This is a genomic window from Microbulbifer mixtoriginis (SeqCode), from assembly GCF_052467945.1.
This window is the reverse complement of sequence record NZ_CP174328.1, coordinates 3,358,945-3,589,630: the sequence shown is the minus strand read 5'-3', so window position 1 is coordinate 3,589,630 and position 230,686 is coordinate 3,358,945. Positions and strand designations below refer to the sequence as shown.

Here is a 230,686-nt window from a genome sequence, read left to right as displayed (position 1 = left end):
TAAGGCGCAGAAAATTGTTTACGTATCTTGTAACCCGGCGACCCTGGCCCGGGATGCGGGGGAATTGACGCAGCTGGGTTACCGTCTTAAGCAGGCCTGTGTTATGGATATGTTTCCGCAAACAGCCCATGTGGAATCCATGGCGGTATTTGAGCTGGATTCCTAAAGCCATTTATTCAATTTTTTTCCGTCTCTGTGTGTCATTTAAAAAGTCCTGAGGAGCGGAGGTAAAGCAGTTTTACCTGATGCCAGAGCAGTGGCCTGTGCGTTGGTACGGGGGGCAAACTGGCGTAAACTGCTGGCAAACTTATCAAGCGAAGATGTTATGCAAAGCGAACCCTTAACTGATGATTTTGAAGAAAACTGCGCACGTTTTTTGCCAGAGGCTGCCGAACAGGGCTGCGTCTGGGCGCTGCAGGGGGAAGAGGGCTTTGCGTTGTGCGAATCCGAAAAACGCCCACAGACCGAGGTGATGCCCTTTTGGTCCCAGCGGGAATTTGCCCAGGCACACTGTGAGGGCGATTGGGCGGAATACCAGGCGGTAGCTATCGACCTGGAAGAATTTATGGATGACTGGCTCACCGGTATGCACGAGGATGTACTGCTGGTGGGGCTGAACTGGAACGATGAGCTGGACGGTGTGGAGCTGGAACCCATCGACCTGCTGGAGCAATTGGAGCAGGAGCTGCAATAAGCTGCGCCATAGTGCCCCACCCAGCGGATAAAAATTAAACAACGGGGTGTCTTAATGGAGCAGTTTCTCGGCCTGAGTACAGTAATTTACGGTGTAACAGATATTGCAGAGGCCCGTGCCTGGTATGCGCAGCTGCTGCAGAAAGAACCCTATTTCGATAGCGATTGCTATGTGGGTTTTCATCTCGGCCATTGTGAACTGGGCCTGAATCCGGATGCGCGCAGCGCGATCAGCCGCGCGGATGGGGTGATCGCCTACTGGGCGGTTGCGGATATGGCCGCACAGGTCGAGCGTCTTGGAGCCATGGGTGCGCGACAACACAGCGATGTGGTGGATGTTGGCGAGGGCGTACTGATGGCGAGTTTTCTCGATCCTTACGGCAATATTATTGGCTTGATTGAGCAACCCCAGGCCGTGTCGGAGGATTCGAACCAGTAAACGGAGCAGTCCCCGTGAACAAACCACCAGTTTCCAGTTTTCGAAAATCTCCTGATAGCTTTGCCGCAGAGAGCCTTGCCCAAATTGGCCGTGGCTATGTGGCGCCAGACAGAGTCGCTCTGATTACGGGATGTTCCAGTGGTATTGGTCGCGAGCTGGCCCTGGCCTTGCATCGCCGCGGTACTATTGTTATCGCTACCGCTCGACGCCCGGAAAGCCTGCAGGAACTGGCGGACCTGGGCATCGCTACCGAAGCTTTGGATGTTAATAGCCAGGCAGATATTAACCGGGTGCTACACGCTCTCAAGGCCGCCTACGGTCGCCTGGATATATTGATCAACAACGCCGGTTACGGGCAGATGGGCCCACTGATGGAGCTGGATACCCGTTCCTTGGAAAACCAATTTCGCACCAATGTATTTGCACCGCTGGCATTGGCGCGCGCCAGTGTGCCGTTGATGCGCTCGGGCAAGGGCGCTGTAATTTGTAATATCGGTTCCGTATCCGGTGTTTTGGCTACCCCTTTCTCTGGGGCCTACTGCGCTTCCAAAGCGGCCCTGCACACACTCTCGGAAGTCTTGCGCCTGGAACTGAAACCTTTTGGCATTCGCGTAATGACAGTGCAACCCGGGGCTATTGCCTCGGAGTTCGGCCGCCACGCGGAAGTATCACTGCGCGGTCTCTTGCCCCCAGATTCAATGTATAAGCGCCAGGAGGAAGTGGTGCGCGCCCGCGCACAGGAATCTCAACAAAATGCCACCCTGGCCAGTTCCCTGGCACGTAAGTTAGTACGTGAACTACTACGTAAACGGCCGCGCACACTGGTGCGTATCGGCAATCGCAGCCGCCTGTTGCCCTGGCTTGCGCGCTGGTTACCGCATAAATTGCGGGACTGGATTTTATTGCGCCGTTTCAAGTTAAACCGTTTGGCACACAAGGTATAAGTGAGGCTTAGGACTGCCTCCCCGGTGTTTTTCATTTGAGTGATTAATTACTTTTCTGCTCGATGCATTACTAAAATTATCCACATAAAATTTTTAGCCATTAACTAACAGTCGCGCCTGTGATTCAGCCAGTCCTTCACTTCTGAAAAACTACCGCGAAATAGGATAGGGCTGTCACGCTTTTCCATCAGGTGGTTGTAACCACCATCGTAATATTCTCGCAATAAACACATCACCAGTGGAATATAGGCCTCACTGTTTCCACTCTGTTGTAATTCTCGATTTGCATCCATAAGTTGTGCATCCAATGTTTGATGGCGTAATCCACCGAGGCGCTTGCGGATTTTACTCAGGTTGTTGCGCAGTTCTTCTCCCAATGTCGCTGCGGAGTTGCCAGTAGTTTTAAAGCGCGGCAGGGCCTCACACACATAATCTTGCACAATACGTCGGGCTCGTTGCTCCAGCGGTTCCTCCACCAGGACTCTGGGAGCGCTTTTCATGGCATTTTGTAATACTGGGGGCAGGGCACAGCGGCCAATAAGCCGGCTTTCATCCTCGATAAAAACTGGTCCGGTAGCTTGCGACAGCTTGAGTAAATCGATACCCACATGGTTTTCAAAATCGATTTGAGAAGGCTGATCACAACCCGTACGGCCAAAGCTGGAGCCGCGGTGCTTGGCAATCCCCTCCAGATCGAGTGCGCGTTCTGCACCCTGGATTAACTCTGTCTTACCACTGCCGGTGTGACCGGCAATAACGATCAGCGGCAGCTCTTGGCTCAGGCCTTCTAGCTGGCTGAGCAGATAGGTGCGCATAGCCTTGTAGCCACCATCAATCAGTGGATAATCAATTCCCACATCTCGCAATAATTGCTGTGTAGTGCGCGAGCGCAGGCCGCCACGAAAACAGTAAAGGTAACCCTGGGGGTGGCGATGAATAAATGTACTCCAAACGTTGAGCCTATGCTCTACGACTTTATCCGTGGCTAGTTGCCATCCCAAATCAATAGCGGCCTGTTGCCCCTGCTGTTTGTACTCGGTACCAATTAACTCCCGCTGACGGTCGTCTAATAGTGGGTAGTTTTCTGCATGGGGAAATGCTCCGCGCTGAAACTCAACCGGTGCTCGTACATCCATCAGCGGAATATCGTGTAGGAATAGATCACGGTAATTCGTAGTATTTTTGCGCAAGGAGGGTCTCCAATATTGCTGTGGAGAGCTTCACTCATTAATGAGGGCTGACCACTCTGAGGCTCTTATAGAGTTAATCAAAGAAACTTTGGTCGATTGTAAGGCTTTTGCTTGTTTGTACGCCAATCCACTTTAGCGGTTAACCGAATAAAATGGCTCCAGGGTATGTCACCACCAATAATTGAGGAGCTAGTAGAGCATTAGTCGCGAATACTTGTGGCTAATTAGCTGAAGGTGTATGTAACGCTTTGGGTTAATTTAGGGCAGGGCGCTTTATGCTCAATTAATAAATAAGAAGAAAAGATATGGTTAGTAATAGGGTGAGAATTTCAATAGGGAGCAGTTATTAATAATTTGGTATCGGTTATGGTTTGGATGTCATAATTTTTGGTGAAATTTGACGCCACTAAAATACCTGGGCAGAAAATATCTCCAGATATTCCAATATTTTTATCTAATTTTACACTTTGCCCTATTAGCATAAGTCCAATTAAAATTTCCCTTAATCGTAATAAGAAATATAGATTTCCTATTGGTCCATAAAACTATTGGAAGATTGCTCTCGACTTCCATTGAAACCGAGCCATTGAACTTGGTTGGCGCAAATTATGCCTCTAAACGATCAGTGAAGAGTGGTCTTCCGGCGCCTTTATTCCCGTCAATACCTTATCCTTGTATACCCTGAATGAGTTGCCCCGTGGAATTCTTCATGAGTGCTTCATTCAGGAAATACGTATTTATGACCCTAGATCAGTTGCTTATTCTAATCATTATCGCGATTACGATAGCGCTGTTTATCTGGGGGCCTTGGCGCCACGATATGGTGGCGCTCTCTTCCCTGCTCGCTTGTGTGTTTTTTGGATTAATTCCCCCTGAAAAAGCATTTACTGGATTTGGTCATCCGGCAGTGGTCACTGTGGCCTGCGTGCTGATCCTCAGTCGTGGCCTGCAGAATACCGGAGCTATGGGAGCCCTGGCCCAGCGGGTAGTGCCTCGAAGCGGCAATATCACAGTATCAATGTTACTTCTGACTGGGCTCGGTGCTCTTTTATCAGGGTTTATGAACAATGTGGGGGCTTTGGCGCTGTTGATGCCGGTAGCGGCGGATATGGCGGAAAAACAGGGCCTGGCCCCGGGTAAGGTGCTAATGCCCTTGTCTTTCGCCACGATACTCGGTGGCATGACTACCCTGATTGGTACGCCGCCAAACTTGGTGGTCTCCGGTTTCCGCGACAGCGCCGGGGCCGGCAGTTACGGCATGTTCGATTTCACCCCGGTGGGCTTGGCAGTGACCCTGGTTGGCCTGCTCTTTATCGGTCTGCTTGGCTGGCGCCTGGTGCCAGGTCGCGGCCAAGCGGGTGCATCCAGTTTCGATACTGGGACCTACCTCACCGAGGCACTGGTTGGGGAAAAGAGCGCGGCAGTGGGTAAGAGCCTGGGTGAAATTGGCAAAGTATTGGGGGCTGAGGATGCACAGGTAGTCGGGTTGGTACAAAGCGATGCTCGGGTAGCGGCAGTAGCGCCCTGGCAGCGGGTGCAAAGCGGGGACATTCTGGTAATCGAGGCAGAGCCCGCATCCTTAGCAGCGAGTCTTACCAGGCTTGGACTCACCATGGTTGGTGGGGCTGAGACAGAAAAAGACAAGAAAGTGGTTGTACAGCTGGGAGGGGCAAAGCCGCTGCAGGACGAGGATTCTCGGGATAAGAGTAAGGATAAGAGCGTCCCCGCCGGTGAGGAAATGCAGTTGCGCGAACTGGTTGTAATGCCCAATTCTATTTTGGTGGGGCGCTCAACTCAGTTTTTACACCTTTCGACCAACTACCAGATTAATCTGCTGGCCCTCTCCCGGCGCGGACGCCGATCGGTGAAGCGCCTGCGTTCTACGCCGTTGCAGGCGGGCGATGCCCTGCTGATGATGGGTCCCGATAACCATCTCAATAGGTTTGCCCGGGAACAGGGCTGCGTGCCCCTGGCTCAGCGGGATATCGGCATGCCGAACAAGGAGAAGGCTGTCATTGCCCTGCTTGCTATGGCATTGGGAGTTGCGGGTGCAGCCTTTGGCCTGGTCCCCGCAGCGGTCTCATTTGCTACCTGCGTGCTGGCTTTTATGGCACTCAAGGTTGTGCCGCTGCGAAACATTTACGAGGCCTTGGATGGCTCTGTGATTGTTTTGTTGGGCACATTGATCGCAGTGGCCGAGGTGATGGAAAGTACAGGGGCGGCGGACTTGGTGGCACAGGTGTTGCTGGATAGTTTGGCTCAGGGTAGTTCGGTATTGGCTCTGGTGTTGATATTGATCGTTACCATGACACTGTCGGACTTTATGAACAATGTGGCCACTGCGGCGGTGATGTGTTCAATTGCCATTAGTACCGCTGAACAACTGGCGGTGAATCCGGACAGCTTTCTAATGGCTGTGGCCATCGGCTCATCCTGCGCTTTTCTAACCCCGGTGGGCCACCAGAACAATACCTTGATTCTGGGGCCGGGGGGGTTCGATTTTGGTGATTATTGGCGCATGGGGCTACCCCTGGAGATACTAGTGGTGCTTGTGAGTATCCCCATGTTGCTGTGGGTATGGCCGCTCTAAGCTCAGGCGATGGAGTCGTCCACAGGCTGCGCTAATTCCGCAAGATAGTTGCTACAAAAGCGCAGTATATCGGTCACTGTGACGATACCCACCAGTTCTCCTTCGCGCATGACCAGCACCGAGCCGATACCCGTATCGGCCATAGCCATTAGGATTTTATCCAACGGATCATGGATATCGGCAATAAAGGGCCGGCGTGCGCACAGGTCGTGGACATAGAGTTGTTGCTCTTCCAGTCGGTGTCCAGGGGCGTTGGCCCTTTCGATATCTCCCTTGGAGATGACCGTTTCCAGATCCCCGGCACGGGTTACTGGCAGATGGCGCACCTTGTGCTCTTCCATTAGCGAAAGGGCATCCTCAACGGTGGCATCAATATCGATGTGATAGGGAAACGGCGTCATCAGAGCCGCTAAAGTGGGCATGTGATGAATATTATGGGTATTGGACATAGCGAGCGTCAGGTATCCAATGGTTTTTGGCAATGAGCGCTATAACAAAAGTCAGCGCAATAATTTGCAATTGGCGACTGCGGTTACAATATAGCCAAAATAGGGATGTTTGAATATCCTTTTGTTCAGGCGAATATCCACGCCTTTGTTACATTTTGTTAGCAATAACCGTGAAGATTCCTATTATATTCAAATGATAGAGCGTAAACGGTTGATATTTGTTGGCGAAAGATTATTATTCGCGACCTCAGCCGAGAAATATAATCAGTGTTTCGGGTTCAATACCGGAAAAGGCTGAAGTCGGCTAGCTTTTAATAATGCATTTGCCGAATATATCTAGCGCTGGAGTCGACCGGTGCAAGGGTATCTCGTTTTTCATTCGGCTAATTCGTAATATGCCGAATATAACATCACTTAACCGCCAGTAATCGGCTAGTGGTGCTGTTAACAATTTTGATATTTCGAATAACCGGACTCGACTCTGTGTCGGCCTCCGCCACAGTGTTTTCTCTGTATTTTTAATAACCGTCGTTGAGGTTTATTGAATGTTCCAGGAATACGAACAACTCGAACAGCAAATTGCCGAGCATCAGGCAAGAATCGAAGAACTGCAGGAGCAAATGGCTCAGGCAGAACGCAAAAAAGATGGCGTTATCGCGTTTGATAAGGCACTGGTTAATCTGGCTGCCGAATATCAGATGGAAGAAGAGGAATTCTTCGTTGCACGTGGCCGCCAGGTCGTTGAGTGGCTGGTAGACCAGCTGAATGATGAAGACGCTCCTGACTACGTACAGACTCTTAAGTCTCGCGTTGCCCGTCACCTGAAAAAAGAGGGTGATAGCCCCCGTCGCGGCCGCCGTGCTGCAGCTACTGCGAGCAAGTCTGCAGAGCCCAAGCTGGAAACCGGTCACTACCGCAATCCGTATACCGGTGCCACTGTAGAGAAGAAAAAGCGCAACCCTAAAGCGCTGAGCCAGTGGATCGATGAATACGGTCTGGAAACCGTTAAAGAGTGGAAGATCTAATTCTGCTCAGGTTTCCTATCCAGCATCGGTAATACCGGTGCTGGATAATCTCCACCAGGGTATTCTTTACATTTCTTAAAAATTTAAACGCATTCTCCTGTATTTCATCGAATATGGGTTTACTGCCCCTATATCCTTTGCATAACCTCCAATCATTATTGGATTGAGAGCATCTTCTTGTGTTTACCCGAATTACCAGTCTGCTAATCATTGGCTTTATAAGTTCGCCTTGGGTCAACACTTGGGCGGAAAGCGCGACATCAAATACCAATAGCCAGACCAATAGCCAGGTTATTTATTTGGTGCGCCATGGGGAAAAAGAGCTGGGGCCTAATGCTGGCAAAGATCCACAACTAGCAAAAGCTGGCAAGGCCCGTGCCGAGCAGTTGGCGCGGATACTCAAAGGTGTGGAAATTGATGCGGTATACAGCACCGATTTTACTCGCACCAGGGAAACTGCCCGCCCATTGGCTGAACAGCGAGGTTTGCCGGTACAAAGCTATGATTACCGTAAATTAAAAGAGTTTGCCGTGGATTTGGACCAGGCCGGCGATCGAATCTTGGTCGTTGGGCATAGTAATACTACGCCGGAAATGGTGGCCCTTCTCGGAGGGGAACAAGGTGCTCCAATTAGAGAATCCAATGAATACGATCGCCTCTATATTGTTATTCGTGATCGAGGCCAGGTAACCACTCTGTTACAACGCTACGGTAAGGACAGCAGACAACATCACGTAGCTGAACTTTCGCAAACGCAGTAGCCGCTTAGTTGTGTATACGCTAGTCGAGCAGCTCGCGCACAAAATCTCCAACAATCGCCGAGGCCGGTCCGTAGCGGTGCTCGGTGAAAGCATCACCCACACTGCTGGGTTCTAAATTTAATTCCACACTGTGTGCTCCCGCCAGGTTGGCACATTCTACAAATCCGGCAGCCGGATAGACATTGCCGGAGGTGCCAATACTGATAAACAGGTCGCACTGGCTCAGGGCTTCGTAAATCGTCTCCATTTGCAGCGGCATTTCCCCAAACCACACCACATGGGGGCGCAAGGTACCTGATAGTCCACAACAGTTGCAGTGATCGCTAACCAACAGATCCTCCCGCAGGGAAAACAGCTGGCCGCTGCTGCTGCAGCGCGCTTTGAGCAGTTCGCCATGCATATGGATCAGATGATGACTGCCGGCGCGCTCATGGAGGTCATCGATATTTTGGGTAACCAACAAAAACTCCCCTGTGAATTCTTTTTCCAGTGCGGCCAAAGCCTGATGAGCTGCGTTGGGTACTACATCTCCAGATATTAGATGTTGACGACGTTCGTTGTAAAAACGCTGTACCAGCTGGGGATTGCGCTCAAAAGCTTCGGGGGTAGCGACATCTTCGATACGTTGGTTTTCCCATAGGCCGTCGGCCCCGCGAAAAGTACGGATACCAGATTCTGCGGAGATACCGGCGCCGGTCAGCACCACGATACGTTGATATTGCATAGGAAATAATTTCGCCAAGCTGCTGTGATTAGGGCATAGAAATATATTCGACAGTTTACGGAGATCAATATTCTATCGAAAGCCTGAAAGCTTTAGTTATGTAGAGCAAGAAAAATATTACGGTTGATAGGCATAAATCAGATGGCCAAGTTAAAGCGGCCAAGATTGACCGCTTAATTTATTGAGATAACTTTTTTGGTTTCCTCAGTGTAATTTAAGACGAGGGCTCACCGCGCGGTTGGCCTGTCCAATGAGATAAAGCAACATCGCCTTTGGCCAGCCGTGGATTGCCGCCAGGTGCATGCGATAGAGTGAGCGGTAGGCAAAACCTGCAATACGCCCTTCTATGGTGAGACTGCCTTTTACCAGGGTGCCCATCAAATTTCCTACCGCAGTGTATTTACTCAGTGAAACCAGGGAGCCTCGATCCCGATAGTAAAAATGTTCCAGGGGTTTGTTCTCAATCAAAGCGATCAAATTGGAGGCGGTGAGTTTGGCCATCTGTTGTGCTGCTTGAGCGCGCGGCGGTACCCGCTGATCGTCACCATCGACGCAACTGGCACAATCTCCCATGGCAAAAATACTTGGATCAGTTTGAGTTTGCAGTGTGGTTTTCACCTCTATTTGATTGAGGCGATTAGTGGCGAGCCCATCGAGACGGTTGAGAAAATCGGGAGCCTTGACCCCAGCGGCCCAGACGCGAATCGCTGCGGGAATTTCCATGCCGTCACCGGTGGTGAGACCCGTGGGATTGGCACTCGCGATACTGCAACCGGTGAGTACGCGCACTCCCATTTTACTCAGTTCGCGCTCGGCGTTATTGCCCAAGCGCGCCGGCAGGGCCGGCAGCAGGTGCGGTCCGGCTTCTACTACGGTGATATCAATAGCGTCCGAGCTGATTCGCCCATAGTTGCCCATCTGCTTGCTTGCATCCACCAGCTCTGCCGACAACTCCACTCCGGTAGCGCCGCCACCAACTATAGCAATCTGCAAGCTGTTCTTAGTGTGGGTTTCCAGGCGCAAAAAATGATTGAGAAGCTGCTGGTGGAATTTCTGTGCCTGCTCACTGCTGTCGAGAAAGACGCAATGATCACGTACGCCGTGAGTGTGGAAATCGTTGCTCTTGCTGCCGATACAGAGAACTAAATAATCGTATTCCAGTTCGCGAGAAGCCACCAACTCATGGCCCTCGTCATCCAACACCGCCCCCAAAGTGACAACTCGACGCTTTCTGTCGAGAGACTGTAGCGCGCCGAGCTGGAATTCATAGCCGTTAGCGCGGGCGTGTACTTGATAGTTAAGGGCGTCCATATTGGCGTCTAATGCGCCAGCGGCAACTTGATGGAGGAGGGGCTTCCAGATATGGGTACGATTCTTATCGACCAGAGTAATTTGTGCTGTGGGAGAGTTGCGTCTTTTTCCCATGAACGGGGTAAAACTGAAATAGTGCCCGAGCCGCGTGGCTAGATGTAGCCCACTAGCGCCGCCGCCGATGATCACAATTTTTTTCATGGTGGGTGGTCTTCCTGTCGATTACTAATAAGCCGACTCCCCAATCTGTGAAGACCTATCGCCGCAATACATGGTTAGCGGCGCTTGTTTTGCTGCCAGTATCCTCCGCATTGGCAGTGATATCAACAGGCCCGAACAAGTGATGATAAATAGAAATAAAAGCGGAATGATTACACTTGGCTGTGTTCCGCCTCGCTATTGTGAGTGATTAACTGCCGCCAGTGGCCATCCCGACGCAGGCGTATCTTTGGCTGGGGGTTGCCCCTAGTGTTGATCACTCCGATGATGGCGGCCTGGCTGCAGCCACTCTGTAGTAGGGCGCGAACGCAGGCTTCAGCCTTACTGGCAGGAACAGCGGCGAGCAGGCCACCACAGGTCTGTGGATCAGTGAGTAGCGCCCAGTGTGGTAGGGATTGCCACTCCCGGGGGTTTTCCACAAAGGAATAGGCACTGGCGTTCTGCGGTTGTAGGCTGGATAACCAGCCGCGCTCAATGCACTGACGGGCGCCGGGAATCAGTGGCAGCGGCTCGGCGATTAGAGTGGCACTGAGCCCATCGGGTTTCAGCATTTCCAATAAGTGGCCGAGTAAACCAAAGCCCGTGACATCAGTGAGAGCGTGGGCGCCGTGCTGGGCGAAAACCCCGGAAGCGGCGGCATTGCTGTGCAGCATGGTCTCCAATGTCTTTTGCAGCCAGCGACCTTTGGCTTCCCCCATCCCCTCGGCGGCGAGAATGGTGCCGATGCCCAAGGGTTTACTCAATATCAGACAGTCTCCTGTGTGAGCCCCACATTTTTCCAGCAGTTGCTCGCGCTCAGCCAGGCCGTTCACAGTGAGGCCCAACTGCATCTCCGCTCCTTCGGCAGTGTGGCCACCGGAGAGTACGCAATGGTGGCGGTTGAGTTCGTAAATCGTACCGGCGAGCAGCTGTTGTAAGTCCCGTTGGGTGATTTCTTCTGCCGCGGTGGGCAGGGTGGCCAATACCTGTGCACTCACCGGGCGGGCATGCATAGCGAACAGGTCAGAGAGTGCGTGCAAAGCGGCAAGTCGCCCGAACAGCCAGGGGTCTGCAACCGGGGCGCGCAGTTGGTCGGAACTCTGCACCAATAATTGCGAGGCGGGCAGGTCCATCACGGCGGCATCATCTCCAAGTCCGCGCAGTAGGTACTCAGATTGCTGTATGGGAAGCTTGGCCAGGGCGCCGCGTAGTACTTCAGGGCCTACCTTGGCACCGCAGCCATTGCAGCGCATGCTCGCCAGAGAGATGCCCTGGCGCTGGTTGAGTATCTCGCGAGGTTGGGCGCTCGGCATCTCTTCCATGCTGATGGACAGATCGCTAAAGCGCTGCATAAAGTTGCGATCAATATGGTCTTTCCAGCGCCACAGGGGGGCTCCCACTGCGGCAAGTCCATTGCGCACCGCAACCGCGCGCTTGCCGCCACAGGCCAACAGGCTCAGAAAGCGCTTTTGCGGTCGGTAATTTTTCAATAGCTGTCCGGTGAGAGTGGCGCGCAGATTGTGAAACAGCACCGGCCCTTGCCGCACTGCGTAGACACCAGCCTTGGGCAGTGGCCCGGCGGAAAAACTGGCCACGTCACCGGCGGCAAAGATTTCCTGATGTCCCTGGGCACGCAGTTTACGGTCTACTACTACGAAGCCTTTATCGTCCAGAGCTAGCTGGGAATCCGCCAGCCAGGGGGGAGCACAGGCGTTGGTTGAGAGCAGCACCTGATCCAGGTTGAGTAACTCGCCATTGTTGCTGCGTACGCCCTGCTCAGTAATTTCTGATACCGGCCAGTTGTGATGTATCTCTACGCCGAGGCTATCGAGCTCACGGGCCACTAGTTTTCGCGCGAGGAAAGGATAGCCTTGGGGGATTTCATCAGCTCCGTGTATCAGGTGTATTTGTACGCGCCCGGAATAGATCTGCTCCTCCAGGCTATGAGCCATTGCCATGGCCAGTTCGCAACCACCGGCACCGCCGCCGACAATACCCAGACGCAGAGATGTGCGATTTTTCTGTACATGTCTCTGCAGTTTTTGCCAGAAGTTGTAAAAATGTCCGATAGGCTTGATGGGGATTGCCAATTCTGAGCCGGGCAGCTCACGCACCGGGGTGGCACCGACATCCAGGGACAAGAGGTCGTACTCTAATGGTGGACGCCCGAGCAGGGATACCGTGTGCGCCTTTACGTCGATATGGTGGGCACAGGCCTGAATAAAACGAGCGCCTGCAGCGCGACACAGGCGCGCCAGATCGATATGGGTGTCATCCAGTGAATAGTGGCCCGCTACCATCCCCGGCAACATGCCGGAATAGGCGGTTTGGATTTGTGGAGAAACCAATGTCAGGCGCGCACCCGGCAGCGGGTTCATTGCCCACATTTGCAACACAATGGCATGGGTGTGGCCACCGCCGACCAGAACGATATCCTGGTAGTTAGGATGCTCCTGCATTTTTGCTCACTACTGATTTCTGCAACAGTTGCTGGGGTAAAGCCATTGCCCGCCAGCCAAATTCTCCCGCCGTGCAAATTCACTTCTGGATAAATTTTAGACAGCGTGAGTTGGGGCGAGACTGATCACACGACGTCAGCCTTCATTATCGCGAATCGCGACGCCAGGGTAAAAAAAACTGTGGGGCTGGTCTTTACTTTATGGGCTTGGCTGTCGTTGCAGCTTGCGTTCAACTCATTTCGCGGCGCGATTTTTCCAATGCCAACAGAGCCTGCCCGTCATAATGCCCGCTTTCATCACCTGCTGTGGTGGTTGATTGGCGGATTATTATTGCTGGAAGGCTTTTCATTCGTGCTTTCCGGTTTGGTACGCGATAAGGCCAGTACATGGATGGCCGAACGCGGACTGGATTTTCAGGCGCAACACTTTCGAGTGTCTCTGCTGGATTTAAGCTTGTTGCTTGTGGATGCGCGTGCAATCAACCGCGAAGGGAGAGGGTTTTCCGCCCAGGAAATTCTGCTGGATTACAGTTGGTGGCAGTTGCTGCGTGGTCGCGCCAATCTGCCTCGAGTCTCTATTAGTGGCGCCTATATGGATCTGCAATCTGTGCCGGGAGAATGGCGCAGAGAATGGGAGGTGGGCGGCTGGGATTTGGCACAGGTTGAGCGCAAGGATAGGGATTTTAAGCTGGCAATCGAGCGAGCACGAATTCGTAATAGCGAACTCTGCTATTTACACAAGCCCATCTGGTCTACAGCCTCCTGCGTTTACATTGGCGATATAAGAGCGCGGGATTTCACCCTGGGGCTGTGGCGCAAAGGAAACGTTCCCCTAAAAGTTGATATTGCCGCTGCTGGGATTGAATTACACGAATTATTAGCCAGAGAGAGAAAGTCTGCGCGATATAACACGACTTTGGCGCATCTGCAGATGAAGTCAGGGGATTTTCGTTGGCCTAGTTTGCGCACCGAAGCGGATGCCTTCCACGCCGAATTTTTTTCCAGTTGCCCGCCACAACAGTGGGCCGATGCGATTCACGGATTACAGCGCCTGATCGGTCACTGCGCCGCAGCGCGCCGTTTGAAAGCTGCAGGGGATTTAAAGTTTGATTTTGGTCGTGTCGCTATGGCGCAGTGGCGTCGTGCCAGTGGCGAAGGTGTTTTATTGCGGCGCAGCGATCAGCGTTGGCAGGACTGGCGCGCAGAAACCATTACTATCCGCGATTTTGATTATGTTCGCCCGATTAAACGGTTGCGCTGGCGTCGTGCGGGCGCTACCGCCTTCGATTGGTGTCCACAGCACTTGCGCGATGCCAAACACCACTTTTGTGTGCGAGCCACCACCCTGAATCTCCCCGGTCCTACCAAGTTTGACTGGAATCAACCGCTCAAAATAGTTACCGGTCCCAGTCGCGCCCAACAGGTGCGCTATGTGGATGTCGCCCAGCCTCACAGGCAGCCTCTGACAGCATCGCAAGCTCGGCTGGGTCCACTGGAGTTTGATAAGGCCAGCCGAATTCTCTCAGTGGGCAGTTTATCGGTGGATAGTGCCAGCGGCTGTGTGCCCGGTGAATTGTGGGGTAAACCCGATCACTGCGTGCGCTTGGTGGGCTTGCGTGGAGAGGAAAAAGTGGCGCTGCGTTTTGGTTCGCAGTCAAAGTCGATTCCATGGGGAGCTGCTAGTGGGCCAATGTATCTGGGACAGATGCAGCTAGAGGGATTGGCAGAAGAGAGGCTGCGACTGCGTCAATTAAAGTGGGAGGGTATCGACACTTTAGCATTAGATACACCTTACTCAATTCAGGATTTTTCCCTGGAATCCTTGTCTGGCTGCTTATCGCGTGGCTTGCTGCCTGAGGGCTTGGGGCCCTTGTGCGCCCAACTCAACAGTCTTAAGGGACAGGGTAACTTTGCCCTGCAAACGGGTGAGGATGGGTATGCCATTTTTGGCAAATTGGGGGTGCAACGACTTATGTTGGGGGATAGCCCCAGCGGTAATAAAGGGCTTTTAGTACAGAAAATGGCCAATGGCAGCGGATATTTTCGCCGCGAAGCCGTTGAAGACCCCTGGGCTGCCAGCGCCATGGCATCAAGTATCGGCCCGATAGACGCGGATTATGGTACGGAGAAGGGCAATCTAGAGGAGCAGGGGCCTCAAGCCAGTAACCAAATGGCCAGTGTCAATGCGCCAAACTTCAAATTGGAAAATGCCAGTTTGCAGCGCTTAGATGGTTGCTTACCAGATTCTTGGGCACGGTTAATTTACCGGGACTCCCTGCCGCTTGAGAAAATGCCCACTTGCTTTGACTTTCGTGACTTGCGCCAGCAACAGCCTCTTCGCATTGCTTGGCGCGGAGGCTTTGATATTGCCACTGCAGAATTTTCTATCGAGCGTGCTCTGGCACACACGACACAAAATCGCTCCCTGCTAAATATTGAAGACCTGAATTTCCCATTAGTTAGAATCCGTTATTTACCGTCTGCGGCGCTCAGCACTTATATCGCATTGCCTGAAAGTGCACTGGAAATACTGGATATTTGCCTACCGGATATCGCGGTACTTTCTGATATTCACATTCGCTGTATAGACCTTCAGAAATTGCATTTAGGCGAAGCCTTCCACTTGGAGTTTGGTCGACAGCAAGCATCGGCCAATTTGAATGACTCCAGCATTGCTCAGATTCAACTGCTGGAGATGGACGGAATAGCTGCACTGGATATTCAACAGCTTTCTCTGCCAGAATTAGAATTTCTCTGGTCCCGCAATGGTGCTGCCACTTCAGAAATAAAGTTTGACAAGCTGTCTGCAGTGTCCCTTTTGGCTTGTCTACCACAGCGACAGGGCATAATGGGAAAACTCCCCCATTGTATATACAGTCGGGACTTGCACTCTATCAATAGCAGTGGGGTGTCACTGGGAATGACGGAATTTACCCGTGCTGCCTCTGCCGAGCCCATTTGGCAGTTTGCAAAACTTGACATTCCTCGGATTTATTTTTCCCCCGGCTCCATCGATCTCTACGATTTAACGATCGACAATATCTTAGTTTGTGGTTTACAGCGCCTGTTCCCTAGTGAAATCGATAGGGCAAACCTGGCTGACTGTATTGAAACACCACAGATAAAATTTACGGGTAACCCAATTAGTATCGGCTTTGAAAGTAGCATTGATCGGATTAGTTCTGGCGCTGTTTACACTGGTCCAATCGCTTTTTGGCAAAAAGGTAGAGATTTCCTGCAGGCAGGCCTGCAACAGTTGAGTTGGCGGGGAGTCAACTGGAATGGTGGGAAGGACTTTTCTGTTGCCGACTTAAAGATTCTCAATACCCGGGTGTGCCTGCCAGACTCCGGCAAGATTGTAACGATAGAAAGGCTTGAGCGATCCAGAGCTGGAGATACGCGGAGCTGTTATGGCGTCGATGAGCTGTATATGCCAGGTTTGCAGCGCGTATCCCTAAGTCGGCCTTTTACTCTTGAGGGCTCCTTACATTTAGCTGGTCTCTCTATTCCACGCAAAAATACTGAGCCAATTAAAATACCCAAATTTCAGCTGGATAATATCTCTTTTGAGGGGGAGGCACTGGTACGGGTGCAGGGTGCTAGTGGCTGTTTACCCGCCGGACTTTTGAAAGACAAAAATATTGCCCCTTGTTATCAGTTGAGCCAATTACGCTTGGGAGGTATGGAAAGTCTACAAGAGGCGACCGGAAGGATTTTTCTGCTCAGGGACATCAGTGTGGCGGAAATACAAATGCATGAGAAGGGCTTTACGCAAGCATTGTCTTTCCCGTTGTTGAAGACGCAGAGATTGCAAGTGGAGCAATTGCGTTTGGAGGGACGATCTCTAGGAGTACAACAACTACGGCTTCTGAGTATCGCCAGCTGTATTCCTGCCGGTTATTTTGATCAAGGGATTCATTGCTTCAAACTCGGAGCCGTTGAGTTGGATGGTAACTTCAATGGCGTACACGGGCTAACTCTTCCACTGTTTAAGGTTGAGAATATTGATCTTTTTTCACCTCGAGGCGAATTATTAGTAGAGGGGGAAAGTATTGAAATTTCCCACTTTTCTCTGAATTCAGAAGAATGGTACTTCGCCTGGGGGGAGGCCGTACATTTCCATTTCTTCAACCGGGATCCTGGTGTTCCCGAGTTTGAACGCCACAGTACCATTGGGGACTTTAGACTGTTGCATATTAAAGGCTTGAGTTTCCATAAGCGTATGGAGTTATTGACGATTGATTTTATCGATTTCCTGCGCCCACGTTTTATCTTGTTGAGGGATGAGCAGGGTCAGTTTCCGGTAACCTGGGAGATTGCCGAACTGCGAGGGATACCGATTAATCAATATCTGCATAGGAAGAAAAAACACCGACCTCCACTCTTATACCATATTGGTGATATCCACCTGCGCCATGGTACTTTTACCTGGGTGGATCGGAAACATGAGTTTCGTGCACGGCTGCCGGTACGCGATATCAATCTTAATCTCAGCGATATCAGTAATGTGGGGGAGCATCCTCCAGCTGTGGTTGTCGCGAATGGCCGCCCCGGTGGATTTGGCGATATTCAATTAGGCGGGACAATAGACTATTTGGGACAAAAAAAATGGAATGCGGATCTGACCGGTTACCTGGCTAATGTAAACCTGATACCGGCTACGCCTTATATGGCCAAGCTACTTGGTTTCAAGATACTGCAGGGGCAGATGGATGCGGTGGTGAATATCCATGTCTATGAAAATCAATTAAATGCCTTTGCCGATGTGGTGTTGGAAAAAATAAAGGTTCGGCGTGTACGAAGAGATGATCAGTTACCAGTTAAGAGGAGGTTTATCCCTCTGAACCTTGCCCTTTGGTTGTTAAAAGATGGTAAGGGGAATGTGAAATTTGGTATGCCCGTAACCGGCAATATCCGCGATCCAAAGTTTTCTATGGAGTATGTCTTCAGCGAGTTATTACATAAAGCCATTATGGATGCTTTATTTAGTTACTTCACCCCCTATGGTATTTATCTGTTGGCTAAATTGGCCTGGGGGCGATTTATGGCGAAGTCCTTTGATTCTATTGATTTTGCTCCAGGCAGTGCGAAGTTAAGTGAATTGGCGTTGGCACAACTTCAGCAAATGGTTGCAGTGTTACATAAACATCCAGATGCCCGTCCTGGTGTTTGTGGTATTGCCAATGCCAGGGATTGGAATGCAATGTACCCAAATTCAACAATTGGTCTACGCGGTAGTCGCAGATTTTTATCAAATTTCTATCGTAGGCCGCCGATTTTCTTGCGTGAAGAATTTGAGAAGCTAGCCTTAGAGCGCAGTCGAAAAGTTGAGCGCTATTTGATTGATGCAGGTATCCCGGCTGCTGAGCTTATTCCTTGCGCACCGGATTATATGGGGCGTGACTTTGGTGATCCAAGAGTTGAATTTTCTAATTAATATCAGTGATATATTTCTAAAGAAAATTGATATTTGGTGGGGTGCCTTATTCTCTATGCTGGAGATATATCTCCTTTTGGATGAGTGTTTAGTAGAAGTTTAAGTGGCTATATTTATCAGTGTGGAGATATGTTGTTATTAATAAATGAAATACTTTCTATATTCTAGCTTGCTTTATTTATCAATAAAATTTGCAAGATATTTCTATGTTTTTTCAGTGAAGTTTGGGTTATAAATGCCCAAAAGGTAAATCATATTATCATATCTTGAAGTGTTTCTCATTTTTGTGACATAGTTGGGATGAGTATACCTCTCTTTGGGTAGTGCTATTTACTACTGATATTGCGACTATCTGTCAACTTATTTACTGCTATAAGTATTCAGGGATTGAATATGAGAATAATTATATTTTTCCTACTGCTGTTCTCAAGTTCTTCATTTGCTATTGAGCAGCAGCAGCAGCAGCAGCAGCAGCAGCAGCAGCAGCAGCCTCTAAAAACCATGTCTACATGCCTGGTTATGAATAAATGGAGCTCCTGGGGGATGTGGGAATTCCAAGTTTATGCTATGGCCAGAGAAAAAATCTTAATTGGTAATAAAGAAAACCACTTTCTTATTACGGCAGACGAACCAGGTTTTCGTCATATCGTTGCGGGGGAAGTAGTGGCAAATTACCCAGAGGCAATCACCCTGAAAGCGCTTGGTAGCCAGTGTATGGAAAACTGCCCAGAGAATCACACTAAAAGAATTAACTGGTTCAAGCGCCGTTGTAAGTTTTATGAGTCTTAGATTGCCCTGTGGCAACAGTTAGTAAGTGTACGCTTCTATAGCTTTACAGAAGAGAGAGGAAAATATGAGTGATACTAATCCAGTACAGGGAAGCTGCCTGTGTGGTTCTGTGACCATCAAGGCCGAGCTGCCTTCTTCTGACCTTGGAGTCTGTCACTGTAGCATGTGTAAAAAGTGGAGCGGTGGTCCACTGTTGGCAGTGGACTGCCAGACCAGTGTGGAAATCTCTGGTGAGGAGCATGTATCTGTATTTGACTCTTCGGACTGGGCTGAACGCGGTTTCTGTTCCAATTGTGGCTCCCATCTCTTCTACCGATTAAAGGAAACCCAGCAGTATTCAGTTCCTGCGGGTATCTTCGAACTTCCCCCTGAAGTGACAATGACCCATCAGATATTTATTGATGAAAAGCCCACATACTATAGCTTTGCCAATGAGACCAGAAACATAACCGGCCTGGAGCTGGTCACTGAATTTTCCGGAGAGTAAGTGATCACACACTCCTGATTACTTTTGGGGGGACCATTTGTCCCCCTTTAAGGTTACTATTGTTCGCTAACAGCGCTATCGGTTTGAAAGCGGCTGTGCCCATAGCAAATCGTGGGTAATTTGGGCTATCTGGAAGCAGCATTATCAAGCTGTGAAAAGGGCCTGAAAATTTGCAATGATCAAGTAGTAATAGGGAGTGGCAGAGTGCCATGACAGAAACACAGATAGTAGAAATTTTCCTGGCCAATCAGTGGTGGTCCATAATCGCCTTGGTAGTATGTGTCATAGGTGTGACCCTGTGTTGGTTTGGGGGCCTAATGGCTGCATTGACTGCCTTGGGTAATAAGCACTGGGTTTGGGGAATTGTCACTATATTTCTTGGCCCGATTACCGGAATTCCCTATGCGTTGCGGTATAAAGAAGCGGAGTATGCTCGCTCTTTGATGCTTCGAGGAGTATGGGTGTTGTTGGTTGGTTTGGTTATTGCTATTTTGGTTTTATTTTTAGGCCGCTAGATTTATTGCGCGTTACTTTTAAGTAGCGCGTATCTCTCCAGAAGTATTTCCCTACTACATTTCTCTACTACATTTCTTTGCTGCTGCAGGCTGTTTTAATTGCAGGATTTATGAGATTACATTTTTTAATCTTTAAGGTTGAGTGTGATTAACTTTAGTGCTGATGCTTGCTCGGTGCTTAAAGGTCCTATATATGATTTTTTGATGTTGCTATGTTTTTAGGGTGTTGAAAATGTAAGCTATTTTTGTTCGGGGTAATTATTTTTGTATTGTGGTTTTTTTAAATTGCAGGAACCTCTTAAGTTTTGATGGTGGTTTGAGTGGGGTGTTTAATTGTTCTTATTGAATTTGTTCAATGTTTTCTGAGCTTTTAATTTTGTTCGTTTTTTTTGTGTAAAAGCTTTTGCTAAGCTTGCCTGTCTTTTAGGTTAGTGGAGAAAAATCAATTTTTCAGTTTTTAAATAGGATATTTGTACCATTTTGAGGTTATTAATGTCCTTTTTCTGTGTGTGGAAATAAAAATAAATAAAATAATTGGCGTATTTTTCTTGAAAGAGATCCATGCTCGTCGATAGAATTCGGCGTGTATTTTATTGTTGGGAATTCCGCAATAAACTGTCTTTAAAGGAATGATGGGTGCTTAAGGGAGGAAAGTCACATGTGTTGTTATTCTTAGTAGCTGCTTTTGGGTTCTTTAAAGGTGAAGAGCCTTCTATTTGCTGTTGTTTTTGAGGTTGAGGTTTTTATTTTTCGATCTATTTAGATCTCTGTCGTTTGGTTTTTAACATGTTGACTCTTGTTCGTAACTTTTTTGTGCTGCAGGTTTTAAGTGCCAGTGCTATTGCTTATGGGTCTGCCTTGAGCGGGCCGAGCACAGATACTGATGGGAAATATTCCTTGTCATATAAGTCTGTAGCGCCACTTGGGATAATGGGTGTATATCTAAAAGAGTATAAAAATGGAACTTTTACTCGGAATATTTCATTAGACTATGGGTTTTCCAGTTCAAACTCTACTAAATCTGTAACCGTTTCTTCTGCCGGTAAATACTTTTATGAGTATTGGCATGAACACTGTACTCCAGATATTATCTCCCCTGATGATTGGGAAGATAAAGTTACATCTTGCCCTGCTTCCCGATTCAATAGGGTTAAGTTAGGCACTCATACCGTTAACGTTATATTTCAACCAGCAGCGCCCTCCAGTATCAATTACGGCACTTTCGATAGTGATGGGGCTTACAAGGTTAGCTGGTCTTCCAGTACTGGTGCAGGCCGGTATGAGCTCTACCGTAGGGTAAATAGTGGCTCCTGGAGCAGGGTTTATAACGGTTCTAAAACTAGCTTTGATGAAAGTGGCCGCTCTAGTGGTAACTACCAATATCGTGTACGAGCCTGTAACACCGCAAAGAATTTATGTGGTGCTTATAAGAACGGCGGAACCATAAAGGTAGAGCTGACTCCATCAACCCCAACCTCTATCACTGTTCCCAGTTATACCTCCTCTAGCAGCGTTAGCATCAGCTGGGCTGCCAGCAGCGGGGCTACTCGCTACGAGGTACAACAGCGCAAGGATAACGGCAATTGGTCCGGCAATATTTATTCTGGTTCATCCACCAGTACAACGGTTTCTTCCCTGAGCCATGGTAGTACTTACCGCTTTAGAGTGCGGGCCTGTAATAGCACTTGCTCTGGCTATCGAGAAAGTAAAGATTTAGAAGTCTATTTCCGTCCTGGCGTACCAACACCTAAATTAAATACCACCACCAGCCTTGATGGTAAATATACTGTCAGCTGGAATACCAAGCAGTTTGCCACCAGTTATCAGTTGGTCGATGGCAGTGGCTCCACTCTGTACAATGGTTCTGGTTTAAGTAAGAGTTTCTCTGGTGTTAGCAATGGCTCTTATAGCTATAAGGTTCGTGCTTGTAATGCCAAGGGCACCTGCTCCAACTACTCCTCGTTAGTAACAGTTAAAGTCGATCGTGTTGTTGGTATACCGGTGCTGTCTGCAGCACCCACTAGCAGCTGGGATGGCAAAGTAAAACTAAGCTGGACAGAAATTGATAAAGGCGGTCTCACCGTTGAATATCAAGTGGTAGACAGTGCAAATAAGCAGCTTTATCGCGGCACTGCACGCAGCTACCAGCTGAGTAACTTGCAAGACGGGCGCCACTGCTACCGGGTACGTGCACTGACCTCAACCGATCAGTCCAACTATTCACCGGAAGCCTGTGCCACCGTAGATTTACTACAAGCGCCAGCAGCGCCGAGCTATATCACTGTGCCTTCCTCTACCGGTGAAGCTTATACTGTGAGCTGGCCATCAGTTGCCGAAACTGATAGTTATCTGCTGCAGCAACGTATGAATAATGGCAGCTGGAAAACCGTGTATAACGGTGCTGGCAATAGCTATAAATACAATGCCTCTCCATTAGTATTCGGTACGCACGATTATCGTGTACAGGCCGTGAACAAAGCGGGCTCTTCCGACTTTAGTAATACCTTCACGGTAACGATGGAGCTGGATCCCACGGTACAGATTCGCAAGCAGCTGTACTACAACGAAGCCGATCAGGTACCTGCGGCCCAGGAAAATCCTGCCCAGGGTATTTTCTCCCGGGATAGAGCGGCCTTCCGCTACCTGGACCTGATGTATATCGTTGATACCAACACCAATACGGTGATTAACCCTTATGCCAGTGGTGAAGCCACGGTTGAGTTTTCCAGCCTATATGACACTGCCGAACGTAACCGCGCCACAGATGTGGAAGCGTTTATTTTTGAGCAGCTCACTCATCATCCCAACAATGAAAACCTGCAGCGTTTCACGCTGGATGTTTACTACGATCGCGCGGTAGCGGAAATGATCCTGGCTAATGAAGCCCTGGATAATGCCCGTATTAGCCGCCTGCGTAACGAAGCGGTAGAGGTCGAAGTTGGCCATATAGAAACTGCACACCAGTTGTTGAAGGATGCCCTGGAGCAGTACAACTCCCTGCTGACCTATGCACCGGAGTTTTTAGCACAATGGGGTCCCTCCCGTGGTCAAATTAGCCCCCGCTACTACGACCCCAACGACCTGGCACAAAAAGATGTAACCCCAGCAGAATTACTGTTTACCGGTTACAAAGATGTCACCATGCTCTATCAGCTGATGAGTAAATTGGCTTCTACTAAAGTGCAGCAAGCGCGTCTGGCCGTCGTTGCCGGACAGACCAATACCACCCTGCTGGCACAAATGGTTGACGAGATGAATACGCTGCGCAGTGAGTTGATTGCTAAAGAGCAATCATTGCGTGCGATCTTCCCGAATACCGACTTTACCCAGGTGCAAGGTTTCTCTGGTCTGCCCGAAGCGGTGTATGCATGGCAAACCCATCTCAGCGATTTGGAAAACTCCGTGAGCTGGCTCACGGGCGAAACCAATATTCTGGGCCTGCCGCAGGACTCAGTGTTGCTGGTACAGGGTTACGGTATTGATGGCAACACAGTGTTTGATTCCTTCAATGCACTGAGTGACTTCCTCGGTAATGACAGCAGTGGCCCTATTGCCACTGCACAGAATAGTCTCGCCGCCGCAAAAACCAGCTACGAGAACTACCGCCACAGTGCCGACAAGCTGGCCACGGAATATACCGACCGCCACCAGCAGTTGGGCAACTGGCTGTACAGCCTGTTGGGCTTGGAGTTCCCGAGTAACTGCTTCAGCAAAGACTGCATTATTGTTGAAGAGTCTGCACAGCAAGGTAGTGAAATTGCCTTGCAGGCAAACAATATCGATATCGCGCAAATCGCATTGAGCAACAACCTGCAGCGTATGGAAGACCTGCTGAGTGCGATTGAAATTGAAATCGAGCGACGTGCGGAGGAGGAAGGTATCGTCGACGGCATGTCGAAGATCATCCTGGATTACGGCTCCAAGCAGGAATCCATTTCTAAGCAAATCACCAAGATTCGTAAAGAAGCGGAGAAATCCAGAAAACGCGATGGCTTCCTGAAAGTAGTGGGTGGTGCAATTAAAGCCTACTACACCGGAGATACAAGCACGCTAGAGCAAGGTATCGATCAGGTGGTTTCTAGTCATATCAATCTCAAGAGCATTAAAGATATTGGCAAGCTAGAAGCAATGAGCATTCGCTTGGGTGCAGAAGAGCGAGCGAAGCTGAATGACAGCACCAACAAATTGTTGGATGTAGAAAGCCGAGCGCGCGTGCGTACCATGTGGCTGGAGGCAAATACCATCGCGCTGGATATTGCCCAAGCGGAAGCTACGGTTGAGCAGGAAGTAGAACGTTTAGTCGGCATGCTGAATCAGGCACAGCGGGTTATGAATCAGATGTTCACTACTAATGCCAATCTGGCCGAACGTTATTTTGCTGACCCGATCCATGCCAGCCGCCTGACTACGGAAATGTTGCGTGCAGAGCGTCACTTTGAGGAAGCGCAGAAGTGGTTGTTCTACGCGGCCAGTGCGCTGGAATACAAGTGGCAGGAATCGTTTGTGGGATCAGTGACTGGCTCCAGAAAGGAAGACATTTTCCAAGTGCGCAATGCCCAGGAACTGAGGGATTTCTATAGTGAGCTTTTGACCTTCGATCAACTTCATAAGCTTGGAAGTATAGAGCAGGCGACGGACACCTTCTCTCTGAAGGATGATGTGTTCGGCTATGTGGATAAAATCAATGGTATTTCACAAACCTATGCACATCCGGACCCCGCTCAACAAGACGGTCCGCGGCTGAGCCCGCAGCAAGCCTTGCAGGAAAAGCTGCGCCTGTTGTCGCGTAAATACGGCAGTGATACCTGGGTAACCGTGGAATTTAGTACTGTGAAAGAATTACCGCGCAGTAACTTCTTCCTGGGGCCGGTTATTGCCGACAACGGTGATTTGTCTTGCTTGGCAACCGGCGGTAATTACCTGGATAAAATTGAAACCGTTGGTCTTAATATCCCCCTTGCATATAGCGTTAGTGGTGAAACCGAAACGCCTGCATTTTTGACTTATGGGGGCACTAGTTTCCTGCGTAGTAAAACTCCGGGAACTCTGGTGGAAAATGCGGATGGAGTTGGTATTCAGGACGAGTTTATAACTCATAGCACTCGATTCTGGGATGCCGTTGAGGGAACTGGGCTGGCGTTCAGAAATAGCTACCGTGTTTCTATGTCTGCGAACTTGGATGTGCTTAATAGTGGCACTGGTTCAAATTCCACGATTACCAGTGCGTTTAAAGAACGCAGTGTCGCCGCCACTGGCTGGCGCTTGTCGCTCAAGTTGGCAGACCGTTATGGTTCACTGGTAGACCTCAATGCGGTTAAAGATGTTGAGTTGATCTTTAACCATCGTTTTAAACCGAGAAATGTTGATAGCTGTGGTGGCGATGATGGCACTGGTCCATTGTTGCTACTGCGTAAACCTGTAGTTCATTAATCTTATAAATAGATGCATCTCACATTATGTGAGGTGCATCGTTAATTATCTTAACCTTCTTGTGCTTAAGTTTTTGTGCATATCTCTCTGTGCTTGTTAGGTTATTTTATGAATAGAGTATTTAATATTTAGCATGATAAAGATATTCAAATTGACAGGCCCACTATTTGCCGTTGGGTTTGTGTCTTTTAGTTTCTTGCCACAACATGCCCAGGCCGGGTGTAGGATTGATGGTGAGCATTCTATAGGTGGATCTAGGGGACAGGTTGTTTACGACTGTTTTGTTCAATTGCCATCTAGCTTCACACTCAGCTATTCAAATCGTAAGGCGACATTAGCCTGGAAAGAGTATACGCTCACCAGCGGAGAAACCAGACATGAAGATTACTCTCTTATTCAAACATTTAATGGCAAAGAGACAGTTTTAGATGACTATCCGCCTTCAACTGGTTCTCGTGTTGTTAATTTAACAGCCAATGGTACTTATTCTTTTTGTTATAAAGCGGAAGGGGAGGCGGGCTTGGTTGGGCCTGGGTTTATTGGGCGCCCAATGACCAGAGAAACCTGCCGTGAGGTAACTGTTACCTCTACGCCTTCTACTATAAATTATCCGACTTTTGATAGTGATGGCTCATATTCCATTAGTTGGTCATCAAGTTCTGCAGCCAGTCGTTATGAGCTTGAGCGCAGTATAAATGGGGGTTCTTGGAGTAGAATTTATAATTCATCTGGCACCAAGCTTAATGAAAGTGGTAAATCCAATGGAAGCTACCGATATCGCGTAAGAGCCTGTACATCCAATATGTGCAGTGATTATAAAACCGGTGGAACCCTCAAAGTAGAAAAAACCCCATCAACCCCTTCCTCTATCACTGCTCCCAGTTATACTTCTTCTAGCAGCGTTAATATCAGCTGGGCTGCCAGCAGTGGGGCTACTCGCTACGAAGTACAACAGCGCAAGGATAACGGCAATTGGTCCGGCAATATTTATTCTGGTTCATCTACCAGTACAACGGTTTCTTCCCTGAGCCATGGTAGTACTTACCGCTTTAGAGTACGGGCCTGTAATAGCACTTGCTCTGGCTATCGAGAAAGTAAAGATTTAGAAGTCTATTTCCGTCCTGGCGTACCAACACCTAAATTAAATACCACCACCAGCCTCGATGGTAAATATACTGTCAGCTGGAATACCAAGCAGTTTGCTACCAGTTATCAGTTGGTCGATGGCGGTGGCTCCACTCTATACAATGGTTCTGGTTTAAGTAAGAGTTTCTCTGGTGTTAGCAATGGCTCTTATAGCTATAAGGTTCGTGCTTGTAATGCCAAGGGCACCTGCTCCAACTACTCCTCGTTAGTAACAGTTAAAGTCGATCGTGTTGTTGGTATACCGGTGCTGTCTGCAGCACCCACTAGCAGCTGGGATGGCAAAGTAAAACTAAGCTGGACAGAAATTGATAAAGGCGGTCTCACCGTTGAATATCAAGTGGTAGACAGTGCAAATAAGCAGCTTTATCGCGGCACTGCACGCAGCTACCAGCTGAGTAACTTGCAAGACGGACGCCACTGCTACCGGGTACGTGCACTGACCTCAACCGATCAGTCCAACTATTCACCGGAAGCCTGTGCCACCGTAGATTTACTACAAGCGCCAGCAGCGCCGAGCTATATCACTGTGCCTTCCTCTACCGGTGAAGCTTATACTGTGAGCTGGCCATCAGTTGCCGAAACTGATAGTTATCTGCTGCAGCAACGTATGAATAATGGCAGCTGGAAAACCGTGTATAACGGTGCTGGCAATAGCTATAAATACAATGCCTCTCCATTAGTATTCGGTACGCACGATTATCGTGTACAGGCCGTGAACAAAGCGGGCTCTTCCGACTTTAGTAATACCTTCACGGTAACGATGGAGCTGGATCCCACGGTACAGATTCGCAAGCAGCTGTACTACAACGAAGCCGATCAGGTACCTGCGGCCCAGGAAAATCCTGCCCAGGGTATTTTCTCCCGGGATAGAGCGGCCTTCCGCTACCTGGATCTGATGTATATCGTTGATACCAACACCAATACGGTGATTAACCCTTACGCCAGTGGTGAAGCCACGGTTGAGTTTTCCAGCCTGTATGACACTGCCGAGCGTAACCGTGCCACAGATGTGGAAGCGTTTATTTTTGAGCAGCTCACTCATCATCCCAACAATGAAAACCTGCAACGTTTCACGCTGGATGTTTACTACGATCGCGCGGTAGCGGAAATGATCCTGGCTAATGAAGCCCTGGATAATGCCCGTATTAGCCGCCTGCGTAACGAAGCGGTAGAGGTCGAAGTTGGCCATATAGAAACTGCACACCAGTTGTTGAAGGATGCCCTGGAGCAGTACAACTCCCTGCTGACCTATGCACCGGAGTTTTTAGCACAATGGGGTCCTTCCCGTGGTCAAATTAGCCCCCGCTACTACGACCCCAACGACCTGGCACAAAAAGATGTAACCCCAGCAGAATTACTGTTCACCGGGTACAAAGATGTCACCATGCTCTATCAGCTGATGAGCAAATTGGCTTCTACTAAAGTGCAGCAAGCGCGTCTGGCCGTCGTTGCCGGACAGACCAATACCACCCTGCTGGCACAAATGGTTGACGAGATGAATACGCTGCGCAGTGAGTTGATTGCTAAAGAGCAATCATTGCGTGCGATCTTCCCGAATACCGACTTCACCCAGGTGCAAGGTTTCTCTGGTCTGCCCGAAGCGGTGTATGCATGGCAAACCCATCTCAGCGATTTGGAAAACTCCGTGAGCTGGCTCACGGGCGAAACCAATATTCTGGGCCTGCCGCAGGACTCAGTGTTGCTGGTACAGGGTTACGGTATTGATGGCAACACAGTGTTTGATTCCTTCAATGCACTGAGTGACTTCCTCGGTAATGACAGCAGTGGCCCTATTGCCACTGCACAGAATAGTCTCGCCGCCGCAAAAACCAGCTACGAGAACTACCGCCACAGTGCCGACAAGCTGGCCACGGAATATACCGACCGCCACCAGCAGTTGGGCAACTGGCTGTACAGCCTGTTGGGCTTGGAGTTCCCAAGTAACTGCTTCAGCAAAGACTGCATTATTGTTGAAGAGTCTGCACAGCAAGGTAGTGAAATTGCCTTGCAGGCAAACAATATCGATATCGCGCAAATCGCATTGAGCAACAACCTGCAGCGTATGGAAGACCTGCTGAGTGCGATTGAAATTGAAATCGAGCGACGTGCGGAGGAGGAAGGTATCGTCGACGGCATGTCGAAGATCATCCTGGATTACGGCTCCAAGCAGGAATCCATTTCTAAGCAAATCACCAAGATTCGTAAAGAAGCGGAGAAATCCAGAAAACGCGATGGCTTCCTGAAAGTAGTGGGTGGTGCAATTAAAGCCTACTACACCGGAGATACAAGCACGCTAGAGCAGGGTATCGATCAGGTGGTTTCTAGTCATATCAATCTCAAGAGCATTAAAGATATTGGCAAACTAGAAGCAATGAGCATTCGCTTGGGTGCAGAAGAGCGAGCGAAGCTGAATGACAGCAGCAATAAACTGTTGGATGTCGAAAGCCGAGCGCGCGTGCGCACCATGTGGCTGGAAGCAAATACTATTGCGCTGGATATTGCCCAAGCGGAAGCTACGGTTGAGCAAGAAGTTGAACGTTTAGTCGGCATGCTGAATCAGGCACAGCGGGTTATGAATCAGATGTTCACTACTAATGCCAATCTGGCCGAACGTTATTTTGCTGACCCGATCCATGCCAGCCGCCTGACTACGGAAATGTTGCGTGCAGAGCGTCACTTTGAGGAAGCGCAGAAGTGGTTGTTCTATGCAGCTAGTGCCCTGGAATACAAGTGGCAAGAATCATTTGTAGGTTCAGTGACAGGCTCCAGAAAGGAAGACATTTTCCACGTGCGTAATGCCCAGGAACTGAGGGATTTCTATAGTGAAATGTTGTCCTTCGATCAGTTGCGCAATCTCAGTGGCACTCAGCAGGCGACGGACACTTTCTCTCTGAAGGATGATGTGTTCGGCTATGTAGATGATATCAACGGTATTGCACAGACCTACCAACATCCAGACCCTGCCCAACAAGGTGGTCCTCGTTTAAGTCCGCAGCAAGCACTGCAGGAAAAGCTGCGCCTGTTATCGCGTAAATACGGCAGTGATACCTGGGTAACCGTGGAATTTAGTACTGTGAAAGAATTACCGCGCAGTAACTTCTTCCTGGGGCCAGTTATTGCAGACAATAACGATCTGAGTTGTTTAGCTGCAGGTGGATCTTACCTGGATAAAATTGAGACTATTGGGCTCAATATCCCCCTTGCATTTAGCGTTAGTGGTGAAACCGAAACTCCAGCCTACCTAACTTATGGCGGTACCAGCTTTTTACGTAGTAAAACACCAGGAACTCTGGTGGAGAGTGCGGATGGCGTAGGTATTCAGGATGAGTTTATTACCCATAGCACTCGATTCTGGGATACTGTTGATGGAGCCAACTTGGCTTTCCGTAATAGTTATCGGGTTCCTATGGCCGCTAATTTAGATGTACTTAATAGTGGTGCAGGTTCTAGTTCTACGGTGACTAATGTATTTAAAGAACGTAGTGTCGCCGCCACTGGCTGGCGCTTATCGCTCAAGTTGGCAGACCGCTATGGTTCACTGGTAGATCTCAATGCGGTTAAAGATGTTGAATTGATCTTTAATCACCGCTTCAAATCAAGAAATATAGATAACTGTGGTGGCGATGATGGCCCTGGTCCATTGTTGCTACTACGTAAGCCTGTAGTTCATTAATCTCATAAATAGGTGCATCTCACATTGTGTGAGGTGCATCGTTAATCATCTTAACCTTCTTGTGCTTAAGTTTTTGTGCATATTTCGTTGTGCTTGTTAGGTTATTTTATGAATAGAGTATTTAATATTTAGCATGATAAAGATATTCAAATTGACAGGCTCACTATTTGCTGTTGGGTTTGTGTCTTTTGGTTTTTTTCCACAAAACGCACAGGCTGGATGTATAAAGGATGGTGAGCATTCTCTAGGGGTGAGAAATACTGTTTACGACTGCAGGGTAGACTTGCCAGCTAGCTTCACACTCAGCTATTCGAACCGCAAGGCGACATTAGCCTGGAAGGAGTATTCTCTATCGAGCGGAGAAATAAGAAATGAAGATAATTCCATTGTTCAAAGAGTTAGCGGAAAGGAGACCGTTTTAGATCACTATCCGCCTTTAACTGGTTCTCGTGTTGTTAATTTAACAGCCAATGGTACTTATTCCTTTTGTTTTAAGGCAGAAGGAGTTATGGGGTTAGATGGGAATGGATTTGTAGGACGTCCATTTACTAGGGAGACCTGTCGTGAGGTAACTGTTACCTCTACGCCTTCTACTATAAATTATCCGACTTTTGATAGTGATGGCTCATATTCCATTAGTTGGTCATCAAGTTCTGCAGCTAACCGCTATGAGCTATATCGCAGTATAAATGGGGGTTCTTGGAGTAGAATTTATAATTCATCTGGCACCCAGTTTAATGAAACTGGTAAATCCAATGGAAGCTACCGATATCGCGTAAGAGCCTGTACATCCAATATGTGCAGTGATTATAAAACCGGTGGGACCCTCAAAGTAGAGAAAACGCCATCAACCCCAACCTCTATCACTGTTCCCAGTTATACCTCCTCTAGCAGCGTTAATATCAGCTGGGCTGCCAGCAGCGGGGCTACTCGCTACGAGGTACAACAACGCAAGGATAACGGCAGTTGGTCCGGCAATATTTATTCTGGTTCATCTACCAGTACAACGGTTTCTTCCCTGAGCCATGGTAGTACTTACCGCTTTAGAGTACGGGCCTGTAATACCACTTGCTCTGGCTATCGAGAAAGTAAAGATTTAGAAGTCTATTTCCGTCCTGGCGTACCAACACCTAAATTAAATACCACCACCAGCCTCGATGGTAAATATACTGTCAGCTGGAATACCAAGCAGTTTGCTACCAGTTATCAGTTGGTCGATGGCGGTGGCTCCACTCTATACAATGGTTCTGGTTTAAGTAAGAGTTTCTCTGGTGTTAGCAATGGCTCTTATAGCTATAAGGTTCGTGCTTGTAATGCCAAGGGCACCTGCTCCAACTACTCCTCGTTAGTAACAGTTAAAGTCGATCGTGTTGTTGGTATACCGGTGCTGTCTGCAGCACCCACTAGCAGCTGGGATGGCAAAGTAAAACTAAGCTGGACAGAAATTGATAAAGGCGGTCTCACCGTTGAATATCAAGTGGTAGACAGTGCAAATAAGCAGCTTTATCGCGGCACTGCACGCAGCTACCAGCTGAGTAACTTGCAAGACGGGCGCCACTGCTACCGGGTACGTGCACTGACCTCAACAGATCAGTCCAACTATTCACCGGAAGCTTGCGCCACCGTAGCGTTGCTGAAGCCACCTGTAGCGCCTAGTTATATCACCGTACCTTCCTCTACTGGCGAAGCGTATACCGTAAGCTGGCCATCAGTTGCCGAAACTGATAGTTATCTGCTGCAGCAACGTATGAATAATGGCAGCTGGAAAACCGTGTATAACGGTGCTGGCAATAGCTATAAATACAATGCCTCTCCATTAGTATTCGGTACGCACGATTATCGTGTACAGGCCGCGAACAAAGCGGGCTCTTCCGACTTTAGTAATACCTTCACGGTAACGATGGAGCTGGATCCCACGGTACAGATTCGCAAGCAGCTGTACTACAACGAAGCCGATCAGGTACCTGCGGCCCAGGAAAATCCTGCCCAGGGTATTTTCTCCCGGGATAGAGCGGCCTTCCGCTACCTGGACCTGATGTATATCGTTGATACCAACACCAATACGGTGATTAATCCTTATGCCAGTGGTGAAGCCACGGTTGAATTTTCCAGCCTATATGACACTGCCGAGCGTAACCGCGCTACAGAGGTAGAAGCGTTTATTTTTGAGCAGCTCACTCATCATCCCAACAATGAAAACCTGCAACGTTTCACGCTGGATGTTTACTACGATCGCGCGGTAGCGGAAATGATCCTGGCTAATGAAGCTCTGGATAATGCCCGTATTAGCCGCCTGCGTAACGAAGCGGTAGAGGTCGAAGTTGGCCATATAGAAACTGCACACCAGTTGTTGAAGGATGCCCTGGAGCAGTACAACTCCCTGCTGACCTATGCACCGGAGTTTTTAGCACAATGGGGTCCCTCCCGTGGTCAAATTAGCCCCCGCTACTACGACCCCAACGACCTGGCACAAAAAGATGTAACCCCAGCAGAATTACTGTTCACCGGGTACAAAGATGTCACCATGCTCTATCAGCTGATGAGCAAATTGGCTTCTACTAAAGTGCAGCAAGCGCGTCTGGCTGTCGTTGCCGGACAGACCAATACCACCCTGCTGGCACAAATGGTTGACGAGATGAATACGCTGCGCAGTGAGTTGATTGCTAAAGAGCAATCATTGCGTGCGATCTTCCCGAATACCGACTTCACCCAGGTGCAAGGTTTCTCTGGTCTGCCCGAAGCGGTGTATGCATGGCAAACCCATCTCAGCGATTTGGAAAACTCCGTGAGCTGGCTCACGGGCGAAACCAATATTCTGGGCCTGCCGCAGGACTCAGTGTTGCTAGTACAGGGTTACGGTATTGATGGCAACACAGTGTTTGATTCCTTCAATGCACTGAGTGACTTCCTCGGTAATGACAGCAGTGGCCCTATTGCCACCGCACAGAATAGTCTCGCCGCCGCAAAAACCAGCTACGAGAACTACCGCCACAGTGCCGACAAGCTGGCCACGGAATATACCGACCGCCACCAGCAGTTGGGCAACTGGCTGTACAGCCTGTTGGGCTTGGAGTTCCCAAGTAACTGCTTTGCCGAGGACTGTGTGATTGTCACGGAGGATGCGCAGAACGGTAGTGAAATTTCTCTGCAGGCGAACAATATCGATATTGCGGAAATTGCACTGAGCAACAACCTGCAGCGTATGGAAGACCTGCTGAGTGCGATTGAAATCGAAATCGAACGACGCGCGGAGGAAGAGGGAATCGTCGACGGCATGTCGAAGATCATCCTGGATTACGGCTCCAAGCAGGTTTCAATTAAGCAGCAGATTGCCAAAATTCGCAAAAAGGCGGAACAGTCTAGAAAGCGGGGTAGCCTGTTTAAAGGGATTGTGAAGTCGGTAGCAGCTATCGTGAGTCAAAATTGGGCTCAACTAGCGCAAACGGTAAAAGAAACCGCAGAAACCGTTGCTGAGCACAACCGCAATATAAAAACGATTAAAGATATTGGTAAATTGGAGGCAGAGAGCGCCCGCCTAGCGGCGGAAGAGCGCGCGACCTTAAACGACAGCTCAAATAGACTACTGGGTGTGGAGAGTAAGGCTCGCGTGCGCACTATGTGGCTGGAAGCAAATACCATTGCGCTGGATATTGCCCAAGCGGAAGCTACGGTTGAGCAGGAAGTGGAACGTTTGACTGGCATGCTGAATCAGGCACAGCGGGTTATGAACCAGATGTTCACTACTAATGCCAATCTGGCTGAGCGTTATTTTGCCGATCCGATCCATGCCAGCCGCCTGACGACTGAAGTACTGCGTGCGGAGCGTTACTTTGAAGAAGCACAGAAGTGGTTGTTCTACACGGCCAGTGCCCTGGAATACAAGTGGCAGGAATCTTTTGTGGGTTCAGTCACTGGCTTCAGAAAGGAAAGTATTTTCCGTTTGCGCAATGCGCAGGAGCTGAGGGATTTTTATAGTGAAATGTTGTCTTTTGATCAGTTACGTAATCTCAGTGGCACTCAACAGGCGACGGACACCTTCTCTCTAAAGGACGATGTGTTTGGCTATGTGGATAATATCAATGGTATTGCACAGACCTACGTCCATCCGGATCCTGCCCAACAAGGTGGCCCGCGCTTAAGCCCGCAGGAAGCCTTGCAGGAAAAGTTGCGCCTGTTGTCGCGTAAATATGGCAGTGATACCTGGGTAACTGTGGAATTTAGTACTGTGAAAGAATTACCGCGCAGTAACTTCTTCCTGGGGCCGGTTATTGCAGGTAATAACGATCTGAGTTGTTTAGCTGCAGGTGGGTCTTATCTGGATAAAATTGAGACTATTGGGCTCAATATTCCCTTGCTGCACAGTGTTAGTGCTGAAACAGAAACTCCGGCCTACCTAACCTATGGTGGCACTAGCTTCCTGCGCAGTAAAACGCCGGGAACCTTGATGGAGAGTGCGGATAGTGTAGGTATCCAGAATGAATTTATTACCCATACCCCGCGTTTCTGGGATACCGTTGATGGAGCAAATCTATCATTCCGCAACAGTTTTCGAGTGCCAATGGCTGCAAATCTCGATGTGTTTAATAGCGGTGCAGCTTCCGTTTCTACAGTGACCAGTGCTTTTAAAGAGCGCAGTGTTGCCGCCAGTGGTTGGCGCTTATCACTCAAGTTGGCAGATCGTTATGGCTCATTAGTAGATCTCAATGCGGTTAAGGATGTTGAGTTAATCTTCAATCATCGCTTCAAGTCGAGAAATATAGATACTTGTGGTGACGATGGTGATACTGGTCCTCTACTGCTACTGCACAAGCCGGTAGTCCACTAATTCTTTTTTTAATGTCTAATAACTAGAGCGCTTTTTTGGCAACCCAGTATCAATAGTGTTACTGAGTTGCCATTCTTTTGAAAAATTAACTTTTCTTAGTGTGATCTGAGAAATAAGGGTAAGAGTCAATTCATAATTCACAGCCATAGTGTAATTAACCTCCAAGCTATTTTTAGGAGTAAGGTTTGAAAATAACCATGTGTTATTGTTCTATTCATTATTTATATTGAAAATGTTTTCATAAGTTGCTGCCTTTCCGCTTTAGTTGTTGGCATTGAAAGTTTCCTTAAAGTGAGGCAGTTATCTAGTAATTGCATAATTTTGTGATGATAAATTTAAATTATCGATGTAAAGGGAGTTTTATGTTCATATGACAAAATCATCAAAATTTTCTCGCTCGTTGTTTGCTTTGGGATTTTTTTCTCTTGCAGGTTTTTCAGGAGAGGTTCTGGCTTCATGTGAGAAGCTATTTGAGCCGGGTACAAACCTTTTAGAAGCTTGTGTTCTTGAGTTACCAAAAAGCTTCACGCTCAGCTACTCAAATCGAAAGGCTACACTTAATTGGAAAGAGTATGATCTCGGTCCTTCCACGTTGTATAGACGGCAGGAAGTCTATTCTATTATTCAGGTTCTCAACGGAAAAGAGACTATAATCGATAAATCTCCTCCATTATCCGGTTCGAGAGTAGTCAGCTTAACTGCCGATGGCAATTATTCTCTTTGCTTTAAAGCAGAGGGTGTAACGGGTACGGTTAGCACTAACCGACCAGCACGTGTGGGTACAAAAGAGGTGTGCCGTGATGTATCTGTTACCTCTGCGCCTTCTACTATAAATTATCCGACTTTTGATAGTGATGGCTCATATTCCATAAGCTGGTCATCAAGTTCTGCAGCTAACCGCTATGAGCTTGAGCGCAGTATAAATGGGGGTTCTTGGAGTAGAATTTATAATTCATCTGGCACCCAGTTTAATGAAACTGGTAAATCCAATGGAAGCTACCGATATCGCGTAAGAGCCTGTACATCCAATATGTGCAGTGATTATAAAACCGGTGGGACCCTCAAAGTAGAGAAAACGCCATCAACCCCATCTTCTATCACTGTTCCCAGTTATACCTCCTCTAGCAGCGTTAACATCAGCTGGGCTGCCAGCAGCACAGCTACACGGTATGAACTGCAACAGAGCAGGGATAACGGCAGTTGGTCAGGCGTTTACTCAGGCCCTGCAACCAGTAAAACTGATTCCTTCTTGGTTCATGGCAGTACCTATCGATACAGAGTACGCGCCTGTAATACCACGTGCTCTAGCTATGTCGAAAGTGGCAACTTGCAAGTTTATATTCGCCCAGGCGAACCGTCGCCAAAATTAAATCCGGGCACCAGCCTCGATGGTAAATATGAGCTTAGTTGGGACGCTGAGCAGTTTGCCACCAGCTACCAGGTTGTAGATGGCAATGGCTCCTCTGTTTACAATGGTTCTGACCTGAGCAAGAGTTTTACTGACATTAGCAATGGTACCTACAGCTACAAGGTGCGCGCTTGTAATGTTAAAGGCACCTGCTCCGTTTACTCTTCACCGGTCAGCGTTATAGTGGATCGTATTGTTGGTATACCTGTGCTGTCTGCAGCACCCACTAGTAGCTGGGATGGCAAAGTAAAATTAAGCTGGACAGAAATTAATAAAGGCGGTCTTACCGTTGAATATCAAGTGGTAGACAGTGCAAATAAGCAGCTTTATCGCGGCACTGCACGTAGCTACCAGCTGAGTAACTTGCAAGACGGGCGCCACTGCTACCGGGTACGTGCACTGACCTCAACAGATCAGTCCAACTATTCACCGGAAGCTTGCGCCACCGTAGCGTTGCTGAAGCCACCTGTAGCGCCTAGTTATATCACCGTACCTTCCTCTACTGGCGAAGCGTATACCGTAAGCTGGCCATCAGTTGCCGAAACTGATAGTTATCTGCTGCAGCAACGTATGAATAATGGCAGCTGGAAAACCGTGTATAACGGTGCTGGCAATAGCTATAAATACAATGCCTCTCCATTAGTATTCGGTACGCACGATTATCGTGTACAGGCCGTGAACAAAGCGGGCTCTTCCGACTTTAGTAATACCTTCACGGTAACGATGGAGCTGGATCCCACGGTACAGATTCGCAAGCAGCTGTACTACAACGAAGCCGATCAGGTACCTGCGGCCCAGGAAAATCCTGCCCAGGGTATTTTCTCCCGGGATAGAGCGGCCTTCCGCTACCTGGACCTGATGTATATCGTTGATACCAACACCAATACGGTGATTAACCCTTATGCCAGTGGTGAAGCCACGGTTGAGTTTTCCAGCCTATATGACACTGCCGAACGTAACCGCGCCACAGATGTGGAAGCGTTTATTTTTGAGCAGCTCACTCATCATCCCAACAATGAAAACCTGCAGCGTTTCACGCTGGATGTTTACTACGATCGCGCGGTAGCGGAAATGATCCTGGCTAATGAAGCCCTGGATAATGCCCGTATTAGCCGCCTGCGTAACGAAGCGGTAGAGGTCGAAGTTGGCCATATAGAAACTGCACACCAGTTGTTGAAGGATGCCCTGGAGCAGTACAACTCCCTGCTGACCTATGCACCGGAGTTTTTAGCACAATGGGGTCCCTCCCGTGGTCAAATTAGCCCCCGCTACTACGACCCCAACGACCTGGCACAAAAAGATGTAACCCCAGCAGAATTACTGTTTACCGGTTACAAAGATGTCACCATGCTCTATCAGCTGATGAGTAAATTGGCTTCTACTAAAGTGCAGCAAGCGCGTCTGGCCGTCGTTGCCGGACAGACCAATACCACCCTGCTGGCACAAATGGTTGACGAGATGAATACGCTGCGCAGTGAGTTGATTGCTAAAGAGCAATCATTGCGTGCGATCTTCCCGAATACCGACTTTACCCAGGTGCAAGGTTTCTCTGGTCTGCCCGAAGCGGTGTATGCATGGCAAACCCATCTCAGCGATTTGGAAAACTCCGTGAGCTGGCTCACGGGCGAAACCAACATTCTGGGCCTGCCGCAGGACTCAGTGTTGCTGGTACAGGGTTACGGTATTGATGGCAACACAGTGTTTGATTCCTTCAATGCACTGAGTGACTTCCTCGGTAATGACAGCAGTGGCCCTATTGCCACCGCACAGAATAGTCTCGCCGCCGCAAGAACCAGCTACGAGAACTACCGCCACAGTGCCGACAAGCTGGCCACGGAATATACCGACCGCCACCAGCAGTTGGGCAACTGGCTGTACAGCCTGTTGGGCCTGGATTTTCCGAGTAACTGCTTTAGCAAAGACTGCATTATTGTTGAAGAGTCTGCACAGCAGGGTAGTGAAATTGCCTTGCAGGCAAACAATATTGAGCTTGCGCAAATTGCACTGAGCAATAACTTGCAGCGCATGGATGACCTGCTGAGTGCGATTGAAATCGAAATCGAGCGACGTGCGGAGGAGGAAGGTATCGTCGACGGTATGTCGAAGATCATCCTGGATTACGGCTCCAAGCAGGAATCCATTTCTAAGCAAATCACCAAGATTCGTAAAGAAGCGGAGAAATCCAGGAAACGCGATGGTTTCCTGAAAGTAATAGGCGGTGCAATCAAAGCATTCTACCTAAAGGATTCAGGCCTGTTGGAGCAAGGTATTGATCAGGTGGTTTCTAGTCATATCAATCTCAGAAGTATTAAAGAAATTGGTAAGCTGGAAGCAATGAGCATTCGCTTGGGCGCTGAAGAGCGAGCTGAACTGAATGACAGCAGCAATAAATTGTTGGATGTCGAAAGCCGAGCGCGCGTGCGTACCATGTGGCTGGAAGCAAATACCATCGCGCTGGATATTGCCCAAGCGGAAGCTACGGTTGAGCAGGAAGTAGAACGTTTAGTCGGCATGCTGAATCAGGCACAGCGGGTTATGAACCAGATGTTCACTACTAATGCCAATCTGGCCGAACGTTATTTTGCTGACCCGATCCATGCCAGCCGCCTGACTACGGAAATGTTGCGTGCGGAGCGTCACTTTGAAGAAGCGCAGAAGTGGTTGTTCTATGCAGCTAGTGCGCTGGAATACAAGTGGCAGGAGTTATTTGTGGGTTCAGTGACTGGTTCTAGAAAGGAAGATATCTTCCGATTACGCAATGCCCAGGAACTGAGGGATTTCTACAGTGAAATGCTGGCTTTTGATCAGTTAGGTAGCCTTAACGGGACTCAGCAGGCGACGGATACCTTCTCACTGAAAGATGATGTGTTTGGTTATGTAGATGATATCAACGGTATTGCACAGACCTACGTCCATCCGGATCCTGCTCAACAAGGTGGTCCTCGTTTAAGCCCGCAGCAAGCTTTGCAGGAAAAGCTGCGCCTGTTGTCGCGTAAATATGGCAGTGATACCTGGGTAACCGTGGAATTTAGTACTGTGAAAGAATTACCGCGCAGTAACTTCTTCCTGGGGCCGGTTATTGCGGGTAATGGAGATCTCGCCTGCTTGGCAGCCGGCGGTAATTACCTGGATAAAATCGAAACTGTAGGACTTAATATTCCTCTGCTACACAGCGTCAGTGGTGAAACAGAAACTCCGGCCTACCTAACTTATGGTGGTACCAGCTTCTTGCGCAGTAAAACTCCTGGAACCCTGGTGGAAAATGGGGACAGTGTTGGTATTCAGGACGAATTTATCACCCATACACCTCGATTCTGGGATACTACTGATAGAACTAATCTGGCCTTCCGCAGTAGCTACCGTGTCTCTATGACTGCGAACTTGGATGCGTTTAATAGTGGCACAGGTTCCAGCTCTTCAATGACTAGCGTCTTTAAAGAGCGTAGTGTCGCCGCTACTGGCTGGCGCTTGTCAATTAAATTGGCAGATCGCTTTGGTTCGCTGGTGGATCTTGACGCGGTTAAAGATGTTGAGCTGATCTTTAACCATCGTTTCAAATCGAGAAATATAGATACCTGTGATGACGATGGCGATACTGGCCCATTGTTACTACTGCGCGAGCCGGTAGTCCATTAACTCTCTTTTTTAATGCCTAATAATTAGAATATTAATTCGGCAACCGAGCAGTAATCATACTGCTGGGTTGCCGTCTTTATTGAAGATTATTTTTTACAGCATGACTCACGCTGGAGTCTATCGATAAATACTACGAGTCTTTAAAGTGTTTTTTGAGGAAACACTGATTTTAAAAACAAGGATGCTTATGCTGCGCAATTTATTGCTTTCTTGCTGCATGGTTGTGTCATCTACGGCTGCTGTTGCCGCCAATGAACACACCGCTTTGCAAGCACCCGTTCTCAATCTGCCGACAGGTCCGGGCAGTATCTCCGGGCTCGGTGAGGCTTTCACCCCTAATTTAAATACCGGCACCAGTTCACGCCTAGTGAACTTGGCTGTGCCCCCTGGGCGTAATGGACTGGCTCCGGATGTATCACTGGAATACAACAGCGGGTTTGGTAACGGGCTATTAGGACTGGGGCATAAACTGGTTATTCCCTATATCCAGCGTCAAACCGACAAGGGCCTGCCTAATTATTCAGAGTGGGGTCAGGCTGATCGGCAGGATAACGACCGCGATGGTCGCACCGATGAGTTTGATGAGTTTGATACGTTTATCAATCACCTGGGCGAAGAATTAGTTCTGGTGGAAGACGGTGTTTATCGCACCAAAAATGCCAGCGATTTTGCTCGCTACGAGCGTCTGTCGAAGGGTTGGCTGGTGACTCAATCCAACGGCCTGCGTTGGTATTTGGGACAAGACTCTAATAGCCGAGTCAGTGGCAACAACGGCACATCGGTATTCTCCTGGTATCTAGAGGCGGTAGAAGATACCCATGGCAATCGTATCGACTATCAATATCGCAAGTTGGATGATGGCGTTCAGATTTATCTGGACAGGATTCAATATAATACGAATGGCGATATGGCGGTGCAGTTTCACTATGAAGACCGCCCTGACGTCCTAACAAATTATAAAGCGGGTTTTGAGATTAAAACCGCTTATCGCTTGCAGCGCGTGGAAACACAATTTGCCGGGCGCCACTTACGTAAATACGAATTTTCCTATCAGCCGCTAACGGAATGGCAAAGCCTCTCCTTGTTACAGGAAGTCCATTCCAGTGCAGGCGAGGGCGAATCTACGGTAACCCTGCCACCAGTACGCTATGGCTACACCCACTATCAGCAGGATCAGGTGTTTATGTCACCGATGCCGGCTGCGAGTCAGGTACCACTGAATAACCCCGACGTCGCCTTCTTGGATATTAACCGGGATGGTTTGCCAGATGTTGTTAACACGGCACCGAATAAAGACGTTTACTGGCTTAATTTAGGTCCTGATAAAGATGGCCTGCCGCAATGGCAGAGTTATCGTGAAATGAATACTTTCACTACCAGCCGTATTTCCAGTGACTCGGTCACCTGGGCTGATATTGATGGCGCTGGTGATGTGAATCTATTGCAGTATAGCTCTGGTAGTACCCATTACTTTCATCTTGATGATAACTATAGTTGGCAGTATAGCGGTGCTATAGATGGACTCTATATTCCTCTCGATAGTCCCCATGTGGATATGCTGGACATCAACAATGACAAACGTATCGATGTCTTTGCGACGATAACCAATAGCAGCGGTAAGGTTTTATCCCATGTGGTGCAGCTGAACCACCCCGATGGCTGGTCACAGCCTATTCAATTGCCGATGCCCACAGGCACCGCAGCTATGCGTTTGGGTGATCCCAATGTCTTTCTTCGGGATATGAACGGAGATGGTCTGCCTGATCTGGTTTGGGTTAGCAATGGTTACGCGGCTTACTACGCTAACCGTGGCCTGCAGGGTTTTGCTCCCGCAGTAGTGTTTGCCAATAGTCCCGATACGTTACACAACCTCAAGAATGTTCGTGTTACTGATATCAATGCCGACGGCCGCGCTGACCTGGTGTATCTGAATGGAACCCATGTATCCATCTGGCTTAACCAGGGCCTGAACAGCAACCAACATCAATTAGCCCAATTTAGCCAGCCACAACTGATCCAGGCCCAAGGCAATGTTGCTCCCGAAGAGGTGCGCCTGGTCGATATTAATGGTAACGGCTCTACGGATATTGTTTGGTACAGCCCCGGTCGCGGTGCTAATACTTTTTATTTCGCAGAGCTATTCCCCAATGAGCAACCGAATCAGCTAAAAACGATCGACAATGGCCTGGGTGCATTGACGACCCTGGAGTACGGCTCTGTTGTCGAGGAGATGGTGAGAGACCGCGAGGGTAACAGCCCCTGGTCGCAGGGTATCCCTGTGGCAATGCAGGTACTTAAGCGCGTTGTTGTGGATGATGGCCGCGGTGGTGAACAGCAAACCACCGAGATGGATTACTGGGACGGCTTTTACGATGCTGCCGATAAAGAATTCCAGGGCTTTGCACACAGTGAAGAGCGTCGCGTGGGCGATGCCAGTACCCCGACACTGGCAACCCGCTACGAATTCCACCTGGGCCAAAAAGCCGATGGCACCGAACAGGAAGCCCTACAGGGCAAGATCAAACAAATAGAAACCCGCGATGCCTTCGGCGGAATTTTCTGGCGAGAGGAAAATCAGTGGGAGTTGCGCCAACTGCTGTTCGGTTATGCCGAGGAAAGCCGCAAAGTCGAGTTTGCGGCTATGACCGAACGCCAGCAGCATATGCTGGAGCGAGGCAGCGGTACCCCAGTGACCCTTGCCTGGGAGTATGACTACGATAATTACGGCAATACCACTTATATCAAAGAGCTGGGCCGTACCGATGGCAACTGGCAGGACGAGCGTATTACCCAATTGCGCTTCAGTGCGGAATCCGCCTCTGCACAGGGCCACTGGTTCCTGCACCTACCGCTAGAGCGCAAGGTTACCGACCTATCGGGCCGCGCTGTGGCCAAAGAGCAGTGGTTCTACGATGATGAAAGTTTCTCCGCTGGTAATTTAGGCGCGGTCTCCAAGGGCAACCTGACCCTGCGTCGACTCTGGCACGATGCTGAGAGTGCAGATGCCTATGTTGCCGCAGAGCGCCACCGCTACGATGCCTTCGGCAACCGCATTCAAAGTTATGACCCCTTGTGGGACGCCAACACAGGCCACCAAACCAAAGTCACTTACGACTCGCAATATCATACCTTCCCAACAGAAGTGGGTTTGCATACCGGCAGCCGCTGGCTCACCGCTCGTGCGGGTTACGACAAAGGTCTGGGTGTACTTACCGACTACACCGACTTTAACGGACAGCAGACCCAATATGGTTACGACAGCCACGGGCGCCTCACTGCCATGGCCAAGCCAGGGGACAGCCTGCAACTCCCCACGGTTGAGTACGATTACCAACTGGCGCAGATGGTGGATGGTCACCGTATCAGCTGGGTAGAGACTCGCCAGCGCGAGCGGAGTGGTGCTAGCGGTACCATCGACAGCCGCCGTTTTTACGACGGTCTGGGCCGCACCCTGATGGTGCGCAGTGAAGCCGAGCAACCGGGACAGGTTGTGGTCAGCGATCACAGTAACTTTAATGCGCGCGGCCAAGTAGTGCAGACCGCACTGCCTTACTTTGCCCAGGGGCTCGCCTATCGCGCTAATGATAAAGGCCAGCACCACCGACAATATCTTTACGACGCCCAAGGGCGTACCCAGGAGGTTTATCAGCCCTATACCGCGCAAAGTGGGGAAAGTGTCTTCAATCGCATCACCTATTTGCCCATGGCACAGGTGCTGGAAGATGAAGAGCAAACTCGTGCGAACAGTGTTCACCATGGCGCCGCCAAAAAACTGGTGTTTGATGGCCTGCAAACGGCGCAGGGTGAGTACCGCCTGAGGCAAGTGGATGAAATTGTTGGAGCCAATACCCAGGGCGGCATCGGTGGTGCCACCTGGTCCACCTATTACGACTACGACCTCAATGGTAATTTTACCCGCCTGCAGGATGCGCAAAATAATGTGCGCACCATGCACTACGACGACCTGGGGCGCATGCGCTTCTTGGACGACCCCAACCGCGGACAGCGCTGGCAGTACTTTGACGATGCCGGCAACCTACTGGCCACCCGCGATGCCCTGGGGCAGGAGCGGCACTATCGCTACGACGGCGCCAACCGTCTCTTTGCCGAGTATCAATTATCGCCGCGAGGAGAAGCTCCCAGCGGCGCAAATTGGCAACCGGGCTTGCAGCTGGGCTCCACCTCACCGGTAGTCAGCTACCAGTACGACCAGCGCGGCGAAGAGGGCGGTGCCTTCCTGCTTGGGCGCCTGGCCAAAGTGACCGACCAAGCTGGCTTCGAGCAATGGGGATATGACGCACGCGGCCGAGTGGTACAGCGCCAGCGCAAGATTACCGGCCCACAAATTGACAGCCCCCTCTACACCACGCGCTTCGCCTATGACAGTGCTGGGCGTATGACACAGCAGTTCTACCCCGACAATAGCCGGGTGAACTTCGAATACAACACCCGCGGCCTGCTCGAGCGTATCCCGGGAGTGGTGGAACGCCTGGACTATACCGCCAATGGGGTTTTGCAGCACCAAGGGCTGGCCAATGGTGTTGAAACTGATTGGGGCTTTGACGAGCGCCAGCGACTGGCTGGCTTGCGCACCCAGCGCAGCGGGGACGCCCTGCCACTGCAACAGTGGGATTACCGTTTTGATGCCGTCTCCAATGTACTCGGTATCGACGATCAACGCCCCAGTGACGCTCTCGCCGCAATGGCTGCCGAACTCGGCGCAACCAGTGCTCAGGCAGCCTCCCTGGCAAAAAATATTGCCTACAGCTACGACGATGTCTATCGCCTGACCGGCGTTGCCGACGATATCGAGCAGGTTTATTACAGCTACGACAAAATCGGCAACCTGCTGCAAGTGGGTCGCGCGAGTGTCGACCTGGCAGATATGGCCACCGCTGGAAATACCCAGATCACAGATCTGCGTTACGGCGGCAGCCATGACAATGGCAACACTGGCGCCTCCAACCGCAGCAGCCGTGGCAGCCTGCCCGGACCCCAAGCGTTGAGCTGGGCTGAAGGCCTGATTGAATACGATGACAACGGTAATCGTACGCAAGCCGGCGACCAGACCTACCACTGGGACCACGACCAGCGCCTGACTTATGCCGGTAATAAGCAAGCTGCTGACCAGTACGGTTATGACTTTAAACACCAGCGCCGCTTTAAAATCACCGAACGTACAGGCGGAGCTCGCAGCGTCACTCTGTATATCGACGGAGATAGTGAAGTACGTGATGGCAAATTACTGAAGTACATCAGTGTTGGCCAGAAACGTATTGCCCGCAGTGACCAGAGTGGAGAAGTGTTCACGCCGACTGAGTATTACCTGCACACGCACGTAGGTTCTACCGACCTGACTCTGGATAAGGCTGGCAAGATCATTAATGCCTTTACCTATAAGTCTTACGGCGAGCTGGAAAATGTCTTCGGTGATAGTACCGCAGCACCTTACCGCTATGCGGGTAAAGAGCTGGATGAATCTACGGGGTTAGGTTACTTCGAGCGTCGCTACCTGCAGTCTGACTTTGGTACCTTTATCAGCCCGGATCCGGTGCTAAATCACTCGGGACGTTTTACGGATCCACAGCGTTGGACGCCTTATCGCTATGCGCGGAATAATCCAATTAATTATGTGGATCCCAATGGTGAAACGGCTATTAGGCAGTATAACCAAAGCAATAACTCCTCAGCACAAGTAAGTAGTGGTATGTCGGTTAGTTATTCCAGTAGCAATGGAGTTGCCCGTGATGGTTCAAGCGGGGGAGGAAGCAAAGGTACACATGGGGCTTTGAAAAATAATTCTCAAAATTTAGGAAATGGGTTGCATAAAAATTTGAAAGTAGGGCAAGAGGCTAGTGAAAATGGGCTACATGAGAATTTGGAAATGGGACCAAAAGAAGTAGAAAAAAAACAGATCACTCGTCCTAAACAGTGTGGAGCAGGCGTCGTCACGTGTAAAGCAAATGGAACAGGTGGCGCAACAACTCCGCCTGATCATCCTAGATGGCCAGGGACAGGTTATACAAAAGACGGCAGAAAAATTGCTTTATATACTTGCTCTAATAGTGGAGGACAGTGTTCATTTCATGCTCCAAGCGGTGGTAAGAATGTATACGGTGCCGTCTTAGAAACAACTGTTACAAGAAGTGGTGATCTTTCTACTCATGCTACAGGATTGAAATCTTTCACAGTGGATCCTTCGCCTGGATTTTTGGAGGAATATTTTGGTGTGAAGCCATCTGACTTTGTGGAAGAGTTGCGGGCTAACCAAAAAGTTCAGTAGGGGGTTTTATGTGGTTTTTCTTAGAAAAAATTAGTTTAGCTTCGCACCTATTAACGGTGTTGATAATTCTACTTGGGGGGGGGTATTGGGTTCGGAAGTCATTAAACCGTTTCTCAGTGGCAGGCTTGCTAGGTGCTTTTTTACTGTCTATTTCAGTTGGCTTAAGGTTTTATTTACCTGAGATTGAGTCTATTGATTTGGGGTACAAGAAGCCATTGTCGGGTAGTCCAATTGTGTGGGTGATATATATGTATGGATATAATATTGGTTTGTTTGTTTTTTGCTTATCTGTTTTTTGTGGTGTGATAAGTAAAGGTTGTAAAAAGGATTTTATTGGTGGGCTTTGATTAAATATTTGGGCTTAGCTGTAGGCGCTGATTAAAAATAATTGGCGCTTATGGCTTTGGAGGTTTTTGACCTTTTCGTAGTTATTGTTTAGTTGTTATACGTTGTCAAAGCTTATTGGCTTTGTGTCTATGTAAATCATAGTAATTTGGTTTTTAAAATGTTGACTCTTGTTCGTAACTTTTTTGTGCTGCAGGTTTTAAGTGCCAGTGCTATTGCTTATGGGTCTGCCCTGAGCGGGCCGAGCACAGATACTGATGGGAAATATTCCTTGTCATATAAGTCTGTAGCGCCACTTGGGATAATGGGTGTATATCTAAAAGAGTATAAAAATGGAACTTTTACTCGGAATATTTCATTAGACTATGGGTTTTCCAGTTCAAACTCTACTAAATCTGTAACCGTTTCTTCTGCCGGTAAATACTTTTATGAGTATTGGCATGAACACTGTACTCCAGATATTATCTCCCCTGATGATTGGGAAGATAAAGTTACATCTTGCCCTGCTTCCCGATTCAATAGGGTTAAGTTAGGCACTCATACCGTTAACGTTATATTTCAACCAGCAGCGCCCTCCAGTATCAATTACGGCACTTTCGATAGTGATGGGGCTTACAAGGTTAGCTGGTCTTCCAGTACTGGTGCAGGCCGGTATGAGCTCTACCGTAGGGTAAATAGTGGCTCCTGGAGCAGGGTTTATAACGGTTCTAAAACTAGCTTTGATGAAAGTGGCCGCTCTAGTGGTAACTACCAATATCGTGTACGAGCCTGTAACACCGCAAAGAATTTATGTGGTGCTTATAAGAACGGCGGAACCATAAAGGTAGAGCTGACTCCATCAACCCCAACCTCTATCACTGTTCCCAGTTATACCTCCTCTAGCAGCGTTAGCATCAGCTGGGCTGCCAGCAGCGGGGCTACTCGCTACGAGGTACAACAGCGCAAGGATAACGGCAATTGGTCCGGCAATATTTATTCTGGTTCATCCACCAGTACAACGGTTTCTTCCCTGAGCCATGGTAGTACTTACCGCTTTAGAGTGCGGGCCTGTAATAGCACTTGCTCTGGCTATCGAGAAAGTAAAGATTTAGAAGTCTATTTCCGTCCTGGCGTACCAACACCTAAATTAAATACCACCACCAGCCTTGATGGTAAATATACTGTCAGCTGGAATACCAAGCAGTTTGCCACCAGTTATCAGTTGGTCGATGGCAGTGGCTCCACTCTGTACAATGGTTCTGGTTTAAGTAAGAGTTTCTCTGGTGTTAGCAATGGCTCTTATAGCTATAAGGTTCGTGCTTGTAATGCCAAGGGCACCTGCTCCAACTACTCCTCGTTAGTAACAGTTAAAGTCGATCGTGTTGTTGGTATACCGGTGCTGTCTGCAGCACCCACTAGCAGCTGGGATGGCAAAGTAAAACTAAGCTGGACAGAAATTGATAAAGGCGGTCTCACCGTTGAATATCAAGTGGTAGACAGTGCAAATAAGCAGCTTTATCGCGGCACTGCACGCAGCTACCAGCTGAGTAACTTGCAAGACGGGCGCCACTGCTACCGGGTACGTGCACTGACCTCAACCGATCAGTCCAACTATTCACCGGAAGCCTGTGCCACCGTAGATTTACTACAAGCGCCAGCAGCGCCGAGCTATATCACTGTGCCTTCCTCTACCGGTGAAGCTTATACTGTGAGCTGGCCATCAGTTGCCGAAACTGATAGTTATCTGCTGCAGCAACGTATGAATAATGGCAGCTGGAAAACCGTGTATAACGGTGCTGGCAATAGCTATAAATACAATGCCTCTCCATTAGTATTCGGTACGCACGATTATCGTGTACAGGCCGTGAACAAAGCGGGCTCTTCCGACTTTAGTAATACCTTCACGGTAACGATGGAGCTGGATCCCACGGTACAGATTCGCAAGCAGCTGTACTACAACGAAGCCGATCAGGTACCTGCGGCCCAGGAAAATCCTGCCCAGGGTATTTTCTCCCGGGATAGAGCGGCCTTCCGCTACCTGGACCTGATGTATATCGTTGATACCAACACCAATACGGTGATTAACCCTTATGCCAGTGGTGAAGCCACGGTTGAGTTTTCCAGCCTATATGACACTGCCGAACGTAACCGCGCCACAGATGTGGAAGCGTTTATTTTTGAGCAGCTCACTCATCATCCCAACAATGAAAACCTGCAGCGTTTCACGCTGGATGTTTACTACGATCGCGCGGTAGCGGAAATGATCCTGGCTAATGAAGCCCTGGATAATGCCCGTATTAGCCGCCTGCGTAACGAAGCGGTAGAGGTCGAAGTTGGCCATATAGAAACTGCACACCAGTTGTTGAAGGATGCCCTGGAGCAGTACAACTCCCTGCTGACCTATGCACCGGAGTTTTTAGCACAATGGGGTCCCTCCCGTGGTCAAATTAGCCCCCGCTACTACGACCCCAACGACCTGGCACAAAAAGATGTAACCCCAGCAGAATTACTGTTCACCGGTTACAAAGATGTCACCATGCTCTATCAGCTGATGAGCAAATTGGCTTCTACTAAAGTGCAGCAAGCGCGTCTGGCCGTCGTTGCCGGACAGACCAATACCACCCTGCTGGCACAAATGGTTGACGAGATGAATACGCTGCGCAGTGAGTTGATTGCTAAAGAGCAATCATTGCGTACGATCTTCCCGAATACCGACTTTACCCAGGTGCAAGGTTTCTCTGGTCTGCCCGAAGCGGTGTATGCATGGCAAACCCATCTCAGTGATTTGGAAAACTCCGTGAGCTGGCTCACGGGCGAAACCAATATCCTGGGCCTGCCGCAGGACTCAGTGTTGCTGGTACAGGGTTACGGTATCGATGGCAACACAGTGTTTGATTCCTTCAATGCACTGAGTGACTTCCTCGGTAATGACAGCAGTGGCCCTATTGCCACTGCACAGAATAGTCTCGCCGCCGCAAAAACCAGCTACGAGAACTACCGCCACAGTGCCGACAAGCTGGCCACGGAATACACCGACCGCCACCAGCAGTTGGGCAACTGGCTGTACAGCCTGCTGGGCTTGGAGTTCTCAAGTAACTGCTTTGCCGAGGACTGTGTGATTGTCACGGAGGATGCGCAGAACGGTAGTGAAATTTCTCTGCAGGCGAACAATATAGATATTGCGGAAATTGCACTGAGCAACAACCTGCAGCGTATGGAAGACCTGCTGAGTGCGATTGAAATCGAAATCGAACGACGCGCGGAGGAGGAAGGTATCGTCGACGGCATGTCGAAGATCATCCTGGATTACGGCTCCAAGCAGGTTTCAATTAAGCAGCAGATTGCCAAAATTCGCAAAAAGGCGGAACAGTCTAGAAAGCGGGGTAGCCTGTTTAAAGGGATTGTGAAGTCGGTAGCAGCTATCGTGAGTCAAAATTGGGCTCAACTAGCGCAAACGGTAAAAGAAACCGCAGAAACCGTTGCTGAGCACAACCGCAATATAAAAACGATTAAAGATATTGGTAAATTGGAGGCAGAGAGCGCCCGCCTAGCGGCGGAAGAGCGCGCGACCTTAAACGACAGCTCAAATAGACTACTGGGTGTGGAGAGTAAGGCTCGCGTGCGCACTATGTGGCTGGAAGCAAATACCATTGCGCTGGATATTGCCCAAGCGGAAGCTACGGTTGAGCAGGAAGTGGAACGTTTGACTGGCATGCTGAATCAGGCACAGCGGGTTATGAACCAGATGTTCACTACTAATGCCAATCTGGCTGAGCGTTATTTTGCCGATCCGATCCATGCCAGCCGCCTGACGACTGAAGTACTGCGTGCGGAGCGTTACTTTGAAGAAGCACAGAAGTGGTTGTTCTACACGGCCAGTGCCCTGGAATACAAGTGGCAGGAATCTTTTGTGGGTTCAGTCACTGGCTTCAGAAAGGAAAGTATTTTCCGTTTGCGTAATGGGCAGGAGCTTAGAGATTTCTATAGTGAGCTTTTGGCTTTCGATCAACTCCATAAGCTTGGAAGCATAGAGCAGGCGACGGACACCTTCTCTCTGAAGGATGATGTGTTTGGCTATGTAGATAATATCAACGGTATTGCACAGACCTACGTCCATCCGGATCCGGCTCAACAAGGCGGTCCGCGCTTAAGCCCGCAGCAAGCCTTGCAGGAAAAGCTGCGCCTGTTGTCGCGTAAATACGGCAGTGATACCTGGGTAACTGTGGAATTTAGTACGGTGAAAGAATTACCGCGCAGTAACTTCTTCCTGGGGCCAGTTATTGCCGACAACGGTGATTTGTCTTGCTTGGCAACTGGTGGTAATTACCTGGATAAAATTGAAACCGTTGGTCTTAATATCCCCCTTGCATATAGCGTTAGTGGTGAAACCGAAACGCCTGCATTTTTGACTTATGGGGGCACTAGTTTCCTGCGTAGTAAAACTCCGGGAACTCTGGTGGAAAATGCGGATGGAGTCGGTATTCAGGACGAGTTTATAACTCATAGCACTCGATTCTGGGATGCCGTTGAGGGAACTGGGCTGGCGTTCAGAAATAGCTACCGTGTTTCTATGTCTGCGAACTTGGATGTGCTTAATAGTGGCACTGGTTCAAATTCCACGATTACCAGTGCGTTTAAAGAACGCAGTGTCGCCGCTACTGGCTGGCGCTTGTCACTCAAGCTGGCAGATCGCTATGGCTCATTGGTAGATCTCAATGCGGTTAAGGATGTTGAGTTGATCTTTAACCATCGTTTCAAGCCGAGAAATGTTGATAGCTGTGGTGATGATGATATTGGTCCACTGTTACTACTGCGCGAGCCGGTAGTCCATTAACTCTCTTTTTTAATGCCTAATAATTAGAGTATTAATTCGGCAACCGAGCAGTAATCATACTGCTGGGTTGCCGTCTTTATTGAAGATTATTTTTTACAGCATGACTCACGCTGGAGTCTATCGATAAATACTACGAGTCTTTAAAGTGTTTTTTGAGGAAACACTGATTTTAAAAACAAGGATGCTTATGCTACGCAATTTATTGCTTTCTTGCTGCATGGTTGTGTCATCTACGGCTGCTGTTGCCGCCAATGAACACACCGCTTTGCAAGCACCCGTTCTCAATCTGCCGACAGGTCCGGGCAGTATCTCCGGGCTCGGTGAGGCTTTCACCCCTAATTTAAATACCGGCACCAGTTCACGCCTAGTGAACTTGGCTGTGCCCCCTGGGCGTAATGGACTGGCTCCGGATGTATCACTGGAATACAACAGCGGGTTTGGTAACGGGCTATTAGGACTGGGGCATAAACTGGTTATTCCCTATATCCAGCGTCAAACCGACAAGGGCCTGCCTAATTATTCAGAGTGGGGTCAGGCTGATCGGCAGGATAACGACCGCGATGGTCGCACCGATGAGTTTGATGAGTTTGATACGTTTATCAATCACCTGGGCGAAGAATTAGTTCTGGTGGAAGACGGTGTTTATCGCACCAAAAATGCCAGCGATTTTGCTCGCTACGAGCGTCTGTCGAAGGGTTGGCTGGTGACTCAATCCAACGGCCTGCGTTGGTATTTGGGGCAAGACTCTAATAGCCGAGTCAGTGGCAACAACGGCACATCGGTATTCTCCTGGTATCTAGAGGCGGTAGAAGATACCCATGGCAATCGTATCGACTATCAATATCGCAAGTTGGATGATGGCGTTCAGATTTATCTGGACAGGATTCAATATAATACGAATGGCGATATGGCGGTGCAGTTTCACTATGAAGACCGCCCTGACGTCCTAACAAATTATAAAGCGGGTTTTGAGATTAAAACCGCTTATCGCTTGCAGCGCGTGGAAACACAATTTGCCGGGCGCCACTTACGTAAATACGAATTTTCCTATCAGCCGCTAACGGAATGGCAAAGCCTCTCCTTGTTACAGGAAGTCCATTCCAGTGCAGGCGAGGGCGAATCTACGGTAACCCTGCCACCAGTACGCTATGGCTACACCCACTATCAGCAGGATCAGGTGTTTATGTCACCGATGCCGGCTGCGAGTCAGGTACCACTGAATAACCCCGACGTCGCCTTCTTGGATATTAACCGGGATGGTTTGCCAGATGTTGTTAACACGGCACCGAATAAAGACGTTTACTGGCTTAATTTAGGTCCTGATAAAGATGGCCTGCCGCAATGGCAGAGTTATCGTGAAATGAATACTTTCACTACCAGCCGTATTTCCAGTGACTCGGTCACCTGGGCTGATATTGATGGCGCTGGTGATGTGAATCTATTGCAGTATAGCTCTGGTAGTACCCATTACTTTCATCTTGATGATAACTATAGTTGGCAGTATAGCGGTGCTATAGATGGACTCTATATTCCTCTCGATAGTCCCCATGTGGATATGCTGGACATCAACAATGACAAACGTATCGATGTCTTTGCGACGATAACCAATAGCAGCGGTAAGGTTTTATCCCATGTGGTGCAGCTGAACCACCCCGATGGCTGGTCACAGCCTATTCAATTGCCGATGCCCACAGGCACCGCAGCTATGCGTTTGGGTGATCCCAATGTCTTTCTTCGGGATATGAACGGAGATGGTCTGCCTGATCTGGTTTGGGTTAGCAATGGTTACGCGGCTTACTACGCTAACCGTGGCCTGCAGGGTTTTGCTCCCGCAGTAGTGTTTGCCAATAGTCCCGATACGTTACACAACCTCAAGAATGTTCGTGTTACTGATATCAATGCCGACGGCCGCGCTGACCTGGTGTATCTGAATGGAACCCATGTATCCATCTGGCTTAACCAGGGCCTGAACAGCAACCAACATCAATTAGCCCAATTTAGCCAGCCACAACTGATCCAGGCCCAAGGCAATGTTGCTCCCGAAGAGGTGCGCCTGGTCGATATTAATGGTAACGGCTCTACGGATATTGTTTGGTACAGCCCCGGTCGCGGTGCTAATACTTTTTATTTCGCAGAGCTATTCCCCAATGAGCAACCGAATCAGCTAAAAACGATCGACAATGGCCTGGGTGCATTGACGACCCTGGAGTACGGCTCTGTTGTCGAGGAGATGGTGAGAGACCGCGAGGGTAACAGCCCCTGGTCGCAGGGTATCCCTGTGGCAATGCAGGTACTTAAGCGCGTTGTTGTGGATGATGGCCGCGGTGGTGAACAGCAAACCACCGAGATGGATTACTGGGACGGCTTTTACGATGCTGCCGATAAAGAATTCCAGGGCTTTGCACACAGTGAAGAGCGTCGCGTGGGCGATGCCAGTACCCCGACACTGGCAACCCGCTACGAATTCCACCTGGGCCAAAAAGCCGATGGCACCGAACAGGAAGCCCTACAGGGCAAGATCAAACAAATAGAAACCCGCGATGCCTTCGGCGGAATTTTCTGGCGAGAGGAAAATCAGTGGGAGTTGCGCCAACTGCTGTCCGGTTATGCCGAGGAAAGCCGCAAAGTCGAGTTTGCGGCTATGACCGAACGCCAGCAGCATATGCTGGAGCGAGGCAGCGGTACCCCAGTGACCCTTGCCTGGGAGTATGACTACGATAATTACGGCAATACCACTTATATCAAAGAGCTGGGCCGTACCGATGGCAACTGGCAGGACGAGCGTATTACCCAATTGCGCTTCAGTGCGGAATCCGCCTCTGCACAGGGCCACTGGTTCCTGCACCTACCGCTAGAGCGCAAGGTTACCGACCTATCGGGCCGCGCTGTGGCCAAAGAGCAGTGGTTCTACGATGATGAAAGTTTCTCCGCTGGTAATTTAGGCGCGGTCTCCAAGGGCAACCTGACCCTGCGTCGACTCTGGCACGATGCTGAGAGTGCAGATGCCTATGTTGCCGCAGAGCGCCACCGCTACGATGCCTTCGGCAACCGCATTCAAAGTTATGACCCCTTGTGGGACGCCAACACAGGCCACCAAACCAAAGTCACTTACGACTCGCAATATCATACCTTCCCAACAGAAGTGGGTTTGCATACCGGCAGCCGCTGGCTCACCGCTCGTGCGGGTTACGACAAAGGTCTGGGTGTACTTACCGACTACACCGACTTTAACGGACAGCAGACCCAATATGGTTACGACAGCCACGGGCGCCTCACTGCCATGGCCAAGCCAGGGGACAGCCTGCAACTCCCCACGGTTGAGTACGATTACCAACTGGCGCAGATGGTGGATGGTCACCGTATCAGCTGGGTAGAGACTCGCCAGCGCGAGCGGAGTGGTGCTAGCGGTACCATCGACAGCCGCCGTTTTTACGACGGTCTGGGCCGCACCCTGATGGTGCGCAGTGAAGCCGAGCAACCGGGACAGGTTGTGGTCAGCGATCACAGTAACTTTAATGCGCGCGGCCAAGTAGTGCAGACCGCACTGCCTTACTTTGCCCAGGGGCTCGCCTATCGCGCTAATGATAAAGGCCAGCACCACCGACAATATCTTTACGACGCCCAAGGGCGTACCCAGGAGGTTTATCAGCCCTATACCGCGCAAAGTGGGGAAAGTGTCTTCAATCGCATCACCTATTTGCCCATGGCACAGGTGCTGGAAGATGAAGAGCAAACTCGTGCGAACAGTGTTCACCATGGCGCCGCCAAAAAACTGGTGTTTGATGGCCTGCAAACGGCGCAGGGTGAGTACCGCCTGAGGCAAGTGGATGAAATTGTTGGAGCCAATACCCAGGGCGGCATCGGTGGTGCCACCTGGTCCACCTATTACGACTACGACCTCAATGGTAATTTTACCCGCCTGCAGGATGCGCAAAATAATGTGCGCACCATGCACTACGACGACCTGGGGCGTATGCGCTTCTTGGACGACCCCAACCGCGGACAGCGCTGGCAGTACTTTGACGATGCCGGCAACCTACTGGCCACCCGCGATGCCCTGGGGCAGGAGCGGCACTATCGCTACGACGGCGCCAACCGTCTCTTTGCCGAGTATCAATTATCGCCGCGAGGAGAAGCTCCCAGCGGCGCAAATTGGCAACCGGGCTTGCAGCTGGGCTCCACCTCACCGGTAGTCAGCTACCAGTACGACCAGCGCGGCGAAGAGGGCGGTGCCTTCCTGCTTGGGCGCCTGGCCAAAGTGACCGACCAAGCTGGCTTCGAGCAATGGGGATATGACGCACGCGGCCGAGTGGTACAGCGCCAGCGCAAGATTACCGGCCCACAAATTGACAGCCCCCTCTACACCACGCGCTTCGCCTATGACAGTGCTGGGCGTATGACACAGCAGTTCTACCCCGACAATAGCCGGGTGAACTTCGAATACAACACCCGCGGCCTGCTCGAGCGTATCCCGGGAGTGGTGGAACGCCTGGACTATACCGCCAATGGGGTTTTGCAGCACCAAGGGCTGGCCAATGGTGTTGAAACTGATTGGGGCTTTGACGAGCGCCAGCGACTGGCTGGCTTGCGCACCCAGCGCAGCGGGGACGCCCTGCCACTGCAACAGTGGGATTACCGTTTTGATGCCGTCTCCAATGTACTCGGTATCGACGACAAACGCCCCAGCGACGCCCTTGCCGCAATGGCTGCCGAACTCGGCGCAACCAGTGCTCAGGCAGCCTCCCTGGCAAAAAATATTGTCTACAGCTACGACGATGTCTATCGCCTGACCGGCGTTGCCGACGATATCGAGCAGGTTTATTACAGCTACGACAAAATCGGCAACCTGCTGCAAGTGGGTCGCGCGAGTGTCGACCTGGCAGATATGGCCACCGCTGGAAATACCCAGATCACAGATCTGCGTTACGGCGGCAGCCATGACAATGGCAACACTGGCGCCTCCAACCGCAGCAGCCGTGGCAGCCTGCCCGGACCCCAAGCGTTGAGCTGGGCTGAAGGCCTGATTGAATACGATGACAACGGTAATCGTACGCAAGCCGGCGACCAGACCTACCACTGGGACCACGACCAGCGCCTGACTTATGCCGGTAATAAGCAAGCTGCTGACCAGTACGGTTATGACTTTAAACACCAGCGCCGCTTTAAAATCACCGAACGTACAGGCGGAGCTCGCAGCGTCACTCTGTATATCGACGGAGATAGTGAAGTACGTGATGGCAAATTACTGAAGTACATCAGTGTTGGCCAGAAACGTATTGCCCGCAGTGACCAGAGTGGAGAAGTGTTCACGCCGACTGAGTATTACCTGCACACGCACGTAGGTTCTACCGACCTGACTCTGGATAAGGCTGGCAAGATCATTAATGCCTTTACCTATAAGTCTTACGGCGAGCTGGAAAATGTCTTCGGTGATAGTACCGCAGCACCTTACCGCTATGCGGGCAAAGAGCTGGATGAGTCCACGGGTTTAGGTTACCTCGAACGACGTTACCTGCAGTCTGACTTTGGTACCTTTATCAGCCCGGATCCGGTGCTAAATCACTCGGGACGTTTTACGGATCCACAGCGTTGGACGCCTTATCGCTATGCGCGGAATAATCCAATTAATTATGTGGATCCCAATGGCGAAGCTGCCATTAAGCTAAATGATGGAAGAGGGAAGGTAGCTAATAAAGCGGAACTGCTAGCAATCGAAGCTAGGTATAAAACTATGATTGTCGGAGCCAAGAGGAAAGGTTGGGATATCGCTGCTGGTGTATTAGAAAACTTTATGAGCCAAGAAAAGGATCCTTTTGAAATACCTTCAGAATGGCTTCTTCAGCAACCATCAATAAAAGAAGGGATAGAAATAAATAAACAATTTTTTTACGATGATGTAATGAAAAAAGCCGATTTGTTAAAATCCGGAGAGTCAGCTTGGCATGTTGATTATTGGGATAAGCTAGTCAAGGCAGATTTATTTTCTGAGTTTTATTATGCTAGCGGAACCTCGACTCTTACATCATATGGATATTTCAATCTCGAAGCAGGGGGAGATGGGACAGTAACCATTACAGGTACTATTCGACATGTTTGGTATGATCGCTATGATTGGCACGATGGTTTGAGTGCGACAGTCCCAATTTTTGGAAGAGTCGGCGATGAGTCAGGAAATAAATTGGTAGAAGGTGGAAGGGCGAAGGAATTTGATATGCAATCAGAGTGGACGGAGAACGTGAAATGGTAAGTTCAATTATTAAGAGCAGTATAGCTTTTGCACTCTTGGTGGCTGGTATCGAGGTGTGCGCAAAAGATCTTGAGTGTGAGTTTCGTCCGGTTTTTATGAATGTAAAACCTGGGGAGAACCCTTATGAGCTGGGATCTGAAGATTTAAGTGCAGAGACTCGAGATAATCTTATGATGATCCTTAAATATTATGGGAAGGATGTGGAGGCACTAGGTCAGTCAAATTTGAAGATTTCCTGTGACTTGTACTCTAATTTAGATTTTCTTGTAAGTGTTACGAAAAAATCTCAAGATAAGACTTGGTTAAAACAACATGAAATGTTGAAAAAAACATATAAGAAATAGAGGTTTGGTAAACGTTAGCGTGTTGACTTTTTATAGTGCAGATAGTGGCTGAAGTTAGTGAAACTTCTGTGTGAGATAAGGTCCGATCTAACTTACTTGCTCATTTTTTTATTAGGCTTCCAGGTACTCAGTGATTACATTTTCTGGGTGCTTGGGTGCTTGGGTGCTTGGGTGCTTGGGTGCTTGGGTGCTTGGGTGCTTGGGTGCTTGGGTGCTTGGGTGCTTGGGTGCTTGGGTGCTTGGGTGCTTGGGTGCTTGGGTGCTTGGGTGCTTGGGTGCTTGGGTGCTTGGGTGCTTGGGTGCTTGGGTGCTTGGGTGCTTGGGTAGGTTTTTGGGGGAATAATTAAACTTTTATTTTTTGTTTTTTCTTCATGTCTCATATGTTTCTGTTTGAATTAGGGTTTGTTCTTCTTAATATGAACCTATAAGCCTTCTTAAAAAGATGGCAGCACTCAATGTCTCAATTAGCTGTTATTCTCTATTTTTAATCTACTTAGGCAAAGCCTCTCACGATCATCAAATAAATGTTTCGCACACAATGCGACTGCCACAAAAGTACCAAACCCCGTACCTGCAGCAATCGTAAACATAATCAAAATCTGATATTTAACCGCAATAGTAGGCGTGGTACCGGCTAGTATCTGCCCGGTCATCATACCGGGTAGAAAGACAATACCGGCTGCAGCCATCATATTGATCGTTGGCATCAACCCCGCGCGCATGGCATCCCGGCGAAATTCAATACTGGCTTGCCGCCAGGTTTCCCCCAGCATTAGGCGGTTTTCAATAATATCACTTGAGCGCCGCATACTTTCTGTTAGTCGATCCAGGCCTAGAGCAACACCGGTCATGGTATTCCCCAGAAGCATCCCCAGTAGTGGAATAGAGTATTGCGGTTGGTACCAGGGCTGGGGGCCAATCAGCACAACCAAGCTTAATATTGTGATGCTAAATGCGGAAACCAGCATGGATAAAGTACCAATGGCAAAACTCCAGCCTCCGCGCAGGCGATATTTTTGCCTCGAGACGACTTGTTGCCCGGCAAACAGTAACATCGCCAGCCCTAACAGGCTCACCCATAACAGGGTGCCTACGGCGAATAGGGCTTCCAGTATGACTCCGACAAGTGCCAGCTGTATCGCCGTGCGCACCGCCGCAATAATCAGCGGTTTACCGAGCTGTAATCGGGCAATATGGGTGCAAATTGCCAGGGCAACTACCAGTGCTGCAGCCAGCGATAACTGCCACCAGGAAAGATCGATCACGCTCATTTAGATAGTTCCCGCTCCACAAGACAGCTGCCTTGAATTTCAATATGCCTGCTGGCCACTCGTTGGATTTGCTCTCTATTATGCGCCACCCATATGACGGGGTATTGGTGCTTGCTGATTTCATCCATAAGCCATGTTTCTACTTTACTCGTAGTATCTGCATCCAGATTGGCAGTGGGCTCATCCAGTAAAAGTGCCTGTGGAGTGTAGGAAAGCGCACGAATAAGCGCCAAGCGCTGTTTCTCCCCGGAAGAGAGCCGGCTTACCTGCCACTCTGTTGCCTCATCGGGAAATCCCAATATTTTTAACGCTTGCCCCATCGGCTGATTAAAGTGTTCGCCTACAGTCTCGTACCACCAGGCACTTTGTGCCGGTACCAACATAACCTGGCGGCGCCACTGGTGACCAGACATAGCCTCTTGTAAATTATTGCCAAGAGAGATCTGGCCGTTGTGAGGATCGACATCGGCGATGGCACGTAGTAAGCGGCTTTTACCAGATCCTGAGGGGCCAGATAAGCAAACAACTTCGCCTGGTGCTATAGCTAGATCTACTTTCTGAAGTAAATCGTTACTCAGATTTTCTATATGTAGTTTAGACATGACTCTTGCTGCTTACTTCTATTTATTGGGTTTCTAGGCTTCTTAAGGGCTGAGGGATGCCCCTGTTCTCTATAAATAAACCTGCTTCGATATTATAACCAGAATATTAATTTCCCTGATGAAGTAATTTGGAAGCTAAATGCCATATTAATTGGTTAAATTTTTCATGCTAATATTTTTAGTGGCTGCTATCTGTGTCAGTTGTTAATGTGATTTCAGAATGGGTTGATAGGGGGAGGATTTATGAGCCTCACTGGAGGCCTATCTTCTTTTGGTATGCATGAACTCTGATAAAGAATAGCAAACTCGAAAAAGTGTTAGGTGAAAATCTCTCCGTAGGGAATTGTGCGGGGGTCTGCCTATAAAAAGCGGCTGAATCTAGTGCTGCTTTGAAAATATTTATTTAAGTGGTTGGTTGAGGGTGCTTGAGAAAGTTTTGAAGATATATTGTAAAAAAGTTTATGATCCTGTTTGTTTTGGGTAGAAGAAGCTTTTTGTTGCTAAATGATTTAATTGTTACTTTGTTTTAAAGGTAAAAAAGGAAGTGTTAAATTGAATATTGTCGAGTCCGGTGAGTATGTTGAATTAGTGTTGGTGAGAAGATCCTGATGCATGCTTGTGTAGGTTTTTGCTTTTTATTTACCTAATGTAACTATAAATATGAGTTAATTTAATTGTTTTTTTACCTAGCTGGTTGCTTCTCTAGGTCAAGAAATAAGTTTCTTCTAAACGCTTGGATATATCAATCTTTCGGCTGTCTTTTCAGTTAAGTCAAGTTTGATATGTCATTTTGAGGTTAATCTTAGAATCAGTGAAATGGGTTGACACAAGACGGGTTCTTAGGTGGAAGAAAAGAGGGATATAATGTGCTACTGGATAGTATATCCAGTGTATATGGCTAGTTGGGTAAAGGGAGATTGACTGATAAGGCAGTTAGGCCGCAGTCAGTCATGGATTAAGTGGAAACTACTGATGAGACTTTGGGGCTCAATGCTTTATGAAGACTTGCCTGAGAACCAGTTAGTCTAGGATTTGATAGTGGTGTAATGAGTGTCAGTCATCACAAAATTTATCCTAAAACCACCTGATAGACAGGAAGGGACAGAGGTCCTAAGGTAAGCCTTACAATAGATCGAACGTCTAAAACAGTATTTCCCCAGAATAGGGGAGGATTTTATGAAAACGCAGGATAAGCGTATCACCGCTGAATTCCTCGCTGTTCAGGCTGCGGGTTCATGCCGAATAGAAGGCCTCAAGGTGGCTCCTGAAGAGGAAGAGCGGATGAGAGATATCATTTCTGGAAAAGTTGATGCAGAAGAAGATATTCAGAAAATAGTGGATGCCTTCAAAGCTCAAAATACCAAAACGAAAGAATAAATTTATTAGCTTTTAGACCATTAGAGTTTTGAGACATGGATGCCTACGCCCAATATGATATTAATGAGTACGATCCGTACTTGTTGCACAATTCAGAATGCCTAAAGAACTTGTTAGGATTTACTGATACGTCATCTCTTAACGAAGCGGAAAGGGTGATCACTCAGCGCACATTGGCAGATCTGATAGCCTCTCCCGTGACTCCCACCTTTGATCTTGTACATCTATGTGAGATCCATCGACGCTTATTTCGACATGTGTACCCATTTGCGGGGAAAACAAGAAAAGTAGAGATTAGTAAAGGTAAAAAGTTTGGTAGTGAAGACGAGCGGCTCGTAGAAAAGCAAGCTTGGCGGTTCTAGCAGGCTCTTCAAATAGTCCAGCATGATGAAGGGGTTCGTTGCTCTTCGCACCTTACCCTTTCAATCAAGTTCGCCGAGCGTTCACTTTGCTTTTAGGGAGCTCTAAACAAAAGCCTCATTTTTTTAGAGCTCCCTACGGTATATATGTAATCAAGAGTTGAGTGAAAAGTAGGTAATCAGGATTGTTTTGCCAAGTATGAAGTTTTTTGAAGATCTTGATGCCGTTTACTCGGCATATAAAAGATAGTAGTTGTTGCTTTAAAACAAGAAAAAATTAACTTTGTAAAAAATTCATAATAAGCGATTTATGGATAGTTAAAAGGCTTTAAGCTTGTAAGTAGAAGCTTTTACCAGAGATGAAAGTGCTTCAGAGCTAATAAGCTTGATCTACTTCTCATAAGTTTTGCTGTGGACAGGTAATCAGGTTCAGGCTTGGACCTGGTAAACCCAGTAGATGCAAGTTGTAGCAGTCTTTAGTCGGGTAGCCGGGTGAAATAATTGTTGCTTTTCAAGCTTACCGATGTCGAGGTTCTTCCCAATCTAGAGATATTGGCCTAGCAATAGTAACTTAACCCCCTTTGAACCTCCCGCCCCAGTCCGCCATAATCCGCTCCTTCCGAATCGAATAACGAGTGCTGTATGACCGACACCTCTGTCTATGAGGCCACAGAGCGCCTGCCGTTAAAGGAGTACACCGAGAAGGCGTACCTGGATTACTCCATGTATGTGATCCTGGATCGCGCCCTGCCGAATATCGGTGACGGCCTGAAGCCTGTACAGCGGCGAATTGTCTACGCCATGAGCGAGCTGGGCCTGAAGAATACCGCCAAGTATAAGAAGTCTGCGCGCACGGTTGGCGATGTGATCGGTAAGTACCATCCCCATGGCGATAGTGCCGTGTATGAAGCGATGGTGTTAATGGCACAGCCGTTCAGCTACCGTTACCCGTTGATTGATGGCCAGGGCAACTGGGGCTCGCCGGATGATCCCAAGTCCTTCGCGGCTATGCGTTACACCGAGTCGCGCATGGGCAAATATTCTGAAGTGCTGCTGTCGGAACTGGGCCAGGGCACAGTGGATTGGCAGCCAAACTTTGATGGCACCATGGATGAGCCCTGTGTGCTGCCAGCGCGGGTGCCGAATATCCTGTTAAACGGTACCACCGGTATTGCCGTGGGTATGGCCACCGATATTCCGCCGCACAATTTGCGCGAAGTGGTTAACGCAACGGTGGCACTGCTGGAAAACCCCAAGGCCACAGTGGAAGAACTGTGTGAGCATATTCTCGGTCCGGATATGCCCACCGAGGCGGAGATTATTACCCCGCGCGAAGACATTCGTAAGATTTACACCAGTGGTCGCGGCTCTATCAAAATGCGCGCCCTGTGGGGTAAGGAAGACGGCGATATTGTGATTACCGCGCTTCCCCACCAGGTGAGTGGCGCCAAGGTGCTGGAGCAGATCGCCCAGCAGATGCAGGCGAAGAAGCTGCCGATGGTGAGCGACCTGCGCGATGAGTCGGACCACGAAAATCCCACCCGCCTGGTGATTGTGCCTAAGTCCAACCGGGTGGAAATGGAATCGGTGATGAATCACCTGTTCGCTACCACCGACCTGGAACGCAACTACCGGGTCAATATGAATATGATCGGTATCGATGGCCGCCCGCAGGTGAAGTCCCTCGATAAGATCCTGCGCGAGTGGCTAACCTTCCGCGCCACTACCACGCGCCGCCGCTTGCAGTTCCGCCTTGATAAAGTAGAGAAGCGCCTGCACCTGTTGGCCGGCTTGTTGGTAGCCTTCCTCAATATCGATGAAGTGATCGAGATTATCCGTACCAGCGACGAGCCCAAGCAGGAGCTGATGGACCGCTTCGAGCTGACGGATATACAGGCGGATTACATCCTCGATACCAAGCTGCGCCAGTTGGCGCGCCTGGAAGAGATGAAAATTCGCGGTGAGCAGGCGGAGCTTGAGAAAGAGCGCGATACCCTGACCAAGACTCTGGACAGTGAGCGCCGCCTTAAAACCTTGATCAAGAAAGAATTACTGGCTGCAGCTAAGGAGTTCGGCGATGAACGCCGTTCGCCCATCGTGGCCCGTGAGGAAGCCAAGGCATTTAGCGAATCGGAGCTGCTATCTTCCGACCCCATCACCGTGGTGGTTTCTGAGAAAGGCTGGATTCGTGCCGCTAAAGGTCATGAGATCGATGCGGCGGCACTGAGTTATAAGGCCGGTGACAATCTCGGTTTTGCCGCGCGCGGCAAGAGTAACCAGCCGGCGCTGTTGCTCGACAGCACCGGGCGCAGTTATTCCATCGCCTCCCATACCTTGCCATCAGCGCGGGGCCAGGGCGAGCCATTGAGTGGCCGTATCAACCCGCCTTCCGGTGCCACATTTGAGGGGCTGCTCATGGGGTCGGACGACCAGCGGGTTCTGTTGGCCTCCGATGCGGGCTATGGTTTTATCGCCAAGCTCGCCGACCTGCAGTCGCGCAACAAGTCGGGCAAGGCCATGCTGACCCTGCCTAAAGGTGCACAGGTTTTGCCGCCGCAGTTGTTAGACAGTCCCGAAGAGGCATTGTTGGCGGCGGTAACCTCGGAGGGACGCATGTTGGTGTTCCCCGTTACAGAGCTGCCGGAATTATCGAAAGGCAAGGGCAATAAGATTATCAATATCACTGCCGCGCGCGCTGCTAGCCGCGAGGAAGTGGTGGTGGGAATCGCCGTGTTGGAGGGTAAAAACCAGCTGGTCGTGCATGCCGGTAAGCGCCATACCAAGATCAAAATCTCGGAAATGGAGCACTACCGCGGTGAGCGTGGCCGACGGGGCAACAAGCTGCCACGGGGCTTTCAGAAGGTCGATAGCATCGAGGTGCTGGAAAAATAAGCCTTTACTAATGTGGCACGGTAAAAGCGGTCATTGCGACCGCTTTTTTATTGCCAGTTTTTAGTATTGATAAGCCGCGCATTGATGAAATAATAAGCAGGCTTATAATGAGCGCCCTCAAAAAGGGGGGAGACTATGTCAGGGATGGGCGGGTCCGGAAAAGACAGCGCAACCGAGATGAGCTTTGCGCTGCATAGCGCGGCGCGCCTGTTGCGGCGTAACTTTGACCGCCGAGCACGGGATCACGGCCTCAGCGATGCCCGCTGGCAGGTGCTCTGGCATCTGACACGGGAGCAGGGACTGAAGCAAACTGCCCTTGCGGGACGCCTGGAGATGGCACCGATCAGCCTGGCGCGCCTGCTCGACAAGTTGCAGGGCGAAGGGCTGGTGGAGCGACGGCCCGATCCAGAGGATCGGCGCTGTTTTAGGATTTATCCGACCGATCGGGCACAGCCGGCTATGGCGCTGCTGGGAGACCTGGCGGAGGAGACCCGCAGTCACGCCTTGGATGGCTTTACTGCGGCGGAAATAGGACAACTGCAGACGCTGCTCGGGCGGCTGCGCAAGAATCTGGTAGGCGAAGAGATTGAATGTGACTGACAAGCTGCACCTGAAGCTAAAGCCGAGTGCGATGCGCAAGCTGGGGGCCGCCCTGGGATTGGCGTTTGTCGCCCTGGCGGCCGGCTGGAGCCTGTATGGCGGCGGCGATATCGTCGAGACGCAAAACGCCTATGTAAAGGCGGATAAAGTTTCCCTAGCACCAGAAGTTCATGGTGTGGTGACCAAGGTGTTGGTCAGTGCCAATGAGCCGGTTTTTAAGGGCCAGTTGTTGATTCAAATTGACCGCACGGCTTATGAGCTGGCGGTGACCGAAGCTGAGGCGCGCCTGGCTCAGGTGCGCAATGATCTGCTGGCGCGCCGCGCCGAATATGCCGAGGCGGATGCCGCCCTGCAGCAGGCGCGCAAAGATGCAGATTTCTACCGGCGCCAACTGGAACGCAATGAAAAACTGGGCAAGGTGGCCTTCTCTGAAGCGGAGTTGGATAGCGCCCGCCAGCAGCTGGAGCGGGCCCGCGCGCAGATCACCATCAATGCGGAAAAGCTCTCCAGTCTGCGTGCCGAGCTGGGCGGCGACCCCAGTGTGGCCCTGGAAGAGCAGGCCGACCTCAAGGTGGCCCAGGCGCAGTTGGACAAGGCCAATTATCAACTGTCGCGTACCCGTATTATTGCACCTATGGATGGCGTGATCGCCAATACCCTGCCACAAGTCGGAGAGATGGCCACCGTCGGCGAGAGCCTTCTGTTTATGGTGGGCACCAGCGGCTTGTGGGTAGAGGCCAACCTTAAAGAAACCGAGCTGGCCAGGGTGCGCACGGGCCAGCAGGCGGAGGTGACCCTCGATGCCTACCCGGACTTTGAATGGCAGGCCCAGGTGGACAGCATGAGTCCGGCCAGTGGTAGTGAGTTTTCACCTACTCCGCCGCAGAATGCCAGCGGCGAATGGCACAAGGTGGTACAGCGGGTACCGGTGCGCTTGCGCCTCTACCCCCTCAAGGATGCGCCGCCGCTCCGTGCGGGTATGAGCGCTAAAGTGCGTATCGATACCAGTGAGGATGCCAAGGTAGTATCCGCACGCGCCTCTACCGATGAGAGTGGCAGGGTGGTTCTCTAGAAGCACTTCAGTGGCTGGGATTTGCGCTGTGCGATGGAGCGGTCGATTTGGCTGTCAGAATCTGACTAACCAGTGGCAGCCGGCCAAAAAAAAAGGCCCGCAATGCGGGCCCTGTAATTTACTCTTCGACTCTGTGCCAGGTCTGGGTGCGGTAGAGAAAACCGAGGTACCCACGCACTTTCAGGGTGTTGTCGTTTTCCAACCAGAACTTGCAGTCGTACACCTTGCCTTTCACCGGGTCCATAATTTCCCCGCCTTCGTATTTCTTGCCTTTCTGCACCATATTGGTGATCACGTCCATTCCTACAAGAGGCTTGCCCTTTAGGTCACCTGGGCAGTTTTCACAAATGGTGTCATTGGGCTTCAGCAATAGCTGGACGATCTTGCCGAAGTACTTACCGTCCTTTTCATAAATTTCCACGATGGATCTGGGCTTGCCGGATTCGTCATCAATAGTGCGCCACTTGCCTACAACATCTGCGGCATTGGCCTGCAGGGCGAACAACAGGCCGAATGTGGCCAGGAGCAGGTTTCTGATCATCTGTAGGTTTTCCTCTATTCAGTGGGTGACCCAGATCTTACAGCAAGTCACTTGCAGCGACACCGCATAAGTCATCATCGGGTAAAAAAATAACCGCATACAGACGACATTTGACCGCAAATACCGGCAATTTGTTCGCAAGTTGTACCAATTTGGCCCTATTAAGAGCTACAGCTCAACGGGATACGCTTGCCGGATTCCGGAGGGGAACTGGCCCAGACTTCGTGTTGAGGATGCTCCTCGAACGGGCTCTGCAGTAGCTGGCGCAGGGTACGCAAGGGTTGGTAATCGCCGGTTTCGGCGGCCTCGATAACCTTTTGCGCCAAATAGTTGCGCAATAGGTATTTGGGGTTTGCCGCCAGCATGACTCGGTTGCGGGCGCAGGAATCACTGTCTTCGCGCGCCAGGCGTCGATCGTAGTGCCCCAGCCACTGCTCGAGCGCGCTGTGCTGAGCCTCGGCGAGACATTCCTGAAGTCCTTGGGCGGGGCGCTCTCCGCGGTAGTGGGACAGGGCGCGGAAGAAGCGGGTGTAGTCCGCTTCCCCCTGTTGTAACAACTGCAGTAGATCTGCGCAGAGTGCCTGATCGCCCTCCTCCTCGGTAGTGAGCCCCAACTTGGCGCGCATCTTCGCAGCAAAGGCATCGGTCACCTGGGGTTGGAATTGCTCCAGACAGTCTCGCAGTGCTTCTACACTGACGAAGCCGGAGAGAGCGTGGGCCAGGGCATTCAGGTTCCAAAGTACCACACCGGGCTGCTGCTCGAAGGCGTAGCGGCCGGTATGGTCCGAATGGTTGCAGATAAAGGTGGGGTCATAGTCATCGAGAAAGGCATAGGGGCCGTAGTCGAAGGTGTCGCCAATAATCGACATATTGTCGGTATTCAATACGCCGTGGGCGAAACCCACCGCCTGCCAACCCGCCACCAGTTCGGCACTGCGCTTGGTGGTAAAGCGCAGCATGGCCTCTGCCTGTTCACCGATACTGAGTTCTTGGGAGTCGGGGAGAAAACGCCGGCAGATCTCGCCGATAAGCTGTTGTTGGGCCTGCAGCTGCTTGGTGTAAAACAGGTATTCGAAGTGACCGAAGCGTACATGGCTTTCGGCCACGCGGATCAACATGGCGCCCTTTTCAATTTGCTCGCGGGTTACCGGCTCGTCACTACCGACGATACTCAGCGCGCGGGTAGAGCGGATGCCCAAGCCACTTAGGGCTTCGCCGGCGAGATATTCGCGAATGGTGGAGCGCAACACTGCACGGCCGTCGCCAAAGCGGGAATAGGGGGTTTGGCCGGCGCCTTTCAGGTGTAATTCCCAGCTTTTGCCCTGGTGTTCAACTTCCCCCAACAGCAGGGCACGGCCGTCGCCCAGATCCGGGTTGTAGACGCCGAATTGGTGGCCTGTGTACTTCATGGCAAAGGGGCGACTGCCGTGAAACAACTTGGCGCCACATCCCAGCTGGGCCCAGTCAGGGTTGTTTGCCTCATAGGCATTGATACCCAGCAGCTGCAGCACAGCGGGATTGATATCGATAAGCTGTGGATGCTTGAAGGGGGTGGGGTTGATGCGGCGGCCAAAGGCATCGCCCATATCGGCGTAGCGGTGGCTGAGGGTAACTTCGCTGAGTTTCATAGATTTTGGGTTTGGGCTAAAAATAAATGTTGCCAGGCATGTTACCGGCATTCATCGCTATTCGCAGGGACGCTTATACCGCAAGTAGGCGTAGAGGGCGTGTCTGTGATTGCCAGTGCTGCTCCTCCTGGTAAAGCAATTCCTCTATCGCCGGGCTGCTATCCAGCCATTCACGCTCAATTTGCAAGCGATAGGCATCTCCCTGGTCTGCCAAGTTGATTCCCCGCAAAGTGCGCTCTGTGCGGTCGCGATGAATAATGCTGGCAAGGCGCAGACACAGCAGTAAATCTGGGCTTGGGTGGAAACCGTAGTGCTCTTTTGGTGCTTTGATTGGACCGCGCTGGTTGCGCACTAGGTAGGCCAGGTGCTCCTGTTCGCCGTTGGAGAATCCAGCCATATCTGCATGCTTGATCATATAGGCACCGAGCTTGCGAAAGCTGCTGTGGGTGAGTGCCAGCCCCACTTCATGTAGCTGGATGGCCCAGCGCAGTCGTTGCCTTCCTTCCAGCGGGTATTCGGGGCGCAATTGCTGCAATAGTTTGAGGGCGGTGTCGTTCACTCGGCGCACTTGGTTCTGGTCAATCTGCCAGTGCTGTACCACAGCGTCTACAGTACTGGCACGGCGATCGCCACCGTGCAGCCGCCCCGCCAGGTCATGCACTATGCCCTCGCGAATGGCATAGGGCGAAACCTCCATGCGCTGGATATCCAATTCACAGAAGATGGCGTGCAGGATTGCCAGGCCGGCGGCGAATACCGGGTGCCGCTCCTCGTCGAGATCGGGCAGCTCCAGTTCGGCGATATGCTCCACCTTGGCAACTTCTTTGGCGAGACGGTCGATATCCTCGTGCACGATATCCGCCACCTCTCCTCCATTCAGTACCCGTGAAACCGCCTTCACGCTGCCAGAGCAGCCGATAACTTCCGCTTCGGCGGCAATGTGTTGTAACCCTTGCAACTCGGCGCGGGCGGCGCGCTGTGCGCGCTTAAAATGGTTGACGGTATTTTCACTGATCAGGCCATCGGCAAAAAAGCGTCTACTGTAGGAAACGCAACCCATTTCCAGGCTTTGTAACTGTTGGGGGGATTCGCTGCCGCGCACCAGTTCGGTGGAGCCACCGCCGATGTCGATAATGCAGCGAAGCCGTGGTGGGCCGTCGGCGGCGGCCATTACGCCACTGTAAATCAGGCGTGCCTCCTCAATACCGCTAATAATTTCCACGGGCACGCCGAGAATGGATTCGGCCTCTTCGAGAAAACCATCGGCATTAGCCGCGGCGGCGCGCAGGGTATTGGTACCGACGACGCGAATATGATCGACTGGTAGTTTTTGTAGTACAGGTTGAAAGCGAGTGAGAGCGGTCAGGGCGCGCTCTGATACCACGGGGTTTAGGTGGCGGTGGGCGTCCAGCCCCTCTGCCAGTCTCACCATGGCGCGGTCGGTATGCAGACGTACCATGCGTTGATCGCGAAATTCCGCTAACAACAGGTGGAAGCTGTTGGAGCCGAGGTCGAGCGCAACGTAGCGCTCACTTGGTGATTGCATCGACATCCTTAGGCCCGTGTTAGTTAAGACGGCAAGCTACTCTACTATTAACTGTATAACCTTGTGCTCATGTTGATTATTTCAATCTGGCGGGGTCTTCCCCCTGGTTGTGACGAAAATGCGCGTAAATCTTCCTTTCGCGAGAATAGCTCGTCATAGGTTGATGCCTGTGCCCCTATAAGTTGTTCGATATGTACTTCCCCTAAATTGGCATCGAATTCTTGGGGCAGGGAAATTCACTCCGGTTGAATATGTATTACAAACCTTCAATACCTAACGATATCCCTCTATACCCAAAAGAGTTGAGCTGGTTGTCCTTCAATGAGCGAGTGCTACAGGAAGTTGAAGACGAAACTGTACCCATTATTGATCGGGTGCGTTTCCTGGGAATTTTCTCTAACAATCTCGATGAATTTTTCCGTGTACGTGTAGCTGATGTGCGCCGTCTTGCCGCGTTCGCAGGGGCTGAACAGGAGAAAAGACATTTTGCCAAACTACTCGGGCAAATTAATGAGCGTATACTGCGCCTGCAGCGACGTTATGCACGAGCTTACGCTAAAGCACTGGCAGATCTCGATAAACACAATATCCATGTAGTTAGGGAAACCACGCTAACTGAGCACCAACGCACCTTTGTCGAAGAATATTTCCATCGGGAAGTATTACCAGAGCTGGAGCCTTTTTTTATTGATGACCTTGATACTATGCCGCTGCTTAATGAGGCGAGTATCTATTTTGCCATTTTTTTGCGTCTAAAAGATGGTACCCAGCGTTATGCGGCAATGGAAATTCCCACTAATACTTTATCGCGTTTTGTTGTGATTCCACCCCGTGAGGGAAAGCGTGAAAAAGTATATATCGTTCTCGATAATATTATACGGGCCTGCTTGGTAGAGGTGTTTCGCCAGGTTTTGCCGATTCGTTCGGCCAAAGCGTATATGTTCAAGATTAGTCGTGATGCTGAGCTTGAATTGGGTGAACAGATAACTCAAAACCTCGTGGACCGTATGGAGAAATCTCTTAAGAGGCGTAAGCGCGCCGATCCAGTGCGCCTTGCTTACGATGCAGAAATGCCTGAAGTGCTCCTAAATATGGTGAAGAAAAAATTAAAAATGGGGCGCTATGATACTTATACGCCCGGTGGGCGCTACCACAACTCCAAAGATCTAATGAAGTTCCCCGCAGATTCTGGGAGTTATATCTATAAGCCACTATTACCACTGCCAACGTTACCAGGTAAGGGGGGCGCCTTTGCACATATTCGCAGTGCAGATCGGCTTTATTACTACCCTTATCATGATTTTCGCGTAATCACCAATTTGCTCGCATCTGCAGCAATTGATCCACAGGTGCGAGAAATTCGGATCAATCTCTACCGGGTTGCAAAGAATTCACGGGTGGTGGCTGCTTTGATTAATGCCGTGCGGAATAATAAAAAAGTCATTGCTGTTGTTGAGTTGCGCGCGCGATTTGATGAGTTGGCAAATATTCACTGGTCGAAGGAGCTTTCCGATGCGGGGGTAGAGGTTATTTATGGTGTTCCAGGATTGAAAGTTCACTGTAAATTGATTTCTATTCTTCGTCGAGAGGAGGGTAAGGATAAGCTTTACAGTCATTTGGGGACAGGAAATTTTAATGAGAGTACTGCGCGAATTTACTGTGATTTTAGTTTGTTAACTAATAATCAGGAGTTGGGCCTGGATGTCTACAATGTTTTTGAATTTATTCGACGTACTCGACGTCGCCCGGTATTTCAGCATATCGCAGTTTCTCCTCTGACAAACCGTGCCGCGCTTTTGGGGGCAATAGATCGAGAAATTGAGGCGGCCCAAAGGGGCGATAGAGCTGAGTTGTTTTTTAAGTGTAATAACCTGGTGGACAGCCAGGTAGTGGAGCGGCTTTATAGTGCTAGTGTCGCAGGAGTAAAAGTAAGAATCATTGTACGAAGTATGTGTACCTTAGTGTGTGAGACAGCGGGTCTTTCTGACAATATTCAAGTTGTCAGTTTGGTAGATAAGTTTCTGGAGCATGCGCGTGTTTATATATTTTATAACGGTGGAGAGGAGATAATGTGGCTCTCTTCAGCAGATCTTATGACTCGTAATTTAGATCACCGGGTGGAAGTGACTTTTCCAATTATGAATACTGATCACCGTGAGACGATTCGAAAAATTTTGGAGTTGCAATGGAGTGATAATCAAAAAGCTCGGATTGTGGATGCGAGTCAGAGTAATACTAAAATTGCCAACTCTGGCAAAAAAAACTGTCGTTCCCAGGATGCTATATACCGCTATTTGAAGAAGCAGTCTGACGCTTGAACTTAGTTGGTTTCGACAAGAACTGGTTTGCAAGCTTTAAAAGCACTCACAGTAATTTGGCTCACTTAGTCCCGGCTGAACCCCACCAACTTTCCTCGACTGAATGAAAAGCGATAGCGTTGTCCGATTTGCAGCCATTCATAGCAAGTCGACTGGATAATCATACGTGGAAACTGTGGGGTAACTACCCAGGTCTGGAAATCATTGCCAGGTCCTCGCCCGATCAGCCAATAGTAATCCCCTCTTTTGCAAAAGGCGCTGGGTGCGCAGGGCTCGCTACCCCAAACATAGGCCAGTACATCGTATTGCATTGGCACACTGGCCTTTTCCTGAAAAGGCTGGGGTTCACTGCCGGTGAAGGTGTAGAGGTTGTCGAATGGAATTGGGCGAAATCCCTGTGCTGGAGTTGCGCAGCTGACTACTTGGGGTTTTCCAGTGATACGGGCGTGAGGAGGCGGCGCCTTTTCCTTGCCGGGAATGGTCATTTCACTGGGCAGATAACCGCAGCCACTGGCTGTTAATAGAGCCAGGGCCGCTAGAGTTGCGGCCCATGCAAGTATGCGCACTGATCACCTATTCGAATTGTGGGGGCCTCCTACCAATATAGCCATAGATTGAGTGCTTATTTGTTGCGGGCGATGGCCGGAGCACGGCGATGGAAGCGCCACTTACGCCGGTAGGGGAAGGCGCTCTCCACATGCCCGGCGCGGATACGGTCTTGCAGGCGCCTCCAGTATCGATAATCGTAGAGGTCGCTGTGCAACCTCTCAAAAGCTGAGCGCGCGGTGGGATTACCGGAGAAGAACAGGCGGAACTCCTCTGGGAAGACGTCCGCTTCATCCACGGTGTACCAAGGTTTGTCTGCCAGTTCCTGCTCGGGTGTTTGCGCTTCGGGAATCTTGCGGAAATTGCACTCCGTCAGCGGGCACAGCTCGTCGTAATCGTAGAAGACCACGCGGCCGTGACGGGTCACACCAAAGTTCTTAAGAAGCATATCGCCGGGGAAGATATTGGCTGCTGCTAGCTGCTTGATGGCATTGCCATATTCCTCCATCGCTTCTCGAGTTTCCTCTTCGTTGGAGGTTTGTAAATAGAGATTGAGGGGTTCCATGCGCCGTTCTACATAGAGGTGCCGGATAATTACCCACTTCTCATTAATGACCAGTTTGGAGGGTGCTACCTCCTGTAGCTCACGCAGTAGTTCTTCACTAAAGCGATTGCGATAGAAGATGAAATTGGTGTATTCCTGGGTATCGGCCATACGCCCAACGCGGTCTGAGCGGGATACAAATTTATATTTCTCCCGCACAATTTCTTCGGTGACGGTTTTTGGGCGATCGAAGCGATCCTTAATGACTTTGAATACCACTGGATAGGAGGGCAGGGTAAATACGCTCATTACCATGCCCTTGATGCCGGGTGCTATTACAAACTGGTCGTTGCTCACCTTCATATGAGCAAGGATATGGCGGTAGAATTCGGTCTTGCCGTGCTTGTGGAAGCCGATGGAGTTGTACAGTTCCGACTTTTCCTTGAGCGGCATAATAGTGGAGAGAAAGCGCACGAAACGCGAAGGAATGGGCGCATCCACCATAAAATAGGAGCGGGTGAAGCTGAAGATAATACTAGCGGAATCATTGCTGTGCAGCAGGGTATCCACAAAAATACCACCACGGCCGTTATTCAAGCAGGGCAGAATAATAGGTACCACTTCGCCATTAAAAATCATGCGACCCACTAAATAGGCGGCCTTGTTGCGGTAGAACACAGACTCCAGCATATCTACACGCAGCTGTTTTTCATTCTCCAGCTTGGCCAGCGGCGCCTCGCGTAAAAGTGCACAGATATTTTCGATATCCCGCTGCATATTTTCCCAAGGGGCGGAAAAGCTGAAGTCTTTGAGGATGTCCTCGATCATATATTCGAGTCCATCACGCCCGCTATAGCTGATATAAATGCTGTAATCCCGCAGCGGTTTGTCGTCTGGTGCGCGAGAGGGTTTGACGAAAATATTTTTGTCGTGAATATCCGCGTGTCGAAATTGGCTGCAAAAGACAGAGTTGAAGAAAGTTTCGGCAATCTCGTAGTTGCTGTGATTGGCGATTAGTTGTGCGTAGGTGGCGCGGGCATCCCGCCACAGTTCCAGTTGACTGGTATCTTTACTGGTAACTGAGTGCACCAGTTTGAGCACTTGGTTGACCTTGGTTTTGTACAGGTCGATGCGTTCCTTGTTGGCCTCATGTGCGGCCTGCCAGGAAGCGGTCTCAAAGCGCGCCTTGGCGCCCAGAGTGATGTTCTGATAGTCTGCGAAATACGCATCAAAACCATTCAGGATGGTCTTCGCGATGCGGCGGGCGGTCGGTGAGTGATTGGTCATGCACTAGACTTGGTTTTTGAGTTTCAGGTTAAGCATCTGCCTGGGGAGCATTTGGGGTGGCTGACGGGGTTAACCCGCGCCTTACCAGATTCCACCGCCCCGGCGCTTGCCGATCTCCCCGCGGCAGGGAATAAGCGGATAGTAGCACGGCACGCCGGAGTACCAGTTGAACGATTGGATCAGTAGTTTTGTCTTTTTCTTTGCGGTGATCGATCCGGTGGGCACTCTGCCGGTATTTATTGCGGTCACTTCCCGTCACGCCGAATGGCAAAAACGCAAAATCGCCTGGCTGGCCGTATTGGTAGCCGCTGGCATCTTGCTGTTCTTTTTATTGGTCGGTCAATTCCTGTTGGAGGCAATAGGTGTACCGCTGTCAGCTTTTCAGGTGGCAGGTGGCGTAGTGTTGTTCCTGTTTGCCCTCACCATGATATTTGGTGATAGTAAACCTGAGCAGGAGATGGAGATTGTCCGCGAGGGCCATGAGACCGCGATATTCCCGCTGGCGGTGCCCTCAATAGCCTCGCCGGGCGCCATGCTGGCGGCAGTGGTACTTACCGATAATCATCGCTTTGATATGATGCATCAACTCAACACTGCCACGGCGATGCTGGCGGTATTGGGGATTGTGATTGCACTGTTACTAACCGCAAATTGGATCTATCGGTTTATAGGGGATGCTGGCGCCAGTATCGTCAGCCGGGTGATGGGGCTGATACTCGCCTCGGTAGCCACCACCAATGTACTGCTGGGTATACAGCAGTTCTTCTCCATCTAAGCTGCCCAGTCAGAATGAACAGGCACCTCGAACGTCAGTTGGGGTGTCTTTACAAGTTTTCTCGTCGATTCATTTCGATTATTCCGCGTTTCGATTTCCCCATGCAGGATGCGTTTTATTCAATAAAAAGATGCTACTGAATACTGTATTGTACTGTGGTGAAGCATGCTTCCTCTGTGACTATGTTGTGCCAGTAAAGCTAAAATACGCCTGAGTAATATCTTATGACTTATTATTTTGTTGTCTAAATATCATTAACAAATGGCCAAAAGAAGACTGTAGTCACAGTTACGTCCTTTGTTTGTTAGGCAATAGTCAGATAGTTGTTCACATCGCTAAACCTAACTATGATTAGATGATGCACAATGATAAGTGATTGTTTTATAAGAAATGAATTGGCTAAGAGATAAGATTTTCAAAAGACAATCCTTTATCATTTTCTTGATGTGTTTCCCCTCTGTATTTTTGTTGTGATTTTTGGAAGCATCGGGAACATATTACATACCATTCTTAAGGGATTTTTATGGTGGTGAACCCACTTTTATTTATTCATGTTCCAAAAACTGCAGGAACAAGCTTTCGGCTTGGCGCATCAACATATTTTGGCGATGGTAGTATTTGTCTTGATTACGGCCCAGGATCGAAGCATACCAGCGATATTGTGAAAGCTTGGATGGGTGACAATCCTGATCTATGGTTATTTTTTCAGAAGATGAAATACAAAAATATTAAAATGCTTGCAGGTCATTCAAATTCAGTACGTTATCTTCCAATATTTGGCCTGGAAAATACAGTAACAATTTTGCGAGATCCAATACAGAGGTTGGTGTCAGAATATAAACACTATTCTCGACATAATGGGTATAAAGACAGTTTTAAGTCTTTTTATAGTAAGTCATCATTCACCAATCGGCAGCTAAAAATTTTTCGGAGGTTTTCCTGGCCACTTTTCGGCTTTGTTGGTTTGACTGAGAGGTATGATGAATCCCTACAGTTGCTAAATAATAAATATGGAATAGAAATTCCGTATTTAACAATGAATTTAGGGCGTGAGGATCTTAAGGGGAAATATGATATTCCTCAAAACCAATTAGATGAAACGTGTATTAGGAATGCTCGTGAAATTGATCTATATGATAAGGCAGTGTCACAATTTGAATGGAGAGTCTCACTTTTCAAGAACGGCATGAAATTTGTGGCCGGCTTGCTTAGCGGTCAGGCCAAGGAACATATTCTAGGGTGTGCTATTCCCGAGCAAAGCGATGATGCGGTTGTACTGCGTGTGAAAGTTGATGGGGCCTATAAGGGCGAAGTTCTAGCGAATGAATATCGTGCTGATCTACGCGCAAATGGTGCAGGCCGTGGTGGTTTCGTCGGTTTTTCTATAGATATCTCTGGCTTTGCAAAGGGCGCAATTCTGGAGTGTGAGGTGGCTGAGACGGGGCAACCGCTAGTAAATTCTCCCTGGGTAATTCGCGGTGAAGATTAAGTCTATTGGAGAAGTGACTTTTCTTCGTTATTTCTACCGATCTTTCTATGGTCTATATTGACTGACTCTTCGGGCTATCAATCGCCTGCAAATTTATTGCCTGCCTAGCAGAGGCATCTTTGAGCTGCGGATAAGAGCATGATACTAATCCCAGTTTTACTAATCTTTGGGGCCCTCTCCTGGTATATCTGCACCCTCGCTGCCGGTGGTGGGGCCATGCTGATGATTCCACTAGTCGGTCTCTTGATTGGGCCACATTTGGTGGCTCCTACGATTACGATTGGCAGTGTTATTGCCGCACCTTCCCGCGTGTTGTTCTTTTGGCCATATATTAACTGGAGCGTTATTTGCTGGATGCTACCCGGTAGTATTCTGGGGGCGATGGTTGGTGCCTATATTTATAGTCAAATGCACCCAATTTGGCTTCAACTCTTTGTGGGCATCTTCTTGATGTCCACTTTGGTTCAATATCGGCTCGGTAGAAAACAATCTTCTTTTCCAATGCGTTTGCCCTACTTTTTCTTCCTAGGTGTAGTAGTCGCATTTCTCTCTGGGATTATTGGTGCTATTGGCCCGGTGCAGAATCCCTTCTTTATCAATTACGGCGTTGATAAGGAAAATTTGATTGCAACCAAGGCGTTGAACACCATGGTCTTACAGGCCACCAAAATAATGACTTACCTTAGCTTTGGTGCTATCACCATGAATTTGGCAAGTTATGGCGTTGCTATTGGTATTGGAGGGATTATTGGAGTTTACCTTGCTAAGCATCGCATCTTGCGTATGAGTACACAGCGCTTTCATTACTATATGCTCGCTCTAATGTTTATTTGTGGAGTGTTTCTCGCATCACGATCTTTGACACAAATTGCTCAATTAAGACCCGATATTTTTTCTGATATCACCTTACTCAGTTAGATACTTGTCGCAAAACGAGCGTATACGGATAAGCATTGAGACAGTGGAGAAATCTCTGTGATCAAGGATTAGTAATTAATAAGGGAATTGCTGCAATGTTGTGTCTTTTGTGTAAATTCGAACTTTAGCGGTTGCTAGTACCTATGGTGCTCCGATTGAGAGCCAAAAGATATGCAAAACTTTATTGAGGGGGCGGATTGATCACTGTGAAAGCGTTAGCTAGCCAGAATGTCTCGCGTTAAGTGAGAGGCTGTCATTTACTGCTCTGGAGGAAGGCATTATAAGGGGTAAGTGTTATCCCCGCGCGCCAAGACTATGAAAGACAGAATAATAAGACTGCGGTTACTGGATCTGTGGCGTTCTATTTTTAAATGTTGGTACATTCGTCCCTCTTTCTATGTTTTTCTACTATTAACCTTCTATGCCCTTTTCCTGTCCAAGGTTCCGGTATGGGCGCATACTCCCCTGGACGTGAACACCAATGAGCAGGGGGAAAATTCCACCGGACTCCATGCGATATGGCACGACAAGGGTGGAGAGAGCGATATTTATAGTGCACGACAAGCTCATGAGTTGGGAGAGTTTCGCATTCTGGAAACAGCGGGTTCCACCGGTCTAAGCGCCGGTGTTTTCTGGTCTCACTTTACGTTGCGCAATCGCGACAGCCACCCGCTAACCCTAAATATTGAGTATGTCGATCACCAGCTGGTCGGTTTGCAAGCTTTTAGCCGGAAGGCGGGCAGTGGTGATCTCTTCCGCGAGGTGAGCAACCTTTCTATTTATGAGCCTTTTACCCGTCGGCAGGTGGCGCATAACCGTTTTGTTTTTCCAGTGACCATCGCACCGGAGGCCACTCAGGAGCTAATGGTAAGGTTTGATTCTGGCGAATTGGGTGTGGTCTTTCCCAGTCTGCGTATCTGGAGCCCCCAGGCATTGCAACAAAATAGTAAGGGTGAGACGAGCCTGATCGCTTTTCTGTTTGGAGGCTACTTTCTAATGGCGGTCTTTGCCCTGGTGGGAGCGATCGCAATCAAAGAAAAGATTCTCTATATCTATTCTTTTTACTGCGCCAGCAAAATCCTGGTGTGGGGTACGGTGCTTGGATATACCCATCAATACCTGATGACCGGCAGCTTCCACTGGGGATACGGCTCTCTTAGTGGGGCTGTGGCAATTATGGCCGGGCTTGTCTTTGCACGGACATTTCTCGAAACCCGTCAGTACACGCCAAAGTTGGACTTCCTCTTACAGCTGATGTTACTCAACGGTGCTTTCCTGATTGGTTGCGTGTTTTTAGAGCTGAAGGCCCTTTCCCAAATATCGATGATCATCGCGTTGCTTTGTTATCCCCTGGTCGTGCCGATCGCGATGATTCGCTGGCGCCAGGGAGAGAATGCTGCAGGAGTGTTTGCCCTGGGGTGGGCCACCCTAGTGCTGGGGCTACTGGTGCAGGCAATGCGTGATCTCGGTTATGTGGTGCACAACCCGGTCAACTACTATTGGCCGCCGGTGGCCTCTTTTGTGGAGATGCTGGCGATTATGGCAGCGATCGGTTTAATGGTGCAGCGCCTGCGGTTACAGAAGGATCGGGCGGAAAAAAAATACCTGCAACAGCTGGAAGTATCCAAGATTGATCTTGAGGAGTTGGTGCAGTCACGCACTCGGGAGTTGGAGGCTGCCAAGGCCAGGGCGGAATTGGAGGCACGTACCGATCCACTTACAGGCATTCACAATCGCCGCAGTTTTTTTGAAGAGTCCAATCTTTTGCTCAAATTGGCTCAACGCAAGCAAATTCCCCTGGGTATATTGATGTTGGATATAGACCGCTTTAAATCAATCAATGATTGCCATGGCCACCTGATCGGTGATCAGGCCTTGTGTGCCACTGCCCGGGTAATAGCCCAGCATGTGCGTGAGGTGGATGTGTTTGGGCGTATAGGCGGTGAGGAATTTGCACTACTGGTTAGTGCCGATGGCCCAGGTACGCTGGCTGTTGCCAAGCGTATCCATGAAGATATCGCCAAAATTATGATCAAGTCCGCTCTGGGGCCGGTGCAGTTTACCGCTAGCATTGGCGTGGCCCAGCTGCAGGGAGAGAGAGACGTGCTGGAATTATTGCAGCATGCCGACAGCGCTCTTTACCGGGCCAAAAGGACAGGTCGCAATCGTGTCTTAGAGTATGCAGTGGCGGAGGGCTGAGCTACTGCACATAGGTCACTGCGTTGAGCACCCTGATACGCACATTTTCTGGTAGAGGTACCAGACCGATATTGCCGGCTTCCGACTGGGAATTTTGGCTCAACATAAAGACCAGCATCTGTCTTAGAGCCTGGGCAACATCATCTTTCTGATTGGCGTAGAGCAGCAACCAGGAAAAGCTGGTAATCGGGTAGGCATCTTTCCCTTTGGGGTCCCAGACCCAGGCGATCAGGTTGGGCGCGCCGCTCACAGGCAGTTTACTATCGGGAAATTCCACTTCTTCTAATGCAGCTACTCCGCTCTTGGCATTGGCTTCGATAAATTGACCGGCGCGGTTTTCCAGGATTGCTACCGGTAAATTGACGATGTTGGCAAAGCCGTGCTCCACATAACCGATAGCGCCGGGTATTTCTCGTACTTTGGCCGCTACACCCTGGTTACCTGGTGCGATTTTAAAGGTCGACAGCCGGGGCCAGTCGGGTGTGCGGTCCAGGCCAATATTCTCACGGAACTCTTCACTTACTGCGCTGAGGTGGCCGGAAAAAATATAGGAAGTTCCGGAGCTCTCAGAGCGGGTAACCACTGAAATATCTGTGCGTGGTAATTTAATATCTGGATTACTGGCGGCGATGATTGGATCGTCCCAATGGCGGATCTTGCCCATAAAAATGCCCACATAGGCTTCCCGCGATAGTTTCAGTCTATTGATACCCGGTAAATTAAACACTAACACTACTTGCCCGGCAGTGACGGGTAATACAACACCTCCCTCTTTGAGTTTCTTGAGTTGATCGACTTCTATGGCCGCATCTGAGGCGGCAAAATTTACTGTATGGCCGAGGAAATCGCGGATGCCGTCCCCGCTATTACTCATTTCATAAAAAATAAAAATATTGTTCTCGCGGTGGGTAAACTGGCGAAACCACTCCACATAAATCGGATAGGGGAAACTGGCGCCACTGCCCCGCAGATTAACGGGGTTTTCTGGCACCTGGGCTTGCACTTGTAGGCCGAAGAGTGAAATGCCAGCGGTCACCGCCAGTATGGCTGCAAGGCGGCGTAGTACCGCGGTGTACCTCGATAACATGGGTTACCTCAACTGAAGGGTCACCGGTCTCTTATTGGAGACCAACGACGAGCCGCCAAAAATAGGCTTCGATTAAAAAATTCTAGCAGGACCGGCGGCTTCGTGTGAAAGTGCGCCGTTCTGGGATGACTAGCTGCCCACTTCACCGCCATCGTCCCTATAGATGGCCAATACCGAGGGGCGCGGTGGCAGTTCCGGGTTGTTATCCGGCCAGCGGTGTAAGGGGTGGTCGTAAGTAGAGTTGAGGGCGTCGGCAGGGTGTTGCACTGCGATAAACAGAGTTGTGCCATCGGGAGTAAACTCGGGGCCGCACACCTCAGCGCCCTGCGGGCATCCAAAGAAGTGTTTGGGCGCGGCGCGCATTGGCCCCTCGGTGGCCATGGCCCAGAGGCCGTCGTGGAAGCCGAAACGCTCGCAGCCGTCAGTGGCCACCCACATGTTGCCATGAGGATCGAAGGCGACATTGTCCGGGTTGGTAAACCAGCCGTGATTAGAAATATTGTAAGTGGATTGCTGCCCGTAAGCGCCGCGCTCCTTGGGGTTCTCCGCATTGGGGTTGCCGCCAAGTAAAAACTGTTGCCAGCGGAATTGGTCACTGGTGTGATCTCGGCCGGTTTTTTTACCAGGCTTGATGGGGGGCACAATTTCCAAAATATGCCCGGCAGTATTTTGGTGACGGGGATTAGCCGCATCCACACCGTCTTCGGCGCGGCTTTTATTCTTGGTTAGCATCACATAGGTGCAGTCGTTGTGGGGATTGGTCTCTACATCCTCCGGGCGGTCCATGGGAGTGGCGCCCAGCAGTGCAGCGGCCTGGCGTGCGTCAATCAAGACATCTGCTTGATTATGAAAACCGTTGTTGCTGTTTAGAGGGCCCTGCCCAAAAACTAGTGGCAACCATTTCCCACTTCCATCCGCATCAAAGCGTGCCGCATAGAGGGTGCCTTCGGTCAGTAAATTGCGATTGTGGGTTGGATCTTTGGGCAGATAAGCCTCTTTGGAGACATAGCGGTAAACGAATTGGTGTTCGTCGTCATCGCCGCCATAGGCCACCACCGGTTGGCCCGGTTTACAGACCAGGGTAAAGCCCTCGTGTTCAAAGCGGCCCAGGGTGGTCAGCTTGCGCGGTATAGATTGCGGGTCGTAGGGGTCGTATTCCACCATCCAACCAAAACGATTGGGTTCGTTGGGTTCTTGCTGTATATCGAAGCGTTGGTCGTAATCACCTAAGTTGCGATTGTGGGGTCTTACGCCGAAGTCACGGTGATTGCGCGCCTCGCGAGTATCCTCGACTTTGTTGGGATCTCCTTGGAAGGCGCCACCAAATCCCTCCTCGGCCACCAATACCGTGCCCCAGGGAGTCTTGCCACCGGCGCAGTTGCCAATGGTACCGAGCACCTGGGTGCCAGAGGGATCTGCGGTTGTTTGCAAGCGTTTGTCTCCGGAGGCGGGGCCACTAATTTGCATCGGCGTGGTCGCGGTGATGCGGCGATTGTAGGGGCTCTCCAGAACCGGCTGCCAGCCTTTGTCGGTACGTGTAATTTCTATTACCGAGTGGCCACAGGCGGCTAGTTCTATGGCTACATGCTCGGCACTGACTCCCCGCGTGGCACTATACTCATCGTTGTAACCAGAGAACATCAGGTGTGGTTGGGTGTACTCGTGATTTACACATAGTAGGCCGCGATCGCTGTTACCACTCTGGCAGTGGATATCTCCGTGCCCGGCAGGGGTATTCTCCGCCAATGGCATAAAGGCGATAAAGTCGTTGTTATAGCCAAAGCGTTGAGATTGCCCCTTCGCCGTCAATTGTTTCGGCTCAAATTCTTTGAGGTTAGCGACAATGGGGTCGCCCCACCGTAGCAGGATATCGGCGCTGTAACCCTGCGGTAAATGATGATTGAAGTCCAAGCTGTGGGGAACTTCCTGAAATGAGAGATTCTCCCGATGATGCTCCGATCCGCAGCCAGGCATAAAGCTGGTTGCGGCGCCCGCAGCCGTGGCACCACCAATGGCCTTCAATAGCTTTCTACGGTCAGGGTTTTTAGGGGAATCTTTCATTGCTGCTGCTCCGTTGCGGGGAACCTAATAAAATTAAATTAACCTGACCTAATTAAATCGATGACATATCTTTTCCGCTATCGATTAATTAAAAGAGGTTAATAAAAAGCGATAAATAAATAAGAATATTTAATTTATCTGGGAATTTTTCCAGCTATTTCTGAAAGCTTGATGACAGCTTAAAAAAACCGTCATGTAAAGTTCATAGTCGCCTACTAGTCTGCGCCCCAATAAATACGCCGCCGGGACTAATTGGAGTGGGACGCCATGAAAAGCACAACCATCAATTTTCGAACGCCCAACACCCCCGTTACCGCGCTTGCCATAGCAGTTTTTTGTGCTAATAACGGCTTGAGTGCCAATGCTTATGCACAAGAGAGCCAGGCCCGCACCATGGAAACGGTGACGGTTACCGCTCAGGCCAACAATGCGCGCAGCGACCTGGATCGTCAGCGTGACTCCAACAAGCTGGTGGCAGTACAAACTTCTGATGCCATTGGTGAGTTGCCGGATGCCAATGTAACAGAGGCCCTGCAGCGGATGCCTGGAGTCTTTATTGCCCGCGACCAGGGTGAGGGACGTTTTGTGGGGGTGCGCGGTATTGATCCCAACTTGAATGCCGCCAGCATCAATGGCGTCAGTCTGCCCGCACCGGAAACCGGCAGTCGCGCTGTGGCTCTGGATGTCATCCCCTCAGACCTACTTGCCAGCTTAGAGGTATTCAAAACCCTTACACCGGATATGAGTGCAGACTCCATCGGCGGGGCCATAGAAATCAAGAGTATTAACGCGCTGGACTACGATGGCAGCCGCTATAAATTCAGTGTTGAAAACAGTTATAGCGACCTGCAAGAGGAGCACAGTCCAAAATATACAGCCACCATGACCAATGTTTTCGATCTCGATGGCAACAGGCGCTTTGGTGTCGCTCTGGCAGTCAGTCATCAGCAGCGAGATTTCGGTTCTGAAAATAGTGAAACCGATGGTAGCTGGGAAGCGCTTGTGGCCGAGGACGGTAGTGAGGGGATTGGGGCAACTGAAATAGAACAGCGGGATTACACCATTACTCGTGGGCGCACCGGTATGGCCACGAATTTCGACCTGAAATTGAGTAGTGGTGCACGAATCTATCTGCACAATCTCTATTCCGACTTCTCAGATCAGGAGATCCGTCAACGCAATTCCTGGAAACTGGATGCAGAGAGCGATAAGCCAGAGACGATCTCCAGACATAGCGCCATTTGGGAAGAGGCGGCATTGGAAAAATCCTTGAAAGATCGTCTGGAAGAACAGGAGATTATTTCAACAGTATTGGGTGGAGAGCATAATTTCGAACAATGGGGACTTGCCTACGTGCTGGGTTATTCTTACGCGGAGGAATCTGAGCCACATCGCCGCGATACCGACTTTGTCCTTGAACCACTGCGCCTGGGTTATGTGGAAGCGGGTAAAACTCCGCGTATGGCAGTTGACAGTAGCGACGCTGAAAAAATATTAGATCCCGCCAATTATCAACTGGACGAGTTGGTTATTGAGGATAATTTCTCCAAGGATGAAGAGTTGAGTTTACGTCTGGATTTTACCAGGGAGATAAACTGGGGCAGCTATGACTCAACTGTGCAATTTGGCCTGCACGAACGCCAGAGGGAAAAACGTGGTGATCTGAATGTCAGCGTTTATGATGGTTTTGCCGGCGACTATACCTTGGCAGATTTTGTACGTAACGATATTGATTACCGTCTCGATACCTTCGGACCGGGAGTTAATTCAGGCAATCTCAATCGATTTATTAATCGCAATATTGCCAGTTTTGAGATGGATGAAACTGAAACCGCCCTCTCTTCTGCGCGTGATTACCAGATGCAGGAAGACATCAGTGCGCTCTACGTAATGAATAGCATCGAACTTGATCGCGCTCAATGGGTCTTTGGAGTGCGCTATGAACGCACCGATTTCAGTGCCGAAGGAATGCGTGTGATTGAATCCGAAGAGCCAGTACCCGGTGCCGATTTCATTGCCGATGAGGTCTATGCAAGTGCGGTCAATTATCAGCGCGATTACGATCACATCTTCCCTAGTGTAAACTTCAAGCTTGATTACAGAGATAATATTGTGCTGCGTGCGGCCTACACCGAGTCCCTGTCGCGCCCCTCGTTTGGCCACCTGAATCCCTCGCCGGCGCAAATTGAATACGACGATAGTGAGCTGGAAGTGGAAGCCGGCAATCCAGCCCTGCAACCTTATGAATCTCGCAACCTAGATTTCTCCGCAGAATACTACGCGGATCATCTGGGTATGCTATCGCTGGGATTGTTCCACAAGTCTATCGATAATTTTATTGTGATGTCCGATGTTTCCAGTAGCGCGGACTTTACTCAGTATATCGGTAACCTGATAGTGGAAGAGGCCGAAATACTTCAGCCTATCAATGGTGACAGGGCACGGATTAACGGTGCGGAACTGGCTTGGACACAGGGCTTCGATAATGGTTTCCTACTGCGTGCTAACGCGACCTTCACAGACTCTGAAGCCAGTCTAGGACTGGGGCCGGATCGTCAACGTAGCAATGGAATATCTATGCCATCCCAAGCAGATCTGGTGGGGAATTTTATTGTCGGTTATGAGCGAGACACTTTTAGCCTGCGCTTGTCTGCTGCTTTTCGCAGCGAGCGATTGCTGGAGGTAGATATGGAGGATGCATCCCGTGATCGTTATGAAGAGGATCACTTACAATTGGATCTCTCTGTGCGCTACCACTTGAACAACGGTTTACTGCTGACATTCACCGGAGTGAATTTGACCGATGAGCCTTATTATGTGCATAACTCTGGTTTCAACGGTCAATATGAAGAATACGGGCCGACTTATGCCCTGGGCCTGAGTTACAGCACTTTCTAGCGGGACAACATCTAAAGCATTTTTAATAAAATTACGGTGTTTATTCACTGCAAGGAGCCTCACACAGGTGGGGTTCTTTCTCCGGAATTGAATGGCTCTCCATGAAACAACTGCATTTTATTATTGCGATCATGCTCGCCGCTGCGCTACTCGTAAGCTGTGGTCACGATGTGGATTCTGTTTTACGCATTAAAAAGGCCTTGCCGCAACGGGTAATTCCCTTGGGAGAGATAGACGCAGAACAGATTCTGCCAATACGGGTTGGGACTGAGCAATATTTATTGCTTGCCAGCGAGCGTCGCGGTTTGCTTGTAATAAATTCCTACGGAGAAATACTCGCCTCCCAAGAGGGAAGGGTGGAACGCCTAGCCGTACAAGCTCTGCCTAATGAAACTTTACTGGTGGCCTCCTACGATGAGCGCCTGGTGCAAATAAATTTACATGAAATACGCTATAGTGATGCTTCAAATAACGTAAATTTTAGGCTACTGGGTAGCCAGAAAATGCCAACGCTACAGAGTGCCCTGTGCTTTTCCCAACAAGAACAGCGCACTCATTTGTTTAGCATTGGTAAAGATGGAATAGGTCGTGAATATTTATTATTCCCAGCCCAACAACAGTGGCAGATGCAAGAAGTACGTCCACTCTATTTTGGTGAGCAAGTTAATGCTTGCGCAGTAAGCCCTCGCTCCCAACGCCTGCTAGTATCTCAACCACCCATTGGAATCCTGAGCTTAAATACAAACGCGGAAAAGGATGAGCAGCGTAAATTATTCCTCAGTGCTCAATGGCTTGGTGAAGACTTCGGCAATCTATGGTTTGATGCTCGTAGTGAAAGTCTGTGGCTGAGTGCAGGTGATCAGATACATCGCTACCGACTGCCTTTTTCCTCAGAGGAGCCAGAGTGGCACCTTCATATTAACGAGAACCACTCGGCAGTCTCCCCAGTATTCTTAAATGGTCAGCTCTGGGCCCTGGATGTTGGTCGGGATCAGCTGTTGGTTTTTGATGCTGTGGAAAGTGATTACTTAGAAACTGAGTCTACAGGATTTGATTCCGAGAGCGGTGATTCAATCGTCAGTGTATTTGCTCGCAATCAGACGGACCCGGTAGAGTCATTTGGTGATGCTGCTGATGATCCTGCTATCTGGGCCAATAAATCCCTGCCACAGAATAGCCTGATTTTGGCAACGGACAAAAAAAGAGGCCTGAATATTTACAATTTATCGGGAAAGCTGCTCGAACATTTTCCTGTGGGACGTGTGAACAATGTGGATATCCGCAGTATTGAACATCCTCATTATAGTGCATTAGCGGCAGCATCTAACCGCTCGACCCCCGGGGTAAACCTCTTTGCCATCACGGCTGAAGGGCATGTCGAGCACCTGGGGCTACGCGCTATAAATTTGCAAGATCCTTATGGCCTATGTTTGCAGAAAACCAATAATCAGCTTTTTGCTTGGGTATCGGATAAAGATGCTGCCTTGCACCAGTTTGAAATTGATCTTGGCGAGAATCCCACAGAATTTTCGTTAAAAAAGCATACAGAAATAGTCGTAAATAGCCAGGTTGAAGGCTGTGTCGTCGATGATAAGTGGCAGAGGCTCTTTTTTGCCGAGGAGGACCGGGGGATTTGGTCACTGGGCCTTAAAAAGCAACAGAATAGTGAATACCAGGCTAAATTGGTTGCTGAAGTGGATGGTCAGACCCTGGTGGATGATGTAGAAGGGCTCGCCCTCTACTTAACAGAGGATAGTGGTTACCTGATCGCCTCTAGCCAGGGTAATGATAGTTATGCGTTATTCACACGTGATGGTAATGACTTTGTTGGTCATTTTAGGGTAACAATGAATATACGCTCAGGTATCGATGGAAGTTCTGAAACCGATGGTCTGGATGTTACCAGCCTGAATCTTGGGCCGGAATATCCAATGGGCTTGCTTGTTGTCCAAGATGGCAGGAATCGTCTGCCCAATGCCAAGCAGAATTTCAAATTGATTGATTGGTATACGGTGAGTGAGGCAATGGGTTTGTCGGTCTTTGTTAAAAATTAACCATTTATATTTTTTATGACAAAAACATGATGGAATTTTCTATAGAATAGCTATGAAAAATATCGGGGTTCGTCTTTGCTATAAACCTGATATACATAATAAAAATTGTTTTTTATATTTCCCGCTCCAAGCTATGATCTAGCGTTGTTGGTTATAGTAATTTTGATTAAATTTTCCATCTGAGTCAAAAAAACAAAATTTGGTGAAAGATTAAATCTAGGGGATCTCTGAATAATTCCGCGATTCCTCTGGCCTTCAGAGTAGTTTTCAATCAAAATGCTGCTTTTCAGGAATACCTAGAATTTCCAAGAAGTTGCAATACCAAATGTAAATCGCTCTGAAACCCTTGAGGGGCAGGCCATATCTGCTACGTTCCAGCTCTTACAGAGGGTTAGTACTATCCGCGGCTAACCTCTGTAATCCCCAAGACTCGCAGAGGCATTCAGGAATTATTTAGAGGCTCCGCTGCATCCCCGATAATGATTTTTGACTTATTAATGGATTAATTGTTGGGGCAGGTTTTGTATAGGTGATATGTTTGCTAATTAACCAGCTCTTTAAAATCCCAGTTACTAACTGCCCCTGCTACTTTAAAGCTTAAATTCAGGAATATATTCAGCTGCAATTTTATCTACAAACTGGATTGGCAGTCCGCCAATTAAATTTGTAAGAACAACTATGGATAGCTTTTCCTCCGGATAGTGAATCATGGTTACCGCATCTCCACCACTCGCACTAACTGCACTATGATGTTTCCGATTGATAACTTGCCAACCAATAGCATAACCATTCTCTACACGATTAAACCCAGCAGTTTGGCCATTCTTTAAAGTGATCGGTGTCCAGAGTGAATGGAGGTTTTTGACCAGCTTTTTAGCCTGCAAGGCAATAAGATATTGCGCAATTTCTGTTGCTGTTGAATTCATGCCAGCTGCGGTTTGTAAAATATAAGGGAATTCAACGTAGTTATTTTTGTGCTGATCCTTATCGGAATCGTAGATATATTGCCTTGCATGATTGGCTATAGGGCGCATCATATGTTCAAAGCCGGCATCAGCTGTTAATGTCATATTAGCAATTTTAAACTGATTATCGGTAATGAATTTAGGGAAGCCACCTTGTACGTATTTGTCGATTATTTTTCCGATTATAACATAACCCGTCTGATTATAACTAAATTGTGTGTTTACCTCTGATTTTAAAGGTAATTCCTTTACTTTGTTCCAAGCAGCATCTGGGTTGCCACGAACAACCAAGTCAACAAGGTAACCACTTAAAATATTGGGCAGCCCAGAAGTGTGTGCCATTAAATGTTTTATCTTTATTGACTTCCAGTTGGCAGGTAAGTCAGTAAGGTGTTTGCCAATCTCATCATCTAAGGAAAGGTGTCCTTGCTCTGCGAGCTGTAGCAATGCAACACCCGTAAACGCCTTAGTCATTGAGTTAATTGGAAATACGGTGTTGGACCTTACCGGCACATTGTCTTGTAAATTAGATAATCCATAATTTCCCAGTTTGATTATTTCACCGTTTTTAACGATGGCCAATTGGAGACCAGGGATTTGGCGCTTATCCATGATGCTTTTGATCAGCTTATCCACAGAGTCTGCATATACTGGAAAGCTGAGGGATATCATAACAACAGCTAGAATTGTTAAGCGTAGTCTAGATAGTAATCGAAGCGTATAATTCATAAACAATATATCCTTATTGTATTCCAATCTTGGGGGAGCTTTATAGCTGAATTGTCTTTTTTATAAAGAATATGATCAACGTTATAGCAAGACTGTTATCTTGCCATAGATTCTTGAAAGAAGAATGTTTTACTATAGAAATGTAATTATTTGTAATTTCTATTTTTCATGGATATTTATGCAGTCAATGTATTTACAGGTTAAATTATTGCTGCTCGAATATACTCAAGATAAATACGCACTTCTTTATGACGAATATCTAAGGTAGCAAGTATTTATATATATTAAATCTCCGTTAATCACTTTAAGTTAAGAACGATTAAATTTCTGGTTCCTGTTGGGTTGTACAATGTATACCTCCACCACCGGCTGCTATGCCATCAATATTGATTTGTATAATATCGCGATTAGGAAATACTCTTTGTAATTTTCGCTTGGCTGCGGCATCTGCATAGTGATCGCCGAACTCAGGTGCTATGACCGCGCCATTGCAAACATAGAAGTTAATATATCCAGCGGCGAAATCCCTGTTGTTAAACCGCTCTCGAACTATTGAAGGTGCCTCTAATACAATAACTTCTAGTTCGCGGCCACTGGCATCCGTTACAGAGCGTAGAATCTCAAGATGCCGCTTTGTTACTGCGTGATCGAAAGAGTTGGGATCGGGATCAAAGCCAGCAACAACTACACCTTGGTGTACGAAACGGGCATAAAAATCTGTATGTCCGTCAGTGATATCCATATCTTTAATGCCAGGTAACCAGATAATTTTCTCTAGACCAAGAAGCTGCTTTAATTCCCGTTCGCATTGTTGCTTACTAACACCTGGGTTACGGTTATCGTTGAGCACACAACTCTCGGTTATGATCGCGGTACCATACCCATCAACCTCTATCCCGCCGCCTTCGAGTATCAGGTTAGTTTGGATACTGGGCACACCGGCCGACTGAGCAGTGAATGCAGCAACTTTTGCATCATTATCAAAATCCTGCTTTTCTCCCCAACCATTGAAGTTGAAGTTAACAGCCGCTTTATCACCGTTTTCATTTACAATAAAAACGGGGCCTGTATCACGTATCCACAAGTCATCTAGAGGGCAAACAACTAGTTCGACCTTATCTCCCATTAGACGCCGGGCAAGTGGGAGATCTGCTTGTCGAACCAGCATTGAAACGGGCTCGTACTCCGCAATCGTCAGCGCAATTGTTGCCAAATTCTGCTGGACTTCCCTAAGGAGTTTCCGTCCCCAAATTTTGCGGCTTGCACCAAAGGCCATCCAAGTACGCAGGTGAGGCTCACCCTCATCTGGCATGTACCAAGTACTTTTACTATTCATTACTGCTAATGACTCCTTGGTGCCACTCAGTAGAGAGGCTGCAGTAAAAGCACCTAGAACCTTAACGAAATTACGACGATTGGTCATAAAGTGACCTCCCTTTCTTAAATACAAATGATGCTACCGAAGAAGATAAGTTGATTAAAAGGATATCAGGTTAACTAACCCATAGCAGTAATCCATGTATATTAGCCTCTTTTATGGCTACCAATAATTTACAATAAGTATAAAGTTCACAATCATCATAAAAAAGTGATTCATTGCTTCTTAAAATATGCAATTCAGAATTATCTGTGTTTGAAAGTGTTGGCCAGTGACGTTTTTTACCAGGTAACTCAGTATCGTGACTTAATTGTGGGTGTGAACTAACCTTCAGAAATTTTGTATTGAATATATTTAATTTCAACTTTTGATACTCAATATCTAGTGGAATAAATCCCTCTGAATACTCGATTTTTTTAGTTCTTCTTTTGCCTAATGCCGGTTTTAATAGATTATATGGTTTTCCTAAGTCATTCCATGAGCAATCATGTGAGCAGCAAAGTTCTTGCTGAATATCATTAAATATTAGATTTAATTTCTGTTCTAATGTTTTTTTACAACTGATGTCAAAAGTATTATTGTAAATTGCCGTTGGAGTTCCTACCCAGAAGCAAAACATTCTATCGTTTTTTCTAAATTTCTTTAATATGCTCAACAATATTTTTCCTTGAGACTTGAGGTAAAGAACTGTAGCCGATGGGTTGTGCAGGCTATGAAGTCAGTATTATCAAGGTTTTTTTAGGGAGCTAATTCCTACAATTTTTCTTCTGAATCAAGCCAAACTCTACATTTATTCAGCATCCACACCTCTGTGGGCACTGCCATGAGTTAATAAATAGATTGAATCATTTTCAATGAAAAGCAGCTCTGTATCATCATTCACAAACTTAGATGAAATAATCTTTATATAGTGATCAGCTAGACAATGAGTATCCAGTCCGTAACTAAGGGATTAATTTAGTATCAACTCCCCTAAAACAACATTGAATCAATTTTTTATCTAAATGGTTCGATCATGCATGTCAGAGAGGTGATTATTTAAATCGAAATCATGATAGCGAATAGTTTCAAGATAATTTAAATTCTTGAGGATGTTCTACTTTTGAGCATGGCTCGATAAAAAACGATCGGCCTGGCCAGTAGATTCGGTTCTATTTTAGGAGAGTATGTGGGGAGAGTTTAGAGGAGGGCGCTCAGGGTATTCCTAAGCGCCGGACAAAGTAAATTTAAATACCTAATTCAGCCCGAAGGGCTGCCATCTTTTGCGCATTTTCTTCTTTGGAGAGTGGAGTACCGGGGTCTTCTTCCAGTTTTAACTGTTCCGGGGCACCGAGTTTTTCTCCTTCCAGTACGCGCGCACAAAGCTTGCGGTAGTGCTCTGCAAATACCGGGTAGGCGATAGATTCTGGGTTGTTGGAGAGAAAATACCAGTTGGATTCACGCCCAGCATGGTAAACCGCTGGGTGACTCCAATTGTGATTGGTTTTGGGGCTGGGCGCATTGCAGGCTTCGCGGTAGGCGGCGCGGGCTTCTGGCAGGCCGTTTTCGCCGGCGGCACAGAGCTGCAGCATTTTGTGAACTGTGGGCAGGTATTCGCTCTGCAGTATCGCGCGCTTTGCGCCCTGCATAATATCCTGGGCTTCAAAAGCGGCCAGCGCTTCGAGCCACAGGCGTTTTGCGTGATGCAGGGTTTCGGTATCCGGAAATGCGGCACTGAACTGGTTGTGGTAATTCAGTTTAAACAACGCGAAGACTTCGTTAATCGCGCGCTTTTTTTCGTTCAGTAGTTCCTGATCTTGCGCATTACCAGTTTGTGTCTGTGAGTATGTCGCCGATTGAGCGGTCGCGGGTGCGCTGGTTTGCGCTGTTGTGGGCGTCTTGTGGATTGCCATAAGAGTTTCCTATTGCCAACTTGTTGCGCTCTGCCCATTGATGGCGAGCGTGACGCACAAATACGGCGTCCCAGCTTTTGCGCGCGGCGTTTTGGCCGCGCCAGTAAATAATAAATTCCGGCACCAGTGATAGGGCGAAGTCACGCTCTATCTCGCACTGGTTCACCAGGTGGCTCAGGCAGTCGCCGCCGGGCTGCCAGTTGCGCGCTATGGGTTTGGCTACCGGGTTTTTCTCAATACCCTGGCAGTAGTAGGCCCATTCCTCGCGAGCGTACTCAATAAACAGCTCGCCCCAGCGCGCGCTGTGGCCACCGCGCTCTGTCCACTTGTATATAAATTCCGGCAGCAGTTCGGCGGCAAAGCGCGGGTTGATCGCCAGGCGCTGTAGCTGTTCCCAGGTATGTTCACTGGGTTGCCAGTCGCGCGTCATGGCAGTGGGTTTGCGCTTTTCAATAAATGGAGTTTCCTGTTTCTCCCAGTCTTCCATGATCCAGTCATTGAATTCCAGATCCCAGGAAATGGATTGCTTGCCGCTGGAACGGTGGTAGTCGAGGAAGCGCTGTAGGCCGCGGCTGACAAATGTACTGGGTACCCCCTCGTCGGCCAGTTTGCGCAGGGTGTCGTTGTTCGGTTGCCAGTTATCCGGCAGGGCCTGTTTGCGTTGGGCAGTAGCGCGAAAGGCTTCCCATTTGCTCTTTACCTGGCGCAGGAACAGTGAGCCAAAGGAGTGGCGTGGCTCGGCCCGTTCGCGCCAGTAGGTGACAAACTCCGGTAGCTGCTCCCGCACAAAGTGTTCCGGGATGCCGAGCTGGCTGATGCGCGCCATAGTTTCGGCATTTGGCTGCCAGCTGGGGGCAATGGTGTTAGCACTGCGATTGGCTGGTGCTGGGTCGCGGCTCGGTTCCGGGGTTTGAGCCAGGGCTGTAGGGCGGCGGTGTTCACTGGGTAGAGTGAACTTGAGGACTTCACTGCTACCGAAAGGAGCTGCGCCCAGCATCAGGGCGCCCTGATTGCGCAGGCTGGTGGCTACCCGCTGGATATCTGCTGGCTGCCAGAACGGCAGAAGCAGATAGAGTTGCTCGCCGGTGGCGGTAAACCAGTCCCGCCCAGCGTAGGGCTCCGCGGGCAGGAAAGGTATCAGGTCGCCCAGGGCGGTGAGTAATACCGCTTCCTCCAGGCCAACAGTTGAGGCCAGAGTCGGGGAGATACTCAGGGGTCTTTCGGGGAGCAGGGGGTGTTTCATGGCGCGATAATAACACTCCGGCGTGGGGCTTGCGCGGCCTTTACAGTGGCTCTTTATGGCCTGCTTTTGCCAGAGCAGGGCGCGCCAGTCCAGCCGCTAAGCTAAATAATGGCGGCCCGGAAATAGGGCAGGGAAAATTGTGGCTATAACCCGTTGCCTTACCCCTGGGGTAAGGTTGTAACTTTGTCGCCAGAAACGGTATTGCGGGAGAGCATTATGGCGAGAGAACAGCAAGCAGCGCAGACACTATTCCGCCTCAGTGGCGTGAGCTGTGCCGGCTGTGTGAATAAAATTGAAAGCGCCGTGCAGGGTGTTGCGGGGGTGCAGGATGCCCGCATAAACCTGGCCGATAAAACCCTTAAGGTGCAGGGCGCGGCGGCGCCGCAAAGTTGTATCGAGGCGGTGCGCCAGGCGGGTTATGACGCCGAGGTGGCCAAGAGTAGCGAGCGTCAGCGGCGCGAAGAGCAGCGTGCCCAAGAAGAGCGCCACTATCACCAGTTGCTGTGGCGCTCCGCTATTGCCCTGGGTGTGGGCCTGCCGTTGATGGCCTGGGGCCTGATCACCGATAAGATGTCCGTCAACAGCTTCGCAGATCAGCTGGCTTGGGGCGCCATGGGGCTTATTACCCTGGCAATTCTGGTGTTCTGTGGTGGTCAATTTTTCAGTGGGGCCTGGAAAGCGCTACGCCACCACAGCGCTACTATGGATACCCTGGTGGCCCTGGGTACCGGTACGGCCTGGCTTTTTTCCATGTTGGTGGTGCTGGTGCCCCACCTGCTGCCGGAAGCGGCGCGCCATGTGTACTTTGAGGCCAGCGCTATGATTATCGGCCTGATCAGCCTGGGCCAGGCACTGGAAGTGCGCGCTCGCGGGCGCACCAGTGCGGCGGTGGAGAAACTGTTGGAGCTGCAGGACACCTCGGCGCGGGTTCTGCGCGACGGTAAAGAAGTGGATCTGCCGATTGAGCAGGTTCAGGCCGGTGACCAGTTGCGCGTGCGCCCCGGAGAAAAGATCCCGGTGGATGGCGTGGTGCTGGAGGGTGGTAGCCTGGTGGATGAATCCATGCTCACCGGCGAGCCGGTGCCGGTGAAGAAGGGTGAGGGGGACAATCTGGCTGCCGGCACCCTGAACAAGAACGGCAGCTTGCTGTTCCGGGCGGAAAAAGTGGGGGCGGACACCCGCCTGGCACAAATTATTGAGATGGTCAAAAACGCCCAGAGCTCACGGGTGCCCATTGCGCGCCTGGCAGACAAAATCTCGGCCGTTTTTGTGCCGGTGGTGATGATCATCGCTGTGGTGGCGGCACTGGTCTGGTTCAACCTGGGACCGGATCCGCGCGCCGCCCATATGCTGGTGGTTCTTACCTCGGTGCTGATTATTGCCTGCCCCTGCGCCCTGGGGCTGGCTACGCCCATGTCGGTGATGGTGGGCGTGGGTAAGGGTGCGGAGTACGGTGTGCTGGTGCGCAACGGCAAGGCGTTGCAGCAGTCCTGCAATCTGGATGTGCTGGTTGTGGATAAGACCGGCACGCTCACCGAGGGCTCACCACGCCTCACCGATATCGAGAGCGAAGGCGATAGCGATGAGTTACTGCGTTTGCTGGCGAGCCTGGAACAGGGCTCGGAGCATCCGCTGGCTGAGGCGGTTGTGACTGCGGCCCATGAGAAAAAGCTTGATCTACAAAAGCCCAGTGATTTCGAAGCCATTACCGCACATGGGGTGATGGGGGTTATTTCCGGTAAAAAGATACTGCTCGGTAACAGTAAGTTAATGCAGCGGGAAAATATTCCCCTGGGTGACTGGAAGGCCCGCGCCAACAATCTGGCGGAGGCTGGGCGTACGGTGATGTATGCGGCAGTGGATGGTGTACTGCAGGGAATTATCGCTGTGGCTGATCCGATTCGGGATGATGCCGCAGCGGCCATAGCCCGTTTGCGTAAGTTGGGCTTACGCCTGGAGATGCTGACTGGTGATAACCAAGCCAGTGCCGAGGCCGTTGCCCGCCATCTTAAAATCGATAAAGTGCACGCTGAGTTATTGCCGGAAGACAAAGAGCGCATAGTGGCGCAACTGCAGAAAGACGGTGCGCGTGTGGGCATGGTGGGAGATGGTATCAATGATGCCCCAGCACTGGCTCGCGCCGATGTGGGCTTTGCTATCGGCGCTGGTACCGATGTCGCTATCGAAAGTGCCGATGTCACCCTGATGCGCTCCTCCCTACATGGAGTCGCCAATGCGGTGGAATTATCGCGGGCGACTCTCGGCAATATCAAACAGAACCTTTTTGGAGCCTTTATTTATAACACCCTAGGTATACCCATCGCCGCAGGGGTGCTATTTCCGCTCACTGGCATGTTGCTGAGCCCGATCGTGGCCGGTGCCGCTATGGCACTCTCCTCGCTTACCGTGGTGAGCAATGCCAACCGCCTACGCTTCTTTAAGCCCTCGGAGGTGCACTAATGATTGCGACCTTGGTAAATACGATCGGAGTACTGCTAATTATTGCCATCATCTGGTGGTTCTGGCTGGGCCCAAGGCGCGGTGCGGCAAAGACGGTGGCGGTCAGTGAACAACTGCAAATACTGGTCAAAGATGGGGTTTATGAGCCGGATCATATTCGCCTGCCTTCGGGTCATGCCGCTACCCTGCATTTTTTACGGGAAGATCCCAGCCCTTGCTCCGAGTGGGTGATTTTCCCCGATCTCGAAATCAGTGCTGAGCTAGCGCTCAATAAAGAAACCACGGTAGAAATCCCTGCGGCCAAACCGGGAAAATATCCCTTTAGCTGCCAGATGCAGATGTATCGTGGGACGCTTACCCTGGAATAAAGTGAACTCAACCGGAAGAGGTCAGTTTATTTTCTGCGAACAAGTCAATTAAGGTGTAATTTTTTCCAGTCAGGACCGACAACATTAATAGGCCTTCAGGCACTTCCTTCACAGCTAACCCGACTTAGAACACTTAATGGGTCATCGGAGCATAGGGAAGTGCCCGAAGGAGACAGAGGGGAAGCCACTAGGTTTTCCAGAAGTGCTATTTACGATTTGGTCCCTAAATAATGAACACCTTTTTGCAAAAAACTTCTAGGGCCCTGCTGGGCCTTTCATTTACATTGATTGCTGCTGCCTTGTTTCTTGGCCAGAATGGGGGCCTGGCCTCCATTTTCGGATTTTATGGCGTTAATAGTGAGGCGGGCTTGCACATCGTAAGAATAGCCGTAGCACTACTCTTTGCGGTAGCTGCGGTTTTAGCCCTGCTATCACTGTTAAAACCACAATATATTCGCCCCCTGGCACTCCTGATTATATGTATATCCTTGGTCCCTTTGTTAAGTCTCTTCGGAAGTGCGCATTGGATCGATAGCCTCGGTGGGTTTCCCGCTATTGGCTCCGGGCAGGGCGTGATCAAGTACCTTGCCCTCACCGCGATTGGTCTGACACTTTTGAGCTGCAGTGCTTGTCAGTCAATGCGCTATATCTGGCTGAACTATTTACCAGTGGGGTTGGTTCTGTTGTGGATTGGCGGAATGAAGTTCACTGCAATAGAAGCCCAGGGTATTGAGGGCTTGGTGAGTAGTTCACCCTTGATGGCATGGCTCTATAGTTTCTTCAATGTACAACAGGCCTCCAATCTGATTGGCATCTATGACTTGATCGCTCTGATCATTTTGGCTTTGGGGTTAGTTATCCAGTCCCTGTTTTGGCCGGGAATACTGCTCTGTGGTGCGGTGTTTGTGACAACTCAGACTTTTCTGTTCAGCTATCCCGGAAGCTGGCAAAGCCCTGGAGTTTTGGCCTCTAGTGGCATATTTATTATTAAAGATCTTTGGTTTATCGCCAATCTGCTAATAATGATCGATATCCGTAAACATCTAAGTCACTCAGTTACCGGTAAGTAACAGGGTTGCGTCTAATCGTAGATATTGAGGCGTAAAGAATAGTATTTTTTATTTTTGAGCATAAATCACTACTTTGGCTGTTGGGCCTTGAGGGTTTCATTTCCTTCTGCCCCTGCCTCTCAGTAGACCTTTTATGGCGGCATAACATATGGATGATTTAATCTTTTTGCCCTTTAGCCAGTTTTTAGAAGACTCGTCTACTGAGTGAATATGTCTAGGTAACACAGGGATGTGTAGCTTTATGACTACTAAATAAAAATGAGGTGTTTATTGGTCTTCTAGTCTTGATTATTTTTTTAAGAACAATTCATAATTTTTAGTCATATATTCAGAGAGATTTTCTTGCTGTCTAGAAGCTGTTTCATAACTTATTTAACGTAATTAACATGCATGCAATATAGAAAAAAGCACGATAAGTGGACAAATATCGCTCCCATCTAACAACCAAACGGCGGTAATTTCCCAACCACGCAAAAGTCCGCTCAACTTTCCAACGGCGAGTATACCTTCTGAGCTTTCTACCATCCTGCCTTGAGGCTTTTTTCCTATTTATCCTGTGTGGACAGATAAGGTCGATTCCACGACTCAACAGACTATCTCTAAGAGGATCAGAGTCCGCCGCTTTATCATAAACTAAGCGATGAATCTTTGTATTTTTATACGTAACATCAAGCAATGGATGTAATAACTTTACTTCTGCTGGTGAGGCCGAAGTAATGGTGCCTCCCAGTGGAATACCTTCGCCATCGACCACCACCATCCACTTTGAACCCTTGCCCCGCTTGGTTTTCCCGACTTCGAAGCCCCCTTTTTTGCTGGTGCAAAGCTACCATCAGAAAAGACTTCCTCCCAGTTAAGCAAAGACTGTTGATCCAATAGCTCCAGGAATCTTCTCCATGCATGTAGCCAAGCTCCTTGCTCTTCCCAAAACTGAAGCCTTCTCCAACATGTACTCGGTGATGGATAGTGTGAAGGAAGATCTTTCCATCGCGCTCCAGAACGCAAAACCCACAGGATGCCTTCAAAACAAGCCCGATTATCAATGGGTTTTGGGCCTCCCTTTCCTCGTTTTAATTCAGGAAGACATGGTTCGATCAATTTCCATTGATCATTGGTTAACTCTGACTTGAATCGGCTCACTATTGCTGAACTTTTTTTCTATGTAATTGCGTGAGAATAACCGATTTCAAGTTATGAAACAGCCTCTAGGTAGTTGCTTCCCGTTGCCTATATGTCTAGATCTTTCTAAATATTTATACGTGGTTTTATTTTTCTTTTTTCAAGACAGTAAGTTTAAATAGAAATTCCCTTGCATGAATAATTTATTCCTTTCTTAAAATGGCAGCATGGCTTTTGGTGACAATTTTTCACTATGTTTGCATAATTGCGAAATTATTTGGAACCGTATCTAAAGGTCAAAGTCCATTAACCTGACAATAACGCCTCACAAGTATTTTTTAAATAAAGCGATGTTTACTTGGTCGGGCAAAAATAAGGAAGTAAATAAACCCAGGAAGGAAATCGCACATGCATAAATAATGGCTGTTGATATGACTTTACGAATGAAAAAAGCGGTTTCGTCACTGAAGAAACCTGCATTAAACAAAACTCTATTGGCGATGATTCTGGTGGGGGTCAGCTCTAATACAATTGGCCATGGCTACGTGGAAGAATATGATGGAGGTGCGGCATCTGCGCGGGGTACTTTATGTAAATACCCTCTAGCCTCTACAGGTCAAAAAAACATAAATTGTGGAGCCGTTCAATGGGAGCCGCAAAGTGTTGAAGGGCCCGAAGGGTTTCCAGAGAGTGGCCCGGCTGATGGCATGATCGCTAGTGCCGGTAGTAATGTATGGTCACCATTAAATGAACAAACTGCTGACCGCTGGCTGAAAACTCCCATAACTGCTGGTAAACAAACTTTTAAGTGGCACTTTACCGCGAATCACGTAGCTCGTGACTGGAAATATTATATTACCAAACCGGATTGGAACCCCAATCAACCATTATCCCGAGCTTCATTTGATTTAAATCCATTCTGTACTATTGATGGAAATAATCAAAAGCCACCCATTGATATGTATCACGAATGCGTGGTTCCTGAGCGAGATGGGTACCAAGTTATCCTTGCTGTGTGGGATGTGGCTGATACAGCCGCGGCCTTTTACAATGTTATCGACGTAGAATTTGATGGCGATGGAGTGCCCGAATCAGAATGGAATCAAGGTGGAACAATTAATCCAACACAAAACTTAAAAGTTGGCGATAAAGTTTCCACACGTGTTTATAGTAGCAGTAATGAAGAGCCAGCTTATGCAACAGTGCTGGAAATTGCTACTGATGAGCAGGGTATGGCTAATAACTGGGCACATGATCTTGCAACCAAAATCAATCAAGAACAGACCAGTATTCGCGCAGGCCAGTTTAATGGCGAAGATCAATTTAGCCCTGTCTTTGGCTCAAATCCAATATATTTACAGGATGGCAGCGGTTTAGAGCGTGTTGAAATTAATTATGAAATCAACAGCCCAACACCAGATTATCATTTAAATGTGTCAGGACTTGAGGATATGTACACAATATCTGACGATCCACTCTCACTACAGCTTGCTCTCACCGCAAAAGGAAATATCAGGGCTGAGCTGAAAGTCTTGAACCATGCTCGTGAAACACTGGCTAATTATGAAGTCAATATGAGTGACGGTCAGAGATTAGATAGGACTTTGACACTTTCAAAGTCTGAACCTGGCCATCATATGCTCGTTATTGTGACAAAAGATATTGATGGAAATTTGATTGATCAAACTACACAAGATTTCCACTTGATGGAAGACGAAACTTCTCCACCGCCAGCAGGTGACTACGACTTTGTTTTCCCCGAAGGTCTAAAATCCTATACGGCAGGAACTAAAGTAATGGGCAGTGATGGGAATATTTATCAATGTAAGCCCTTCCCTAATTCTGGCTACTGTGTCCAGTGGAGCAGAAGTGCAAACCAGTATGAACCTGGCAGAGGTAGCTACTGGCAGATGGCCTGGGAAAAATTATAAATCCAACTAATCAAACAAGGCCCCACTAGGGGCCTTTTTGTATTTTACGATGTGCTTTACTTACGTTGAGCTACTCCAATAGGGCATTGGCTCTATTTAGTATGTGATTTGCAGTTTTCTATGGGTTTCATGAATTTCTTTAAAGCTGGGAATTCTAGGAGGTTTGGATAAGTAATTGTAGGCTGCTCGCATATGGCCAGCACAACGCCTAGCCGGTAAATTCCCAATGCCAGTGCCCAAGCCTGGGCAAACTATGGAGTTTATCTTCTTCGTGGGGCCTGACTTATTGAATAGTTTTACTGAGTTTAAAATGGCCCTGAAAGCATAGTAGGCATTCATGGTATTTGATATGTCCTCAGGAATACGCATAGTGGGGGCAGAAATCATGTAAGGCCAATTGGCATTCGAGGTTGAAATCACTATTGCTGATCCAATGGGCAGCTCACCATGAAAATCAGATTTAATTCGCTTTTGTAACTGATCTTCCACCTCAAACCCTAATTCATTTCTAATCGGCAGGTCGAGGCCTCCATCCATAATTCCAAAACTGTTTGCTGGGCTTACCATTGCATCGGCAGGTTTTGAGAAATAATCACCCTCATTAATTTCAAAAATCTCAATATCACTAAAAACCTGGTGGCAGGCTTCAGCCAGATCTTTTGATTTGTCGATTAAATATATCTTGTCAGGGAGTATTGTCTTTTACTTATAGTTATATTTGGGGGTAGGCACTTTATATCTTTGTGCTCATCAAGCACTCAATATGTCCCGTATGATTATCTACTTGCTCTTTTAGTGAGTGAAAGCCTTGAGATAGGTAAAACTGATAGCTATTAACATTCTCTTTGTAAACCGTTAGGTTTAACGGGTTTCTCTGTGATTTTGCGTGTGCTATAAGCCGTTTCCCAATGCCCTGGCCTTGGAATTCTGGGTCCACAAAAAGCGCGGCTAAAGTATTGTCAGCTAGAGAGTAAAAGCCGGATATTTTTGAGTGTATTTCATAGATATAGGTTTCAGAGTTCGGTATATAGATATCGCGCATAATATCTATTTGAGACTCCCAGAAGTCAGCTGCGATAAAATTATGCGCCCTAACGGATGCTTTTAGCCAAATATTTAAGATGGGCTCTATGTCGTTTGGATTGTAGCTTCTAATCATTGTCAGTATATATCCTGAGCCATTAAACCTACGCTCAATAGCCTAAGGGAAGATTAATACGATATTGACATACCTGATTCATTTTTGCAGTTGAGTTTCCTGGGGAATCCTGATTGCTATTTAGAGCTGCCAATCAGAGTATTAAACCTGATAATGACTCAAAAACATCTCCGCAGTACGCTCCGCCAGTGCGGCTTGTTCGGTTGAGCTAGGCGGGCCGGAGAGTTGTAACATTTGTGGCCAAAAACAGCTTCCCTTAATTAAGTTGTGTATCTGCCCGCTGGCGATTTCTGGGTCCAGTGGCTTCAGTCGGCCATCGGCTGCGGCGGCTTTAATCCAGCGTTGTACGCCGGTTTCATGGGCTTTGTATTTTTCCATTTCCTGACGCAGGGCTTCCGGCTGGTGGAAGAAGTAGTCGAAGGCCATACGGTTTAGTTCAATATACTGCGGGTTGCAGATAGTTTTAATTTCCAGCGCCAAAAGCGTGTGTAGTTGAGCATAAAGGTCGCTATCCGGGTTGTAGTCACAGCCTGGGGACTGGGTTGCCTGCTGCCAGAGCTCGCCAATCAAAAACATTACCAAGGCTTCCTTGCTGGCAAAGTGGTTATATACCGTGCGCTTGGACACCTGGGCACGTGCTGCCAGCTCATCCATACTGGTTCCCTGAACGCCCAGTTCCTGAAAGGCCTGCTTAGCGGCATCAATAATGGCCTGGCGCTTAATTTCGCTTCTGGTCGGCTTCTTTTCACTCATGTGACTCTCGATATCTCTGCTTGCGTCAGGAAAGCTACCTGGCGGGGAATTAATCTAAGTGATTAATTTTACACTAACTGGTTTACTTTTTCTTCTATCGACAATAAACTGCACTGTATAGTTTACTTGGTAGCATCTATGAAGAAGCGCTGGTGGTTATTACTAGGAGTGATAGGTATGTCCGTTGGTCTATTTAATAGCTGTGCTACACAGCCGCAAAAGTTTCAAAACACGGAGACCGTTTATAAAGCGGGGCTGGGTAAGATGGTGGACATCATTGCAGCCTATGCCCGTGCTGAGAGGGCGGCACCGGTACCTAGAGCACCTCTTCCGCTACAGACCATCACAAAGGAAATACTCACAAATAATGAGGGTCAGCCCACGATCTATCGCCTGGGGCACTCATCCGTTTTGATCCATCTTGATGGGGAGTTTGTGCTTACTGACCCGGTATTCAGTGAGAGGGCTTCACCAGTACAGTGGATGGGGCCGAAACGTTTCCATCCGCTACCTTTGTCTCTACAAGATCTGCCGGCGTTAAAAGCCGTAATAATCAGTCATGATCACTACGATCACCTGGATAAAACCAGCGTGCGCACCCTGGATAAGAAAGTTGAACGCTTTATTGTTCCTACAGGGGTAGGCGATTACTTACGGGGATGGGGGGTCGCTTCAGGCAAGATTATCGAACTGGCCTGGTGGCAGTCCTTTTCAATAGGGAGTCTGCAATTTACGGCCACTCCGGCGCAACATTTTTCCGGGCGCGGCCTAACTGATAGGGATAAAACTTTATGGGCCAGCTGGGTAATTGCAGGGCACGAGGTACGAATCTTCTTTAGCGGTGATAGTGGTTATTTCGGTGGCTTTCGGGAAATCGGGGAGCGCTTCGGGCCCTTTGATCTAACCCTGATAGAAACCGGTGCTTACAACGATCTGTGGAGTGAAGTCCATATGCTACCGGAGGAGAGTGTGCAGGCTCATTTGGATTTGCGTGGCCGTGCCATGGTTCCTATCCACAACAGTACCTTTGATCTTGCCCTGCACGATTGGTTTGAACCCCTAGAGCGCGCGTCAATGGCCGCAGAAGCTCATGGGGCAACAGTTCTTACGCCTGTTATCGGTGCTCCGGTGAATGTGCTTACGCCCGCCCCGACACAGGCCTGGTGGAGGAAGTTTACTGTAGAGGAACAGGTTGAGCTGGCTACTCAACCATAAAGACGGTCTTGCCAACTCAGTTGAGTATCTTTCGAGAGGGAAATGCAGATGGATAAACAATTTATATTGATAACCGGAGCTTCGTTGGATATGGGCAAGGGCTCTGCCTGAGCACTGGCTATAAAGGATTTTGTCTGCACACCTGCCCGATGTCGGGATCGAATGGGCGACCTAAATAAATAGGATTTGAGTTGTATTGGGATAGTAGTAAATGAAATCAAAGACTGTTTTAGTTACGGGAGCTTCTTCGGGAATCGGCGAAGCATTTGCGTATGAATGTGCTAAAAGGGGTGCAAACCTAATTTTGGTTGCTCGATCTGAAGACTCCTTATCGAATATCGCAACAAAAATTAATGAATTATACCCAGTAGATACAAGCTTTATTCCTATGGATTTAAGCGTAGAAGGATCTGCGCAAAAGCTCTTTGATAAAACTAAAGAGATGGGTATTGAAGTTGAAATTCTCATTAATAACGCAGGTTTTGGCAAGTGGGGAAGCTTTGAAAGCTTCACTCTTGAAACCTATAGGGATATGTTGCAGCTCAATATTAACACCCTTACAGAGCTGTGTTACTTATTTCTACCAGAGATGAGACTTAAAAAAACAGGCGGTATCATTAATGTTGCCTCTGGAGCAGCCCTGATGCCGGTACCTTATGCTGGAGTCTACTCTGCATCCAAAAGTTACGTACTGAATTTTTCGGAAGCTCTGCACAATGAACTACAAGGAACCGGTGTAACAGTAACCTGCCTTTGCCCCGGTGGAACCAAGACAAATTTTGCCGAGGTGGCGAATAATCAAGTCAAGGTGGATGAAAGTATCTACGAAACTGCTGAGTATGTTGCTCAAGTAGGGTTAGAAGGATTCTTGTCTCAAAAAAGTTATGTATTGTCAGGTAAGCAAAAGTGGGCACTGGTTTTACTTTCTCGACTTCTGAGTCGAGCGCAACTGCTGCGTCTATCGGGGAAAGTATTTAAGCGTATTGTAAGTAATGAAAAGACATAAAATTCCTCTATTTCACTAGAGCTGAATTATCCACTTGGCCTTGCTGTGGGCCTTATTGATAATCTGGGAGGATTGTATTCCTGCTGACTCTGGAGAGTCAGAATACTGGGTTGCCGCTGAGTGGTATTTTTACGCTTCAGTTAGTAAAGGTTGCATAAATTTCTGGGGTTAAAATGGTGGTTCAATATTTTCTGGTAGCTGGTAGCTGGTAGCTGGTAGCTGGTAGCTGGTAGCAGTAGCTTTGGGTATTGAATTTAGGCTATTTGAGAATCGAGTGTGTCGCCACATTCAACTCATAGGATAAAGATTAGAGTGGATCCTGGGTAAGTTGTCTTAAAAGATACAATGACGTCTTATTTTGCAAAATTGCAGGATGTTGTATTGGTTTAGCTTTGCTTGAAGCTATGAAAGGCTACACTCCGCGAGTTTTTTGTTTTTAAATAAATGTGAGTTTTATGCCTATCTATTTACATGGCTATTAATTTTTGTGTCTAAGTTGACATTATGGTTTGCTCTGAATTAAAAACTGGGGTGTCGCTGATTGCATTGGTGATAGTAATTTCATTCAGCTAGGGAAAATTTATGCGAATATTATTGTCAACGATTGTTTTTATACTTGTCGTTTCTGTGGGGGCGGTGTCTGCAGGAACTGCCGAGCCAGTCTCTTTTACTCGTGGCGAAATATTGTCTTTTCATTACCAGTCAGACCTCTTGGCGCGTCAGTATCAAATTGATGTGCTATTGCCTAAAGAGTACGATCCCGAGAACGATACCGTTCAATATCCAGTTGTTTATATGGTGGATGGTTATCTCGATTTTCCAATGATGGCTCCAAATTTTTTCAAGCAGAGTGTAACAGGAAAGATTCCGGCATTTATTTTTGTGGGCATTGATTATGTTGATGATAGTTTGGGGAAGTTGCGGCGTCTCGATTTGACACCAACTGCTGTGGAGATGGATGGGGAAGTTCAGGGGGGTGGTGCGAATCAGTTTCTTGAGTTTATTAACAAAGAGTTAAAGCCCTTTATTAACAATACTTTCCCTGCTGATCAACAGGATCAGACCTTTATGGGGCATTCTTTAGGGGGATTGTTTGCTCTTCATACTTTGTTTACTCAGCCAGATAGCTTTCATCGTTACATCATAGCAAGCCCTAGTGTCTGGTGGGATGATAAAGTGATCCTTGCCAAGGAACGATATTATGCGGAATATAATGCAGATATGGATAAGCATATATTCATGTTTGTCGGTAAGGAAGAAGGGTTTATGGTGAAGGACATGAAACAACTTGTGCGCAGGTTAGATTCGCGCAATTACCCTAGCCTTAAATTGTCGAAAAAAGTATTTAAGGGGGAGAATCACCTAACGGTTCCAGTGGTGGGTTACAATTTCGGAATTAGGGAAATATTTAAAGAAGATTAACGCTTTAGCTGCTTGGCTGACCTTTTTTGCACCTCTGCGAATTATTCTTGCCATCTTGTTTGATGTTGGGCACATAAAGATTTAAGGTTCATAGGGTGAAAATGGTAAATTTTCAGAGGTGCCGCTATTTTAATAGTGCCAATGTTCGCTAAGGGGGAATGATCTTTGGTTTATAACCAAGCTCGAAACCCCAGAACCCACACGGTATCGTATACTTTTTCTCCCTCTTCGCGTTCAAAGTCTGCAGTTTTTCCGATATTGCGATATTGATGTATGCCAATATAAGGGGAGAATTTCGGATGAAGTTCATAGCGTAAACGTATGCCAATTTCTATTTCAGATAGACCAGATCCTCCGTCTGAATTTTTGTCATTTTGCCCAAAAAAATCAAATTCTGCACGGGGTGCTAAACTGAACTTTTCTGAGAGTTTAAATGTATAAACTCCTTCTATGCGAAGGGCAGTGCTGCCGCTTCTACCAAGGAAAAATACAGCGTCCATTTCAAATGAGTAGGGGGTCTCGCCAATAATACCAATTGCAAACCAATTGCGGCTGGTATTCTCCAGGTAAAAATCATGACGAATTCCTGCGAGAATATTCCAATTAGCAGAAACTGCGTGGCTGTAAATGCCCCATAGCTCATTCTCCTCGGTCTCCCCGTTGGAGCGCTCGTAGTCTACTTCTGCGGATAGCTTGCTTTGGTCTGTACCATAGCTGATGTCCCCCTCAATGGTGGCTCCGTTATTACCTTGTAATTCAAATTGATCAAGGCTGAGCTTGGCGATGGGTTTGTCTTCTCCTAGGGTTGCATCATTGTTACTTCCAGATGTGGAGTGATACTGAAGGCCATGATGTAAATCCTCTTGGGATTGTCCTTCGATAGCCAGCATCCCCATTAGTAAGGAAATAGTAATCGCTGGAGTTATTGATACTTTACGTAGAAGAATTTCACTTGCGTATCGTCTGGACTCCCGTTTACCCCATATAGGCTTGGTGCGACCTATGAGGTTCAATGAGGAGAAATCTTGCTGCAGATATGGTGAGTGAATAAAGTCAAGAGCTGAAGTGTTTATGTACGACACTTTTTGCCCTTTCTATACCATTTTTTCCTGATGTAATAATTTCATACACTTAATAGAAGTTGTTTCTGTATTCTGCCATTTTAAAAAATTTTGAGTTTGCTTGTTGTAAGGAATGTTTACCAGTATAAGCATATTGCCTTTCTAATCTTTCAAATTTGATAAAATCTCTCTATTAATGAACCCTAAGAAAAAGTGTGAATTACGAATGTAAGCCAAGAAAAATTCTGGTTTCCTGCTGCATTTAATTGGCGGATAGTTTGTTGTGAACAGAATTTTTTATAGAACCGGGAGCTAAAACCAGGCGCGAAAACCGACAACCCATACGGTGCTATATACCTTTTCCCCTTCTTCACGGGCAAAATCTGCGGCATTGCCCACAACTCGTTCATGGTGAACGCCGATATAGGGGGAAAATTTAGGGTGAATTTCGTAGAGTAGCCGCAGGCCTATTTCTATTTGAGATAATCCGCTGCCACTGCCAGCAATTTCATCATTTTGGCCGAAGAAATTTAGCTCTAGGCGCGGAATAAGACTCACTTTTTCTGCGAGCTTTGCATCATATTCGCCCTCCAGACGAAAAGCTGTACTGCCGTTTCTTCCCAGAAACAGCACTGCATCCATTTCTAATGAGTAAGGTGTTTCCCCGGCCAGCCCAATCGCCAGCCAATTGCGGCTGGTGCTTTCCCGCTGCAGATCGTGACGGAAACCGGCGAGGAAATTCCAATCTTTGGAAATGGCTCTACTGTAGACTAGCCATCGCTCATTTTTTTCTGTTTCGCCACCTCCCCGCTCGAAATCTACTTCCAGCACTACTTTATTGACGTCATCTCCATAACTGAAATCGCCTTCGATTGCCGCGCCGTTCATACCGCGTCGTTCGAATTGGTCAAGGCTGAGTTTGGCTACAGGCTTGTCTCCCTCCCCGGCCATACCATTGTCCTCTCCAGCGACTGATCCTTCTGAGAGGGATTGGAAGCTGTGGTGCTGGTCTTCCCGATTTTGCGCTTTAACTGCTTGAAAACCCAGTTGCAAGCACAGGGTAACAATTATTATCTCTGCTGCTTTGGTACAGAGAGTGCGCCTCATACCACGCGCACCTCTCGGAAAATACCGTATGTGCGATAAAGCATTTGGCAGTGTAATGCCCAGCGCCCCCGGGTATCGGCATTTACCAGGTAACTGATCTTGGCACCGGGCTGCACCATCACCGTGTGCTTGCGTGGTAGATACTCTCCGTCACCAGTTTCCAACTCACTCCATAAACCGTGCAGGTGTATGGGCTGGGTGAGTAGGGTGTCGTTCACCAGAGTGATACGTAGACGCTCGCCATAAGCCAATAAGATTGGTGTGGCGTTTTTATATTTAACACCGTCAATGGACCATAGGTAACGAGCTGGATTACCGGTGAGATGTAGTTGTAGTTCTCGCTGCGGTTGTCGCTGGTCTAATGATGGTGTGAGACTGCGAAGATCCCTGTAGGTTAGGATGCGGCGGTTGTAGCGTTGCTGGTGTTCACGGAGTCCAACACCGGGATCATCCATTCCATTTTGGGGAGCGAGCGCGCGCAGGGCTACGCCATGGCCTTTTTCTGTTGGCTGGTGGACGATGGGGCTATGGCTCCCCAGGCCGGCGGGGGCCAGTTTGGCATTTTGTTCTTCTGCAGTGGGCTGTCTATCAGCAGCTCTAGCACCACTGGTACGGGTGAATCCCATATCGCGCTTATCGAGTATTGGGATTGGATCCATGGGGGGAACTTCGGCAGAAAGACTCTGAGCGGGCGTTAAGGTACCGCGAGCGTAACCGCCGCGATCGATCGCCTGGGCAAAAAGGGTGTAGGCTCTGTCGCCACTGGGCCTAACTACCACATCGTAGGTTTCCCCGGTGCCTAGACGGAACTCATCCACCCGTACTGGTTGAATATTCTGGCCGTCGGCACTGACCACTGTCATATCCAAGTCTGGAATGCGTAGGTCGAAGATTGTCATGGCAGAGGCGTTGATAAAACGCAGCCGTACTATCTCACCGGGGGTAAATAGGGCAGTCCAATTGTCTTCCGGAGTTTGTCCATTGATCAGGTAGCTGTAGGTGTAGCCTGTGACATCAGACACATCTCGATCAGACATGCCTGCGAAGTTCCATGGGTGTCGTTCACGCCAGGTTTGCTCTATGCCTTTCGCGCGTACATCTCGCCAGAGATCTGTGGTGGTGCGGTGGCGGCGCCGGTTGTAATAGTGGCCATCTTTCTTCAGGTTTGAATAAATCCGCTGGGGGGATTCATCGCTCCAATCGGAGAGCAACACTACATAGTCCCGGTCATAGGTCACCGGGTCTCCCCCAGCTGGATCGATGACGATAGCACCGTAGAGTCCCTGCTGCCTCTGGAAGCCGGAGTGACTTTGATACCAGTAAGTTCCGCTTTGTGTGACTTTAAAGCGGTATCGAAAATTTTCCCCGGGCCTAATACCGGAGAAATTGAGCCCTGGTACACCATTCATAGGGTTGGGCACCCTGATGCCATACCAGTGAATCGAAGTGTTTTTATCTAATTGGTTGAGGACATTGAGAGTGACAGTTTGCCCCTCGTGCCAGTGCAGGATTGGGCCGGGAATAGAATTGTTAACTGAAATTGCGTTGCGGGGTTGTCCGGTCAGGTTGACTGCCCTTTGGTCTACCTGCAGGGAGAAATTCTCGCCAGTTAAAGTCGTGGGAGGGGGGACTCGCGCCCTGGCGGGGGTAGGGGAGCCGGGCAGGCCCAGCAGGGCCATGCCGGCGCTGATTCCGGTTACAAAGGTGCGGCGCGAAACCGAGCCGCACCGCGGAGGCTTTGTCATTGACAGTCCTCAGAACTGTTCTCCGGCCGCGTTGATCTCTGTATAAACCACGCTGCTGCCGTCCTTGTTTAACTGCATTACCTGATAGGGCGTAAAGCGATCGCCCATCTCCATACCGGGGCTTCCGAGAGGCATACCGGGTACAGCTAGTCCCAGAGCGCCTTTAGGGGGATTCTGCAAAAATTGCTGAATCAGCTTGGCTGGCACATGCCCTTCGAAAACATAGCCTTCCCTGGACACACTGGTGTGGCAAGACTGGTAGCGGGGTTCTATTCCGTGCTGTTTTTTGACGCCGTTGAGGTCATCGACATCCTTTGCCACCACTTCGAAGCCGCTGTTGCGAGCGTGGTCCACCCAGACTTTGCAGCAGCCACAGGTAGCGGATTTATAGGTAGTTAGGTTCTGCGCTTGAGGTTCTTTGGGCTCGGTGGGTTCAGCACAAGCACTGAGGGCTAATGTGGTAACAAGCGCGGCAATTGCGGCTAAAAAAGATCGGTACATGGAATTACTCCTGTCATTCATATCAACTGACCCACCACATCGTCAGCGCAGCATAGGTGCAGTTAGTGGCGGGCGAAAAAGATTTATCGGCGAAGTTTACTGCTGGAGCCGAGGCTCAGGTGGCGATAGGAGGCCGCAGGGCGCTTTCCGGGTCGGGGGAAGGTTTAAATACTGTGTGAGCAGTTGCCAGGGAAATTGGCCGTGAAAAATTTGGAACATTAGCGGAGATTGCGGCGAGGCTATTGCTTAATCCCGGACAGCAGCCGCATTCGATGCCACAATCGCCGCGGTGCTCGCTGTGGCAATCATCGGCCCTATCCGCTTCGCAGTGGCCCTGTTCGCTGCTCTCCAGGCTCAGCATATCTGCCGGTTCCGCACGGGGCACGGCCGATGCCAGGCCGGCAAAGGCCAGCAGGAGTATCAGCAGCAAGGTGCGAAGGTAGGCAATATACATAAAGCAGCCCAGGAGAAGTATGCCGGTCAGTGTATGTGTGGGCAGCAGGGGGTGCAAGCACAGCGGGAGGGTGGAGGAGGTTAAGGGAAAGCGTCCCGCTCTCCCTTGGTTTTATGCCTGTATTGATTCGGAGCCTACAGGGTTATCGCTTGTAAAGACTGTCCTTTAGACTGGTCTTTAGGGTTTCCTCAGCGGCAAGCGATAGTCCTGATGTCGCAGCAGATCGGGTCCACATTCCAATCGCTCCAACCAGCTCAGGAAGCCTCCCTTAGCTTCCTCAGAGGCAAAATACCCGCCGTGTTGAGGCACAATCATGGCTGGGTTCAGTTCTCGCACCATTTTCACCCACAGACGGCAGGCCCAGTTGCCTCCCATATAGCGCTGGTGGAAACCTTCCATGGATGGAATATGCGCATCAAAATCGATGACTTCGCCCTCCTCTCCACCGAGAGAGGCGCCCACGTCACCGGAAAACAGGATGCGGCTAACCGGATCGTAGAAACTGAAGTTGCCGCAGGAGTGCATAAAGTGTGCGGGCAGGGCCCAGATTTCGCTGTCGGCAAAAGGCAGCACCTCGCCCTTGTCACTGATGGGAATGATACGGTCCTGCCAACGTTCACTACCGGCACGTGAGGCGACAAAGCCAGACACTAGGTGGGGCAGGAAGCGCGACCACAGTTTGGATACCGCTACCTTGCAGCGTGAGTGCAGCATCCAGCGTGGCAGTGAGGCAATGATGTCCGGGTCCTGGTGCGAGGCCAGGATATATTCCAGATCGCTCAGGTTCAGGTGGCGGCTGAGTTCAATGGTTAGGGGTGTGTAGGTGAGATCACCGCCGGGATCAATCAGCGCACCTTGGGTGCCGCGGCGAATCACAAACTGGTTGGCCTGCACTCCATCGCTGCCATTCTGTTCTTTAACCAGATCGCAGAAACGCGCAACCAGGTGAGGGCCTTGCTCAAATAAAATGTCCACGCCGCGGCCTCTCTTATTTAATTAGGTCAAGGTACTGGCTGAGGCGCTCCTTGTTGACGGCGATACGTTCACTCATTCCTTGAGCGTGTTTCTTGGCATCTTCCAGGTTGCCGGCCTGGCCTACCTGAATTACACCGACCATGCCCAAGGGCAGGTGCGGATCGCACTGGTACAGGTAAACGCCTTCTTTATTCAAGGTCACACTGACTTTCTCGCCCATGCCGCCATTCCAACTGTCGCCATCGGCTGGGGAGAGTACGGAACGGCTGTTGTGTGCCATATCGGTGGGCAGGAAGGTGACAGTATCGCCCACTGCAACGTTTAGGAACGCGGGTTCGAAAGTCATCATGCCGTCCTTGCCCTGGTTCAGCATCTTAACTTCGTGATCTGCTGCCAGGGCGGACGTCGAGGCCATGACGAGTGCGAGAAGCGCACCGCGAAGAGTAATAGACGACATATTTACTTCCTGTTTTGAGTAGTCGGTGATGTTGTAATGACTCTGCCTATAGGAGGAGGCGAGACGCGCCGGATATTAGCCCGGTGAAAATACGAAGAATTGATCTAGATCAATCGCGCAGATCCCAGAGAAAGTGGGAAAAAGTGCCAATACACCACTTGGGTAAAGGAGAGTCATATCTGTCTGTTAAGCGCTGCCCTCTGAAGGGAGATAAGGGGTAAACTGTGCGCCAATTTGACTGGGTGACGCTTTGGGGGAATAACCTTGGCTGCTAAACGCAAAACTGCCTATGTGTGCAATGAATGTGGCGCTGACTATACAAAGTGGGCGGGGCAGTGCAGTGCTTGCGGCGCCTGGAACAGTCTCTCTGAAGTGCGTTTGGGGACGGAGCACAAAGACAGCCGCGCGGCCAATTTCACCGATGCCCAGAGTGGCTATGCCGGCGCCGCCGGTGTTGGCAAGGTACAGAAGCTCTCGGAAATCGACCTGAGTGAGCTGCCGCGTATTCCCACTTCCGCCTCGGAACTCGACCGGGTGCTGGGGGGCGGCCTGGTGCCGGGTTCGGTGGTGCTGATCGGAGGTCACCCTGGGGCCGGTAAATCGACGGTGTTGCTACAGACTCTTTGCCACCTCGCTACTTCAATGCCGGCGCTGTATATCACCGGTGAAGAATCTCTTCAGCAGGTGGCTATGCGCGCCAAACGCCTGGGCCTGCCCACCGATTCCCTGCAGCTCCTCAGTGAAACTGATGTGGAGCGCATCTGCCTGGCGGCAAAAGAAGTCAATCCACGCGTGATGGTGGTGGACTCCATCCAGGTGATGCATATGAGCGATGTGCAGTCCGCTCCGGGCTCGGTGGTCCAGGTGCGTGAGAGTGCTGCTTACCTGACCCGCTTCGCCAAGCAGACTGGTACTGCACTGATTTTAGTGGGCCATGTCACCAAAGACGGCAGTTTGGCAGGCCCCAAGGTGCTGGAACATATTATTGATTGCTCCATATTGCTCGAAGGTACTCACGACTCCCGCTTCCGCACCCTGCGTGCCCATAAAAACCGCTTTGGAGCGGTGAATGAGCTGGGGGTATTTGCCATGACCGAGCAGGGCCTTAAAGAAGTTTCTAATCCCTCCGCTATTTTCCTGCAGCGCGCCGAGGAGATCGCTGCGGGATCGGTGGTGACTTCCGTGTGGGAGGGCACCCGGCCGCTGCTGGTGGAACTGCAGGCACTGGTGGATGACAGCAGCCTCGGTAATCCGCGCCGGGTAGCGGTGGGCCTCGACCAGAACCGCCTGAATATGCTGCTGGCGGTGCTGCACCGCCATGGCGGCGTCTTGGTCGGCGATCAGGATGTGTTTATCAATGTGGTAGGCGGCGTCAAGGTAATGGAAACCAGTGCCGACCTGACTCTTTTGCTGGCAGTTGTTTCCAGCTTTCGCAATCGGGTGTTGCCGCGGGATCTGGTGGTCTTCGGTGAGGTGGGACTTTCCGGTGAGATCCGCCCCGTGCCCTCGGGCCAGGAGCGCCTGCGCGAAGCCGCTAAGCATGGTTTTCGCAAAGCGATAGTGCCCGCCGCCAATCGCCTGAAAAACGATATCGAGGGTATGGAAATGCACTCGGTAAAAACCCTGGCGGAAGCCCTTGCCGTGATCGACATGAGCTGAGTCGGATGAGTACCCGCACGTCCAGGCGTCATCTTCTCTGCTGGCAACTATTACTCGGTGCAGTGTTCATTCTGGCCGCGAAAGTCCAGGCCTATGAGCGCATTGCTTCGTTGAACCTGTGTCTGGACCAAGTACTGCTGAACTGGGCACAACCTGCGGATATTGCCTCTCTGACCTGGCTGTCCGCCGCCGAACAGTATCGCTCCCTGCCGATTCCCGAACACGTTCAGCTCAATCGCGCCCGCGCCGAGGAGCTGCTGCCATTAAAGCCAGATCTGGTTCTTGCCGGGCAGTACGGTGCCCAGCGTGCGGCTGAGCGGCTGCAAGCACTGGGTATGAATGTGGTGACCATCCCCGATGCCTACAGTCTGGAGCAGTTGCAACAACAACTCGGTGCTTTGCAAGCCGTACTGGGCCCGCTTCCTCCGCTGCAAGAGCAGAAACGCGCGTTGGCACAACTACTCGATCAGCCCGCTGCTAAACAGCGCGCCAGTGCGGTGATTCTCTCCGCCAATAACATCACCTACGGCAGCGGCATGCTGGAGCACCAGTTGCTGCAGCGCGCCGGTTTTGACAATCTCGCCACCACTCAGGGACTGGCACGGATCAGCCTGGAAGAGGTGATTGCCCTGCAGCCGGATTTGTTGGTGTTCTATGGCAGCGAACAGCATTTCGCACTGGCTTACCTGGCCGCGCGCCACCCGGTACTACAGCGCTATATCGATAGCGGCCGCACCTATACCCTGCCGAAACAGCTGAGCCTGTGCCCGGTACTGGCGGTGGTGGATACACTGCAACAGTTGATGGATAAGAGGGAAGCGCTTGTACAATAAAAACGCGGTTTTGTTATTACTGGCGGCCCTGCCGCTGGCCTTGCTTGGGGCACTGGGTAGTGGCCCGGTTTCGGTGGACCTTTCCAATGCGCTGGCTGAGGGCTGGAGTGGCCAGAGCAGCGATGCGGTGATTCTGTGGCAATTGCGACTGCCCCGTGCCCTGTTGGCAATACTGGTGGGCGCTGCCTTGGGGATGGGCGGCGCCGCCATGCAGGGGATGTTGCGTAACCCTCTGGCGGAGCCGGCGCTGCTCGGTGTTTCCAGCGGTGCGGCTTTGGCGGCGGTACTGTTTCTCTATTACGGCGCGGCCTGGAAATCCGGTTGGTTGTTGCAGGCTCTGGCTATTGGCGGTGCCTTTAGCGCGGCGGCGGCGGTGTGGTTGTTGGCGGGGCGCGGCGCCAGTGCCGGACGGCTGGTGTTGGCGGGGGTGGCCATTAACGCTTTCCTATCGGCACTGATTGCACTGGCGCTTAACTATGCGCCGAGCATGTTCGCTATGCAGGAGGTGGTGTTCTGGTTGATGGGCTCGCTGGCCAATCGCGGCTGGGACCAACTGTTTTTGGCATTGCCCTTTTTGGCCGTGGGGGTGCTGTGCCTGTTTTTCACACGCAATTATTTGCGCGCGCTGGCCTTGGGTGAAGACAGTGCGGCTTCCTTGGGTTTCCAGAGCCGCGCCTATCCCTTTCTTATTTTGCTGGGCATCGCCAGTGCCGTGGGGGGTGCCGTGGCAGTAGCTGGCACTATCGGTTTTGTCGGATTGGTGGTGCCGCACCTGGTGCGCCCTCTGGTGCGCCAGGACCCCGCCCGTTTACTGTGGATCAGCGCTTTAGCTGGAGCGCTGCTGTTGCTGCTGGCAGACATTCTGGTGATTAATTTTGTCGGCGCGCAGGAGCTGCGCATTGGCGCGGTCACCGCTTTTATCGGTGCACCTTTTTTCTTCTGGCTGATTTTGACGGCGCGCAGGGGGCAGTGGTTGTGAATATGGCTAGTGAGAAAACTATTGAGGCCGCCTGCGTTGCGCTGGAATTGCAGCGAGGGCGCAAGAGTGTCCTGCAGGGAATCCATTGTGCTTTTAAGCCCTTCGAGCTGACCGCCGTGGTGGGCCCCAATGGCGCCGGCAAGAGCAGTCTGTTGCAGTGTTTATCAGGAGTCTTGTCCCCCGATGCGGGTCATGTTGAGCTGAATGGTCTTGATGCGGGGCAATTGCCGGCATCCCAGCGTGCGAGGCTGGGGGCTTTCCTACCGCAGTCGGAAACTCCGACCTGGTCTCTCAGTGCGGCGGATATGGTGGCGTTGGGGCTACTCCCCTGGGGACGGTTGCCAGACCGGGAGCAAAGGGTACAGCAGGCGTTGTTATTGGTGGATGCGCAGGAATTTGCCCAGCGCCCGGTCACTCAATTATCCGGTGGCGAGCTGCGCCGCGTGCAATTGGCCCGCCTGTTAGTGGGGCGGGCACCGCTGCTGATCGCCGATGAGCCCACTGCGGCGTTGGATATCCGTCACCAACTTCAGCTGATGCAGAACTTCCGCAGCCTGGCCGACAGTGGCAAAACCGTGGTGTTGGCACTGCACGACCTCAGCCTGGCGGCGCGCTTTTGCGATCGGATTCTCTTGATGCTGGATGGAGAATTGTTAGCTCAGGGAACACCGCAACAGGTACTGACTCCAACGTTGATTGGCGAAGCCTACGGGGTGAGTTGTGAATTCCGTTGGCGCGACGGTATCGCAGACTTTGTACCACTGGATTTGCTGCGAAAATCCAGTGGCTAGAAATTCCTGTCTCAGCCAAATCGCCTGCGCGGGGGCTGTGGCCGCCCCATTGCGGGTCCGCGGCGGAAGTCCTCGGAGGGTGTTCCTCTGTAGCAGCGCGGAATTATTGGCCACTCCTCAGTAAGGAAATAGGCATAAATACCCTGAGGAAAATCAGGGGTGCGCACAAAGCGGCCATTGCACTCATCGAGGGAGCCCGCCCCTTCAACATATTCGTAGTCCGCCACAAAGGTGCCGTCGTAATAGCCGCCAGGTTGCTTGTTGCTTGTTGGCCGATGTCCAGATTTCACCCGATAGCTGGAGTGCATTTTTACTACATCAGTCTCCTCATTCATGTCATCGCCATAACCATATAGTGCGTAAATGGGAAAACCATCTGCGGCCCAACCAATCAGTGGTGAATGCTGCTGCGGGGTAACTTGTAGTCTTGCCAATAGTCCGGTGGGCAGACCGTGATAATGGTAGGCCCCGTTGGGCTGGACATGGGCGTAGTTGTCGTCAACGCCGAGGGGAACTGCACCGGAGAGCGCCTCATAGCGCCAGAGGCCGCGATTACCCAGGTACCACTCTGCGGCGCTGGGATCAAATGGCACGCCGTTAATGCCAATACCAAAATTTTGCAGGCTTACTGGTGTGGATTTTTTTGCCAACTTGGGGGCTGCGGGTACTCGGTATTTGTAGCGTTGGGTTTCGATTTTGTGGGGATTGCCGGAGTTTGGGAAGGCACCGGTTTTATGGGTGGAGATACCGTTGGCTTCAATCACCCGCCAGGGCCCCTCGATTGTGACTTTAACGCGGCTGGTGGTGATTGGGTTGTGGTCGGCGGGAACCCTATAATGTAATCCCTCCGACTGCACCACCCGATGCCTGCGCGCCGGTGGTCTGCCGTTAGCGCGCTCTTGAGAAGGGATTCTGGCAATAGCCAATGTGCCCGTCACACAGACCGGAGCCTGATCTTCAGATAAGCGCAAGCATTGGCCGCTACTGTGACCGATGCTACAACTTGAGCCGGAGGTTAACCCTTGGCAGGCTTCCACGGTTGTTTCCGGCAGGTGTCCCAGAGCTGCCGGGGTGACACAGGTGAGGCCCACTAATAGCCACTTTTTCATACTGCATTCTCGAACTGCGAGGCCCGCAAGGGCCCCAATGATTTACTCGTTATTTTCTTTTCGATCTTTGCCCGGTCTGCGGCCTTCCATTTTTGTGGGAACACACACCAGTTGCTCTTCTCTAGGGGGCATGCGGCAAGTGCCTTCCAGGGTACCGTGCGGCGTTTCCACTTTGCAGGCATCACCCTTCGACATGGCCTTGCAGGCATCAAAGGCTTCCTGAGGAGGTTTGCGTGGCTGTGCGTTTGCAGAGGAAATCATGGCCATTAGGGCGACAGATAATAAAACCTTGTACATGGTGCTCTCCATTGAAGGCAGCTGGACAGCGCCTGCACTGAAGAGCAGGCGCGGGCGATTAGCGGCGGCCAGTATCCCCCCTTCCTGGGAGGTGTTTTTTAACCAGCCGCTGATAGCCAACATAGTTCAGGAATGCGCAAGGAATGTGGATTTTTGGTAAAGAAGTGTGCAAGCGAGTAAGGGCTGAGTGGTGTTTGAAAAACAGATTTTTATTGAAAATTACCCCGTGGATTTAGCGTCTCACTTTCGCTGGGGAAGCGCCAGCCACGCTGTTATACTTGCCGCCGCTTTGGGTGCCCAGCAGTGTATTTACACTTGGCTGGGGTAAACGGGAAGTCCGGTGATGTGTATACAGAGTCCGGCGCTGCCCCCGCAACGGTAAATCATTTTTCTTTGCAAAATGATAAGCCCGATACCGGCCCTCGGCACTAAGCCGGAGTTTTTATATCTGGCCTCGAGGATAAAGCGGAGGGCTTTGTCTGGTCAGTGTGCCCGCCTGGGTTGCGCACCGATTGTACTCACCCTCCCTCAATCCGTTTTTCTGTTCGAGATTGGGGAACCACAATGAAAAAAACTTTATTAGCCGCTGCCGTCTTTGCCGCGGTGCAACCGCTATTGTCTGCGGCTGCGGACCTGGAAGAAATCACCGTGACTGCCAGCCGTCTGGATCTGCCCAAGAGCCAGCTGGGTGTCTCTGTTTCAATTCTTAATGCTGCCGATATTGAGCGATTGGGTTATACCAGCCTGCTGGATGTGATGCGCACTCTGCCAGGTGTTGCTGTCAGTAATAGCGGCGGAGCGGGTAAGGTCAGTTCCTTGTTTATCCGTGGGGAAAGTAATTTCCGCACCCTGGTGTTACTGGATGGGGTGAATATTGCCGACCCGACGGGTTTACAGGTAAGTACCCAATTGCAGCACTTGCAGGTTAGTGATATTGAGCGCATTGAAGTCCTGCGCGGGCCCCAGGGCATGCTTTACGGTGCCGGCGCCGGTGGCGTGATTAATATTATTAGCAAAAGGCCTGCTGAGAGTGTTAACGCCAGTGCCTCTGTAGAGGTGGGTCGTTACGGAAGCCAGAACACCAGTGCGAACCTTGGGGGAAACATTGAATCCTGGTACTACGATTTGAGTGTTTCTGACTTTTCCACTGACGGTTTTAATGCAACCGAAAAAGATTCTTCTGGTGAGGAAGATGGTTACGATAATTTTACCACCAGTGCACGTCTCGGTTACCAGATAAATGAAAATCTATCTCTCGAGAGCCAGTACCGCAAGGTGGATACTGAGACTGAGTACGACAACTGTTTTTCGGATTCTCCTAATGATTGCCTGAGTCGCTTCGACCAGGAATTTTTCATCTTTAGTAGTCATTACCAGTTTGCCAACTGGAATCATAGAGTAAGCCTTTCTCAACAGGAGATTGACCGCGAAGAGGGTATCAGCCCTGGGGCCTTTCCATTTATAACAAACGGTAAAATTCGTGAGGCAAATTATATCGGCAGCAATACCTTGAACAGTGGAAAACTGCTGTGGGGCGGAGAGTATGAACAGCAGAAATATGCTACAGAGTTTGCCGATGAGGTATTGGAAAGTACTGGCTTCTTTACGGAGTGGCACAGTGATTTCGCCGAAACAGTTTTCTATACCCTAGGCTACCGTCGCGATAGCCTGGAGACTGAGGATCACAATAGCTGGCGTGTCTCTGCAGCTCTACCTGTTTCTCTAGGTGATGATCAGCAGCTTAAGTATCGCGCGAGTTTTGGAACTGGTTACCGTGCTCCGAGCCCGTACGAATATACTACCAATGCTTCTTTGGGGGCTGAAACCAGTCGTGGTTATGAGTTGGGTCTGGAATACCAGTGGGCACAATTATTACAGGCTGAGCTGACCTACTTCGACCAGGAGATCAGCAATGCTATTTTTTATAATTACACAACCTGGTCTTATGAGCAGGATGATGGTGATAGTCAATCTGAGGGGGTGGAACTGTCCTTGGGCGGCAACCTTAATAGCAACCTGGATTGGTCTATAACTGGCACTTGGCTGAACTCAGAGGACTTCACAGGCGCTCAACGTGGCGGAGTTCCCCAGAGGGTATTTAACTTCGGCCTCAGCCAACAATGGCTGGGAGATAAGTTGACTCTGAGTGGTAACTGGCAGCGGGTTGAGGATCGCATTGATGGTTATACCGGAATCGCTCTGGAGAACTACAGTAAGGTTGATCTGAATGCCGTCTATCGGGTCTCCCCCAATATGCGGGTTAATCTACGCGGTGAAAATGTGTTGGACCGGAACTATCGCGAAGTTGCGGGTTATTACACAGCAGGTGCAGCAGTTTATGCCGGTATAGAATTTAGCCTATAAAAATGTTTGGAGAGATAGCCCCTTGGGCTATCTCTCTGTTCACTCTCTTCTAACGATTCAATCCCGGTGTTTATCTTCCCGGCGGCTACTATTGCAGCGTCTAGTTTTTTCCGGGAGCTATTTTGTGGCGGTATTTAGTAATGATGACGTGGAATTGCATTTTGAAGTTCGCGGAAGGGGCCCGCGCTTGGTGTTTCACCCTGGTACCCTCAGTGATCTCAGGGTAGCCCCGACTATTTTCGACTCCCCGTTGGCGAATCGGTTTGAAATCTTAACCTTTGACCCCCGTGGCATCGGTCAGTCTAATTCACCCATCGATTCTCCCAATATGGCCGATTACGCCCTAGACCTTAAACGACTGATGGATCATCTCGATTGGCGGGATGCGTATCTACTGGGAGAATCATTTGGTGGCATGGTCGCTCAGGAATTTGCATTGCAATATCCCCAGTTGGTGCGAAAACTGGTTTTATTGGTAACCAGCTCCGGAGGCCGCGGAGGCGCTTCATTCCCGTTTCATCAATACAATATTGAGGCTATGAGCCTCGAGGAAAAAGTGAATCTATGGGTGACTGCAGGCGATAGCCGCCTGCAAAGTGCCGATGGTATACATTCAGAATCAGCACTCTATGCATTTTTAAATAAGTATTATCGCCAGGTCTGCGAACTGGCGGCAAGCAAGCCTGAAGGAGCCCAGTGCCGTATTCGACAGCTTCAGGCGAGAAAAGGCCACGATACTTTTGCTCGCCTACCGACTCTGGAGGTAGAAACGCTGATCTGTGCCGGGCGCTACGATAGTGTCGCCCCTTTTGAAAATCAGCGGGCTTTATTTCGGCAGATTCCCAATTCGCGCTTGGGCATTTTTTCCGGTGGCCACAATGTTCTCTGGCAGGATGATCTGATTTGGGATTTTATTTCTGCATTTTTAGCAATGACAGAGTGAGAAGCCTCTGAATAACGACGCACACTTGAGTGCAATCTGCACGCTCCCTTTACTTTAAATGTTTGATGGTCTTTATGAGTTCAGAATCACAGGATAAAAAGAGTCGACATAAGTCACGTATGCAGAACCGTAAAAAAATTGTGGATGAGGCGGTTTCTAAAGCGCTGGAGGAGCGCGGCATAGTGATTCTCTATACCGGCGATGGCAAGGGTAAAACCACTGCGGCGATGGGCACGGTCACCCGTGCCCTGGGCTTCGGTTACTCCACCGTGGTGACTCAATTTATTAAGGGCACCTGGGAGTGTGGAGAAAAGAATCTTCTAATGGGCGCCGCCCACCCGTTACAGTGGCATCAAATGGGCACTGATTTCACCTGGGAAACCCAGGATTTTGAGGCCGATAAAGCTGCGGCAATGGCACTTTGGGAGAAGGCGCGGGAGGCGTTGCGGGATGAGCGAGTTTATCTGGTGGTTTTGGATGAGCTCACCTACGCGCTGAATTACCGCTGGTTGGACAAAGAAGAGGTAGTACAAGCGATACAGCAGCGGCCCAGGGAGCAGACGGTTGTCATAACCGGGCGTGGGGCCAAGCAGTACCTCAAGGATGTAGCCGATACTGTGAGCGAAATGTGTGCGGAAAAACACGCATTCAATACCGGTATTGCCGCTCGCAGAGGCATAGAGTGGTGATTGTGAAGTCGTGCAATGAGTAGAAGCTTTGAATAGAGGAGCTAAATAGAGACTTAAGCTGAAGCAGGGTTTACGCAGCCAAAGCCTCTTGTCAGCAGTGCTTATTCGACTTCAGCTAACTCTTGTGCGGCTTCGCGGGCTACTATCTGTGCCATCAGCTGGCGTCTTACTCGCATTGGGGTGGTAGCAAACCAGCGATAACAGGCGCGGTTGAAAGAGCTCTGTTCGCGATAACCCAGCATATCCGAAATCTGGGACATGGGGGGTTGTTTACCGCTTAAATAATACTCGGCACGCTCCCGGCGAATGCGATCCAATAGATCCTCAAATACCAATTCCCGGTCCCTCAGCCTGCGCTGTAGGGTACGCTTGTGCATACCCAGCTGATTGGCGACTTCTTGTAGGCTGCACCTTTTTAAAGGCATCAGGCAATAAATCAGCTGCTGCACCTGTTCCACCAAACTGGCTTCCCCCTTTTGCAGAAGCTCTTCGATATAGGTTTTTAATAGTGGGCGCAGGCTGGGATTGCACTTCTCTGTAGGTTGCAGCAGGGAGCTGCTATTCAGGATAAATGCATCAGTTTCTTTGCCGAAGTGTACGGGAACCCCAAAGAAATTTTCGTAATGGTCATGTACGGGGCGCTCGGTTTTTAGGTGAACACTTTCCAGCTGAAAATTACTCCCACAAAGGTGTTGTAGAGCTACCAATGAAACACCGAGTAGAAACTCGCGGGATTGTTGCTGGGGGAGAGGAGCGTCCTCGGCAAGCTGAGCTTCCAGATCATCGATACACAGAAAGTTTAGATGCGTGTGTTTCCCCTTTTTTGTGAGTTCAACTCGTAGGTTATAGGGAGCATTGCCTAGCTGTTTTATCGCTGTGTTAAGGAATTCGCCCAAAGTAAGGGACTGTAGTACAGCAGCACCAAGAGAACCCAGTGCGGCGGCCCCCTGACTGTAAGCAAGACGCAGGCCAAAGTCGGCGCAGCTCAACTGGCTAGCGGTCTTGTTCAGCAGCTCAGCCACTTGATCTAGTGCCAGATACCCATCAAGGCTCTCAACCTGGTGGGGGTTAATACGGGAACTGATCAGCAGGGCTTCAGGGCTACCTTTTAATTGGCTCACCAACTCGTAAAAGCCTGTTAACAGGGTCGTTCTTATTTGTTGAGTCAATTTTTATAAATCCTGTGAATCCCCTGGAAAAAATTACTTTTATACATTTCCCAGGTGGAGAAGGGTTAATCCAGCGGAATAGATCGGATCTGGGCGGACGCCAAAGATAAAAAAGAGCCATATGGCTCAAACTGTTTATCTAGTGAAGGCTTCTTTTCGACTGGTTTAAAGGACAGTCTCTCTGGCCAGGGCCTGCTCTGTGTCGACGTCCTGTAATGTCGGTAATGGAGGGCAATAGCAATCTTTACCCTTCAAAAGGGCAAGGTAGGGCACAACCACGGTGCTCGTCCTGAGCGGAAAAATGAATGATAGTTAGATCAGGGCAGGTCTATGCTGGCGATAATCCGCGTATCGATCTCCGCAAAACGTTATTACTGCGTAATGTTACTCGTTTTATTTAGGTGTTTTAAAGGCCAAAGATAACTTGGGGATACTTCCCGGAAGTAGTCCATTGGGAAATAAGTCTTTTTATTGTTATTTTTTAGGTATTTTATCCCTAAATTTTTAATTTAAGTATTTTTTGTTTTATGACGACTGCGTCACTGGGAATATAAATTTTTTAGTCTGGACGGAGAAAAAATTTAATATTGGCTCAATGGTACCAATTATATCAGGGGGCGTGGAGGATTAGATGAGACGCTCGAGATCTTTCAATTACAGAATTGAGCTTAAATGTGCATATTTCTTTCACAATTGAAAAGGCCCGCTTTTTAGCGGGCCTTTTCAATAAGTGGGTTTTAGCCACCATAATAAGTTGCTGCACCGGGACCAACGGGGAGGCCCAAGGCAAATACCCAGATATAGAACAATGCAGTCCAGCCAACAAAGAAGAAGATGGAGTAGGGGATCATTGTGGCGATCAGTGTTCCCATACCCAGATCTTTTTTATAGCGGGCGGCGAAGGTGATGATCAGACCGAAGTAGCTCATCATCGGGGTAATGACATTGGTGACCGAGTCGCCAATTCGATAAGCAGCCTGTATCACCTCAGGCGCATAGCCCAGCAGCATCAACATCGGCACAAAGATTGGAGCGGTAACGGCCCACTGTGCTGAGGCACTACCCAGCATCAGATTCACAAATCCGCACATCATGATAAAGAACAGGAATAGCAGCGGGCCTGTCAGGCCGATGCTCTGCAGGGCATCGGCGCCCAGTACGGCGAAGATAGTCCCCAGGTTGGTCACCTTGAAGAAGGCGACGAACTGCGCGGCGAAAAATACCAGCACGATATACATGCCCATGCTGTTCATACTTTTGGCCATGGCATCAATGACATCACGGTCATTCTTCATGGTGCCCACCACCTTGCCATAGACAAAGCCGGGGATAGCGAAGAACACCAGGATAAGAGACACAATACCTTTCAAGAACGGCGAGCCGGCTACCAGGCCAGTTTCCGGGTTACGCAACACACCCCACTCGGGCACTACCGTCAGGGCAAATACCGCGGAGACAGCCAGAACCGCAAGACCAGCGTACTTAAGGCCGCGTTTTTCATCGTCGGTAAGGGTACCAAGTTTGTCCTGACTGAGATCAACAGAGGCCTCATTGGGATCGTACTTACCCAGCTTGGGTTCAACGATGGCCATGGTTACCCAGCTGCCAACAATGGTGATCAGGAAGGTACTGACGATCATAAAGAACCAGTTCACTTCCGGGCCAACGCTATAAGTTGGGTCAATCATATGGGCTGCGGATTCGGTGATTCCCGATAGGAGTGGGTCCACCGTGCCCAGTAGCAGGTTAGCACTGTAGCCTCCAGATACGCCGGCAAAGGCTGCCGCTAAACCGGCGAGTGGGTGGCGGCCAAGAGAGTGGAAGATCATGGCGGCGAGAGGAATAAGTACCACATAGCCGAGTTCAGAGGCTGTGTTGGAGATGATGCCGGCGAATACCACGATCACGGTGACTGTGCGCTTGGAGGCTTGCAGCACCAAGCCGCGAACGGCGGCACTCAACAACCCGGAGTGCTCGGCGATACCCACTCCAAGAAGGGCTACGAGAACGGTACCCAATGGCGCGAAGCCAGTAAAGTTATTCACTAGACCGGTGACGATCATCCGGAGGCCGTCGCCACTTAATAGATTGAAGACCTCAATTACCCCATCGGGATCGCGTCCCGCAGCACCCACCGGACGTGGGTCTGCTACAGAAAGCCCAAAGTAGGAGGCTATGCCGCTTAGAATCACCACACCCACAGCAAAGAGCGCAAAGAGTGTAATGGGATGGGGGAGCAGGTTGCCGAGCCATTCCACCACATCCAGGAAGCGGGTAAAGGCCGTTTTGCGTCCGGGCGGGCTATCCTGCTGGTCGCTGGGGGAGGTCGTTGTGGTCATTGTGTGTCCTCAATTTAGTTGGCGAGTAGCCCTAATTGCCTCTGGGATACCCGTTAGCCCAATAATTGGCTGAAAAATGTGCTAAGTGCGCGATCATACACAAAAGTCCTTTAGGTAAGAATGCCCGCACCGGAATGTTCTTGGTTAGCGGGTCGGCAAAGTCGGAAAGTAAAAAGCCCTACGTGGAAGAGGGCTATATTGGCAGGCGGCGGGAAATGAAAAGCACCTATGCGTAGGGAATTGAAGCTTAAGAGCTGGTATTTAACGTTTTAGATGACTTGTTCAAGCTACAGACAAGCCGCCTTTGCATTCCCGAATATGCCATAATCCGAAAACTCAGCAGTCAACCCAGCGGTGAAATAATGAAGATTGGAGTTTTAAAAACCGACGATGTGCGCAAGGAGCTGGTGGGCGAATACGGTGAATATCCGGAGATGTTCGCAGATCTATTGCGCAGCCAGGACCCCACACTGGAGTTCTCCACCTATGAAGTGCAGCACGGCCAGTACCCGGCCCAGGTCGATGAGGTGGATGCCTACCTGATTACCGGCAGTAAAACCGGTGTCTATGATGACAAGGAATGGATTCCTCCACTGATGGACTTTGTGCGCAAGCTGCATGACCAAAAAAAACCAACTATTGGAATCTGCTTTGGTCATCAGCTGATTGCTCAGGCATTGGGTGGAAGGGCTCGGAAATCCGATAAAGGCTGGGGGTTGGGAGTGCATTCCTATGAAATGCAGGAAACCCCCTCCTGGATGTCGGAGCCTACGAATAGCTTCAACCTGTTGGTTACTCACCAGGACCAAGTAGATACCCTTCCTCCCGGCGGTCGAGTACTGGCTTCCAGCGAATTCTGCCCAATGGCGATGCTCCAGGTTGATGACCACATGCTCACCTTCCAGGCCCACCCGGAGTTTACCAAACCTTATTCCAATAGCCTGATGGAGTTACGTCGAGAAGCTTTTGGTACAGATGTGGTGGAAAAGGGCCAGGCCTCCCTGCAAAACGATATTCACGAGAATATGGTTGCAAAATGGATGCTGGAGTTTTTACGCAAGTAGCTTTATTCAAGGGGTAGATAATACTGCCCCTTGAGTTTGCCATTTAGTTTTCAATATTCTTCCTTCTTCCTTCTTCCTTCTTCCTTCTTCCTTCTTCCTTCTTCCTTCTTCCTTCTTATTCTTAAATTGACAAGATGAATTGATGATCATCTTTCTGATGATTTAATAAAATTTTCTCGCTTATTGATTTAGACCTGAGACGGACTATCTCTGCCTCCCTTTCTTTTTATCCCGTGATGATTTTGAAGTTTTGCTTGTGTATTTATTTGCGTCCTATTTAGTGCTTTCTAAATATTTTTTTGATTTGTTTTTGTTGGGGTGGATATAGAATCTATTTTTTGGCGTTAATAATATTTTTCATTTTAAATAAGTTTTTATGCCTGTTGTGTTAATTGTTTGAAGGGGAATAATATGGCGGTTTTAGCTGGTTGAATCACTATTTTATTAGAGTTGAAAATGGGGTCGCTGGGGGACGATCATTGGTTTAAGTAAAGCTTGTAAATAATAAATTATAAATTTATTGATAATCAAAAGGATGGCTTTATGAAGAACTTCAAGCGAGTGCTGCTGGCTGCATCTATTAGCTTGCCGGTTATTGGGGGGCAAGCGTTGGCAGCAGGCAACGTGAATGGGTCTATTGATGGGACAGTTATTAGTAGCAGTGGTAACGACCTGAGTGGCGCTACAATTATCATAGAAAATGATAAAAATGGCTTTAGAAGGACTATGTCCACGGGTGAGGATAGTGACTTCCGAGTGAATTTACCCACAGGCATCTACAAGGTGACAGTTCAGAAAGATGGCTACCAGCCCGCGGTGGTTGACGCCGTTGCCGTTTCAATAGGTAGCTCCACCAAGTTGGATATACCGTTGATATTGGGAGATCTGGAGGAGGTGGTTGTAGTGGGGGAGGCGACTCCCCAGATCCGCACTGGCACGGCAGAATCTGCACTGAATATTGGCTTGTCAGATATAGAGATGTTACCGGTTGCTCGTAATATTGAATCGGTTGCTTTATTGGCTCCTGGTACTGTTTTAGGTGATTCTGGGTTTGGTGAAGATAAGGATCTTATATCGTTTGGGGGGGCTTCCGTAGGAGAAAACGCCTATTACATTGATGGCCTCAATGTCACTAATTTCCGCAACGGGTTGGGTGGATCATCGGTACCTTTTGAATTTTATGACCAGTTCCAAATAAAAACGGGGGGGTATAGTGCTGAATTTGGTCGCTCTTTGGGGGGAGTGTTCAACGCCGTTACCAAGAAAGGCTCCAACGAATTTGAATATGGTGTTGTTGCCTATTATGAGCCAGCAGCCTTGCGTTCAGAAGCACCGGACTCTCTCTCTGCAGATGGGACTCTCTATGACTTAAATTCGGAAAATGAGGAGTCCAAGTACACAACAGATTATTATGTTAGTGGCCCTATCATTCCGGATAAATTATTTTTCTATGCCCTTTACGAACAGCAGGAAACGGGTGAAGAATTCACTACAAGAGGAAGTCCAAGCAGATACAACGATAGAAGTATTGATGATGATTTCTGGGGAGTCAATTTAACCTGGAATGTAACTGATAATCATATCCTCTCTTATATGCAGTTTTCAGACAAACGCACCAGGGAAAATGATCAATTCAATTACGACTATTTTAATAGAGATAAAAAAGAGTATACGGGCACTAAGTGGGATAAGCGTGGCGGAGATAACTGGCTGGTTCGTTATGATGGTCAGATAACAGATAATTTCAGTGTTTCTATGCTCCATGGCCAGAATGAATACTCACTTACTACAATTAGTACAACTGATATGGAGTGCCCGTATGTAAGGGACTTTAGTGCCGGTGCTTTACCTGGAAATACGGATGACAGACCTGGCTGTCAAGCTAGCTCTAGAATTCAGTCTGGAGGTGATGAAAGGGTAGCTGATCGTATCGATTTTGAGTGGGTGATTAATGATCACACAATACGCTTCGGCTACGATCAGGAAACTAACTCCTCTTCGTCTAAAGAAACTTATTCTGGAACAGGTTTTAGGGAAGATGGGGGAGTGTTTTACACTTATGATTCATATAAACCTGGTGTAGAGCTTCCCAATGGCACGGTGGTTGACAATGTAAATGGTGATGGCTCTCTTGTTCATATAGTCTCTTATCGGGTTGGCGATGTAGAAGGGGACTTTGAGGTTGAGTCAAAAGCTTTTTATATCGAAGATACCTGGGATATTACGGATACACTTACTTTAAGTGCAGGAATTCGTAATGAAACTTTCTCCAATTTTAATGGAGAGGGCGATACTTTTATTGAAATTGATGATCAGTGGGCGCCACGGTTAAGCTTCTCTTGGGATCCAGGTGGTGATGGCGAGTCCAGAGTATATGGCAATTGGGGTCGTTACTTTATGCCTATCGCTTCCAATACCAATGTGCGCTTATCTGGCGGTGAATTGGGATTTGAAAGGTATTTCATTTTTGATGGCGAATACGATCCGAAGACATATGCCCCTACAAATGTGGGTGCCGATGGTGTTCCTACATCTGAAGAAGTTGGCTCTGCAAGGGTAACTTCAGATGGTAATGTGCCGGATAGTGCTCAGCTCTCGGATAAAGACCTCAAGCCTATGTATCAGGATGAGTTCATTCTTGGTTATGAGAGGCTTTTTGCGGATGACTGGACATTGGGAATTAAAGCTACCTATCGTGATTTAAAATCACATATTGATGATGTGAGTATTGACCATGCGGTAGATGCTTTGGGATATGAGCACACTGGTGATGGCCATGGTTATGTGCTTGCAAACCCGGGAAGTGATATCACCATACCTTACGATCGTTATGGAACGGGTGAGTTGGAAATGACAACATTTTCGGCTGAACTGCTTAACTATCCTGAGGCCAAAAGGACTTATAAGGAGTTAGAATTTTCCGCGAAGCGCGCCTTTGATGGTATTTGGGGTTTAAGTGCGAGTTACACCTGGTCTCAGAGTAAGGGGAATAGTGAGGGGTACGTTAAGTCGGACAACGCCCAGGATGATGCTGGGATTACCCAAGATTTTGATTTCCCTGAGTTGATGGATGGAGCCAACGGATATTTGCCAAATGATCGTACTCATAAAATAAAAATTTATGGGAACTATCAGGTGATGGAGAGTCTTTTGTTGGGGGCTAATTTTCTTTTGCAATCAGGGCGCCCAATTAACTCCTTTGGTGCTGGCCATCCCAATGGAACCCCGGCTTATGGAGATACTTATTATGTGACTGACTCAAATGGAAATCTTATTAAGACAAGTCGAGGCAGTAGAGGGCGAACTAGCTGGGTCAATCAGATAGATTTATCCCTTGTCTATAGTACTCGCATTGGCTTGGCTGATGTGGAGCTTAGAGCTGAGGTCTTTAACCTTCTTGATGCGGATGCTGAAACAGAGGTTTATGAGTTTGCTGAGTCAAGTCCCGGTGTGTTAGATCCAAGCTGGGGGGTAAATCAAGAATATCAAGTCCCTCGGTATTTTCGCTTTGGGGCAAGTGCTAGGTTCTAGCTAAAACTTATTGTAAGTTGATATTTTTTGCGGGAGGTCTTCTATAAAAAGAAGGCCTCCTTTATCGAGAGTGTTCATGTTTACTCTCAAGGCCTAGTTTATGCTGGATAAAAAATCATCATCCACCATTTGAATCCTTACTCCGATAGGTTCGTCAATCTGAAATATCCTTCTAGCCGTATTGTCAAGCTCAATGGCCATGCTTTGTATCACCTCATGAGTGCGATGAGGTGTTCTATTACAGAGAATTTCGATATAACAACCGGCCGGCTCAACCTGCTTGGATTCGATCACGATAACTGGAATCTTTTCTCCCTCTGTTTCCAAGCGCTTGGTGACTATCTCATTAAAGATATTGGCTGCAGAGTCAGGAATTATCTTCGAGACTTCTACAAATATTTTACAGCTGGACATATGCGGGATTCCTAGTATCTCTATTGAAGAGGCTCTCGCTTCTTCGTGCAGCTAATATACAGTTAGTGTAGCTGTTAAAAAATAAGCTGCTAATTTTACAAATCTATTAGGGTATCACTGGCAATATCAGGGTCATTAATGGGGGCGCTATGCACTGTTGTTGTATATTTAATTTTACAGTTATTTTGGTTTTTGCCTAGTGTCTGCTTGAATGAAAAAGAGGGATGTAGAATTTTACTGTATGCGATGTAAGTGCAATCTAACCCTGATTCAACAAACTTCGATATATTTACAGAGTCTAGATAAGTTTTAACTGGATAGGGTAAGGTGGCTCTCTGCCTAAGCTATATCATTCGGATTTTTTATATCAAAACTGGAGGCTGAGGTAGTCATAAAACATTGGGTTTCCCGAACTAATAGGCTACTAGCCAATCTCTGGGCCCTGTTTTCATGGCAGCTATTCATACAAGCAATGGCCCACCTGAGCGATAGCAACATTGTGATAAATCAAGTACTGAATACGGTCTCTTAATTTATCAGCTAAAGCGGAGGCTGTGATCCCACCAAGGCGGTGCCCCACTACCGGTATTTCTTGTAAATCCTCCCATGCTATCAGGTTGACTATATCGTCAAAGAAAGTACTGATACCCACCTTAGTGGAAAGGAGGTGTTGGCACTCACCTAGGCCTGTTTGGGTTAGGCTAAAGACCCAGCGCGAGCCTTTGATTGACTTTAGATCAGTACCAGCCACTATGAAACAGACCGTGTATCAGTACTAGGCTTTTTGTAATTGGCTGTAATTTTATCGTCTATCTATTCGGTATAGAGCGCAGAAGTCCTCAGATGGCCCCAGAGGTATTGCTTGATATCCTAATTTCACATTTCAAATATCTAAAGAGGGGTGAGTTATCAGCCCTTGCCTTTTTAGGTATTTCCAGGCCTGCTTGAGCTGTTATCACAGGTTTGATCGGGATGTGAAACTTCTCCAGTAAGTAAAATTTCTTCGAATTTGACTATCAGATAATAGAGAATTAGATTTGGCGCCGCGGCTCACAGATCACACTGGTTTCGCATAAATACAATGAATATCTTTCTCGCCTTAACTGGTACAAACAGGGTGAATCGTATTGCCAACACCGTTTATTCAAACTTCCCGCGCGATCAACTCCGACTCAATCTACTTTCTAGCGCTGATAAGCACATTAGGGGTATTTCTATTGCTGGGCTGGGGGATATGGTTTTTTTTTAAAGAAATCACAGTTTATAGCGTTAGTGACCAGGCGAGACTTGAACAAGAGCAGAATACTGTACATGTCAGCACCCAGAGTACAGGAAGAGTAGTTGCTATTACTGCCTCGCTAGGAGATACCTTGAGAGAAGGAGACTTGCTAATAGAGCTGGATACCAGGGCATTTGATTTGGATCTAGATGGTGATCTTCGAGTATCTCAGAGCCTCTCGGATCAATTACTGGGAATAGAGCGAGAGGAGCGTTTACGGGATAAAAAATTTACTGAAGACGACAAGGCTTTAAGTGATCAGCTGAAGCTACTCCAAGAACAGCACAAACTTCAGATGAACAACCAGCAGATTCAGGCAGATGTGGCGGAGCGCTATGAACGCTTGCTGAAGAAACAGCAAAGCTCTGAACTTGATTACCTTGCAGCTAAACGTACCTATCAGCAAATGGCCATGGCCACCCTCGCATCGGAAGCGGCAATAAGAGCAAACCATGATCGCCGGAAGCAATTGGCTAGCGAGTACCAGTTATCCATGAGTGAATTGGAACAGCGTCGAGCAGATCTACAAAGACAGCTGGCGGAGGTGGATACTCGCACTCAGCAGAGCACCTTGGCGGTAGATGAACAGCGTCTGCGTGCGCCTATCTCCGGTAAGCTTGCTTCACTGGCGGATATTCAGGAAGGGGAGGTATTAGTCGCAGGGCAACAGATTGCCACACTACAAGCTGAGGGTAATGTCACCGTACAGGCGTTTTTCTCTCCTGCCCTTGCTTTGGGACATATTCGTTCAGGGCAGAGTGCGCGAGTAAAATTAGATGGGTTTTCCTGGGCGCGTTATGGTCAGTTACAGGCCCGTGTAGAGCGGGTCGCTAGTGCTGTGCAAAAAGGAAAGATTCTCGTTGAGTTATCTCTCCGAGGAGAGATTCCCCCACAGTTGCCACTATTGCATGACCTACCAGCAAGGGTGGAGATTGCCACTGGAGTAAAGACACCATATCAGTTGCTATTGCAAAGTGCTGGCGACTACTTATTAGGGCAAGCAGAAAGTAGCGTAAATTCGTTGGAGACCCTGTAGTGAAGGGACAAGTTCGCTGGTTGGTTCCCGAAGTTGTGCAAACTTCCAATATGGATTGTGGCCCTGCATCCCTTAAGAGCTTGCTTGAAGGCTTTGGTGTAAATGTACACTACGGCCACCTGCGTGATGCCTGTCAAACTGATGTAGACGGCACCTCTATTAATACCCTAGAGAAAATTGCGGTTGAGCTGGGGTTGGATGCGGCACAGATGGTCGTGCCCAAAGATCACTTGCTGTTAGGTTCAGCTGGCTACTTGCCGGGGCTGGTGGTGGTGCGCTTGCCCAATGGTAATACTCACTTTGTTGTTGCTTGGCGTAATCACCGGGGAGTTATACAGGTTATGGACCCAGCCTCGGGAAGACGTTGGCCCAGTGCGCGACACTTTCTCGATGAGTTGCATATCCACACTATGCGCGTTCCGCCGCAAGGGTGGAGAAATTGGGCTGGAGGAAAAGATTTTATCGATCCCCTGCAAGAGCGGATGGAACAGCTGAGAATTTCTAAATCCATCAGCGAAGTAATGTGTGAGCAAGCCTTGAAGAAAGGGGACTGGCTCTCACTGGCTTTTCTAGATGCCAGTGTAAGAATGTTGGCAGCGCTCGTTGGCTCTGGTGCGGTACGACGAGGGGCAGAAACAAGTGCATTGTTGCAAAGGCTGATAAGTGACTTTTCAGAAGACACGATTAACGCTTATCAACTAGTGCCACAGAGCTATTGGTGTGTACGCCCTTCCAGTTCTCCCGGTACTGAAGAAGTTGACACAGTTGAGCTTGAACCAGAGCTGTTGGAGTTTAGCGGCGCTGTAATAGTCAGCGTAAAGGGAGTACGTGAAAGGAAAGAAATCAAACCTAAATCGGAGGCTCTAAGCAAAGCTTTACAAGTACAGTCAATAAGCCCACTCCGTCAGTTATGGGAGTTTTTGCGAGAGGATGGTTTGCTTGCCCCGAGTATCGTGATGCTAGCGATGTTTGCTGCGGTGCTTGGTGTGATGGTTGAGGCACTGCTATTTCGAGGTTTGATCGATATTCACTCGGAACTAGCTACGGAGGTGCAGAGAATCGGCGCTGTCATTTTATTACTGGGATTTATGTTGACACTCATACTTGTGCAGTGGCCGATGACCAAGCTGCAGCTAATTATTGGTAAGCACTTGGAAAATCGTTTTCGCATGCGCTTTCTTTCCGCCTTGCCGAAAATACCAGACCATTTCTTTCAAAGCCGCCCAACCTCAGATACCGCAGAGAGAGGTCATCGTATAGCAGCTCTGAGAGAGTTGCCTTTACTGGGGGGAGGGATACTGTTCAAAGGGTTGTCACTGCTCGCAACAGCTACTGGTATCGTTTGGATAGCGCCCGCAACCGCGCCTCTGGTGTTATTAATAACGGGGTTACAGGTAGTTATCCCTCTGTTATTTCAGCCAGTGCTTAGTGATTATAATATGCGTGTCCAGACCCATACTGGCGCTCTAGCTAGATTTTATATGGATGCCTTGCTGGGAGTAATACCAATTCGTACACACGGTGCTGGAGAGTCTGTTCGCCGTGAACATGAAAGTTTGCTTAGCGAGTGGATTAAAGCAGGCTATTCCTCTTTGCGTTTCCAGCTTAATAGCCAAGCGGTGCAGTTGATTGTGAATGGGGTTCTTACTTGTGTGCTGGTGATTTACTGTGTTCAGATCCTGGGGGCAAGTCCCTACTTACTTCTGCTTATTTATTGGGTATTGGCACTGCCGCCACTGGGGGAAGATATCGCACAGTTAATGCGGAGCTACCCTCGTCATAGGAATACCTTGTTGAGAGCTTTAGAGCCGCTGCAAGCGGTTACGGTTGGTGCTAGTGAAGAGCCTTTTAATGATGAAGGGGTTCAACCTTTAAAGGTGCCTGTATCATTTCGTTTTGATAATGTCAGTGTTAAAGCTAGTGGTAGAAGTATTCTTAAGAATATTAATCTGAATGTTGCCTCTGGGGAGCATGTCGCCATTGTTGGTTCATCTGGTGCTGGCAAGTCGAGCTTGGCCGGTTTATTGTTGGGTTGGCATAACCCTGAGAGTGGAATCCTATTGCTAAATGGCGAGAAATTACAGGGTGAATTACTGTGTCGTTTTCGTCTAAGTTGTGCTTGGGTCGACCCTGCAATACAACTTTGGAATAGCAGTTTACTGGATAACCTACACTACGGTAATGACTCCTCTTCCTCCTTGTTCCCAACACTACAACAGGCTGATCTATTAAACCTAGTTGCCTCCTTGCCGGATGGTTTACAGAGCACCTTGGGGGAAAGTGGTGCGCTTGTCAGCGGAGGGGAGGGGCAGCGCGTGCGATTAGGTCGTGCCCTTGGCCGAGAGTCTCCAGCTTGTGTCATTTTAGATGAGCCATTTCGCGGGCTAGACCGCGGGCAACGCCAGCGCTTACTTGCTCGTGTGAGGCGAGTATGGAAAGACACCACCCTAATTTGTATCACTCATGATATTTCAGAAACCAAAGATTTTCCTCGCGTATTGGTGGTAGAAGATGGGCAAATTATTGAGGATGACACACCCACAAATCTGGAAGCGCAAACTGAATCTCGTTATGCCCAACTTCTCACAGCGGAAAAGAGACTCTGGCAAGAGTGTTGGCAAAGTACCGACTGGCGTCATCTGCGTATGGAACAAGGGCGGATTACTGAGCTTCAATCTGCAATAATAAAACGGGCTCAAGATAGAGATACTGTGCAGTCTCAAGAGGTGCATAGTGAAACCTGAAGCTTCCATAAGCAAGCTGCGCCATCACTGTTGGCCTGCAGTCCAGCTAGATGGTGCAGTGAAAGCCCTGGCTCTTCATAGCGGGCTTGAGCCTGCAGTTCCTGACTTCGAAAACAAAGCGCAAGTATATTTGGATACAGATGCTCGCTTACAGTTACAGGCAGAAGCTTTCGATTTAAATATTGAGCGAGTTACCTGCAAATATGGGGAGTTGGAGCAGATGCTGGTCCGGGCCGCACCAGCCATACTGCGTTTGCGCTTTGCGGAGGAGGAATATTTCATCGCTTTGTGTGGCGGTAATCATCGTTTTTTATATCTTCTTTCGCCATCACAACAAATCGTAAAGCTGCGTCCAAGTCAAGTGTTGAGAGCACTAACAAGCGCACAAGAAATACCTCAGCGTCAACGTATCGCACGCTTACTGGACAGTGCCGAAATAGCTGGACGACGACGTAAAAAAGCCACAGAGGCATTATTACGAGAAAATCTAGTAGGGCTAGAAATCGATGATTGCTGGTTGTTGCGGCAGCCTTCCCACCGCTCTTTTTGGCAGCAGCTGCGCCAGCATCGCCAGCATTTACGCTTTCTAAGTATGATTACCTGCCACACAATACAAATACTCTTGTATATTGCCAGCTGGTGGTTGATAGGCCGTGCTGTTCTTGATGGCCATGTAGATAGTGGCTGGCTAGTTGCCTGGGTATTATTACTGATAACACAGATCCCCCTTTCACTCTTAACTGCTCGGTTACAAGGTTCCATATCGCTAGAAACCGGTGCCCTGTTGAAGCAGCGCTTACTCGCCAGCGCTTTGCGAATAGATCCAGGCAAGGTGCGCCATATGGGTTCGGGACAGATACTTGGGCGTGTTTATGATGCAGAAAATATAGAAGCCAGTGCGCTACAGGCGAGCTTTATGCTACTACTCGGTGGTGTAGAGCTGGTATTGGCTTTCATGGTGCTACAGCTAAGTCTTGGAACTCCAATATCGTTGGGGATTTTGACCCTATTTTTACTTATAGCCATCGCTCTAGGACGTGCCCAGTATTTGGCTCGTCAATACTGGACCGCTCAACGTTTGAGTATGACCCACCGTCTAATTGAGAAAATGCTTGGCCACCGGACCCGGTTGGCACAGCAGAAACCTTCAGATTGGCACCGAGGGGAAGATGAGGAGTTGGAAGAGTATTTTCGAAGTTCTACGGCAATGGATGGCAACATGACTCGTATAGTCGCATTTTTGCCACGTATCTGGTTGCTATTGGGTATAACTGGCTTGGTGCCTGTTTTTGTCAATAGCAATACTGAGAGTGGGCAAATTGCTGCGGCTTTTGGGGGGGTACTGCTTGGATATCGCGCAGTACTAAAAGGCGTGACAGGGTTTTCCAGTGGACTCAGTGCTCTGGTAACTTGGGAAAAAGTACGTGAACTCTTTTCCTTGGAGGCTGCTTTAAAGCGGGGCGCTAACTCTATCTCAGTGGCCAATAAAGTTCATTCAGGCATACAAGGGTCCAAGCAGCCATTGTGCTATATCCGTGACTTAAGTTTTAACTACCCTAATCAAGACAAGGCGGCCTTAAAAAACTGTAAGCTGAGTATTTATCCCGGTGATCGAGTAATTTTACAGGGGGCTTCTGGCTCAGGTAAATCTACTTTTGCAAATGTGATTGCCGGCATTCAAAAGCAGAGAGAGGGCATCTTGCTTATCAATGGGTACGATAGAGCCAGTATTGGTGCTGAGCACTGGCGCAGACTGATTGCATCAGTGCCACAATTTCATGAAAATCATGTACTTGGCGATTCTTTCTTATTTAATTTATTAATGGGTGATGAATGGCCACCAAAGATGGAAAGTGTTCGTAGGGCCTATAAAATTTGTGATGAATTAGGTTTGACCCCATTGATTAAAAAAATGCCTGCAGGGATGTTACAGACGGTGGGAGAAATGGGGTGGAGATTATCTCATGGTGAGATGAGCCGCTTGTTTATTGCACGGGCACTTTTGCAGAATTCTGAGTTGTTGGTACTGGATGAGAGTTTTGCAGCTTTGGATCCAGATAATTTAAGACGATCGTTTCATTGCGTGCAAAACTATTCGAGTAGTTTAATTGTAATCGCTCACCCATAACTTATGCTCTGAAAGCATATGAATTGGTGCGCTTCATGAGTTTTCAGTGTGTTGTTGCCTTGGGTTTTAATGTTTTCAATCTTAGGAATTTTTCCTGTGTGTGATGAATAGGATCAATTTTATGATCCTGCTAAGCTCTCTTAGAGAGGTATATAGCCTTTGGGCTTTTCATGTGTTAACAAATGAATTTTTTTGACTTACATGTCATGTGAAGGATGTCTCCTTCGTGGCATTTTTTTGATCAATTATCGCAGTTCAATTTAAAATATTGCCTCATTTTTTTCGAGATCTCAGTTCCTATTGTACTTGTTGCTAAGCTGTCATGGAAAGGGCTCCTCCTGTTTGGTTGAAATTGCATGTCAAGCTGCTTCAGAAGTTTTATTTATGCTTTTTGCGGTTTTTCTTGCTCTTTTGTAGTGGGTGTCTTGGCTAAGTTATCTTTATGTTATCACCATAATTCAGCCATGTTTTCCCTGGGAGTTAGTGGGTGGTGCAATTCTATAAGTTTGATTGCAATGTATGCATCAATTTTTTAAAGGCGAAAATATCCCTTCTGTGAGGCGCCTGAATTATTTTTTTGAGGTGGCCTTGGGTGTCGTAGTTTACTGTGGTCTTATCTTTTGTTTTTGTAGTGAAGGATTTTTATTGTTCTTAACTTGATCTGAGTGTGCTGATTATAAATTTGTGTGTTTTTTGGTGGGCTCAAAATATCTTGGGCTGTATTTTGTGTGTAAAGCGATGTGTTTTTTTATTTTTTAAGCTTGGAGTGATTTTTTGTGGTGCCTTATTTTATATTTTTCGGTGTTGTAGTTTAAGGTTCTATGTGGTTGTTTTGATTTTTTAATCTGGGGGGGTGTCAATAGGACGATGCCTGTTTATGAAAATGGTACAGATGTATATGTTTTTGGTTTGTACTAACTAAGTGTCATAGGCATGCTTAGCATGAAGTAAACGGGCTTGGTAAATTGTGATTGTTCCCTCAGAATAATAAGATTTTGTTGGATTATCGGCCTGTGGTCGGGGTAAGCTATGTTGTGCTTGGTTCTTTTATTGGATGGCCAGGCATAGTTAGCACATTTATAAACTACAACTTGTAAGGAGAAACATAATGCAAGTCGAAACTGATATTCAGGCAGGTCCCAGAGGGGGTGTTGAGCCTCCCCCGCCTGCGGCTTTAGCCTTAGCTTAATAGTATTTGGGTCAGGGAAGGGCTGCTTTAATAGTTTTATAGGGTGCTTTTCTGGCCCATTTCAGTGAGATTTGTAGTGGTGTTGACAACAATTCTATGCCATCACCTCTAAAAATAAGGCTTCTTCAAAGGCTGTTGGTTAAAAATGTTACCATTTGGCATATAAACGTTATGTTAAAAATTTTAATTGTGTTTGGGGGAGGTGGTAACCTGCTTGGTCAATACCATATCTCCACGCTTATATTTTCAAAGCGCGCCGGCCCTGAAGATGGCTAATCGACTTTTTTTGCCGAATAATGTGAAGGTGGGTTTTGCACTTTTGTTTCATACTAGGATCTGTTAATACCAATTTTGATGGAATTTGCTTTTATGGAAACCGCAAAGATATCTAGTATATAAATCATTAACGCTATTTATGAACTTGCCAAGCACGATTGTGAGTGACATGGCCTTCCTGAGTATTTTGGAAAGTGGTACAACATCTTCACGAGGAACAGTCATAGAACAAAGAAAGATGGGATTATCTTTTCTCCGTTCATCAGTAAACCCGTGAAATCGATTTTCAGGTAGCTCCGGTATTCCTCAATAGCATGTTGTTAAGGTGTATTCTAACGCTACCAGCGCTAAGCAGCGACCCGCAAGCCATAGGCAAAACAAGTAGGTGAATGGACTGCCAAAGTTTTCATAATAGCTGCTGACCCAAAAGCCGTTACCTTCTTTGTCGCCTGGAAGTAGTATGTTGATACTCAACGAGTTGCGTAATCTACTATAAGCTATTTCACTACTTCTTTTAATATAATTAACATCCATGCAATATAGAAAAAAGGTGCATAATAGGATATATAGCATTCCCAACTAACGCCCAAACGGTGCCAATTACCTAGCAAAAATCTGTTCAACTCTCCAGTGCCGGGCATACTTTCTAAGCTTTCTAATATCCTGCTATGAGGCTTTTTTCCAGGCTGATGAAATCAAATCCATGACTCATGTAGGGAAATTTAAATCAGCTATGGGAATTTAAAATAAATATTTTAACACTAGCTAGGAATGTTTCTGAGTGAATGGTAACTAGTAATTGATTAAATGAAAAAAACCGGAATACCTGTTTGGGATTCCGGTTTTTATTTCTATATAGTCAAAAGAGCTTAACTGATAGAAATTTTGGTCAAACCGACTTGTAAATCTCAGGTCTTCAATTTCTTATAATGCATCCGATGCGGTGTGGCATCTTCGCCTTTACGCTGCACAAAGTCTTCGTGGTACTCGGTGTAGTTACCTTCAAAGAAGACCGCTTCACTCTCACCCTCATAGGCGAGGATATGGGTGGCAACGCGGTCCAGGAACCAGCGATCGTGCGAGATTACCAGAGCGCAGCCGGGGAAGTTGAGCAGGGCTTCTTCCAGGGCGCGCAGGGTTTCGATATCCAGATCGTTGGAGGGTTCGTCCAGGAGTAGTACGTTGGCGCCCTGCTTGAGGGTATAGGCCAGGTGCAGGCGTCCGCGTTCACCACCGGACAGTTCGCCTACGCGCTTCTGCTGGTCACTGCCCTTGAAGTTAAAGCGGCCAACATAGTTGCGCGAGCCCACTTCGTAATTGTTGATCTTGAGCATATCGTGGCCGTCTGAGATGGCTTCCCATACAGTCTTGCTGTCATCCAGATTCTCACGGCCTTGCTCAACGTAGGCGACCTTAACGGTTTCCCCGATCTTGATCTCGCCGGAGTCCTGCTGCTCGGTGCCGCTGATCATACGGAACAGGGTGGACTTACCGGCACCGTTACCGCCGACGATACCTACAATCGCGCCCTTGGGCACACGGAAAGACAGGTTGTCGATCAGCAGGCGCTCGCCGAAGCCTTTGCACACCTCTTTAAACTCAATCACATTGTCGCCGAGACGCTCGCCGGGCGGAATGTAGATTTCGTTGGTCTCGTTGCGGGCCTGGAAGTCCTGGGACTGCATTTCTTCCAGGCGGGACAAACGGGCCTTGTTCTTGGACTGACGGCCCTTGGGATTTTGGCGGGCCCACTCGAGTTCCTTTTGCATAGCTTTGGCGCGAGCCTGTTCGCCGCGCTGCTCTTGCTCCAGGCGCTTTTCTTTCTGTTCCAGCCAAGTGGTGTAGTTGCCTTCCCAGGGGATGCCGTGGCCGCGGTCCAGTTCCAGAATCCAGCCGGCAACATTGTCGAGGAAGTAGCGATCGTGGGTGATGGCTACCACAGTGCCGGTGAAATCGTGCAGGAAGCGCTCCAGCCAGAATACGGATTCTGCATCCAGGTGGTTGGTGGGTTCGTCGAGAAGCAGCATATCCGGGCGGGACAGCAGCAGGCGGCACAGGGCCACACGGCGTTTTTCACCGCCGGACAGATTGTTTACGTCCGCATCCCAGGGCGGCAGGCGCAGTGCGTCTGCGGCGACTTCCAGGCGGTGCTCCAGGTTGTGGGCGTCCCAGGCCTGGATAATGTCTTCGAACTGTTGCTGTTTCTTAGCCAGGGCATCGAAGTCCGCGTCGGGCTCGGCATAATCGGCGTAGACCTGTTCCAGGCCGGCGAGGGCGTCAATGGCTTCGCGTACACCATCCTCTACGTTGCCGCGCACATTCTTACTGGCATCGAGTTGCGGTTCCTGGGGCAGGTAGCCGACCTTGATGCCGGGCATTGCGCGGGCTTCGCCGTTAAAGTCCTGATCGACCCCAGCCATAATGCGCAGCAGGGTGGATTTACCTGCGCCGTTGAGACCGAGTACGCCGATTTTGGCGCCGGGGAAGAAGGAAAGGGAAATGTCCTTCAGAATTTCACGTTTGGGGGGCACTACTTTGCCCACCCGGTTCATGGTGTATACGTATTCAGCCATTTGGGGTTCCGTAACTGGGTGTTGCAATCGCTCAGATTTTGCGCGCAACTTATCAGTTTGCGTAAAAAGTGCAACTGCACCCCTGTGGCTGTCGCCGCTGTACTCGCGTGTGGCTGACGTTGAATCTGATATGTGCTTAACTGCGACGCTAATTAGTACAAGAGCAATAAGACAGATAGCAATGGATCAGGACTCCCCGGTGTTGTTCTCTCGGCGCGGCGCACTGGCGATCGCGACCCTCAACCTGCCTAAGGCGCTCAATGCGCTCAACCTGCAGATGATTGATCTGCTCTCAGCCCAGTTAGATCAATGGGCTGATGACGATGCGGTGGCCGCCGTATGGATAGATGGCAGTGGTGATAAAGCCCTCTGTGCCGGGGGCGATGTGGTGGCACTGTACGAGCAATCGGCCGCCTACGGTGAGCCGCCGGAATATCGTTACACGACCGAATTCTTCTCGCGCGAATATCGTCTGGACTACCAAATACACACCTATACCAAGCCAATCGTGGTCTGGGGTGGCGGTATTGTGATGGGGGGTGGTATCGGCATTATGGCCGGTGCCAGCCATCGTATTGTGACTGAAACCACGCGTATGGCGATGCCAGAAATCACTATCGGCTTATTTCCCGATGTAGGTGGAAGCTGGTTCCTGAACCGTATGCCGGGCCGCCTGGGTCTTTTTTTGGGGCTGACAGGGGCCCAGTTTAATGGGGCCGATGCCCTGTTTGCCGGTATGGCCGACCGAATTATTGCGCAGGACCAACGCGAGACCGTGTTGGCGGCACTGGCTGACTTGGATTATTCAGCCGGTAACGCAATTAACCACCGTCTAATTAGTGACTGCCTTAAGAGTTGCGAGCTCTCTCCCTTGCAGCGGCCGGAGTCGCAGTTGCGCGAACACTACGACCAGATTCAACAGCTCACGGACTTTGCCAGCCTGCCGGAGGTTTGCGCGGCAATCAGCGCCTATCAAGGGGTGGATAAATGGTTGCAGCGCGCCGCCACCACCCTGGCCGGTGGTTCGCCACTGACCCCTTGGGTGGTATGGGAGCAGTTGCGTCGAGCGCGCCACTTATCTTTGGCCGATGTGTTTCGGATGGAGTTGGCGCTCGCGGTAAACCTCTGTGCCAGTGGCCATTTGAAGGAGGGGGTGCGGGCTCTATTGATCGATAAGGATCGTACGCCAAAGTGGCAGCCTCAGAGCTTGGAGGAGATTAGCCCGCAACAGCTGGAGAGCTGCTTTAGCGCGCCCTGGGGCGGAGCGCATCCGCTTGCGGATCTATAAAGCGACCCGGGCCGCTTTACGCGCGGGATACCAACAACAAAATATGGAGTGGCTTTTATGGAAAAGATAGCCTTTTTTGGTCTGGGGAATATGGGTGGCCCTATGGCGGCCAACTTGGTGAAGGCCGGGTATAGCGTGGCGGCTTTCGATCTCAATCCCACGGCTCTGGTGCAGGCGCAAAAAGATGGTTGCACGCCTTGTGAGTCCCCGCTGCAGGCGGCTGAGGGGGCCGCTATTGTGGTCTCAATGCTGCCCAGTGGTGCGGCGGTAAAAAGCCTCTACCTGGGAGAAGAGGGGCTGCTGAATCACCTGGCTGAGAATACTCTGGTTATCGATTGCTCAACCATCTCTGCGGAAGATGCCCGCCTGGTAAATGAGGCCGCATCTGAGCGGGGCCTACTCGCCATTGATGCGCCAGTTTCAGGGGGTACCGCGGCAGCTCAGGCTGGTAGCTTGTGTTTTATGTGTGGAGGTGAAGAAGCGGCAGTAGATGCTGCGCGGGCGCCGTTACAGGCGATGGGCGCCAAGATTTTTCACGCCGGCTCGGCTGGGGCAGGGCAGGTGGCAAAAATTTGTAACAACTTGCTTCTGGCTATCCATATGACCGGTACCGCCGAAGCCCTGCAGTTGGGGGTCGACAAAGGCTTGGACCCCAAGGTCCTGAGCGAGATCATGATGCAGAGCTCTGGCAACAATTGGTCTCTGTCCAATTACAATCCCTACCCAGGTGCTATGGAGAATGTACCTGCGGCAAATGGTTACTCTGGTGGTTTCACCGTGGCGCTAATGCTGAAAGACCTGGGGCTCGCCATGGATGCTGCAGCTACCAGTGCCTCTTCCACGCCTATGGGGGCTCTGGCAAAAAACCTTTATCAGCTACATGGAGCCAGCGATGAAAATCAGAAGTTGGATTTCTCCAGTATCCAGAATATGTTCCGCCGCCCGGCAGGTGGTCTGACCTGGTAGATATCTAGCTTCCGCGCGCTCCCTCCTCAGTTGATTGTTTCTGGCCAGTACCGGAGAGGGAGCTTTGCTTCAGTGTCGCCTAACGTTAAAAATTTGGACCAGTTCGCAAAATTGGCAATAGGTACCAATTACTAGCCCCCTAGCCGTTCCTTCATTACACCCCTATCGCTATCTTCGCTGCCCCGCTCGGAAGGCCATCTGATGATTGGCCAGACAAGCGTTATGGGCAATACGCTGCTTTTAATTCCGCGAAATTCTACAGCTTGATTTGGATCAAGCTCACGATTGCGGCCAGCGGTTAACCTGCCTGCGACTTGTGATTGTGCCTGGAGGGGGCCTTCCAAAGTCGGGAAAAATGCTAAATCGCTATATGGAGAAGTTAATGAATCGTATAACTGCTTGTGCGACAGCCGCCCTGACCGCCGTACTTTCTGCACCGGTACTGGCCTACGAAGAGGGCAGCTTTATTTTGCGCGGTGGTATGGCCACAGTAGCGCCCGACACCAGTTCCAGCGCGCTTTATGTTGGTGGAGCTAAGCAAGACGGCACCGGGGTAGATGTGGATGACGGCTCCGCTCTGGGCCTAACCGGTGTGTATATGTTCCGTGATCACTGGGGTCTTGAGCTAGTAGCCGCCACCCCTTTTACGCATGAGATTCAAGCTGAAGGTCTGGGTGAAACTTTTGAGCTGGGTGAAACCAAGCATCTGCCGCCTACTTTGCTGGTGCAGTGGTATCCCATGGATACTCAGTCCGCGATCCAGCCTTATATTGGTTTGGGGGTGAATTACACCGCTTTCTTCGATGAGGAAATCAGCAGTACTGCTAATGCGGTCTTTGAAACCCTAGGGGCTACTGACGACGCAAAGCTATCTCTCGATAATTCCTTCGGTCTGGCGGCTGAAGCGGGTATCGACTTCGCCTTCGGCGCAGATCAGCGCTGGTTGTTTAATATGTCTGTGTTCTGGATGGATATTGATACCGACGCCACTGTAAAGGTACCTGGTGTGGGTAATGTCACCGCTAAAGTAGATATCGATCCGCTGGTTTATATGGCGGGTCTCGGCTACCGCTTCTAAGGTGGCAGCACTCTAGTTTTGGGGTGTGGCAGTCGTTGCGGTTTTCCCCGTGGGAGCTCGGCGACTGCCTTTTAGTTTGTGCGGGAGGCTGTCGCAAACAATTGATTGAGGTTGTGGAAATATGATGCAAGAGACTAAAAGCACTATAGGTGGTCTATCAGAACAACTGTTATCCCGATACAGTGGCCCCTGCCCGCGCTACACCTCTTATCCCACAGCCGATAGATTTAAACCTCTGGATGGCAGCATCAAACCTTGGGATGCACTTAAAAATATTCGCAGCTTATCCCTGTATGTGCATATCCCCTTTTGCCGTTCTCTCTGTTATTTCTGTGCTTGCAACAAGGTAATTACTTCCCAATACGGTCTCGCCTCCAGCTATCTGGATAACCTCTTGCAGGAAGCTCGCTGGTATCGGGACAAGGTGGCCCAGGTACCGGTCACCCAGTTGCATTTGGGAGGTGGTACACCCACATTTCTCAGCGATGGAGATATGCGCCGCTTGATGGAAGGACTGGGTGAGATTTTTGATTTACGCCCGGGCGATGGAGTGGAGTACAGCATTGAAGCCGATCCACGCACCTTGGAGCTGGAGACCTTGGATACCCTAAGAGAGCTCGGATTTAATCGCTTGAGCCTGGGCGTGCAGGATTTTGATATCGAGGTGCAGAGATCCATCAACCGAATTTGCAGTGCCGACCAGGTGACTGAATTAACGGTTGCGGCGCGTGAGCGGGGCTTCGAATCTATTTCCTATGATTTGATTTATGGCTTGCCCAAACAAAACCTCAGCAGTTTGCACAGTACCCTGGATAAGGTGCTAGATTTACAGCCGGATCGTATTGCCCTCTATCACTATGCGCATTTACCCCATCGTTTTAAAGCCCAGCGTCTTATCGATACGGAACTAATTCCCTCCGCCACAGAAAAAGTAGCAATGCAGCTGGCTGCGGTAGAGCACTTGGGTCAGGCCGGTTATGAATTCCTGGGTATGGATCATTTTGCCCGGCCGGGAGATGAGCTGGCCAAGGCCGCTCACGCGGGGATGTTACAGAGAAATTTCCAAGGCTACACATTAATGCCCGCCGATGCGTTAGTTGGACTGGGGGCTTCCGCAATCAGCTACAGTCGTAATGGTTTCTGGCAGAACCTGCACCGTCTGAAAGAATATACCCAGGCCGTGGCTGAGCGGGGTAATGCTTCGTGTCGAGGCTGGTTAATGAGTGATGAAGATAAGTTGCGTCAGTGGGTTATTACTGAACTGATGTGCCGGTTAAGCCTGGATAAAACTGAGGTTGAGCGTCGCACTGGCGTACCTTTTAATCAATACTTTTTCCACGAGCTCAAAAGACTGGAACCCATGTTTGAGGATGGTCTTATTTATCAGGATGAAAAAAAGATCACCGTTACGGAGCAGGGGCGCTGGTTTGTACGCAATGTTGCCTCGGCTTTTGATATTTACTTATACAGTCAGCAAACTGATGCACAATATTCTCGTGTTCTTTAATGTTCTACAGGAGACGATTGCCTTCACAGCGGGTACAATAGCCGCAAATTAGTTTACCGACTGGTTTAGTATGATGGATTCCTCAGTAGCGGTTAGTTGCAGCAACTGCTCGGTTAGACGTTTGTGCCTGCCTGCGGGGTTATCTCAAGCAGATATCGATCGACTAGAGCAGGTTACGCGCCGTAAGAAAATTGTAAAAGCCGGTGAGACCTTGTATCGCTCCGGTGATCCTTTTGCAAACCTTTACGCTATTCGTTCAGGCAGTTTTAAAACTGTGGTTATCGCAGCGGATGGCGATACGCAGGTCACTCATTTTGCCCTGCCAGGAGAGTTGTTGGGGCTGGATGCCTATAGTAGCCGCGTACACCCCAGTTACGCTGAGGCGCTGGAAGACAGTAGTGTCTGCCTGTTGCCCTTTACCCAGCTGGAATTACTGGCTAATCAGGTCACCGCGTTGCAGCAGCAGATTTATAGTATTTTTTCTGAAGAGCTGCGCCAGGAAAATGATATTTTAATGCTGTTGGGCAAGCGATCGGCTGATACCCGCTTAGCGGCTTTACTGATTAATATTTCCAGCCGCTATGCTCGTCGCGGTTATTCGCACAGTGAATTTGTGTTGTCTATGCCGCGCACAGATATTGCCAACTACCTTGGGTTAACTGCAGAAACCGTAAGTCGATTATTTTCGCGTTTTCAAAAAGAAAAACTGATTAAGGTAAGTGGTCGGGCGGTGGAAATAATGGATATGATCAGTCTCAGTGAACTGGCCGGAACCCATTACGGTTACGATGAAGACTGATTAAGCACTCTATCAGAGTTTGATAAGCTTAGTTGATTAAAAGGGCCCAGGCTAAATAATTAGCAGGCCCTATAACATTTTTCAAATTATTTGCGTTAGGATCGCATTAATTAAATAGCGGCGATAACCTCCGCCCATTTTTGTTGTTGGGCTTGAGAAATATAGCTGGCTTTAAGGCTGTTAATAGCCAGCTTTTTTGCCTGTTTCTTGGTCATACCAAGACTTTCACTCAGTGCTTGGTAATTGCGGTTAACGTAACCGCCGAAATAGGCCGGATCATCCGCATTTACTGTGACACAGAGCCCACGTTCCAATAACTGTAATATGGGATGTTGGCTCATATCGTCGTAGACACATAGTGCAGTGTTGGACAGAGGGCATACGGTGAGGGGAATTTCCTGATCGATAAGTCGTTCAATCAGAGCCTCGTCTTCCACACAACGCACGCCGTGATCTATGCGGCTTACATCGAGTAAATCCAGAGCTTCTTTAATATATTCAGCTGGCCCTTCCTCCCCCGCATGAGCGACCCTCTCCAGGCCTAATTCTTTAGCCATAGCAAAGACTTGCTGGAATTTGCTGGGGGGGTGTCCCAGTTCTGAGGAGTCCAGGCCAACACCCTTAATAAATTCCAGGTAAGGTTTGGCGGCTTTTAGAGTAGTGATGGCCTCTTCCTCACTCAGGTGGCGCAGGAAGCAGAGAATCAGGTGGCTACTAATTCCCCACTCAGATTCGGCATCTTTTAGAGCGCTGTGGATGCCCCGAATAACCACACCGATATCAATACCCCTTTCTGTATGGGTTTGGGGGTCGAAGAAAATTTCAGTGTGCACAACATTATCTTCACGACAGCGCAGCAAATAGGCCATGGTTAGATCGTAAAAGTCCTGTTCATGGATAAGGACCGAGGCTCCCTGGTAGTAAATATCCAGGAAGGACTGCAGGTTGTGAAACTTATAGGCAGCCTTAATTTCCTCAACACTGGAAAAGGGGATTTCAATTTTATTGCGCCGGCTAAGCTCGAACATTAGTTCTGGCTCCAGCGAGCCTTCAATGTGCAAATGCAGCTCTGCCTTGGGGAGAGTCTTAATAAAATCCAGATCGGCGATGCTCATAGTAATAACTGTATTGAAGATAAGTGTGGGAGCTGTTACCCGGGCCGGAGGCATCGATTCAACAGCCGGAAAAATTGGCGGTAATGGTAACAGCTTCTTCCTTATGGCTGAAAAGCCATTCGCTAACCTGCCGGCCTGGGCATGGCTGGTGAAGCCGCAAGACTACAGCTGTGTAAACCAGGCGGTTTACTTTGTGGGTTAGAGGTGTAACATACACCAGGCAGTATACTTTTTCTGAGTGTTGGAGTGGACCTATGGGCAAGGTAGTACTGATTACGGGAACATCTACAGGTTTGGGACAGAGTTTGGCCACCAAAATGGCGAAGCGGGGGTATGTTGTCTACGCCACCATGAGGGATTTGGGCAAAGCGGGCCCACTGCTGAAAGATGCCGGGCTTGGGCACAAGCTCAACGTTTTAGCGCTAGACGTGCAGGATGCAGGAAGTATTCAACATGCTGTGAATACCATTATTGAGGAGCAGGGGCGTATCGATATTTTGGTTAACAATGCCGGTGCCGGCTTTGTGAAAACCACCGAAATGGCCTCAGAGGTAGAGACGCAGTGGGTTATGGATGTGAACTTCCACGGGGTAGTGCGTTGCACCAAGGCAGTACTCCCCCATATGCGAAAGGAACGCAGCGGTCGGATTATCAACATTTCCTCTGTGGGTGGGTTAGTGGGGCAGCCGTTTAATGAACTTTATTGTGCTGCCAAGTTTGCTGTAGAGGGGTACACAGAGGCTATGGCTAGCTATATCCAGTCCAGCTTTAACATTCAGTTCACTGCGGTTGAACCTGGCGGCATTTACTCTGAATTTGCCAACAGTGTTTTATCTCAACTGCAAGTGGATGGTGGTGTGCCAGAAGGAGATTACCAGGGCTTATTCGAACAATATCTAGGAAGTATCCAGAGGCGCACACCAGAACAAACGGCCCGTCTTTATCAGAGTGCCGGGCAGGTGGCGCAGGTAGTTTTAGATGTTGTTGAAAGTGAAGATCCACCGGTTCGGGTCCGTACTTCTCCTTGGGCCAATGAATTTTGTGCTTATAAAACGGATGCAGATCCAAGTGGTAAAGCTCAGCAGAAAATGGTGATAGATACCCTGTTATCTGCCAATCAATGATTTACCGAAAAGTTCATTGATTTCGCAGGGCTTTGTTTATTTAGATAAGCCCAGGAGCACCCGCTAGTCATTATTTTTATGTAGAAGAGTAATGTCTGAAATTGTGTAAACGTAGCATATATTGGTCCGTTGTTTTAGAAAGATGGTTAGCCTCGATACTATTTTTTTAATATTTAGTGTTTTATTTCTGGGTGGCGACGCTTTTCAATAATGCCGTTACAATTTTCCTATATTGTTAAACGGCGATTTGGGTATGGCTGATTCACCAGTGCCAGTAAGTTGCAGTAATTGCTCTGTCAGGCGTCTCTGTTTGCCTGCGGGCCTGTCTCTGGCAGAGATTGATCGCCTCGAACAGGTTACTGGAAAAAAGAAGGTCATTAAGGCCGGAGAATCTCTCTACCGGGCTGGCGATTCATTTCAAAATCTCTACGCGATTCGCTCTGGCAGTTTTAAAAATGTAGTAATTGCCGCAGATGGTGATACCCAGATAACACATTTTGCCCTGCCGGGAGAATTACTTGGCCTCGATGCTTATAGTACCCGTGTTCACTCTAGCTATGCCGAGGCGTTAGAAGACAGCAGTGTCTGTCTCCTGCCTTTTGCTCAACTGGAAGTACTGGCGCAGCAGGTTCCGGCCCTGCAGCAACAGATTTACAGCATTTTTTCCGAAGAGTTGCGCAAGGAGAATGAAATTTTAATGCTGCTTGGCAAGCGTTCTGCGGATACTCGCCTTGCCGCATTGCTTATGAATATTTCCAGTCGCTATGCCTGTCGCGGTTATTCCCCCAATGAATTTATCCTTTCAATGTCGCGTACAGATATTGCCAATTACCTAGGATTAACTGCAGAAACGGTGAGTCGTCTGTTTACTCGCTTTCAAAAGCAGGGGGTTATCCAAGTAAATGGCAGGGTAGTGCAGATTCAAAATTTACTGGGGCTTAGTGAAATAGCGGGAACCCACTGTGGTTATGAGGGCGAGGTTTAGAAGTCTTTGAAGTGGCGAAAATTTTCTGGAAAGGATAAGGGTTTGAGCATTAAAAAATAAAAAAGGGGGCGAAAACGCCCCCGGAATCCACTACTTATCAGGAGTGTGTGGAGAAAGCTAATTCCTTTTCTGCACCTTTTTTCTCTACTTCTTCCGGTGCTTGTGACAGCCAGTCCATGGCCTCGTGCTGCTTCTCAAAGTAACGCACTTCGCCACTTACAAACCATCCTCCAACTTTGGTGGCCAGCTGTTGCCAGCCTTCATCCCCAAGTACAGCAATGCGGCAGAATTCATTGCCATGTTTAAGGGTTAGCTTGAATTCATCCCAGATCGCGTGCAGACCCCAGCCCTCAAAATCCCGCAAGTCAATCAGCATTTGTACCTGTGGTTTTTTAACGCCCTCAAGAGCATACTCTAGCAAAGGCGTTATATATTCGTAGTCCTCATGGGTCAACTGCCCAACAGCTTTGATATACAGGAAGAAATCATCATCAATTCTCTCCATGCCAATGGAGATTCCGTGACGCTTGATTTTCATGTCTCCTCCTTTTTATAGTTTGTGAAATGACCCGGTCATCTTAAGCAAATACTTGTGAGGGTGTTTCTGGTTGAGTCAGATATTCGCGTAAAGATTCATATATATTTCTGGTGTTTTTATCGAAAAAAGGATCTTTTAACTGCTTGACCTGTCTGTATATTTGTTTCCAGTCTTCTACCTGTAGATATTGCTCTATTTGGGGGAAAATCGCAGAATTTTCCAGCTCAATATGATTTCGCTGTAACTGCAAATAGCTATTACTAGCTCCTTGTAGCACTCTCCGCTCAACCATGGCGTCATTGGCTACGGCATAGAAAAGTGCACACATATGCTTGGTGGTTGCAGCAATTTTTTCGTGCTGCATCTGCGCTTCATAAATAGCACTTCGGTCATGCACAGGTTTGGTCAGCAAGCGAGCAAGAATCAAGTCTTCTACCGGATGATGATATTTATCTGGGTAAACAGAAAAATAATCCAGTGCGTCAAGAATCAGAGAGAGGGTGTTAGGGTCCCGCTCATGAGTTCCAAAAAGGTCCTGTAGCAAGCGCTCAAAGGCATTGAGCATTTGCTGCATATTTTTATGGTCTAAACAGAGTTGTCGGTAGATGTTATTCATCCCAGACCCCCGCGATCAGTTTCGAAGCTTATTGTTGCCAGCAGACTCAAGAGAGGAATTGATGTGGATCAAGTAGCGAAAAAAAAGTGGTACAACCTGAGGATTTTGGCGCAGTAAAGAAATTAAAGGGCACCATTTTTAAAAATTATCTAAAACCAGTTATCGAGTTAGAGTCATACAAAGGCTGTGAGATAACGAAATTGGGCTCAAGCCATGTTAATTGCCGCGCAGGGTTTGAGTATTAATTCCTCATTTTTATTTTGGAGGCTGAGTGCTGTGGTGCACTCTAATTACGGGGGGGCAACGGTTAAATCAATAGGAGGATAGGCCATACATTATTATTGGTGTCCTACAGGTCCACACAAGCTGGTGACGGTGGGTATAAGTCACTGGTGTGAGAATGAGGCAGTGACTGGTGATCCTAGTATGGTTTTGATGTTGGCCTAGCTTAAGGGCCAGCAGTGACAGGGTATTTGAGTAAAGCAAGCTTTTAAAGAGGTGGCTTATGAGTCCGGCCCCTGTATCGCTCATTTCTAAGGCAATCAATAGTCGAAAACACGGCTAACTGGCCGGGTTTTGGTTTTCGCGCAATCCCTGTGACCTTGGTGTACAATGCGCGCCTTTCTAAAATGCTCAGGATTCTTTGAGTAGTCAGTGGGGCCTGTTGGCGCCTGAGGCCAAGTTGCAAGGCCTGAGCACAGTGGTACCGAGTTACACCAGTCTCTACTCAGCCCGCATTACCGAGGGAACACCATGTTTGATTCATCTGTCACGCTCGCTTCTTACGATCCCGAAATCTGGGAAGCTATCTGCGAAGAGGATTCTCGCCAGGAAGACCACATTGAGCTGATCGCCTCCGAGAACTACACCAGCCCACAAGTCATGGAAGCCCAGGGCAGCAGCCTCACGAATAAGTACGCAGAAGGTTATCCGGGCAAACGCTACTACGGTGGCTGTGAGTATGTGGATAAAGTGGAAACCCTGGCGATTGAGCGCGCCAAGGCGCTGTTTGGTGCGGATTACGCCAATGTACAACCGCACTCTGGCTCCCAGGCCAACTCGGCGGTATATCAAGCCCTGTGCGCCCCCGGCGACACCGTGCTAGGTATGAGCCTGGCTCACGGCGGCCACCTGACCCACGGTGCCCGCGTCAACTTCTCTGGCAAAATCTACAATGCGGTGCAGTACGGCCTGAACCCGGAAACCGGTGAGGTGGATTACGAGGAAGTGGAGCGTCTGGCTCTGGAGCACAAGCCTAAGATGATCGTGGCCGGTTTTTCCGCCTACAGCCGCGTCATGGATTGGGCGCGTTTCCGCGAAATCGCCGACAAAGTGGGTGCCTACCTGTTTGTAGATATGGCCCACGTAGCCGGTCTGGTTGCCGCTGGTGAATACCCATCGCCAATTCCCCACGCCGATGTGGTGAGCTCCACCACTCACAAGACCCTGCGCGGACCGCGCGGTGGCATTATCCTGGCCCGTGCCAACGAAGAGATCGAGAAAAAACTGAACTCCGCGGTATTCCCCGGTGGTCAGGGTGGCCCGCTGATGCATGTTATCGCGGCCAAGGCGGTTTCCTTTAAGGAGGCCATGAGCCCAGAATACAAGGATTATCAGAAGAAGGTGGTAGAGAATGCCCGCGCTATGGCGGAGACTTTCCTCGACCGCGGTATCAATATCGTTTCTGGCGGCACCGATGACCACCTGATGCTGGTGGACCTGATCGGTAAGGAATACACCGGTAAAGATGCCGATGAGGCCCTGGGCAATGCCAATATCACGGTGAATAAAAATGCGGTGCCTAATGACCCGCGTTCTCCCTTCATTACCAGTGGACTGCGTGTCGGTACTCCGGCGATTACCACGCGCGGTTTCGGCGTGAAGGAAACCCAGCAGCTGACCCATTGGATCTGCGATATCCTGGACGCACTGGAAGGCGGCGATGTTGAAGCCACCATCGCCGATGTGAAGCAAAAAGTTCTGGAGATCTGTGCACAGTTTCCTGTGTACAAGAAAGCCTAATTTAGCTTTGCTGGAAAAAGCGGCTCGGTGAGCCGCTTTTTTTATGGCTGTATCACAGTGTGCTGCACCGCAGCGGTGCGTGGTGCAGTCACAGGGGGCAACGGCTGTGATAAACTGCGGCCCATTTTCCATTCCCCTGGGGACGATCCCACATGCACTGTCCTTTCTGCAGCGCAGAAGAAACCAAAGTAGTCGATTCCCGCCTGGTGGCGGAGGGCGATCAGGTGCGCCGCCGGCGCGAGTGCCTCGAATGCCATGAACGTTTCACCACCTTTGAAAGCGCAGAGCTGCTGTTGCCCAGGGTGATCAAACAAAATGGCCAGCGCGAGCCCTTCAATGAAGACAAATTGCGCGCGGGCATCCAGCGCGCGGTAGAGAAGCGCCCGGTCAGTATCGAGCGGGTGGAATCCGCAGTCTCCCAAATCAAGCATGCACTGCGCGCAACGGGTGAGCGCGAGTTGCCCGCAAGGGCCATCGGTGAGTTGGTTATGGAGCAGCTGCGCGAGCTGGATGAGGTCGCTTATGTGCGCTTTGCCTCGGTGTATCGACGCTTTGAAGATGTCAGCGACTTCAGTGAAGAAATTGAGCGCCTGACCAGTAAGGAAAACCAAACGCAATGAGTCAAATGGCTGTAGAGAGTGCCCAGGCACTGATGGGCCGCGCTATTCAGCTGGCGGAGCGCGGTCTCTATACCACTATGCCGAATCCCCGGGTCGGCTGTGTGATCACCGATGCTAATGGCCAAGTAATTGCCGAGGGCTGGCATAAGCGTGCTGGCGAACCCCACGCTGAAATAGAAGCCCTGCGCGATGCGGGCGAGCGGGCACGCGGCGCCACCGTCTATGTGACCCTTGAACCCTGTAGCCACAGTGGCCGCACAGGTCCCTGTGCAGAGGTACTGGTGCAGGCCGGCGTTGCACGTGTGGTATACGGTATGGAAGACCCGAATCCCAGGGTTGCCGGAAGCGGTTTGCAGAAACTGCGCGATGCGGGTATTGAGGTAGAGGGGCCAGTGCTGGAAGAGCGCTGCCGCGCGCTCAACCCGGGTTTTATCAAGCGTATGACCTTGGGGTTACCCCTGGTGCGCAGCAAATCTGCGATGAGTTTAGATGGTCGCACCGCCATGGCCAGCGGTGAATCCAAATGGGTTTCGGGCCCGGCTGCGCGCGCCGATGTGCAGCGCCTGCGTGCGCGCAGCTGTGCAGTGGTAACTGGCGTAGAGACTGTGCGATTCGACAACCCGAATCTCAATGTGCGCGCCGATGAGATGGCGCTGGAGCTGCTCGAAGCGGAACAGGCTGCTGAAGTTCAGCCCCTGCGCGTTATTGTCGACAGCCAGCTGCGCACGCCGGCAAAGGCCTTTATTTTGCAGGGGGACGCCCCCACACTGGTGTGCACTACTGAGCGCGCCGATCCAGAGCGCCGTCAGCGACTGGAAAACGCCGGTGCCGAAGTTGTTGTTTTGCCTCAGGACAAGGACGGTCGGGTAGACCTGCTTGCCCTGCTCAAAGAGTTGGCCCGACGCGAATGCAATGAAGTACTGATAGAAAGCGGTGCGATCCTTTCCGGTGAGTTTCTCTACCGGGGTCACGTAGACGAATTGATTGTCTATCTGGCGCCCAAGCTGCTCGGCAGCACGGCACGGCCGCTGTTTGAATTGCCCATTGAGCGTATGGGCTCGGTGCTGCCGATCACGATTACCGATATGCGCGCGGTCGGCCACGACTGGCGCATCACCGCAACCACGGATATCGAGCGCTGATGTTTACTGGAATTATTGAAGCGGTCGGCGAGATTGCCGATCTGCAGCCGCGCGGTGGTGATCTGCGCGTGCGCGTTAGGAGCGGCAAGCTGGACCTCACCGATGTACAGCTTGGCGATAGTATCGCCACCAACGGGGTCTGTCTGACCGTAGTGGAGCTGCCCGGTGATGGCTATTGGGCGGATGTTTCCGCGGAGACGCTGGATGTCACCAGTGTCAGCAGTTGGAAGCGCGGGGATAGGGTCAACCTGGAGAAGGCATTGACCCCACAAACCCGCCTTGGCGGCCATATTGTCAGCGGCCATGTGGACGGTATCGGTGAGGTGGTGTGGCGTAAATCCGAGGCCCGTGCCGAGCGTTTTCGCCTGCGCGCACCGGATAATCTGGCTCGTTATATTGCCCACAAGGGCTCGATTACTGTCGACGGTACCAGTCTCACCGTTAACGCGGTGGACGGCGCTGAGTTTGAACTCACCATTGTGCCGCATACCCTGCAGGAAACGATTATGCAGGGTTACGCGGCTGGCACCCGGGTCAATCTTGAGGTGGACTTGATCGCACGCTACCTGGAGCGCCTGCTTCTTGGCGAGGAGGCGGCCAAATCCAGCGACGGTGGTATGACACTCGAATTTCTCGCCCAGAACGGGTTTTACAAGCGCTAGCTGGCTTTATCCCGGCATGCCGCGCCAGTGAGGGCGGGTGAGTGTAACTGCAGGGAAAGCCGCTCAATTTGCAATTGATTAATTTATCCAGAGTTAGCAATGGAATTAAATACGGTTGAAGAACTGATCGACGATATCCGCCAGGGCAAAATGGTGATCCTGATGGATGATGAGGATCGCGAAAACGAGGGTGACCTGGTGATGGCGGCGGAGCAGGTGCGCGCCGAAGACATCAACTTTATGGCTACCCATGCCCGCGGCCTGATCTGTATGCCCATGTCCAAAGAGCGCTGTGAGCAGCTGGACCTGCCGCTGATGTCGCGGGATAACGGTGCCCAGTTCAGCACCAACTTCACCGTCTCTATCGAAGCTGCCGAAGGGGTGACCACCGGTATTTCCGCTGCGGACCGTGCGCGTACCGTGCGCGCCGCCGTAAATAGAAATGCCAAACCCAGCGATATCGTGCAGCCCGGACATATTTTCCCGATTATGGCCCAGCCCGGTGGCGTACTAAGCCGTGCCGGCCACACTGAAGCAGGCTGTGATCTTTCCCGCTTGGCGGGTTTCGAGGCGGCGGCGGTAATCGTTGAAATCATGAATGACGATGGCACCATGGCACGCCGCCCGGATCTAGAGAAGTTTGCCAAGGAGCACAACCTGAAGATCGGCACTATTGCCGACTTGATTACTTACCGCGCGCTCAACGAGAAAACTGTGGAGTGTGTGAACGAGCGCAAAGTGCGTACCGAGTTTGGCGAGTTCAAGCTGCGCACCTATCTTGACAAGGCCCGTCGCGAGCGCCACTTCGCTTTTATCAAAGGTGAGCCCACGCCGGAGGAGCCGACCCTGGTGCGCGTACATGTGGGTAACACCTTGCGCGATGTACTCACCATCCAGCGCGGTGATGAAAAATTTGTCCCCTGGACTTTCCGCCGCGCCATGCAGCGCATCGAGAAAGAGGGCAAAGGTGTGGTGGTATTGATCTGCCATAACGAGACCACCGAAGAAATCGAGGAGAGTATCGATTGGCTGATCAGCGGCAAGCAGCAGCGCCCCAGCCAGGACCTGGTGTACAAGCAGGTGGGTACTGGTTCGCAGATACTGCGTGATCTCAAGGTGCGCAAGATGCGCCTGATGAGTGCGCCGTTTAAGTTCAGCGCTATTTCCGGTTTTGAACTGGAAGTGGAAGAGTACTTGAACGTCGAAGAGTAATAACAGAATGTTTCCCGGCGCATTTGAAATGGCACGGGTATGGAAAGAAATACGGATTGGACATTATGAGCAACATTCAAGTGATTGAAGGGGATTTTGTCGGCAGTACAGGTAAGTACGCGCTGCTGGTGAGCCGTTGGAACAGCTTTGTGGTTGAGAGCCTCAAAGACGGCGCCCTCGATACCTTGCGCCGCAAGGGCATCAAGGATGAGGATATCACCATCTATTACGCCCCCGGTGCCTTCGAATTCCCGCTGGCCGCGCAAAAGCTGGCGGAAACCAAAAAATTTGATGCGATTATTGCACTGGGCGCGGTGATTCGTGGCGGCACTCCGCACTTCGAATATGTCGCTGGAGAGTGCACCAAAGGCCTGGCTCAGGTATCCCTGAATACTGGTATCCCGGTGACCTTTGGTGTGTTGACTGTGGACTCCATTGAGCAAGCTATCGAGCGCTCCGGCACCAAGGCTGGCAACAAAGGTTGTGAAGCCGCCGAAACCGCCCTGGAAATGGTTTCCCTACTCGGCAAAATCTAATTGCCACAGCGCCGTCCAGTTGCGTCGGCGCTGCCCATTCTGAGAAGTATCTACCGGAAAAGACAATGACCGTAACTGCATCTGCCCGCCGCAAGGCGCGCCACTACGCCATGCAGGCGCTCTACCAATGGCAAATGGCCGGCGCCAGCCTCAATGCGATTGAAGCCGAGTTCCATACCGACAACGATATGAGCAAAGCCGACGTGGAATATTTCCGCGATATCTTCCACGGGGTAGCCAAAAACCTCGACGAAGTAGAAGGCGCTTACTCCTCCCATCTGGATCGTAAAGTGGAAGATCTGGACCCGGTGTCCCGCGCCCTTCTGCGCATGGCCACTTATGAACTGAAAAACCGCATCGATGTGCCCTACAAAGTAGTGATTAACGAAGCAGTGGCACTGGCGAAAAAATTCGGCCCCACCGACGCCTTCAAGTTCATCAACGGCATCCTGGATAAGACTGCTGCAGACCTGCGCACTGCGGAAGTGGCCGCAGACAAGAAGTCCTGAAGTCACGCTGATGGGAACCGCGCCGGGCGAATTTGAAATTATCCGCGATTTTTTCGCCAGTGCTCCTGTGGGTGAAGGGGTTGCTCTGGGTATAGGTGATGACTGCGCTCTATTGCAGGCACCCGCCTCGGGGCAGCTGGCCACCTCTATGGATACCCTGGTGGAAGGCCGCCACTTCCCCGCTGATGCGGACCCCGCTGCTATTGCCGCGCGTGCACTTAGGGTTAATCTCAGTGACCTGGCGGCAATGAATGCGCGCCCGCTCTGGTTTACCCTGGCCCTGACCCTGCCTCACAGTGATGCAGTTTGGTTGCGCAAATTTGCTGATGGCCTGCTACAGACCGCGGCACAGTTTGGTGTTTCTCTGGTCGGGGGTGATACCACTGCGGGCCCTTTGTCGATCACCATTCAGGTGATCGGACACACGGAATCGCCACTGCGCCGAGACCGTGCCCGCCCCGGTGATCACGTTTATGTCAGCGGTCCTCTAGGTGCAGCTGCCGCCGCTCTGCCGGTGGTGCTGGGAGAACATCGGGTGAATGCCGATGTGCAGCTGCAGTGTGAACGCGCCTTTTATTATCCCGAACCCCAATTCCCTGTGGCTGCGGCGATTGCCGAGTTGGCCAGTGCGGCTCTGGATATTTCCGATGGTCTGCTCGCTGACCTGGGACATATTTGTGAGTCCAGCCGTGTCAGCGCTGATATTCATCTGGAGCGATTGGCCGTTTCTCCCTTGGCGCAGACTCTTGCCGCAGAGAAAGCAATGGCTCTGGCTACAGGCGGTGGCGATGATTACCAACTCTGTTTTACCGTTCCCCAGCAGCGGGTTGCAGATTTGGACCAACTGGGCCTGAAAGTAACTGCTATCGGCGCCCTCGTTGAGGGCGGTACCGGGGTGCGCTGCTGGCATAATGGCAACCCTTGGTCGCCAGCGGTCACTGGCTATCAGCATTTTTAAATGGTATTGGCCCGGAAGTGCCGGTGGTGGCTTTGGAAATAAGACAATGAGAATACATAACCCCAGTTTTTCCGAGCTTTTGCGCGATCCTACTCTGCTGCTGGCTTTTGGTTTTGGTTCGGGGCTGGCACCCAAGGCACCGGGTACTTTTGGCACCCTGGTTGCCATACCTTTTTGGTGGCTGATGAAAGATCTCCCCCCATCTTGGTACCTGGGAATCCTAGTGGTGACGGGTTTAGTGGGGTGTTATTTATGTGGCGCTGCGGCAAAGAAGCTCGGTGTACATGACCATGGGGGCATCGTTTGGGATGAGATGGTGGGCTACTGGCTCACTATGTTTATGGCCCCGGCTGGCTGGATTTGGGCACTTTACGGTTTCGTACTTTTTCGCCTGTTCGATATCGCCAAGCCACCGCCCATCGGTTGGGCAGATCGGCGGGTACAGGGTGGCGTCGGAATTATGCTCGACGATATACTGGCCGCCGTTTATGCGGCTTTAATATTGCAAATAACCGTGTTTTTTGTAGGGGCTTAGCGGATAGGGATTATCGATGCACAAGGCATTTTGGCTTCTGCTGGGGTTACTGGTTTCCAGTACAGCCTGGGCACAACAGGTACAGCTGAAGGGTTTGTTTGGCGATAGCGCCATGCTGGAAATCGATGGCCGCCAACGCATTCTTAAGGCAGGCCAACAATCACCGGAAGGGGTTGGCTTGATTGAATCGACGACCAGTTACGCGCGTGTTCGCGTGAATGGACGCGAACAGAAGCTCACCCTGGATGCGCCCATCGCCGCAAGCTATGCCCAGGCTGAGCGCGCCGAGGTGCGCTTGATGGGAGATAGTCGTGGCCATTTCAATACCGATGCCTGGATTAATGGGATGCGGGTTCCGGTGATGGTGGATACTGGAGCGACTACTCTGGCAATCAATTACCCCACCGCCCAGCGTCTGCGTTTAAATCTTAATGGTGCCAAGCGCATACCGGTGTCGACCGCCAGTGGTATCACCAGTGCTTATTTGATCAATCTCAGCAGTGTCACTATCGGTGGCATTAAATTGCACAATGTAGAAGCTACCGTGCACACTGATAACTTTCCCCAAGTGGTGCTTCTGGGAAACAGTTTTCTCGGCCGGTTAGATATGGAACAGCAGAGGGGTGTGCTGATACTGCGCGCCCGCAACTGACGTGAAGAGGTATTAAGTTGACCATTCGTTATGTGGAATCCTCAAAGCTGCCCACTTCCTGGGGTATGTTTGAAATGCACGGCTTCGAGGAAGTGGAGACCGGCAAGGAGCATGTGGTGCTCACCATGGGGGACTTCGATACCAGCGAGCCCCTACTGGCCCGCATTCACTCGGAATGCCTGACCGGTGATGCCCTGTTTTCCCTGCGTTGCGATTGTGGTGCCCAGTTGCAACATGCCATGCACCGCATTGCCATGGAAGGACGTGGAGCTATTTTCTACCTGCGCCAGGAGGGGCGTGGCATAGGCCTGTTAAACAAGATCCGTGCTTACCATTTGCAGGATTGCGGTGCGGATACCGTGGAGGCCAATGAGCAGCTCGGCTTTGGCGCCGATATGCGGGATTATTCAATTCTGAAAGCGATGATCGACCACCTGGGTATTCATGCCATTCGCTTGATGACCAATAACCCGCGCAAAGTAAAAGCGTTGGAGGACTTGGGTATTAATGTGACTGAGCGCCTGCCGCACCAGTCCGGGCGCAATCCCCACAATGCCAAGTATTTGTCCACCAAGAAAGGCAAGCTTGGCCATTTGATTGAAAATGAGGATGAGGAAGGGAAAGAAGAAAAATAACTTTTAACCTCCTTCAGGCACCCCCACAAAAAAAGGCCGGATAATCCCGGCCTTTTTTTGTGGAAATTAATTAAAGCCGAGCTCGAGTATTTGGAGTTCGGCTTTGAATAATTCAGAGGCTCCTAAAATATTGGGCTTCTAATCTTTAAAGACCTTGCCCCCTTTCATCACAAAATCCACATCTAAAAGCTCATCGATATTATCCAGTGGCGAGCCATCGGTGGCGATAATATCGGCGTATTTACCGGGTTCAATGGTGCCCAGTGAATCGCTCATATCGATCAGGTCGGCGGCGTTAACGGTAGCGGATTGCAGGATGGCCATATTGTCCATACCGGCTTCACTCATCAGTACCGCCTCGCGGGCATTGATGCCGTGCTCGGATACACCTGAGTCGGTACCGAAAGCAATTTTTACTCCGGCATTGACCGCTTTACGGAAATTGCCGCGCATGTCTGTGCCAACACGAATGGCTTTTTCCTTCTGAGCCTCAGATAAGACATCGGTATTTTTTGCCAGCTGTACCACGGTATCGCCGGCGAGAAGTGTCGGAACCAGATAAGCGCCGGTTTCTTTAAATAGCTTATGGGCGCGGGGACCTGCGTAGGTGCCGTGCTCAATACTGTCTACACCGGCCTCCAGTGCGGCGATAATGCCTTCTTCCTGGTGCGCATGGCTGGCCACCTTGCGGCCCATACGATTGGCTGCAAGGACCACCTCTTTTAACTCATCCATTTCCATCTGCTGACCAGTTCCGGTAGCGCGATCGGTGAGCACACCACCAGTAGAGGTAATCTTGATAAAGTCAGCACCGTATTTGATCGCATGGCGGGTCGCGCGTCGGCACTCGTAGGGGCCGTCGCATACAGTTTTGGTCTTGTCATCGTGCAGCTCCATTAACTCTGGGCTGACCCCGCTGATATCTGCGTGGCCACCGGTTATTCCCACCCTGCCGGCTGCAACAATTCGCGGGCCATCTACCCAGCCTTTATTGATCGCATCGCGCATCGCATACATTTCTTCACCACTGTTACCAGCATCGCGCACAGTGGTAAAACCAGACTCCAGGGTTCGCATGGCAAACATTTGCGAGCGCATCTGGGTCAGCGGCATGGACATCTTGAGAGCCTCGGTATCATTTTTAGGTCCCAGCTCACCTTGTAAATGCACGTGCATATCCATTAAGCCCGGCATTACGAAACTATTTTTAAGATCAATGACTTCAGCGTTATCCGGGCTTACATAACCGGATCTGACAGCACTGATCTTGCCGTCCTCGATAATTACACTTTGCTCTTGTAAAGGTTTCTCACCGGGAACGGCGAGTAGTGTGCCTGCATGGATAACAGTAGTTTTTGCCAGTGTCGCGGATGAGAGAAGAGTTGCGATGCCGCAGAGAAGGAGACGCTTCATGATTTGTACACCTATTTATTATTTAGGTACACGCTAAATCAATCTGCGGAATATGACAATTGCGAGCTGATTACTTGGTGAGAGCCGGGAAATAGTTTCTAAAAAATGAAAAAAAGGCCGGAAAATCCGGCCTTTTAAAATTTATGAAGAATTAATATCTACGGCGTGGTTGCACAAATACTGCGGTAGTTCGGCCGGGCAGAGTAAAGGTGCCGCTGCTCCTATCAAATTTTACTTTGTGCAGGCGTAAGTCTACTGATCGGCGCTGACGTGGGTGCTTGAACAGGTACTCACCAATAAGGTTTTCGCTGGTAAATTCCAATGATTCGTCATCGCCATTAAATAGCACCACAATACGTTCAAAGCGGCGATCGATGCTGCCACTGGAATCGGATAACTCCATCACAATCAGCCCAGGAATCTGGTCGGGTCCGGTGTTGAGGAAATTAAGGTGTGCCTCTACGGACTCTGCATCAGACAAGCGGAACAGGGGAGAGCTGTTGCGAATCGCCAGCTGCTCGCGGAATAGAGCAGAGCTCCACAAGCGGTGCCGGCGCTCGGGAGCCAATTCCGGGTTTGCCAGTAAAGGTTGCATCAGGGACCAGTTATCTTCGTTTTTATCTGCGATAGGTAAACCCGCACCCCAATTATCGGTGGCGAGGCTGAAGTCCAGTGCATTAAACCAGTCACCGGAGTTGTAGCTGTCCCGATCCATCGACTTTGAGCGCAGGAAATCCTGGCCTGCGTGGATAAACGGCACTCCCTGGGCGAACAGAACCAGGGAATTACTGAATGCCTGGATACGCACTCGTTCAGCCAAGTCGGCGCTGTCGCTGGCTTTGATCTGTACTCCGTCGAACAGCGTCTCGTTGTCGTGGGCGGCAATATAATTAATGGATTCCTGCGGGTCGGCGGTATAGCCGGTGGGCTGGCCGTTATAGACCAGCTCGCTGCCGGTAATGATATTGCCGTTGGCATCTTCAAAAGGATAATCCGCCAGGTTGCCGGCGAGGGAAACGCGGACTTTATCTGCCAGGGTTAGCAGTGTGGCACGCTCATCTTCTCCCTCAAACTTACCGTTGCTGTCGGTGAACAGACCGTTACCAAAGCCCTGCTCCTCAAAACCTCCAAAGGGGTTGCCGCCACGCACGGAATCGCGCAGGCGATCGTTAAAGGTGCCGACACCGCTGCCGGCCATATTGCCCTGGCGGGCCTGTACAAAGCGAGCATCGTCAGCCACCTCGCCAAAATTCCAGCCCTCGCCGTACAGATAGATAGCGTTGCCATCGACACCATCGGCTGCCGGGGTCAGTGATTGCAGTGCCGCTTGCGCTTTGAGGATATTGTCGAGGCTGTGATGTCCCATAAGATCGAAACGGAAGCTGTCCACCTTATAGGCCCGGGCCCAGGTGACCAGGGAATCGATCATCAGCTTTTCCATCATGGCGTGCTCACTGGCGGTATTGGCGCAGCAGCTGCTCATTTCCACACCACCCTCCAGATTGCGGCGATGGTAATAGCCGGGGACGATTTTATCGAGTACGGAGTTGTCGTATTGGCCATAGGAGCTGGTGTGGTTGTAAACCACGTCCATCACCAGTCGCAGGCCGGAGTGAGATAACCCTTGCACCATTTGACGGAATTCGCGAATGCGCGCAGGTCCGTCGGGAGCGCTGCTATAGCTGCCTTCGGGGACCGTGTAGTGCAATGGATCGTAGCCCCAGTTAAAGCCATCGGTATCGCGAATCGCATCTACCTGGGCCTGCTGCTCGCTGCTGTCCGATGCGTAGCCTGAGAGGTCCGGGGTTTGCTGCTGCTGGGTGCGATCCTCATTGACTGTGGCAAAGTCAAAGGCCGGGAGCAGGTGGATATAGGTGAGGCCGGCGCGGGCCAGTTTATTGAGGTGGCGCATGCCGTCGCTGTGCTTGCGGGTGAAAGCCTTGAAGGTGCCGCGCTCTGCTTCGGGGACAGTTTGATCCGCAATACTGAAATCGCGCACGTGCAGCTCGTAGATACTGATGTCTTCCGGCTGGGTTAACTTGGGCTTGCGCAGGCGGTCCCAACCGCGCGGCTTCAGGTCCCGGTCATCCAGGTTGACGATCTGGCTTTTGCCGCTATTGATGGAGAGGCTCAAGGAATAGGGGTCGGTGACCAGGTTGGTTTCAATCTGGCGGCTGAAGTAGGAGTACACCTCGACCTCGTAGAGGTAAAAACTGCGGTCCCACTGCTTATCGATATCGGCACCCCAAACCCCGGTAGATTCATCGCGCAGCATGGGTACCACCTGATCGGCGCTATCGCTGCTGGGGCCTGTAAACAGGTGCAACTTTACCGCCCGTGCGGTGGGCGCCCAGAGATCGAGCTGGATATCGCTCTCGCCGACACGGGCACCGAGTTCACCGTCGTAATAGAAGCGGTCATCGAGGGCACCGGCAATCTGCACACCAGTCGCATCCAGTAACTTGCCCTCTGCATCGTAAGCGGCGAGGGCGAGCTGCTGGGTTACCAGATCACTAGTGGAAGCCTGCCCCGGCAATTGCCAGGCACTGAAACTGGCCAGGTGCGGGAATTTTTGTTGGGCGCTGTCGGGCAGGGTGGCGAGAGGGGTGAGATCGATGGTGCCATCAGAACGGATATCACCGTCCTCCAGTTTTAGCTCGGCGCTGTTGCTGTAGTGCAATTTAATCTTTGCACCTTCCTGCACCGGGATATCCCAGGCAAAGCTATTGGTATCCACCCAGTGAGCTTTGTCGTTACTCAGGTCACCCTTGGCGAAGCCGTCACTGCTGACGGTGACTTCTTTACTATTCGAGTCAAAAGTAAAGTAGATTTCATCGTAATCGGCAGCCACGGTAAAGCTAACGTTGGCTCCATTGTTGCCGTAGCTCTCCTCCCAGCCTTCATGCAGGGCTACCTTGAATTCATAGGAACCGGCAGGAAGCGCTGAGGTGATAAAGGTGTAGGTGCCATCTCCATCGGCATCCTGCATCCAGCTGCGCAGGCAACTGGGTTGCCAGTCTCCCGGGCACCCCAGCAGGGATTGGAAGTTGCCGGCTACAGCGGCGACCACGCTACTGTGGTTGTCGGTGATCCAGTGAGTCTCGTGGTCGTAGATAAATTTAACTTCGCGGGCCTCATCCAGGCTAAGGGAAATATTACCGCCGTCCCGCTGGCCGCCCCAGCCATAATTTTCATCCCAGCTGTTGTTGAGAGTGGCTTTGTACTCCCAGTTGCCGGCGGGTATCCAAAAGCTGCCTTGCCATTTGTCGTCTTCGCTGTCATAGCGGAGCAGGGTGGCGACACAACCTGGTTGCCAGTCGCCATCGCAGCCCAGTTGGCTTTGCAGGTTGCCGGGAATATTGACCTCGGTGGGATCTGGTGTGTCAGATGCCCAAACCGGTATTTGGATGGAGCAGAAGACTGCCCCCAGAATCAGACCCGCTCTTGTGCCGAGTCCTGTAAATTTTGTTGTTGGCATAGCGCTTCCCATTTTTTCTTGTACTTGTTGCGGTTCTCTCAGTTGGTATTGAATCGCAGTCACGCATTGACGGCCTCCCACCCCGAGGAGGTGGAGGTCTGGGGGAGGTGGTTGGGGGGGTCATAAAACCTTTATAAATTCGTCACCTGATGGAAACGCCCTCAGGAGAAGATGCTTCCCGAGTAAACGTGATGGCGAAAGAAAAAGCCGGATCTATACTCAACTGATCGGGTTATGGTGAGTCGAGAAAGGTGATGCACTCGCTGTAATCGGATTCGAAGGCCGGCTTTTGCCGGCTTTGCTTTTTGTGGCGGGGCAATTACTAAGAGGCTTCCCAGGATTACAGACTTGCTCCTGTCCCCTGGTAGTGCTAATTTGCCCATAACCCGCCAAGTACAATGGCGGAGTCCAAAACTCAATGACTGCGGAGGATGATTGATGATTGTTGCAACCCTCCGTCGGGTCCAGTAGCAGCCTCCAGCTGCCCACGCCCGGCGATAGATTCCTAGACGTCGGGCTTTCCCTGAGAAAGCTCTGTTGGCCGCGTATGTGCGGTCGCTTGGTGCTTTGTTGCGCCCAGAGGGTTTCAATCTTGAGTAAATCTCACTTTACCCGCCGGTCTGTTAATAGATTCGGCACTAAATCCCCATCTATCAAAATTGAGCGGGAAGCTTCTCCGCTACAAAAACTTGGTTGGAAGTCTTTTTTCCAACAGCAGCTGACGCTCGAAGAACTCGAACAGTGTTTGCCGCTGCGGGTTATGGCTGTACACCGCAGTCGCCTGGAATTGGCCGGCGAGAAGGGGGCTGTGTCCCTTCCCCTAACCGGGAGTCTTGTGGCTAATTTGCCGACGGTGGGGGATTGGTTGTTGTTAGAGAAGAGCAGTGGATATTTTATGCGTTTGTTGCGCCGCAGCAGCCAGTTTGAGCGCATGGCACCTGGGGGGCATCAGGTGCAGATGATCGCCGCCAATGTCGATAGTGTTTTTATTGTTTCGTCCCTGAATGATGACTTTAACCTCTCACGCATTGAGCGCTATTTGGCTCTGGCGCGGGAGTCCGGTTGCCGCCCACACTTGATACTGACTAAGGCCGACCTGTGTGAAGATACTGCCCCTTTTCTTCAGGCATTGCGCCCATTCGGAGAATTACCTGTCGCAATGGTAAATAGCCTGGATCGAGAAAGCGTGGCACAACTGCGTCAATGGTGTTTACCTGGGGAGACGATCGCGTTGCTGGGATCTTCCGGAGTGGGTAAGTCCACTTTGTTAAATGCGCTTTCTGGCGAATCCCTGGCTGAGACCGGAAGCATTCGCGAAGCTGACAGCAAAGGTCGCCACACTACCCGGAAACGCTCACTTCACTCCTTGAACTGGGGAGCACTGTTACTCGATAGCCCCGGAATGCGGGAGCTGGGGTTGGTGCATGTTGAAGATGGCGTGGCGGAGACTTTTTCCGATATCGAGGCCTTGGCCAGGGCGTGTCGCTTCTCTGATTGCCAGCACCAGTCAGAGCCAGGCTGTGCGGTACAAGAGGCAATAACTGGCGGCTCTCTGGGTGAGCGGCGCCTGCACAATTGGCAAAAACTGCAACAAGAGCTATGCCGCAACGGTCGAACCTTGGCGCAGAAACGCGCAGGGGAAAGGGCGCTATCCCAAATGTATCGGTCTGTGCAAAATCAGGCGCGTAAGCGCAAATATCATGGGGAGGATTAAAAATAACTCTCTCTTTTTATCTCTAGTTTTGTAAGTGATATGCAACCAGGCATTGAAGGGCAGCATTAGCTGCCCTTCATGACTGCGATGTAAACTAGCGGGCCAGTTTTAATGTGACAACCCCGACGATAATTAATAGTACTCCGAGGTATCGCCCGAGACTGGCTGTCTCACCAAAGAAAATGACTCCCATCAGAAAGGCACCGGCCGCACCGATACTGGTCCAGACGGCATAGGAGATGCCAATGGGAATCTCTCGCTGGGCCAACCACAATAAAAACCCACTGAGGCCAATAAATACGACCGCCATTACAACACCCAGCAGGCGAGTCGATGTCTCTTGGGATATTTTTAGCCCCAGCACCCAGCCTATTTCACAAAGACCGGCCATTAACAGGTAGAACCAGGCCATGCTTTTCCTCTTTAAAGGGTAATTTTTAAAAAATCTTATTTCGACCTCCTCTTGGAGGTTAGGTCGGAGAATGGCTATCTGCCACTTTGCCTAGAAATTAGGGAAAATAGATTGACTAATTTGTAGATGACGCCTTTTTATAGCGTGTTTTTACTTCGGTATAGCTTTTGACAGGGAGCTTGATAGCTTAATGCGGAAGGAGACTTTGAGAGAAGTTGGGGGAGAGTGGGAAAACCCTGCCCAGGTCCTGTATGGTGGACTGATACCGAAGGAAAAATAAGCTGGAAGCATGTTAATAAAAACCAAGAGCCTGGTGCTAATACTTTTGCCGGTCAGTCAGGTGGCTTTGTCGGATTCGGCGAAAATAGAGTCGGTCGTTGTCACAGCTAGTCGTGTTGAGAAACAGTTTCAGGATTATCCAGAGAGTTTCTCCATGGTTGATCGTTTCGAGTTAAAGCTGATTAAGCACAATCATATCCAGCAAAGTTTAGTGCGGGTTCCTGGGGCCAATGTGGCAAGGGGTAACGGCCAGGAATATTTACCCGCATTGCGTTCGCCAGTACTGTCTGGGGCTGGAGCCTGTGGCAGTGTGCTGACAATGGAGGATAGCATCCCTCTGCGGGCACATGGATTCTGCAATATAAATGAGTTGTTTGAATCCCATAGTGAAATGGCTCAGAGAATTGAAGTTATTCGCGGCCCGGCCAGCACCCTGTTTGGTTCCAATGCTATGCATGGTGTCGTGAATATTCTGAGTCCGGAAATTGAAGAAAATACCAAGTCCTTTTCTGGCATTTTAGGCTTTGAAGGTGGTCCTCACGATTACTATCGAGCCAGTATTTCGGCAGAATCTAACTTTTCTAACAAAGGCAGAGTGCGAGCAGATCTTTCTCTGGCATCTGATGGTGGTTATCGGGACCACTCTGGTTACGATCAACAAAAGCTCAGCCTTTTACACTCTGTCACTACAGGGAAGACACAAATCCGTTCTCGTCTGGCAGTCACGAATTTAAATCAGGAAACAGCGGGTTATATCGAAGGATACAATGCCTATCGGGATGATCATCGGGACAGGGAAAACCCGAATCCAGAAGCATTCCGCGATGCCTCCGCGGTACGGCTTTACTCCATTCTCGATATTGATTTGGGCTCGGGAAAAAAACTGTCACTGGCCCCTTATCTTAGAAAAACAGATATGCGTTTTCTGCAGCATTATTTGCCGGGGCAGGCGTTGGAAGAAAATGGCCAGGAGAGTATCGGCTTGCGGAGTAGCTATCTTTTTAACTGGGAAGGCAACTTGGAAGTAGTAATGGGGCTAGATACAGAATTTACTCAAGGCTACTTACGAGAATTCCAAAAAGATCCAACTGAGGGATCAGATTTTTTGCGGGAGACTATCCCCGCAGGTAAGCACTATGACTATCAAGTAAATACTTACAGCGTTGCTCCTTTTACTTTGGCTACCTGGAATGTTACCGATACTTTAAAACTTTACAGCGGTGTACGTTTTGAGTCGGTACAGTATGACTACAACAATAAAATGCTTTCTGGCCGTACGGCCGAGGATGGTTTCCCTTGTAGCTTTGGTGGCTGTAGGTTTAGCCGGCCAGAAGACCGCAAAGACAGTTTCCAGAACTGGTCACCCAAACTAGGAGCTACTTACGATTTCACATCAGGCTTGCAATTATTTGTAAATATGACTCAAGGATATCGGGTTCCCCAGGCAACAGAACTTTACCGTTTACAGCGAGAACAAACTGTTGCCGAATTGGAGTCCGAGCAAATCAGCAGTATTGAATTGGGGGTACGAGCTATTAAGGAAAACCTATCTTATGAGCTCGTCGCTTATGGAATGCGCAAGCGCAATGTGATTTTTCGGGATACGGAGTACTTTAACCAATCTAATGGGAAAACCTCACATCGCGGTGTAGAGATGGCTCTTGGCTATAAATTTGCCCAGGACTGGCGACTGGAGGCTTCTTCCAGTTATGCGGAGCACCGTTATCGAGATGAGCGAGAGCTGCAGGGAGTATTACTGGATGGCAATCTTGTGGATTCAGCTCCCAGGGCTTTCGGTAGCTATCGCCTGCAGTGGCAACCTCGGCAAGGTATAAACGCTGAACTGGAGTGGTTGTATCAAGGGCGCTATTACACCGACCCCCAAAATCAGCATGAATATTCTGGGCACAACTTATTGAACCTGCGAGCCCGGTGGGAATTTGATCGTTGGGCTCTCTCAGCAAGGATGTTAAATCTAACCAATAGGGCTTACGCAGAGCGAGCGGACTATAGCAGCTTTGCTGGGGACAGGTATTTTCCTGGGGAGCCACGCGCAATCTATTTATCTGTATCTTCAGAGTGGTGATTGGATTAGAGAGCTTTTAGCGGATACTTCAGTCATAAAAAAGGGCAGGAAATACCTGCCCTTTCGTTTGTCTAGCCCGCAGAGATTTGTGATGTTACAGGGGGAGTAACCTGGGCCGATGCAGAGCCCTGGCTTTCAATCCAGCTGTTCATTCGTGTTTCGAGAATATTTAAGGGCAGGGCACCGGCGCCAAGAAGGGCATCGTGGAAGCTACGGATATCAAAATTATTGTCGAGTTCCTCTTCTGCTTTTGCACGTAGCTCCTTAATTTTTAATTGCCCTAATTTATAGGCCAGTGCCTGTCCAGGCCAAACCAGGTAGCGATCAATTTCCACGGTGACATCGTGCAGAGGCTTTGCACTATTTTCCATAAAATAGTCAATTGCCTGCTCACGGCTCCAGCCCAGTTGATGCATGCCTGTGTCTACAACCAGACGCACGGCGCGCCACATATCGTAGGTCAGCGCCCCAAACTCGCTGTAGGGATCTTTGTACAAACCCAGGTCATAACCGAGGCTTTCGGAGTAGAGGCCCCAGCCTTCTACATAAGCGGTATAGAAGGTCCATCGTCGCAATGGGTGAATATCCGTTTGCTCCTGGGCAAGGGCAATCTGTAAGTGGTGCCCAGGCATTGCCTCATGCACCGTCAGCGCTTCCATTTCCCACTTCGGCCTGCTGGGCAGGTTGTAGGTATTGGCAAAGAAGATACCCGCGCGGCCGGCTTCGTTGGAGCCAGACTGGTAATAGGCCGTGGTCTGTGACTGCTCCGAGTAGCTGGGAATGGGTTTAACTCCATAGGGCAGCCTGGGCAAGGTACCAAACAGGGCGGGCAGCTCGCCATCGATGCGCTTGGCAATATCCCGGTAGTCTCGTAACAGGGCCTCACGGCTGGTGTGGTAAAAGCGTGGGTCAGTGCGTAGGAATTCGGTGAAGGCCTTGAAGTCACCTTGGAAGCCTGTCTTCTGCATGACAGCTTGCATCTCTGCACGGATACGCTTCACTTCGGCCAAGCCTATGCGGTGGATTTCTTCCGGGCTAAGGTGAGTGGTGGTGCTCTTTTCTACTTTGTAGGCATACCAGCGCAGACCGTCTGGACGACTGCTGAGGGCGATGCCTTTCTGTGCACCAGGAATGTATTCCCTTTCGATAAATTCCGCCAAGTCTCGCCATGCCGGTAATAACTGGCTCCCATAGATGGCGAGAGCGCGCTGGCGCAGGCTTTTTTGTTTCGCTTTGGGGATGACGCTGGGCATTTCCGAGAAAGCACTGAGTAGGGGACTCCGCTCGGGAGTTGTGGGGATCAGCGCACGGATCTGTCGGGGGAGATCACGCAGAGTGATTTGCGGCGGAGTAACCCCTTTTCTTAATCCCTGGTGCATCAGCGTCTGTGTCTGTGTTACCAAAGTTGGTAGTTTTGATAGACGTGCCAGAATATCTTCATAATCAGCAACCGTACTCTGCGGCATACTGTTGAGCACATTCGGCACATCGAGCTGGATACCGCTCATATGGGTAATGGGTTGTAGATGTTCGGGGAACTGGAAGCCCTTCACCTCACCGAGTAAATCCTGGTAAAGCAGCTGGTAGTCCAGTTGTTGCTGCTTGGGCAACTCGCTGATATCGAGATTGCGCGTAGCACCTAAAAGTCGACGAGTCTGCTCTTGCCGAGCCTCAATGCCTCTCTTTGAGTTGTCTACCCAGCGATCATTTTGCCCTGGATAGCCCTCATAAGTGGCCTGGCTGGGAAAGCTTTCCATAATCCAGCGATAGCGCAGATCCTGTAGGGCCACCAGTCTTTCAGAGGCATTCTCTTTCGGTAGCGCCCGATAGGCCTTCTTAAAACCTTCCTGTTCCATAGCGGTTGCATTGAGGCTGGCGAACAGACCGATGGATGCGACAAGAGTTTTCTTGAGTAGTGACATCTTTCCCCCAAGGCGTGCGGAAATTGATTGATAGAAGGGCGCGAGGTCACGCGGTATCGTCAAATCAATAGTAAGCGGCTGAGTTGTGGTTCAGGAGCCCGATATCCCAGATGGTTATCGGGCCCTTATGGTTAGTTTGCGGCTGCGGCGCGGTCGTTAAAATTGTGCCGGTTAAGCAGCTGCAGGCGCCGGCGGATTTGTTCCTCAATGCCGCCGGCATCGAGGCCTATCTCTGCGAGTAGGTCTTTGTGTTTGCCGTGCTCAATAATGCGGTCCGGCAGGCCCAGTTGCAGTACGGGCAGGGTTCGCGCAGAGCTGTTGAGATACTCCATAACGGCGCTGCCAGCACCTCCGGCGATGGTATTTTCTTCGATGGTGACCAGCAACTGATGGCTGTCGGCCAGTTCATCAATCAGCGCTTCATCTAATGGCTTGACCCAGCGCATATCGGCGAGAGTGGCGCCGAGGCGCTCAGCCGCTGCCGTAGCGGGAGCGAGTAGGGTGCCGAAATTCAAAATGGCCACGCTTCTGCCTTTACGCAGTAGGCGGCCCTTACCGATAGGTAACTCGCGCATCTCTTCTTCTATCGCGGTGCCCATACCGGTACCGCGGGGGTAGCGCACAGCGGCGGGCCCCTCGTACTTGTATGCGGTATAGAGTAATTGGCGGCATTCGTTCTCGTCGCTGGGTGCAGCGATGGCGAGGTAGGGCAAGCAACGCATAAAGGTCAGATCGAAGCTGCCTGCATGGGTTGGGCCGTCTTCACCTACAAGGCCGGCGCGGTCGATGGCGAAGGTGACATCCAGGTTTTGGATAGCAACATCATGCACCATTTGGTCATAGCCGCGTTGTAGGAAAGTAGAGTAAATGGCCACAACCGGCTTTTGGCCCTCGCAGGCGAGGCCGGCAGCGAGAGTAACGGCGTGCTGCTCGGCAATAGCTACGTCTTGGAAGCGTTTTGGAAAACGCTTGGAAAACTCTACCATGCCAGAGCCCTCACACATGGCGGGGGTAATTCCGATTAGGCGCTCGTCCTTTTCGGCGGTGTCACACAGCCACTGGCCGAAAATATCCTGATACTTGGGCAGCTTCTTCCTGCCCGGCACAGCCACCTGGACTTTGCTCTCTGGCTCCAGCTTGTTCAATGCGTGGTAACCCACCGGGTCGGCTTCAGCCGGACCAAAGCCTTTGCCTTTGGTAGTGGCGATATGCAGTAGCTGGGGACCGGGCTGGCTGCGCAGGTTGCGCAGGGTGTGCACTAGATCGTGCATGTTGTGCCCATCCAGTGGCCCAACGTAGTTGAAGCCCAGTTCCTCAAACAGAGTGCCGGGTGTGATCATGCCTTTAACATGCTCTTCGGTGCGGCGCGCCAACTGCCAGGCCTTGGGAATAGCCGATAAAATCTTGCGGCTGCCCTCGCGCATATTGAGATAGGTCTTGCTGGCAAGAATCTTGGCGAAGTAGGTAGCCAAGCCTCCGACATTTTTAGAGATCGACATGCTGTTGTCATTGAGCACAACCAACATATCCCGGCCTGTGTGAGACGCGTGATTGAGCGCTTCGAAGGCCATGCCAGCGGTCATAGCGCCGTCGCCAATCACCGCCACGACTTTGCGCTCGTCGGGGGAGCCCAGGGCCATTCCCAGGGCGGCACCGATAGAGGTGCTGGAATGCCCCACGCCGAAGGTGTCGTAGGGGCTCTCACTGCGCTTGGGGAAGCCTGACAAGCCGCCTTGCTGGCGCATGGTGAGCATCTGCTCGCGGCGGCCGGTGAGTATCTTGTGAGGGTAGGTTTGGTGGCCCACATCCCAGACCAAGCGGTCCTCTGGCGTGTTGTAGATATAGTGCAGGGCGATGGTCAGCTCCACCACACCGAGACCGGCGCCGAAGTGTCCGCCGGTTTGGCCGACACAATACAACAGGTACTCGCGCAGCTGGCTAGCGAGTTCGGGCAGTTGGCGTTCATCGAGTGCGCGCAGCTGTGCCGGCTCGTCAATGACGTCAAGCAGCGGCGTATGCGGGCGTGTGCGTGGAATTTCTTCGAGCATCAAACGGTTCAATTGCTACAGATGGTATTAGTGAAGGGGATTGTATGCCTGTGAAGGGCATATTGCATCCCAATGACGGGGTAGAGATCCCGACTTAGTGGCCGCGTTGGACAATATAATCGGCCAGCTGCTTCAGTAGTAGTGTATCGCCGGGCAGTGTTGAAAGGGCACTTAAGGCCTCCCCGCGCAAGCCCTGGAGCTTCTCTTTTGCGCCTTTGAGCCCCAATAGGGAGACATAAGTCGGTTTGTTGAGAAGGGCGTCTGCGCCCTGAGTTTTACCCAGAATGGCAGTATCTACTGTGACGTCAAGGATATCGTCCTGTACCTGAAAAGCCAGGCCAATAGCTTCTGCGTAGAGAGTTAGCGCTTCCAGTTGGTCGCTGGTAGCACCACCGTGCAGCGCGCCCATGCGCGCACTAGCGCGAATAAGGGCGCCAGTTTTCAGGCGATGCATCGCTTCTAGTTGTGCTAGGGTGAGGGTTTTATCCACAGAATCCAGGTCGATGGCCTGACCTGCAACCATTCCCCGGCTGCCAGATGCCTTTGAGAGCTCCGCAATAAGTAGTAGCTTCAATGCGGGTTCGGTGTTATCGGCCAACAGCAGTTCGAATGCCTGGGTTTGTAGTGCATCACCGGCGAGAATAGCGGTGGCCTCGTTGTAGGCGATATGGCAAGTGGGGCGACCCCGGCGCAGGTCGTCATCATCCATGGCTGGCAGGTCATCGTGCACCAGTGAATAGGCGTGGATGCACTCAAGGGCAGCGGCGCTGGCGTCGCATCTGGCAGGATCAAAATCCACCCCACGGAAGACCTGGGCACAGGCGTACACGAGTGCTGGGCGCAGGCGTTTGCCAGGGCCCAGTGCGGCATAGCGCATGGCCTCAAAGAGCTTATTGGCACCGGGAATAGATTCTGTCAGCGTGTCGCGGATACGGCTTTCGACACGCTGGGAGGAATCCTTGAGGAATGCACTCAGCTCGGCGGGCAGGGTAGGGGAGCTCACTTAGGAATCGCCTGAGGAGTTATCGGCTTCGAACGGCAACTCGCGAATACTACCGTTCTCCTCCATCAGCATTTTGACCTTTTGCTCGGCGCTGGCGAGTTTTTTCTGGCACTCACGGGTGAGTTTGACCCCCTGCTCAAAGTCGGCCAGGGCCTCCTCCAGGGGCAGGTCTCCTGCCTCCAGGCGTTCTACTAATTCTTCAAGAGCCTCCAGGCTCTGTTCAAAACTTGCCGATTTTTTCTTTGCCGCCATAGCATCGCCTCGTAATTGCGGGGCAACCTTAGCCGCTGGCGCGGCAGGGGTCAATTGGCACGGAGTAAGGGGTAAGAGGGAGTTATTGCAAAGCCTCCCTTGAAAGCAGGTAGTGGGCCAATGCTTTTTTCTGCTCCTCGGTGAAATCATATCTGGGCATCGGGGGGGTTGGCGTATCAAAATAGTCCGCCAGGCTTTGCACGGTGTACTTTTTGTTGAGCCCTGCTAATGGTACCTGTTGCTGGTGGCACTGCGCACAATTGTGGCTCAGGTATAGCGCTCTTCCCTCGCGCGCGGCGGTGGCATCGGTTGGTGGCGGTTTTTTGGGTACCCTAGGTGTGGTAGGTGTTCTCTCCGCGGATAACTTTACTTTTTGTGGGGTAGCGGTGGGTGAGAGACGATAGATGGCCCCCGCGTAATCGTCTGAAATATAAATATTGCCCTTGCCATCTTCGGCAATTGCCACTGGCCTGCCAGAAACCTCCTTGCGGTTGTTGCTGAGGAAGCCCCAGAGGAAATCCCGTTGGGTGATTTTCCCGCCTTCATCCCAGTGTAGAGATACCACTTTGTAACCATCTTTCACGCTTCTGTTCCAGGAACCGTGCAGTGCTACTAAGGCAGCACCGCGATAACCTGTCGGTTGTTCCGGACTTCGCAGGAAGCGGATGCCTAGAGGGGCATTATGTGCGGCGAACTCGTGTACAGGGGGGAGGGAAGCGGCAATCATTTCTTTGATGGTGGGGTCTTCATCGTCGATAAAGTCCGGGTCCGGTACCCGGTCACCATAGGCGTAGGGCCAGCCGTAGAATTTGTCGGCTTGGATAAGGTTGAGCTCATCGGGTGGCAGGTTGTCACCCAGCCAGTCGCGACCATTATCTGTGGCATAGAGGCCGCCATCTTTGGGTGACCAGTCAAACCCCACACTATTGCGCAGGCCGGTGGCGAATATTTTGAGGTCACTGCCATCGGGACGCAGGCGCATAATACTGGCGCGTCGACGATCTTTTTCTACACAGACGTTACAGCTGGAACCGCTACTGAGGTACAGCCAGCCATCCGGTCCCTTTTCAAGGGTTTTGGTCCAATGGCCGCTGTCTGCCAAGCCTTCGACGATTCTCTGGTAACGCCCTGCCAGGCGGGCATCGGAGTGATCAAAGGGCACTCTGCCTACAGCATCGCTTTCCGCTATATATAGCCAGTTCTCATGCAGTAGAAGTCCGTGTGGGCGGTTTAAGTCTCCAATTAATATGCGCTGGCTGTCGGCGCGTCCATCACCGTTACGATCGGGGGTTAACAGGGAAACCTGTCCCTTCTTGGGTTGGGATACAAGGATATCCCCCGAACGGGTTATTGCCAGCCAGCGAGCATTGGGCACATTATCTGTAAATAGTTGTAGTTGATAGCCAGTGGCGGCTGTTAAATTTTGAGTGACCTCCTGCTCGCTGGTTTTCGCGCCTCCAATGATTTGGCGCCAGGGAACGCTAATACCCGAAGAGACTGCTGTGAAGGCGCTTGAAACAACGGCGCTGAAGATAAGCAAAAAAATTAGCGTATATTTCAACGTCTTTTTCCCTGTTTCGATTGAACTTGAAATAAAGGTGTTTATAGTGGCCGCGCTCATGCACTGAGCTCCGTTTTAGCACAGTGTACTCATCGAGTCTCCCTCTCATTTATTAAAGAAATATTTCACCTTGTGAGATATGTCTTACATAAAATTCAGCAGATTACCCCTACTCTTTTTTCGCCTGATGTCCATAATTAACTGGCAGGGACGCAAAAGGGACTGCAACTCTGCGGCAAAGGATAAAAGGAATGCGCCGCTCGCCCTAAGGATATGGGCACCATCCTGTGAGACGCACCGCCCGGGCCGGATTGCCTGGGCGGTGTTTTACATGCTCGAAGAATTTATATTTGTTCAAATAACTTTTAATAGTAATTCTTTACTTAATCTTCGTCCTTTCTAGTCCTTAATTATTCACGGTCGGTACTTTTTGTAAGCCAGGTCTGCTTCTATCTGGAATTTGTAATATTTATCCGCTTTAATGATGAGAGGTCGGCCATTATTGCTCGGGCCGGTGGAGGATGGCGCATTCAGCAATCAATCATTAGCAGTGCCCGTTTACACTCTGGCATTCTCTCACTGCCGGACTCTTGTCCTCTCGCCATTGAAATCATCAGCGGGTTATCGCCCTTATCACTTTAACGCCTTATCCAAACTGGACTCTCAAGTTCAGCCTTATTTATCTATCTCTTTCTTCCAGGCAGCACGTCAAATCAGATACTTGAGTGCCGGAAAAGCATCCGCTTGGTTAGCTGTAGTAGTAGGCCGGGTTCTTCTGTCTAACTGTGGGGAGGCGAAGTCATGCAAGCACGCATTTTGCGCCTGAATTTGGCGGGACAGCCATTGGACTGGCTCACTTGGCAGGAGGCTTCCTGTTTATACGTCCGGGATCTGGTTACCTGGTCTTTGGGGGGCATAGTACAGAGGGTAAGGGGCGGGTTTAATCGACATGGAGAGCGTTCGGCCCTGGATCTGGCATCAATTATCGCCTGTGGCGGTGCTCGAATGGCGCGGCCACGCAACCGTCCGCCGCTTACAAACCGCGCACTTTTTTTTCGTGATGTGCACACCTGCCTCTACTGCGGGAGTATTTTTAAGTCAGCTGAGCTAACTCGAGATCATGTTATCCCAGTGTCGAAGGGAGGGATGGACTCTTGGGAAAATGTGGTCACAGCCTGTCGCCGCTGTAATCAGCATAAGGGCAATTTTTTACTTGAAGATATTGATATGGAATTACTGGCTCTGCCCTTTTGTCCCAATGCTGCAGAATATCTGGCTTTGATTAATAGTGAGCGGATTCGCGGGGATCAGATGGAGTTTCTGCGCAGCCAATTTTCCCGTAGGCGGCAACAGGATTGGTTGTTGCACTAGTTGTGTTTCGTTTACTGACATTAAAAAAAGGGGCTATTGCCCCTTTTTTTAATGTCAATTTTCTGAGTGGGGTTCAAGGTAGTATTTATTTAAGCGATTGTTTTACCGCGGAACGAATTTGACCCGTCAGATATTCAGTAAAATCATGGCCATGGTTTTGCATCATTTTGGGGAACATAGAGTTGGGGGTCATTCCGGGGAAAGTATTGACTTCATTTAGATAGAGCTCCCCTTCGTCTGTTAGGAAAAAATCGATGCGAGAGAGATCTTTCAGCTTTAGGGCCTTAAAAGTACGTATCGAAACTTCCTGAATCCAAGCCAATTGCTCTTCGCTCAGACCCTCAGCTTTAATAAACGTCTCGGCGCGACTGCCTGCGGCATATTTTTCCTTATAGGTATAAAAAGTATCTGCTGGCGCGCGGACCTCACCGGGATGAGTGGCTATGAGCTCTTCGCCATAAGTGTAAACTGCCACCTCGAGTTCGCGGGCATTGAGGGCTTTTTCTACCAATACATAGGATGAGAGGGTAAAGGCTTCTGCGATTGCATCTTCCAAATCTTCCTTATGGCTGACTTTAAAGCAGCCCACCGAGGAACCCTGGTTTGAAGCTTTGATAAAGACCGCTTCCCACTCTTCCAGTGCGGCGTGGGCCTTACTCAACTCTTCAGCCTCCAAGCTGTGTAGAAACAGATAGGGGGTGTTATCGATCCCTAGCGCGCTCAGCCACATTTTCGTTTTAATCTTGTTAAAACAAATTTTGCTCGCCTCCGGTGCTGAACCGAAATAGGGGATGCCGAACATCTCGAGCTGGGATTGCAGGTCGCCAGTTTCTCCTGGGTAACCGTGAATTGCTGGGATGACGTAATCCACATCCCAGGCATTGCCGGCTTCATCGCGAATCTTGCCATCGTAAAAGATATGATAGACGCGACCTTCTTTATCAGTCAGGCAGCCGCTAGCATCCATCTCAACTCGCATCAGGGCGATATCTTCGGATTCGGCCAATTGTCCTTCAATAAAATCTGCGGTGCGCAAGGACACTTCGTGCTCGCTGCTGCCACCGCCGCAGATAAGCAAGGTGTTGATCATAAAGTTATTCCATCGTGGTGCCAGCTGGAGGCGCCAGTAAAACCTGCTGGCACTGCTGCGGCATCGTCTTGGGTTTGGGTTTTGTCGGCTGGGCCTTAGTGCCGTTCAGTATTGCGTAGAATTCTTCGCTGAACCACCAGTCCAGGTCATTACCGCAGGGTGTGGTGCGCACTGGAGCCTGAGGCTTGCAGTCACTGCTGCCGGCCGGGCAGGCAAGCCGCACATGAAAATGGTAATTGTGTCCCCACCAAGGGCGTACTTTGCGTAGCCAATCATTGTCAACACCCGAAATTTCACATAAGTGACGCTTGATGGTGGGATGGACAAAAATCCGCTCTACCCGCTGATCCTCTGCGGCCATACGCAGGATCTTGGGGACTCGTTCGTCCCAATTTTCTTTGACCAAGCGATGTTCGCGGGTATCCGCCAGAGGGATAGCGGAGATATTATCGCGCTCCCACTCTGTCAGTGCCCGCTCTGCGGCGCGCTTGTCTTGTGAAAACCAAATATCCACATCAAGGCCGGTCTGATGGCTACTGTGCCCTCCACTGCCAAAGGGACCACCTCGCGCCATGGACATATCGCCGATCTGAATTCTGCCGAGATTATTCCGTGCAACACTCCGGGAAAAGTCCTTGAGGAAGGCGATGGTGTCCGGATGGGCGAAGTGGCGATCGCGGCCGGTGCGCACCAGTTGATAGCCCTCGCCACGTAGAGGCAGGGTTTCTCCTCCCGCGAGACAGCCATTGGTATAGGTGCCTATGCTGGCTGGGTTCTGTGCGCTGGGGCTCTCACTCTCCTCCCAGGGGTTGGCCTGGGCCTGATAGCTCAGGATGGCGGTGGCTAGAGCCAGAGCGCTGGCGAAGAGCTTGGTATTGGCGAACAGTTTGGGGCGATTAAATAAGAGAGACATAAATCCCTAGTTACCGATAAGTCTGGTGGTCGGGTTGCGCTGGGCGCGGACCCGACGAGTATAGACTGACAGTTTACTAGCTCTGTGACGCAAGTATCTCTTTACAGTTCCCTATCAGTTGGTCCATTTCCTGATCTGTGCCAATAGAGATACGCAGGTATTCACTGATGCGGGGCTTATTGAAGTATCTCACCAGAATGCCCAGTTTGCGCAGTGCCAGGTAGAGGGCCTCGGCACCAGGGGCAGGGGGCTTCGCCAGTATGAAATTCGCTTTGGAAGGTATAACTTCAAACCCCAGTTCAAGCAGTGCCTCTTCTGTGCGAGAGCGTGTGGCGACAACCTTGCTGCAGTTGTTTTCATGCCAAGCCCTATCGCGGATGGCTGCAGTAGCCACTTCCTGTGCGATGGCATCGATAGGATAAGAATTGAATGAGTTCTTGGCGCGCAGCAGCCCCTCAATCAGGTGTTCCTGCCCCATAGCAAAGCCGAGGCGCAGACCTGCCAGAGCATAAGACTTAGACAGGGTGTGAATGACCAGCAGATTGGGGTATTGCTCGATCAATTGGGTGGCGCTTTCCCCCCCAAAATCGATGTAGGCTTCATCAATGATCACCACTCGCTCTGGTTGTAGCTGCAGTAGTGCTTCAATTCTATCGAGTGATAAGTGGCGTCCTGTCGGGGCGTTGGGATTGGGGATAATAATTCCAGCGGCAGTACCCGAGAAATCCTCCACATTGAGACTAAAATCTTCTGAGAGGGGAATACTGCGGGACTCTATGTCGAAAAGCTGGCAGTACACCGGGTAGAAGCTGTAGGTGATATCGGGAAACAGTAAGGGTTCGTTGCGGCGGAAAAAACTATAAAAACTCAGCGCCAGGACCTCGTCGGAACCATTACCGACGAAAACTTGCCTGTCATTCAGTCCATATCGCGTGGCAATGGCTGCGCGCAACTCACAGGACTCTGGGTCGGGATAGCGACGCAGGGCGTCGGCAAAATCTCTCTGTGCTAATAGCGCCAGTGCTTGGGGCGAAGCGGGGTAGGGGTTCTCGTTGGTGTTCAGTTTAATCAGAGTTGTACCGCTGGGCTGCTCACCGGGAGTGTAAGGTTCCAACTGTTCCAGGCCGGGGCTCCAAAACACTGTATTCACTGCTCTACCTCTGCGTTCTCGTTTTCTGCGGAAGGGCTCTCCTTGCTCTCATTTTCCGGCTCTTCTTTTTTGATAGGAATATCAAATAGTGCGGCCGAACCGGTGATAAATTCCTGCATGGGCACCGGTTTACGCAACAACATATTATCGTATTTGAGCTCAGTGGAGAGCGCCGGTGTTTCGCGGAAGTCATCGATCGAGCTGATCGTTTCCACCAGACTGAGGCCTAAAAAGCCGAGTGGCAGTACTAGTGCTACCGCCCAGCGCCAGGCGCGGCCTAAGTTGGTGGCCAGATAACAAGCGCACCAGAGCATAGCGGGCAAAATGACAGCGAGTACCAGGAAGTCCAGAACCTCCATGGTATCCCCTATGGCGAAGTTGTAATTCAGTATACTGCCGAACCATTCCCAGACGGCGTAAGTGAGTACGCCCATAGCGGCGATGGAAAGGTGGGCAAAGAAGTGTGTTTCGTGGCGTACCACCCTGCCTACAAAAGCCCAGGCACCCGCATAAATCACCAAGCCGATCACCGCACTGATTAAGATGTTGACGGCGATGGTCCATTGATAAGTACGCGCGTAGCCGAGGTAGCTGAGCAGTACCGTGGACAGAGCTACGGCGAGTACCAGGAGTGTGGCGTACAGAGGGTTGGATAGGCTGGCAAACAGGTTTTCCAGCGAATGCAGAGGGGTAGCCTCGGCAACATCGTCATCGCAATTAAATATTCGTAAGCGCGACTTACCACATTGTATTAGATCCCCAGAGGTAATCTGATGGGAGGAGATCTCCCCCGGCTTAACCGATCGGTCTTTCAGATTCCCCAGTAGCTGGCTGCCATTCACCGTATTCAAATCGTGCAGAATATAACTGCCATCTTCTTCCCGACGAATTTCTGCATGGCGCCCATCTGTGTGGATGTCTTCCAAGATTGCATCGTTGCTATAGGCGCGGCCCAGGGTGAACTTTTCACCTTCCACTCGGTAGCGCACCTGCACCCGGTGAGCGCGGTTGAGTTCTTCAATTATCAGTGCCATTGGATTTCGCTCGTGAACTTCTCGGCAAAGGCGTCGGCAGACTCCCGGGTAAAGCCGGATAGAGTAAAGTGGCTGACCAGCGCGCGATTCTTTTGGTCCACGCTGAGGCTCAAGAAAAAGATATCGTATAGATCGGGGAAGTTTTTATAGCGTCTTACACAGTAACTGGTGCGGCTAATTAGCGGTTTTTTACTGCGCTCTGGTTTGGATACGGGGCCATTGCCATTGCGCGGCTGGGAGGTAAAGTTCTGGCGGCAGCGGAAGTTGGTGACATCCTCTTCACCGGCACTGTTGCCAGGATAAAAAGTGCTCATCTGATGCTCGTATTCCGCATAAAAGCGTGCCGGTAGAAAACCTTCAGATTCGAGCCAGAAAAACTCGTACTCCACTCGACCGGTGTTAAAGTCGTCGGAGAGAAAAATCACATCCTGCCCAGTACAACCTTTATCGATGCGTTTAATAGGATTGTCGCTATCTTCCTCACTGTTGCCCCAGCACTTAATGGCGGGCACTATTTCCCCAACAACCTTGGCCTCGCCGAGGGAGCGGCGCTGCCAGTCCGCCTCCAGAATGGAGTCGATAATACGCTGTTGATTGTCGAGCAGCTGCTGGTAGGTGACCTTTTGTAGGTCCAGTGCCACATTGCGTTGATGGAAGTGCTTTAACAAGTTGATAAGTTTATCCACCGGAACCAGGAAGCTTACCTGGTTACCGGCAGTTGCCACATTGATCCCCACTACTTGGCCGCGAGTATTAATAGCCGGGCCACCACTCATGCCGGGATTAATAGAACCGGCAAAATGAATACGATCGTAAAAACTACCTCCGGCGATACCGTTGTAAGTGCCAGGGATCAGGGTCATCCCTAGATCCAGAGGATTACCGAGGGAGACTATGGTTTCGCCTTGCTTTGGGGTTTCGGTGGCGAGTTGCAAGTATTCTTTGCCTGGCTTGTCCTGGCGCAGTAGCGCCAAGTCGTTGACGACATCAATATCCAAGAGCTCTAGGGTGCCCTTGGTGCCATCGGTTGAAAGATATTCCAGTATATATTTATCCGGATCGCTAACTGCTTGCGCGACAACGTGGTAATTGGTGGCGAGTAGACCATCGGCGGAAATCTGGAATCCTGAGCCGAGCCCGGCTTTCGAATTAGAAGATTTTTCAATTAAGCGTATTTGATAGAGGCTACCGCGATAGTCGCTGTAAAGCTGCTCATATCCCTGTGCCAGCGCCAGAGTTGAGAGACAGAAGAGCACCCAGGCCAGAAAGTGGGCAGAAAAATTCGGCATTTTGTTTGATTAAATTATGGACAGAAGCGGTGATACTACGGGATATAGGGTAGTGCAACAAGCGGGCCACGGCAGGGGATAATTGCTGCGCGCCCGCTTTTCAGATTTTTACAGGTAGTCGGTGATTTTCGGTTGTGCTTCTACAACTTTTTTATGCGATTCCAGATAGAAGCGGGTGAAGGTAGCATCCGCTTCCTGCGGTGAGATAAAGCCTTCACTAAACCCAGGGCTGACCGGGTCCAGATGTAAACGCGCACAGCTGATCACATGAGCCGCTAGCTGGGCCATATTTTCATCTCCCACCGATATTCGGATTGTGGTTGCGAATATACCCGCCGCTTCCATGGCCTGAGGAGAAAGTTCGGAGTGAGAAGTCAACGCGGGGCAAAGCACCATGGTATTGGTCTGCCCCAGGCTTACCATCTGTCCAAATGCGGGCTCCAGCGCATCGAAGAAACTTTTGAAAGCCTCTGTGGGAATCTGTGCCGCTTCCATATCAATACTAAATAATGGGGTTGGCAGCTGATAGCGCATCAAGGCTTTGCGTAGCTTCGCGTTCGGATGGCTTTCCACCGCATGGCTGTTCACACGAATTTTGCTGTGACTGGCGAAGAAATGGCTGAGGCACTGGGTATTGATACACTTGGTCAACATACGCATTTCCAGAGTGCGCATACCACAGTGCACCTCCCAGGCTTTATCCGCATCTAGGAAAGCGCCTTTGATGTAATACACATCCCAGAACATGCACTGATCCCAGTTCAGCCCCTTGGCACTGTCGCCCTTGGGAATAAACATACGGTGGTTTTCCCCAATCACCACGCCAGCGGTTGCGGCACCGGTGCCGCCAATGTCTTTGGTGTAGGAGTGCACAACAAAGTCTGGACGCTCCTCGCGATCTTGGCGTCGCAGTGGTTGGTAGAGGAAGGGGGTGGCCAGGGTGGCATCCAGGCTGATCAGAATATTTTCCTGGTGTGCAGCCTTACAGATAGCGGGTACGTCCAACATGATACCGTGGGGGTTGCAGGGCGATTCGATATAGACGTGGAGCTTGGAGCCTTGCTGAAGGGCATCGGCGTAATCGCGCTGTGTGTCGGCCAGTAGTTTTTCGAAGTCTTTACCGCTGGTGCCGTCAAACCAAACCAGCTGGATCGCCAGTTTGTCTGGTCGAGCATAAAAGTCCTGTAAGAGCTGGTGTACGCCGCCATAGATATTGCGTGAGACGATTAAAATATCGTCGCGGCGCAGCTGATTGGAGAGTAGTGAGTCAATGGCGGCCATACCGGAATTGAAGTTCCAGGCCATATACTCATTGGCTGCCGGTCCGCACTCCAAATCCACAATGGCGTTGGCCAGGGAGATCGAGGTAGGGTTGAGTAGGCGCGAGTAGATATCGTGGCTGGGTTCACGGCCGCGGAAGGCGTCGTCTATCCACTCGGTACAGGCATAGATATAAGTGGCGGTGCGTGCAATCACCGGCGTAGCAGAAAAAATCGCCGGGATATTATCGAACAGTGGGTAGCCACCGCGGGTGGTGATATTGAAATCATCTCCCTGCAGACTCTGAAAGCTGGCGCGCAACGGATTTTGAAGGGTGTCCAATAGTTTTGCCAGCTGGAAACTCATAAAGCGCTTGGCATTGAAGTAGGCAATCTTGTCGGACCGATCCAATCGGTTCAGAGTTTCGCTTACCTGACTCCACAGCTGGTTCAAGTTGCCCTGTGCTTGATATAACAGCGCCGCAGTTTGCTCCAGTAAACGCCCGTGCTCCGACTCCCGATCAATACAAAAATGCTGGAGTTGCTCCCGAGCAAGCTCCGCAATATTAGTGGCCTCAGTGCTGTTGCGTCGGGGAGAGAGAATTTTTACATCTTCGAGATTCGCTTCCATCGTATCCTCATCAGGTGATGCTTTTTGTTATTAGATGACTCTAACAGCCTGAGAGAAAGGATAAAATACTTGGCGTGTAATTCCTTGTAATTGGCCGTGATAGACCTGTAATTCCCGAATTCGTAAAGTAGCTACCAGTTGAGGGGGTACGGGAGATTGTGAAAGCGGTTCCCTGCCACGGATGGGCAGCCCCCACAACATTTCGGATGGATTTTGTATTCTCGCACTGTCGGAGGTGCGAGAAGCGGGAAGAATCAGCGCAAGCTGAGCGGACAAGCTGGAACCGACGGGTGCAGAGTCTTAGTCGGACCTTGTGGATGAGCTTGCCCGAGGCACGGATGCCAAATTTTGCTCTTGATAGTGTTGTTGTAACCGTCGATGGTTGGGACCATCATTCCGGGCCGGCAGTGGCTATACTGCCGGCTTTTTTTCAGAGCTGAACTGGTTATTATGACGCAGTCACAGACGTATTTTACACGAATAAAAACGTCTTAGGATGACACCAAATAACAAATGCTTACAAGGGGATGAACGATGAGCACTTGTGCCGATTTACCCGTACTCGAGTGCGAGGTACCTGAAGAGGGCTTGAAGCTGGATCTGGTTTTGAGGCCCAGAGAGCAAAAAGATGGTGAGCCGCAGTACTGGCCGCTGTTTAATGCCGATAATCCGGAGGAGCATTTTGGCAATATGCTTTTCAAAACCCATAAGGGTGGCGTACTTACCTTAAAGATCACCTTAGATCTATCTGAAGTTCCAGGTCGTGAGTTGGAATTTGTTCGCTATAAGCAAGACCATAAGTTGGACGGTATTATCGCTTTAACTCCCGATTTTCGTCACCAATTCCGTGCGCGTGCACGGGAAGTAGGTGGAGATTACACAAAGTTGGTTATTAAAATCCGAGACCATGATCGAATCCCGGATCGGTTTAACTTTTTGTGGATGTGTGTGGACCCTGTAACTGGGATGCATTTTGTTTCTGGTGACCCGAGAGCAGGGGTTGACCCATTACCGCCAGCTGAGAACTGATGAAAAACTCTAATTTTGACAAATAGAGTTGATCACAGTTTTTGAGGCCTGGGGTTGAACACAGAGCTGCTGAAATGGGGGGAGTGAAAACCACTCTTCTCCCATCCCTTGGGCTAGCAATTGTTCTAGGTGGTAATTAGCAGACTGCCACTCTCCGGCAAGAGCATAAACTTGCGCTGCTGTGTATTTTACATAGGTGTCATCTGGCGATTCTCTCAGTAAATCCATTATCAAAGCAATCGAGTCCGAAGTTGCTTCCAAGTTAGCTAGAGCCTGTGCACGATATTGCCGAGCGACTAAGCTAGAGTTGCTAGAGGCATTACTGGTAAGGTTTATTATTTTTTCATAATATTTTGCTGCGTTAGCCTGATCAGAGAGCATTGAATAGACTTCAGCTATTTGGCCAAGCATTTGAATATTATTTGGAGAGGCCTTTAAGACATCTTGATAAACTTTTAGTGCTTCAGTGTAGTTTCCTTTAAAAAAGGAAATTATTCCCAGATTGGAGGTTGTGCGCCAGCTTCGGGCATTGGCGGGAATAGCTTTTATGGCTTTCTCTGCAAGATCTAGATTGCCGCTTTCTAGCTCAATTGTCCCTAACACAGCATAGGCTGGCCAGTATTCTGGAGATTCATTAATCAGGCTTAATAAAACTTTTCTTGTTGATACGTAGTCTCCGGTCGCCATGTGATTAATGGCAATAAGGTGCATATTTAGCGAGGATGGATGTAAGGCTGCTGCTTGTTCTGCAAAAGCTAGCCCCTTAGAGTAATCTCCCGTCATATATAGAAAGCGGGAGAATTGAGCTAGCATATGTGCTGAAGGGTATCCTCTTCGCTGCAATCTTTTCAGTGTTGAGGTAAAACTATCTTCATCTAGATCGAGCCCCAGAGACTGAATTAAAAGTTTAGCCTCAAGTATTGCTGCTTGTTCTGTGTTAGAAACATCTGCACTTGAGAGTACTCGTAAGGCTTTGGTGAGAAGTTTACTGTTATTGGTTGCTATGAACTTTTTAGAAGCAGCCCATGCATATAGAGAGTAGAGGTTTAGGTTTCTCGGGTACCGTGCAATTAATTCTTCAACTAAGTCAAGGTCTGAGAATTGCATTGGCTCAGCTTTACTACGTTTTGCAAGAATCTCAAGGTAGCTATTGTAATCAGCTGGTCTCATTCTTACTTCTGCAGTGGATTCGCTACGATAACTAGAGGCGAAAAGTTCAAGTGTACTATTGCGGATAGTATACTGAGCCTCTTGGGGTTCGTTGCTGAGAAATACAAAATTAGCCTGCTCTCTGATTTGGTTATCCTCAACTTGGATTTTTTGAAGCTCGATATTACAGCGAGTTTGCACGCAAGCCAGGCGGGCGCGAAGGGCGTCGGTTACCCCTTTATCTTTGAGGCTTTGTAGTTGTTGATCTAAGTTAGATTCCCCTCTTGCTTCAAAGCTGACTAGTGCGCTGGACTTAAGTCGAGAGGGGGCACTGAGTAAAGCTTGGCGAACCATTGCTTTAATTAGAACTTTTGCATCTTCACCACCATTGACCTCGCCACTTAGTTCTACTGGGAGAACAGCGATATACTGTGGTGATAGTTGCATAAACGTTCGCCACCCCCAAAGTGCGCATACCCCAAGAAGGACCACTCCCGTTAGCGTTGTTAAAATGAGACCTCTTTTTCTACGAGGTCTAATTAAAAGCTGAGTAACAGTTTCAGAATATTGCTGGGTATTCGCATCAATGCCATGCTTTCTCACCAGTTCGAGAGCCTCATAGACTCTTTCTGCGGATTCTGGCCGCTGTTCTGGGCGTTTGCCCAAAAGCCGGTCTAATAGCGCGGCTAACGGCTTGGGAATTTCTGGCCAAGCTTGTTGCGGCGGAATATGGGGCTTGCTCGTAATCTGCTGGGCAAAAGCCAGTGCGCTCTTATCACCTCGCTCAAAGGGTTTGCTCCCACAGAGTAATTCATAGGCAATACTGCCCAGACTGAATAAATCGCTACGAGCATCGAGACTGGTGCCTTGTAACTGCTCGGGGGACATGGCCTGAACGCTACCAGCGATATGGTCCTCTCTGGTGAGTTGCTGGTCGCAGTCGAGGGCTTTGGCGATACCGAAGTCGGTGATTTTGGCTACACCATCATTAGTGACCAGGATGTTTTCGGGTTTCAAATCCCGGTGGATAATCCCCAGGCAATGGGCTTTGCCGAGTCCTTGGCAAATCTGCATCAGTAAATCGAGTTTCTCAGCTAGCGTGGCGGTACGTTCGCGTATCCACTCTTTGAGAGTAACCCCTTCAACCAGCTCCATAACCAGAGCGATATTATGATCTTCTTCCAGAACATCGTACAGACGTACAATGTTGGGGTGGTTCAGTCTGGCTAATAATTGCGCTTCGCTGCGAAAACGGGCTTCGGCAGAGTTGCCGGTCATATCAGAGCGCAGCTGCTTGATGGCGACCTTGCGCCCCAGCTTTACGTCTTCAGCCAGATAAACAACACCCATACCGCCGGCGCCAAGGGTGCGCTCTACCCTATAGCGACCTTGATATACCTCAGTTTTCTCCAGCGCAACTACGTCCATTGTATTTAGTTCTTTTCGGATGGATAGGGGATTCTACCCGATAGTACATTTTCGTGAAGCTATCTGTCTCCATTTCAGAGGAAATGGTTCACGTTATTCCATTTCATTTGGATTGCTATCGGTTGCAAAAAGAGACTGCCTAACGTCTAAAAAGTCTTTACTTTAAGAGGAGAGGCGTGAGAGTTTCACTACGCGAATCCGTGAGATGAGTTCACTCTGATGGAAAGTCATATGTGGCAGGAAAGGCTTTGTTGTTTATAACAGCAGACGAAGGGATGGCATAAGATCTGTACTTATAGGATGATCGCTATAGGTACAGATCGGCTTTGCTGAGCTAGAAATAGCGATAAGACCTTACACTTCCTGCAGCTCGGTCTTTGCTTCCAGTTGAGTACCCTTATAGATTTCAAATTGGTGACAGCCCAGGCGGATCTCCCAGGAGCGTCGCTCTACTAAGTTTGAGGTATCTACGGCATCTGGCAAGGATTCAGAGATCTGCTTGCGTGCGCGGAAAATCTGGGTGTTCAGGTGGTTGACGGTGATGCCCAGCTCGTGAGTGGCTACCTGGATGGAAACCCAGCCTTGGGAGTCTGTATCCATGTCGTTTTGCATATCACGGAAGCGTGCTCGAGCCAGGTACAGCAGCAGGTAGTTGTGAATGCGTGCGGGCAGGGACTGCTTCATACCCTCTCGCTGCAGCTGCAGTTGTACATGTTCCTCGTGGGAGCTGACAGAGAAGCGCAGGCCGAAATCTGTAATGGATAACTGCTGTAAAGAGAGTTCTTTGGTTGCCCCTTGGTTGTCGGCGAGAAACAGTTGCCAGCTCTGCAGGCCGCAATCAATACGATCCCCGTGATTGACCATGCTCTTGCTGCCCCCTTCGCCGGTGCTACCGGTAAACTCGTATTGCCATTGGGCGGTAACGGGGCTGAAATGCAAGCTGGCGAGGGGCTCGCTCTCGTCCGGTAGCAGGTGGTATTGCTCCAATAGCTGGGCTTCACCAGTCTTCAGGTCAATCAACAAGTTTTCTGGGGCGTCGAGATTCTCGACAATCCAAGCGGGGTTATTGACTCGCCCGAAACAGATCTTGTCGCCGGTTTGCAATGGGTAGCTCTTGGCTGGAACCAGTTGCTGGCCATTTAGCCAGGTTCCATTGCGACTAAGATCGCGAATATTCCAATGCGTGCCGGTCCACTGAATGGCCGCGTGAATACCAGAGATTTCGGCACTGGTGATACGGGTATCCACGGCCCCTTGACGGCGGCCGATGGTGTGGTGTGCCATCAGGTATACGGGTTGGTCCCTATCTGGATGCTGTAAGCAAGCCATTATCTTGTCCTTTTTCTCCGGGTTGCGTCGGGCGCTGAGCTAGAGCTGCTTGCCAGAATTGTTGGCAGTTCAATGCTGCAGATGGGATTGCTCACTCGGCAGCAATAAAAGTAACCTACAAGTGCTATTGTCCAGATTCTTTGAGATTCGCTCTACAAGGCCAAGAGAGTCTGGCTATTTTCCCCCTCTAAGGGAGAAGTGGGCGCTCACTAGGAGTCTGGCTGTAAATAAGTTTGAGGTTCTTTATACCTACTGTGGAATGATTGTAATCACTGCTACTACTAATGGTTGCTATTTTCACTGAAAAACTTTGCTGTCGTCAAAAGTAGCGTAATAGTTTGTGCTTACTAATTGTGAACTGGTTAAAATTTTAAGTGCTTACAGTTTCTTTACTGCCATCTGGGCTAGCTGTCAGATGTCTTTTCTCCAGTATTTAGCTAAAGCTGAGAGATTCTTTAAGTATTAGTTTTAGGGAGCTGTAGGCCATTTGGCACTAATCTAATGGATCTGCTAGCGCTTAAAAATGCCATTTTTGCGGCAGTTTCTGCCAAGTGGTGTTAAATGGGTGCTTGAGGGATAGGAGCCCGATTTGTTGTAAATCGGGCTGTCAAAGGAATAAGAGTTTCTAAATAGGTTTAGATACGGATGCCTTCAATATCCAGAATCATTTCAACCTTCTGGGAGGCTGGGCCCAGATTGTAGTCGATACCGAAATCCTTCAGATCAAACTCTGCAGTGCCACTGAAGCCCTGACGGTAGCCACCCCAGGGGTCCTTACCGCCCCCAATATTGGTAACGTCGATAGTTAGCGGCTTGGTTACCCCACGTAGGGTTAGCTCACCTTTCAGCAGTGCCTTTCCGTCTTCTGTTGGTTCAAAGCTGGTGCTTTTGAAGGTTGCTGTGGGGAATTTTTCCGTGTGGAGGAAGTCGGAACCGCGCAGGTGCTTGTCGCGCTCGGCGTGATTACTGTTAAGGCTGGTTACGTCGATATTGACGTTTACAGTAGATTTTTCCGGTGCCTTGTCATCATAAAAGAATGAACCGTTGAAATCGTCAAAGCGTCCATAGAGCCAGCTATATCCCAGGTGTTTAATGCGAAACTGGACGAAGGCATGGGCGCCTTTGGTATCGATTTTATATTCCGCCGCTTGGGCTGTGGTGCCGAGCAGGGCAGCGAAAAGAAGGGCGGTGAGCTTCTTCATAGGGAGATTTCCTTTTTTGTGGTTGTAACTGTATTTTGCTTATTCGGACGGGTCGGCATGCCAGATAGTCCAAGCATCCTGCGAAGTGTTACGTCCTTGTCGAAAAAATGATGCTTCAATGCCGCCAGGGCGTGAAGGCTGACCAAGATGATCAAAGTCCAAGCCAGAATTTCGTGAAGGCTCCCGGCAATGTCTTCCTGATTGGGAATGCCTTGGATAGTAGCCGCTACGCTAAACCAACCGAATACATCAATGGGGCGTCCATCGGCGGTCGATATCAGGTAACCCGATAGCATAATGGCCAATAGAAGCAGGTAGATGAGGTTGTGTATGCCACTGGCAGTGAGTGCTTGCCAGCGAGGCGTTCCTGGGGCAGCCCTGGGGGTGATATTCACTGAACGCCACAGCAAGCGAAGCACCAGAGCAATCAATAGCAAAATACCTATGCCTTTATGGATGCTGGGGGCCTGCTGATACCAGGGGTCATAATAGGACAGCTGACGCATCCACCAGCCGAGCACAAAGAGGCCTATGATCGCTGGGGCCATTAGCCAGTGCAGCATAATCGCGACCCAGCCGTAGTTATTTTGGTTGTTACGAGCTTGCAAGCTCTTTCTCCAAGTGTGTTTATTGATCGGGTAAATTGATGAGGCTTTAGTATGCTGATTTGATTAGCCTCGAATCCCGCCAGGGTTTTTCTTTCTGCTTGAAGAAGGTCTGGAGAGGCTACATTCGCACTCACCCCGTTAGCGGATTATAACTTGGCGCTAGGGTATCGTTTTTGTTGTCTATGACCAATGGCTGAAGGGAATCTTTGCGAGAGAGATCAATTAAGCTCAGGTGACTAATAAAAGAGACAGAAAGCGCAATAATTGTGCTGTTAGTGGTGGCGGCTCCGATTACCCTCACGTTCTGCGGCAAGAAGAATCCGCTCGCAGGCCCCTCTGTCCAGGGCTGTAGATCGCTGTGCCAGCTGCTCAGCCAGCCAGCTGGTGGAGTGATGTTCGCGGTCCAGGGCTAATTGTTCAAGCTGCCAGATCACGTCGAGCATTAACTGCCGCTCCAGTTTGTCTTCAGTTTCCTGGCTGGAGAACAGCCGTGGCTCTAGCCTCTCCAAGTCGCTGCGCTTCAATACCAGCTCTGCCAGGCTAGGGTACCAGCGGCCACTGAAGGGCTCAGGGCGTTGATGATAGTCAAACGTGATTCGCAGGCGATTGCCCTCGGCGTCCTCGAGTAGAGGGGTGTCTTGCTCATAAGCGGGTAGGGCGGGGCTGTGTCGCAAGATACCGACAAGGGCCCGCCAGTCACTGCGGTTCTCTGAGCACAGGCGCAGTGGCTCAATCAATTCCCTCTGCCCCTCGCGATTGAGAAAGGTCAGTTTCTGCCCCGGACGATACCAGTAGAGATCGAGGAGCTTTTCCTCGGCTAAATCTGCAAGATGGATGCTGGTTAGGGGTTCCTCTGCTAGGGCGCTCAAGTGGCTGACGGCCTGCTGGACACTCAGCCATTGCTTGCGATGGAAATGTTTGCCATTGGACGTGGTCATGCGCTGCTCCAGCCTCGCGTTAAGCTCCCCAAATTTTAGCAACCCTGAAAAACCACTATAAGTGGCTTATAGGCTTGGCAAGTGATAAGTGAAGTCACATTTGCTGGCTATGATCCAATCGAGCCGTGAATTATCGCCAGATTTATTCAATTGTAGGAATATTAAAGTAGTGCTGATTGAGGAGGCCTGGGAACACCTATTACATTGCCAGGATATTAGTTTAGCAGTGAGGCATTGGTATAGGTTCGGCTCAGGAAACTGTGACTGGAGATTATTAACACAGAGACTGGGATGAATTGGTGGGTCATGCCATTGGCTGGAGATGTACAATGGCACTTTTATTTACCTGGGGTGCTTATGAAGTTACGAAATGCTCTTTTACCGCTGTTTCTCTCTGCAACCCTGTCAGCACCTGTTGTCGCTGGTGTGTCTTCTCAGGCACAGGAGGCTTCTGACTATGCAGTTGAAAAATATGAAGAAGCCATGACTGAGACCTTAGCGAGCTTGGTACGCTTTGAAACGGTAGCTCGCGAAGACCTGCCTTTGGAGCGCAACCCTGAGTTTACAGGCTTCAAGGACACTCTACAGGATAAGGCTCGGGAGCTGGGGCTGGAGTATCAGGATTTCGGCCATGTTGTGGTAATTGCCCTGGGTGAGGGGGCTGAGAAAGTGGGTATTGTTACCCATGGGGATGTCCAGCCAGCCAACCCGGCCAAGTGGCAGAAAAGCCCGTTTATGTTGGATGCGGAAAGTGAGCCAGGCAGGCTGATTGCCCGTGGTAGTGAGGATGATAAAGGTCCGATCGCTACGGCCCTTTATGCTATGAAAGCGATTAAGGATCAGGCGGTGCCCATGAAGCGCAGGGTTGAACTTCTGATCTATTTGGCGGAAGAGTCTGACTGGGAGCCCCTCAAGGAATTCCTGAAAACTTATCCAATCCCTTCCTACAACATCACCATCGACGCTAATTACCCGGTAGTGACTGCCGAGAAGGGCTGGAGTGAGGTGCAGGTCACCACTGCTGGTGTACTGGCAGCGAACTTCGATAAGCCTTACATAAAAAGTTTCTCAGGTGGCTATTTTCGTAGCCAGGTGCCGGATGAGGCGCGTGCTTTGCTGGGAAATGTTAATGCTGAGTTAGTTTCGGCTATCCGCGCTCGCGCCGTTCAGAACAAGCATGTCTCATATGAGTTTAAAAGCGGTAATGGCAGTTTAGAGGTAGTGGCTCGCGGTGTGGCTACCCACAGCTCAGAGCCTGAACATGGGGTAAACGCGATCGCCTATCTTGCGGATGCGCTCAGTGTTTACGATTGGCCCGCCAATGACGCTGGTGCGACGGTGCGCTATCTGAATGACTTGGTGGGCACAGGGGTCCTGGCTGAGAAGTTTGGCAGTATCGCTTATCACGATGCATTTATGGGGCCAATGACGGCGGCAGTCACCATGGTGAAAGAGACTGACTCTGGACTGATCAGCCACCTCAACCTGCGTCGCCCCACAGGTAAAACAGCCCCGCAGCTAGAAAAGGAGATTGACTCTACCTTGGCCGAGTGGCAGGAACTTTCGGGTATCACATTGGCAGATACAAAAGTGATTTTGGGGAACCCCTACCGAGTAGACGATGCTCCTCACGTGAAACCTTTGCTAGAAGTTTTTCGTCATTTCACCGGTATGGAAAAGGCTGAGCCGGTCGCGATTGGTGGTTCCACCAATGCCAAGCTATTACCTAATGCTGTGAGCTTTGGGCCTTCTATGCCTGGAGTTGCTTATTCCGGGCATTCAGAACATGAATTTATTACCGTTGAACAGTTTCGGCTGAACCTAAAAATGTATACGGCGATGATGATTGAGGTGGCTAACCTCTAGGCTGGTGAATCTGTGAGTTGTTGAATAAGAATAAGAATGTGGGCGCCAGAGTTTACTATGTAAAAACGGTTTTCTCGGGCGTCCGTTAGGAATCTCTTTTACCACTATTTTAGAAGCATAAGATGTTAAATTTTCTTCCCTCGGCAGTGTTGTTGATATTGGCTTCGGTGTTGCTGGTCATCAGCACAATCCTTTGCTTTATTCCCATTTTGTTTTTTGTTGTCGTGAGATTGATTTTTCCATTTTCAGCGCTGCGCAAAATCTACACATCCATTTTTATGTCAATTGCTGAAGCCTGGATTACCATGAATAAAGGCTGGATGAAACTTACTCAAAAGACAGAGTGGGATGTGAAAATTGGAGGAGAGCTGAAAAAAGATGGCTGGTATTTGGTAACCTCCAATCACCAGAGTTGGGTGGATATCTTTGTACTACAGTCAATTTTTAACCGAAAAATCCCTTTCCTGAAATTTTTTATCAAGCAGGAGCTTATCAAGGTTCCTGTAATGGGTATCTGTTGGTGGGCTTTGGATTTTCCATTTATGAAGCGTTATAGCAAGGCATATTTGGAGAAGCATCCGGAAATGCGCGGCAAAGATCTGGAGTCAACCAAAAAGGCTTGTGAGCGCTTTAAATTAATTCCCACCAGTATTATGAATTTCCTGGAAGGTACGCGTTTTACTCAGGAAAAGCATGATAGGCAGGGTTCCCCTTTTAACTATTTGCTCAAGCCCAAGTCTGGTGGTATTGCTTTTGCCATGCAAAGTATGGGGGAGCAACTTAACCGCCTGTTAAATGTAACCATTGTCTACCCAGATGGTATCCCATCATTTGCGGATTTCCTTGCGGGAAAAGTGAAGCGCGTAGTCGTTCGGGTGGAGCAGATTCGCATACCAGATAAATTTTTTACGGCTGATTATATGAATGATCAGGTATTTCGTGCTGAATTTAATCATTGGGTGTATAAACTTTGGCAGGATAAGGATCAGTTGATTGGGAATCTATTGAGTGATTCTAAAGGGACTTAAGAGGCACAGGCTAATTTTATGGCGAATGCTATTTAAGAAGGCTTGAGGGGCTGTTTTTTCAGCCCCGCCTTCCCAACAGATTTCCTCAATGAGGAATCAATCAAAGCCAGATGGGTAGCTGAGCACGAATTTCTTCTGGTTGGCTTTCTACCAGATTCTTACCGGTCTCTCCTGCAATGGTAGCGCGGGTTGGTGTCTTGAGAGCATCCCGTAGGTTACCCACCATATATGGCTCGGCTACGATATAAAGTTTTTCGTAGCGTCCCTCCTGTCGCCCCCGCTCTAAGGTATGAGCAATCTCTCTGGCAAATTTCTCACCGTTGCGATGGCGTAGATCGGAAAAATTACCCATGGTGTGGCGACCCTTGCCACGGCTGTCAAAAGTGCGTCCAGGGGCGTCACTTTCGAGATCGCGGCCCGATAGTCGGGATTCAGGGTGGAGGAGAGCTTCGATTTCGTGGAGGTTTCCGGCGCGTTTTTGTGCTTCAAATATTCTGGCTTGCGATTGGTTGGCCACAAGAACCCATGCTAAAGCCATGAGCGTATCCTCATTCTTTTACTCTCTCTTATCCTAGTTAATTTCAGCGCCATCCACTATCTGTCTGGATTTAATTGGGTAACTATCTAATTTTTTTCATTTTCTAGAATATTGGAGAGTTAATTGTGGATAGAGGAGTGGGATTTGCCTGCGATGCTTTTCGGTTCATTTCGTAGAGCGTTATAGATTTTCTAAATAGATAAAATCTAAATATCCACAGTTGTCTTTATGCCTTTTGTGATGGTTATTGCAGGCACATATTCCTACCAGATGGCGTGAGATTACCTAGAATGAAATCAAGATGTGAGAGGCGCAAGCCGGATCCGTGGATCTAGCTTGCGCCTCTTGCGACATAGTGGTAGATGGAGGTTGTAAGTATGAGTCTGATACCCAGAGGTTCCCTGCTGGATCTGGATAATATGTTTGAGCAGATGTTGTCACCTGGCCGTGCTATCGGCAGTGAAAGGGAGGGATTTTTTTCGCCACGTATCGACGTGAGTGAACGGAAAAACAAATATGAAATCAGTGCCGAACTGCCCGGTGTCGGTAAGAATGATATCAATATCACTTTGGAGAATGGGGTTTTAACCCTAGAGGCGGAAGTACATCGCGAGATCAAGGAAGAAAAAGATGGTCGAATTCTGCGACAAGAGCGGCGTTATGGAAAATTCCTGCGTAGTTTTAATCTGGGGGAAGATGTTCGAGAAGATGAAATTGATGCGAATTTCAAAGATGGCATTCTGACTCTGACTGTCCCCAGACATGAAGGACACCCGCCACAGAGAAAGCGTATCGAAGTGCACTGATTTTTTCATGCGACGGGCTTCCGTCGCTTTAAAAGTATGTTTTCAGTATTAGTTGAGGTAAAGAAATGAAAGTGAAACAGGCAATGCATCAGGGTGTGACCTGGTGTACACCAGATACCTCTCTACAGGAATTGGCAAAAATCCTGCGGGACGAGGATATCGGTGCGGTTCCCATCGGTGAAAACGATCGATTAGTGGGTATGGTGACCGACCGAGATATCGTATGTCGCGGTGTTGTGCAGGGAGGCAATCTTTCTTCCCTAACTGCCCGTGATGTAATGACTGAGGGCATTGAGTGGTGCTGGGAAGAGGATGACCTACTCTCCGCGGTACACAAAATGGAACAGCAGCTGCTACGGCGAATGCCAGTTCTAAATAGTGAGAAGCGCATGGTCGGCATTCTCAGTCTCGGCGATATCACCTCAGCCATTGCCAGTAAGCAGGGTGGTCACTTCGCCTCTGCGGTTTCGGCTCACCACTAGTTTCCGTAGCCCCATTATGGGGCTTAACTTATTTTTCTGGGCCCTGTGAGGAGAATTCTCCGATGGGGCCCAGTCTTATTTTACTTTCTTATTGATTCATAGGTTCTGGTAGGGTTGCACGAATTAGCGAGTGAGGGCGTATACTCCGCACTTTTTGAGGTAATCCATGGCGGTCAGTCAGGAACAGCTGCTTCAGCGCAGTGGTGGTCAGTGCGAACTCTGCAAAGCTCAGGATAATTTGGAAGCTTATGAACTGCCGAAGTCCCCTGTCGGGACGGAGGGCCAGTTACTCCTGTGCCAGACCTGCCGCGATCAGCTGAACAATCCAGCCGAACTCGACAGCGCTCATTGGCAGTGTTTATCTGACAGCATGTGGAGCCAAGAGCCGGCGGTGCAAGTTTTGGCCTGGCGGCTTCTCAAGCGCCTGTCTACGGAAACCTGGGCGCAGGATTTACTAGACATGCTTTACCTGGATGACGATCTTCTTAACTGGGCCCAAGCCGGTGCACTACCTCAAGCGGGCGACATTCTTGTTCACCGCGACAGCAACGGCGTGCAACTGCAGGCAGGTGATAGTGTGACCATTATCAAGGATCTGGATGTAAAAGGGGCCAGTTTGGTGGCCAAGCGCGGTACTGCAGTTCGTGGTATCAGTTTAACGGATAACCCAGAACACATTGAAGGGCGTGTCGAGGGGCAGCGTATCGTCATCCTGACTAAGTTCGTCAAGAAAATTGTCTGAAACTCTATTGATTGCCAGCTTTAGATACAGGACTAGTTTGCGAAGGGAAGGGTGGTTTCCTATCACATTTCAGTCTTGTGAAGATTACTGGAATAAATTTGCCCTGTTATCATCCCTGGGATACTTCCCTAGGACTTTAACCGCCTGGCATTGGCCGTAGATCCCAATGCTAGCTGGTGCGCCTGGCTATGGCTGTGGTTGTGCTATGACAGGCAGTGGAGATGGATTGATGAGCCCCACCTATGAAATTCGCAGCGGCACCCTCGCGGGTTTCAACACTCTGGTTCCCCAGTTGGGCGGAATACCTTCAGATTTGCTCGCTGAGGTTGGCCTACCCGCAGATTGTATGCGTCGCCCGGATATCTTGATTCCAATCTCTACTCTGATCGACCTGTTAAACCTGTGTGTGCGTGAGCTGCAATGCAATGACTTTGGCTTGCGGCTGGCGGAGCAGCAGGGCCTGCGTATGCTTGGAGTGTTGGGTAAGTTGGTGCTCAAAGAGAAAGACCTGGATGCCGCGTTGAGTGCCAGCCACCGCTACATGGTATTACACAACCAGGCTGATCACTGGCGAATAATTGAGCGCGATAGCAGACTCTACGCTTATCGCATTAGCCATTATGAAGGGCTTGGTGTTGCTGAGCAGTACAGCGAGCTGGCCTTGGGCGCCGCCTGCAGGCTATTTAGGGAGTTGGCTGGAGCGGATATTCGCCCGCGCCAAGTGCATTTTTGCCATGTACCGGTTTCTTCACTCCAGCGTTACCGTGAGTACTTTGAAGCTGAGGTATTTTTTGCCCAGGAATATGATTGTCTCGTGTTTGATACTGAAGTGTTAGAAAGGCCTTTGAATGCGGCTAGTGAGGGATTGGTGCAATATTTTGAGGAATTTACCCAGTTGCTCATTCAGGGGCAAAGGGGGGATATAGCGAGTCAAGTGCGGACGCTGATCTTGCAGACATTGGGGGCCCAACAGCATAACCTGGCACAGGTTGCCCAACTGGTGGATACCCCTGTTCGCACTTTGCAGCGCCATTTACGTGCTGCCGGCACCTCTTTCAAGCAGCTTTTACAAGAAGCGCGCATGGAAACGGCTCGATGGCATTTACGGTCCTCAAATATTGATATTGCTCTACTGTCGGCGAGCCTCGGTTATACCGATACCAGTGCCTTCTCCAAAGCTTTTCGCACTGTGCATGGGAATTCCCCCTTACAATGGCGCAAGCTACAACATTGATTTTTACTTCTAGGTTTTTCAAAGGGTATTTACCCGGCAGTGTCCCGCCTCATTTCAGTATCCTATTTTGTCCTTCCCTTTTTGCCTCATAAATACTGGCAGGCTATGCTGGGCACCTGTTGATTGAAACAACGACCAGTAAGGAATAACACCATGGGTGCAGAGACGATTCGCTGTAAAGCCGCTGTGGCCTGGAAAGCGGGCGAGCCGCTTTCTATCGAGGAAGTTGAGGTGATGCCGCCGCAAAAAGGCGAGGTACGTATTAAGCTGACGGCTACCGGGGTCTGCCATACCGATGCTTTCACACTTTCGGGGGAGGATCCTGAGGGTGTCTTCCCTGCGATCCTTGGCCATGAGGGAGCGGGTGTTGTGGAGTCGGTGGGTGAAGGAGTTACCGGCTTAACGGTTGGGGATCATGTTATCCCGCTATATACCCCCGAGTGTGGCGAATGTAAGTTTTGTTTGTCTGGCAAAACGAACCTCTGCCAAAAAATTCGAGCAACCCAAGGTAAGGGTTTGATGCCGGATGGCAGCACGCGTTTTTCGATCAATGGAAAGCCCATCTATCACTATATGGGCACCTCCACTTTTTCTGAGTATACGGTATTACCGGAAATCTCCCTGGCGAAAATTAATCCCGAGGCGCCGCTTGAGGAAGTTTGTCTTCTTGGTTGTGGTGTCACTACAGGGATGGGAGCGGTGATGAATACCGCTAAGGTAGAAGCGGGTTCAACCGTGGCAATCTTTGGCTTGGGAGGAATTGGCCTATCGGCAATTATCGGGGCCAAGATGGCGGGTGCTGAGCGTATTATTGGCATTGATATCAATGAAGATAAATTTGCCCTGGCAAAAAAACTCGGTGCGACAGAGTGTATTAACCCCAAAAATTATGAACAACCCATCCAGGAAGTCATTGTCGACCTTACCGATGGTGGAGTGGATTACTCCTTCGAATGTATTGGTAATGTAAATACTATGCGGTCTGCGCTGGAGTGCTGCCACAAAGGTTGGGGCGAGTCTGTAATTATTGGCGTTGCCGGTGCGGGTCAGGAAATCAGCACGCGCCCCTTCCAGTTGGTTACTGGTAGGGTGTGGCGCGGCACTGCATTTGGAGGAGTGAAAGGTCGCTCTGAGCTTCCGGATTATGTCGAGCGCTATCTGGCCGGGGAATTTAAGTTGGATGACTTTATTACCCACACGATGCCCTTGGATAATATTAATGAGGCCTTTGATTTGATGCACAAAGGCAAGAGTATTCGCAGTGTCATTCATTACGAAAACGTTTGAGTGGGATAACCTATGTCAATTGAGCTTGTCAGTAGCACCAGATCGTTTGATGGGTTACAACAAGAATACCGGCACCGCTCCGCTGTGTTGAATTGCACTATGCAGTTTTCTATTTTTTTGCCTCAGGGTACAGACAGCGAAGAAGGGCATCGCTATCCGGTGCTTTATTGGTTATCGGGCCTGACTTGCACCGATGCTAATTTTAGCCAGAAAGCGGGCGCCCAGCGTATGGCTGCAGAGCTGGGTATTGTGCTGGTCATACCAGATACCAGCCCTCGTGGAGAGGATGTTGCCGATGACCCCTCCTACGACCTTGGCCAGGGAGCAGGGTTCTATGTGAATGCCACTCAAGAACCCTGGAAGCAACACTACCGTATGTATGACTACATAGCGGCTGAATTACCGGCGCTAATTGAAGGGCATTTTCCGGTAAGTAAGAAGCGCGCCATCAGTGGTCATTCCATGGGAGGTCATGGCGCCCTGGTTATTGGCTTGCGTAACCCTGAGCGATATACCTCAGTTTCAGCATTTAGTCCGATCTGTAATCCGATCGCTTGCCCCTGGGGAGAGAAAGCGTTTGGTGCATATCTGGGCGCGGATACAACTTGCTGGGAAGGTTACGATGCGAGTGTTTTAGTAGGGCGAGCGACAACGCACCTCCCGATACTGGTCTCCCAGGGCGATGAAGATCAATTTCTTGAGCAGCAGTTACGACCGGAGGCCCTGCAAATGGCTGCCGAAGCTTGTAGCTATCCTCTGCGACTGGAGCACCATGCAGGATATGATCATAGCTACTTCTTCATCGCCTCATTTATTGAGGAACACCTGCGTTTCCATGCGGATTACCTCTTGAGTAACGATAAAATTCCTGCCTAAAGCTGCTGTCATATCGTTTAGAGCTGCGCTGCAACCGGGCACTTTATAATTGCCCGGTTGTAATACATGAGCTTTTTATCGAGCTTACCTGGGTGTCTTTCACCTATCTGATTGAGCGGCAACTGCACGACATTCACCGTGAATCTCTGCCCGGCCTTTCTCGAAAGTCTGTTCAATCGGGAACCAGCCGTTAGAACAGAATCCATTTTCATTTATGAGGAGTTCCACCCTCGCCATTGCCATTTTCTTAATATCGCCTGAGTTTGATTGACTGTGGCCAGGTTTACGAGAGCTGGGTTTGCCCCTTGCTGGTTTACCCTTACCGCCCATTCCGGGGCCACCATTATGTTTACTGCTGTGGCTTCCATCGTTATGGGGCGCTGCCCCCAGGCTTGCCTTATATACAAAGCGTTTGTGTCCTAGTTCAGTGATATCAGCAACAAAAGATTCGTTAGTGGGAACCTTAGGTGTGGAGCTACAGCCGAAGATGAGCAGCGAAGCTCCCATAGTAGAGAGGAGGTTAGCCTTCATTGTTGTTATCCTGTGAGTAATTCGTTTCCAGTATGACCTTTGCCCTTTACTAACGTCGGTTAAGCAGAGTAAACAATTGTTAAGGTCAATCAATTCAATAAGGTGTTTCTTTCTTAGGGGCCTTTACAGGATATTTTCTTTTTACCTAAATAAATTACTCTTGAAACCTGTGTTTTTATATATGCGTAGAGGTCTACCCAGATTATTTTTACTATGATCTATGGCTTGATGATGAGATAAGGGCCTAAAAAATAAAGTGATTTTATAGCTCTATGGCGATTTATAGAGGAGAAATAGAGAGCAGATTTTCGGGTTTTATTTTAGGGTGCACAGTGTCTCCTCGGCAGCTGGAGAGACCTATTTTTCTGACGCGCTAGGAAGTTGTCCTCAGTCTCAAAGACCTGTAGAAAAGTCATAATCTGATAACAAAATGTTGTTACAGGCTTTTAAAAATACTTGTTTTCCACGTACTCGCCCTGGTTTTGGCCGGCGACGGTACGTCCTTGTATTGTCTCACTTATCTGCTGTGATTTACGGTGAGGAACTATAGTTTCCTAGGCGCAATAAAGTTTTATCAGGCTCGTCGCCTCTGAAAAGAAAGCAATCCGACAGCAGTCAGCGTTTTTAATACTGAGGTCCAAGCACTCATATTTGGTTTCGTTGGCTTTCCTTTGCCAATAAGGGCCAGCTGTTGTTCGTACCAAGTGACATCCAGCATAGCCATAAAATCCAGTCTGGGAATACCTGTGGTGAGCTTTTTCAATGTTATCTTATGGTTGCCATCCGATAACAGTTTGTGCGATAGCCGTGGGTCAACCGCTAATGGGCGGGCTAGGCCGATCATATCCACGGCATTTGATACAAGGGCGGCCTCCATGGCAGCTGCGGAACGGAAGCCACCGGTGACTACGACAGGAATTTGCAACTGTGCACGTGCCTTTTCTGCATAATCGATAAAATAGGCCTCTCGCTTGATGGTGCTTTCTTTCACATTGGCACCAACCATACTTGGGTTTTCATAATTGCCGCCGGAGATTTCAATTAAGTTAATACCTTCATCCTGCAGGGCTTTCAGAACCTGCATGGATTCCTCTTCACTGAACCCACCTTTTTGAAAATCTGCTGAATTGAGTTTTACGCCTACCGGAAAATCTTCACCAACCGCTTCGCGAATAGCGCTATACACCTCGCGTAAAAATCGTAAGCGATTTTCTAAGGTACCTCCCCACTGATCATTTCGCCGATTGTGGTGAGGGGATAGAAACTGATTGATCAGATAACCATGAGCAGCATGTATCTGAATCCCAGTAAATCCAAATTCTTTCACCTGTGCTGCGGCCCAGGCAAATTTTTTAATGATAATTACTATTTCATTTTCAGTGAGTTCTCTCGGGCGGTTGAACGTCTTCTCTAAGCCATTAGCCATTGGAATTGCAGAAGGTGCGACGGGTTCGGTACTTAAAAAGTTGGGTGTTTGCTTGCCTGGATGATTTAATTGCATCCAGATTTGTGTACCGTTTTGGCGTCCAGCTTGGGCCCATTTCCGGAACAGGGAAAGGTCCGACTTCTCGTCTAATACCACATTCCGCGGCTCACCCAGAGCTGTTCGATCAACCATGACGTTGCCGGTGACCAGTAAACCTGTGCCTCCTTCTGACCATGTGCGATATAAGTGAATCAGCTCCTCGGTGGGGGCATGATTGGGATCCGCTAATTGCTCACTCATAGCAGATTTAAACAAGCGGTTTTTCACACTGGTTCCCGGCAGAATACTCAGTGGACGAGCGAGAGGTGTAGCTCGATCGGTGTTTTTTAAGGCGTTGATACTATTTTTCAAAATGAATGTCCTGCCTGTAAGTTTTAATACTGGCCAGTGTTTGTGCCCCTTGTTGCGTCACCAAGGTGCTAAAAAACGTCCGTAGCTGTCTGAGTAAATCATTGGGATCACCGGATACCTGGTATTGCAGAATACTGCCCTGCCAAACGCTATAACACAGTGTCGCAAGGTTATCGGCGGGGACGTCACAGCGTAGATCTCCTTGATCTTGTGCCAAATGTAATATCGACTGAAGATTTTCCAGCCACCTGTGCTCTACAGACTCAATGGCTTCACGGCAAAGAGGACTGGCCTGGGCTACCTCGGCCGACATCGCTCCGAGTAGACAGGCACAAGACTGACCAACTTTTACTTTGTTTTGAACACGGTTATGAAAGCAGCACCAGAGCTGGATCAAGCCAGGTGCCTGATCCAGGTTTATTATCGTCTGCGCTAGTTCCGTATCAATCTGCTGGCCGTAGCGGTGAATAATGCTGGCTACGAAGGCCTCTTTACTGGGGAAATAGTTGTAGAACGAACCTTTGGGTACACCTACTGCATCCAGCACCTGCTTGATACCAGTGCCGTGATATCCCTGGCTGGTCAGCATTGCGGTACCTGCTTCTAGCAGTGCTTCTTTGGTGTTTTCGCTTTTACGTGGTCGAGCCATAAATATTAGACCGGTCGTCTATTAATTGGTGATCAATATATGACCGATCGTCTTGGAATGCAAGAGGGAGTGTTTTGTTTTGGTATTTTCTAGGCTAGGGATCAGGAAAAGGTTACTTATATGGGGAGATTGACCCCGATGACCTATTAATCATTGGCCACGCACAATAGTTTACTGAAATCGAAAATACTCTTTCAAAATAAAATTAATTCAGAAATTTTGAATCAATATAAGGCTTTTTATGCTCTTTAATTGGTTTTTTTTGGTTTAAATTACCTGGTTTGGCAGGGGTGCTACTCTTTTCATCACCGCATATCGAGATGGTTCCTCTATCAACTTGCCTGCTCCGACTATAGAGTCTCCCACAGAGTTAGATAAGTAAATGGATCGATTGTGATTGAGTTCGCGGTGGAAACTGGGAAGAGCCGCGACCTGGATATCTTTGGCGGCAAATTGTTATGGAAGGAGGTGAGAACTGTTTTAATAGAAGAAGTAAGTTGGTTCTTCTTACTGATTTTGTTTCGCCAAAAGCCAGCCCCAAGATTGTCTTCAGGCACTGCGAATATCGATGATGCAGAGTAAATGACGGTAAAGTAAGACAATTGCAGAAGGTTTGATTGTCACTCTGTTAAATTCAGAAGGAGAGCTCGATGCCCTCCGTTATCTGGAGATTACATTGTAGAATTCAAGGACTTTGTTGCTTGCAAAGAAAGTGGTTTAACGCCTTTCTTAACGCAGATTTGCGCCTAGCATAAAACACTAAAACAAAGAGCCCTTCTATGAAAAGAAAACTGCTTGCCCTACTTGGCTGTACAACCTTTGCGGGACTCTGTTCCGCGGATACGTTGACTATTGAGCGAATATTCTCCGATCCGGCCCTTGGAGGCACAGCGCCCCGTGCCCTTGAGTACTCTCCCGATGGTAGTCGGGTAACTTTTCTGAAGGGGCGAGATGAAGACTATAACCGTTACGATTTGTGGGAATATAACATTGCCGATAAAGAGTCCCGTATCCTGGTGAATTCCGATAGCCTGCACAGTGGTCATGAGGAATTGTCCGATGAAGAAAAAGCCCGACGCGAGCGCCAGCGAATTTATGGCAGTGGCATTATGGAATACAGCTGGTCGGAAGATGGTAAGTCCCTGTTATTTCCGTTAGCTGGAGATGTTTATTACTACGGCCTGGATAGTAAATCTGCGCGGCGCTTAACTGAAACTGAAACTTTCGAAACCGATGTGCGGGTTTCTCCTAAAGGGCGTTATGTTTCTTTTATTCGCGACCAGGATATTTTTGTTGTTGACCTAAAGAATGGTAAAGAGCGTGCATTAACCAGTGATGGCCACGGGCCTATTAAAAATGGTATGGCCGAATTTGTTGCTCAGGAAGAGATGGGGCGCATGAGCGGATACTGGTGGTCACCAGATGACCGTCATATCGCCTTTCTGCAGGTGGATGAGTCTCCGGTGGATAAGGTGACTCGCAGTGAAATCTATGCTGATCGCATTGACCTGATTCAGCAACGCTATCCCGCCGCAGGGAGAGCGAATGTAAAAATTCAGCTGGGCATTCTGAATGTAGAAACCGGTAAATCCCGCTGGGTAAACCTTGGTAATGAGCAGGATATTTATATTCCTCGCGTGCAGTGGGCGCGCGATAATCTACTGACTTATCAATGGCAGTCCCGCAATCAACAGAAGTTGCAATTGCGTGCTTTTGATCTGAAGACGAACACTGGTAATACCCTGTTGATTGAGTCCAGTGATACCTGGGTAAATTTGAGTGATGATCTTCACTTCTTGGAGAATAAAGATCAATTTATCTGGTCTTCAGAGAGAGATGGTTTTAAACATCTCTATCTCTATGATCTAAGTGGTAAATTGTTGAACCAGATCACTCAGGGTGACTGGGTAGTGGATGAAGTTGAAGCGATTGATGAGAATCAGGGTCTGGTGTATTTCACCGGGCGTAAAGATACTGTGATAGAGCGACATTTGTATCGAGCGCCATTCAATGGGGATGGAAAGATACAACGTATCTCTAGCAAGAAGGGAATGCATGATATTGAGTTTTCCCAAGATGCCTCGGGTTATATCGATAAATTTTCCAGTGTAAATACCCCGCCTCAAGTAAGCTTGCATAATGCCAGTGGCGAACTAACGACTTGGCTGGAAGAAAATGCGGTTATTAATGGGCACCCTTTACACCCATACAAAGCTGATTGGATTACTCCTGAGTTCGGTACCATTGAATCCCCTCTGGGACACCAGCTTAATTATCGACTTTATAAGCCAGCTAATTTTGATGCATCAAAGCGTTACCCGGTTATGGTTTATGTCTATGGTGGACCCCATGCTCAGGTAGTTACCAATAGCTGGGATAAAGCCTTTAACCAGTTTATGGCCCAGCAAGGGTATGTCGTTTTTTCTCTGGATAATCGAGGTTCTGCTAACCGCGGAACGACTTTTGAGAACCCCATTTTTAAAAATATGGGTAGCCCTGAAGTTGAAGATCAGGTTACTGGAGTGAAATTCTTGCGCACACTACCTTTTGTTGATAGTGAGAATATTGGTATCTTTGGGCACAGTTATGGGGGCTATATGGCTCTTATGAGTATGTTTAAAGCGGGTGACTATTTTAAGGCAGGTGTATCCGGTGCTCCTGTTACCGATTGGTCCCTTTATGATACCCATTATACTGAGCGTTATATGGGGAACCCCGATACCGATGCGGATGCCTATCAGGCTTCATCAGTTTTTCCGTACACTGAGGGACTTAAGGGCTCCCTGTTGATTTATCACGGTATGGCGGATGATAATGTCTTGTTTACTAACACCACCCGACTGATCAAACAGCTACAGGATAATGGCCAGCAGTTTGAATTGATGACCTACCCGGGCAAGAAGCATAGTTTGCGCGGTAAACAAACTCGGATTCACCAGTACACAATGATCAGAGATTTCTTTGATCGACATTTACGTTAAGACAGGTAATTTTAGTTATATTATTTTCTGTATATCAGGACCCCAGGCAAATAAAGCTTGGGGTTTGATCAGTGAAGTACTGATACCATCCTTATTCCTTCTACATTTTTTGTACCAAGTCTCCAATCATCCCAAGAACATCTCTATTTGTCTCATATGGTGTTCAATCATTTTTGGTGATTGATATTTTCTGTTTACTTTCTTTCTCGTGGGTTATGTTGTTTGAGGAAATTGAGAGTGCAAATAATCTACTAAGTAATTTTTGGTAGATCTGTTCAGGAATATATTGGGTTAGGGTGAATTATGTTAAATAGAATTGTCGGTAGATTTATTATATTAGTTGCATTGATAAGTTTTTTTGGGTGTGCTGGTGTTGGAGCTGAAAAAGATATGCCGTCACAGGAAGTAAGTCGCGAAATGGTGGGAGTTGAAGCAGAACTACTATCTGCTTATATGCAGGACCAGTCCCTATTGACTCTAGTTGATGCGCGAACAGTGGGGGAGTTTGAGGCTGGGCATGTAAACGGTGCAATTAATGTCCCTCTAGGTGATTTCGATGAAATGAGAGAGCATTTAACAATAGGTCTTGACGAGATGGTGTTGGTCTACTGCAAAAGTGGCACGCGGGCAAAAAGATTGGCAAATAAATTATCTGCAGTGGGCTATAAGGATGTCAGAGTTATATCATCGCACCAGTTGAAATTTATTGAAGGAGAAATAATTTTTGCAAACTTGGATTAAAGTTTGATGTGGGTAGAGGAGACAAGGTAAACCGGCTGATATGCTGGTTTACCTTGAAGTAATTATCGTAAGAACCATTTACTGACTAGCTGTGTCAAAACGATCCAGATTCATTACCTTAGTCCAGGCTTTAGAAAAATCCTGCACGAATTTCTGCTGAGAGTTATTGAAGGCATAGACCTCAGCGACTGCTCTGAGCTCAGAGTTGGAGCCAAAGATTAGATCCACAGGGGTTGCCGTCCACTTTACCTTACCGGTTTTGCGGTCGCTACCCTCATAAACCCCCTCTGCTTTATCGGATTTCTTCCATACTGTGGACATGTCTAGTAAGTTGACAAAAAAGTCGTTAGTGAGTGTTCCTGGTTTATCGGTAAAGACGCCGTTTTTCGATCCATCAGTATTGGCGTTCAGCGCGCGCATACCGCCAATCAAAACCGTCATTTCTGGTACAGTGAGGGTCAACAGACTGGCGCGGTCCACCAGCATCTCGGTGGGTGTACGGCTATTATTACTGCTGAAATAATTGCGAAAGCCGTCGGCTGTGGGCTCAAGCATGGCGATGGAATTAACATCAGTCTGTTGCTGGCTTGCATCGGTACGACCGGGCTTGAAAGAAACGCTGATCTTTTGCCCTCCATCCGCAGCTGCTTTCTCAACAGCAGCAGTGCCACCGAGAACAATAAGGTCGGCGAGAGAGACTTTCTTACCCCCAGATTGGGCACTGTTAAACTCTTGCTGAATTTTTTCTAGCTGTGCTAGAACCTTGGCAAGTTCCTCTGGGTCATTGACTGGCCATTGTTTCTGGGGATTCAGCCGTATACGTGCGCCATTTGCTCCTCCACGCATATCTGAGCCGCGAAAAGTCGAAGCAGAGCCCCAGGCCGTTCTTACCAGCTCAGGCACGGTAAGGCCTGAGGAGAGGATTTTCGTTTTAAGTTGGCCGACATCATTGTCATCTATTAGAGGGTGATCGACTTTTGGTACTGGGTCTTGCCAGATCAGATCCTCTTTGGGAACTTCCACACCCAGATAACGCGCTTGAGGGCCCATATCGCGGTGAGTCAGCTTGAACCATGCCTTGGCGAAAGCGCGTTTAAATTCCTCAGGATTTTCCTGAAAGCGCTTGGCAATTTCCCGGTAACTGGGATCAAACTTTAAAGATAAATCGGTGGTAAACATGATTGGTGGATGCCGCTTGTTTTTATCAAAGGCGTCTGGCACCAAGTTGGCCGCAGCTTGATCATCTGGGATCCACTGTACTGCACCAGCGGGGCTCTTGGTTTTTACCCAGTTAAACTTGAATAAATTATCCAGGTATTGTTGGCTCCAGTTAATTGGAAGGGCCGACCAGGCCCCTTCAAGCCCAGAGGTCATTGTGTCATCGGCATTACCCCTACCACACTTGTTTTTCCAGCCCAGTCCCTGTTGCTCAATTGGGGCTGCTGCCGGTTCTGGGCCTAAGCAATCGGCTTTTACCGCGCCATGAGCCTTGCCAAAAGTATGGCCACCAGCGATCAGAGCAACCGTCTCTTCATCGTTCATGGCCATGCGGGCGAAGGTTTCACGAATGTCGATAGCCGCAGCCTTGGGATCAGGATTACCGTTAGGACCCTCTGGGTTTACATAAATCAATCCCATCTGCACGGCCGCCAGTGGTCTTTCTAACTGGCGATTACCGGTGTAGCGCTCATCGGCCAGCATCTTTGTTTCCGGGCCCCAATAAACCAGATCTGGCTCCCAATCGTCTATACGGCCGCCGGCAAAGCCGTAGGTCTCAAATCCCATGGATTCAAGAGCAACGTTGCCAGTGAGCACCATTAGGTCAGCCCAGGATAGATTGGCGCCGTATTTCTGCTTGATAGGCCACAGCAAGCGCCGTGCTTTATCTAGATTGGCATTATCTGGCCAACTATTCAGAGGGTCGAATCGCTGCTGCCCCCCCCCTGCGCCTCCGCGTCCGTCGTTAACCCGGTATGTACCTGCGCTGTGCCAGGCCATTCGGATCATAAAGGGGCCATAGTGCCCATAATCTGCAGGCCACCACTCCTGGGAAGTTTTTAACAGCGTTTCAATGTCACTCTTTACTGCTTTGAGATCCAGTGTTTTAAACGCCTCGGCATAATTAAAGTTTCCTCCCATGGGGTTAGACTTTGGGGAGTGTTGCCGCAAGGGGCGCAGATCCAGCTGGTTGGGCCACCAGAATTGGTTTGATTTAGGTTGGAAGTCCTTAGGGCCCTGGCGGGTGACGGGATCGGTCACTACCTCCTCCTCAGCAGAATACGTATTTGACGCCAATAATGATAGTGTGATGAAAAGAGCGGTACCGAGTGAAGCTCTATAGAATCGCATTGCAATCATCTCCATACGATAAGGAATGCAGATTACAGCTTTTTAATTTGGTCTTTCTTACAAATTTAAAGAGGTATATAGCCTATATTGGCGACGTGATTTTTGCGAGCTTTGTCGGACCAAGCAGCTGAGAAAGAGTTTTATTTCCAGCGGATGATAAATAAATAATATTGACTAGCGTGGTTTTTTGGGGGGCGATATTGGACGTTATACGTATTTATCTATCGTGATTTTATAGGTGCTAATCACCTGTGTCTTTGGTGAATAATTTCTAAGGATTAAATGTAATCTATTTGGTTGTTAAGCTTCTTTAAAAATTTAATTGTTGAAAATGACGAAATAAATACGGGAGCATAACACTATTTTTTAATATTGGTGGCTTTTATGACGTGTGAGCGATAGCTTCTTTGGGAAGTTAAAACAAGACCACCTCAATACGCAGAGATAAGCTGTTGCGTTCAGGTGTGCTGGCCCATGATTCTATTTTCTTATTCTAGGGCTAAGCCTATGGCAATGATTTATAAGGAGATTCTGTATGCGTATTTTTTTTATTTTTGGGGTGCTTTGTCTTTTATTGATGGCTTGTGGTGAATATTCACAAAAAGCGACCAAACATTCTGAGGAACTGAATGCCAAAGTTAAGCCGGCGAGTAAAGTTACCAAAGCGCATAACTTGTCTGTAGCGAAGCAATTGCCTTTCTCCAATGACTTGGATTTCCGCCTAGCCAAACGTGGGTTTATTGCCACGATTCCGGGAGCACAGGTTACAAACGCTATGGGAAGAGAGGTCTATGGACTGGCTCAGATGCAATTTCTAGATGGGGCGCCAAAGGATACAGTTAATCCGAGTCTTTGGCGGCAGGCTCAACTTAATGCTTTGAACAATGGGTTGTTTGAAGTTGTTGAAGGGATTTACCAGGTTCGCTCACTAGACCTAGCCAATATGACCTTGATCAAAGGGGAAACGGGATGGATTGTTATCGATCCCCTAACCTCTATGGAGACAGCTGCTGCTGGCTTGGCCCTGGCTAATAGGACGTTAGGCAATAGGCCTGTTAGCGCTGTAATTTTTACCCACAGCCATGCGGATCATTTTGCCGGTGTAGCGGGAGTTCTCACCATGCAACAGCTAGCCGAAGGAAGTGTGGAAATTATCGCGCCTGACGGATTTTCCGAGGAGGCAATCAGCGAGAATGTCCGCTCGGGCAATGTGATGCAGCGGCGGGCGCTCTACCAATTTGGGGACCTGTTACCATCTAGCCCAGATGGATTTGTGTCCTCGGGTCTTGGCAATCGCGTGTCTGATGGAGAGCACGGTATTGCAACGCCTACACAGTTGATTCCCGAAGAAGGGGCAGAGATGAAAATAGATGGTGTAGATATCATCTTTATGAGCACCCCTGGAGCCGAAGCTCCCACTGAGATGGTCTTCTTCTTTCCCCAGTTTAACGCCCTATGTATGAGTGAGATTGCCAATCACACTTTACATAATATCTATACGCTTCGCGGTGCTAAAACTCGGGATGCGCTGGCGTGGAGTCGCTACATAGAGAGAGCCATGGAAAAATTTGGTGGAGATACCCAGGTGGTTTTCAGTAGCCATCACTGGCCCACCTGGGGAAATAGTGAGGCGCTGGATTACCTAGTAAAGCAACGAGATCTTTACAAATATATTCACGATCAGACTCTACGCCTGGCTAACCATGGCCACGACATGATCGAAATCGCCGAACAAATACAATTGCCAGAGGCGCTCTCCCACACCTGGGCTAACCGGGGTTATTACGGTACGGTCAATGTGGGCGCAAAAGCGGTGTACAACCGTTATCTAGGATATTTTGATGGGAACCCTTCCAATCTACACCCACTCCCTCAGGAAGAAGCCGCGCTTCACTATGTAGAGTATATGGGAGGCAAAGAAGAAATAATGAAACGGGCACGGCAGGATTTTTCCCAGGGAAATTACCGTTGGGTGGCGATGGTGTTAAAGCACTTGGTTTTTGCTGAGCCAAAAAATCAGGAGGCACGTTATTTATTGGCGGATGCTTTCGAACAGCTGGGGTATCAGGCGGAGTCTGGAATTTGGCGCAATTTTTATTTAAGCGGTGCCAGGGAATTACGCCACGGAGTTGAGTTCCGTGAGGAGATGCAGCCGCCGGAAGAAATTGTTGCGCGGGTGCCTCTACAACTTTTATTTGATGCTATGGCGGTACGCCTCAATGGGGAGAAGGCGGCGGATGCGGATATCCGCTTAAATATTGAGATGACGGACAATAAAAATAAATACTTAGTGGTCGTTAAAAATGGAGTTTTACACGGTTATCCAGATCGACACAGTGAAGATCCCTCAGCGAGTTTGGCACTAAGTAGCACCGACCTGCGACTGATGTTCAGTGGTTTGGTCGGTGCTCCCACCATGATCAAGGAGGGGCGCTTAAAGGTGCGCGGCAATCCCTTGGCTTTGATCCAGTTTGGCAGACTCTTCGATAAGTTTGATAGGAACTTCAACCTGGTGACCCCTTAATTGGGAGATGCCGGGCAAGGTGGGCAACAGTTTGTCGGGCCTCATATCACCCGTTAGTCGTTGCGGTATGAGTCCCTGATAAGTGGAAGCGGCCGGCTTCGCTTTTAGAGCAAAATTGTTACAAGTAGCCTCAACTTTGAGTGCCGGTGACATGCCGCTTTCCTTGGAAGTGAAGTCCACACCGTTAATACCAGTGCGCGCGGCAATAACAAGCCCGGTATTTATACCGCTAAGCCAACTATTGAGAAGCCCGGAAGACAGAAGATCGATACTTTCTAAACCCTTATAAAAAGGCACAAAGCTCTCTGCCAGATTGCCACGTACCGATGAGCCCCCCACAGAGTTCCAGGTGGCGTTTTCCTCACTCCAGTTATTGGCGGCCTGGTAGATACCGAAAGTGCTACCCGATCGATTCGTGACATTCAGCTGCAGAGTGGCAGAGCTGATAGAGGAGCAGCCGGAAAGACTGCCTAGATCAAATTTAATCAGTGTGTAGAGTGTCCCATAGGTGTGGTCACTCCCATCGGCCAGTAGTCCTTCGGGGTCATGGTTAAAATTACTTGATGCGTAACGGGAGGAGATAAACACATCATCGCTTATTGGTAGGGAAAAGCTGCCGTTACTATCTGAGCTCTCTTGAATCACGCTGCGGCCAGCGTTATTAGCGATCAAATTCATGGATTCCCCCAGGCGGTTGGCGCTCCACCAATTCACATTATCTGGCAGGATGAGTGGATCGGCGGCACGTGCCTCCCGAGTCAGAGTTTCTGCAGTGTCATCGAACTGTGCGGTGCGCACTACCAGTCCACTTTCATTCACCTGGATGACCTTAAACTGCTGGATACTGGCCATGTCGATGGTCCAGGTTTTGGCGTCGTTAGCTGAACGGGCTGGAGCACCCCAACTCCCTTCCCCCACGTAAACGGTACCGCCGTTGTTGGTGGTAGAAAAGTTATTGCCACTGGGTATCACGGCCTCAGTCATTTTGGTGAGATGAGTATCGGATTCCACCACCAGGTTCATCGCATAGTCGTAAAATGACTGCGCCCACCAGTTAAATAAAGTGGGATTGTCAGACTTGCCGCTGTAATGGGGGAACATGGGCTTGTGATATTGGGCGAGACGCCAGCTGGCGGCGCTGCCATAGCTGGATAAATCGCTCGACAGCCAATTATTCATTGCGCTGGCGTAAGAGGACCATCCACTATTCTGAAACTGGCTATTTAAGGTGTAAATACGCAGTAAAGGTGACACCTGCACGGCACCATAAGTGTCGCTGGGCGAACAGTCTCCATCGCCATTAAAATCCACGCCGAAGACTTCGCAGATGGTCGAGTAATTATCATCTTCGTGATTGCCGTGAGTGGGGATCAATGGGTAGATTCGCTTGTAGCTATAACCATCAATTGTATCGCTGGAGTAAGTCAACTCCCAGTCGTCGAGGAATTCTCGCATTTCTGAGGCGCTATTGGCATTGGTGAAGTCGCCGCCATGCATTACTGCGAGAGGGCGTATTTTAGCTAGCAGAGTATTTCCCTGGCGACGAGTGGTATGTCCTGTGCGGGTATCACCACCGGCAATTACTACAAAAGGCGCGTTTTCTGCTGGAGCTGTCCTAAACCAAAATCGCTCACCACAGCCATTTTGGTCACATACACGAAAATAAACAGGAGAGTCCGCATTCAAATCTTGCAGGCGTACAAAATGGCTGGTGATACCGCTATCGAATGTTTCGCTATTGCTGACAAATGCGCTGTTCCAGCTGCTTTCATTGGTGGAGTAACCGTAGCTGACATAGGGATTACTGCTGTTGCCATCTGGAGAAAAACCGATGACAGCACTGCTGGAAGCATCGCCATCCCAGGCAAGGCGGTAGTGTTTGGTGGCGGCACTGACGTTGACTGCCAGCAACAATGTCGAAATAGTGAGAGCGGGGCCTATATATCGTCTCATTGCGGAAATTCCTCTGCAAAGTTGGGACTTTTTGTGAGAGGCCACCGCCTGGAGGGGGCAGGTTGGTGGCGCGCAGGAATTATTGGGGAACGATGTGACAGATGCTTGAACGATTGGTTACCAAGCGTGTGAAAGCTGCATTGCGATAGGGAATTGTGACGGTTTGCCCATTTATAAAATTGACCGCTGCGCCACCGACTTTTAGATAGGAGTAGATGCCTTCGAGGGGGAGGTCGCCATCACTGGTCCAGTAATCACCGCGCTGGGTTTTGGGGAAGTATCCAGTTTCGATACTGGGGCTTCCCGGCTGTGCGTCTGGAGCCACCAGTGAACGCAGTTCGCTGGCGGAGGGCAGGCGCCAATGTTCTGCATCACAGAGTTGGTCCCGGTTAGTGTGTCGGATTAAATCCTCTGTGTCACAGCGCTCTGCTTCGAAATAACAATCTCCATTATTGGCAACGCCCTGATTGTTTAATAGTCGCGAATAAGTCCAACGTCCATCGTGAATGTCCTCACTATCTGTCTTGACCTCCCACAGCAGACCGCTGCGGCTATCGCAGACACAGGACCAGGGGCCCTCCCAGGTATCCATTACTTTTCCCTCAGCACTCACTTTTAGAAGGTGGTATTGCTGCGGTTTTGGAGCCTGTGGTGTGTGGATAACGGCAGTACCAATCAGACAGGCGGGGAGAATAAAAATCAAAAAGAGTCGCGTGATCATAGCGCTTTACTCAGATTCAGTTGGATGGCTCTGGTATGACGGGTGTGGGCAACTTGTGCGCGATCAAATGCGGAAACCCACAGGCAGGTGCCATCTTCGATAGGAATGTCCAGGGGAGAGGCTGTATTTAATTTGCGTACAAGCTCTAGCGACCAGTATCCATCACGCCAAATACCTTTGGCTCTAACATCCGCACGATCACCCTCGAAGCGATTGGAGGTATAAAGTACCGAAGGCATTAGAGTACCTGGTGCTATCCGGTCGCTTTCTGCTGAGTAAGGTTGGTAATCAAACCAGGAGATGGTCCAATCAAGCTCCTGGCGTTCTTTAACATTTTGAAAGGGAGCCAATACATTAGCATCACTAGGCAAGCGTTTAGGAGTGATGCCAGTGGGGGAATACCATTTCCAGTTCAGTAAATAAGCACCGGATTCCTTTGCATCCTGTTGGTAACCTGCCGTGTAGCGGCGTTTACCTGCACGCACTTTATCTGGCGCGCCGATAAAATTGTCATCCGCCAGATACATTTTATTAGTGCGTACTGCTTTCCAGTGCCAAAGATCGTGAAGTTGCCCCGATTGGCTGTAGTGATACCCCTTGCCATGCCAGTTTGATGGCTTGTTTGCCAGTGGTGAACGTCCGAGATGGGCGGTGCCAGCACCTCCGAAGTCACAGTGACTGGAAAGTAACAAGGCAAATTTGTCTTCGTAAAAATTCTTTTCATCAAAATTCTCAAAGCCTTGCTGCTGGATCTTCCAACCTTGATCCGTTTTTATCAGGGGTAAATGAGTCAGGCTTTCTGTGGGATCCTGCCAGGAAATATGAAAATAAATCTCCTCACCATTTTGCAGAGCTTTGAGATGCACATCAGTGCGACCCTGATAAAAATTTGCGCCGCCATCGGTACTGATTTTTAGTGGCTGAGCTTTTGCCCATTGGGGTTCATCGGCATGGCCATCAATATCAATGATCGTATGGATAGGAATTGAGGTTACGGGCAGTTGATAATAAGAAAATTTGGTCAGAAGCAGCCAACCGCCGAGCAGAAAGATGGGCAGCAAACTACATAGCAATGCCAGTTGAATTCTTTTTTTTGTGGCTGGCTTGAGGATATAGAGAAGAGCACTTTGCCCGAACTGCAGTAGATAAACGCCTGCGTGTAGAAAAATATAGACGCTGAGTCCAAGCGCGGCGAAAAAATGTAATATTCGGACCAGTGATAACTGGCCTATCCCAGCAAAGAGCAGCCAGCCACTGGCCAACGAGATGCCAATGAGGCTAATGCCCCCCCAGGTGACTACTCGGTGGTAATTCCATTGTTTATGAGCGCATGATTGTTCAATTCGATAAAGTCGAATAGCATTCGAGTATAAATAAGAAAGGGCAACCAGCGAAAGCAGGAGTGCAGAGAAGAAATGTACACTGTGTACCTCTCCCTGGGGCAGCAGTTCTTCAATTGAGGCAATGGCGGGTTTAGTGAGTGTGGCAATACGCAACCCACTGAAAAGACTGCAGATCACAGCTATTACTAATGCAGCATGCAGCAGTATCCACATGGGGCTTTTTGATCTGTCAGACATAATTAGGCCCTAAAAAAGCCCACAGGCTATCGGCGGGATATGACAGTTTAGAGAAACTTATGTGGCTCTGAGAAATGGTTAAAACTCATTACTCCGCCAAAATGCAGTCTTTGCTAAAAAAGTGATGTTGGAGACGCGTTGAAAATATTTAGGCCATGCTTAATTAGGGAGAAACTGTAGGGAGGCTTGGCGACGCTAAGTTTTACTTAAAGATTTCAAAGCTAAGTTAGTCGCGTAATCGCGTTATTTTGAAGCTTTTTCGTATTTCGAGGGTTTCTGACAGGGCGCTTAGTTGTGGCCTATCTTTGCGCCAGTTGAAGTCTTCGTGCCGAAAATCAAGGTATGAAAGTGCAGAGCCGAGCGCAATTTGTAGAAGACAAAATGTTTGAGGAAATTGATGGATTCTGGCTTCAAAAAAATCTAGGGTGCGATTGATTGCACTGTTGTAGCGCTGCCACCAAAATTCTGACTGAAGCCCTTCACGCCCGCGAATTTTCTCTACCTGTCTGTGAACCAAGATCTCCATTAGACCTGAGGACACACTATAGAGTGTTTTTAAATTCCAGTCATTGTCTATCGCAGAGCTGAGGTGGCCATCTCCAAGTTGTTTATCTAGGAACTCACAGATCACTTCGCTATCCATAATAACGTTTCCGTTATCTAAGGTCAGACAGGGAACTTTACCTAAAGGATTATTGGATATTAAATCATTTGTATTGTGAAAAGGGTGAGAAAAAACCTCACTAACGCGGGAGTGTAACTTGAGTTCTTCTATAACAATTCGGGTTTTTCGGGCAAAGGGGGAGGAGTAAGTCAGAAAGAGTTGCATAGCGGCGCTTAATCACTCAGCCACTCTATATGGCCGGCATTGGTGATGAGGCGCCGCTAATTTTGCAAAATAACTACTAATGGTGGGGAATGACATCAGTAATACGGTTATAGAGGTGTTGTTTGAGATAGGCACGTTGCTTTTTTAGTCTTGAATAGTGATCGTCATCAGTGCCGATGCCACTATCCTGTAGTCCTCTAATTTGTTTATCCAGTTTTCGATACTGGTCGTTATCTAGCTTGAATTCTACGTCATTCCTGATCAGGTGCTTGATAGTATCGGCGTACTCGGGAAAATCCAACTCCAGCTCATGCGCGGCTATGGACATAGAAAACCTCCCCTCCATTCAGTTAAAGCATCAAGGGTAATATTAGTTTGTGAATTTGAAGTCACAAAAATCACCACCAAGAAGCAGACTGGGCTACTAATTATTGGACGATGATTTACCCCCGTTGTTTCAAGCTGATAACGTATTAGGCGGCTAATTTTTAGGTGTGAAAAGGTTGTTCAATTATAGGATTTCTTGAAGGCGGTATTCTTTATGAAGAAAAATTCTAACAAAAGAAAATTTTAGAATGCCATTTTTTAGAGAGTATGCTTGTGATTGATCAGAAGTTTACTCTGAGTGTGTCGTTTATGAGATTGTAAGGCGAAAGCGATGGTGAAATGTTAATGGCTTTCAGTATTGCCGCATTCGTAATTTTTATATTGATAAAAAATGAAATTTAACTAATTGGAAGTTTTGTTGGCTGGGTACACAAATAAGCCTGGCAAATATTATTGCCAGGCCCTAGGTGTGTCGATATTATCTAAATTTTAATTAATAAAATTTAGGCTTTATGCAGAGGCTTCTAATGGAGCAAAGCGCAACTGACGTCTTTGCAACAGCTCTCCGAGATACAGCTTTAAGTATGCTGCAGCGGCACGCTTGCCCTCTGCGGCGGCTTCCTCGGTAATTCTTCCGAAACGCGAGTATGCCTGGGAACAAAACGAATCATTGATATTGATGGCGCACATAAAACGGTCGCGCCAGTCCTGTGATGGAGGCAACTCAAATTCACGAGACAGATTCTTAATCAAGGTATCTGCCAAGCGCCAGTTGTTTTCCATCTGTAATTGACGTAGAGCCCAGCTGGACTGTGGCCCGTAGTGTACTTTAAGTGCGGAGATATTATCTTCGTAATAACTACGCACTAAGTCGCACAGGTGGTAGAGCATATCTTGCCAGCTATCCGCTGGTGAGAAATCAGAGTGCCCCAGCACCACATCGCCAAATGACTTGTAGTGACGTTCCGCCAGAGCGGTAAGGCTGGCATCTACGCTTGGGAAAAAGTGGTACACGGATGCAGCTGGGACCCCAGCTACCTGGCTCAGATTGGCTAGACTTATGTCCGTGGAATCCTGCTCGGCAATGAGGGTTTCCAGCGCGTCGAGAAGCTTTTCATACTTCTCACGGCCGTTTTTACGTTGTGGTTTGCGCGGACTAGCAGTGTCGCGCCGGCTAATAGCACGTCGATCGATTTGGTTCAAATTCACCTCCCCTTAGACAAGCGCAGTTGGCAAGCGCCAGAAGTGCGCTTTACTTCCTTGTAAAAAATTGTCTTCTGGAATTGATGATTATTATCGTACCAATTTCGGGGAGCAAGGGGATTTTGTTCGAATTGTGGGATAGTTCCGCGCTGGCGGATTAATTTTGATCAAGTGTTACTATCCCACACAATTCGAAAAAGGTTGTGCTAATGGTAGTGAAGTTCGGAAGCTTTACCGCGAAACACATAGTACGAGAATGCCGTATAGATCAGTATGATCGGCACTACAATCAGGGCGCCCACTAAAATGAATTTCAGTGAAGCGGTGGCACTGGCTGCCTGCCAGATATTCAGCTGCCCAGGCACTATGTCGGGAAAGAAGCTAAAAGCCAGGCCGATAAAGCACATCAGAAAAATAGTCACTACCAATGTGAAGGGCAGTGCACTGTGCCTATCGTTGGCTTTGGGTAACCTGGCCAGCAAGAGGTCATTAAAAATAAAAGCCAGAAAACACAGGGTGGGTATCAGGAGTACGAACATCACCAGTGGATAGCTGAACCAACGATCAAAAACGGCTGGATTGACCAGTGGATTGATCGTGGAGACTGAGACTACGCCAAGGAGAGTCGCCCGCCCAGCCCGACGCGCCCAGCGTACTGCCCGTTCCTGCAACAGTGACTCGGTTTTCAATACCAGCCAGGCCGAGCCCATATAGCTGTAGGCGGCAGTTACCCCCAGGGCACTGACTGCAGAGAAAAGCTGTGCCTGCCAGCCAGGCTGGAACCCCATCACATATTGCCCCAGCATATAACCCTGGGCCAGGCTGGTGATTATGGATCCTGCTTTAAACGTCCTGTCCCAAGCGAGTTTATGCCCCACGGCTGCTTTGGCGCGAAAGTCAAAAGCCACGCCGCGCAAAATCAGCCCCACCAGCATTATCGCTGCTGGTATATAGAGATGCATCAGCACTAGGTTGTGGGCTATGGGAAAGGCGATAAGCAGCAGGCCGATGGCGAGCACCAGCCAGGTTTCATTGGCATCCCAGAAAGGACCAATCGAGGCAATCATGGTGTCCCGCTGGGGCTCGTCTTCCTTACCCAGGGGGAGGAGAATACCCACCCCAAGGTCGTAACCATCCAGAATGGCGTAAACCAGTACTGCTAGACCCATTAGGCCGATAAAGACAACGGGTAGCCAATAGGCTGCGGATGATGCGGCCTCATTCATGGGATTCCCCCTTGGATTGCTCTTGGGTGGATTTCGGTAGGTTGGTTAGGCTGCCACCGGCGAGAGGTTCTTTGGTTTCAAACTCCTCCACTTTGACCGATTTCAAAGCCATTACTTTTAGGGTGTGAATATAGGCATAGAGCAGGATGACATAGACAAGCAGATATAGGGTGAGAGAGAAGCCCACATGGGAAGGTGGAATCTGGGTTACGGCATCTGCGGTTTTGAGAACCCCGGTCACAAGCCATGGTTGCCGACCAATTTCAGTGACATACCAGCCTGCTAAGGTGGCTACCCAACCCGCGAACGTCATTCCTACCAGGGTTTTGAGCGCCCAGTTGGGTAGCTCTTTGCGCCGCCAGAGGAGGTAGCAACCTCCCCAGGCGACAGCTAGCATTAATATCCCCATACCCACCATAATTCGGAAGGCGAAGAAAACGGGTGCAACCGGCGGATGATCATTGGGGAATTCTTCGATACCTTTTATTTCTCCATTTAAATCATGGGTCAGAATAAAGCTGGCCATTTTGGGGATAGCTATCTCGAAATGATTGGTCTTCTTCTCACCATCTGGTATTGCAAATAGTAATAGTGGCGCGCCCCTTTCGGTCTCCCATACTCCCTCCATTGCCGCCACTTTCTGCGGCTGATACTTAAAAGTGTTAAGACCGTGTAGGTCGCCGACAAAAATCTGGATTGGAATAAAAACAGCTGCCAATACCAACCCGGTTTTTAGTGCTAGCCGCGGTGCACGCTTTGGGTCACCTTTAAGTATCCGGTAAGCAGAGATACCTGCGACAAAGAAGGCTGCAGTGAGACCCGAGGCCAGTAGCATATGAGTGAGGCGATAGGGGAAAGAGGCATTAAAAATAATAGCCAGCCAGCTCTCTGGGTAGGCGACACCATCTCGTAGTTCAAAGCCGGATGGGGTCTGCATCCAGGAATTGAGTGCAATGATCCAGAAGGCGGAAAGTGTGGTGCCAATAGCCACTACAAAGGCTGAGAAGGTGTGAACTTTGCTGGGGACACGATTTATTCCAAACAACATGATACCTAGAAAAGTGGCTTCCAGAAAAAAAGCGGTAAGCACTTCATAACCCAAGAGAGGCCCGGCGATATTGCCAACCCGAGCCATAAATCCTGGCCAGTTGGTACCAAATTGGAAAGACATAGTGATGCCACTAACGACACCGAGCGCGAAGGTTAGGGCAAAGACCTTTACCCAAAAACGATAGGCTCTCATCCAAACAGGATTATCAGTTTGGTCGTAGCGAAGCTTGAAGAAAACAATAATCCAGGCGAGGGCTATTGTGATGGTGGGAAAAAGAATATGAAAACTGATATTGGCCGCAAACTGTATTCGGGAGAGGATCAGAGTATCTAGCATGGGAGCCTCTGCTGGTCGGACTAATTTATTAACCAGATAACCGGGCGACTCTTCCTGATAGGCCCGGGGGTGCCCGTTAAACACCATTGCAGGAGTATGGACCCACGGTGTTTATTGAGCGGCTGCCGACGTTGTGTCGGCGGCGGTTTATCCTTTTACCGCCTGTCTTGGTTGCCCAGCGGGCAATTCAGGTATAGGTTTATTCTGGAGCCTTTCCTCCTGTCATTTTACTTTTCAGCTCCAGTAGCTTGACGATGCCGGAGCCCAGTTTCATTAGCTTGAGTAAATCGTCGTGTTCCAGCTTGCTCAGGGTGTTGGCAAACTCTTCAAGTAATTCCAGCAGACTGTAGACTTCTTGAATTTTTTCCTGGGCCTGTGCTTCTTGTTCATCCTGAGGCTCATTGAGCAAGAGCTGGCGCAATAGGCTCAGGGTGGGGTCCAGTTCACGTTTACGTCGCTCTTCAAATACAGTTCGAGCAAGCTCCCAGATGGACCCTGCAGCGGTGAAATAGTCTTTTCGGTCACCTGGCTGGTGCTGTAGCTCAACAAGGCGCCAGGCTTGCAGTTCTTTGAGGCCCATACTCACATTGCCGCGACTGATCTTCAGTGCCTGAGCCAGCTGCTCGGCATTTAGGGGGGAAGGGTGGATGGTAAGCAGGGCAAACATCTGGCCCACGGTGCGATTAAAACCCCACCGGCTGCCCATTTCTCCAAAGTGCAGTACAAAAGCCTGGGCTTGACTGGATAGTTTCATTTTCTTCTTAAGTTTCAGAAATTTCTGAAAATTGTAAATGTAAATTGATCCAAGTCAATAAATAATTGGAAAAATTTTGTTTTAAGTTTTTTGCTTTGGGCTGTAGATAAGTAAATTGTCAGGGAGGTCGGGCCCACAAGTAGTGGTTGGCAGAAAGTGTTTTCTCTCAGGGCGTTATGGGTATTTCAGAGGGAGTGATGCCTGTGCTCTACGCGGCCAGTCGCTAGGTACAATAAAGCCGCGACCCATTTCACCTTCTTGGCCCATAAGAGCAAAACATAGAGGCTTATCAACTGCTGAGCTCTGAAGTCCGGCCATAAGTTGCTCAAAAGAGACGCCGTGGGGTTCTTCCCATTCTATTGATGCCATCCAGGCTTTTTTGGGAAGCTGGAGCCAGCGCAGACCTGCTGAGATATTTCCTTGAGTGGCAAGGTTTCCGAGGGTTTCCAAGTCGGTCCACCAATTACTATTGCATAGATGCTTCAGATTCCTCCCCGGTGTCTGATTAGTTGGTAACCGGTTAAAGAGTCGGCCTGGCATCAGCGTCCACTGTCGATCAATATAAAGCTCCTGAGCTTCTAATAAAGGTTGTACGGATTGTTGTTGGATGAGAGGCAGTTGATGTTCCGCCATACGCTTTAATTTGATATCCAGGCGATCCTTGAGGCCTGTGCCAACCCAGAAGCCGACGGGCTGAGAGAGGTAGAACTTCACCGCAACCTCCCAGTGCTCGCAGCGATTACTGGGTAGGTGATGAACCACAAAGTCCAGTTCGCCGAGAGTTCTACCCTCAATACGCAGGGGCAGGTTCTGGTGCAGCAACTGGTAATCGGGGTGGTATTGAAAAGCGAAAGACCAGAGTCGCTCAAAGTAAACGCCAAGCCGGTTGGTGGGTTTGTGCCGGTCGCCTTCAATCAGGTATGTTTCGAGCGTATCTATTAATTCTTGTTTGACTTCTTTGCGGGAAAAATAAGTGTGCAATTGGTTGCGGCGAGCCATAGGTAGCCATGGCAGGTCAATGGTGCTAGTTGATTTGTCACTAGTATCAACAATATCGCTACTGCCCAGGGACCAAAGTAGGTTGGACCAGTCATCTACAATAGGGCTGGGAAGTCGATTGGTCATATAAACCCTGTCAGCGGCAAAAAAGCTCTCTGATTCTACCAGAATCGGCACTTGACTTGGGACTGTGCTAGGGTTCATCTTCCAGAGAGATATTTAATAATAAAACTGCTGTCCCCCTATATCTCACCTCGTGTGGATTACACGTTTTTGCCAAAGCGTAATCTACATGGGATATGGGGAGATATAGCCAGACAATAATAAAAAGAGGAGGTGAATGTGGAATCAGGGCCTATGATCTCGATCGGTCTACCCATCGCACTGTTTATCATTATGGTGGGCATTGGAATGACCCTGACCGCCAGGGATTTCCATCAGGTGACGGTAAAACCAGGTGGGTTAGTGGTGGGTACACTTGCCCAGATTGTACTTATGCCACTTGTGGCTTTTGTTCTGTGTTGGGCGCTCAGTTTACCCGCACCGATAGCTGTGGGTTTGGTGATTATTGCAGCCTGCCCGGGTGGAACGACCTCAAACCTTTTTACGTTACTCGCTCGCGGTAATGTAGCGCTCTCCATAGTGTTAACGGTTTCGGCAAGCCTAATTACGATTCTGACCCTGCCGTTCTTCACCAATTTCGCCCTGCGCCAATACTTTGGAGCAGAGCAGGAAATCGTTCTCCCTTTTGCCAAAACTGTCGCCATGTTATCGGTGATAGTCTTGCTACCCGTGGTGATTGGCATGTTGATACGGGCTTGGAACCCTCATTTGGCAAGCCGCGCTGAGGGCATTGTAAGTATTTTTGGGGCGCTGGTACTGGTCATTTTAGTGGTGGGATTGGTGTGGGGTATGAGAGACCGGATTGGAGAGCTCATGCTGTTGGCCGGCCCCTCTACAATTTTGCTGAATTTACTGGGGGTGTTGACTGGCTTAATCATCAGCCACTTCAGTGGGCTTTCCCGGCGGGATGGTCTGGCAGTAGCTACCGAGCTGGGCATCAAGAACGGGACTATTGGTCTCATGGTGACCCTCACACTGATGCACTCCAGTGAAATGTCGGTGCCTTCAGCCGTATATGGAGTACTTATGTTTCCATCGGGGATGTTGCTTGCCTATTATGGCCGCAAGAAAGCGCGCGAAGCTGGGGAGGCAGACGCGGCGCAAGCTGGCGAGGTCGGATGAAATCCTCTCAGTCCAACAGCTTTATATAGGTATCCAAGTGCGAGATATCCGGCACACTGATGCGACCGTAAGAGCACTCTATTAGTCCCTTGGATTCAATATTCTTTAATACCCGGTGTACTCCCTGCCGGGTCATCCCCATGGTGTTGGCGAGTAGTTCTTTGGTGAGGCGGAAACTGGTTGGGCCACTTTTTTCGCCGCCGTTGTGCATTTGGGCCATAAAAAGCAGACGTCGAGCAATTCGCGCTTCGGTACCACGTAGTACATCGTCCTGGATAATGGACATTACTGTCCAAAGCCTGAGGCTAATTTGTTCCAATGCTATTGGGTAGGCTTCGGGGTGTTGTTTCATTTTTGCCCTCAAGATTTCACCCGGAATATCGACTACAGCACAGTCAGTGTGAGCGCTTGCTCCAAATACTCGCGGAGTGCCAGGGCAAAATACGGTATCACCAAACCAAGCTCCACTATCTAAAATCGCAAGGGTCGCTTCGCGCCCGGCAAAATTACTGGAGCATATTCTTACTTGTCCTTCAGCGATAATTGAAAGGCGCTCCTGATGGGAGCCCGAAGGGTAGATGCTATCACCCTGAGAAAAGTACTGGCATTGTGCCTGTTGGGCTAAGAATTCTCGACCCTCACCGGGTAGGCCAGCTAGCAGTGGGCATTTATCAAGGAAACTAACGTTTTTATTCATTTGCCAAGTGTAAACAATTTGACAGTGTTTACAGCAGGGATGATTCAGAATTTGAGCTCTAATAAAGCTGGGGAGAGGACGATGAAACTGGAAACCATACCTTCACTTAAGGGACGTGTTAGCGATGAAGAGTGGCAATTACGTATAGATTTGGCTGCGGCTTACCGATTGATCGCCTATTTTGGGTGGGACGATACTATTTTCACTCATCTCTCTGTACGTATTCCTGGGCCAGAATCACACTTTCTTATTAACCCTTTTGGGATGTTTTTTGACGAAATTACTGCTTCCAGTTTGGTAAAAATCGATTTGCAGGGAGAAAAAGTGGATGAAAGTGTGGCAATGGTGAATCCTGCAGGGTTTACTATTCACAGTGCAATTCATGAAGCGAGGAAAGATGCCCACTGCGTTATACATACCCATACTACTGCCGGGGTAGCTGTATCTGCTCATGCAGAGGGTTTACTGCCAATCTCGCAGCAATCACTATTTCCCCTTACAAGTATTGCCTACCACGACTATGAGGGAATTGCTGTGCGCAAGGATGAAAAGTCACGTTTGGTGGCTGACCTGGGATCAGCGAACTATATGATCTTGCGCAATCACGGACTGTTAACCTGCGCTTCTACTATTCCTGATACCTTTTTAGCAATGTTTATATTGCAGCGTGCCTGTGAAATTCAGGTCACAGCTCTTGCTGGCAACCCACCACTCACTCCGGTGCCCCAGAATATTGTGGATAAAATAGTGAGTGAAGGAGATATGGTTACCAGTAATCAAGGGGGGCTATTGGCTTGGCCTGGATTTTTAAGGAGGTTGGATAGAGTTAACCCAGGGTATAATGAATAGCATTTGTCCCAAATACCCTGAATGTGATTTTAGGTTCTATATTTCTGGGTATTGATCAAGAATTTAAAATTTAAATTGGATGTTGGGGAATTAAGCGCCACAATCAAAGGAACCCTGATTTAGGCCTGGCTAATGGACTTTACTTTCAACAAAATGGAATTAATGTGGGCTTATCGCCACCAATGAGTCCTCGAAGGCTAATCAACGGTATTCCAATATGCTCCAGTACTTTCTTAAAAAAAGATTAAAAAAACATGACTCTAATAATAATTTAAAGGTGGAGTCTCTGGTTTTAGGTCATCTTCTCGGCTTGAAGGCTCTGAATTGTGAGTCATCCGGCGTTGGCAATGATAAGCCGCATAATATAGTCGTTTCGCTGACTTCTTATAATAAGCGTATTTATGATGTTTACTTATGTATAGAAAGTCTTTATCAACAATCCTTGAGAGCAGATGCAATAGTTCTATGGTTATCCTTACGTGATTTCCCCGATAGGAGATTACCTGAGATACTTCGAAAACAGCAGGCTAGAGGCCTACAAATTCATTTCGTGGAGAATGATTTTGGGCCTTATATGAAATATATGTATGCCTTTGATATGTTTCCAAATAGTCTCATTGTCACTGTGGATGATGATGTGCTTTATCCTTCAGATACTATCGATTTACTATATCAATCTTATTTGAGAGCTCCCTCACATATCCATTGTCATAGGGCACATAAGATTCTGTTAAACGGAAAAGGGGAATTGAAACCTTACGAAAGTTGGCGCTCTTATGGGCTAAATAGTGAGCCATCTCCTTTCCTTTTTGCTACGGGAATGGCTGGGGTTTTGTACCCTCCGGATTCATTACATGAGGATGCTTTCAATAGTAAAAAATTTATGGAGTTATGTCCTGCTGCTGATGATGTTTGGTTGAAGGCGATGAGTTTATTGCGAGGAAAATATGTTACTAGGGTTCCAGACTATCGATACTGGAGGGAACGCTTTCTTACTATTCAGGGATCACAGATTCAACAGTTAAAGGAGATCAACTTGAGAGGCACAGGTGGTAATGACTGCAAGATTAAAAGGGTGTTTTCAGAGTATCAATTACTTGACTATTTACAGGAGCGAAATCAGCCTGTTTTAAGTCCTCACTAGGGGGTGACTTGGGTGAAAGACCAGAGCTGCCCCAGATAGGGGTAATCTACTCAAGCACTTTTTTTTAGGTGAAAGAAGCTGCCCTCGGCCTTAAATTGGGTTTTTGTCCTAAATATGGTGTTTGAGTGGCCATTGGCTGTGGCATCTGGCATAATCTGCCAAGTTTGTACCCACTTCCGCCCTCTTCTCTTTTGATGGTGTTCCCAAGCTGAGCGGATTGCTGTTCGGCTATTCGGTACAATAGGTTGAGTTTGCTGGATGGCCCTGAATGTTCCAATATTTTTTAAAGAAGCGCTTAAAAAAGCACGACCTAAACAATAATTTGAAGTTGGAAGCACTTGTTCGCTGCCAGTTGCTTGGTCTACACGCTTCAAGCAACACAGATCCGGGAGTGGGAAATGCTAAGAGACATAATATTGTTATATCTCTAACGTCCTTCGATAAGCGAATCCACGATTTATATTTGTGTATTGAAAGCCTCTTCCAGCAATCCCTTAAGGCTGATGCAATTGTTCTTTGGTTGTCTACCAAGAACTTTCCAAATAAGACTTTGCCCGAGACCCTTAAAAAGCAA

The 230,686-nt window shown here is 49.6% G+C and carries 163 protein-coding genes, 1 pseudogene and 1 riboswitch (2 of these 165 running past the window's edge); of the genes and pseudogenes, 89 read left to right on the top strand and 75 right to left on the bottom strand.

The features are described from left to right. The 4 genes from rlmD to ACJJIJ_RS15515 all read left to right on the top strand — a co-directional run. Window positions 1-166 carry the final stretch of a 23S rRNA (uracil(1939)-C(5))-methyltransferase RlmD gene (gene rlmD / locus ACJJIJ_RS15530; RefSeq protein ID WP_444937837.1) on the top strand. It extends 1,199 nt beyond the left edge of the window, so 166 of the gene's 1,365 nt are visible here — the last part of the coding sequence; its start codon lies off the left edge, out of view; its stop codon occupies window positions 164-166. Between the two features lie 159 nt (window positions 167-325). Continuing rightward, window positions 326-694 carry a DUF2750 domain-containing protein gene (locus tag ACJJIJ_RS15525; protein ID WP_444937836.1) on the top strand — a complete coding sequence of 123 codons (369 nt, stop codon included), beginning with the start codon at window positions 326-328 and terminating at the stop codon, window positions 692-694. Between the two features lie 54 nt (window positions 695-748). After that, a complete protein-coding gene (locus tag ACJJIJ_RS15520; protein ID WP_444889288.1) occupies window positions 749-1,132 on the top strand; it encodes a VOC family protein in 384 nt (127 codons plus the stop codon). A 14-nt stretch (window positions 1,133-1,146) separates the two neighbouring features. After that, entirely contained in the window at window positions 1,147-2,076 is a 930-nt protein-coding gene (locus ACJJIJ_RS15515) for an SDR family oxidoreductase (RefSeq protein WP_444937835.1), read from the top strand. 104 nt (window positions 2,077-2,180) lie between these two features. On the opposite strand, the gene mnmH is transcribed toward ACJJIJ_RS15515, so the two are convergent. Then, window positions 2,181-3,266, bottom strand: coding sequence for a tRNA 2-selenouridine(34) synthase MnmH (mnmH, locus tag ACJJIJ_RS15510; protein WP_444937834.1), 1,086 nt, complete (start codon window positions 3,264-3,266; stop codon window positions 2,181-2,183). Between the two features lie 709 nt (window positions 3,267-3,975). Between mnmH and ACJJIJ_RS15505 the strand changes: the two genes are divergently transcribed. Next, entirely contained in the window at window positions 3,976-5,856 is a 1,881-nt protein-coding gene (locus ACJJIJ_RS15505) for an SLC13 family permease (protein WP_444937833.1), read from the top strand. Window positions 5,857-5,858: 2 nt separating this feature from the next. Here ACJJIJ_RS15505 and ACJJIJ_RS15500 read toward each other — a convergent pair whose 3' ends face one another. Then, window positions 5,859-6,305 carry a CBS domain-containing protein gene (locus tag ACJJIJ_RS15500; RefSeq protein ID WP_444889292.1) on the bottom strand — a complete coding sequence of 149 codons (447 nt, stop codon included), beginning with the start codon at window positions 6,303-6,305 and terminating at the stop codon, window positions 5,859-5,861. A gap of 545 nt (window positions 6,306-6,850) precedes the next feature. Here ACJJIJ_RS15500 and ACJJIJ_RS15495 point away from each other — a divergent pair. Next, entirely contained in the window at window positions 6,851-7,330 is a 480-nt protein-coding gene (locus tag ACJJIJ_RS15495) for a DNA binding protein (protein ID WP_252083443.1), read from the top strand. Between the two features lie 179 nt (window positions 7,331-7,509). Beyond that, entirely contained in the window at window positions 7,510-8,091 is a 582-nt protein-coding gene (locus ACJJIJ_RS15490) for a SixA phosphatase family protein (RefSeq protein ID WP_444937832.1), read from the top strand. Between the two features lie 19 nt (window positions 8,092-8,110). Here ACJJIJ_RS15490 and cobB read toward each other — a convergent pair whose 3' ends face one another. From cobB to ACJJIJ_RS15475, 3 genes are all read right to left on the bottom strand, one after another. After that, window positions 8,111-8,815, bottom strand: a complete 705-nt coding sequence (cobB, locus tag ACJJIJ_RS15485) for a Sir2 family NAD+-dependent deacetylase (RefSeq protein ID WP_252083441.1) — start codon at window positions 8,813-8,815, stop codon at window positions 8,111-8,113. Window positions 8,816-9,019: 204 nt separating this feature from the next. After that, window positions 9,020-10,327 carry an NAD(P)/FAD-dependent oxidoreductase gene (locus tag ACJJIJ_RS15480; protein WP_252083440.1) on the bottom strand — a complete coding sequence of 436 codons (1,308 nt, stop codon included), beginning with the start codon at window positions 10,325-10,327 and terminating at the stop codon, window positions 9,020-9,022. 170 nt (window positions 10,328-10,497) lie between these two features. Next, complete coding sequence (locus ACJJIJ_RS15475; RefSeq protein WP_444937831.1) at window positions 10,498-12,783, bottom strand: slr1591 family oxidoreductase; 2,286 nt, start codon at window positions 12,781-12,783, stop codon at window positions 10,498-10,500. Window positions 12,784-13,041: 258 nt separating this feature from the next. On the opposite strand from ACJJIJ_RS15475, the gene ACJJIJ_RS15470 reads away from it, so the two are divergent. The 13 genes from ACJJIJ_RS15470 (at window position 13,042) to ACJJIJ_RS15410 (ending at window position 58,160) form a co-directional block, all read left to right on the top strand. Next, window positions 13,042-18,219 (top strand): DUF748 domain-containing protein, encoded by a 5,178-nt coding sequence (locus tag ACJJIJ_RS15470; RefSeq protein ID WP_444937830.1) that lies wholly within the window; start codon window positions 13,042-13,044, stop codon window positions 18,217-18,219. A gap of 393 nt (window positions 18,220-18,612) precedes the next feature. Then, complete coding sequence (locus ACJJIJ_RS15465) at window positions 18,613-19,008, top strand: hypothetical protein (RefSeq protein ID WP_444937829.1); 396 nt, start codon at window positions 18,613-18,615, stop codon at window positions 19,006-19,008. Window positions 19,009-19,072: 64 nt separating this feature from the next. Continuing rightward, window positions 19,073-19,495, top strand: coding sequence for a GFA family protein (locus tag ACJJIJ_RS15460; protein WP_252083436.1), 423 nt, complete (start codon window positions 19,073-19,075; stop codon window positions 19,493-19,495). A 209-nt stretch (window positions 19,496-19,704) separates the two neighbouring features. Further along, on the top strand, window positions 19,705-20,010 hold the full coding sequence (locus ACJJIJ_RS15455) for a hypothetical protein (RefSeq protein ID WP_444882875.1): 306 nt from the start codon (window positions 19,705-19,707) through the stop codon (window positions 20,008-20,010). Window positions 20,011-20,796: 786 nt separating this feature from the next. Beyond that, the gene (locus tag ACJJIJ_RS15450; RefSeq protein ID WP_444937828.1) at window positions 20,797-25,440 is read left to right on the top strand and encodes a fibronectin type III domain-containing protein; all 4,644 of its coding nucleotides are present in this window, start codon (window positions 20,797-20,799) and stop codon (window positions 25,438-25,440) included. A 151-nt stretch (window positions 25,441-25,591) separates the two neighbouring features. Beyond that, a complete protein-coding gene (locus tag ACJJIJ_RS15445) occupies window positions 25,592-30,259 on the top strand; it encodes a fibronectin type III domain-containing protein (protein WP_444937827.1) in 4,668 nt (1,555 codons plus the stop codon). Between the two features lie 796 nt (window positions 30,260-31,055). Next, a complete protein-coding gene (locus tag ACJJIJ_RS15440) occupies window positions 31,056-35,084 on the top strand; it encodes a fibronectin type III domain-containing protein (RefSeq protein WP_444937826.1) in 4,029 nt (1,342 codons plus the stop codon). A gap of 1,030 nt (window positions 35,085-36,114) precedes the next feature. Further along, window positions 36,115-40,128 carry a fibronectin type III domain-containing protein gene (locus ACJJIJ_RS15435; RefSeq protein WP_444937825.1) on the top strand — a complete coding sequence of 1,338 codons (4,014 nt, stop codon included), beginning with the start codon at window positions 36,115-36,117 and terminating at the stop codon, window positions 40,126-40,128. A 187-nt stretch (window positions 40,129-40,315) separates the two neighbouring features. Next, a complete protein-coding gene (locus tag ACJJIJ_RS15430; protein ID WP_444937824.1) occupies window positions 40,316-46,411 on the top strand; it encodes a toxin TcdB middle/N-terminal domain-containing protein in 6,096 nt (2,031 codons plus the stop codon). Between the two features lie 8 nt (window positions 46,412-46,419). Further along, a complete protein-coding gene (locus ACJJIJ_RS15425; RefSeq protein WP_444937823.1) occupies window positions 46,420-46,758 on the top strand; it encodes a hypothetical protein in 339 nt (112 codons plus the stop codon). A gap of 158 nt (window positions 46,759-46,916) precedes the next feature. Next, window positions 46,917-51,569: a fibronectin type III domain-containing protein gene (locus tag ACJJIJ_RS15420; protein ID WP_444937822.1), complete on the top strand. Its 4,653-nt coding sequence runs from the start codon at window positions 46,917-46,919 to the stop codon at window positions 51,567-51,569. A 187-nt stretch (window positions 51,570-51,756) separates the two neighbouring features. Then, the gene (locus ACJJIJ_RS15415; protein WP_444937821.1) at window positions 51,757-57,816 is read left to right on the top strand and encodes a toxin TcdB middle/N-terminal domain-containing protein; all 6,060 of its coding nucleotides are present in this window, start codon (window positions 51,757-51,759) and stop codon (window positions 57,814-57,816) included. Continuing rightward, window positions 57,810-58,160, top strand: a complete 351-nt coding sequence (locus ACJJIJ_RS15410; RefSeq protein WP_252083425.1) for a hypothetical protein — start codon at window positions 57,810-57,812, stop codon at window positions 58,158-58,160. The genes ACJJIJ_RS15415 and ACJJIJ_RS15410 overlap by 7 nt, the downstream gene beginning before the upstream one ends. A 464-nt stretch (window positions 58,161-58,624) precedes the next feature. Here ACJJIJ_RS15410 and ACJJIJ_RS15405 read toward each other — a convergent pair whose 3' ends face one another. After that, complete coding sequence (locus tag ACJJIJ_RS15405; protein ID WP_444937820.1) at window positions 58,625-59,431, bottom strand: ABC transporter permease; 807 nt, start codon at window positions 59,429-59,431, stop codon at window positions 58,625-58,627. Further along, a complete protein-coding gene (locus ACJJIJ_RS15400; protein ID WP_444937819.1) occupies window positions 59,428-60,033 on the bottom strand; it encodes an ABC transporter ATP-binding protein in 606 nt (201 codons plus the stop codon). Before ACJJIJ_RS15400 ends, ACJJIJ_RS15405 begins: the two co-directional genes overlap by 4 nt. A 1,176-nt stretch (window positions 60,034-61,209) precedes the next feature. On the opposite strand from ACJJIJ_RS15400, the gene ACJJIJ_RS15395 reads away from it, so the two are divergent. From ACJJIJ_RS15395 to ACJJIJ_RS15380, 4 genes are all read left to right on the top strand, one after another. Next, window positions 61,210-61,410 (top strand): antitoxin VbhA family protein, encoded by a 201-nt coding sequence (locus ACJJIJ_RS15395; protein ID WP_444937818.1) that lies wholly within the window; start codon window positions 61,210-61,212, stop codon window positions 61,408-61,410. Window positions 61,411-62,411: 1,001 nt separating this feature from the next. Beyond that, entirely contained in the window at window positions 62,412-64,661 is a 2,250-nt protein-coding gene (parC, locus tag ACJJIJ_RS15390) for a DNA topoisomerase IV subunit A (protein ID WP_444937817.1), read from the top strand. Window positions 64,662-64,805: 144 nt separating this feature from the next. Further along, a complete protein-coding gene (locus ACJJIJ_RS15385; RefSeq protein WP_252083419.1) occupies window positions 64,806-65,261 on the top strand; it encodes a MarR family winged helix-turn-helix transcriptional regulator in 456 nt (151 codons plus the stop codon). Continuing rightward, on the top strand, window positions 65,254-66,333 hold the full coding sequence (locus tag ACJJIJ_RS15380; protein ID WP_252083418.1) for an HlyD family secretion protein: 1,080 nt from the start codon (window positions 65,254-65,256) through the stop codon (window positions 66,331-66,333). The genes ACJJIJ_RS15385 and ACJJIJ_RS15380 overlap by 8 nt, the downstream gene beginning before the upstream one ends. A 118-nt stretch (window positions 66,334-66,451) precedes the next feature. Here the strand turns inward: ACJJIJ_RS15380 and ACJJIJ_RS15375 are convergent, their stop codons facing one another. The 3 genes from ACJJIJ_RS15375 to ACJJIJ_RS15365 form a co-directional block, all read right to left on the bottom strand. Next, on the bottom strand, window positions 66,452-66,874 hold the full coding sequence (locus tag ACJJIJ_RS15375; protein WP_252083417.1) for a DUF2147 domain-containing protein: 423 nt from the start codon (window positions 66,872-66,874) through the stop codon (window positions 66,452-66,454). 161 nt (window positions 66,875-67,035) lie between these two features. After that, window positions 67,036-68,502, bottom strand: a complete 1,467-nt coding sequence (locus ACJJIJ_RS15370) for a protein adenylyltransferase SelO (protein WP_444937816.1) — start codon at window positions 68,500-68,502, stop codon at window positions 67,036-67,038. 73 nt (window positions 68,503-68,575) lie between these two features. Continuing rightward, window positions 68,576-70,048, bottom strand: a complete 1,473-nt coding sequence (locus tag ACJJIJ_RS15365) for a Ppx/GppA phosphatase family protein (protein ID WP_252083415.1) — start codon at window positions 70,046-70,048, stop codon at window positions 68,576-68,578. Window positions 70,049-70,299: 251 nt separating this feature from the next. On the opposite strand from ACJJIJ_RS15365, the gene ppk1 reads away from it, so the two are divergent. Then, window positions 70,300-72,366, top strand: a complete 2,067-nt coding sequence (gene ppk1, locus ACJJIJ_RS15360; protein ID WP_444937815.1) for a polyphosphate kinase 1 — start codon at window positions 70,300-70,302, stop codon at window positions 72,364-72,366. Between the two features lie 65 nt (window positions 72,367-72,431). On the opposite strand, the gene ACJJIJ_RS15355 is transcribed toward ppk1, so the two are convergent. Together ACJJIJ_RS15355 and aceK are read right to left on the bottom strand one after the other, a co-directional pair. Then, entirely contained in the window at window positions 72,432-72,932 is a 501-nt protein-coding gene (locus ACJJIJ_RS15355; RefSeq protein WP_252083413.1) for a hypothetical protein, read from the bottom strand. Between the two features lie 56 nt (window positions 72,933-72,988). Continuing rightward, on the bottom strand, window positions 72,989-74,743 hold the full coding sequence (gene aceK, locus ACJJIJ_RS15350; protein WP_252083412.1) for a bifunctional isocitrate dehydrogenase kinase/phosphatase: 1,755 nt from the start codon (window positions 74,741-74,743) through the stop codon (window positions 72,989-72,991). 166 nt (window positions 74,744-74,909) lie between these two features. Between aceK and ACJJIJ_RS15345 the strand changes: the two genes are divergently transcribed. The 4 genes from ACJJIJ_RS15345 to ACJJIJ_RS15330 all read left to right on the top strand — a co-directional run bounded on the left by ACJJIJ_RS15345 (window position 74,910) and on the right by ACJJIJ_RS15330 (window position 80,124). Beyond that, complete coding sequence (locus ACJJIJ_RS15345) at window positions 74,910-75,518, top strand: MarC family protein (protein ID WP_252083411.1); 609 nt, start codon at window positions 74,910-74,912, stop codon at window positions 75,516-75,518. 523 nt (window positions 75,519-76,041) lie between these two features. Continuing rightward, complete coding sequence (locus ACJJIJ_RS15340) at window positions 76,042-77,007, top strand: sulfotransferase family 2 domain-containing protein (RefSeq protein ID WP_444889326.1); 966 nt, start codon at window positions 76,042-76,044, stop codon at window positions 77,005-77,007. A gap of 138 nt (window positions 77,008-77,145) precedes the next feature. Next, window positions 77,146-77,925 carry a sulfite exporter TauE/SafE family protein gene (locus ACJJIJ_RS15335; protein ID WP_444889327.1) on the top strand — a complete coding sequence of 260 codons (780 nt, stop codon included), beginning with the start codon at window positions 77,146-77,148 and terminating at the stop codon, window positions 77,923-77,925. Between the two features lie 315 nt (window positions 77,926-78,240). Beyond that, window positions 78,241-80,124: a diguanylate cyclase gene (locus tag ACJJIJ_RS15330; protein WP_444937814.1), complete on the top strand. Its 1,884-nt coding sequence runs from the start codon at window positions 78,241-78,243 to the stop codon at window positions 80,122-80,124. Window position 80,125: 1 nt separating this feature from the next. Here the strand turns inward: ACJJIJ_RS15330 and pstS are convergent, their stop codons facing one another. Both pstS and ACJJIJ_RS15320 read right to left on the bottom strand, forming a co-directional pair. Next, window positions 80,126-81,211 (bottom strand): phosphate ABC transporter substrate-binding protein PstS, encoded by a 1,086-nt coding sequence (pstS, locus tag ACJJIJ_RS15325; RefSeq protein ID WP_252083407.1) that lies wholly within the window; start codon window positions 81,209-81,211, stop codon window positions 80,126-80,128. Between the two features lie 129 nt (window positions 81,212-81,340). Further along, on the bottom strand, window positions 81,341-83,272 hold the full coding sequence (locus ACJJIJ_RS15320) for a PhoX family protein (protein ID WP_444937813.1): 1,932 nt from the start codon (window positions 83,270-83,272) through the stop codon (window positions 81,341-81,343). A 267-nt stretch (window positions 83,273-83,539) separates the two neighbouring features. Between ACJJIJ_RS15320 and ACJJIJ_RS15315 the strand changes: the two genes are divergently transcribed. Both ACJJIJ_RS15315 and ACJJIJ_RS15310 read left to right on the top strand, forming a co-directional pair. Beyond that, a complete protein-coding gene (locus ACJJIJ_RS15315) occupies window positions 83,540-86,170 on the top strand; it encodes a TonB-dependent receptor (protein WP_444937812.1) in 2,631 nt (876 codons plus the stop codon). A 101-nt stretch (window positions 86,171-86,271) separates the two neighbouring features. Then, window positions 86,272-88,224, top strand: coding sequence for a phytase (locus tag ACJJIJ_RS15310; RefSeq protein WP_444937811.1), 1,953 nt, complete (start codon window positions 86,272-86,274; stop codon window positions 88,222-88,224). Window positions 88,225-88,814: 590 nt separating this feature from the next. Here the strand turns inward: ACJJIJ_RS15310 and ACJJIJ_RS15305 are convergent. The 5 genes from ACJJIJ_RS15305 to ACJJIJ_RS15285 form a co-directional block, all read right to left on the bottom strand. After that, window positions 88,815-89,825 carry a serine hydrolase domain-containing protein gene (locus ACJJIJ_RS15305; RefSeq protein ID WP_444937810.1) on the bottom strand — a complete coding sequence of 337 codons (1,011 nt, stop codon included), beginning with the start codon at window positions 89,823-89,825 and terminating at the stop codon, window positions 88,815-88,817. Window positions 89,826-90,237: 412 nt separating this feature from the next. Beyond that, entirely contained in the window at window positions 90,238-91,341 is a 1,104-nt protein-coding gene (locus tag ACJJIJ_RS15300) for an agmatine deiminase family protein (protein ID WP_444937809.1), read from the bottom strand. A 70-nt stretch (window positions 91,342-91,411) separates the two neighbouring features. Further along, window positions 91,412-91,951, bottom strand: a complete 540-nt coding sequence (locus tag ACJJIJ_RS15295; protein ID WP_444937808.1) for a hypothetical protein — start codon at window positions 91,949-91,951, stop codon at window positions 91,412-91,414. A gap of 571 nt (window positions 91,952-92,522) precedes the next feature. Next, window positions 92,523-93,188 carry a replication protein P gene (locus ACJJIJ_RS15290; RefSeq protein ID WP_444887263.1) on the bottom strand — a complete coding sequence of 222 codons (666 nt, stop codon included), beginning with the start codon at window positions 93,186-93,188 and terminating at the stop codon, window positions 92,523-92,525. Then, entirely contained in the window at window positions 93,100-94,431 is a 1,332-nt protein-coding gene (locus tag ACJJIJ_RS15285; protein WP_444937807.1) for a DnaT-like ssDNA-binding domain-containing protein, read from the bottom strand. The genes ACJJIJ_RS15290 and ACJJIJ_RS15285 overlap by 89 nt, the downstream gene beginning before the upstream one ends. Window positions 94,432-94,647: 216 nt before the next feature. Here ACJJIJ_RS15285 and ACJJIJ_RS15280 point away from each other — a divergent pair, with 216 nt between their 5' ends. The 3 genes from ACJJIJ_RS15280 (at window position 94,648) to ACJJIJ_RS15270 (ending at window position 98,329) form a co-directional block, all read left to right on the top strand. Continuing rightward, entirely contained in the window at window positions 94,648-96,891 is a 2,244-nt protein-coding gene (locus ACJJIJ_RS15280; RefSeq protein WP_444937806.1) for a heavy metal translocating P-type ATPase, read from the top strand. Next, window positions 96,891-97,259: a cupredoxin domain-containing protein gene (locus tag ACJJIJ_RS15275; RefSeq protein WP_444887260.1), complete on the top strand. Its 369-nt coding sequence runs from the start codon at window positions 96,891-96,893 to the stop codon at window positions 97,257-97,259. The genes ACJJIJ_RS15280 and ACJJIJ_RS15275 overlap by 1 nt, the downstream gene beginning before the upstream one ends. Before the next feature lie 230 nt (window positions 97,260-97,489). Then, entirely contained in the window at window positions 97,490-98,329 is an 840-nt protein-coding gene (locus ACJJIJ_RS15270; protein ID WP_444937805.1) for a DUF417 family protein, read from the top strand. A gap of 361 nt (window positions 98,330-98,690) precedes the next feature. On the opposite strand, the pseudogene ACJJIJ_RS15265 reads toward ACJJIJ_RS15270, so the two are convergent. Further along, a pseudogene (locus ACJJIJ_RS15265) lies at window positions 98,691-99,119 on the bottom strand (IS5 family transposase); the annotation flags it as partial. Then, complete coding sequence (locus tag ACJJIJ_RS15260; RefSeq protein WP_353505425.1) at window positions 99,020-99,469, bottom strand: transposase; 450 nt, start codon at window positions 99,467-99,469, stop codon at window positions 99,020-99,022. The pseudogene ACJJIJ_RS15265 and the gene ACJJIJ_RS15260, both read right to left, overlap by 100 nt. A 398-nt stretch (window positions 99,470-99,867) precedes the next feature. On the opposite strand from ACJJIJ_RS15260, the gene gbpA reads away from it, so the two are divergent. Then, window positions 99,868-101,379, top strand: a complete 1,512-nt coding sequence (gene gbpA, locus ACJJIJ_RS15255) for an N-acetylglucosamine-binding protein GbpA (protein WP_444937804.1) — start codon at window positions 99,868-99,870, stop codon at window positions 101,377-101,379. Between the two features lie 96 nt (window positions 101,380-101,475). On the opposite strand, the gene ACJJIJ_RS15250 is transcribed toward gbpA, so the two are convergent. The 3 genes from ACJJIJ_RS15250 to ACJJIJ_RS15240 form a co-directional block, all read right to left on the bottom strand. Next, window positions 101,476-101,985: a macro domain-containing protein gene (locus ACJJIJ_RS15250; RefSeq protein WP_444939586.1), complete on the bottom strand. Its 510-nt coding sequence runs from the start codon at window positions 101,983-101,985 to the stop codon at window positions 101,476-101,478. 127 nt (window positions 101,986-102,112) lie between these two features. Further along, a complete protein-coding gene (locus ACJJIJ_RS15245) occupies window positions 102,113-102,538 on the bottom strand; it encodes an N-acetyltransferase (protein WP_444937803.1) in 426 nt (141 codons plus the stop codon). 141 nt (window positions 102,539-102,679) lie between these two features. Further along, a complete protein-coding gene (locus ACJJIJ_RS15240) occupies window positions 102,680-103,291 on the bottom strand; it encodes a TetR/AcrR family transcriptional regulator (protein WP_444887253.1) in 612 nt (203 codons plus the stop codon). 177 nt (window positions 103,292-103,468) lie between these two features. Here ACJJIJ_RS15240 and ACJJIJ_RS15235 point away from each other — a divergent pair, with 177 nt between their 5' ends. The 3 genes from ACJJIJ_RS15235 (at window position 103,469) to ACJJIJ_RS15225 (ending at window position 106,934) form a co-directional block, all read left to right on the top strand. Further along, entirely contained in the window at window positions 103,469-104,506 is a 1,038-nt protein-coding gene (locus ACJJIJ_RS15235) for an MBL fold metallo-hydrolase (protein ID WP_444937802.1), read from the top strand. Window positions 104,507-104,717: 211 nt separating this feature from the next. Then, on the top strand, window positions 104,718-105,512 hold the full coding sequence (locus ACJJIJ_RS15230; RefSeq protein WP_444937801.1) for an SDR family NAD(P)-dependent oxidoreductase: 795 nt from the start codon (window positions 104,718-104,720) through the stop codon (window positions 105,510-105,512). Window positions 105,513-106,094: 582 nt separating this feature from the next. Further along, window positions 106,095-106,934, top strand: a complete 840-nt coding sequence (locus tag ACJJIJ_RS15225) for an alpha/beta hydrolase (RefSeq protein WP_444937800.1) — start codon at window positions 106,095-106,097, stop codon at window positions 106,932-106,934. Between the two features lie 170 nt (window positions 106,935-107,104). On the opposite strand, the gene ACJJIJ_RS15220 is transcribed toward ACJJIJ_RS15225, so the two are convergent. From ACJJIJ_RS15220 to ACJJIJ_RS15190, 7 genes are all read right to left on the bottom strand, one after another. Next, window positions 107,105-108,016 (bottom strand): copper resistance protein B, encoded by a 912-nt coding sequence (locus ACJJIJ_RS15220; protein ID WP_252083390.1) that lies wholly within the window; start codon window positions 108,014-108,016, stop codon window positions 107,105-107,107. Between the two features lie 291 nt (window positions 108,017-108,307). Beyond that, window positions 108,308-109,102 (bottom strand): copper resistance protein B, encoded by a 795-nt coding sequence (locus tag ACJJIJ_RS15215; protein ID WP_444937799.1) that lies wholly within the window; start codon window positions 109,100-109,102, stop codon window positions 108,308-108,310. Next, window positions 109,099-110,847 (bottom strand): copper resistance system multicopper oxidase, encoded by a 1,749-nt coding sequence (locus tag ACJJIJ_RS15210; protein WP_444937798.1) that lies wholly within the window; start codon window positions 110,845-110,847, stop codon window positions 109,099-109,101. Before ACJJIJ_RS15210 ends, ACJJIJ_RS15215 begins: the two co-directional genes overlap by 4 nt. Window positions 110,848-110,856: 9 nt before the next feature. Beyond that, window positions 110,857-111,348 (bottom strand): DUF411 domain-containing protein, encoded by a 492-nt coding sequence (locus ACJJIJ_RS15205; RefSeq protein ID WP_444937797.1) that lies wholly within the window; start codon window positions 111,346-111,348, stop codon window positions 110,857-110,859. A gap of 115 nt (window positions 111,349-111,463) precedes the next feature. Then, window positions 111,464-111,802 carry a hypothetical protein gene (locus tag ACJJIJ_RS15200; RefSeq protein ID WP_444937796.1) on the bottom strand — a complete coding sequence of 113 codons (339 nt, stop codon included), beginning with the start codon at window positions 111,800-111,802 and terminating at the stop codon, window positions 111,464-111,466. 177 nt (window positions 111,803-111,979) lie between these two features. After that, entirely contained in the window at window positions 111,980-112,777 is a 798-nt protein-coding gene (locus ACJJIJ_RS15195) for an oxygen-binding di-iron domain-containing protein (protein WP_444937795.1), read from the bottom strand. A 13-nt stretch (window positions 112,778-112,790) separates the two neighbouring features. Further along, entirely contained in the window at window positions 112,791-113,192 is a 402-nt protein-coding gene (locus tag ACJJIJ_RS15190) for a pseudoazurin (RefSeq protein ID WP_444910560.1), read from the bottom strand. Window positions 113,193-113,498: 306 nt separating this feature from the next. On the opposite strand from ACJJIJ_RS15190, the gene radA reads away from it, so the two are divergent. Genes radA through ACJJIJ_RS15170 form a run of 4 tightly spaced genes read left to right on the top strand, consistent with a single transcriptional unit; the run spans window position 113,499 to window position 117,496 of the window. Beyond that, complete coding sequence (gene radA / locus ACJJIJ_RS15185) at window positions 113,499-114,893, top strand: DNA repair protein RadA (protein WP_444937794.1); 1,395 nt, start codon at window positions 113,499-113,501, stop codon at window positions 114,891-114,893. Between the two features lie 5 nt (window positions 114,894-114,898). Then, window positions 114,899-115,726 carry an ABC transporter substrate-binding protein gene (locus tag ACJJIJ_RS15180; RefSeq protein WP_252083382.1) on the top strand — a complete coding sequence of 276 codons (828 nt, stop codon included), beginning with the start codon at window positions 114,899-114,901 and terminating at the stop codon, window positions 115,724-115,726. Next, window positions 115,716-116,705: a FecCD family ABC transporter permease gene (locus tag ACJJIJ_RS15175; RefSeq protein ID WP_252083381.1), complete on the top strand. Its 990-nt coding sequence runs from the start codon at window positions 115,716-115,718 to the stop codon at window positions 116,703-116,705. The genes ACJJIJ_RS15180 and ACJJIJ_RS15175 overlap by 11 nt, the downstream gene beginning before the upstream one ends. A gap of 2 nt (window positions 116,706-116,707) precedes the next feature. Continuing rightward, entirely contained in the window at window positions 116,708-117,496 is a 789-nt protein-coding gene (locus tag ACJJIJ_RS15170) for an ABC transporter ATP-binding protein (protein ID WP_252083380.1), read from the top strand. Between the two features lie 11 nt (window positions 117,497-117,507). Here ACJJIJ_RS15170 and ACJJIJ_RS15165 read toward each other — a convergent pair whose 3' ends face one another. Further along, window positions 117,508-118,605, bottom strand: a complete 1,098-nt coding sequence (locus tag ACJJIJ_RS15165; protein WP_444937793.1) for a YHYH protein — start codon at window positions 118,603-118,605, stop codon at window positions 117,508-117,510. A gap of 42 nt (window positions 118,606-118,647) precedes the next feature. After that, window positions 118,648-119,025, bottom strand: coding sequence for a hypothetical protein (locus ACJJIJ_RS15160; RefSeq protein ID WP_444889353.1), 378 nt, complete (start codon window positions 119,023-119,025; stop codon window positions 118,648-118,650). A gap of 151 nt (window positions 119,026-119,176) precedes the next feature. Further along, window positions 119,177-119,340, top strand: a riboswitch (cobalamin riboswitch). Between the two features lie 126 nt (window positions 119,341-119,466). On the opposite strand from ACJJIJ_RS15160, the gene ACJJIJ_RS15155 reads away from it, so the two are divergent. The 3 genes from ACJJIJ_RS15155 to cobO all read left to right on the top strand — a co-directional run bounded on the left by ACJJIJ_RS15155 (window position 119,467) and on the right by cobO (window position 122,898). Next, a complete protein-coding gene (locus tag ACJJIJ_RS15155) occupies window positions 119,467-121,266 on the top strand; it encodes a TonB-dependent receptor plug domain-containing protein (RefSeq protein ID WP_444937792.1) in 1,800 nt (599 codons plus the stop codon). A gap of 124 nt (window positions 121,267-121,390) precedes the next feature. Continuing rightward, window positions 121,391-122,209: an alpha/beta fold hydrolase gene (locus ACJJIJ_RS15150; RefSeq protein ID WP_444937791.1), complete on the top strand. Its 819-nt coding sequence runs from the start codon at window positions 121,391-121,393 to the stop codon at window positions 122,207-122,209. A 74-nt stretch (window positions 122,210-122,283) separates the two neighbouring features. After that, the gene (cobO, locus tag ACJJIJ_RS15145; protein ID WP_252083375.1) at window positions 122,284-122,898 is read left to right on the top strand and encodes a cob(I)yrinic acid a,c-diamide adenosyltransferase; all 615 of its coding nucleotides are present in this window, start codon (window positions 122,284-122,286) and stop codon (window positions 122,896-122,898) included. Between the two features lie 101 nt (window positions 122,899-122,999). Here the strand turns inward: cobO and ACJJIJ_RS15140 are convergent, their stop codons facing one another. After that, entirely contained in the window at window positions 123,000-124,067 is a 1,068-nt protein-coding gene (locus tag ACJJIJ_RS15140; protein ID WP_444937790.1) for an AraC family transcriptional regulator, read from the bottom strand. A 737-nt stretch (window positions 124,068-124,804) separates the two neighbouring features. Further along, a complete protein-coding gene (locus ACJJIJ_RS15135; RefSeq protein ID WP_252083373.1) occupies window positions 124,805-126,406 on the bottom strand; it encodes an AbgT family transporter in 1,602 nt (533 codons plus the stop codon). A 362-nt stretch (window positions 126,407-126,768) separates the two neighbouring features. Here ACJJIJ_RS15135 and ACJJIJ_RS15130 point away from each other — a divergent pair, with 362 nt between their 5' ends. Beyond that, the gene (locus ACJJIJ_RS15130; RefSeq protein WP_252083372.1) at window positions 126,769-127,470 is read left to right on the top strand and encodes a glutamine amidotransferase-related protein; all 702 of its coding nucleotides are present in this window, start codon (window positions 126,769-126,771) and stop codon (window positions 127,468-127,470) included. Window positions 127,471-128,013: 543 nt separating this feature from the next. Further along, window positions 128,014-131,001, top strand: a complete 2,988-nt coding sequence (locus tag ACJJIJ_RS15125; protein WP_444937789.1) for a TonB-dependent receptor — start codon at window positions 128,014-128,016, stop codon at window positions 130,999-131,001. Between the two features lie 93 nt (window positions 131,002-131,094). Here the strand turns inward: ACJJIJ_RS15125 and ACJJIJ_RS15120 are convergent, their stop codons facing one another. Further along, on the bottom strand, window positions 131,095-131,415 hold the full coding sequence (locus ACJJIJ_RS15120) for a hypothetical protein (RefSeq protein ID WP_444937788.1): 321 nt from the start codon (window positions 131,413-131,415) through the stop codon (window positions 131,095-131,097). A gap of 1,127 nt (window positions 131,416-132,542) precedes the next feature. On the opposite strand from ACJJIJ_RS15120, the gene ACJJIJ_RS15115 reads away from it, so the two are divergent. Genes ACJJIJ_RS15115 through ACJJIJ_RS15105 form a run of 3 tightly spaced genes read left to right on the top strand, consistent with a single transcriptional unit; the run spans window position 132,543 to window position 138,602 of the window. Next, window positions 132,543-133,730, top strand: a complete 1,188-nt coding sequence (locus ACJJIJ_RS15115) for an HlyD family secretion protein (protein ID WP_444937787.1) — start codon at window positions 132,543-132,545, stop codon at window positions 133,728-133,730. After that, window positions 133,730-136,474: an ATP-binding cassette domain-containing protein gene (locus tag ACJJIJ_RS15110; RefSeq protein ID WP_444937786.1), complete on the top strand. Its 2,745-nt coding sequence runs from the start codon at window positions 133,730-133,732 to the stop codon at window positions 136,472-136,474. The genes ACJJIJ_RS15115 and ACJJIJ_RS15110 overlap by 1 nt, the downstream gene beginning before the upstream one ends. Continuing rightward, complete coding sequence (locus tag ACJJIJ_RS15105) at window positions 136,464-138,602, top strand: ATP-binding cassette domain-containing protein (RefSeq protein ID WP_444937785.1); 2,139 nt, start codon at window positions 136,464-136,466, stop codon at window positions 138,600-138,602. Before ACJJIJ_RS15110 ends, ACJJIJ_RS15105 begins: the two co-directional genes overlap by 11 nt. 2,373 nt (window positions 138,603-140,975) lie before the next feature. Here the strand turns inward: ACJJIJ_RS15105 and ettA are convergent. Next, on the bottom strand, window positions 140,976-142,640 hold the full coding sequence (gene ettA, locus ACJJIJ_RS15100; RefSeq protein WP_444889363.1) for an energy-dependent translational throttle protein EttA: 1,665 nt from the start codon (window positions 142,638-142,640) through the stop codon (window positions 140,976-140,978). Between the two features lie 181 nt (window positions 142,641-142,821). On the opposite strand from ettA, the gene ACJJIJ_RS15095 reads away from it, so the two are divergent. From ACJJIJ_RS15095 to fnr (ACJJIJ_RS15075), 5 genes are all read left to right on the top strand, one after another. Continuing rightward, the gene (locus ACJJIJ_RS15095) at window positions 142,822-143,928 is read left to right on the top strand and encodes an enoyl-CoA hydratase/isomerase family protein (protein ID WP_444937784.1); all 1,107 of its coding nucleotides are present in this window, start codon (window positions 142,822-142,824) and stop codon (window positions 143,926-143,928) included. A 57-nt stretch (window positions 143,929-143,985) separates the two neighbouring features. Continuing rightward, complete coding sequence (mmsB, locus tag ACJJIJ_RS15090; RefSeq protein WP_444937783.1) at window positions 143,986-144,894, top strand: 3-hydroxyisobutyrate dehydrogenase; 909 nt, start codon at window positions 143,986-143,988, stop codon at window positions 144,892-144,894. 382 nt (window positions 144,895-145,276) lie between these two features. Next, on the top strand, window positions 145,277-145,972 hold the full coding sequence (locus ACJJIJ_RS15085; RefSeq protein WP_252083363.1) for an OmpW/AlkL family protein: 696 nt from the start codon (window positions 145,277-145,279) through the stop codon (window positions 145,970-145,972). 121 nt (window positions 145,973-146,093) lie between these two features. Continuing rightward, a complete protein-coding gene (gene hemN, locus ACJJIJ_RS15080) occupies window positions 146,094-147,479 on the top strand; it encodes an oxygen-independent coproporphyrinogen III oxidase (RefSeq protein WP_444937782.1) in 1,386 nt (461 codons plus the stop codon). Between the two features lie 70 nt (window positions 147,480-147,549). Beyond that, entirely contained in the window at window positions 147,550-148,278 is a 729-nt protein-coding gene (gene fnr, locus ACJJIJ_RS15075; protein ID WP_252083361.1) for a fumarate/nitrate reduction transcriptional regulator Fnr, read from the top strand. Window positions 148,279-148,388: 110 nt separating this feature from the next. Here the strand turns inward: fnr (ACJJIJ_RS15075) and ACJJIJ_RS15070 are convergent, their stop codons facing one another. After that, complete coding sequence (locus tag ACJJIJ_RS15070; protein WP_444937781.1) at window positions 148,389-149,393, bottom strand: adenosine deaminase; 1,005 nt, start codon at window positions 149,391-149,393, stop codon at window positions 148,389-148,391. A 25-nt stretch (window positions 149,394-149,418) separates the two neighbouring features. Here ACJJIJ_RS15070 and ACJJIJ_RS15065 point away from each other — a divergent pair, with 25 nt between their 5' ends. The 3 genes from ACJJIJ_RS15065 (at window position 149,419) to fnr (ACJJIJ_RS15055) (ending at window position 151,502) form a co-directional block, all read left to right on the top strand. After that, on the top strand, window positions 149,419-149,595 hold the full coding sequence (locus tag ACJJIJ_RS15065; protein ID WP_444937780.1) for a hypothetical protein: 177 nt from the start codon (window positions 149,419-149,421) through the stop codon (window positions 149,593-149,595). A 52-nt stretch (window positions 149,596-149,647) separates the two neighbouring features. Further along, window positions 149,648-150,517, top strand: coding sequence for an SDR family oxidoreductase (locus tag ACJJIJ_RS15060; protein ID WP_444937779.1), 870 nt, complete (start codon window positions 149,648-149,650; stop codon window positions 150,515-150,517). 253 nt (window positions 150,518-150,770) lie between these two features. Next, entirely contained in the window at window positions 150,771-151,502 is a 732-nt protein-coding gene (gene fnr / locus ACJJIJ_RS15055; protein WP_444882797.1) for a fumarate/nitrate reduction transcriptional regulator Fnr, read from the top strand. A 97-nt stretch (window positions 151,503-151,599) separates the two neighbouring features. Here fnr (ACJJIJ_RS15055) and ACJJIJ_RS15050 read toward each other — a convergent pair whose 3' ends face one another. Together ACJJIJ_RS15050 and ACJJIJ_RS15045 are read right to left on the bottom strand one after the other, a co-directional pair. After that, window positions 151,600-152,040, bottom strand: a complete 441-nt coding sequence (locus ACJJIJ_RS15050) for a SpoIIAA family protein (RefSeq protein ID WP_444882796.1) — start codon at window positions 152,038-152,040, stop codon at window positions 151,600-151,602. 40 nt (window positions 152,041-152,080) lie between these two features. After that, the gene (locus tag ACJJIJ_RS15045; RefSeq protein ID WP_444937778.1) at window positions 152,081-152,656 is read right to left on the bottom strand and encodes a hemerythrin domain-containing protein; all 576 of its coding nucleotides are present in this window, start codon (window positions 152,654-152,656) and stop codon (window positions 152,081-152,083) included. 753 nt (window positions 152,657-153,409) lie between these two features. On the opposite strand from ACJJIJ_RS15045, the gene glyA reads away from it, so the two are divergent. The 11 genes from glyA (at window position 153,410) to ribA (ending at window position 162,139) form a co-directional block, all read left to right on the top strand. After that, window positions 153,410-154,678, top strand: coding sequence for a serine hydroxymethyltransferase (glyA, locus tag ACJJIJ_RS15040; protein ID WP_444937777.1), 1,269 nt, complete (start codon window positions 153,410-153,412; stop codon window positions 154,676-154,678). Window positions 154,679-154,830: 152 nt separating this feature from the next. Continuing rightward, entirely contained in the window at window positions 154,831-155,298 is a 468-nt protein-coding gene (gene nrdR / locus ACJJIJ_RS15035) for a transcriptional regulator NrdR (protein ID WP_252083353.1), read from the top strand. Beyond that, complete coding sequence (gene ribD, locus ACJJIJ_RS15030) at window positions 155,295-156,440, top strand: bifunctional diaminohydroxyphosphoribosylaminopyrimidine deaminase/5-amino-6-(5-phosphoribosylamino)uracil reductase RibD (protein WP_444937776.1); 1,146 nt, start codon at window positions 155,295-155,297, stop codon at window positions 156,438-156,440. The genes nrdR and ribD overlap by 4 nt, the downstream gene beginning before the upstream one ends. Beyond that, on the top strand, window positions 156,440-157,102 hold the full coding sequence (locus tag ACJJIJ_RS15025; RefSeq protein ID WP_444937775.1) for a riboflavin synthase: 663 nt from the start codon (window positions 156,440-156,442) through the stop codon (window positions 157,100-157,102). The genes ribD and ACJJIJ_RS15025 overlap by 1 nt, the downstream gene beginning before the upstream one ends. A 99-nt stretch (window positions 157,103-157,201) precedes the next feature. Further along, the gene (ribBA, locus tag ACJJIJ_RS15020) at window positions 157,202-158,314 is read left to right on the top strand and encodes a bifunctional 3,4-dihydroxy-2-butanone-4-phosphate synthase/GTP cyclohydrolase II (protein ID WP_252083351.1); all 1,113 of its coding nucleotides are present in this window, start codon (window positions 157,202-157,204) and stop codon (window positions 158,312-158,314) included. Between the two features lie 65 nt (window positions 158,315-158,379). After that, window positions 158,380-158,850, top strand: coding sequence for a 6,7-dimethyl-8-ribityllumazine synthase (ribH, locus tag ACJJIJ_RS15015; RefSeq protein ID WP_152454910.1), 471 nt, complete (start codon window positions 158,380-158,382; stop codon window positions 158,848-158,850). 65 nt (window positions 158,851-158,915) lie between these two features. Further along, window positions 158,916-159,359, top strand: coding sequence for a transcription antitermination factor NusB (nusB, locus tag ACJJIJ_RS15010; protein WP_444882793.1), 444 nt, complete (start codon window positions 158,916-158,918; stop codon window positions 159,357-159,359). Between the two features lie 10 nt (window positions 159,360-159,369). Then, on the top strand, window positions 159,370-160,317 hold the full coding sequence (gene thiL / locus ACJJIJ_RS15005) for a thiamine-phosphate kinase (protein ID WP_444937774.1): 948 nt from the start codon (window positions 159,370-159,372) through the stop codon (window positions 160,315-160,317). Between the two features lie 46 nt (window positions 160,318-160,363). Next, window positions 160,364-160,852 carry a phosphatidylglycerophosphatase A family protein gene (locus ACJJIJ_RS15000; RefSeq protein WP_444882791.1) on the top strand — a complete coding sequence of 163 codons (489 nt, stop codon included), beginning with the start codon at window positions 160,364-160,366 and terminating at the stop codon, window positions 160,850-160,852. Between the two features lie 16 nt (window positions 160,853-160,868). After that, entirely contained in the window at window positions 160,869-161,504 is a 636-nt protein-coding gene (locus ACJJIJ_RS14995) for a retropepsin-like aspartic protease family protein (protein ID WP_444887219.1), read from the top strand. A 17-nt stretch (window positions 161,505-161,521) separates the two neighbouring features. After that, a complete protein-coding gene (gene ribA, locus ACJJIJ_RS14990; protein WP_444910537.1) occupies window positions 161,522-162,139 on the top strand; it encodes a GTP cyclohydrolase II in 618 nt (205 codons plus the stop codon). Between the two features lie 138 nt (window positions 162,140-162,277). On the opposite strand, the gene ACJJIJ_RS14985 is transcribed toward ribA, so the two are convergent. Then, window positions 162,278-163,552 carry an amidohydrolase family protein gene (locus ACJJIJ_RS14985; protein ID WP_444937773.1) on the bottom strand — a complete coding sequence of 425 codons (1,275 nt, stop codon included), beginning with the start codon at window positions 163,550-163,552 and terminating at the stop codon, window positions 162,278-162,280. A 151-nt stretch (window positions 163,553-163,703) separates the two neighbouring features. Continuing rightward, window positions 163,704-167,030 (bottom strand): pullulanase-type alpha-1,6-glucosidase, encoded by a 3,327-nt coding sequence (pulA, locus tag ACJJIJ_RS14980; RefSeq protein WP_444937772.1) that lies wholly within the window; start codon window positions 167,028-167,030, stop codon window positions 163,704-163,706. Window positions 167,031-167,622: 592 nt separating this feature from the next. Here pulA and rsgA point away from each other — a divergent pair. Next, on the top strand, window positions 167,623-168,744 hold the full coding sequence (gene rsgA / locus ACJJIJ_RS14975) for a ribosome small subunit-dependent GTPase A (protein ID WP_444937771.1): 1,122 nt from the start codon (window positions 167,623-167,625) through the stop codon (window positions 168,742-168,744). Window positions 168,745-168,838: 94 nt separating this feature from the next. Here rsgA and ACJJIJ_RS14970 read toward each other — a convergent pair whose 3' ends face one another. Beyond that, entirely contained in the window at window positions 168,839-169,156 is a 318-nt protein-coding gene (locus tag ACJJIJ_RS14970; RefSeq protein ID WP_252083343.1) for a DMT family transporter, read from the bottom strand. 289 nt (window positions 169,157-169,445) lie between these two features. Between ACJJIJ_RS14970 and ACJJIJ_RS14965 the strand changes: the two genes are divergently transcribed. Further along, entirely contained in the window at window positions 169,446-171,521 is a 2,076-nt protein-coding gene (locus ACJJIJ_RS14965; RefSeq protein ID WP_444937770.1) for a TonB-dependent receptor, read from the top strand. Between the two features lie 71 nt (window positions 171,522-171,592). Here the strand turns inward: ACJJIJ_RS14965 and ACJJIJ_RS14960 are convergent, their stop codons facing one another. The 5 genes from ACJJIJ_RS14960 to ACJJIJ_RS14940 form a co-directional block, all read right to left on the bottom strand. Then, a complete protein-coding gene (locus ACJJIJ_RS14960) occupies window positions 171,593-173,443 on the bottom strand; it encodes a DUF885 domain-containing protein (RefSeq protein WP_444937769.1) in 1,851 nt (616 codons plus the stop codon). 131 nt (window positions 173,444-173,574) lie between these two features. Beyond that, a complete protein-coding gene (gene dxs, locus ACJJIJ_RS14955) occupies window positions 173,575-175,491 on the bottom strand; it encodes a 1-deoxy-D-xylulose-5-phosphate synthase (RefSeq protein ID WP_252083340.1) in 1,917 nt (638 codons plus the stop codon). A 94-nt stretch (window positions 175,492-175,585) separates the two neighbouring features. Next, entirely contained in the window at window positions 175,586-176,494 is a 909-nt protein-coding gene (locus ACJJIJ_RS14950) for a polyprenyl synthetase family protein (protein WP_252083339.1), read from the bottom strand. Beyond that, the gene (locus ACJJIJ_RS14945) at window positions 176,495-176,746 is read right to left on the bottom strand and encodes an exodeoxyribonuclease VII small subunit (RefSeq protein ID WP_444882781.1); all 252 of its coding nucleotides are present in this window, start codon (window positions 176,744-176,746) and stop codon (window positions 176,495-176,497) included. 82 nt (window positions 176,747-176,828) lie between these two features. Further along, entirely contained in the window at window positions 176,829-178,307 is a 1,479-nt protein-coding gene (locus tag ACJJIJ_RS14940) for a DUF7133 domain-containing protein (protein ID WP_444882780.1), read from the bottom strand. An 801-nt stretch (window positions 178,308-179,108) separates the two neighbouring features. Here ACJJIJ_RS14940 and ACJJIJ_RS14935 point away from each other — a divergent pair. Beyond that, window positions 179,109-179,678 (top strand): HNH endonuclease, encoded by a 570-nt coding sequence (locus ACJJIJ_RS14935; RefSeq protein ID WP_444937768.1) that lies wholly within the window; start codon window positions 179,109-179,111, stop codon window positions 179,676-179,678. 85 nt (window positions 179,679-179,763) lie between these two features. Here ACJJIJ_RS14935 and ACJJIJ_RS14930 read toward each other — a convergent pair whose 3' ends face one another. From ACJJIJ_RS14930 to ACJJIJ_RS14905, 6 genes are all read right to left on the bottom strand, one after another. After that, a complete protein-coding gene (locus ACJJIJ_RS14930) occupies window positions 179,764-180,768 on the bottom strand; it encodes a D-alanine--D-alanine ligase (RefSeq protein ID WP_252083335.1) in 1,005 nt (334 codons plus the stop codon). Between the two features lie 4 nt (window positions 180,769-180,772). Next, window positions 180,773-181,681, bottom strand: a complete 909-nt coding sequence (gene mepA / locus ACJJIJ_RS14925) for a penicillin-insensitive murein endopeptidase (RefSeq protein WP_444882777.1) — start codon at window positions 181,679-181,681, stop codon at window positions 180,773-180,775. Between the two features lie 76 nt (window positions 181,682-181,757). Continuing rightward, window positions 181,758-182,831 carry a histidinol-phosphate transaminase gene (hisC, locus tag ACJJIJ_RS14920; RefSeq protein WP_444937767.1) on the bottom strand — a complete coding sequence of 358 codons (1,074 nt, stop codon included), beginning with the start codon at window positions 182,829-182,831 and terminating at the stop codon, window positions 181,758-181,760. After that, window positions 182,828-183,865: an FHA domain-containing protein gene (locus ACJJIJ_RS14915; RefSeq protein WP_444937766.1), complete on the bottom strand. Its 1,038-nt coding sequence runs from the start codon at window positions 183,863-183,865 to the stop codon at window positions 182,828-182,830. The genes hisC and ACJJIJ_RS14915 overlap by 4 nt, the downstream gene beginning before the upstream one ends. Next, window positions 183,856-185,154, bottom strand: a complete 1,299-nt coding sequence (locus tag ACJJIJ_RS14910) for a S1C family serine protease (RefSeq protein WP_444937765.1) — start codon at window positions 185,152-185,154, stop codon at window positions 183,856-183,858. Before ACJJIJ_RS14910 ends, ACJJIJ_RS14915 begins: the two co-directional genes overlap by 10 nt. A 108-nt stretch (window positions 185,155-185,262) precedes the next feature. Next, a complete protein-coding gene (locus ACJJIJ_RS14905; protein ID WP_444937764.1) occupies window positions 185,263-187,044 on the bottom strand; it encodes a trans-sulfuration enzyme family protein in 1,782 nt (593 codons plus the stop codon). Between the two features lie 534 nt (window positions 187,045-187,578). Between ACJJIJ_RS14905 and ACJJIJ_RS14900 the strand changes: the two genes are divergently transcribed. Beyond that, window positions 187,579-188,073, top strand: coding sequence for a hypothetical protein (locus ACJJIJ_RS14900; protein WP_444937763.1), 495 nt, complete (start codon window positions 187,579-187,581; stop codon window positions 188,071-188,073). Between the two features lie 9 nt (window positions 188,074-188,082). Here the strand turns inward: ACJJIJ_RS14900 and ACJJIJ_RS14895 are convergent, their stop codons facing one another. The 5 genes from ACJJIJ_RS14895 to ACJJIJ_RS14875 form a co-directional block, all read right to left on the bottom strand. Then, window positions 188,083-190,650, bottom strand: a complete 2,568-nt coding sequence (locus tag ACJJIJ_RS14895) for a protein kinase domain-containing protein (protein ID WP_444937762.1) — start codon at window positions 190,648-190,650, stop codon at window positions 188,083-188,085. Window positions 190,651-191,004: 354 nt separating this feature from the next. Further along, window positions 191,005-191,979 (bottom strand): FHA domain-containing protein, encoded by a 975-nt coding sequence (locus tag ACJJIJ_RS14890; protein ID WP_444937761.1) that lies wholly within the window; start codon window positions 191,977-191,979, stop codon window positions 191,005-191,007. Window positions 191,980-192,614: 635 nt separating this feature from the next. Continuing rightward, window positions 192,615-193,181, bottom strand: a complete 567-nt coding sequence (locus tag ACJJIJ_RS14885) for a YceI family protein (protein ID WP_252083326.1) — start codon at window positions 193,179-193,181, stop codon at window positions 192,615-192,617. Continuing rightward, on the bottom strand, window positions 193,178-193,789 hold the full coding sequence (locus ACJJIJ_RS14880; protein WP_252083325.1) for a cytochrome b: 612 nt from the start codon (window positions 193,787-193,789) through the stop codon (window positions 193,178-193,180). Before ACJJIJ_RS14880 ends, ACJJIJ_RS14885 begins: the two co-directional genes overlap by 4 nt. 272 nt (window positions 193,790-194,061) lie before the next feature. Then, window positions 194,062-194,727, bottom strand: coding sequence for a hypothetical protein (locus ACJJIJ_RS14875; RefSeq protein WP_252083324.1), 666 nt, complete (start codon window positions 194,725-194,727; stop codon window positions 194,062-194,064). Window positions 194,728-195,084: 357 nt separating this feature from the next. Between ACJJIJ_RS14875 and ACJJIJ_RS14870 the strand changes: the two genes are divergently transcribed. Both ACJJIJ_RS14870 and yihG read left to right on the top strand, forming a co-directional pair. Then, window positions 195,085-196,593, top strand: coding sequence for a dipeptidase (locus ACJJIJ_RS14870; RefSeq protein ID WP_444937760.1), 1,509 nt, complete (start codon window positions 195,085-195,087; stop codon window positions 196,591-196,593). Between the two features lie 122 nt (window positions 196,594-196,715). Continuing rightward, window positions 196,716-197,621 (top strand): 1-acylglycerol-3-phosphate O-acyltransferase, YihG family, encoded by a 906-nt coding sequence (gene yihG, locus ACJJIJ_RS14865; RefSeq protein WP_444889395.1) that lies wholly within the window; start codon window positions 196,716-196,718, stop codon window positions 197,619-197,621. Window positions 197,622-197,721: 100 nt separating this feature from the next. Here yihG and ACJJIJ_RS14860 read toward each other — a convergent pair whose 3' ends face one another. Further along, complete coding sequence (locus ACJJIJ_RS14860; RefSeq protein WP_444889396.1) at window positions 197,722-198,159, bottom strand: host attachment protein; 438 nt, start codon at window positions 198,157-198,159, stop codon at window positions 197,722-197,724. A 377-nt stretch (window positions 198,160-198,536) separates the two neighbouring features. Between ACJJIJ_RS14860 and ACJJIJ_RS14855 the strand changes: the two genes are divergently transcribed. From ACJJIJ_RS14855 to fghA, 6 genes are all read left to right on the top strand, one after another. Continuing rightward, the gene (locus ACJJIJ_RS14855; RefSeq protein WP_252083320.1) at window positions 198,537-198,965 is read left to right on the top strand and encodes an Hsp20/alpha crystallin family protein; all 429 of its coding nucleotides are present in this window, start codon (window positions 198,537-198,539) and stop codon (window positions 198,963-198,965) included. Between the two features lie 65 nt (window positions 198,966-199,030). Then, entirely contained in the window at window positions 199,031-199,447 is a 417-nt protein-coding gene (locus ACJJIJ_RS14850; RefSeq protein ID WP_252083319.1) for a CBS domain-containing protein, read from the top strand. Window positions 199,448-199,613: 166 nt separating this feature from the next. Next, window positions 199,614-200,189 (top strand): PhnA domain-containing protein, encoded by a 576-nt coding sequence (locus ACJJIJ_RS14845; protein WP_444937759.1) that lies wholly within the window; start codon window positions 199,614-199,616, stop codon window positions 200,187-200,189. Between the two features lie 166 nt (window positions 200,190-200,355). Then, on the top strand, window positions 200,356-201,423 hold the full coding sequence (locus tag ACJJIJ_RS14840; RefSeq protein WP_444937758.1) for an AraC family transcriptional regulator: 1,068 nt from the start codon (window positions 200,356-200,358) through the stop codon (window positions 201,421-201,423). A gap of 153 nt (window positions 201,424-201,576) precedes the next feature. After that, window positions 201,577-202,710, top strand: a complete 1,134-nt coding sequence (locus ACJJIJ_RS14835; RefSeq protein ID WP_252083316.1) for an S-(hydroxymethyl)glutathione dehydrogenase/class III alcohol dehydrogenase — start codon at window positions 201,577-201,579, stop codon at window positions 202,708-202,710. Between the two features lie 12 nt (window positions 202,711-202,722). Continuing rightward, window positions 202,723-203,586, top strand: coding sequence for an S-formylglutathione hydrolase (gene fghA, locus ACJJIJ_RS14830; RefSeq protein WP_444887199.1), 864 nt, complete (start codon window positions 202,723-202,725; stop codon window positions 203,584-203,586). A 99-nt stretch (window positions 203,587-203,685) separates the two neighbouring features. Here fghA and ACJJIJ_RS14825 read toward each other — a convergent pair whose 3' ends face one another. The 3 genes from ACJJIJ_RS14825 to ACJJIJ_RS14815 form a co-directional block, all read right to left on the bottom strand. Next, the gene (locus ACJJIJ_RS14825) at window positions 203,686-204,117 is read right to left on the bottom strand and encodes a hypothetical protein (protein ID WP_444937757.1); all 432 of its coding nucleotides are present in this window, start codon (window positions 204,115-204,117) and stop codon (window positions 203,686-203,688) included. Between the two features lie 574 nt (window positions 204,118-204,691). After that, window positions 204,692-205,954 (bottom strand): NADH:flavin oxidoreductase/NADH oxidase family protein, encoded by a 1,263-nt coding sequence (locus ACJJIJ_RS14820; protein ID WP_444937756.1) that lies wholly within the window; start codon window positions 205,952-205,954, stop codon window positions 204,692-204,694. Then, a complete protein-coding gene (locus ACJJIJ_RS14815; RefSeq protein WP_444937755.1) occupies window positions 205,944-206,603 on the bottom strand; it encodes a TetR/AcrR family transcriptional regulator in 660 nt (219 codons plus the stop codon). Before ACJJIJ_RS14815 ends, ACJJIJ_RS14820 begins: the two co-directional genes overlap by 11 nt. Window positions 206,604-206,996: 393 nt before the next feature. On the opposite strand from ACJJIJ_RS14815, the gene ACJJIJ_RS14810 reads away from it, so the two are divergent. The 3 genes from ACJJIJ_RS14810 to ACJJIJ_RS14800 all read left to right on the top strand — a co-directional run bounded on the left by ACJJIJ_RS14810 (window position 206,997) and on the right by ACJJIJ_RS14800 (window position 210,325). Continuing rightward, the gene (locus tag ACJJIJ_RS14810; protein WP_444937754.1) at window positions 206,997-207,185 is read left to right on the top strand and encodes a hypothetical protein; all 189 of its coding nucleotides are present in this window, start codon (window positions 206,997-206,999) and stop codon (window positions 207,183-207,185) included. Between the two features lie 197 nt (window positions 207,186-207,382). Beyond that, complete coding sequence (locus ACJJIJ_RS14805) at window positions 207,383-209,584, top strand: S9 family peptidase (protein ID WP_444937753.1); 2,202 nt, start codon at window positions 207,383-207,385, stop codon at window positions 209,582-209,584. 303 nt (window positions 209,585-209,887) lie between these two features. Then, entirely contained in the window at window positions 209,888-210,325 is a 438-nt protein-coding gene (locus ACJJIJ_RS14800) for a rhodanese-like domain-containing protein (protein WP_444937752.1), read from the top strand. A 78-nt stretch (window positions 210,326-210,403) separates the two neighbouring features. Here ACJJIJ_RS14800 and katG read toward each other — a convergent pair whose 3' ends face one another. Beyond that, on the bottom strand, window positions 210,404-212,674 hold the full coding sequence (katG, locus tag ACJJIJ_RS14795; protein ID WP_444937751.1) for a catalase/peroxidase HPI: 2,271 nt from the start codon (window positions 212,672-212,674) through the stop codon (window positions 210,404-210,406). A gap of 535 nt (window positions 212,675-213,209) precedes the next feature. Here katG and ACJJIJ_RS14790 point away from each other — a divergent pair. Beyond that, window positions 213,210-215,198: an alkyl/aryl-sulfatase gene (locus tag ACJJIJ_RS14790; RefSeq protein ID WP_444903156.1), complete on the top strand. Its 1,989-nt coding sequence runs from the start codon at window positions 213,210-213,212 to the stop codon at window positions 215,196-215,198. Here the strand turns inward: ACJJIJ_RS14790 and ACJJIJ_RS14785 are convergent. The 10 genes from ACJJIJ_RS14785 to ACJJIJ_RS14740 all read right to left on the bottom strand — a co-directional run bounded on the left by ACJJIJ_RS14785 (window position 215,109) and on the right by ACJJIJ_RS14740 (window position 226,303). Beyond that, complete coding sequence (locus ACJJIJ_RS14785; RefSeq protein WP_444937750.1) at window positions 215,109-217,151, bottom strand: DNRLRE domain-containing protein; 2,043 nt, start codon at window positions 217,149-217,151, stop codon at window positions 215,109-215,111. The two genes, ACJJIJ_RS14790 and ACJJIJ_RS14785, sit on opposite strands and share 90 nt — an antisense overlap. A 79-nt stretch (window positions 217,152-217,230) precedes the next feature. Then, the gene (locus ACJJIJ_RS14780; RefSeq protein WP_444937749.1) at window positions 217,231-217,872 is read right to left on the bottom strand and encodes an Lcl C-terminal domain-containing protein; all 642 of its coding nucleotides are present in this window, start codon (window positions 217,870-217,872) and stop codon (window positions 217,231-217,233) included. Then, entirely contained in the window at window positions 217,869-219,452 is a 1,584-nt protein-coding gene (locus ACJJIJ_RS14775; RefSeq protein ID WP_444937748.1) for an ethylbenzene dehydrogenase-related protein, read from the bottom strand. The genes ACJJIJ_RS14780 and ACJJIJ_RS14775 overlap by 4 nt, the downstream gene beginning before the upstream one ends. 226 nt (window positions 219,453-219,678) lie before the next feature. Further along, a complete protein-coding gene (locus ACJJIJ_RS14770) occupies window positions 219,679-220,281 on the bottom strand; it encodes a glutathione S-transferase N-terminal domain-containing protein (RefSeq protein WP_444937747.1) in 603 nt (200 codons plus the stop codon). 76 nt (window positions 220,282-220,357) lie between these two features. Then, the gene (locus ACJJIJ_RS14765) at window positions 220,358-220,609 is read right to left on the bottom strand and encodes an HP1242/YdcH family protein (RefSeq protein WP_252083304.1); all 252 of its coding nucleotides are present in this window, start codon (window positions 220,607-220,609) and stop codon (window positions 220,358-220,360) included. Window positions 220,610-221,118: 509 nt separating this feature from the next. After that, entirely contained in the window at window positions 221,119-221,811 is a 693-nt protein-coding gene (locus ACJJIJ_RS14760; RefSeq protein ID WP_252083303.1) for a TetR/AcrR family transcriptional regulator, read from the bottom strand. 206 nt (window positions 221,812-222,017) lie between these two features. Next, window positions 222,018-223,037, bottom strand: a complete 1,020-nt coding sequence (locus tag ACJJIJ_RS14755) for a cytochrome d ubiquinol oxidase subunit II (protein ID WP_252083302.1) — start codon at window positions 223,035-223,037, stop codon at window positions 222,018-222,020. Continuing rightward, window positions 223,030-224,424: a cytochrome ubiquinol oxidase subunit I gene (locus ACJJIJ_RS14750; protein ID WP_252083301.1), complete on the bottom strand. Its 1,395-nt coding sequence runs from the start codon at window positions 224,422-224,424 to the stop codon at window positions 223,030-223,032. The genes ACJJIJ_RS14755 and ACJJIJ_RS14750 overlap by 8 nt, the downstream gene beginning before the upstream one ends. A gap of 199 nt (window positions 224,425-224,623) precedes the next feature. Continuing rightward, complete coding sequence (locus ACJJIJ_RS14745) at window positions 224,624-225,178, bottom strand: GbsR/MarR family transcriptional regulator (RefSeq protein ID WP_444887187.1); 555 nt, start codon at window positions 225,176-225,178, stop codon at window positions 224,624-224,626. 174 nt (window positions 225,179-225,352) lie between these two features. Beyond that, complete coding sequence (locus ACJJIJ_RS14740; protein WP_444937746.1) at window positions 225,353-226,303, bottom strand: DUF1853 family protein; 951 nt, start codon at window positions 226,301-226,303, stop codon at window positions 225,353-225,355. A gap of 216 nt (window positions 226,304-226,519) precedes the next feature. Between ACJJIJ_RS14740 and ACJJIJ_RS14735 the strand changes: the two genes are divergently transcribed. Beyond that, window positions 226,520-227,422 (top strand): bile acid:sodium symporter family protein, encoded by a 903-nt coding sequence (locus ACJJIJ_RS14735; protein ID WP_444889416.1) that lies wholly within the window; start codon window positions 226,520-226,522, stop codon window positions 227,420-227,422. A gap of 7 nt (window positions 227,423-227,429) precedes the next feature. Here the strand turns inward: ACJJIJ_RS14735 and ACJJIJ_RS14730 are convergent, their stop codons facing one another. Continuing rightward, complete coding sequence (locus ACJJIJ_RS14730; RefSeq protein ID WP_444889417.1) at window positions 227,430-228,119, bottom strand: Crp/Fnr family transcriptional regulator; 690 nt, start codon at window positions 228,117-228,119, stop codon at window positions 227,430-227,432. Window positions 228,120-228,200: 81 nt separating this feature from the next. Between ACJJIJ_RS14730 and ACJJIJ_RS14725 the strand changes: the two genes are divergently transcribed. From ACJJIJ_RS14725 to ACJJIJ_RS14715, 3 genes are all read left to right on the top strand, one after another. After that, complete coding sequence (locus ACJJIJ_RS14725) at window positions 228,201-228,968, top strand: class II aldolase/adducin family protein (protein ID WP_444937745.1); 768 nt, start codon at window positions 228,201-228,203, stop codon at window positions 228,966-228,968. A gap of 217 nt (window positions 228,969-229,185) precedes the next feature. Further along, window positions 229,186-230,112 (top strand): hypothetical protein, encoded by a 927-nt coding sequence (locus tag ACJJIJ_RS14720; protein WP_252083295.1) that lies wholly within the window; start codon window positions 229,186-229,188, stop codon window positions 230,110-230,112. 268 nt (window positions 230,113-230,380) lie between these two features. Beyond that, window positions 230,381-230,686, top strand: the 5' portion of a protein-coding gene (locus ACJJIJ_RS14715; RefSeq protein ID WP_444889418.1) for a glycosyltransferase. The gene runs 591 nt beyond the window's last position; only the first 306 of its 897 coding nucleotides appear in the window; it begins with the start codon at window positions 230,381-230,383; its stop codon lies beyond the right edge, outside the window.

Bases quoted from the DNA above. Each gene is read 5' to 3' on its own strand.
- ACJJIJ_RS15525 (WP_444937836.1), top strand. From the start codon at position 326: ATGCAAAGCGAACCCTTAACTGATGATTTTGAAGAAAACTGCGCACGT.
- ACJJIJ_RS15520 (WP_444889288.1), top strand. From the start codon at position 749: ATGGAGCAGTTTCTCGGCCTGAGTACAGTAATTTACGGTGTAACAGAT.
- ACJJIJ_RS15505 (WP_444937833.1), top strand. From the start codon at position 3,976: ATGAGTGCTTCATTCAGGAAATACGTATTTATGACCCTAGATCAGTTG.
- ACJJIJ_RS15500 (WP_444889292.1), bottom strand. From the start codon at position 6,305: ATGTCCAATACCCATAATATTCATCACATGCCCACTTTAGCGGCTCTG.
- ACJJIJ_RS15495 (WP_252083443.1), top strand. From the start codon at position 6,851: ATGTTCCAGGAATACGAACAACTCGAACAGCAAATTGCCGAGCATCAG.
- cobB (WP_252083441.1), bottom strand. From the start codon at position 8,815: ATGCAATATCAACGTATCGTGGTGCTGACCGGCGCCGGTATCTCCGCA.
- ACJJIJ_RS15480 (WP_252083440.1), bottom strand. From the start codon at position 10,327: ATGAAAAAAATTGTGATCATCGGCGGCGGCGCTAGTGGGCTACATCTA.
- ACJJIJ_RS15475 (WP_444937831.1), bottom strand. From the start codon at position 12,783: ATGCAGGAGCATCCTAACTACCAGGATATCGTTCTGGTCGGCGGTGGC.
- ACJJIJ_RS15470 (WP_444937830.1), top strand. From the start codon at position 13,042: ATGCCAACAGAGCCTGCCCGTCATAATGCCCGCTTTCATCACCTGCTG.
- ACJJIJ_RS15465 (WP_444937829.1), top strand. From the start codon at position 18,613: ATGAGAATAATTATATTTTTCCTACTGCTGTTCTCAAGTTCTTCATTT.
- ACJJIJ_RS15460 (WP_252083436.1), top strand. From the start codon at position 19,073: ATGAGTGATACTAATCCAGTACAGGGAAGCTGCCTGTGTGGTTCTGTG.
- ACJJIJ_RS15455 (WP_444882875.1), top strand. From the start codon at position 19,705: ATGACAGAAACACAGATAGTAGAAATTTTCCTGGCCAATCAGTGGTGG.
- ACJJIJ_RS15450 (WP_444937828.1), top strand. From the start codon at position 20,797: ATGTTGACTCTTGTTCGTAACTTTTTTGTGCTGCAGGTTTTAAGTGCC.
- ACJJIJ_RS15440 (WP_444937826.1), top strand. From the start codon at position 31,056: ATGTGCAGTGATTATAAAACCGGTGGGACCCTCAAAGTAGAGAAAACG.
- ACJJIJ_RS15435 (WP_444937825.1), top strand. From the start codon at position 36,115: ATGTGCAGTGATTATAAAACCGGTGGGACCCTCAAAGTAGAGAAAACG.
- ACJJIJ_RS15430 (WP_444937824.1), top strand. From the start codon at position 40,316: ATGCTGCGCAATTTATTGCTTTCTTGCTGCATGGTTGTGTCATCTACG.
- ACJJIJ_RS15425 (WP_444937823.1), top strand. From the start codon at position 46,420: ATGTGGTTTTTCTTAGAAAAAATTAGTTTAGCTTCGCACCTATTAACG.
- ACJJIJ_RS15420 (WP_444937822.1), top strand. From the start codon at position 46,917: ATGTTGACTCTTGTTCGTAACTTTTTTGTGCTGCAGGTTTTAAGTGCC.
- ACJJIJ_RS15415 (WP_444937821.1), top strand. From the start codon at position 51,757: ATGCTACGCAATTTATTGCTTTCTTGCTGCATGGTTGTGTCATCTACG.
- ACJJIJ_RS15410 (WP_252083425.1), top strand. From the start codon at position 57,810: ATGGTAAGTTCAATTATTAAGAGCAGTATAGCTTTTGCACTCTTGGTG.
- ACJJIJ_RS15405 (WP_444937820.1), bottom strand. From the start codon at position 59,431: ATGAGCGTGATCGATCTTTCCTGGTGGCAGTTATCGCTGGCTGCAGCA.
- ACJJIJ_RS15400 (WP_444937819.1), bottom strand. From the start codon at position 60,033: ATGTCTAAACTACATATAGAAAATCTGAGTAACGATTTACTTCAGAAA.
- ACJJIJ_RS15395 (WP_444937818.1), top strand. From the start codon at position 61,210: ATGAAAACGCAGGATAAGCGTATCACCGCTGAATTCCTCGCTGTTCAG.
- parC (WP_444937817.1), top strand. From the start codon at position 62,412: ATGACCGACACCTCTGTCTATGAGGCCACAGAGCGCCTGCCGTTAAAG.
- ACJJIJ_RS15385 (WP_252083419.1), top strand. From the start codon at position 64,806: ATGGGCGGGTCCGGAAAAGACAGCGCAACCGAGATGAGCTTTGCGCTG.
- ACJJIJ_RS15375 (WP_252083417.1), bottom strand. From the start codon at position 66,874: ATGATCAGAAACCTGCTCCTGGCCACATTCGGCCTGTTGTTCGCCCTG.
- ACJJIJ_RS15370 (WP_444937816.1), bottom strand. From the start codon at position 68,502: ATGAAACTCAGCGAAGTTACCCTCAGCCACCGCTACGCCGATATGGGC.
- ACJJIJ_RS15365 (WP_252083415.1), bottom strand. From the start codon at position 70,048: ATGCAATCACCAAGTGAGCGCTACGTTGCGCTCGACCTCGGCTCCAAC.
- ppk1 (WP_444937815.1), top strand. From the start codon at position 70,300: ATGTATTACAAACCTTCAATACCTAACGATATCCCTCTATACCCAAAA.
- aceK (WP_252083412.1), bottom strand. From the start codon at position 74,743: ATGACCAATCACTCACCGACCGCCCGCCGCATCGCGAAGACCATCCTG.
- ACJJIJ_RS15340 (WP_444889326.1), top strand. From the start codon at position 76,042: ATGGTGGTGAACCCACTTTTATTTATTCATGTTCCAAAAACTGCAGGA.
- ACJJIJ_RS15335 (WP_444889327.1), top strand. From the start codon at position 77,146: ATGATACTAATCCCAGTTTTACTAATCTTTGGGGCCCTCTCCTGGTAT.
- ACJJIJ_RS15330 (WP_444937814.1), top strand. From the start codon at position 78,241: ATGAAAGACAGAATAATAAGACTGCGGTTACTGGATCTGTGGCGTTCT.
- pstS (WP_252083407.1), bottom strand. From the start codon at position 81,211: ATGTTATCGAGGTACACCGCGGTACTACGCCGCCTTGCAGCCATACTG.
- ACJJIJ_RS15320 (WP_444937813.1), bottom strand. From the start codon at position 83,272: ATGAAAGATTCCCCTAAAAACCCTGACCGTAGAAAGCTATTGAAGGCC.
- ACJJIJ_RS15315 (WP_444937812.1), top strand. From the start codon at position 83,540: ATGAAAAGCACAACCATCAATTTTCGAACGCCCAACACCCCCGTTACC.
- ACJJIJ_RS15310 (WP_444937811.1), top strand. From the start codon at position 86,272: ATGAAACAACTGCATTTTATTATTGCGATCATGCTCGCCGCTGCGCTA.
- ACJJIJ_RS15300 (WP_444937809.1), bottom strand. From the start codon at position 91,341: ATGACCAATCGTCGTAATTTCGTTAAGGTTCTAGGTGCTTTTACTGCA.
- ACJJIJ_RS15290 (WP_444887263.1), bottom strand. From the start codon at position 93,188: ATGGCAATCCACAAGACGCCCACAACAGCGCAAACCAGCGCACCCGCG.
- ACJJIJ_RS15285 (WP_444937807.1), bottom strand. From the start codon at position 94,431: ATGAAACACCCCCTGCTCCCCGAAAGACCCCTGAGTATCTCCCCGACT.
- ACJJIJ_RS15280 (WP_444937806.1), top strand. From the start codon at position 94,648: ATGGCGAGAGAACAGCAAGCAGCGCAGACACTATTCCGCCTCAGTGGC.
- ACJJIJ_RS15275 (WP_444887260.1), top strand. From the start codon at position 96,891: ATGATTGCGACCTTGGTAAATACGATCGGAGTACTGCTAATTATTGCC.
- ACJJIJ_RS15270 (WP_444937805.1), top strand. From the start codon at position 97,490: ATGAACACCTTTTTGCAAAAAACTTCTAGGGCCCTGCTGGGCCTTTCA.
- gbpA (WP_444937804.1), top strand. From the start codon at position 99,868: ATGGCTGTTGATATGACTTTACGAATGAAAAAAGCGGTTTCGTCACTG.
- ACJJIJ_RS15245 (WP_444937803.1), bottom strand. From the start codon at position 102,538: ATGATTAGAAGCTACAATCCAAACGACATAGAGCCCATCTTAAATATT.
- ACJJIJ_RS15240 (WP_444887253.1), bottom strand. From the start codon at position 103,291: ATGAGTGAAAAGAAGCCGACCAGAAGCGAAATTAAGCGCCAGGCCATT.
- ACJJIJ_RS15235 (WP_444937802.1), top strand. From the start codon at position 103,469: ATGTCCGTTGGTCTATTTAATAGCTGTGCTACACAGCCGCAAAAGTTT.
- ACJJIJ_RS15230 (WP_444937801.1), top strand. From the start codon at position 104,718: ATGAAATCAAAGACTGTTTTAGTTACGGGAGCTTCTTCGGGAATCGGC.
- ACJJIJ_RS15225 (WP_444937800.1), top strand. From the start codon at position 106,095: ATGCGAATATTATTGTCAACGATTGTTTTTATACTTGTCGTTTCTGTG.
- ACJJIJ_RS15215 (WP_444937799.1), bottom strand. From the start codon at position 109,102: ATGAGGCGCACTCTCTGTACCAAAGCAGCAGAGATAATAATTGTTACC.
- ACJJIJ_RS15210 (WP_444937798.1), bottom strand. From the start codon at position 110,847: ATGACAAAGCCTCCGCGGTGCGGCTCGGTTTCGCGCCGCACCTTTGTA.
- ACJJIJ_RS15205 (WP_444937797.1), bottom strand. From the start codon at position 111,348: ATGTACCGATCTTTTTTAGCCGCAATTGCCGCGCTTGTTACCACATTA.
- ACJJIJ_RS15200 (WP_444937796.1), bottom strand. From the start codon at position 111,802: ATGTATATTGCCTACCTTCGCACCTTGCTGCTGATACTCCTGCTGGCC.
- ACJJIJ_RS15190 (WP_444910560.1), bottom strand. From the start codon at position 113,192: ATGGCCTCGACGTCCGCCCTGGCAGCAGATCACGAAGTTAAGATGCTG.
- ACJJIJ_RS15180 (WP_252083382.1), top strand. From the start codon at position 114,899: ATGAGTACCCGCACGTCCAGGCGTCATCTTCTCTGCTGGCAACTATTA.
- ACJJIJ_RS15170 (WP_252083380.1), top strand. From the start codon at position 116,708: ATGGCTAGTGAGAAAACTATTGAGGCCGCCTGCGTTGCGCTGGAATTG.
- ACJJIJ_RS15165 (WP_444937793.1), bottom strand. From the start codon at position 118,605: ATGAAAAAGTGGCTATTAGTGGGCCTCACCTGTGTCACCCCGGCAGCT.
- ACJJIJ_RS15160 (WP_444889353.1), bottom strand. From the start codon at position 119,025: ATGTTGGCTATCAGCGGCTGGTTAAAAAACACCTCCCAGGAAGGGGGG.
- ACJJIJ_RS15155 (WP_444937792.1), top strand. From the start codon at position 119,467: ATGAAAAAAACTTTATTAGCCGCTGCCGTCTTTGCCGCGGTGCAACCG.
- cobO (WP_252083375.1), top strand. From the start codon at position 122,284: ATGAGTTCAGAATCACAGGATAAAAAGAGTCGACATAAGTCACGTATG.
- ACJJIJ_RS15135 (WP_252083373.1), bottom strand. From the start codon at position 126,406: ATGACCACAACGACCTCCCCCAGCGACCAGCAGGATAGCCCGCCCGGA.
- ACJJIJ_RS15130 (WP_252083372.1), top strand. From the start codon at position 126,769: ATGAAGATTGGAGTTTTAAAAACCGACGATGTGCGCAAGGAGCTGGTG.
- ACJJIJ_RS15125 (WP_444937789.1), top strand. From the start codon at position 128,014: ATGAAGAACTTCAAGCGAGTGCTGCTGGCTGCATCTATTAGCTTGCCG.
- ACJJIJ_RS15120 (WP_444937788.1), bottom strand. From the start codon at position 131,415: ATGTCCAGCTGTAAAATATTTGTAGAAGTCTCGAAGATAATTCCTGAC.
- ettA (WP_444889363.1), bottom strand. From the start codon at position 142,640: ATGGCTGAATACGTATACACCATGAACCGGGTGGGCAAAGTAGTGCCC.
- ACJJIJ_RS15095 (WP_444937784.1), top strand. From the start codon at position 142,822: ATGGATCAGGACTCCCCGGTGTTGTTCTCTCGGCGCGGCGCACTGGCG.
- mmsB (WP_444937783.1), top strand. From the start codon at position 143,986: ATGGAAAAGATAGCCTTTTTTGGTCTGGGGAATATGGGTGGCCCTATG.
- ACJJIJ_RS15085 (WP_252083363.1), top strand. From the start codon at position 145,277: ATGAATCGTATAACTGCTTGTGCGACAGCCGCCCTGACCGCCGTACTT.
- hemN (WP_444937782.1), top strand. From the start codon at position 146,094: ATGATGCAAGAGACTAAAAGCACTATAGGTGGTCTATCAGAACAACTG.
- fnr (WP_252083361.1), top strand. From the start codon at position 147,550: ATGATGGATTCCTCAGTAGCGGTTAGTTGCAGCAACTGCTCGGTTAGA.
- ACJJIJ_RS15070 (WP_444937781.1), bottom strand. From the start codon at position 149,393: ATGAGCATCGCCGATCTGGATTTTATTAAGACTCTCCCCAAGGCAGAG.
- ACJJIJ_RS15060 (WP_444937779.1), top strand. From the start codon at position 149,648: ATGGGCAAGGTAGTACTGATTACGGGAACATCTACAGGTTTGGGACAG.
- fnr (WP_444882797.1), top strand. From the start codon at position 150,771: ATGGCTGATTCACCAGTGCCAGTAAGTTGCAGTAATTGCTCTGTCAGG.
- ACJJIJ_RS15050 (WP_444882796.1), bottom strand. From the start codon at position 152,040: ATGAAAATCAAGCGTCACGGAATCTCCATTGGCATGGAGAGAATTGAT.
- ACJJIJ_RS15045 (WP_444937778.1), bottom strand. From the start codon at position 152,656: ATGAATAACATCTACCGACAACTCTGTTTAGACCATAAAAATATGCAG.
- glyA (WP_444937777.1), top strand. From the start codon at position 153,410: ATGTTTGATTCATCTGTCACGCTCGCTTCTTACGATCCCGAAATCTGG.
- nrdR (WP_252083353.1), top strand. From the start codon at position 154,831: ATGCACTGTCCTTTCTGCAGCGCAGAAGAAACCAAAGTAGTCGATTCC.
- ribD (WP_444937776.1), top strand. From the start codon at position 155,295: ATGAGTCAAATGGCTGTAGAGAGTGCCCAGGCACTGATGGGCCGCGCT.
- ACJJIJ_RS15025 (WP_444937775.1), top strand. From the start codon at position 156,440: ATGTTTACTGGAATTATTGAAGCGGTCGGCGAGATTGCCGATCTGCAG.
- ribBA (WP_252083351.1), top strand. From the start codon at position 157,202: ATGGAATTAAATACGGTTGAAGAACTGATCGACGATATCCGCCAGGGC.
- ribH (WP_152454910.1), top strand. From the start codon at position 158,380: ATGAGCAACATTCAAGTGATTGAAGGGGATTTTGTCGGCAGTACAGGT.
- nusB (WP_444882793.1), top strand. From the start codon at position 158,916: ATGACCGTAACTGCATCTGCCCGCCGCAAGGCGCGCCACTACGCCATG.
- thiL (WP_444937774.1), top strand. From the start codon at position 159,370: ATGGGAACCGCGCCGGGCGAATTTGAAATTATCCGCGATTTTTTCGCC.
- ACJJIJ_RS15000 (WP_444882791.1), top strand. From the start codon at position 160,364: ATGAGAATACATAACCCCAGTTTTTCCGAGCTTTTGCGCGATCCTACT.
- ACJJIJ_RS14995 (WP_444887219.1), top strand. From the start codon at position 160,869: ATGCACAAGGCATTTTGGCTTCTGCTGGGGTTACTGGTTTCCAGTACA.
- ACJJIJ_RS14985 (WP_444937773.1), bottom strand. From the start codon at position 163,552: ATGAAGCGTCTCCTTCTCTGCGGCATCGCAACTCTTCTCTCATCCGCG.
- pulA (WP_444937772.1), bottom strand. From the start codon at position 167,030: ATGCCAACAACAAAATTTACAGGACTCGGCACAAGAGCGGGTCTGATT.
- ACJJIJ_RS14970 (WP_252083343.1), bottom strand. From the start codon at position 169,156: ATGGCCTGGTTCTACCTGTTAATGGCCGGTCTTTGTGAAATAGGCTGG.
- ACJJIJ_RS14965 (WP_444937770.1), top strand. From the start codon at position 169,446: ATGTTAATAAAAACCAAGAGCCTGGTGCTAATACTTTTGCCGGTCAGT.
- ACJJIJ_RS14960 (WP_444937769.1), bottom strand. From the start codon at position 173,443: ATGTCACTACTCAAGAAAACTCTTGTCGCATCCATCGGTCTGTTCGCC.
- dxs (WP_252083340.1), bottom strand. From the start codon at position 175,491: ATGCTCGAAGAAATTCCACGCACACGCCCGCATACGCCGCTGCTTGAC.
- ACJJIJ_RS14945 (WP_444882781.1), bottom strand. From the start codon at position 176,746: ATGGCGGCAAAGAAAAAATCGGCAAGTTTTGAACAGAGCCTGGAGGCT.
- ACJJIJ_RS14935 (WP_444937768.1), top strand. From the start codon at position 179,109: ATGCAAGCACGCATTTTGCGCCTGAATTTGGCGGGACAGCCATTGGAC.
- ACJJIJ_RS14930 (WP_252083335.1), bottom strand. From the start codon at position 180,768: ATGATCAACACCTTGCTTATCTGCGGCGGTGGCAGCAGCGAGCACGAA.
- mepA (WP_444882777.1), bottom strand. From the start codon at position 181,681: ATGTCTCTCTTATTTAATCGCCCCAAACTGTTCGCCAATACCAAGCTC.
- ACJJIJ_RS14915 (WP_444937766.1), bottom strand. From the start codon at position 183,865: ATGGCACTGATAATTGAAGAACTCAACCGCGCTCACCGGGTGCAGGTG.
- ACJJIJ_RS14910 (WP_444937765.1), bottom strand. From the start codon at position 185,154: ATGCCGAATTTTTCTGCCCACTTTCTGGCCTGGGTGCTCTTCTGTCTC.
- ACJJIJ_RS14905 (WP_444937764.1), bottom strand. From the start codon at position 187,044: ATGGAAGCGAATCTCGAAGATGTAAAAATTCTCTCTCCCCGACGCAAC.
- ACJJIJ_RS14900 (WP_444937763.1), top strand. From the start codon at position 187,579: ATGAGCACTTGTGCCGATTTACCCGTACTCGAGTGCGAGGTACCTGAA.
- ACJJIJ_RS14895 (WP_444937762.1), bottom strand. From the start codon at position 190,650: ATGGACGTAGTTGCGCTGGAGAAAACTGAGGTATATCAAGGTCGCTAT.
- ACJJIJ_RS14890 (WP_444937761.1), bottom strand. From the start codon at position 191,979: ATGGCTTGCTTACAGCATCCAGATAGGGACCAACCCGTATACCTGATG.
- ACJJIJ_RS14885 (WP_252083326.1), bottom strand. From the start codon at position 193,181: ATGAAGAAGCTCACCGCCCTTCTTTTCGCTGCCCTGCTCGGCACCACA.
- ACJJIJ_RS14875 (WP_252083324.1), bottom strand. From the start codon at position 194,727: ATGACCACGTCCAATGGCAAACATTTCCATCGCAAGCAATGGCTGAGT.
- ACJJIJ_RS14870 (WP_444937760.1), top strand. From the start codon at position 195,085: ATGAAGTTACGAAATGCTCTTTTACCGCTGTTTCTCTCTGCAACCCTG.
- yihG (WP_444889395.1), top strand. From the start codon at position 196,716: ATGTTAAATTTTCTTCCCTCGGCAGTGTTGTTGATATTGGCTTCGGTG.
- ACJJIJ_RS14860 (WP_444889396.1), bottom strand. From the start codon at position 198,159: ATGGCTTTAGCATGGGTTCTTGTGGCCAACCAATCGCAAGCCAGAATA.
- ACJJIJ_RS14855 (WP_252083320.1), top strand. From the start codon at position 198,537: ATGAGTCTGATACCCAGAGGTTCCCTGCTGGATCTGGATAATATGTTT.
- ACJJIJ_RS14850 (WP_252083319.1), top strand. From the start codon at position 199,031: ATGAAAGTGAAACAGGCAATGCATCAGGGTGTGACCTGGTGTACACCA.
- ACJJIJ_RS14845 (WP_444937759.1), top strand. From the start codon at position 199,614: ATGGCGGTCAGTCAGGAACAGCTGCTTCAGCGCAGTGGTGGTCAGTGC.
- ACJJIJ_RS14840 (WP_444937758.1), top strand. From the start codon at position 200,356: ATGCTAGCTGGTGCGCCTGGCTATGGCTGTGGTTGTGCTATGACAGGC.
- ACJJIJ_RS14835 (WP_252083316.1), top strand. From the start codon at position 201,577: ATGGGTGCAGAGACGATTCGCTGTAAAGCCGCTGTGGCCTGGAAAGCG.
- fghA (WP_444887199.1), top strand. From the start codon at position 202,723: ATGTCAATTGAGCTTGTCAGTAGCACCAGATCGTTTGATGGGTTACAA.
- ACJJIJ_RS14825 (WP_444937757.1), bottom strand. From the start codon at position 204,117: ATGAAGGCTAACCTCCTCTCTACTATGGGAGCTTCGCTGCTCATCTTC.
- ACJJIJ_RS14815 (WP_444937755.1), bottom strand. From the start codon at position 206,603: ATGGCTCGACCACGTAAAAGCGAAAACACCAAAGAAGCACTGCTAGAA.
- ACJJIJ_RS14805 (WP_444937753.1), top strand. From the start codon at position 207,383: ATGAAAAGAAAACTGCTTGCCCTACTTGGCTGTACAACCTTTGCGGGA.
- ACJJIJ_RS14800 (WP_444937752.1), top strand. From the start codon at position 209,888: ATGTTAAATAGAATTGTCGGTAGATTTATTATATTAGTTGCATTGATA.
- katG (WP_444937751.1), bottom strand. From the start codon at position 212,674: ATGCGATTCTATAGAGCTTCACTCGGTACCGCTCTTTTCATCACACTA.
- ACJJIJ_RS14790 (WP_444903156.1), top strand. From the start codon at position 213,210: ATGCGTATTTTTTTTATTTTTGGGGTGCTTTGTCTTTTATTGATGGCT.
- ACJJIJ_RS14785 (WP_444937750.1), bottom strand. From the start codon at position 217,151: ATGAGACGATATATAGGCCCCGCTCTCACTATTTCGACATTGTTGCTG.
- ACJJIJ_RS14780 (WP_444937749.1), bottom strand. From the start codon at position 217,872: ATGATCACGCGACTCTTTTTGATTTTTATTCTCCCCGCCTGTCTGATT.
- ACJJIJ_RS14775 (WP_444937748.1), bottom strand. From the start codon at position 219,452: ATGTCTGACAGATCAAAAAGCCCCATGTGGATACTGCTGCATGCTGCA.
- ACJJIJ_RS14770 (WP_444937747.1), bottom strand. From the start codon at position 220,281: ATGCAACTCTTTCTGACTTACTCCTCCCCCTTTGCCCGAAAAACCCGA.
- ACJJIJ_RS14765 (WP_252083304.1), bottom strand. From the start codon at position 220,609: ATGTCCATAGCCGCGCATGAGCTGGAGTTGGATTTTCCCGAGTACGCC.
- ACJJIJ_RS14755 (WP_252083302.1), bottom strand. From the start codon at position 223,037: ATGAATGAGGCCGCATCATCCGCAGCCTATTGGCTACCCGTTGTCTTT.
- ACJJIJ_RS14750 (WP_252083301.1), bottom strand. From the start codon at position 224,424: ATGCTAGATACTCTGATCCTCTCCCGAATACAGTTTGCGGCCAATATC.
- ACJJIJ_RS14745 (WP_444887187.1), bottom strand. From the start codon at position 225,178: ATGAAACTATCCAGTCAAGCCCAGGCTTTTGTACTGCACTTTGGAGAA.
- ACJJIJ_RS14740 (WP_444937746.1), bottom strand. From the start codon at position 226,303: ATGACCAATCGACTTCCCAGCCCTATTGTAGATGACTGGTCCAACCTA.
- ACJJIJ_RS14730 (WP_444889417.1), bottom strand. From the start codon at position 228,119: ATGAATAAAAACGTTAGTTTCCTTGATAAATGCCCACTGCTAGCTGGC.
- ACJJIJ_RS14725 (WP_444937745.1), top strand. From the start codon at position 228,201: ATGAAACTGGAAACCATACCTTCACTTAAGGGACGTGTTAGCGATGAA.
- ACJJIJ_RS14720 (WP_252083295.1), top strand. From the start codon at position 229,186: ATGCTCCAGTACTTTCTTAAAAAAAGATTAAAAAAACATGACTCTAAT.